We start from the raw sequence: 177,442 nt of genomic DNA, 5'->3' as shown, positions 1-177,442 counted from the left end.
TTGCTTTCAGTTCTGTAATTTTATAGATGATTCACAGGAATGGTAAGTTGCCGACCTTTTATAAATTAGTTGTGAATTGCTTTCAGTTCTGTAATTTTATAGATGATTCACAGGATACTTGCTATAACTAGCTGGTATCCTGTTTTTTACAAGAGTGGTTAGAATTTATTAAAATGAACCATATTTACACTTAGTACCACTACCTCCTACTGTTTTGTCATCCCTAATTAATAGCTATTCGATTTAAACATTAAAAAATAGGGTTTTGTCATATCGACAGAGCGAAGCATGAGCGACGAGATATCTCATTCAAGCGAGATTCCTCCTCGTTCCTCGTTCGGAATGACAATATCAATTTGATTATTATATGCAAAGTTGGGGTTATCAGATTTTAATATATCGAACTCACGTTAAATTAAAGTGCAATTAGATTTCAGAAGTATTTAGAATGATATAGTTACATTGCCCTATATTTATAAATAACTGATTATCAATTTTTAACATATCAAACTCTCATTAATTAAGATGCTGAACCAAGTTCAGCATGATAATAAGCCTTAAAAGAGTTCTAATTGTTGGTTTGGGATTTCTTTTTCAACCTCTTTCTGTCCATGGAATAGCTCCATCATACCAAATTGTTTATCAGTTATTTGCATGATACACACTTTTCCCTTTTTAGGTAAGGCATTTTTAGAGCGCTTAATGTGTACTGCTGCATTTTCTCTGCTCGGACAGTGCCGCATATAAATACTAAACTGAAACATGGTAAAACCATCATTAAGCAAGTTTTTCCTAAATCTAGAAGCTACTTTTCGCTCTGTTACTGTTTCGGTTGGCAAATCAAAAAATACTAAAACCCACATACATCTGTATTGATTTAATCTATTTAATCTGTTATTCATATAACACCTCCCTTACTCCCTCCTTTTTAGGAGGGAAACGGTTACTTCTAAAACTCTGGGTACAATATTTTTCTTCTCGAGCCTTCAAAACATTCATATAAACTGGCCGTAGTGCGGCTCATAGCATTCATTAATGGGCTTTGTTTACCATCTATTACCACATCTATAGCAGGAATTAATAACAAATCTGACTTAATTCTTGTATTTAGGTCTTCTATTTGGCAACCGCTTTCTATAATATCATACACCACAGCATCAACATAAGGCCTATAGGGTTCCATTATATCATCTGCCAAACAAAAAGCGTTGTACTTATTATGATGAAATATCCCAACTGAAGGCAACAAGCCGCTACCAACTAAAGCTCGTGCCGTAATAGCTCGTAAAATGGCATAGCCATAATTAAGTAAATTGTTTGGAGGAACACCTTTTTGGTTTCGGCTAAAGCCCTCTAAATCAAATAAATTTTGAAAATAATAGGCAGCAGCTATGGCTTCTTGGTTACCTAAATCTCCACTTTTCACCTCCTTAACATAACGTTTTAGGCGTAAGGCATTTTTACCTCTTGACAAAAAATGATTGGCTTGGTTATCTATTTTGGCAGTGACTGTCTGCTGCCAAAGGTTCTTTTTTAAAGGAATACTAGCATTAAGTTGATACCGTATACGTTCCGTTTGCTCTGTATGCCCCACCAAGGGTTGCAAAAAGCCACATGGCAAATGTTGTTTATCACAAGTAATCACAGCAGTTTTATTTTGCACCAACTTCATAAGCAAACCATTACTAACTGTTATTTGTGGATGCTCTAATACCACATAGCCTAAATCTTCAATAGGCAGCGTTTTCTCCACTTTCTCGTCATCAGGGAAGTTAACCACCAATTGTTGATTGCGGGTACTTAAATAGGCAGGATTACTAAAAAAAAGCGTTCGTTTTATCATAACCAACAATTAATATTCACCTACCTGAACAATTTGTCCCAAATGATTGGTTCTTACTTTTACAATAAACTCAAACTCTGAGATACTCTTAAATACTTTATAACTGGTATCTCTTAATTCTTTGTTATCATTAATCATAGTCTCCAAATGATGTCTAAAAACATAATCTCTAACAGCGGAGTTACCATATTCAACCTTTGAGAATTTTTGAACTCTAAACAAGTGAGGACTAATCAACTTAGCATTGTTTTTTTCCATTAAATCTATTTCAAAGGGATTAAATTCTTTGGATGGAAAAACGAATAATTCGTTCTGTTTCATTGAAAACAAAAACCGCCATCCTAGATGACTATTATAATCTTTATCAATTACAGTTAAACCAGAATTTACACGTTGAACAGCCTCGAAAAAAGAAACAACCCTGTCTTGAATTTTGCCTTCATAATCTATATAAATAGCCACATGATGATTATTGCCTGTACTTACAAAATCATTTTGAATAGGAGCACCTTTCTTATCTAAAATTAGATTTCCAAAATGGTCTCTCTTTTCATGTAAGGCTTCAACATTACTAACTCCCGAGATAGTTACACGTTTAATAGATATACCCTTTTCTTTATTTAGCCAAATTGGGTTTTTATCCAAATTTGAAAACGCTTCTTTAGCGTTATTTCCAAATGCCTCTAATCGATTTTTAAGTGTATCTTTAATGCCTTTATCAATAACTTTATCTACCTTCAAATCTGGCCCTATTTCTTTTCTTATAGTATAAACATCTTCAAAACACCAGATTTCTTTTAGTGGTTCATTATTAAATAATAACGGTGTTTTTTTTAATGTCTTTGTATCAAATGCAATGTCTACATTGTTATCAAACTTATTAAGATGATCTTTAATATATTGTTTGATTTTAGGGTTAATAATAGTATTAACTTGTTCTATAGTGGTACGTTTATTTAACTTAATAGGCTTATCCATTGGTTGTTTAGACCTGCCGTAAACAGTTTCCTTGTGTAACTGCCCTCTTGGAGTTAACTGAGTTTTTACTGTATAATTATCTTTTCCTCTAAGTTTTGTCTTATTCACATTTTTAGTGACTACTTTATTTTTAGTCTTGAAAGAAATTAAAATAGATTCAATATGTTCTTTTGCTTCCATTCTAAAGTTTGACATTGGGGACACAAATCGTTTCTTACCTTCTTTATTTCTATAAGTTATTAACTTTTCAATAGCCACAATATTAGAATATTTATCATGACTTTGATCTTTCCTAGCATTCAAATTATTTAAATACTGAATATGATTGTGGGTTGTAAAAGCCACCGTTAAGGCGTCCATAGCATGGTGCCTATGGTCATTTCGCTTTGTCCAATCCTTAATAACCTCTATCTTCTTATTATCTTTTCTTTCTTCAATTTCAGTTAAACCTAGCGCTCTATACTTTGATAGGTTAAGCTCTTTCATAACATTTATTAAATCCCAATCTTCTCTTAGCTTATCAGTTATCTTTCCAGAGGTTGAAACAATTGGTTCTCTGACCAATTCTTGCAACATTAACTTTGCTTTTTTAGCTATATATTGAGAGTTTCGTAAATCACGTTCTATAAATCCTTCTGTTAAATTTTGTTGACTCATTAACAGCTTTTTATACTTGCCTTTACCAATTAATCCTTTCCCTTTATTATAAAGTGATTCTACTCTATTTTGATAGTTCTCTAAATCCTTATTAAAATCACTTTCTATAAAATCGATAGCAGTCCTATCTCGCTTCTGAAGGTTTATTTTTTTAAACGCCAAAGTTTTGTTAGAAAATGAATCATCAAACAACATAGCCTTTGGAATAATATGCTCTATATCTATTTCTTTTGAAAAAAGCTTTTCTTTTGGAATATAGGTGTTTGTAAATACGGTTTTATATCCCAAATCTTTAAGTTCTTCGTATAAACGATATCTGGTAACATCTGTTTTAGTAGGGTTAGGTATTCCAAATTCATTGACAATTAATTTTTTAATGTCATTATTCTCTCTAGTTCGTTTTGAAATAAACAAGAATTCATCTTTGCGCTCTGTAGCCGACTTTTTTAACTCTCTAGCTAATTCAATTCTAACCTCATCAGGTTTGCCATAAGTTGTAATAACCTGATTAACCAAATTCACCATTTGATTTAAAATCTTTTCTACCACAGGGTTTCTTAAACTATTTTTTGGCAGTAACTCAAGTTTGGCTTTTAAGGCTCTATTATTTAATTCTTCTCTAGTTAAAAAGTTTGAATGATTATACCCGGCCATTGCACAAGCCTCAGAATATGTATTACCACTTTGTAGAAAAGGCAAAATTTTTCTAATCGCTCTAGACGATAAACTTCCATATTCCTGTTGCAACTTAACATTTGCCAACCATTTAGCATAATCTGGTTTAAAGCCATATTTTGCTTTTATTTTCTTTTTTAAAGCAACATTAGAATTACCATAAACTAATTTGTCTTCTTCACTAATTTTATGATCGTCTTCGGCAGAATATAATAAATGCCACAATTGATAACTTTCCTGTTTGTCAAACACCACTCCTTCTTTATTAGGATCAAAATCTAATATGTCTGGTTTAATCCCAATTTCAGAGAAGACGGCTTTCAATTCTTCCTTTATTTCAGGTGATGATTTTTTTGACCAATCAAAACCGTAGCCTTCGGCCTCAATTATGTCTCGATACACATCATATAAAACTTGATTCGTTCTATTACCTTCAATTTTTTCGAAATTACATTTCCAAGCAGTCAGTGTGCCCAACTCTAAATATCTTTTCAAGTTGGTAAGTATCTCTTTAGGTTTTAACTCTCCCCTTATATTCAATTCATTAAATAGATTTTGTCTTATTTCTTCTTCTAATAAAGAAACCTTAATAATTTCTTTTGTGTTATCGTTTTTAAATTCAAGATTATTAAGACTTTGCCATATTTTAAATTCTTGAAACAAAGGTGAAGACTTTGGTACAGCCTTATGATATTTCTCAAACGGACAATTAGAAATTAAATGTTTTTGAGATTTCAATCGGCGCTGATAGAAAATAATAACATCTCTTATTTCTTCTTTCAGTGTATTAGTTAAAATTGAATGATATTTTGCCTGTGTATTCCAAATTTGCTCAAACTCATCTAAATAGTCCTGACGATAAAAAACCTGATTTCTTAATGAACTGTGTGGGTCTTTATTTATTTGACCATACAAATATTGCCCAACTGTAATTTTATTAAAGTAAAGTTCTTTGCTTCTATCGCTTATACCACCTAAATAACCACTAGATTTGTTTAAATCATTGTTTATTTCTTGTAGAACAATTGCAAGATGTTCTAAATCTAATTGTGCCGTTATACCTAAACTTCGTAACTCATAACGCTTAAGTTTTTGTTCCTTAGCTTTACCTTCAAGCTTTATACCAACAATATTAAACGGCTTCTGACATATTGCCCAAGTTTGAGATTTATTCTTTCCTGCTAAAGCCTTATATAATTCGTCATTTAAAATATCAGGGTAAAAGGTTTGCTGCTTCTGCCATACGGTGTTGAATTCTGCAGATAAATCAGAACGGTAAAAATCAGGTATATTCTTTTTATCGGTTTTTAATAATTGTAGTACGTACTGCCCAGGAGTTAAGTTGCTTTCAAACATTTCCTTGGCTACTGCCATACCATCAATAGCTACACCGTCTTCTTCATTAACAGCTTTTCTACTACTCTTGTAGCCTCTTTTTTTGTTAATAGCTAACAAGACTTTGGCAAAATCTTCTAGTTCTATTCTCTCTTTGGCAGATTTCGCTCTTAATTTTAAAGTTTGATGGGTGGTTCCCTTACCTACTTCAGTAAAAAAAGTGGCACCATCAATAATATTATGTTCTTTAAGTATGTTGATTAAATACTTTCTACGAAGTTTAAAACGTTGTAGATTTCTTCTTGCCCCACGTTTTAATGTTCTATCTGCATTGACAGAAAGCGGTCTACCTTTTTCAAAGTCTGTTTTCTCATCTGTTGTTAAGGGGTTTACTCGAACTCCTAACTTTATAATTTTTGATTGCTCGTTTTTATCTTCGGCTTCATTTACCAAAGCCCACCCTATAGAGTTAGTTCCTAAATCTAGTCCTAATATTTTTTTCATTGAAAGTTAATCTCTTTATTTCCGTATACACCGTAAATTATTCTAAATTCAAATACTTTTTTTACGGAATACCGTAGTTGTTTTCTTATTTTCTTTTTATATCTTTACATTACTGAAAGCAATTCACAATAAGGATTATTCCGTTGTGAAAACATTTAAGGACGCCCTCGCCTTTCTACGGGGGCTTTTTTCTTTTAGAAATTTTGCTTTTCAAAAATTACCAACAAAAAAAGCGATTATAAAAATCGCTATTAATTCAAAGGGGTTTAAATGTAAGAATTATTTACTTAAATAAAGATGACTTTAATCACGTTTTTAAAAAATCTCCAAACTTCCCTTACCTTCCCTAACAATTAAAGGCTCATCGTTAGAAAGATCTATGACTGTAGAAGGTTCATTTCCTCCGTAACCACCATCAATTACAACATCTACAAGGTTGTCCCATTTTTCAAGAATTAGCTCTGGATCTGTAGTGTATTCTATAATCTCATCTTCATCATAGATTGAAGTCGAAATAATTGGATTTCCAAGTGCTTTAACAATATCTAAAGCTATATTATTTTCTGGCACTCTAATCCCCACTGTTTTACGTTTTTTAAACGGATTAGGTAAAGATTTTGCACCAGGAAGTATAAATGTATATGCTCCTGGTAAAGCACGTTTAAGTATCTTAAACACCGAGGTGTCTATTTGTTTTACGTAGTCACTTAAATTACTTAAATCATGACATACAAAAGAGAAATTAGATTTTTCCAATTTAACACCTTTTATTTGAGCCACACGCTCTAAAGCTTTTAAATTGGTTATATCGCACCCTAACCCATAAACCGTGTCTGTTGGGTAAATGATAAGTCCTCCACTTTTTAGAACAGCAACCACTTTATCTATCTCTTTAGGGTTCGGATTCTCTTCATATATTTTTATGTACTCTGCCATAATCTAAAATCTATATGCAAAATAACCAATATTTTTTATGTAAACACTGATAGCGGTTATGTTTTAGAAACAATAACTAAAAATTATTAAAGTTTTCTTAATTAACAAATTATAAGGATAAACTGTAACAATGTAAAATTAAATTAGTCTTAAATATATATGCTTAAGAAATCACTTTTCATATTACTACTCATTCTAAACACCAATTTCATTCAAGGAAATAATGGTAACCTAAACCCTATTTTATTTTCTAATGGCGAAAACATAAACAAATACACCACCAGAATACCATTTAAGCTTGTGGATCATTTAATGGTTGTTGAAGTTGAATTGCTAAACAAAAAAGGCAATTTTATTATAGATACAGGTGCAGAAAGTATGATTTTAAACAAAAATCACTTTCCAAAATTATATGAATACCAAAGAAAACGGTCTAACACATCTGGGGTTCTAAATGCTATTGAAGACATTCACCAAAGACGCATAAATGAGTTCGTTATACAAAATTTTAAACTGGAAAATAAAGCTTCAGATGTTATTAATCTTTCTCATATTGAAAAAACAAAAAAGGTTAAGATATTAGGCATTATTGGTTATAGCATTCTAAAAGATTACGAGGTTTTTGTTGATATGCACCTTAATCAAATAACATTAACAAAAGTTGATGCTTTTGGGAATAAACTAGATGATAAAGTGTATTTAGAAAAGATAGTTGATAGCCTTAATTTTGATTTAAAAAACCATACTATTGTTGTAAACGGTACAATTAATAACAAAAAGGTAAGACTAGGTATTGACACGGCTGCTGAGTTTAATCAAATTAATAAACGCATTCATAAAGATGCTTTAAAGTACTTTATTCCTAAGAAAAGACTCATATTAAGAGACGCTGGTAATAGAAAAACAGAAGTTTTGGCAGGGAAATTGCATCGGGTTAAATTGAGTGAAACAATTTATTTTGGTCCTATGTATACAGTGCTTACCAATCTTGTTAGAATGAATGAAGTTTTTGGAACTGACTTAGATGGTATTTTGGGGTATGAATTTTTTGCTCAAAAAAGAACCATTATTAATTACAAAAAGGGTAAATTGTACTTTATAGATTACCCAATAAAAGTCAATTGAAAACATTTATAGCATATATAAGTTTCGTTTTTACACTCTTAATTAACTTAAATTCCTTTGCTCAAAATAATAACATAGTAAAAGGTTACAAAATTGAGGGCGACAGCGTTGTATTTACTTTTGACGCTCGTGAATACTCTAAATTTACACAAGAAAACACCGGACAAATCTTAGAATTTAATGATTTTGATATTCATAATGTTGTAGTTTCCGGAAACTTTAACCTATGGTCTAGAGACCTATGGAAAATGCATAAAGTAAGCGAGCATATCTATCAACTTAAAAAAAGCATTTTAGATTTTTCTGATGAGTTTATTTACGAATTTAAATTTGTAATTAACAACAACTATTGGGCAGAACCTTCAAGATCTGATCCTAATATTTCAAAAGCTATAAAAAAGGATAAGAGATTAAAAGGTGTATATAATCTTAAACTATACACAGCTCACCCTAGTGAAAACGGGAATGCTATTTTTAAATTAAATGGCTTCAAAGACGCGAAAAGAGTCATTCTTGCTGGATCATTTAATAAGTGGCATGAATCCCTTTTTAAAATGAATAAAACAGATACGGGTTGGGAATTAGTTCTGCAAATGAAACCTGATGTTTACCAGTATAGATTTATTGTTGATGGTCATTGGATGGAAGATCCAGACAATCCGTACAAAACACGCAATGAGTTTGGAGAGTTTAATTCGGTTATTGATATAAAGGCATATACCGCATTTAAACTAAAAGGGTATACTGATGCCAAAACCGTAATTCTTTCTGGGTCATTTAATGATTGGAGCACGCGTAAATTTAAAATGCGTAAAATGGAATATGGTTGGAAGTATGTCCTACCATTGTCTGGCGGAAAACATCATTATAAATTTATTGTTGATGGCCAATGGATTGTCGATCCCAATAATAGCGTAAAGGAATACGACGGACATGGTAATATCAATTCCGTATGTATGGTGAAATAAGGTCTGTTAACCTACAACCTCCAATTTAGCAAATCTTAAAAGCAATTTTTTTACACCTACTCCCGCAAACTTTATTTCTGCTTTTGTATCGGCACCAGCACCTTCTATTTTTAGAACTTCTCCGGTACCAAAACGATCATGTTTTACCATATTTCCAACAGCAAGTTTCCCATCAAACAAGTTTGTGTTGCCTCCTGTTTTAGATACTGGTTTTAAATTTTTGGCTGGAGTTGGCGCTTGGTATTTGGCAGGTTCTTTTTTAGCACCTCCTTTTTTCAAAGTAGGCTGTTTTGCAGGTTTAAAACGTACTTTGTTATATTCTGTTTTGTGTCCGTTTGTATCCACATCACCAAAAATATCAGCACTCAACATGGGGTTTATTCGGCGTTCTTCAATTGGTGTTTGAATATCTAGATATTCCTCATCAATCTCTTCAATAAACCTACTTGGTTCAGAATCTACCAATTTACCCCAACGGTAACGCGACAAGGCATAAGTTAAATACGCTTGCTTTTCTGCTCTTGTTAACGCAACATAAAATAGTCTTCGTTCTTCTTCGAGCTCAGAACGTGTATTCATACTCATGGCACTTGGGAATAAATCCTCCTCTAATCCAACAATATAGACATAAGGAAACTCTAAACCTTTTGCTAAGTGAATCGTCATTAATGACACCTTATCGCCATCATCTTTATCATTATCTAAATCTGTAGCAAGTGCTACATCTTCTAAAAACTCGGCTAAAGAACCTGTAGCATCAGCAATTTCTTTTTGTCCTTCAACAAAATCTTGCATACCATTTAAGAGCTCCTCAATATTTTCCATTCTAGTAACACCTTCAGGCGTACCATCTTTATTTAACTCTTTTATTAAACCACTACTTTTAGTTACATGTTCGGCTAACTGAAATACATCTGCCGACTGGTTCATAACCTGATAACTCTCAATGAGCGTTACAAAATTTTGAAGCTTAGCCTTTGTACCAGAACTAACTTTAACATCGGTTTTATCGATGTTTTTCATAACTTCAAAAATAGACCTGTTATAACCGTTAGCAGCCACAATAAGCTTATCCACTGTGGTTTGTCCGATACCCCTTGGCGGGTAATTAATAACACGTTTTAAAGCTTCCTCATCCTTAGGATTAATAACCAATCTTAAATACGATAGTACATCCTTAATTTCTTTTCGCTGATAAAAGGATAAACCGCCATAAATCCTGTAAGGGATATCACGTTTACGTAAAGCATCTTCTATAGATCGTGATTGAGCATTAGTCCTATACAAAATAGCAAAATCACTATTTGGCAACTGATGATTCATTTTATTATCAAAAATGGTACTTGCCACATAACGGCCTTCATCAGCATCTGTTAAAGATCTATGTACAATAATTTTACCACCATCATCATTAGCTGTCCACACAACCTTATCTAGTTTGGTTTGGTTTTTATCAATCACAGAATTAGCGGCATTTACAATGTTTTTAGTAGAACGGTAGTTTTGTTCTAATCGAAACACCTTTACATCATCATAATCCTTCTGGAAATTTAAAATATTATTAATATTCGCTCCACGGAAGGCATAAATACTCTGAGCATCATCACCAACAACGCATATATTTTGAAATTTATCAGACAATGCTCTAACTATTAAATACTGCGAATGGTTGGTATCTTGATACTCATCTACCAAAATGTATTTAAATCTATTTTGATATTTTGCCAATACCTCTGGAAAACGTGTTAATAGTTCGTTTGTTTTCAATAGTAAATCATCGAAATCCATTGCACCTGCCTTAAAACATCGTTCTACATAGGCTTTGTAAATATCTCCCATTCGGGGTCTGCGTGCCATGGTATCAGCCTCAATAAGTTCTGGATTTTGAAAATACGCTCTTACAGTAATTAAACTGTTTTTATAAGATGAAATTCTAGACCGCACCTGCTTGTACTTGTAAATATCTTTATCTAGATTCATTTCTTTGATAATATCTCTTATCAATCTATCAGAATCTTGGGTGTCATAAATGGTGAAGTTACTTGGGTAACCAAGGCGATCTGCTTCAATACGCAAAATTTTCGCAAATACCGAGTGAAAAGTTCCCATCCACAGGTTTTTTGCTTCACTGCTACCAACAATACTTGCAATACGTTCTTTCATTTCACGCGCTGCTTTATTGGTAAAGGTTAATGCAAGAATATTAAAGGCATCAATATCTTTACTCATCATATAGGCAATTCTATAAGTAAGCACACGTGTTTTACCAGACCCCGCACCCGCTATTACAATCATTGGACCATCTATTTGAATAGTTGGTGCTAATTGCGCATCATTTAACTGACTTAAATATTTCTCCAAAATCTACAAGTAATTTAATTGGTGAAATTAACTATTGTTTCGTTCTAATTTAAGCGGATTTATAAATAATTATGAACAAAATTTTAAATATATTTAGCTTCAAAATTTGAAAAAGATATAATGGATACTTTAACTTCAATATTATCAAATATCCCTTGGTGGGCTTATATTTTAATTGTTTTGGCTCTTGTAGCTTTAAGAGATATTATTCAGAAAAAGCATACTATTAGTCATAACTTCCCTATTGTTGGGCACCTGCGCTATTGGTTAGAAAGCATTGGTCCGGAAATGCGACAGTATTTTGTTGCAAACAACAGGGAGGAGCTACCTTTTAACAGGATTGAACGTGGGTGGATTTATGCCTCTGCGAAAAAAGAAAACAATTATGAAGGTTTTGGTACAGACAGAGATATTTTTGAGCACCAGCATATTTTTATAAATAATGCTATGATGCCGTACAAGGTGGAAAAAGGGCATCCACATGCTATTGATAAAACCTTTTTACCATGCGCCAAAGTCATTGGTGCTTATAACAAACGTAAAAAACCATACAGACCCGCCTCTATTATTAACGTTTCTGCCATGAGTTTTGGTTCCTTATCTGCAAAAGCCATAGAATCTTTAAATAAAGGGGTAGCAATTGCCGATGCCTATCATAATACAGGAGAAGGCGGTCTTTCTCCTTATCATAGTAACGGCGGTGACGTTGTATTTCATTTTGGAACTGGATATTTTGGTGTTAGAGATGAAAATGGAAACTTTTCTATGGAAAAAATGAAAAAGTTGGTTGAAGAAAATCCATTTATTAAGGCCATTGAAGTTAAATTGTCTCAAGGAGCTAAACCTGGTAAAGGAGGTGTATTACCAGGAAAAAAAATAACCAAAGAAATAGCGAGTATTCGCGGTGTTGAAATTGGAAAGGATGTATTATCACCTCCTAACCATTCTGCATTTTCAACGGTGCCAGAAATGGTTGATTTTATTGAAGCTATCGCCGAGGCCACTGGACTACCGGTTGGTATAAAAGCAGCCATTGGAAAACTTGAGCAATGGGAAGAATTAGCTGATTTAATGCTTAAAACTGGTAAAGGTCCAGACTTTATTGCTGTAGATGGTGGTGAAGGCGGTACAGGCGCTGCTCCACCAAGTTTTGCAGACCATGTTTCCCTACCTTGGGTATATGGGTTTAGTGATTTATATAAGCTGTTTAAGCATAAAGGCTTAACAGAACGTATTGTATTTATAGGTAGTGGTAAATTAGGATTTCCTGCTAAAGCCGCCATGGCATTTGCTATGGGTGTAGATTGTATTAACGTTGCCAGAGAAGCCATGATGAGCATTGGGTGTATACAAGCTCAGATTTGCCATACTAACCGTTGTCCTGCTGGTGTTGCAACACAAAAGAAATGGTTACAAAACGGTATTAATGTGCCATTAAAATCTGAGCGCTTAGCTCAGTATTTCAAAACATTTAAAAAGGAACTTGTTGAAATTACCCATGCCGCTGGTCATGAACACCCTTGCCAATTTTCCATGAGTGATATTGAGATGAATGTTGATGATCATAACTTATCCAAAGAACTAAGCAGAACTTACATGTATGAGAAAGATCCCATTCCTTTTTCTGGAATGCAGGCTTTAAAAGATTGTGTATATTTGGGAGGAAACAAAACCACTAAGTCTTAACAACTATGGATATAGATAGAATTCTAGACCTATTTCTATATGCCATACCTACATTGATTACAGGTATGATTGCTTATTATTTTTTTAAAACTCATGTTAAAAATGAAGATAATAGGCGAATTTTTCTACTAAAAAAAGACTTACAAGTAAGTGCATTACCAAGACGTTTACAAGCCTATGAAAGAATGGCTTTGTTTCTTGAGCGTATTACCCCTGCTAAATTATTAATTAGGGTAAAACCTATGTCTGAAGATAAAAATGCTTATGAAGCCTTATTGCTTCAAAGTATAGAACAAGAATTTGAACACAATTTATCTCAGCAAATTTATGTAACTGATAAATGTTGGAGTATTATAATTGCTGCGAAAAATGCGACAATGCACCTTATTAGAAAAGCCAGTTTATTGGAGAAAACCGATACTCCTGACAAGCTTAGAGAGGTGATTTTAACCGAAATGATGGAACGTGAATCTCCTAGTGATGCCGCTTTAGCCTTGGTTAAACAAGAAGTCTCTGAGTTGTTTTAGTCTTCATCTAATCGTAATTCATTAGAACTTGCTTCTTCGCACTTTAGTTTAGCATAGTCAAACCCCTGTTTCCACCAAGAGGTCATTAATTTTTTATCAAAAATCAAAGCATTTTCGGTAAGTTTTGAAGAGGTGTAATACAGATTGAGTTTTACATCGTTAGCTTTTGCTGCTAATTTTCCAATGGTAATATCGTTACGCTCCATTCTGTCTAAAGCAAAACCAAATAGACTTATCATTAAAGAAAAAGGATTCTTACCAAGCACTTTATTATAATCTAAAGACTCGGCTTCTAAAACAATTGCATCTATTTCTGTTGCTCCTCTAAGAATGGCTTCTCGTATGGGCACTACACAACCTAAACCACCATCGCCATATTCATGTCCGTTTTTAGTAACAAGAGACATAAAGGGCACATAATTACAAGAAATCCAAATCCATTCACAAAACTCTTCATATGTGAAATCGTTGATAGATTTATACTCTACCCTATTTTTGGATAAATTAGAAACCGTAACAACAACGTCATCTTTTGTAGCTTTTATGATATTATAATCCTCTTGAGTGAACTTTCTCTTTATAAGTCTCTTAAGGTTTTTACTCTCTCCAAAAGTTCTTTTTTGACGTATAAATTGCCAAAGCGTGTTAATAAATGCTATAGAAACGAATTCACGTTTACCTTTTTTTCTAATTACAAAAGGGTTTACACTGAAAATGTTGTGTTGATTCACATTAGTATAAACGTCATGAAGTTTATCAATTTTTCCTGCAGCTAAATGCGGTACTAATAAACTCCCAGTAGACGTTCCTAAAAAGATATCGTAATTTCTACCATCTTCTTCAATTAAGTACTGAGCAACACCTCCAGCATAGGCGCCCTTACTACCTCCTCCAGAAATTACTAATGCTCTCATTTAAAATTTTTATTAAATATAAATAAATGAATGCTCATAGTCGAAATTTATTACTTTTTATCTTTTAAGATTAAACTTACGTTAATAAAATGTTATATTTAATGTTTTTTATCGTAATCCTACTATATGAGGAAGATCTTTTTTCTTACGTGTCTATTTTCCACTTTTCTTGGTATAGCACTCTTCGGCTTAAGCAATCATTTTCATCTTAAAAACACTAATTTAATAGATTTCTTTAAACAAGAAAATTATGCGCCATCAATTGATTTTACCTTTACTAATGATAACACCTGTTCTGGTACACCAATAACGTTTACTCCAACTGTAACTGGCGATGGGCCGTTTTCTTATAATTGGGATTTTGGAAATGGTAATACCTCCACAGAGAGCAACCCAACACATACTTTCATTAATCTAGGTTGTGGTATTCAAAACAACAATGTTACCCTTACCGTTACAGATGCAAATAATATTTCTTCCGTAATTAACAAATTTGTAACGGTTCAAGAAAAACCTAGTTTAGATTTTATCAACTTAAACGCTCCATCTAACTCTAACGCTCCGTTTGAAAAATGCGGAGACAATAATACGGATACAGAATATACCATTAATGTAGGAAACAATTCTGCATCTAGCTCATGTATAACGTCCTATAATATTGATTGGGGAGATGGCAATAGCGAAACCAACGTTACATTTCCGTTGATGCATACCTATATGCAACTAGGATCTTTTAACATGACGATAACAGGTATTGGATCTAGCGGTTGTAATAATTCAATAACTTACGTTGTTAAAAATTCTAATAATCCCATAGGAGCTCTAATTGCACCAGGGAATACCACTAATTTTTGTGTTCCTCCTCAGCAAATGAATTTTGCGATCGGCTCATGGGCACTTAATCCTTCAGATACGAATTACTTTGTAAATTATGGAGATGGTAGTACTGCCTCTTATACTCAGGGACAATTAGAGAGCTCCATTTATTACAACGCAGCCAACCCACCTGCTTCACTAGATTTCCCAATACCACACACCTATACAAGATTTAATTGTCCGGGCAGAAGCATTGTTACCTTAACCATTAGCACTTCTTGTGGGGATACAATATTAACGGCTGGACCTGTAGTTATTTTAGACGTTCCAACGGTAGGGTTTACAGCACCTAATATAGCTTGTGCAAATTCCTCAGTTTCTTTTAACAATACAACCATTGCAGGATTCACTAATGACTGTAGCACACAAAATGTTTACACTTGGGATTTTGGAGATGGTTCTCCCGTTTCTAGACAGGTGAATCCCAACCATGTTTATTCAACACCAGGAAATTACACTATAACGCTCACAGCAGAAACACCTTGTGGCTCTGGAGGTTCAACTTCGAGAACAATTTGTGTTGAGCCTATCCTACAACCTGGGTTTACATTTGGTAATGCTTGTATTAATAGTCCTTTTCAAATTACAAACACCACGGACACCAGTCAAAGTTGTGGTACCGAAACCTACACTTGGGATATGATATCCTATTCAGATAGTTACTGTGGCGAAGATCCAGAAAGTTGGTATTTTACAAGTGGTACCGGCAGAAACTCTAAGGATCCTGTTATAAATTTCAACACCCCGGGCATATACAGATTAAGACTTACCACTCTTAACTCATGTGGAGTTTACAGAAGTATAACACATACAATTCATGTTAAAAAACCAGCGGAAATAGAATTAGACCCAATTTCAGATTTTTGTGCATCCGCTACAATAAACCCTGTGGGGCGCGTCTTAGAAACATGTTCACCAAGTTCAGAAATAAGTTACGAATGGAGTTTTCCTGGTGGCTCGCCTTCTTCATCCACAAGCCTAAACCCAGGTTCAATAGACTATTCTGCAAGTGGCAGCTATACGGCTACCTTTAGTGTAACAAACAGCTGTGGTACCACATCCTTGTCCAGAACATTTACGGTAGACTTGGTATTATCACCAATAATAGAGGATAAGACTCAAGAAATGTGTAGTGGTGACACCTTTAATATCCGTCCTTTTAATAACAGCACAGACAATGTACCTAGTGGTACTACATACACTTGGACTACCCCTGTAGTTTCACCTGCAGGAGCAATTAGCGGGGCATCGGCACAGTCTTCACCTAGAAGTAACATTAGCCAAAGGCTAGTAAATACTACAAATGCGGCTGCAACTGTTACGTATACTGTTTCTCCAATAGCTGGATCCTGCCCTGGACCAGATTTTACGGTTACAATAACAGTATACCCAATAATAGACGTAGATTCAAATATTAGCGCTAGTTCATGTTTTGAATCTGATGATGGTGCTATTGATATTACAATTTCTGGAGGCATCCCTTTTTCTTCGGGGTTTCCATATACTATTACCTGGACAGGACCTAACGGCTACACAAGTACAGATGAAGACATTTCTAACTTAGAACCAGGAAGGTATTACTTAGAAATTATCGGAGATGACAATGGCTTTTGTCCTTATAGAAATACATTTACAGTAAGTGAACCTGGACCATTTAGATTTACTGGTAATAACTCAGGAGATATTTCTTGTTTTGGAGAAAATGATGGTTATATAAACCTCAATATAAGCGGAGGTAATCAACCCTATAATTATACTTGGACGAAAGACGGTGTTCCTTTTTCATTTTCTGGAGAAGATCCTCAAAACTTAGAACCTGGAGACTACACCGTATCGGTCACAGATGCTAATAACTGCGATCCCAACCCTTTAATAGATAGTTTTACAATTGAAGAGCCTCCTTTATTGCAAGTTAGTTTGGTGAACACTCCAGATATTATTGAATGCTATGGCGACTTTACTGGAGCAATTGAGGTAACAGCCACTGGAGGAAGACCATTTGGAGGTATAAACTATAGCTGGTCTTGGACAGGACCAAATGGTTATAGAAGTTTTCAGCAGAATCCTACAGGAATAGCCTCAGGAACCTACAATTTAACAGTCTCTGACAGTTCAGGGTGTAGCGCCAATTTAAGTGTATTTGTAGACCAAAACCCTCAAATTTTATTGGACTATACCGTAACTCATCTCACCTGTTACAATGATGACACAGGATCTATAGTTATAAATGGAATTTCTGGAGGCATACCTCCATATGAACCATTAATATGGAGCAACCTAGGCACAGGAATGAGGCAGGATAATTTATCTGCAGGTACGTATACGATAACCGTTACAGATGCTATAAACTGTACACGTATTTTTCCAATTACAATTAATAATGCGCCTGTTTTTGAAATAAATCCAGATGTTAATGATGTTTCTTGTTATGGAGAAAGTGATGGTTATATAAAACTAAACCTGGTTGGAGGCGAGGCTCCAGTAACCATTAATTGGGGAGATGGTGCATCATCTGGAGATGAAAGAAACAACATTGGTCCAGGGACCTACAGCGTAACTGTTACTGATGCCAAAGGATGTACTATTGAAGATGAGTTTACCATTAGGGAACCACTTGAACTAAACCTAGTTGGAATTGTTACTGACGCCCTTGATTGCGACAATATAAATAGTGGTGCAATAGATTTGGAAATTCAGGGTGGCACACCTCCTATTGCTATCAGATGGAACAATGGTTCAAGAAATGAAGATCTGGATAATATCCCTCCCGATCTCTATGTTGCCACAATTACAGATGCTAACGGATGTACTATTGAAGAAGCTTTTGAGGTAAAGCGCTTTGAACCTTTGGAAGCTCCATTTGACATCCAAACAATATTTAATTGCGACACAAGAGAAGTTGAGCAAATTTTCACTGCTCAAGTTGAAGGCGGGGTTCCTCCCTATTCATTATCATGGTCTAATACAGCTTCACCATTTGTTACCATAAGCGGATTAAACAATGAAATTATGAGAACCAATGAAAATGGCTTAGTTATTCTAACGGTTACAGATGGCTTAGGGTGCGTAAAAGATTTTTCTCTACAAGTTGAGAAACCCGTTTTAGATGACGCTCGCTTTTCAACCAGTTCTTTTGGAAACACTACTTATGGTATTTATTCTATAAAAGACCCAATTCTGTTCACTAATGAAGCAACGGGAAGTATAGAAAGTATCATGTGGGATTTTGGAGATGGTAATTTTTCTGGTGAAGAAAATCCGGAACACACGTACATTACTCCTGGAATTTATACCATAACGCAAACCGTGACCTATGAACTTGGGTGTGTGTATACTAAAACTATAAACCTCTTAATTGAAAAAGGATATAGTTTAATTATGCCTAATGCCTTTACCCCTAATAACGATACATGGAATAGTTTCTTTGCGCCACAATTCATAGGGCTAAGCGGTATGAAATTAGACATTTATAATACATGGGGAAATATTATATATTCTGAAATGAGTGATGATATTGAAGGTTGGAATGGAAAGATTAATGGTGCTGTTGCAGAAAACGGTAATTACTATTATAAATTTTCTGCAAAAACGTTTTACGGAGATATAGTAACAGCAGAAGGCCCTCTAGTTTTAATTAAATAAGCGCTCAGAATTAATGAAAATAAAAATCTCTTCTATAATCATCCTCTTTTGTCTTTGTTCCCAACTTAAAGCTCAAGACCCTATTTTTTCCCAATATTACTTAGTTCCTGAAACTATCAACCCTGCTTTTGCAGGTTTTGAAGAAGCTACTTATATGGGAATTATGCATAGAAGTCAATGGCCTAATTTAAATTTAAGAGTGGATACGGAGTATGCTTTTGTAAATACTTGGGTTGAAACAATGAACAGTGGTATTGGAGCAAGTATAATCAATCAACATGAAAATATTACAAATTATAATCATTTTCAGTTTAATGCTAACTATGCCTATGTAGTAAGGCTTTCTAATGATTGGTTTTTTAGACCTGCATTAGAAGTTGGGTACGGGAGAAAATCATTCAATTTTAAAAATTTGGTACTTGCAGATCAAATAAATATTAATGCTGAGAGTATTAATCCTATTTCTAGAGACCCTTACGCTTTAAATACCAATAGAAATTTAAACTTTTTAGATTTTTCGGCAGGTTTTGTTTTCGACAAGAAAAACATAAGAAACGATACCGATTTGTGGTTAGGAGCAGTTGTTAAACACCTAAATAGACCTAATATTTCATTATTTGAAGGTGAAAATCTTCCTCTTGATATTTTTTATTCTGTACATGGAGGTTATAGATTTCCATATTTTGACTATTATAAGATGCTCATTTCTGCAAATTATATGCAACAAGGTGAATTTAACAGATTAGACATTAGTTCTACGGTACAAATTAATAAATTACTTTTAGGCTTAACTGCAGTTACAAATCCGGCTAAAAATGGAATTAACAGCCATTTATTAACCTCCGTAAATGCCTTTCTAGGGCTAGAACTTGAAAAACTAAGATTTGGATTTTCTTATGACTTCAACACCTCAAAAATTGGAAGAACAGATGGGGTGTATGAACTTTCTATTACCTATTTAACAGGCTGCCTAATTTGCAGAGACCCAGCAAGATTAGAACGAAGAAAATAATATTTAGAAGGCAAACGCGAAGAGATTAGATAAAACATCCTTGCGAGAAAAAAAGCAAATGCCTAATCTATCTGTTCAAGTAAACGTTTTGCAAATTTATTAAATCGCCAATTATGATGTTTAGTAGCTTGTTTTAGATTTTCTTTACAAGTACTTCCGCATGCTTGAATTTGGCTTAAATATTGAAATGCGTTTTGACGTACTTCAAATCCAAATTTAGAACTCGTATAGCTTGTTAACTCATCAAAATATCCTTTTTTAAATTCTACTTGATACTCTTCTGTAATTAAAGCTAATGTTAACCAAAGCATTCTAACATTTTTATCATTAAATCCAATAATTCCTTTGGTTTTATCTAAGTATTTCGATCTGTCTTCAGGAAAGTTTCGCCATAAATTAAACAAAGCAGCCTCAATAGTTAGATATGATTTATCTTCTAAAAGCGATTCATAATCTTTTTTTAATTCCGCAGGAATCTCGGTTAAGTTTTGCGCTATGGCTTGTCGAACTTTTATATTTTTCGATTGAAAACCAGCAGAATATAATTCATTTCTATCTACTAAAGAATCCTTGACTAGATCATTAAATAAGCCCCTCTTAGTATAACGGTTTACTTTCTCATTTAACTTTTTTATTTTCAAGGCGTTTCTTTCTTTTTGAAATTTTAGTAAATCAACACCTGAAGGACAATCTAAAGTATATATTTCTATTTTCTCATAGATTTTCCTGTATTTCATAAGCAAACTAACATCTTCGAGAAATTTATCTCCGCTAGAAATCAATAAATTCTCTTTAAAATTATTCAAATCCTGCCCACTATACTTTTCAACTTCGCTTATAAAATCATTAGTCTCAACGTTTTTAAACTGGTGTTTTTCCAAATAATTTTTTACAGCTGCTTTAAAAGCCTTATCCCCAACCTTTTCTCTTAGTATATGCAACACCCAACATCCTTTTTTATAAAACGTAATACTGCTAGACATGGGATCCAATAGAGAGGTGCTTTTCCCTGCTTTATCCTGTTCTAAAATTTCTTGGGCATATTCGTATAGTTGCCAGTAAAAATAATCTTCTCCAAACACTTCTTTTTCTGCTAAAAGCGCATAATACGTTGCAAACCCCTCATGCAACCAATGGTGGGTCCCTGAAGTTTCGGTTACTAAATTACCAAACCATTGATGTGCTAGTTCATGCGCATTAACATTTACATAATTCTTATCTACAAAAGCAATTGAATCTATCACAAAACTATCTGCAAACAAAGTAGTTCCTGTATTTTCCATACCCGCATATAAGAAGTCTTTTACTGGCACTTGTTTATAGTTTTGCCACGGATAAGGCATACCTATTTCTTCCTCTAAAAAATCGAACATTTGTTTGGTATAGCGATAGGTTGGTTCAAATTTCAAAGAATCTTTTGGGTAGTAATACATTTCTAAGGGAACGCCACTTTTTGAATAGTCTACTTTTTTATCATATTTACCTATAGCAAGAGCTACCAAATAACTACACATTGGTTTTTCCATATTGTAGTGCCATTCAATTGCATCTGGATAAACAATCTGATTTTCTAATTCACCATTGCATATCACCTGATATTCCGAATGGTATGTAACCTTTAAATCAAATTCAATTTTATCATTCATATCATCAATTGACGGTAACCAATTGCTGGTATATTTCCCTTGACCTTGGGTCCAAATCTGCTGACCAAATTGACTATCTTCAAATTCAATAAAGTATAGCGCCTTTTTGGGTTTAGTATGAAATATGACGTCTATTTTATGTCTTGTATTCGTTTTGAAATCATGTTTTACAATGAGTTGTTTTCCATTATACAAACTATCGGTAAACGCATCATTTAAGGTATATTGAATTGACTCAAAATTTTTAGCATCAATAAAAATAGAATCAACATTTTTTAAAATTTCAAATTCATAGGTAACTTTTCCATGCACACTTTTTTCAAACAAATCTCTTAAATCAATTTTCACCTCAGATTTTATAAAATCCACGTAATCCGTTTGTTGAGAAAAACCCAATGCGTAAACAAAAGTAACTATGAACAACAGTTTTATTTTCATACAGTGAATATAGCAAACTTTAATCCAAAATGGCATTTGCGTTTTGTTTTAAATGATTTAATTTAGTTTTATGAATCCGCAGTTTTTACAAACTCCCATAGAATACCTTAAAGGTGTTGGTCCCAATAGAGCAGACTTGCTTAAAAAGGAGTTAGGTATTCATACATTTCAAGATTTAATCAATCTATTTCCGAATAGATATATAGACCGAACGCGATATTATAAAATCAAACACATACAACAAAGCAATGCAGAAATTCAAGTAGTTGGTGTTATTAAAAGTTTTAGGGAAGTTGCTCAAAAGCGAGGTAAACGCTTGGTCGCTACGTTTCAAGATGACAGCGGAACTATGGAACTGGTTTGGTTTAGAGGACAAAAATGGATTAAAGACAGTCTAAAACTAAACACGCCTTATGTGGTTTTTGGGAAAACCAATTGGTTTAATGGTAAATTCAGTATACCACATCCAGATATTGAAACTACCGAAGAACACAAAAAAGGATTAAGTTCTGGCATTCAACCCATATATCCATCTACCGAAAAACTATCTAATAAAGGCATTAGCAATAGAGTTATTGGCAAAATTGTTCAAAATTTATTTTTAGAAACCAAGGGTAATTTCACAGAGACCTTATCTCCAGATCTAGTTTCAGAACTACAATTATTATCAAAAAAAGAAGCCCTTTTAAATATTCATTTTCCGAAAAGTCAAAAACTACTTTCCAAAGCACAAATGCGATTAAAATTTGAAGAGTTATTTTTTATTCAGTTGCAATTAATTCTTAAAAATTTAATTCATAAATCTAAAATTAAAGGCCATACTTTTGATAAAGTTGGCACCTATTTTAATACCTTTTTCCAAGAGCATTTACCCTTCAATTTAACCAATGCCCAAAAGCGTGTCCTTAAAGAAATTCGATCTGATTTAGGAAGTAATGCCCAAATGAACCGCTTATTACAAGGTGATGTAGGTTCTGGAAAGACCATTGTGGGCTTCATGTCAATGTTAATGGCACTTGACAACGGTTTTCAAGCCTGTTTAATGGCGCCAACTGAAATTTTGTCAGTTCAACATTACAATGGACTTTTAAAATGGTGCAAAACACTGAATATCAACATTAAAATGTTAACAGGTTCAACAAAAACTTCAACAAGAAAAGAAATTCATGAATCTCTAGAAAATGGTGATTTACAAATTTTAATTGGCACACATGCCCTATTAGAAGATAAAGTAAAATTCAAAAATTTAGGCCTAGCCATCATAGACGAACAACATCGTTTTGGTGTAGCGCAAAGAAAAAAACTTTGGGATAAAGGCGGCCCTCCTCGATCCTCCCGTAGGGAGGAAGCCATAGCTGTACGTAAAAAATATATGACTGCTAGACCTTCTACTTACAAACTTCTTAAAGAATTACAAATAGAGAACAAAAAACACGCTACTGAAGCTGAACGTGTATTATGGGAATGCTTAAGAAACAAAAAATTAGGTCTTAAATTTCGAAGACAACATATTATTGATGAATTTATAGTTGATTTTCTGTGTATTGAAAAGCAACTAATAATTGAAGTTGATGGAGGTTACCACAAAACAACAGAACAAAAGGAAGCAGACGAACTAAGATCTCAAATACTTAATGAAATTGGATTTAAAGTAATAAGATTTACAAATGAACAAGTAATTGGAGACATTGATAATGTCTTAGGTTATATACAGAAAACACTAAATAGCCTCCCCTCTGGGGAGGTTGGTGGGGCTTATTTCCCCCCTCACATCTTAGTTATGACTGCCACACCTATTCCAAGAACCTTAGCAATGTCTGTTTATGGCGATTTAGATATTTCTATTATTGATGAACTACCACCAGGAAGACAAGCTATAAAAACAGTGCATCGCTATGATAAAAACCGACTCAATGTTTTCAGGTTTATTAGAGATGAAATTAAAAAAGGTAGACAAGTTTACGTAGTATATCCATTAATTCAGGAAAGTGAAAAAATGGATTATAAAGATTTGATGGATGGCTATGAAAGCATATCTAGAGACTTTCCAATGCCTGATTATCAAATATCCATAGTACATGGCAAAATGAAACCTGCAGACAAGGATTATGAAATGCAGCGTTTTGCTAAAGGTGAAACCCAAATTATGGTAGCTACTACAGTAATAGAAGTTGGCGTAAATGTTCCAAATGCCTCAGTAATGATTATTGAGAGTGCCGAACGCTTTGGATTATCACAACTACACCAATTACGTGGTCGTGTTGGTAGAGGCGCAGAACAAAGCTATTGCATTCTTATGACGAGTTACAAGCTAAGTAATGATAGTAAAACACGCTTAGAAACAATGGTTAAAACAAACGATGGTTTTGAAATAGCGGAAGTCGATTTAAAACTTAGAGGTCCGGGAGATGTAATGGGAACACAACAAAGCGGTGTCTTAAACTTAAGGATTGCCGATATTGTAAAAGATAAAGATGTACTTCAACTTGCAAGACACTATGCTAAAAAAGTATTAAAAGAAGACCCGTCGCTTTCTAAAGAGGAAAATCAAAGCATCTTAAACACCTACAGAGCTCTTTCAAAATATAAAAACATCTGGAACTATATTAGTTAAAAACCCAACCATTTCTGGTTGGGTTCTCACTTAGCTGTTCGTTGTTTGACTAATGGTATTTGTTTGTTTTTCTTTTCCTTAGATTTCAATACCAAAGTAATCACTAAATCAATACACACACGTTAGAGTTTTGTTAAAGAATATAGGCAATATGTTAATTAACATTTCTCAAGTAAACTTTTATACTGGCCGCAAACATCAAATAAGAATGCTTAAATTTGCGACTTTATTTATAATTATCAGAATGATAAACATTCACAAAAAGACTTTAGAAGATTTAGAATACTATACTGTGCTTGAACAAGTAAGCGAACACTGTATTACACCCCTTGGAAACAAACAAGCTTTACAAATTACACCACTTAAAACTAAGGAGCATGTTATTCATTCTTTAGCGCTTACTAACGAATATTTATCATCATTTTATAACGAAAATAGAATCCCAAATCACGGGTTTGAAGACATAAACAAAGAGTTGAAGTTATTAAACATAGAAAACACATATTTAGATGTTTACAGTTTTAAAAAAATAGCTTCAATCTCTTTAACCACTAATGAGATTGTTGTATTTTTAGAGAAGTTCAAAGAATACTATTCTGAGCTTCATATCTTTAGTTCTCATATTGAAGTTACCAAAGTTATCATTGAAAAAATAGATAGTATTGTTGACCGATTTGGAGAGATAAAAAATAACGCTTCAGACTTACTTTACACACTAAGACAATCTCTAAATATTGTAAAAGGAAAGATAAACCAAAGCTTTACTTCGGCATTAAACCAATATAGCAGTCAAGATTATTTAGATGACATAAGAGAAACTGTTATTGAAAACAAACGTGTTTTAGCTGTTAAGGCTATGTATAGACGTAAAGTACGTGGTTCTATAATGGGAAGTAGTAAAACTGGAAGCATTGTTTACATAGAGCCAGAAACTACACTTCAACACACTAGAGAGCTGAACAACTTAGAGTACGAGGAAAAAGAGGAAATCACACGTATTTTAAAGGAGCTTACTAATTTTGTTCGTCCGTTTAAAACGCTTTTGAATGATTCTCAGGCATTTTTGATCAATATGGATGTGATTGCAGCTAAAGCGAAATATGCAAGATCAATGGAGGCCATTCTTCCTGAAATAACCGAAGAACGTCATCTTTTTTTGCGTGATGCTTATCACCCATTGCTCTATTTAACCAATTTATCGGAAAAAAAGGAAACCTTTCCTCAGACCATTAAACTGGAACAAGACAGTAGAATTATTGTTATTTCTGGGCCTAATGCAGGTGGAAAGAGTATTACATTAAAAACTATTGGATTACTACAGGTCATGCTACAAAGTGGTCTTTTAATTCCTGTGCATGAACGCAGTAAGGTCTGTATTTTTGATCGTGTTTTAAGTGATATTGGTGATAACCAATCTATAGAAAATCACTTAAGTACTTATAGTTATAGGTTAAAGCAAATGAATTACTTTTTAAGAAAGTGTAATGAAAATACGCTTTTCTTAATTGATGAATTTGGTACTGGTAGTGATCCTGAACTTGGTGGTGCTTTAGCAGAGACCTTTCTTGAAGAATTCTACCATAGAGAAGCCTTTGGAATCATAACCACCCACTACTCCAACCTAAAAATATTAGCTACCGAGCTTCCTTACATGGAAAATGCCAACATGCTTTTTAATGAACGTACATTAGAACCTATGTTTAAATTAGTAGTTGGGCAAGCAGGTAGTTCTTTTACGTTTGAAGTAGCTCAGAAAAATGGTATTCCATATAGTTTAATAAACAGGGCTAAAAAGAAGATTGAACGTAGTAAAGTACGATTTGATGCTACTATTGCTAAACTTCAAAAAGAACGTTCTCGATTAGAAAAAACAGGACAATCCCTTAAACAGAACGAGAAGAAAAAGAGTGAAGAGGCGGACAAATTAGAAGAAATTAATGCTAAAGTTCAGAAAAAACTAGAAAGCTATCAGGAACTCTATGATAGCAACCAACGTTTAATCTACTTAGGACAAAAGGTTGATGATTTAGCCGAGAAATACTTTAACAATAAACAAAAGCGCACCTTAATGTCCGAGCTTTTCAAAATGGTACAAATTGAAAACTCTAAGCGTAAGCGTGTTTCTGCCAAACAAAAGAAAGTAGAAAAGGCTAAAGAAAAACAGGTTAAGAAAGAAGTAGAAAAGAAAGTTGAAGTTATTCGCGAAAAGAAAAAGAAAGAAAAAGAACTAAAAGCGAAACAACCGCCTAAACCAAAGCCTGTTTTAAAGATTGGTGATCGTGTAAGACTAGAAGATGGTCGTGCTATTGGTACTATAGATAAAATTGAAAAAACTAAGGCTGTTGTTAACTATGGTATGTTTACTACAAATGTTAGTTTGAATCAGCTAGAGTTGGTAGAGGCTAAAAAGTAATTGCAGTAGACACATCATTGTGAGTACAACGAAGTAATCTAGACTACCGCGTCGCTGTGCTCCTCGTAGTGACGGCTAAATGTTCTGTTACTCCATTCTAATTAGAAATCTAAAACAAAACATAATAAAACACGTCATTGCGAATACAACGAAGCAATCTAGACTACCGCGTCGCTGTGCTCCTCGTAGTGACGCTAAATGTTGTGTTACTCCATTCAAATTAGAAATCCAAGACAAAGCATAATAAAACACGTCATTGCGAGTACAACGAAGCAATCTATTAACAAACTACCAACGGCTAAATATTAAGAAACAGCCAGCACCAAGTTGTTGAATCTACAACTTTAGGCACTGACTGCACATAAATACTTAAATTCTAATATACGCGCCATACATAATAGTAAGCTCTAAACTCACTACCAGGAAGCTCTTTTAAATCTATTCGTATATAATCAATATCATCTTTATTTAATTTACCGTCATTATTAGTATCGGTTATTTGCTTTATATCTTTCAAGTAAACTTTTTTAGTTTCCGCCCCAAAGTATTCTGGAGCAAAAGACCCGTTGCTTTCATAAAACTTCGCATAAAGTTTTACATAATCAGAATTCAAATTTGGTTTATATAGCTCAACCTCTTCAAATAATCCATTAATCCCAACAAACTCATCTTTCTCTACATTTAGTGCGGGATCAGATTTATAATGTTTTTTAAATTCCTTAACCGCTTTTCCGTTTTGATAGATACCTATTTCCGTATCACCATAAATTTCTAAAAAATGCTCTCCTTCATGTTTTTTTGGTTTTATACCATGCAATCCAATATAAAATCTATGATATGCCTCATAACACGTTCTTATATTATATTCACTAGACAGCACAACGTTAGCTACAGGAAAACCTTTTCTAATGTATCTAAGCGTATATCCCAATGGCGCCCCTGGAGAATCCGCAGAATACTCACCGCCCTCGGTAATGTATTCATATACACCCTCTGGACCACTAACAACTTTAGCGGCATCTCCAGAAGAACCACCAACCACTAAAGCCTTCACCGTAGAACTATTCCAAAAACTTTGGTGCTCGCCTTCTCCATTTACTTCTCCTCCAGAAAAGGCTGCATTAAACGCTGCTTGCGTATCTGTAAATTTAGAGTTGGTCTCAACGGTATAGATTAACATTCTTCCATACTTAACAGAAGACACGATCACTGGACTTGTAGCATTTAAATTTGGCGAAGAAGAAAAAAGTTTGCCAGGGTTCTCACTATCTTCTATAGTTAAATCTATAGTATAATATACTTGCAAATACTTAATAACATATTTATGCTTTTTTTCAGAACTATTAAAATTAAAAGACCCAGACACACTGTTTTTTCCTTTTGTGTAACTAGCACCTAAAGCAATACTTAAATGTTCTTCAGAATAGACTTCCTCGGTGGTGAAATTAACTTTAGCCGATGCAGATCCGGTTACACCTTGTTGCAACATATCTTTTATACCTGTTCTTACGGTATTTACATTTGGGTTTTCTATATAAGCCGAAGGTTTTCCGTTTAAATTTTCTAAAGATACCGATAAGGTTATGGGTGCTCTATTTCCTGTTATACCAATATATTCTCCTGTTGGAATAGACTCTCCTTTAAGCATAGCCCCAGGATAAACAACGTCGCTAGTAGGATCCAATAATATCATTTCACTAAATCCTGGTGCCATTTTATACTTATTTACAACGCACTCATTTTTTTGTCCTTCTCGTTCCTTACTTACTTCTTCTAGAAACTCTTCACCAGATACTTCTGGTTGATTAAAATTGTTTAAGCTTGCTAAAAGATCATTTACTTCTGTTAAAACTTCTCCCGAAACCTCTTCATTTCCATTATTATTTACACTTTCAGAACTGCATCCGTTACAAGAAAGTAGAATAGTCATTAATCCCAATACAAATACAATTGGCTTTTTTGTTAATAGTTGTGTTTCCATAATTTCTAATTTTTGTGATTCAACAGTTCAAACTTAGACACCAATGGAAGTGAAAACTAATTTTTGGCATGGACAAACCATGGACAGCATAAGCGCAAACACCTAAAAACACCTATGGACAAGATAAAAATCAATCACATATTAAAACAACACAAAACACTGAATATCAATTAAATAAAACCAAAATCACCAATTTAAATATTGTATAAAACATAGATTAATTATGGACAGAGCTATTTTCATCAATGTCCGACACCAATTTTTGAATAGATATAATAACTATCTTAGTTGCAATTAAATACTAACCAAATTATGAAAAAGCTCATCTTCATTTTCTCATTATTAAGTTGTTTTTGCTCCAACGCACAAATCGTACAACAGGATGCCGACAATAAAATTGATAGTATCTCCAAAATCATTGTAAACCAAAAAGGAGAAACTAAAACTGAATCGTATTTACAACTAATTAAATTGTACTTAGGCAAGTCACCAGAAACTGCTAAACTCTACATAGATAGTGCTAGAGCGGATGCCATAACTTATAACAGGAAAGATATTTTAGCAAGATCCTATCATACTGAAGGTATTTACACACTATCTGTAAAAAACGACTATGTTTTGGCAAGTGAGAATTTTGAGAAAGCGATCCATCTTTTTGATAGTTTAGAAATGAGTAAACCTTTAATACAAAGCCTTAATGGTTTGGGGCATGCTCAAAATATTCTAGGCGATTTTGAAAACTCCATAAAAAATCATCTAAGAGCTTTAGATATTGCAGAAAGTACAAGTGAAGATGACTACAGTGTTGCTACTACGTCTTTTAACATAGCTCAGCTTTTCTTATTATCCCAAAATTACGACAAGGCTAAAATATATTATGAAAAGACGAAAGAGCACACCAATAATCCCACTATTCTCAACCATGTAAACGCAGGATTGGGTAGTGCTTATTTTAGAAAGGGTGAGTACGACAAAGCTATTCAATATATTGAAAGCTCTTTAGAGTACTACACAAAAACTAATGATTATATAAGTCTAGAAAAAGCCTATACTAACTTAGGGATCATTTATGAAAACAAGGGTGATTTTCCTAAATCTAGAGCATATTATCTAAAAGCCCTAAAAAATAGTCAAACTGAATACACCATAGCAGGCACACATTCAAACTTAGGTAGTCTAGAACTAAGAGACGCTAACTATAATAGAGCACTTTATCATTACCAACAGTCTTTAGATATTCGTTTAAAATCCAAAAACAAATCTATTTTATCTGATTATTTAGGTATATCTGAAGCATATGCTGGATTAAACAACTATAAGAAAGCATACGAAACGCGATTAGATTTTTATGAGGTTTACGATTCAATTTATGAGCAAACAAAAATTGAAAAAATCAATGAATTGGAAACTAAATACGAAACCGAAAAAAAAGAAGCCCAAATAGCATTGCAAAATGAGGAGATCAAAACCTTAAATGTACAGGCAGAAAACGACAAACTTACAAAAAGCCTTTACGGTACTGGCATGTTGTCCTTTTTGGCTATTGCCGGTTTGGTATATTTTGTATTTAAACAACGTATTAAGAAAAATAAGATAGAGCAGGAAAAACAAGAAGCTATATTAAAACAAGAAATAGAATTTAAAAAGAAAGAGTTAACTAGCCAGACGCTGCATTTAGTTCAGAAGAACACCTTTATACAAGAGCTAAAAGAGAATCTAGAAAAAATTAAAAAATCCCCAGAATTGTTTAAAGTTGAATTTAGGCGTATTGTTATGCTACTTAAAAAACAAAGTGCTGAAGATAAAGACTGGGAAGTGTTTAAATCCTATTTCTCTGAGGTGCACAACAACTTTGACAACAAGTTAAAAGCTATTTACGAAGATATTACCGAAAAGGAAATTCGCCTAGCATCCTTTTTACGAATGAACCTGTCTACAAAAGAGATTGCCTCAATGCTTAACGTATTACCAGAGAGTGTTCTAAAAAGTAAATACCGACTTAAAAAGAAGCTTAATTTGGATAAAGAAACCGACCTAGGTAGTTTTTTAAATGGATTGTAAAAGGCGTATCTTTGTGACGTCATTGCGCATGTAAATTAAGTATACCTTTAAATGGACTTTATTTCTCTTAATGACGCTTGGTACAAATAGTATAAGGCTAATTAAATAGATTCCCGCCTTCGCTGGAATGACAAAATGTGTTATGAATAACATACCCGCAAATAAAAAACTAATCCTTTTTGATGGTGTTTGTAACCTCTGTAACAGTTCTGTGCAGTATGTTATAAAACATGATAGAAAAGACCTGTTTCTATTTGCGCCTTTGCAAAGTAGTATTGGGCAAGAACTTATTAAAAAGTATGATCTAGATACTAAGGTCATTGATTCTGTTTTACTCTATACTCCAGAAAAAGGTATTGTTTATAAATCTACGGCAGCATTAGCTATTGCTAAACATTTGGGTTTTCCAAGAAACTTGCTTTCTGTCTTTTATATTATTCCTGCGTTTATACGTAACATAGTCTATGATTTTATTGCCAAAAACCGTTATAAATGGTATGGCCAAAAAGAGGCTTGTATGATTCCTACTCCTGAGTTGAAGAATAGGTTTTTAGGTTAATTTACGGGTGATTTGTTAATAACTTTTCTTTCGTATTTCGTTGAAAATATTTACATTGTATTTTTAAAATTATAACTTGGTTTATCATAAGCTATAAATCATTAAAACGGATTTATATCCTAATCGCTGTAAACAATTTTCTATGAGACTTTATAGATATAGAAAAGTAAATATTTTTCTGACCACAGAAATTTTAAAAGATGAGCTTTATCTCTGGAGTCTAAACCAGCAAAATGACCCTAATGAAGGTAGATTGCTATTTGAAAATAATTTGAACAAACAGGCATTATTTGAAAGTCTAAAAAATACTCGAAATCTCATTAATACTGGAAAGGTAAAATGGAAAGATTGGTTGATTTCTGAAAAGGAAAAACAATACTATAATGATATTCAAAACTCTTCAGATAGTGAATTAGGAATTCTAGCTGAAAAAAGTCTTTTAAGAGGTGATTATGATGAAAAGGGAATCCAATTAATTAAAGACAGATATAAAAAAATGACAGACAATCTTGTGATGGCTTGTTTTTCTACAAAAAAGAATTGTCCAGTTATGTTTGCTCATTACGCAGACAATCATTCGGGTGTTTGTTTGGAATATGAAGTTGACATTAGAGACTTTTTCAAGGTAAACTATGTAGAAAACTATCCGAAGTTGCAAATTTTTAATCCAGACCAAAATTTAATAATCAAAAATCGAATGTTAACAAAACATAAGGACTGGGAATATGAAAGTGAATATCGTCTCATATTATATAATAGACAACCAGGGATTTACACAAATAAAAGAATTTTATTAAAGAGTGTCTATTTTGGTATCAATTGTACTGAAGCGACAAGGAAACAAATAAAAACGATTGCTGCACAAAAAAAAGATAAACCTAAGTTGTATTCTGTAAATGTTAATGATAATACGTTCGAAATGCAGTATAATACTTACTAAAAACTTTTTACAACAATAACTATAAGTAATTACTACTCGCTCACTTCTGAAAATCCTCATGGATTTTCAGTTTGGTGTGTACTTGCTAAGTTAACCGCTAACCCGCACAACTACTCATAGCCGAGATCGATAAACGCCCCTCAAAAATTCACTTCAAACTCTTTAATGTAAAAACCCAATTAGTAACTCCAATATAAAGTGTTGTCCTATATTTATTAGTTACTATGAATACATAAAACTTATTAAACATCACTTTAAATTCCTCAAAATAAAATCCACCGTCTTATTCGTATTACTATTAACCGTATAAGCATCTGTAATATGTTTTGAAGGTAGTGCTAATCCTTTTGAAATAAGATTTTCAATATCATCAGCATATTCCAAAGTTACCTTACCAGTAAGCAATAAGCTTAAATCTTTACCTTGTTGGTAGTAATCATAGACTTTTTTTAACCCAGTTAAATAAAGGTAATCTTTTGTAAAGCCACCACCACGGTGTACTCTAAGCGTAATAAAAAAAGCCTTTTCCCGGTTTAAATCATATTGGTTATGTAGTAATCTAAAGGTTTTAGAAAAGTTATATCCCTTTGCCAAACTATCTACAGCTATAACTCTATACGCTAATTCTTTTAGACGTTTTACCGTTAAGTTATTGCTCATATATTCCGCAAATACCGCCAATCCTTCTTGGGTTTCTTCGTTGTTTGGAAATCCGTTTGAAAATATTTTTAAGGGGTGTAATTGCGCATTCATGGTCGTAACCATATGTACACCAATTTCATGATTAGTTAAAACAGCAATTTCGTTATCGGAATAGGTATAGTTAGAATTTAAGACCAAAGTTTGCACATTATTAAGTACCATAGCAATGGCAGAAATCTTATCCGAACTTTCTATCTTATAATCAAAATCATAGCGCTTAGAATAATCTTTAAAGAATGTCATGGCCTCTTCTGAACTATACTTAGGTTCAAAAATACCCTCGTTACTTGGTTCTTCTTCAAAATGAAGAATGAATTTAGCATTTTCTACATCGCGTTCTGTTGGTGTTCCAAAACAGTGCAAGCAATCATAGTAAAACCGTTTACCATTACCAATATTCTCAATACATTCTATTAATCCCGAATACTGATAAATAATATCTTCATAAAGTTTTCGAATCTGCTCATCTTCAATGCGCTCTATATCATTTTCAAATAGCTTTCTATGAAGTTTAAACCTATCAAAATTTATGTTAGGGTATTTAAAAACAGGATCTGTAAGGTATTTTGAAGCAAAAAAGCGTTGTTTCTCTTCCTCAATATTTAAAGGATTCACATAACTAAGCAACTCAATTTGCTTAACAAGTTTATCAATATTAGCATCTATATCTAGTAATGCTTTGCTTGCCACATTGTTTTCAATCTTCATAAATACATTCTTTTATTTTATTGTCATTCAGAACGAGTAACTACTGAAGAATCTCTATTTAAATTTAAAGCTTCGTCGCTGCTCTTAAATGATATATCAGCTTTTAAATACCTCATAAACGTATGCTGCATGTTCAGGAATACGTGTCTTCAATTCGTTTTCTACTGCTGCAACCACTTCAGGAAAAATAACCCGTTCGTGCTCATTGCAGTACACTTTAGAAATTTCGGTTGCCAAAACTAATGTATTTTTAAAATTCTGGGTAATAAACTTTAAAAAATACCCCTTACCATAAAAAGTATCATTAATTTTAGCAATAGAATTTAAATCATTAGGCAGTTGTATTTCAGATAAACTCTGTCGCCATAATTCAACCACCTTACCAAAGCGGTCGTTATCAATTTGCGTGGTGCCTAAATTCCACGTAGGCACTTCCCTATCCCATCGTTTCCAATTGTAACTATGCATATCATAGACGGTACAAAATCCAAATTTTTCTTCAATGGTTTCAATTAAGGCATGTACAACTTTATAAAAGTTCTGATGTTTCTGTAAACTTTTAGTTTTCATAGCTTCCGGAAGTGGAGACTTCCAAAGGTCTTTACCCCAAGCCGTTTCAAATACAGCATCTTCTGGAGCTCTATTTAAATCGTACTCAAACCTAGAATCGCAACCTGCAATAACTATTGGATGCGACTGCACCATAGTCTTTGTTTCTGGGTCTTCTTCATACCAACGTTCGTATGCGGTATGCAGACAATTATCCCATAGTTCCTTTCTAAATTGATGTCCGTTATGTATAGCCGCACAAGCGTAGGGCACATAGTTTTCAATCTTTAAAGTAAAACTATAATCTGAAGCTACCACTTCAAAATACTCTAGGTTTTTAATCTTTGCTATTATGTCTTCAACTGAAAGTTTTTGCATACTTATGCTTTTACTAAAGTTCCCCACTCCGTCCAAGAACCATCATAAACAGATAGATTCTCATAACCCGCTATTTCCGCACCTAAAGCCAATACACAGGCCGTGATACCAGAGCCACAAGAGAAAATAACTGCTGTGTTTTTATCTCCAATTTTATTTGAAAAGATATTTTTTAATATTTCTGGTGATTTTAGCAGTCCCCTTTCCAATAAATCTGTAAAAGGTAAGTTAATAGAATTTGGTATGGTACCCGATCTTAAACCTGCTCTTGGTTCTGCAATTTCGCAATTAAAGCGTCCGCTAGACCTTGCATCAATAATGGTATGTGTTTGCTCTTTTGAAGCCTCTTCTACATCTTTAAAAAACTTCATGTATTCTGGCATCAAATTAGCTTGAAAATTTCCTTTTTCACCAATATATTGTGTCATAGGTTCTGTTTTATAATCAGCGTTTAACCATTCCGGAAACCCGCCATTTAAAACAGCTACATTAGCATAACCAAAAGCTTTAAACAACCACCAAACACGGGCACTGGAATAAATCCCTTTATCGTCATACACTACAATAGCACTATCCTTATTTAAGCCTAAGTTTTGTGCTTCTTCTTGAAACTGATCTGCACTCGGAAACGTACTAGGAAATTCCCCAGTTACTTCACTGAATTTCTTTTTAATATCGAAAAAACGAGTTCCTGGAATTTGCAAAGTTTCAGGGTTAAATACTTTGTTTATAGTACCATCTAAAACGACAAGATTAGAAGCTTTTAAATGTTCATTTAGCCATTTAACCGAAACTACAGGTGTTGTAATTGAAATAGTACTCATAATAATTTAAAAGAATGCTTTATAAGTTTGCGGTATTAAAATCCATCGCTCTCCAATTTTAAAAAAACCTGCACGTTGTTTTCCAACAGTACCATCTTCACTTACATATTGCATACCGTATACATTAATATCGGCTTTTATAAATTCTGCAATAGCAACATAATCTTCTGGTAGCCCTTTACCATTCCATTTTTCTAACTGTGTTTTATTGGAAGATACGATTACAATTTTATCCGAATCCTTATTGGGTTTCATAATACCTTTTGGTAAGCTTTGAACAGCAGCCCATCTCTTTTTTGAATATTCAGAGACCTTATCGGCTATTTCTGCATTGATAAAAATGTGTTCGAAATCTTCTTTAGCAGGCTTTAAAGTCATCATATACTCATGAGTATCATCATTTTGAAGATGTTTAACTATAGTTATAAGTTCCTCCTCTGGAGTTAATGACGTTTTACATGACACTAATACAAAAGCGAAACAAAAACATAAACTAATTATATGGCGCATGAATTTTATTTTAAGCGTCTTGAACTTCTTTTCTTAATCGTTGTCGTCTGTCGAAGGCCTGTAATTTATCCATAACCTTCATTTCCAAGAAGTCAATAACTTTCTCTTCTATTTTAGTTTTTAGTTTATACACCTTATTGATATATGTAATACCACCTGGAGACATTACATTAACTTCAACCAACTTACCACCAATAACATCTATACCAACAAAAAAGAGTCCGTCGTTAACTAACTTAGGTCCTATTTGTTTACAAAGCGCCTTTTCTTCTTTGGTTAGTGTATGCCGTTGTACACTACCACCAGCAGTAATATTAGATCTGTGATCTTCACTTCCAGGAACACGCTTCATGGCACCAATAGGCTCGCCATTTAATAGTAAAATACGAACATCACCCTTGTCTGCGCCTTCAATATAATCTTGTAAAATCACGTAGTTTTTGGTTCCGTCTCTGTTGGTAATATAGAAATCTAATAAAGAATTGATATTACTCATTGCAGATTTTTCAATCAAAATAACACCTGAACCTCCAAAACCATTTAATGGTTTTAAAATCATTTTATCAGCTTTAGACTCTTTAATCTGTCTAATTAAATAGTTTTTACTTTTAGATACATGAGTAGCCGGAATGATATTACTATGTGCATCTCCAAAGGCAGCTGTATACAATTTATTATTAGCCTCTCGTAAGCCTTCTAAAGAATTCATAACGAATACATCATCTTTAACCGAGTCTAAAAAGTTAAGCATTAAAGGATCTAAAGGCGGATTAGCTCTAAAGAAAATAACATCAAATCCTGCAAGTGGCAGCATTTCTTTTCGTAATTCTACCTTATTATAAAACGACTTTAAAGATGCTGGTGTTTTTTCCATACGTTTTACAACCGAACAGTTTGCTGTTGTTACACTGTTCCTAATGGTTAAATCTGCTGGAATACACATGGCTACACCATGACTTCGTTTTACGCACTCCTTTATTAATGCTAACGTTGAATCTTTTTCTGGGTCAATTTCTTCCCAAGGGTACATTAAAAAACATACATTCATCTTACTTACAAATTAGGGTATTAAGTAAGTTAAAGTTAATTACTTTTTTTGAATGTAAAAACTATAAAATAAAACTCTTGTTAAAAGCCTATAAATGAGTTCTATTAAACCGTTTCTTAACTAGAAAAAATATGAAATTCTTTATAAAATGCTCTTTAAGCTTAAGAATGCATTTTGTTTATTAAATAGAAGTCCGCTAAAACTAAAGCAGCCATTGCTTCTACAATGGGTACCGCTCTAGGCACAACACATGGATCGTGACGCCCTTTTCCTTGCATTTCAACAGTATTACCATGTTTATCTATGGTTTCATACTTTTGTATAAGCGTTGCTACTGGCTTAAAAGCAACATTAAAATAAATATCCATTCCGTTACTTATTCCTCCTTGAATACCTCCTGAGAAGTTAGTTTTGGTTGTACCATCATTATTAAACGCATCATTATGATCGCTACCATACATTGTACTTCCATGAAAACCGCTACCATATTCAAATCCTTTTACAGCATTTATAGATAGCATTGCTTTTCCTAATTCGGCATGTAATTTATCAAATACGGGTTCTCCTAAACCTACTGGAACATTTTTAATAACGCAACTTACAATACCACCAACAGTATCTCCTTTACTTCTCACCTCTTTTATATAGCTTTCCATTTGAGACGCCATCTCTTGGTCTGGACAACGAACAATGTTCGCCTCGGCTTTAGATAAGTCTAATTCGTTATAAGGCTTATCTAATTTCATGGTACCTACACCCGAAACGTAAGCCGTAATTTCAATACCTTTTAGTAATTGTTTAGCAATTGCGCCTGCTACTACTCTACAAGCAGTTTCACGTGCAGAACTGCGCCCACCACCGCGATAATCTCTAAAACCATATTTTTTATCGTATACATAATCTGCATGACTTGGTCTATAACTATCTTTAATATGAGTATAATCATGAGATTTCTGATTGGTATTTTCAATAACAAAACCTATTGGTGTACCTGTTGTCTTTCCTTCAAAAATACCAGAGTAGAATTTTACCGTATCTGGTTCTTTACGTTGTGTTACAATGGCAGACTGCCCTGGTTTACGTCTATTAAGCTCATGCTGAATTGCATCTAAATCTAACGCAACTCCAGAAGGACAGCCATCTATTACACCGCCTAAACCTGCACCATGAGACTCTCCATAAGTCGTTAAATTAAATAGTTTTCCAAAGGAATTACCTGCCATAACATAAATTTTGTGCTAAAGTAAATCTTAAATTATTAAAACAAAAATGAATTGAAATGAATAGCTTTAAAAATTACATTAATCGTAACAATAGCTTAACAATCTTCTCATATTTAAATAATTTTAGGATAATATCTACATAATAGTAAAAGTGGTTATTTGTATAAACCATACCTCCCTACAATTGAAGATAAAGAGAAAAATAGAAATTGCAGTTATTTCAGATGTTCATTTAGGAACTTACGGGTGCCATGCTAAACATTTGCTCACCTATTTAAATAGTATTGAGCCAAAAAAATTAATTCTTAATGGTGATATTATTGATGTTTGGCAATTTAGTAAAAGGTACTTTCCTAAATCTCACCTAAAAGTCATTAAAAAGTTAATGGACATGGCTTCTGAAGGTGTGGAAATCTATTATATAACGGGAAACCATGATGAACTTTTTAGAAAGTTTAGCGGTACTTCTATTGGTAATATTTCTATTGTAGATAAAATTGTTTTAGATCTAGATGGAAAAAAAGGATGGTTCTTTCATGGCGATGTTTTTGATGTTTCTATTCAACAAGCTAAATGGTTAGCTAAGTTAGGAGGCTACGGCTATGACTTGCTGATCCTCTTAAATAGATTTGTTAATTGGTATCTTGAAAAAAGGGGAAAAGAAAAATATTCACTTTCTAAAAAAGTAAAAAATAGCGTAAAGAAGGCTGTAAAATTCATTAATGATTTTGAAACGGTAATTTCTGATTTGGCCATTGAAAACGGCTATGATTATGTGGTTTGCGGTCATATTCATCAACCTAAAATGGAATACAAAGAGAATAAATATGGTAAAACTATGTATTTAAACTCTGGTGATTGGGTTGAAAACTTTACCGCCTTAGAATACCAATTTAAACGCTGGAAAATATACAATTATAATAAAGATAAATTGGCACCTTTTTATATCGACGAAACTATCGAAGACCTAGAAGTCAAAGATTTAATTGCTGCCATTACCATCGTAGAAAAGCACGAAAAAAAATAAGGTCTTCTTTCTATTACTGCCTTATCGTCATTTTAGATGCAATTCTTAGAAATATTTATACTGTAAAATAAATAATACATCTTTTTTGGCGTTATTTTTGTTGAAACAAATCTAAATCAAAAAACAATTCGTACTTATTTAAGTACAAAAAGAACAACAAAAATTAAACTTATGAAAAAAATCTTTTTATTAACCCTTGCTTTAATTGGTTTTACGTTTACTTCTAATGCGCAAGAAATAGCAGACAACGCTATTGGTCTTCGTCTTGGAGATGCTAATGGGTTTGGAGCCGAAGTATCTTATCAAAGAGCATTAGGCGAAAGTAACCGCTTAGAACTAGATTTAGGATGGCGAAATGGCAATAACTATGATGGTTTTAAATTAGCTGGATTATACCAATGGGTAAAACACCTAGATGGCGATTTTAATTGGTACTTTGGTGCTGGTGGTGGTATTGGCTCATATAGTATAAATACACCAGGTGCAGACGTAACCGATACATTTGCATTTGCTGCGGGTGATATAGGTATTGAATATTCTTTTGATATCCCGTTATTATTATCATTAGATTTTAGACCAGAAATTGGCTTTGGTGATGACCTTTACGACAATAACGATTTAGATTTTGATATTGCTCTTGGTATTAGATATCAATTCTAAAAACATAAAAAATAGACTTTAAAGCACCTTAAACGAGGTGCTTTTTTGTTGTATAAATTTTTCCGTTGAAAAAAATTGAACTATTAACTGCATCCAATTAAGTATCTTTCAATTCATAATTCAACTAAACCTATAACATGAGATTTTTTTCTATTCTTATCATTGCCTGTTTAACATTAACTTTTTCTAACTGCAAAGACAAACAAGTTAAGGCACAACCAAAATTGAAAGCACTAATCCTTGATGGTGAAAACAACCATGGCATATGGCCCAAAACAACGTTTATGATGAAGAGTTATTTGGAAGAAACAGGGTTATTTGAGGTAGATATTAATAGAAAAGCCTATACTTGGATTGGCCCTCATTACAACAAGGTTGAAGGGGTTAAGGATATTAATGAGTTGTTAACTATGTACCCTTTAGAGGATGGCATTAAGAGAACCGCTGTTGATACCCCTAAAGTAGATTCTAATTTTAATCCTAAGTTTGAGAACTATGATGTAGTCATTTCAAATTTGGGTTGGAAATCCACAAATTGGTCCGACGAGCTAAAAACCAGTTTTGAAACCTACATGAAAAATGGTGGTGGATTAGTGGTTGTACATGCCGCAAACAACGCTTGGGGAGATTGGGATGAATTCAATAAAATGATTGGTCTGGGAGCTTGGGGCGGTAGAGATGCCAAAACCGGCCCTTACATTTTTTACAATGACGATAATGAAGTTGAACATGATCCTGCAGAAGGCCTTTGCGCATCTCATGGGCCTCAATATGAATTTCAAATTCAAACAAGAGCTGAAAATCACCCTATCATGAAAGGGTTACCTAAACTTTGGCTCCATACCAAAGATGAACTTTATGATAGAATGCGCGGACCAGGTGAAAACATGACCATTTTGGCCACTGCTTATTCTGATGTTAGTAAAAATGCACCGCCTTGGAAAAAAGAAGTTACTGGTACTGGAAGACATGAACCCATGCTAATAGCTGTAGACTATGGTGAAGGTAGAATTTTTCACTCCGCTTTAGGTCATATGGATTATTCCTTTGAGTGTGCTGGATTTATTACAACCTTTCAAAGAGGGGTTGAATGGGCTGCTACTGGAAATGTAACTCAAGATGTTCCAGAAGATTTCCCTACAGCAGATAGTACAAGTGCCAGAAAGTGGGTTTATAAAACCAACTAAAATGACCTTTAAGCAAGATCCTAGAGTTCTAGATATTTTTAAGAATTATCCAGATAATGTTCAAGTAAAATTGAATAGTCTTAGAGACTTAATTATTGAAACTGCAAAGGAATCTGAGCTTATAACTTCTCTTGAAGAGACACTAAAATGGGGTGAACCTAGCTATGTAACAAAACATGGTAGCACCTTACGCATAGATTGGAAATCTAAAAAACCTAACCAATATGCAATGTATTTTCAATGTACTAGCAAACTTGTCTCTACGTTTAGACTGGTTTATAAAAACATGCTAGATTTTGAAGGTAATAGAGCTGTTGTAATTAAGTTAGAGAATGATGTACCTACCGATATTTTAAAGTCGTGTATAAAAGCTGCCCTAACCTATCACAAAGTAAAACACTTACCAACTTTAGGTATCTAAAACATTATTACAGATGCGGTTTCTATTAGTATTTGCACTTATTTTCATTCTTAATTCGTGTTCCAATAACACGTTTACAATTACTTATGATGAGCGCAATCCAAAAGTCTCTTTTGCTGTATTAAAAATTGAAGAAAGCCTTTCTAAGGCTTCAGAATATAAGACCATAAGCTTTAAACTAGAAAAAGGAGCACATGCGCCACAAGCATACTACATTGAAGCTGAAGATAAGAAGATAACAATTTCTGCTGCTGATGATTTAGGACTTATGTATGGTGGTCTTGAAGTTGCCGAACAACTTCAGCTTAACCAAAGTGTGGAAAACACTACACATACACCATACATTTTGAAGCGCGGTTTAAAAATGAATATACCGTTAGACGCAAGAACTCCTGGATACGATGACACTGGAGATGCTGCTCAACAAAACATTGCTCATGTATGGGATTGGAATTTCTGGAAGTCTCATCTGGATCACATGGCAATAAATCGCTATAATGTACTTACGCTTTGGAATCCACATCCGTTTCCTTCTATGATTAAACAAGAGGAGTTTCCTGATGTTGCATTACATGATGTATGCATTACAACTTTAAAACCAACGGGTAAAGAAAATGAATGGGCAGAACCGCAAATGGTTTCAAGAAATGTTGTAGAAAATTTAAAGGTGATTAAGAAAATTGATATTGACCAAAAAATTGCCTTTTGGCAAAAAGTAATGCAATATGCCCATAATAGAGGGATTGACATCTATTTCTTTAATTGGAATTTATGCGCTAACGGGGCTGCAGCTCCAGTAGAACCTTTCTATAGAACCTATGGGCAACCTTTGTGGAATGAAAAACCAGGTAAACACGGTATTAACAATCAAATGGATAATCCCGTTAATGTGGCCTATTACCGAAATGCTGTTGCTACCTTTTTAAAGACGTATCCGCATGTAAAAGGTATTGGTGTTACAGCAGGCGAACACATGATGGATGATTCTGGTGTTTACACTAGAGAGCAATGGATTTGGGAAACTTATGGTTTAGGGATTCTGGAGGCTAAAAAAGAAATGCCTGAAAGAAAAGTAGATTTCATACACCGTGTATGGAATACTAATATGGATAAAATATTTAAGTATTGGACGGAGTACCCAGATTCTTTTGAGGCTAGTTATAAATATGCGAAAGCGCGATTATATGCTACGCCTACACCAAATTTTGCCAAAAATCATATTCATAGTATGAAGACATATGGGCTTAAATCGTGGTGGAACTTGAGGAACGATGATATCTTTGTTCATAGGTGGGGAAATCCAGATTATGTTCGTGACTTTATAAATCATTTTGAGAAAGAACATACAGCAGGCTTCTATATGGGCTCCGATGGTTATTTTTGGGGACGTGTATTTAATAGTAAAACACCAGAATTAGCCAATGAAATGGAAGTTAACAAGCATTGGTATAGGTTTATGATGTGGGGACGTTTAGCTTACAATAACAAGCTTGATTCTAATTTCTTTACTAAAAAAATAACACAGCGTTTTCCTGAAACTAATGGGTCTAAGCTATACAAGGTATGGAAAGAAGCCTCAAAGATTATCCCAGAGGTAAATAAATTTCATTGGAATAATTGGGATTATCAGTGGTCTGTTGAAGCCTGTATAGATGCTAGAAATGGATTTCATGATATTAATCGTTTTATAACTAATCCTACCCTTAAAGGTAGTAATATTTTAAGTCCTTTGGAATATTCTGAAAACCCAGAATCCACTAAAATTTCGCCATACCAAATGGCAAAAACCATTAAATTAAACGCTTCAGAAACACTTAAAGAGGTAGAAAAACTGAAAAATGATGATAATTCTGTAGAATTAAGTATCCTGCTTGAAGATCTTGAATCTATGGCCTATTTAGGGCATTATTACGCTTCTAAAATTAATGCAGCAACAGAATTAGCGCTATTTACTAAAACAAAAAAGGAACAGTATAAAACGGAGGCTATTCAGCTTTTAAAGGATTGTGTTACTTACTGGAAACTCTATTCTGAAATACAGCATAAAAACTACAAACCTCAAATGCTTGCTAGAACAGGTAATTTTGATGTCTACGAGATTCTAAAGCAGGTAGAAAACGACGTTAAGATTGCAGAAAGCCTTGATTAATGTACTACAGCACTAAGCATTTAGTAAGCGTGTCTGCATAAATAGCTTCATATTTTGGCACTATTTCATGTAAGTCGAACTTCAAAGCTTCATTTCTAGCATTCTCCTTAAACGTATTAAGCGTATCATTATCCCTTAAGATGTAAAGTGCATTTTTAGTCATGTCATCAATATCACCTACATCACTTAAAAAACCAGAGTATCCGTTAACATTTACTTCTGGTATACCACCAGTATTACTAGAAATCACGGGAACTCTAGAAGCCATAGCTTCTAAAGCTGCAAGCCCGAAACTTTCAGTCCTAGATGGTAATAAGAACAAATCGCTAAAGCAAAGTATTTTATCTATTTCGTTACTTCTTCCGAAGAAAATCACCTTATCAAGAATTCCTAGTTCAGTACACATGTTTTCAATGTTTTCCTTCTCTGGTCCTTCACCAACAAACATTAATTTAGCTGGAATTTCCTTTTGAATATTATAAAAAACCTTGATAACATCTTGCGCGCGTTTTACAGGTCTAAGATTACTAATATGTGTAATGATTCGTTCATCATCCTTAGCCATCATATGTCGTGCACAATCTGTAAAACCATGATTATACTTATCTAAATCGATAAAATTAGGCACTACATTTATTTCATTCTTAATATCAAACAATCTTAAGGTATCATCCTTTAAACTTTGAGACACTGCTGTAACCGCATCAGATTTATTAATACTAAAAGTTACGGCGGGTTTATAAAAAGGATGACTTCCAACTAGGGTTATATCCGTTCCATGAAGCGTAGTCACTATAGGTACATGAATACCTTCTTCCTTTAGCATTTTCTTTGCCATATATGCTGCATAAGCATGTGGAATAGCGTAATGCACATGTAAAATTTCAATATTATGAAGTTTTACCATATCTACTAGCTTACTAGATAGGGCTAATTCGTAGGGTTGGTAATGAAACAATGGATATTCTGGCACGTTAACTTCATGATAATGTACATTGTTACTAATAAGTTCTAACCTTACAGGTTGATTGTAAGTAATAAAATGTATTTCATGACCTCTTTTGGAAAGTTCTAAACCTAGTTCTGTTGCTACAACACCACTTCCCCCAAATGTAGGGTAACAGACAATGCCTATATTCATTCTTTTAGTTTTATTCTTCGATCGCTTCATAGATAAAGCGTTGTATTTCGGTTCTAATATTTTCTCTTAACAGAAGATTTTTTCCTGCTTTTGGATATGTTCTATTTGCTAGAAACACATAAACTATTTCTTCTTCTGGATCTGCCCACGCATAGGTTCCTGTAAAACCAGAATGCCCAAAACTTGTCATAGAAACACAACCGCATGTTGGTCCTTCTTCGTCTAATTGTGGTTTATCAAATCCAACACCTCGTCTATTCTGTTTTTCGCAAAAATAACACGTGTTAAACTTGTCTACAGTTTCTGGTTTCAAATAACGTTTACCTCCGTAATATCCCTTCTGTAGGAACATTTGCATAATTTTAGCAACATCATTAGCGTTACTAAAAACACCCGCATGTCCGCCTACACCATCTTGCATTGCTGCGCCCATATCATGCACAAAACCATGTACTTTTTGATGTCTGTAATAGTCATCAATTTCAGTTGGTACAATTTTTTTATTACTAATCCTATAATATGGATTATATAAGGTGTTGTTGGCTCCCAAAGACTGATAAAAATGTTCTTGTACTAAATTGTCTAGTCTTTTGTCGTAATGCGTTTCTATAAATTTCTTTAAAATGTAATATGGAAAGTCACTATACCTGTATCTTAACCTATCTAACAATTCAGATTCTTTTACTATATTTTGAATAGAGTCCTGATAGTCAGATCTTAAATACAGATTTTTAGTAACTTCTATGTTGAAGTTTTTACTTTTTGTCCGTCTATAATATTTTTCACTAGGTTGCTTGGTAACCGAATCTAAAGTATGATAGTAAAACGGTTCCCATGGTCTTAATCTAGCATAATGCGACAACATATTTTTTATAGTAATGTCTTCTTTATTAGAACCTTCGTAATCTGGTAAAATTTCAGAAAGTTTAGAGTTAAGCGATACTATGTTCTGTTCTTCAAGCTCCATTAATAAGGGTAAGGTTGCAAGAATTTTTGTTAATGAGGCTACGTCATATATATCGTCAAAAGATACTTTGTTTTTACCTTTATACGTATGCTTTCCAAAGTTCTTGTTATAGACAACCTGCCCTTTACGTGCAATTAATAATTGAATCCCTGGAGTCATCATAGAATCTACCGCCAGTTGTGCAATAGAGTCCACTTTCTTTAATTTTTTTGAACTCATCCCAACACGTTCTGGAGCAGTATATCCTAAACGTTTAATCCCGTCATATGTAATCCCCTCTCCTACTTTAAAAAAGTCTCCTGCTGAGACAGGTAAATGGCCCTGAGCTTTTATGGCTCCAAAAATTATCTGAGCTGATTTCTCCTGAGCAATTTTACTGTTTTGATAACTAACCACAATGCTTTCAATGTTATCAATAGATTTTATATCTGAAAGCGCATAGGGTTTTACAAAAACATCAAGAATAACATTATGATGTCTTGCTATTTCTTGAAGCCAAACCAATTCTTCATTTGTAAACTTATGAGATTTCCATGGATTTTCATTTGATCTATGCAAGCCAATAATGACTGTATTATACACTTGCAATTTACCAATGAGTTCATCTAGCTTTTTACTTTTAACCTCATGTACTTTAGTATACTTTTTTAGCTCACTAAGAAAACTACTGCCACTAGCATCTCCCATATGAACATAAGCGATTTTCTTTGTTTCTAAATGTTTTAGAGGTAATAAACTTGCTTGATTCTTAACCACAGTAATGGCATTTTCCATTAACTCTTCATAAAGAATATCGTCTTTTGGCCTATTAAGCTCTTTTTCTAAATTTTCTAACGGAATAGGCGTATAATTATCTAAACCTACCTTGTATTTGGCCTGAAGTACTTTTTTAACAGAATGCTCTAAACGTTCTTCTGTAAACTCGCCATTGTTATAAGCTCTTACAATCTTCAAAATACCGATTTCTACATCTTCAGACATTAACATTACATCGTTTCCTGCTTTAAAGGCAGCTAAATCAATATCTCCTGTTTCATCAAAATCTGCAGCACCTTTCATAGTTAAGGCATCAGTAAAAATAAGCCCTTCGAACCCTAATCTTTTCTTTAAAATATCGGTAACTATTGTTTTAGACAAGGACGAAGGATAACCGTTAGATTCTAAACTAGGTACATTTAAATGCGCAACCATAGCACTAGAAAGTCCTTCCTTAATTAATCTTCTATATGGATATAATTCTACGGAGTCAATTCGCTTTTCATCAAAGCTAATAGTAGGTAGCGTTTTATGAGAATCTTGATCTGTATCTCCATGGCCTGGAAAATGTTTTGCGTTTGCAAGCACACCAGCGCTTTGCATACCCTTCATAAAGGCTAAGGCCTTTTCTGTAACGTTATCTCTGCTTTCTCCAAAAGAACGATTTCCTATAATCGGATTTAGAGGGTTTGTATTAATATCTACTACCGGCGCAAAATTAAAATGTACTCCTAACCTTCTACAATGTTCTCCAATATGCTTACCTGTTTTTTCAATGAGGTCATTATCATCTATAGCACCTAAAGTCATGTTCCAAGGAAATGCGTATGTAGATTTTAAACGCATGCTTAATCCCCATTCTGCATCCATACCAATAAGCAAAGGCACATTAGAAATTGACTGTAGCTCATTGTTTAATTTTGCCTGACTTACGGGGTCTCCATTAGAGTAGATAATGCCTCCTATTCCAAAATCTTTAATTTGCTTAACTATTTTGTTTTTAGTCGCCAAATCTTGGTTAGACATTACTTGTACCATGTACAACTGGGCAACCTTTTGTTTTAAACTAAGTGAAGCATATACACTATCAACCCATTTTTGTTGAGCAGCAACATCTTTAGACAACAATGGATTGGGAACACTTTGTCCTTGTAATGCATTGAAAATGAATAAAAAAAGTATTGCAATTGAGATTTGACGCATAAGTATTGTATTTGAGCAAATTAGTATTAATTAAAAACACTAATAATCATGCCAAAATACTACTTTTAGCTACAAGATAAAAAGACTTTAAGATAGTTTTATAAAGAAGAAATTAACTACTCGATAAGGTCTATGTGCCTATCGTGGTACCCTAAGAGGTATAGAACACCATCTAAGCCAATACTAGAAATTGAGCTTTGCGCGTTATCTTTAACCTTGGGTTTTGCATGGAATGCAATTCCTAAGCCTGCTAAATTAAGCATAGGTAAATCATTAGCTCCATCTCCTACTGCAATAGTCTGGCTAATATCTATACCTTCTTTTTCCGCTATTTCTTTTAGATATTGTGCTTTTTTCTCTCCATTCACAATTTCACCTAAATAGTTTCCTGTTAATGCGCCATCTTTAATCTCTAATTGGTTGGCATAAACGTAATCTATTCCTAGTTCTTTCTGTAAATAGTGTCCGAAGTAGGTAAACCCCCCAGATAAAATTGCAGTTTTGAACCCGTAATTTTTAAGAGTATCAATTAGCCTTCTTGCGCCTTTAGTTATTGGTAAATTAATTGCTACATTTTGAAGCACTTCTTCACTTAAGCCTTCTAATAGCTTCATACGCTTTTTAAAGCTTTCATTGAAATCTATTTCTCCCTGCATTGCAGATTCTGTAATGGCCTTTACCTGATCTCCCACACCGGCTAATTCAGCTAACTCATCAATAACTTCTGTTTGAATAAGGGTAGAATCCATATCAAAACACACCAAACGCCTATTTCTTCTAAAAATATTGTCTTCTTGGAATGCAATATCTACATCCAAATCTTGAGATATTTGCATGAATTTAGCCGTCATTTCAGTTTTATCCTCTATGCGACCTCTAATAGATAATTGAATTGAAGCTCTAGGATATTCCTCTTCTTTAACTAGCGATAACCTACCTGTTAAACGCTTAATAGCATCAATATTTAGATTTTTCTCAGAAACAACTTTAGTTACTTCAGATATTTGTTCTGCTTTTAATTTTTCCCCTAAAATGGTTACGATATATCTGTTTTTACCTTGTTGACTAACCCAGTCTTCATAATCATCTAAAGAAATTGGCGTGAATTTGCAGGTAATACCTAGCTCATAAGCTTTAAACAATAAATCCTTAAGAACTGCCGCGGATTTCTTTTTAGACTTAACTTCAAACATCATCCCTAAGGACAACGTATCATGAATGTTAGCTTGACCAATATCAAGAACTTTAGCATCATACTCTGCTAAAACAGAGGTTAGTGCAGATGTTAAACCTGGTTTATCTTGTCCTGAAATATTTAGCAAAAAGATTTCCTTACCCATAATAAATTGTATTCACTTTGAAAGCAGTAAAAATGGGTAATCTATTTGAAAAATAAAAGAGAAAAGTACTTAATTATTTAAGGAATCTACTATGCCAACTTTCACTAGCAGGCACCTCCCAGTTTTCTAAATATTCAGCTTTATTGGCTACAAGATTATTAAAAACAATTGTTTTTTTAGAAACAGCGTTATCTTTTGCCATTTGCTTAAAATCTGATAATGATTTGTAAGCTATAAACTCGCCTTGTTTATAGGATACATTCATTTTGTCCATTAAATCTACGCTGTAGTCTTTTTCTAGTTCCTGTATAAAACGAACTGAGGCATCTATAGAACATCCTGTTGCCGCATTAAGGCTTTGATTTAAGCCAAGAACAATAAATCGTTTATATTTTATTTGATAACCCGAATGTAAATCACTACCATGAGCTGTCCAATTTTCTATAAACGTATCTAATTTTGAAGCTATTTCTTTTATTTCTTCTTCTGTAAAAGATCTATTGGCTTGGTATATCCAAACTCTAGATTCTTCTGGTAAACTGTTAAAATCTACTAGCATTTTCTTATTCTACAAATTCAACAAACTTAACTACTTTTTTATTGGAATAACCATCATTTATATCATAAAACTTTTTGTTTTCGTAATATATTTTGAATTGCTTTCCTGTATTCTTTTTAACTAAATGTTCTTTTCCTAAAAACTGATTTACAATTAAGAATGTTATGGTTTTACCACTTATATCTTTTGCCAAAACAAAGGATACTGGATCTGTTTCAATCTTTTTGAGTAAAACCGTCATATTTAAATCAGATTCATCTTTTGGTAAAGGTGGTGGAGGCAGCATTTCCTCCTTTTTGGTTTCATCTTCTTTTTCTATCTCATCATCTTCAGCCAAATCAACTATTTCTTCAGTAGAAAAGGCCTCCATTAAATAATCGCCGCATTCAAATGCCAATTTCATGCCTACATCCTCGCCCACTGTTTTAACACCAACGTCATCTAGATAAGCAGCAAACTCTTTAGATTCCTTTTTTCTTTTACTTACTGATTTCATAAGTATTAAACCTACTTGTACCTTTCTACTCTGCAGTGTTTTTGACTTAGAAAAGAGTTCTTTGTTCTCTCCTAGTTCTTTACAAACATCAGCTACAATTAAATCTATGGCTTGTGCTTTACTTATATCTTGCGAAAAGGAATAGTTGATAACTATAAAACATAAAACACTTAAAACGAGATTTCTTTTCATTTAATAAATTTATAATTCCTCTGAATTTGCAATTAATTCAGCAATATCTAAGACTGATATTTCAGACTCCTTTTCTTTTGCTTTTACACCATCTGTCATCATGGTATTACAATATGGACAACCTGTTGCAATAATGTTAGGGCTAGTCTCTAAGGCATCTTCAGTTCTTAAAATATTTACATCTTTATCTCCCTTTTCAGGTTCTTTAAACATTTGTGCTCCTCCAGCTCCGCAACACAAGGCAGTTCGTTTATGCCTTTTCATTTCAATTAAATCGGCCTTAGTACTTTTAAGCACTTCCCTAGGCGCATCAAACTCTCCATTTGCTCTTCCTAAGTAACAAGGATCATGAAATGTAATACGTTTACCTTTATACAAATTGCCTTCAACCTTTAAACGTCCGGATTTAATTAAATCTTGGATATATTGTGTATGGTGAATAACTTCATAATTTCCTCCCAAACTAGGATATTCATTCTTTAAACAATTGTACGAATGAGGGTCACAGGTTACTATCTTTTTAATCTCGTAGGCATTTAAAACTTCAATGTTCATTAAAGCTTGCATTTGAAACAAGAACTCATTTCCTGCGCGCTTAGCAACATCTCCTGTATTACTTTCTTCAGCACCTAAAACCGCAAAATCTACGTTTGCCTTATTTAAAATTTTAACAAAAGCTTTTGTTATTTTTTTTGCTCTATCGTCATAGCTTCCTGCAGAACCTACCCAAAATAAAACCTCAGGTTGCTTGCCTTCTGCCATGAATTCCTCCATTGTTTTTACAGTCATATTCATTGGTTTTAATTAGAGTTTTCTTCGCTCTTTTTTGTTTCTAACATCAGGTTTTGTTTGTATTCCTTTGCAGTTTCCAATAGATCTGATGAAATCACTTGATAGAATAATGGAGAATCCGCATCATAATTTACCATTACCCACTTATTTTTAGTAGCCTCTTCTTTTAGTATAATTACTAATCTATCCTTCATTAATACTTGCATGGCATTTTTTGATAGAAACTCAATCTCCATACCCTGAGCTTTCATCATTGGCTTCATCATTTTCTTTGTTTCCTCATCAAATTCCTGATTATTAAAGGTCATTTTAATACTCATATCGTAATTAACAAAGGCATATTCTAAGTTATTTTCTTTTCCTTGAAATAATTCGGAAATAAAATATTCAGGTTTATTTTCGGGTAATTCTATGGAAAACTCATCATTCCCCTCAAACATGTTCTTTATTAATGTAAGCATTTGCTCTTTAGGTACAATCTCAAACACCTTTGGGTGGGTAATTTCTAATAAAGATTCAAAATCCTTATTTTGAACGTCATTGAACATCTTTTCAACTAAATCCCTAACTTCACTACTTTGCCCAGAAATAGTTCCTATATTAAAAACTAAAAAAGCAAATAATACTATACTATATACTTTATTCATTGTATTGTTTTATTATTCGTCTTTCCAGTTTAATCTATCCATTTGATTATAAGGCCAAGGTGCTCCGTTGTTTTCAATATTTGTCATCATATTGTTTAACTCTACAGGGGCTGCACTTTGCTCCATCACTAAATAGCGTCTCATTTCTAGGATAATTGATAGGGGATTTATACTTACTGGACACTCTTCTACGCAGGCATTACAAGTTGTGCATGCCCATAGTTCTTCGTGTGTAATATAATCTCCTAACAATTGCTTACCATCATCCTTAAACGCGCCTCCATTAGCATCAATGTTTTTCCCAACTTCTTCAAGGCGATCTCGGGTATCCATCATAATTTTTCTAGGAGATAGTTTTTTACCAGTTAAATTAGCAGGACATGCAGACGTACATCTACCACATTCTGTACATGTGTAGGCACTAAGTAGTTGAACCCAACTTAAATCTTGCACATCACTTGCTCCGAATTTTGAAGGTTCTTCAGTTTCTTCTCCTTCTGGAGCAGCAGCAAATGGATCAGCATTAGGATCCATCATCAGTTTTACTTCATTAGTAACGGATTCTAAGTTATTAAACGCGCCTTTTGGCTTTAAACTTCCATAATATGTATTAGGAAAGGCTAAAATTATATGTAAATGCTTAGAGAAATATAAATAGTTCAGGAATATAAGAATACCTATAATGTGTAACCACCAAGCTCCTCTTTCTACCATATGAAGTCCGCCCTCTGACATGTTACTGAACCAAGGTGCTATAAACTGACTTACAACATTACCATTATTCATACTTTGGAAGGTAACATCTGTTGCATTCATAACCAGAAATAGCGTCATTAGCACCATTTCAAAATAAAGTATAAAATTCCCGTCATTCTTAGGCCAACTGGTCATTTCACTTTTCCAAAATCTAGATAATTTAATGACGTTTCTTCTAATCCAGAATATAATTACTGAAATAAACACTAAAACAGCTAGTACTTCAAAAATGCCTATAAGAACACCATAAGTACTTCCAATACCAGAAAATGCTCTATGTGTTCCAAAAAGCCCGTCTATAATAATCTCTAAGACTTCAATATTAATAACAATGAAACCTACATAAACAATAGCGTGTAAAGCACCAGCTATTGGTCTTCTTACCATTTTGGATTGCCCAAAGGCAATACGCATCATGTTTTTAAAACGTTCTGATTTATTATCACTTACATCAACATCACGTCCTAACTTAATGTTTCTGGTTAATTTCTTTACATTCTTTGCAAAGTAACCAATGGCCACAATAAGTAGAATCGCAAAAATTACATTAGGAATATATTGCATATTAGTTAGTTAGTTTCTTCTTCAGAATAAGGTATTTCTTTTTTTGAAAGAATCCTAAAATAGCGTTTCGGGTGTAGCTTAATATCTTTTAAAAGCGCCTCTAATTCACCTGTTGCTCCCTCTAGATTATTATAAAGCTTATCGTCTTTTAACAGTTTACCTATAGAGCCGTTTCCTTTATCTAAATCCCCTAAAATTCTATTGAAATTAGAAAGTGTGCTATTTAAGTTTTTTATAGTTTCATCTAAATTAGCTTCATTTAGTTTGGTTAGCATTCCTGCTAAATTCTTGCTACTAGTCTGCAATTCTGTGAGTATTGAAGCTATTTTTTCATCATTATTAGACATAATTCCATTAAGAGAGTTTGAAGTAGCTTCAAAAGACTTTAATGTTCTGTTTAATTGACTTATAGTAGTTTTAAGTCCGTTACTACCATCGTCATTTACGAATTTATTTAAGCTAACCAATAACGTATCGGCAGAAATCAATGTATGGTCCAAATTGTCACTAAGCCCAGAAAAATTCTCGCTTAAACTAGAAAGTAGGCCTTTTTGAACTTCAGATTCTATAAAATCTCCTGGTTTAGCTAAATCACCTTCTTTGGATTCAATAAGCGAAATTGCATTACCATCCATAACGCCCATTTCGTAGAGTCTAACTTTACTTTGTTTTGTGAATTCTAATTTAGGATCTACACTAAAATAAACCATAGTCTTTTTAGTTTGAAAATCCAGCTTTATATCTACAACTTTACCAATCTCGTTACCATTTAAAGTAACTGGTGATGATGTGGATAAGGCATTATAATCAAATTCTGTATAGTACGTGTTAGAAGGCTTTAACAAATTCTGGCCTTTTAAATAATTAAAGCCAAAGATTAACAATACAATTCCTGCTATTACTAATAAGGCGGTCTTTACTTCCCTAGATATTTTCATCTATAAGATTTAAGGTTTCTATCAATTTTCTCCTTTAGTGGAGTGCTACATGTACTTTTTTGAATGGTTTCAAATTAGTACATTTTAAAACAAATTTAAAATAAATTTAAAAGAATGTGATTTAATTGGGTAATGTTTTTAGAGCAGTATCTAAAGAAATCTTCTTGCCATCTTTAAATGCAACTACAAAACTTGAAGTGTATCCTTTTTCTCTTGCTTCCAGCTCCAATTGCTTAGTTGCCTGATAACTATTAGTGTTACCATAAAAATACTTATATAGTTTTCCTTCTTTAATACGAGATACATTGTCTAAACCTTTAAAGTTATAAGGCTTAGGCTCTAAAGCCTTAGAGCTTGCTGCAATTTGTATTTTAAACTCAATGGCATTTAATGGTGTTGTTTCCGTTTTTGGTGTTTCATTTACAAAAACAACACTTTCGGTGTTTACATTAAGGTATTTCAAGTACTTTTCGATGGCATTAAATAAAGACTTAGTCATTAAATCTTTGCCTTTTTTAGAATTTAAAAAGTCTTCTTCCTTTTTATGCGTTAAAAATCCAAGCTCTACTAAAACACTAGGCATATAAGTATAAGCGAGTACATAAAATATATTTTGTTTTACACCTCTACTTTTTCTTTTTGCCGTAGTTTGAAATTCGTCTTCAATAAGCCTTGCCAATTTAGTACTATGATCTAAGTATTCTTCTTGAGTATACTCTAGTACATTTATAAATGCAGCAGAATTAGGATTAAAGTCCTTATATACTTCTTTGTCTTCTTCTAAGGCTATAACGCTATTTTCACGCTTAGCTACTTCTAAATTCTGTTTGTTCTTTGTGGTTCCTAAAACATATGTTTCAGACCCGTAAGCTGTTCCCTTTTTACCGGGTTGCGCATTACAATGCATTGAAATAAATAAATCTACATCTTTCTTGTTGGCAACAATGGCTCTTCCATTTAAGGTGGGATACACATCCTTTTCTCTGGTATAAACGACTTCAACATTAGACAACTTTTGTTTAATCATCTTTCCAAGAGCAAGAGACACATCTAGCGCAATATCTTTTTCTGTAGTCTTATATCTTCCTGTTCCTGGGGTACCAGAATCTCTTCCACCATGACCAGGGTCAATCATAATTACAAATGCATCAGATTTCGACTGGGCATAGGCACCCGAATTAAAAGAAAATGTTAATACTGATATAAATAATACGAAAAATGATAATCTGAACGTTTGCATAAATATTTTAACGGATAAATAACTTGGATTATTACTCTATTTTTCGGTAGATGATTTTTATTTTAAATTTTAAATCAATCACACAAAAAATATATGTAATTTTGGCATTTCAAAAACCGAGCCATTCTTTTACAAAAATACATTAAAAGCGTTGCATACAAACAACTTTAAAATACTTTTTGCGCTAAGTTTTACAGTGTTTATCAACACACTTAGTTTTGGTCAAGACCTCCCCAAAAAAAGCAAAACTATAGAACCCGTTGTAAAAGATTCGGTTACTATCAATTTAGATAAAGAGAAAATTGATAAAGAATTATCGGAACAAGCAAAAGATTCTACTGTAACCGACTCCGTTAAGCCAAAAGAACTTTTAGAACACATTGTAAAATATAGTGCCACGGACTACACTAAATTTAATCACAAGAAGAACAAACTATATTTATACAATAATGCTAAAATAGATTATGGTGATATGAATATTACCGCTGGTAGCATTACCATTGATTATAGCACAAACACGGTCTATGCTAGAGGTATTACAGATACCATTGAAGGCTATACACAAAAACCTGTGTTTACCCAAGGTAGTAATGTTGTAGAACCAGATTCTATTCTGTTTAATACCGATAGTAAAAAAGCGCTTATATACAATTCCATAACGCAACAAGGTGAAGGTAATGTTATTGCTAGTTTAACCAAGAAAGAAAACGATTCTGTTTATTTTATTAAGGAAGGAAGGTACACCACGTCGCAAAACTTAGATGATCCGGACTATTATATTAGACTTTTAAGAGCGAAGATTGTACCTGGAAAGAAAATCGTAACTGGTCCTGCCGGAATATACATTTACAATGTGCCTACGCCTATTTGGTTACCTTTTAGTTTCTTTCCTCAAAGTGAAAAACATACCTCTGGTATCTTAATACCTACTTTTGGTGAACAAAATGATCGCGGTTACTTTTTACAAAATGGTGGGTATTATTTCGCCATAAATGATTATGTAGATTTAGCGGTTTTGGGAGATTATTACACCAATGGAAGCTATGGATTACGTTTAGAGAGTACTTATTCCAAACGCTATCGATATAGAGGTAATATGGCTTTTAGATATGAAAACTTAATTACCAGTGAACGTGGATTTCCTGATTATGCGCGAAATACAATTTATAACCTTAGGTGGTCGCATAGTCAAGATTCTAAAGCCAGTCCAAGCTCTCGTTTTTCTGCATCTGTAAACGTTGGAAGTAGTACTTATTTTAGAAACTCTTTAAACCAAATAAACCAAGGAAGTAATTTTTTAACCAATACCTTATCATCTTCCATCTCCTATTCAAAGACATTTCAAGGTGAGCCTCAAGTAAACTTTAGTTTATCGGCAACGCACTCGCAAAGTACCAATACAGAAGAAGCCACTATAAATATGACTTTACCGACCTTTCAAGGTAGTATTGGCAGAATGTATCCGTTCGCTTCAAAAACTGGTTCTAAAAAGGGGATAGTTCAAAATATAAACCTTCAATATAACGTAAGAGGAGAAAACAGAATACAAACTACTGATGAGTTTTTCTTTAAAAAGGAAATGTTTGATGAAGCTAGAGCGGGTTTCCAACACACCATACCCGTTAGTACCAACTTTAAAGTTTTTAAGCATTTTAGTGTTAGTGCCAGTACTAATTTTAATGAAGTTTGGACCTTTAAAACCTTTAAAAAGGTCTATGACAATGAGGCAAGAAGATTGGTAACTACAGACACTATCAAAGGATTTGATGCTTACAGAACGTATAACTTTAGTACCAGTGTTGGTACAACAATTTATGGGTTATTTAACTTTGAAAAAGACGATGGTAAGAACAGAAAGATAAAGGCCATAAGACATGTTATCAGACCTTCCATTAGCTATAATATAAACCCTGCTTTTGATAAATATTATGAAACTGCGGAAGTTATAAATGCAGAGGGACAAACAGCGGCAGAATTAGAGATTTTACAAAGTACCAACGCTTTAAATTACTCTAGATTTGATGGTACCGTTTTTGGTCAACCCAATCAACGTTTTTCTAGTTCAATGGGTATTTCTTTAGCCAACAATTTTGAAGCTAAAATAAGAGACAAGGATAGCACAGCTACAGAACCCAAAAAAATAAAGCTTTTAAACAGCTTGAACTTTTCTTCTGCCTATAATTTTGCTGCGGATTCCTTACAATGGAGTCCTGTAAGGATGAATGGTAGTACGCAATTATTTGAAAATAAAATGAGTATTAATTTTGGAGCTACTTTAGACCCTTATGCACTTGATAACAACAATAATAAAATAAACAAGTTTAACATTAACAATGGCGGTAGTCTCTTTAGATTAACAAGTGCCAACTTAACGGCAAGCTGGTCCTTATCTAATAAAAACAAAGGTAAAGACAAGAATAAAGACGGAGCCAATGTAAATCCGGACGATCCAAACGGCGTACTTCCCGAAAATTTAGATTTTGGTAATCAGCAGATAAATCAAAATCAGAATAAAGATAAAGATGAGGGTGAGGATAAAGGACCTTCTAAGTTCTATAACCACAAAATACCCTGGAATGTTAGAATAGCCTATGCTGTAAATTATGCTAATACGCGAAGGCAAAGCGAAATCTCATCGCATTCCTTAATGTTTTCTGGCGACATAGATCTCACTGAAAATTGGTCAATTGGTGCTTCATCGGGGTATGATATAAAAAACCAAGGTTTTACCTATACCCAATTTAGGTTTCAAAGAAATCTTGAAAGTTGGAATATGAACTTTAGTTGGATTCCTTTTAGCCAAAACAAATCTTGGAATTTCTTTATTGGTATTTCTTCTAGTATCTTAAAGGATCTTAAATACGAGAAAAGAAGACAACCAGACCAACAATTATAATTTAAGTCATTTATCTATGAAACAGATAATCACAACAACTAAAGCCCCTGCTCCACTTGGCCCTTATAACCAAGCTGTTTTAAGCGGAAACACTTTATATATTTCGGGACAAATAGCTATTAATCCTGAAACGAAAGCACTTGTTCTAGATGATATTAAAACGGAAACCCATATGGTGATGAATAACTTGAGAGCCGTTTTAGAAGCTGCTGAAATGACTTTTGAAAATGTGGTTAAATCTTCCATTTTTATAAGTAACATGGATGATTTTTCGGCTATTAACGACGTTTACGGCAGTTACTTTAATGATGCTACGGCTCCAGCCAGAGAAACTGTTCAAGTGGCGCGATTACCAAAAGATGTTAATGTTGAAATAAGTATGATTGCTGTTAAATAATCTCTGGAGCTCTATTTTCTTTCGAGTATTTTATTAAAATTTGTTTCAATTTTTCTACTTCTATTGGTTTAGATAAAAATTCTTTAATTCCAGCTAATTCGGCATTGGTTATATCTTCTTTAAAGGCACTCGCAGAAACACCTATAATCGGCGTTTTTACATTTAGATATTTTTGAGTTTTCTGAATCTGGGTAGTGGCTTCATAACCATCCATATCTGGCATATAAATATCCATAAAAACCATATCAAAATCTAGAATTTTATATAATTCTACAGCTTCTAAACCGTTCTTTACAAACGTACAATCTGCACCTTCTCTTTCCAGTAAAAATTTAATTACCTTTTGATTCATCCTATTATCTTCCGCCACCAAAACATTAAACTTTTCCTTTAAAACGGGTTTAAATGTTTTCTCTTCAGTTTTTAAGTTTAAGGTCTTCTTTAACTGTAAACTAAAATAAAAGGTAGATCCTTCATTTTCTTTAGTTTCCAGTTTTAACTCACCTCCCATTACCTTTACCAATTGATGCGAAATAGAAAGCCCAATTCCTCCTCCGCGATAATCCAGCATCATGAAGCTTGATTTTTTATTGGAATCGTTGAAGATACGATTAACTTCATGCTGTTTCATACCAACGCCTGTATCCTTAATATAGAAGGTTATGATTTGATAATTATCAATACCAACAGTCTGATCTACAATTATTGAAATTTTCCCAGAATTTGTAAACTTAATAGCGTTGTTTATTAAGTTGATAAGTATTTGTTGAATCCGCTCAGAATCACCAATTACCTGAAATTTTTCTTTTTCCTCTGCCAGAAACTTATATTCAAATTCTAACCCTTTTTCCCATGCTTGATATTCAAAAACTTTAAATAAATAAGTTAAATCAACCTTTAAATCAATAGCTCTTTCATTAAGTGACAAATCACCAGTACCAACTTCAGCATTGTTAGTTACCATATCTATTAGCTGTAAAAGGTGTTTTGAAGAATACTCAGCTATCTCAACCTGCGCTTTTTGATCAGAATCTAAATTTGTTTGCTTAAGCATATTTAACATCCCCATTACAGTACTCAATGGCGTTCTTACTTCATAACTCATATTTTCTAAGTACACAGATTTGTAATCTGCCATTTTTTCCGCTTCTAAATAGGCTTGTTTTAACTCGCTTGCCCTATTGGCCAAGGTGCTTCTAGTAACTTCGTTTTTTAATTGATTTTTTAAAAAGTACTGTAGTACAAATACTTGTACTATAGCCAAAACAAAAAGTGTTAATGCTATGGTTTTAATAGCAAATGTATTTTCAATAAATGAGTAGCCTAAAAATAAAATTAAAAGTATAGAGACAAATATTAGAAATGATAGAATCTTCTTGATATTGGTTCTAACATACTTAAGGAATACATTCATATAAAGACGTGTTAACAAACGTATTTATAAAGATAGTAATTCTTTATACATGTGTTACGAATTTAAAGCAGTATTCGTTTAAATACACTATAAAAAATTGTACCTTTAAGTGTCCTTAATTCGATTAAAAATGAGAATAGAATACGATATAAAATTGGGTTTCAAAGATGTTATGATACGCCCAAAACGGTCTACACTAAAAAGTAGATCTGAAGTGAATTTAGAAAGAGAATTTAAGTTTTTACACAGCGCAGCTACTTGGTCTGGAATTCCTATAATGGCTGCAAATATGGATACTGTTGGAACTTTTGAGATGGCAAAAGTTCTTGCCAATAAAAAACTATTTACTGCAATTCATAAACATTATTCATTAGCAGATTGGAATATATTTACTTCTGGTCTTCAAGATGCTCATTTTGACTACATCGCAGTTAGTACAGGGATTAGCCAACAAGATTCCGAAAAATTAGAGGAAATACTAAAGTTTAATCCTCAATTAAAATTTATATGTATTGATGTTGCAAATGGCTATTCCGAATACTTCGCCGATTTTGTAAAAAACACAAGAATGCAATACCCAGATAAGGTAATTATTGCAGGGAATGTCGTTACAGGAGAAATGGTTGAGGAACTTTTATTATCTGGCGCCGATATTGTTAAGGTAGGGATTGGTCCAGGCTCTGTTTGTACAACAAGAGTAAAAACAGGTGTAGGATATCCACAATTATCTGCAATTATAGAGTGTGCAGATGCGGCTCACGGCTTAGGGGGGCAGATTATAAGCGATGGTGGCTGCGCAATTCCTGGTGATATAGCAAAAGCTTTTGGCGCTGGAGCAGATTTTGTAATGCTTGGAGGTATGCTAGCCGGACATGACGAAAGTGGTGGACAAACCATTGAAAAGGATGGTAAAACCTTTAGACAGTTTTATGGTATGAGTTCGTCTACCGCTATGGAAAAACATGTTGGTGGTGTTGCTGAATATAGAGCCAGCGAAGGGAAAACGGTAGAGGTGCCTTATAGAGGCGCTGTTGAATCTACTCTACAAGATATCTTAGGCGGCTTAAGAAGTACTTGCACTTACGTTGGTGCTAGACGTTTAAAAGAGCTTACCAAAAGAACCACATTCATAAGAGTAGCTGAACAAGAAAATCAGGTGTATTCTAAGTAATTTGTTTTCCGATTGAACCCGTTTCACTCGGAAATAATTCATAAATAAAGTCTGGAGTAATATATTCCTCTTTTCTGTGAGATACGTAGATTATGGCAGTGTTACTTTCTTGAGCAATTTTGTTTACCAACTCGGAAAATAATTTGGCATCTGCATCATCAAGTCCGTTTGTGGGTTCATCTAAAATTAGTAATGGTGGATGTTTTACCATAGCTCGAGCAATTAACACCAACCGTTTATGTCCGTTTGACAAAAACTGAAAGCTTTTATCTTTTATATCAAACATGTTTAAAACCTCTAACCATTTATGGGCAATACTAATTTGTCTATCGGTTGGAAAACTATAAAGTCCAATAGAATCAACAAAACCAGAAATAATCATACTTTCAACAGTGTCCCTTCTTTTAAAACCACGTAACATTTCCGAAGTATAAAAACCAATATTCTTTTTGATATCCCAAACGGTTTCCCCACTTCCTTTTTTCATTTCAAATAATGTCATATCTACCATATAACCTTTTGGATTATCACCAGAGATTAATGACAAAATAGTACTCTTCCCAGAACCATTAGGCCCTATAAGTTGCCAGAACTCCCCTGGTTTTATTTCCCAAGAAATAGCATCTAAAATTGGTCTTTCTCTATAACTAAGAGACACATTATTAAGCTTTATTAGAGGTGAAAACGTTTTCCATTCACTTTCATAAGGCTGTGGTAAATCTTGAGTGAAGTTTTTACCTGTAGGTTTACCAATTTCTAAAGAAGTGCTACATAATTTTGGCTGTCCATTTTCCAATATATAGACATCATTTATAAACGATAAAATGTCTCGTTTCCTAGTTGCTATCTGTATAATTATAGTAGTTTCACTTAATTTATTAAGCGTACTTTCAATTTTAGAAAGTGATTCAATATCTAAACAATCAAATGCATTTTCTAAAACAATATAATCTGGATTAGATTGTAAAATATGATTTAATAGAGCCCGTTTACGTTCTCCCTCAGAAGAATTTTTAAGACTATTTTTTGTAGATGTTTGAACGTTAAAATGCTCATGCCTTATTTCTTCTTCTATGAAAAAATTAAGAGCGGATTCAGAAAAAATAGCTCCGTTTAAATGGTTTAAATCATCAAACCATATACCTGAAGTTATACTTTTTATGAGCTTCTTTTTATCCTCTTTATTAGATATATAATATGCTTTGTGCTTAGGCAAAAGCATAATAGACTATAAGTCTTTTGTATGGAATGGTACTAAACCATCAATAGGTCTACGCTCAAAATTTCCAACTGTAAAGCCCATTTCGTCAGCCACTTCTTTAATCTCTTTTTGAGCAAAAAAGGCAATTGAACCTGCAAAATGAACTGGCACTGTTTTAAGTTCTTCTTTGTATTGAAAAATCATGTTTTTAGCAAATTCTCTAATACCATCTTTTATAAGCTTTATGGTATAATCAGAATCTTTATGTAAGAACATAAACTCTGCAAAATTTGCAAGATAAGCATTAGGGCTTGGTTGCTTGTATAAGTTGTATTTTATGAAATCTGCGTCCATATTATACTTTGCGCCAAAAGCAATTTTCACATTTTCTGGCATATGGTCAAAGTAATAATCCTTAATCAATTGTTTACCATAGTAGTTACCAGAAGCATCATCCATTAACGTATAACCTAGCGATTTAACACGTTGGTGTAATACCTCCCCATCATAATAACTACAATTAGATCCAGTACCCATAATACATACAACAGCCGCCTCCTTAGGATGGTTAATTGTTGCATAAACTGCAGCCAAAGTATCTTCATTTACTTCTACATGAGCACTTGGAAATATATCTGTTAAAACAGAAGTTAAAAGCTCTCTTGCATTTTCCGTTCCGCAACCTGCACCGTAGAAAAACACGTGAGTAACTTTTTCTTTATTTTCTTTTAATTCTTTACTTTTTAAAATTGTCTTATGAAGTTTCTTTTCGCTTAAAATAGCAGGATTAAGTCCTTTGGTACGTACTTTATCCATTAATTTATTTCCTTCTTTATCTACTGCTAACCAATCTGATTTAGTAGAACCACTATCAACAATTAAAATCATAAGTATAAGAATAAAAAAGCTCCGCAATTCTTCTTAGTAGAGTTTGCGGAGCTTCATAGTTGTTTAAATATTATAAAGAACCAATGTGTTGCGCTAAGTCAATAAGTTTAGTTGAATAACCGAACTCATTGTCATACCAAGACACTAGTTTAAAGAAATTATCATTTAAAGCAATACTTGCTCCTGCATCGAATACACTTGTTTGCGTCTCAGAAACGAAATCTTGAGAAACAACACCTTCTTCAGTATATCCTAAAATTCCGTTTAATTCATTATCAGCAGAATCTTTAAGAGCAGCTTTTACTTCTTCCCAAGAAGCAGATTTTTCAGTTCTTACAGTTAAATCAACCACAGATACATCTGGAGTAGGTACTCTAAATGCCATACCAGTTAATTTTCCGTTTAACTCAGGAATTACTTTACCTACAGCTTTAGCAGCACCAGTAGATGAAGGAATGATATTAGCAATAGCACTTCTACCACCTCTATAATCTTTTCTAGAAGGACCGTCAACAGTTAATTGAGTTGCAGTTGTAGCATGTACTGTAGTCATTAAACCTTCTACAATTCCGAATTTATCATTAATTACTTTAGCTAAAGGAGCTAAACAGTTTGTAGTACAAGAAGCATTAGATACAATAGTATCTGCTGCAGTAATCTTGTCATGGTTTACTCCCATTACAAACATTGGAGCGTCTGCAGATGGTGCAGAAATAGCAACCTTCTTAGCTCCTGCTTTAATGTGTGCTTGAGCTTTATCTAAAGTTGTAAAGATACCTGTACAGTCTAAAACAACTTCTGCTCCTACAGCATCCCATTTTAAATCTTCTGGGTTACGCTCTGCAGTAATTCTAATTTCGTTACCGTTAACTACTAAGTTACCATTTGCAACTTCTACAGTACCGTTAAATTTTCCGTGTACAGAATCGTACTTTAATAAGTAAGCTAAATGCTCAACATCTAACAAATCATTAATTCCAACAATCTCAATGTCTGGTCTAGCAACTGCTACTCTAAAAGCAATTCTACCTATTCTTCCAAACCCGTTAATTCCAATTTTTAAATTTGACATATCTAATTTTAATTAGTGTTAAGTGCTCATTATATCTGAGACACGTAATAATTCTAAGTTTATTTTTGTTTTACCTTTTATAGCCATTTCTAAAGGGGTTAACTCCATTTTACTATTAAGTAACCCAACCATATAATTGGTTTCTCCTTCTAGTAAAGACTCTACTGCTTTAACTCCCATTCTACTTGCTAAAACTCTATCAAAACATGAAGGAGCACCACCACGTTGCATGTGTCCTAAAACAGATACACGTACGTCATAACCTTCCATATTCTGATCGACATAATCTTTAAGTTCAAAGATATTTTTACCAATTTTATCTCCCTCTGCAACTACAACTATACTTGAAGATTTTCCAGATTTTCTACTTTTATTCAAAGATTCTACTAATCTATCTAAACCTAAGTCTTCCTCTGGAATTAAAATTTCTTCGGCTCCACCAGCTATTCCACAGTTTAATGCAATATGACCAACATCTCGTCCCATAACCTCTACAAAAAACAATCTGTTATGTGAACTTGCTGTATCTCTAATTTTATCTATGGCATCAACAACTGTGTTTAGTGCAGTATCAAAACCTAAAGTATGTGTAGTTCCAAAAATATCATTATCTATGGTTCCAGGTATTCCCATTACAGGAAATCCGAACTCTTGATTGAAAACTAAAGCTCCTGTGAATGATCCATCACCACCGATTACAACCAATGCATCAATGCCATGTTTCAATAAGTTATTATGCGCTTTTTCTCTTCCTTCTTTGGTTCTAAACTCTTTTGAGCGTGCAGATTTTAAGAATGTTCCTCCTTTATTAATTATCCCTTTAACACTACGTGCATCTAAAGGTGTAAATTCATCATCAATCATACCTTGATATCCTTGATGAATACCAATACATTCTACTTCATGATATGCACATGTTCTAACAACAGAACGAATGGCTGCATTCATTCCTGGAGAATCACCTCCTGAAGTTAAAACTGCTACCTTTTTTATTCTATCTGACATATCTTAATTTTTGTTGCGTAAAATTACTAAACAAATAGAATATTATCATAGCATTTCCTCATTTTCATGCATACTTTACACTATAACGTTTTAGTTAATAAAACCTGCTTATCTATTTAAAAAACAGCAGAAAACAAATGGCTTTATTTTTGGGAAGACGTCTTATGATTAATAAAGCTTGGGGAATCGTTATCTTCTATAATTTCGGGCTTATTTTCTTCTTTTTTCTTCTTTTTAAATAGATTTTGAATTAGTTCTTTAAACGTATCAAAATCTACATTATAAGAAAGCCCGATGCCTTGGGTATAACCTATTTCTTCACCAAAGTTTCTTATACTACTTTCTCTGTTAAATACCTTGGCTACTAAGGTTCCTTCTTCATTTAAAAGAAAATCAATTTGTACATCTCCTGCAACTACGGTATTTGAAGCATCGGCTCCTCCTATAGGCACTCCTACCTTTCCATTTATTAATACCTTATCACTAATTTGTGTTTGTAGCGTAAATCCAACTCTATCATTAGTTTGATAATCTGGTCTATTTTGACCTGCTTCATAATTTAAGCCTAAGTTTAATTTTCCATCGCCATTCGAGAAAATACTATTTAAAATTCCGTTCAACCTTTCAGCTATTGTTCCAGAAAAATTAAGCTCATCTAAACCTCCAGCAAATGATCCAGTTGAAATTAGATATAGGGCTTGATTTTCAATTTCATCTGGTGAGTCCAATCGATATTGCAACTCAGATTTTACCGCAGAATTCACATTAGGAAAATCAAAATTAAACTCAGGAATTGGTTGTTGTAATTCTCCTGTTAAAGCGATATTAAGCTCTACAGGAATACTTCTATTTATTGGATTGTCTAACAATGGTGAAGGGTTTGCTTGTGTTTTATAAACCGCTAACATATCTATTTGAGCCTTTAATGGATCTCCTTCCCAATTAATTGCACCACCCGGTTGCACCACAAATTGTTTTTGAACTAAACCTCCATATGCGAAATTATAGACTCCTTCTAAAACAGAGAAACTTCCCCACATATCAAACTTATCATTGGTATTAATTTGGACTAAAATCCCTCCAATACCTTTTCCTTTCAAGGAGTGTCCGGTGTTTTTATCTATTATAATTTCTAGATCTGCGTCTTTAGTAATATCTACATCAAACTCCAACTCTAAACCTTGAATATCATTAAAAACAAATTCTTTTCCTTTATTACTTGATTCTTTTTCTTCTTTCGATACAATACGTATAAAGGTATTATCTCCAAAAGATTCTGTATCATTTAAAGGGATTTTAAATACGGTACCTGGTTTAGTTTCGGCAGTCATGCTAATAGTTAGCTGTTCCGTAGGACCATAAATTTTGGCTGTTCCCCCCATAAAACCTCTTCCATAATATAGGGACTCTTCCGTTTCTTCTGTATCTAGAACCAATAATCTATTGGTTCCTATATCTAAATCCATACTCCATTTAGACAGATTAACGTGACTAAGCGTTCCTTTTAAAATACCTCTAGAACCAAATTTAGTATCTTGTAATTGCAGATTGTTAAAAATAAAACTTTGATTTTTTAAACTTACAGAAGCCCCATCATTAAAAGCATAATCTACATTTAAATATGGGATACCAAGTCCGCCTTTCTCCAATTCTAACTCACCATTAATATTTGGTCTTTTTAAATTACCTACAACTCTTGCATTTCCTGAGACTAAACCTCTAACATTAGAAAATACATCTTGCAATAAAGGGTTAAGCGGTTTTAGATTAAAATCATCAAAATCTAAATCTACATCTATCCTAGATCGTCTTCCAACAACATTTATATTTCCTTTTGCCGAAAACGATTTTGAGATATCATTTTTAATTGTAGCATCTACAAGATAATTGGTTAAATTTTCATTTCCGGTAATTCTAGCATCAAAATCACCTAAAGGGAAATTGTTGATTTTAAAATTGTTGATAATGACAGTAGAATTTGGTAGATAGCTCCCATTTTTCTGAAGTATATCTAGTTTACCGTTTACTCTTCCCGCAAGAGATAAACTATCTATATCTGGGGTGATTTTAGCCAGATTAACATTTTTAAAATTAAGTTTAATATCTTTTTGTGTAGAATCTTTTAAGAATCCAGAAAGTTTTACTTCTTCGTCTTTATGGTTGATTTTTAAGTTATTAAAACTAAATTTAGAGAGCCCTTTATCAAAAGATAACTTATTAAACTTGTCATTCTTTTCATTAATAGACCATTTTCGCTCTTTTATCGTAAAATCTGATTTCTTAAAACCTATAACAGATTCGTTATCTTCATTTATTGTATGATAAAAACTTAAGTTATAGCTATCGTTATTTCGTCGTCCTCCTTTAAATTCAGAACGCATAAACAAAGTATCATTTACCGTAACATTTATTAAATTAAATTTAGAAACATCGTAATACTTAGTGTTTAAACTATCTATCTCTACATAGGTATTAAATATAGGATTACTATTATCTACCTGAACTTCAATATTATTTGCAAAGTAATCATAAACCTTAATTTTTGGAGACTTAAATGTAAGTCTAAACTTGGTTTCATCACTTTCTACAGTACCTCTTATATATGTATTTTTACCTAATTCAATTTCGGGAAAAATAACCTCGGCAATCTTATTATAAATTTTGAAATTAAAATCTATACTCTGCTCGGTACTAACAGGGTGAGGAATATAATTGGTATATATATGGCCAATTGAGTTTTCAAAAAGCTTTTTTAAATCCTTAAATACAAAGCGTCCCTTTAAATTCCCTTCAACAATGTCTGGCGACTTAAACTCTATATATCTAACATCCTTTTCAAATCTTGAAGAGATATCAAACCTCTTAAAGTAATAATCATCATGCTCATTTTTATAAGATGTATTATTAAATGAAATTCTACCCACAGCATCATCTAAATTACTACTGTTCATATTCATCTTAACTCTACTCTTAAAGATGGAGATGCTATCTTTATTTACGAAGTTTAGCCTTTTTAAGTTGGCGTAATCTACTTTTGCTTCGAAATCATATTTTTTGATGTCTTCCGAGTAATCTACTAAACCATTAAAGTTAAGCTGAAGGTTATTATCGTTAACTATTAAGTTACCATCAAATATTTTGTTTCTTACCTTTCCTGCAACTTTTATTCTGTTATAGTTATAGTTGTTGTATACAATTTCATGAATATCTCCCTTAACTTCTGTATCTATAGTTTCTGTAATAAAGCCATTACCGTTAACATCAAAATCAAGAGATCCAACCCCTACTTGAGGATCATCTAAGAAAGCTCCAAAATCAAATTGTTCAAACACTATTTGACCTTTGTAGGTTGCATTATCAATATCGTTAACTTTGTTAATTTCTAGATTAGAATCCACAAAGCCTATCTCGGTATCAATCTCAATATCTGCATTTATAGCAGTTGACGTTATTTGCGTATTACCAATTACCGTAAAAAGACCCAATCTATCAAAAGTTGAAGGAATTGCATCTCCAATTACATTAGGTAACAGTGCTTTTAAGTCTTGATAAGTTGATGTGACGTTGGAAAAACTTCCATCCATTAAAAAATTATGCTCTTCATTATTAAAGAGGTTCTTAAAATTTACATCACCATTAATTCTTGTGCTTCTATTATTTCTAAATTTAAAATTTTTGGTTTTTAAATCATTTAAAGTTCCAGATACATCAACACTAAACTTAGCCTGTTGGTTTTTACCAAATTCATTATAGATTAAGTTTAGTTCATCCAATTGGATATCAGATTCTTTAAACTGCGCAGCTACATTTACACTGTCTGTAAAAAATTGTAAATCCTCCCTTTCGTATAGAAATTTCAAATCGCCATTAAGGGTTGATTTTGGTGTTTTAAGAACCAAATCGTCAAATGTCATTGCCGTTAAAGTGTACTTGAAGTTGGTCATTAAATTTTTCATTACCAAACCTCTACTATCAGCAAAAGACATCTTATTAATCCTGGTGCTTACATCACTTCCTTTAATTAAAAAATTTGTTGCATTAATGTTTAAATCTCTAAAATCTAAACGCTTAACATTTTCTCTATTTTCATCAGAGAGTTTAAATACACCATCATAGATAGAAACATCACTAGAAGACATTAAAAAACTACCATCACCTTTTTCAGGATTTTCACCTTCAAGCTTAGCTACAAAAATATCGAGGTTGGTATCTCGTTTACCTTTATACGTTTTAATGTGAAAAACTAAATCGTAAATATCTATATCGCCAAAGACCAAGTCGCCTTTAGACAGGCTACTCACGTTAATAATTGAGGTATTTAACTCACCAATGCTTATTAATGTATCTTTTTTATAATCTTCAATATAAATTTCTTTGAACTCAACATCACCATTAAACTGCATTCCAACGCGTTCAATATTTATGTTGGTACCAAACTCTTCGTTTAACCAATTAGTAGCATAATTACCTAAACCTGTTTGAACTGAGGGAATAGAAAGCACCAACACCAAAATGATGAAAAGAAGCAGCAAAATGCCGACTATTTTGGATGTTATTTTTAGTACTTTTTTGATAAGCGATAAAATTATTGAAATTCTTAAGAATAAGCTACCTTTGTAGTTACGAATAATTACAACTTTTCAGATGTTTATTCACAATCAAAATTAACAATTATTGTGCCTAATATTTATTAATGGATTCACAAAATACATATATACTTGGAATTGAGTCTTCATGCGATGATACCGCAGCTTCTGTAATACATAACGGCAAAATTTTAAGTAATGTTATTGCCAACCAAAAAATTCACGAAGCCTATGGTGGCGTTGTCCCCGAATTAGCTTCTAGAGCACATCAGCAAAACATTGTTCCCGTTGTGCACCAAGCTCTTGAAAAAGCGGGTATTACAAAGGAAGATTTAAACGCTGTTTCTTTTACACGTGGCCCGGGTTTAATGGGTAGTTTATTGGTGGGCACGTCTTTTGCCAAGTCTTTAGCTTATGGACTAAATATTCCTTTAATTGATGTAAACCATATGCAAGGTCATATCTTAGCACATTTTATTGAGGAAGAAGACTTTACAAAGCCACCTTTCCCGTTTTTAGCAATGACCATTTCTGGCGGACATACCCAAATTGTTAAAGTAACTAACTACTTTGATATGGAAGTTATTGGTGAAACTATTGATGATGCCGTTGGTGAAGCTTTTGACAAAAGTGGAAAAATTCTGGGTTTAGGTTATCCTGCTGGTCCAGAGATAGACAAACGCGCTAAACTAGGTAACCCAAAGGCGTTTCATTTTACGAAACCAAAGGTTGATGGACTTAACTTTAGCTTTTCTGGTTTAAAAACTGGCATTATGTATTTCGTACAGCGTGAAACTAAAAAGAACCCTAATTTTATTCAAGAGCATTTAGATGATATTTGTGCTTCTATTCAATATACCATAATAGGAATTTTAATTGATAAACTAAAAAAAGCTTCTAAAGAAACTGGAATTAAACATATTGCTATAGGAGGTGGTGTTTCTGCTAATTCTGGTATACGACAAGCTTTAAAAGATGGCGAACAAAAATTTGGTTGGACCACTTATGTACCAAAATTTGAATATACCACAGATAATGCCGCTATGATTGCTATTGTAGGGTACTTAAAATATTTAGAAGGTTATTCTACTGAACAAAATGTTATGGCTTCTGCTAGGTTGAAAATTTAATGAAACTCAAAAAACCTTATTATTTAATTTGGATTTCAGCGCTATTTGTGCTCGTTTTCAGGCTAATGTACTATAAAGACGAGGATGTTATAGATATCAATATTCATGACACTTATTTTGTTATAGATCATTTAGCTATTACATATATTACTTTCATTGGGCTTTTTATTATTGGTTTAATTTATTTTCTATTATACAAATACAAGATTTCCTTACTAAAGCCTTTGGTATTTATTCATATAATAGTTACTACCATTTCGGTTTTGGTATCTCAAATAGGACTCTTTTTTTTAACTCCTAAAGAATCCCCATTTGATTTCACTTTTTCTCTTATCGATTTTTTAAATCTGATTACTACAATTGGTATACTTGTACAACCAATTTTTATTTTAAATTCATTTTTTAGTTTAATAAGACACTTTCTTAAGAAATAATTTATCTTCGTTTTATGCAACTATTTTACAATCCAGACATTTCTGAAGACACTAAGACGTTTACTTTCCCAAAAGACGAAAGTAAACACATTGTTAAGGTGTTACGCAAGAATATTGGAGATACACTACACATTACTAACGGTAACGGATGGTTATTTAAAGCAGAAGTTACACTACCAAATATTAACAAATGCTTGGTTAATATCGTTTCAAAAGAAAAGCAACCAAAACGAGATTATAAACTTCATTTAGCAGTGGCGCCAACCAAAATGAATGACCGCTACGAATGGTTTCTTGAAAAAGCTACTGAAATTGGTATAGACAGCATTACGCCTATTATTTGCGATAGAAGTGAACGTAAGGTCATTAAACCAGAACGTTTTGAACGTATTTTACAGTCAGCTATGAAACAATCGTTGAGTTCATATTTACCTAAACTAAACGAGGCCGTTTCTTTTAAGACATTTATACAACAAGGCTTTACAGGTGATTTGTTTATTGCGCATTGTGAAGAAACCGATAGAAAGCGCTTAAAAAATGAGCTTCAACCTAAAAAAGACATTACTATTTTAATAGGTCCTGAAGGTGATTTTAGTACCAAAGAAATCGAAATGGCTTTAGCCCATAAATTCATTCCAGTGACTTTAGGAGAAACAAGACTAAGAACTGAAACCGCAGCTATTGTGGCTAGTCACGCTGTAGCATTTGTGAACGAGTTATAAATAAATCTGACTCCCTCCTACGATATCTAACCTCTTATTTTCTACAAGAGCAACAATGGATAATTTATCATCTCTTTCTACGATCTCAGGAATTTTAATAACTACTTCACCGGCAGTTTGATTTAATTCCACAAAGACCTCTTCAACTACAATATTAGAATTTAATAAGACCCTATTACTATTTTCACCTCTTTTAACATGCGTCTTTTTGCTATCTATAACCAAAGCTACTTTTAGGCGCTTATGCTTTATGTTTCCATTTATACCATAATTAAACTTAACACTACCCGCTTCTTTCTTAACGCCATTTAATTGAATCTCATTCTCAGCATACTTGTTAGCATATTGCCTCAATTTCGTATTCATTACAGACGTTTTAGAACCTACAAAATGCTCTTTCCCATTAATAACTATTTGAGGTGTATAAATACTGCTGCTATAAAATTTTTGTCCATACCTACGCTGTTTATCACTAAAAGCCTTTTTGCTAAAAGGATCTTTCCATCCAATATAATTCCAATAATCAACATGGTAAGACAAAACTATAACCTGGCCTGCATGTTCCTTTTTAACCTTATCTAATAAATTATCTGCTGGCGGACAACTAGAACATCCCTGAGAAGTAAACAATTCTAAAACGGTTACTGGTTTATATTTATTAACCTTAGCCGATGGCGTAATTGTAAATAATAGGATTATTATGGTTAAAAACACATTTTGCATAACAAATATTTTTATTTTTGAACTATGATGTTTAGTTCGCTTATCTACAAAAATCTTACGCTTGCATTAATATTTAGTCTTATTTTAACAACTTCTTTTTCCCAAGAATTAGCAGTTTTAAAATATCAAGGTGGAGGTGATTGGTATAGTAACCCAACCGCACTACCTAATCTTATTACCTTTTGTAATACCAACATAAATACTAAAATTGAAAGCACACCTCAAACCGTTGAAGTAAGTAGCTTAGATATATTTCAATTTCCATTGTTGCACATGACAGGTCATGGTAATGTATTCTTTAGTGAAGAGGATGCGGAAAACCTTAGAAACTATTTAATTTCCGGCGGCTTCCTTCATATTGACGATAACTATGGTATGGAGCCTTTTATAACCAAAGAGTTAAAAAAAGTATTTCCTAACAAGGAGCTGGTAGAGCTACCTTCTGATCATAAAATTTTTAACTCAGCTTTTAATTTCCCTACTGGATTGCCAAAAATTCATGAACATGATGGCAAACGTCCTCAGGCTTTTGGCTTATATCATGAAGACCGACTGATTGTACTTTTTACCTATGAAAGTGATTTAGGTGATGGTTGGGAAGATGAATCAGTTCATAATGATCCGCCAGAAGTTAGAGAAAAAGCACTTCAAATGGGGGCTAACATTGTTAAATATGTTTTTGAGAATTAATGTCTCTAGCTAGGAAGCAAAAGTAAACCGAACTACTATGAAATTATATTATTACTGCAGTTCTCAATCATGTAAAAAGGAAAATTCTATTACGATAAAATCCAATAATAGATATGATTTAAAGCAAGAAATAGGATTAGAAATTAATGAACGATGCAAACATTGTGGAAATCATACTAAACGTCACATAAATAGACTACATGCTAAACCAAATTATATAATCATAATTGCTGGTTGGGTTTTGGCTGCAATTGTAACGGTTTTTCTATGGAATTTAGGCTGGATTTCTACCCTTACCGCTACCATTCCGATAGCCATTTGGATGAGCGAAGAAAAACGAGCTAGTGCATTTAATAAGGTATTATTGAGAGATTAAGTAATTAAATTTACGTAATGATTGATTTTCTTGAAATTATTATTGAATGGTTCCTCCAACCCAGCAATAAAAATGAAGATAGCTCAATAAAAGGCTTTATTATATTTATAATTAGACTAATCTCTTTAATGGCAATGATAGCTGCTGTAGTATGGCTTTTAATTAAATACTTTAGATAATTTTAGACCGCTTTATACACCATTTACCCAAAACAGCTACTGAATACTAAAAATGCAACTAACACACTATAACAACAATTTCTCTAAACGTATATTTCCTATTACAGTAGTTTGCGATAATGTTACCAACGCCCCCAATATTGGAAGTTTGTTTAGAATTTGTGATGCCTTTGGCATTGAAAAACTAATTCTTTGTGGCAATAGTATTCCGTTTGGGCGCAAAATGACCAAAACATCAAGAGCTACCGAAAAATCGGTTAATTTTGAAATTCATGATTCAGCATTAGATATTATCTCAGATCTAAAATCAAAGGACTATAACATTATTTCTCTTGAAATTACCAACGAAAGTAAACCAATACATTTATGTAAATTTTCTCAAGACAAACCTATTGTTTTAATTATCGGGGATGAAAACTTTGGGATTCAGGAGCCATTGTTAAAACTTTCTGATGCTACAATTCACATAGACATGTTTGGTCAAAATAGCAGTATGAATGTTGTTCAAGCCACCAACATTGCGCTTTATGAAATTACCAAACAACTTATGTAACAATTAAAATTTATTAATACAAATAGTTGTTATCTTTACTCTATGAACTCAAAACCCATTGCTAACGGAATTTTAAGAGCTATTGCTATTATTTGTGGTATAGTACTAATCCTTTGGTTTTTATATAAAATACAATCGGTTATTGGTTATATAGCCATTGCAGCAGTAATTTCTCTTATTGGAAGACCTGTTGTGCTCTTTCTTCGAAATAAATTAAAGTTTAAAAACACATTAGCGGTAGTAGTAACAATGACATTGTTAATGGCTATTTTTGCGGGGTTAATTAGTTTGTTTATTCCGCTAATTTTAGATCAGGGACAAAAACTTTCATTACTAAACACTTCTGATTTACAGGATAACATCGAAAACCTATATGGCGAAATTGTAACCTACTTCGATTTGCATCAAATAGATGTTGAACAATCGTTAAAAGACTCTCAACTCTTTTCTAAACTGGATTTCTCATTTATACCAGACTTTTTAAATTCTGTGATAAGTGGCCTTGGAAGCTTTAGCATAGGTTTATTTTCTGTCTTGTTTATTTCATTTTTCTTTTTAAAAGATAATGGCCTTTTTGAAAGTGGTATTTTAACCTTAATCCCAGATAATAAAGAATCTAGATGGAAGGTGTCTTCCGAAAAAATTAAGGATTTACTATCTAGATATTTCGTGGGACTTATTTTTCAAATTCTAATTCTGTTTATTATTTACACGATTGGGCTCCTAATTATTGGTGTTGAAAATGCAGTGGTTATTGCATTTTTATGCGCTCTACTAAATTTAATTCCTTATGTGGGTCCTTTAATCGGTTCCATTTTAATGATAACCCTTACCATGACTAGTCATTTAGGCGAAAGCTTTAGCGAAGTTATAATGCCAAAAACCACATGGGTATTAGTTGTTTTAGCTATAGGACAATTAGTAGATAATTTTGGAAGCCAGCCCATTATATTTTCTAAAAGCGTGAAGTCCCATCCTTTAGAAATTTTCTTGGTAATTCTTATGGCAGGTATTTTGTTTGGAGTTCTCGGATTAATAATTGCTGTTCCTGCTTATACTGCTATAAAAGTAATTTTAAAGGAGTTTCTTTCAGAAAACAAAATAGTTAAAAAGCTCACTAAAGATTTATAATTACAAGTGAACAAGGCTTTATTAAATAAAGAGGTTCAGGATTACATTTCTCAGCATATCCGTTCTGATGTCTCGTCTCTTTTACTCAAAGGAATCCCCTTTGATACAATAAGTGCTAAGGATCTTGTTGAGCAAATTGAGGCTAAAAGTAGATGTATAAAAAAGCTACCAACTTGGTTTAATACAGAAAACATTTACTACCCTAATAAACTTAATATTGAACAGACTTCTTCTGAAACCACAGCAAAATATAAAGCGAATTTAATATCTGGAGATTCAATTGTAGATCTTACTGGAGGTTTTGGTGTTGACTGTTTGTACTTTTCTAAACAATTTAAAACCGTGGTCCATTGCGAAGTCAATGAGGAACTTTCAAAAATTGTGAACCATAATTACAAACAGTTAGATGTTAAAAACATTGAAACCGTTAATGGCGATGGTATTGATTATTTAAGATCGAATGCCGAACAATTCGATTGGATCTACATAGACCCATCTAGACGACATGATAGTAAAGGAAAGGTATTTTTCTTAAAAGATTGCCTGCCAAATGTACCAGAACATCTTGATCTGCTATTTAAGTCATCTAAAAATATACTAATAAAAACATCGCCACTTTTAGACATTTCGGTAGGTTTAAATGAACTAAAACATGTTAAGACCATTCATGTGGTAGCCTTAAATAATGAAGTAAAAGAACTTCTTTGGGAATTAGAAGCTGAATATCTCAATACGCCTTCAGTTCAAACTGTTAATTTAAAAAGTATTTCAGAAGAACATTTTGGTTTTAGTAGTATAAATTCTGATTTTGTATCGGAATACAGCATGCCCCTCACCTATCTATACGAACCCAACGCAGCTATACTAAAATCTGGAGGATTCCATCAGGTTAGTCAACAGCTTAGTGTTTACAAGTTGCACCAACATTCGCATTTATACACCAGTGCAGACTTGATTGAATTTCCTGGAAGATCATTTAAAATAGAAAAATTAGTTCCGTACAACAAAAAAGAGCTGAAGAAACTTGGAATTAAAAAAGCCAATGTTACAACCAGAAACTTTCCAGAAACGGTACAACAGATACGTAAAAAATTAGGCCTAAAAGACGGTGGAGACGCTTATATTTTCTTTACTACCGATACATCAAATAAAAAAGTAGCTATTCTATGCTCAAAAATATAAACTAAAATGACAGTAAAAGATTTAGAAGGCACCTATAGCATTATTGGCTCCAACCAGAATGAAGATGACCATAATTATAGAGGAACACTTACCTTAAAAACTGATGAACACAATAGAATAGTTGCAAAATGGTTTATTCATAATGAACAAGAACAGACTGGTTATGGTTTTTACCATGCTAATATTCTCGTTATTAATTTTACGTATAAAGGAACTGACAATAAGCCTTTTTCTGGAACTGTAGTATACAAATGTTTAACAAAAGACTTACTAGATGGCTTTTGGTCAGAAGAATACGGAGATCCTAATTACTTAGGAACAGAACGTTGCTTTAGAATTGAAGGTGATTTAGAACTAAATTAAGATCTAGGTTTATCAATACCTCTATCATACATTACAATACTTCCAGCAACAGATACGTTCAAACTTAATTCAGAATTAAATTTCACTAAAAAATGGGATTTTTCAATCGCCTCTTTTGTTAGACCATGATCTTCGGCTCCCAATAAATAAACACAGCGTCTTGGATGATGAAATGTTTCTAGCGCTTCAGCCTCTTCGGTAAGTTCTACACCAACTATTCTAGCGCCCTTTGGTATGTTGTTAAAGAATTCTTCAAAGGTATCATAATGATAATACGGCATGGATTTAACGGCATTATGCGTATCACAAGCTTGTTTTGCATATCTATTCCCAATAGTAAAAATAAAGCTAGCACCTAAGTTCTGAGCAGATCGCCATAAAACCCCTAAATTTTCTGGTGTTTTTCCGTTTTGAATTCCAATACCAAAAAATTCATTTACAAAATTATCATTCATGTCACAAAAGTATTAAACCAGATTAAAAACAAAAAAGTCCTGGAAACAAATCCAGGACTTTTTATAAACCCCATTAATTTTCTCTAAGAGTTTGCTATCAATCTATAATGTCGGGTCTTAAATGTTCTGGTAAAGCGGCCATTAAATCCGTATGCGTTTCTACTGTAAACTCGCTACCTTCTTTGGCTTCTAAGTCTTTATCGTAAAATAAAATATAATCTATACCGCAGCCTTGAGCTCTCCCTGAAATAGTTAAGGTATATTCTTCACCCTTTTTAAAATTTACAACCACATCAGAGTGTCTTTTAGAGCCGTTGATGTGCCCCTCCATTTTATGAATTGAGCCCCACTTACGAACCCCACGTCCCCAAAACTTGTGGTTTTTCTTTAACTCCTCTGTCGCAAACGCAGAAGCTGTTGTAAAATCACCTTCTAATTTAAACCATAAATCATTTCTTTTATCACCTTTTTCGTAACCATCATTAGCACAATGCTCTGTACCTGGTGTACAGGCTTCTAAAGTTTGAAGCATTCGCATTGTTAGCCTAAATTTTGCTGTTTTAGGACACACAAATGTATATGTTAAAGGAGATTTTGCTGCTCCACCGTTTAAATTATTTCCTGTAAATTCTAAGTAATTATCATTTAATGCAGGTATTTCACCCGCTGTGGTTTTGAACTTATCTGTGTCTGGATAATAACCAGCCTCTCCTTTCTTTCTTAATACCCATAAGCCTAAATCTGATTTTGTAACTTCTGGCTCAAAAACAACATAATCTGGCCCAATTTTAATTCCATCCACTGTGGTTACTTCCTGTTGTTCTTCTTCCTCCTCTTCTTCAGTTTCTTCATCATCATTTTCCTCCTCAGGATCTACAATTTGGTAATCATCTGGATTTATCTCTCCACCAGAAGAACTTGAACAAGAAAAGGTAAAAACAAGAAGTAGACACAAAAGTAATTTTGTTAATCTCATAGTTGAATAGTTTAGTTAGTTATAGTAAACTCAAAACTATGGCATTACAGAAAAACAAAAGGTAAGAGTTAATTTAAAAGAAACCACATATGGTTTTTAAATACATTTTTAAGAAATTTTGTCATTGCTGTAACATTTGTAATCATTTAAATACATATAATTAGAAATCTAACAAAAAAATGATGCAAATACATAAGAATACACGCATAAAAATTTAAAAAAATTGCATAATATTGTTTGTAAGTATTTCCCTTTTACAACATGTACCACATTTAAACCAATCCTATTGAATTCTGTTTTTGACATTGCTTTTTCTTCAGTAAATATTTTACTCACCATACTTGTTCTACTCCTTATTGTATATTGGATTTTTAACATGATTTCTGGGATAGATTTTGACCTAGACGTAGACGTTGATGTGGATATTGATGTAGATGCTGATGTGGATGTAGATATAGATACCGCAACATCTATAACAGATTTGGCTAATGCAGAAATTAATAAAGAAGATGTTATAAGAGATCCGAGAAAGAAACTTGAATGGTGGCAAATCGTTTTAGTCTACTTCAATTTTGTTGGTTTACCTTTTATGTTCACGTTTACCTGTTGGATTTTCATTTGGTGGTTATGTACCGTTATCTCAACAAGTATTACGGAATCCTATAATACCAACTTTGGGTATACTTTGCTTTTGGCAGGTATTCTACCTTCATTAATTCTAACCAAACTATTCACCACACCATTTAAAGGATTTTTTAAAAACCTTAATCCCGATGGCGACGCTCCCGTGAATTTTACAGGTAGAAAAGGCATTATGTTATCAAAAATTTTTGGTACCAAAATGGGCTCTGCTGAAGTTTTGGTAGATGGCAATCCAATGGCCATTTACGTTAAGTCTTTTGACGGTGAAATCATAAAATATAAACAAGACATTCTCATTGTGAAACAGTCTGAAGATAAAAACTTTTATTGGGTATTACCTTATGAAGATGATGCCGAAACCTTAACAGATTTAGAAAATATTACATTATAATTATCAACTTAAATAAAACCAGATTTTAACTATGGAAAACATTTCTCAATTCATTGGAATTGGCGTTGGCCTAATTCTTTTCCTTATTGTAATTTACTTTGCAATAATCGCCTTATTTTATAAAAAAGTACCACAAGGTGAAGCTTTGGTAAGAACCGGATTTAAAGGTACTAGAGTTGCTACGGATAAAGGTCTCTATGTGGTGCCAGTGTTCCATAAAGTTGAAATCATGGATATTTCTGTAAAGAAAATCCAAATAGAACGTATTGGAGATAATGGTTTGTTGTGTAAAGACAATATGCGTGCAGATATAAAAGTTGCCTTCTTTGTAAGAGTAAACAATGAGGTAGAGTTTATTAAAAAGGTAGCCCAAACCGTTGGTTGTGAACGTGCATCAGATATTTCTACCTTAGAAGAACTTTTTGAAGCAAAATTCTCTGAAGCCCTAAAAACGGTAGGTAAGAAATTTGATTTTGTGGAATTATACGAAGCCCGTAGAGAATTCCGTGATGAAATTGTAGATATTATTGGTACCGATCTTAATGGTTATACCTTAGAGGACTGTGCCATTGACTACTTAGAGCAAACATCTATAGAACATTTAAAATCTGATAACATTTTAGATGCAGAGGGGATTAAGAAAATCACCGAACTTACAGCAGAGCAAAACATGAAATCTAACCTTATTAAACGTGATGAGGAAAAGGTAATTAGAAAGCAAGATGTAGAAGCACGTGAAGCTATTCTAGAATTAGATAAGCAGTTAGCTGAAAAAGAAGAGCAACAAAAAAGAGAAATTGCCAACATAAAAGCACGTGAAGAGGCCGAAACTTTAAAAGTAGCTGAAGAACAGCGCCTAAAATCTGAAAGCGCCAGAATTTCTACTGAGGAAAAAGTAAAAGTTGCTGAAGAAAATATGGCCAGACAAATTATAGTTGCCGCTAAGAACAAGCAGCGTACTGATGCCGTAGAAACGGAGAGAGTTGAAAAAGACAGAATGTTGGAGGCAACTGAAAGAGAACGTATCGTAACGCTTGCTCAAATTGAAAAAGAAAAAGTTGTAGAAGTTGAAAAGAAAAGTATTCAAGATGTTATTCGTGATCGTGTGATGCTAGAAAAAGGTGTAGTTGAAGAGCAGGAAAACATGAAGGATATCGAAGCTTTCAAATCTGCTGATAGAGAGAAACAAGTAAAAATTACCTTAGCAGAAGCAAATGCTCAAGAAGAATTAATAAAGACCATTAAAGCTGCAGAAGCCGAAAAAGAAGCCGCTAAGCAAAAAGCCGAAGAAATTAATATTGAAGCCGAAGCTAAGAAACAAGCTAGTGAAAAAGAGGCGGAAGCTAGAAAGACATTGGCAGAAGCTAAAGCCAAAGAAGAAGCTACCATTGGTATGTCTGAAGCACAGGTGATGCATGCCAAAGCCGATGCCAATGAGCGTCAAGGTTTAGTAGAAGCGGCTATTATAGAAGAGAAAGCCAAAGCTGAAGCCGCTGGTATTTTAGCCAAAGCTGAAGCCATTAAAGAAGAAGGATTAGCAGAAGCAGAAGTTATCAAAGAAAAAGCGATAGCCGATGCCGCTGGTATTGAAGAGAAAGCAAATGCCATGAAGAAATTAGATGGTGTTGGTAAAGAGCACGAAGAATTTAAACTACGTTTAGATAAAGAATTACAAGTGGACTTAGCGGAAATCAACATTCAAAAAGAAATTGCCGATGCGCAAGCGCAAGTAATCGGAGAAGCTTTAAGAGCTGCTAATATTGATATTGTTGGTGGTGAAACCATGTTCTTCGATCAGATTATCGGACAAATCACAAAATCTAAAGGAATTGACCGTCTTGTAGACCATTCAAACAACATCACAGAAGTTAAAGATGCCATTTTAGGCAGTGATGATGTAAAAGGAAATCTATTAGATAAAATCAAAGAGTTTGCCACTAAATATGGCATCTCTTCAGAAGACATTAAGAACTTAACAGTTGCCAACTTATTACTCGATTTAAAATCTAAAACAGTAGATTCTGGTGAAGCCACACTTTTTGAAAACCTTTCGAACTTAGCTAAAGGATTAGGGTTATCTGATAAGAAATTAGGGTAAAAAGTTTTTATTCATTGGCCTGTTAATTATCAGGTCAATGAATTGTTCTTCCCACTTTATTTCTTATCAAAATATAATTGGGAAAATTTTTCTATAACTTCATGTTTAGCCTATTTAAAATGAGAGTAATAACTACTATATTAATCTTATTCGGACACATTAGTTTTTCAAATACTTTGGGATTGGATGTAATGTTAGTTTCTAAAGAAAAAGGAGAAAATCAAATATACTATAATGAATTCAGCAGGAATTTTTGCAATTTCTTATGTGGACCTGATGCTTATAAAAATTCTGAATTTGAACAAATTCAAAAATTGACAGACTTAAGTCTAAACCTGTTTAGAAATTATCCTGTAAACTTAGAACCTGATACTAGCGAATTAGAATACAAACTTTATCTTGCTGAAGAAGAAAATAATCTAATCAAAATTGAACAACTAAAAAATAAAATTAAAAATACAGTAAAAAAATGGGAACAAAATTATTACTTAATTAATGATGGTTGGATTAAGGTAAGTGATTTAAAAGAATTAACGGAAAAATTGATATCCAAACTAAAAGAAAAAAGTATTCACAAAGCACTTAAGTACAATTTTAATTGGGAAAATTATTTTAAAAACGAAGTTAGGAAGTCAAAAGATAAGTTGTCCTATCTCGACCATACTTTAATTGAAGACCTAAATTCGTTATTAAAAGGCCTTGAAATAATGTCTCAAAGAGGAATAACGTATGTAGCCTTTTCCTATGGTTAAATATGTGATATACCCTGTTAAACAAACTTAAAATTATCGTCTTTAAATTTTTAGAGTTAAAGACACATAAATATGGAACAAACCAATACAGATAACAAAATACAATTAGACGGTGGAACCTACGAGATTATTCAAGGGCGTTTACAAAAACAAAAAAGCGAACTACTATCTAGACTTTCTCAGTTAAATGAGGCTCGCAAAAACGTATTTGGTAACGTTGAAACCAAACTCATAGCCAACAACCGTATAAATACAGAAAATAGCTGTATTGCAAGAGATATTGTGACCATTGGTGATATGTGCTTATTTGGGTATAATGTGCATTTCGGACTAAGAACAGATATAAAATTAGCAGATGTTTTTAGTATCTATACCTATAAGGATACGCACTTCAATATACAGCCACTTGCACCATTAGAGGATGCCACCTTTATAAACGATTTTACCAATCTCTATAAATATTACAGAAACACGGTATTTACCAAATTTGCTATTGTTGGGAATTACCTGCACATGGTCTTTCAATTAAGCGAAAGTATTTCAGATATTAAAACCTTTAAATGGCTTATTAATGATGGAAAACTACAATATATTGATAACCGTAGTGAGCACGAATTTAAATTCCCGAATCAGCATGAGTTTAAATGGATAACACCTTCAAGAGACCAACATGTATATGGTGAACATCCGCATATTTCCATTTTAGACAAGGTTTTTGTAGAGACTATTGGTGGTGATTTAACTATAAAAATCGAAGACAACACCAATGACGGTAAAGGTATCTATAGCGAACCCGTAGAGCATTTAGACCAAACCTTAGATGATGGTCAGTATCGCTATGCCGACTTAGGAAACCTTATAGCTTTAGAGATCAAACCCTTTCAAGAGGCTTCACGTTACTTTGTTTATAATCATAAAATACAAGAAGTTAAAAAAATAGAAAGCATTGCAGATGCCTGTGTGCTCTTACCAGATGACCAGGGGATTATCTTTTCTGATGGGTACTACCTGCAATCCGGTGAATTTAAGTTATTCGACAATGACGTTTCCAACGTAAAATTTAAAAAGAAAGTAAGCTCTCCTAATGGCGAAGATTTCTTGTATGTGTTTTATGAGAGCGCAAGAGGCTTATATGTCCTCATGTCTTATAATGTCATTGAACAAGAAGTCAAAACCCCAATTATTTGTAATGGGTACACCGTTCTAAGTGATGGTGAATTATGCTACTTTAAAACCGAAGACGAGCAAACCAGACACCATGTAATTCAGATCTGGCAAACCCCTTTTGTTAAAGGCGATGTTATTCCTTCGGAACACACCGATACCTTATTATACAAAATTGGCAATAAAGACATTGTAAAGGCCATGGCAGAATGTCAAGCACTCATTACCCTTCTAAATAAAGAAGATAGTTATGATGGTTTATATGATGATATTGCTAAATTTTCTAACGATATTTTAAATAGCTATTACTGGATAGCAGAGCCAGATACGTTTCTTTTAAACGAGCCCTTAGCTGAATTAAATGGTGCTGCCAATGCCGCTATTGATGAGTTTGAAAAAGTAGTACAGCTAAGAAAAACAGCTGCTGACATCACTAAAGAAACTCAGGATAAAGCCGATGGTATTTTTGGTAAAATAAAAAGCAGTTCGTTTAAATCTATTGAAGATTTTGTGGCAGTATTGTCTCAACTTAGAACTCTTAGAGGTGAAGTTATTGGATTAAACGACATACGCTATGTAGATACTGCTTTTATAAGCACTATAGAAGAAGAGATTGTAGTTCAAAACGATAAAATTTCGCAGCGCTGCGTACAGTTCTTGTTAAATGACAAGGCGCTGGAACCATATCATAAACGTGTTGCGGAAAAAGCATCCGAACTTGAAAATATCAAAAAAGTAGTTGCCGCTAAGAAATTAGAAGAAGAAGTCAATCAAATAGCAACAGATTTAGAAATGTTAATTGATATTGTTTCTAACCTAGAGATTGAAGATGCTTCACATTCTACTCAAATTATTGATAATATCTCTTTGATTTTTGCAACTATTAATCAGTTGAAAGCAGGATTAAAAAGCAAGTTAAAATCGCTTGGTGAAAAGGAAGCTTCAGCCGAATTCACCGCGCAATTAAAACTTGTAGACCAAAGTATTATCAATTACTTAGACATTGCCTCTACTCCAGAAAAGACTGATGAACTCTTAAATAAAGTTTCGGTTCAATTAGAAGATTTAGAAGGAAGGTTTGCGGACTTTGAAGATTTTATTACCCAAATAATCGAAAAGCGTGAGGAAGTTTATAACGCTTTCGAAGCTCGAAAAAACAGCCTTGTAGAAGCCAGAAACAAAAAAGCTATTGCCCTAGAATCTGCCGCTAGCAGAATTCTAAAAGGGGTGACTAAAAAAGCCATGAGCTTTAAGTCTACTGCAGAAATTAATGGCTATTTCGCTTCAGATTTAATGATTAATAAGCTTAGAGACATCATAACGGATCTTAAAGACCTAGATGATGCAGGAAGAGCCGAAACCATTGAAACAGGACTTAAAGTAGCCAAAGAAGATGCAGTAAGAAAGTTAAAAGACACACAAGATTTATATGAAGACGGTGAGAATATAATTAAACTTGGTAAACACAAATTTGGGGTTAACAAACAGCCTCTAGACCTTACCATTGTTTATAAGGATGACACTTTAAAATATCATCTTACTGGTACAGATTTTTATCAAACTATTGAAGATGACACTTTGGTAAGTTCCCAAAAGTATTGGAATCAGGAATTAATCTCTGAAAACGACCAGATATACCGCGCCTCTTATTTAGCATATAAGCTATTCTCGAATTCTGAAAATGACTTAAATGAACTTACAGAAATTGCATTACTCGACCTTATAAAAGCGGAAAGCAGTAAAAACTATTCTGAAGGCTACATAAAAGGGGTTCATGATGAAGACGCTGCTAAAATTCTAAAAACATTGGTAAGCAAGCATCATGATTTAGGACTGCTGCGTTTTGAACCAACAGTTAGAGCCTTTGGTCAGTTCTTTTGGAATGCTTTAGAACAGGATTCAAAAACGGTTTGGAATCAAAAAATTAAAGCTTCTGGCGAGGTCCTTGTAGCATTCCCTGAGAGTAAAGAATATGATGTGGTGATTAATGCCTTAAGCCATGCCTTGAAAAACTCTGAGTTCTATGATATCGTATCAGAACATTATACAGGACATACTAAAACCTTAGAACTAACTTCGGCCACTTACCTGTTTAATGAATTACAAAGCAACAATGCATTTTGTATTAGCAAAACGGCTCATGATTTATATGAGAATTTTATAAAAACCATTGAAGGCAAAAATGCATTAAATACTTTTAAAACGTCCTTAAAATGGGCATTAGCAGATCAGCACATTAATAAAAATGCCATTGAATTAGCTGTACAATGGGTAAGCTCTTATATTAAACTTCAGACTCCTGAATTTGCTGATTACACCTTTGAGGTGGTTGCACTTATACTTTTTAAAAGCGAAGCACATTCAGAAATAATTCAAATAAGTCCTATAGCCACTATTGAAGCTTTAAAAGGCAGTCACAATAGCATTGCCAATGGTAATTTTGAATTTAATTATCATCAATTCGTTAAGAATTTAAGTCAGTTTTACAACCAAGAAGTCCCTGCTTTTAATGCCTATAGAGAAGCTAAGCATAAGGTTACCGAGAACCTTAAGGAACAATTAAAACTCGAGGAGTTTAAACCAAGAGTTCTATCTTCCTTTGTAAGGAATAAATTGATAGATCAAGTGTACTTACCACTGTTTGGAGACAATTTATCCAAACAATTGGGAAGTGTGGGAGACAACAAACGTACCGATAGAATGGGTATGCTTTTACTCATATCGCCTCCCGGTTATGGTAAAACCACCTTAATGGAATATATGGCGAATCGTCTTGGTCTTATCTTTATGAAAATTAATGGACCAGCAATTGGTCATGAGGTGACTTCTGTAGACCCACTAACAGCTAATAATTCTGCAGCCCGAGAAGAGTTAAACAAGCTAAACCTTGCTTTTGAAATGGGTAACAATGTGATGTTGTATTTAGACGACATTCAGCACTGTAATCCCGAATTTTTACAAAAATTTATTTCATTAGCCGATGGAACCAGAAAGATAGAAGGGGTTTATAACGGTAAGCCTAAAACCTATGATTTACGTAGTAAAAAGTTCTGTGTGATTATGGCTGGAAATCCATACACAGAAAGTGGCGAAAAGTTTCAAATCCCAGATATGTTAGCCAATCGTGCGGACATCTATAATTTAGGAGATATTATTGGTGATACGGCAGATTTATTCAAATTAAGTTTAATTGAAAACGCCTTAACTTCAAATCCTGTATTACATCAATTAAGTAGTAAGGCTTTTGAAGACATTTATCAATTAATAGAAGCTGTTGAATCTGGAAATCAAGATGGTATAAATCTTAAAGGCAATCATACCAAACAAGAAGTTCAAGATTATTTAGCCGTTTTGGATAAAGTGGTGACCATACGTGATACGGTTTTAAAGGTAAATGAAACCTATATTAAATCGGCTGCCATGGATGATAACTACCGTACGGAACCTTCATTTAAATTACAAGGTTCTTACCGTGATATGAATAAACTAGTGGCCAAGGTTGTTCCTATAATGAACGACAAAGAACTACAAACATTACTTTTATCGCATTACGAAAACGAATCGCAAACACTCACCAGTGCCGCAGAAGCCAATTTATTGAAATACAAAGAGCTTTCTAAAACTATTAACGCAACAGAAATAGAACGCTGGCAAACCATAAAAGACACTTTCTTAAAAAACAATAAGCTAAATGGCCTAGGTGATAAAAACGAAATGGCACAAGTGCTTGCACAAATGATGCAGTTTAGTGAGCATCTAGAAGGGATTCAAAATGTTTTGAAGAAGGGGTTGGATAGGTAACTTTATTATTAACAAGCCCGAAGTTTCAAACTTCGGGTAGCATAGTAGGGTCAGTAAAAATGTACCTTCTCTTTTTAAAACCCTTTAAACTTTAATAAAAGAAAATCTGATCTACGTGCATTTTTATGCCACTTGGCTGTGCTACTACTTTGTAATATCTATGTTTTCCTTTAGGAACTTTTAAAACGATGTTTCTTATATCATTCAGGTTTTTTGTGTTTTTATAGCTTCTTTTTTGCACTAGTTTCCAATCATCTTTATCATTAGACGTCCACAATTCTACATAATCCACCGAACATTGATTTGCTCTACTTTGATAAAAAGAATAGCCCATACTAATTATAATTTCCTTTAATTCTGTGGTGGTTTCATCTCCAAAATCTGCAGTAGCAATTAACGGTTGTTCTATAAAAGCAGACCAAAATTTAGAAACATAAACTCCAGAATTATTCATTACCACATCATCTAATAGAATTCTTTTAGCAGAACCAGTATATTCATGTAGAATACCTTCATATTCTAGTTCAAAAGACTCTGGTAAATAGCCTTTATCCTGGAAGGTAAAGTTTCTAACCTTACTAGGCTTCCAACCTTCTTTATAAGCAATAGCCTTTATCGTTTTTGTTCTTTGTCCCTCTAAATCTATTACCAAATCAGATTCTAAGAGTTTAGACGTTTCATCTGGTACATCGCCATTCTCTGTATACCGAATTTGAACCCCGTCCATTTTATGCCAAATTTTTACTTTATCTCCAGAGTTTATCACATTTACCCTTCCTTTAAGTATTGGCGGCGTTAGACTCACCAAGGTATTGGCATCAGAAACATAACCTTCAAAAAACTTAACAGATGGTAATGCTTTTTTAAAATCTTCAACCTCTTCGGCCGTAATAGACGTATTCCAAATAAATACCTCCTTTAGGTTTTTTAACTGTTTTAAAGAGTTTAAAACTGAAGCATCAACGTTTGTACTCGATAAAGAAATAGACTTTAGATTAACACATGCCTCAAGAGCTTTTAAATCTGTACTCTCTATTCCTGTTCCATTTAGAATGACCTGTTCTAAACTTGTTAATGTACCTATAAACGCCATAGCTTTGGAATCAATGGGAAGTTTAGATACATTAAGAAACACCAACTGCTCTTTAATCTTTGATAGTTCAGTTAAATGCTCTAAGCTATAGGTGGACTCACCATAAATTGATACATCGATAGCTGGCGACTTAGGTGATTTTTGTATGACAGTTCTATATGGTGAATTAAGCGATTCTAGAACAGTCTTATCTGCAAAATCAAAATCATACTGAGGTATTTTAGAACTGTTAGATTTTTGCCATTTTTCTCCAACTAATGCTTTTAATGGGGCATTTTCCTTTAATTCGGCAAAAGAAATAGTATCATTTGTACCATGTAAAATCCAAGCTTCTAATAATTCTATTTCATTAGGTGTTAGTTGTGGTTTTCCTTCTGGTGGCATATGCTCTTTTTCTTCAATAGGTAAATGTACGCGTTGCATAAAGAGACTTCTTTCTGGTTGATGAGCAACCCAAAGCGCTCCATTTTTACCTCCTTTTGCAATACCTTTAATAGAACTTAAATTTAATTCTCCCTTTTGTTTTTGATCATTATGACAACTGGTACATTTTGAATCTAATATTGGCTTTATATAAGCCGCGTAAATTGGTGTATTATCATTAACCTCAGCTTTTTTAGCAACTAGTAATGGCTCCGTTATAAAGCCAGTGCCATGGGTAAGTCCAGCTCCATAGTGTCCGACCACCACAACACCCAAAAGACCAACATAAAGTAGAGCTTGGTACAACCTGGTTTTTTCACGTAGCACAACAAGACCATAAAGAATAAAAGATAAGATTATACCTCCCCATTTATGCAAACGCATTACATCAGACTCATAGCCTTCTAAAGAAAGTACAAATCCCATTATTGTGGCTAAAACAGTACTAAGCGCTGTTATAAGTAACAGAAATAAGTTAATTTTCTTGAAAGTATCTTTATCTAATTGCCCTTTTAGTAGGTTTAACAAAACCAATAAGGCAATAAAAGCTACTGGAAAATGAAGTAGAATTGGATGCATTCTTCCGACTGGCTGCAACCAAAACGGAATTTTCACAGAAGATTCAAAAACTATTAAAAAAAGCAGTAAACAATGTAAAAACAGTAATGCGTTTAAAGCTATAGACGTGATTTTTTTCATACTTAAGCTAATATATCCTTTACAACATGTCCATGAATATCTGTAAGTCTAAAACGTCTTCCCAAATGTTTAAAGGTTAGTTTTTCATGGTCTAATCCCATAAGATGCATAATTGTAGCATGTAAATCATGAATATGTACGGGGTTGTCAATGATATTATACCCTAACTCGTCTGTTTTCCCGTAAACTGTTCCCGCTTTTATTCCTCCGCCGGCCATAAAAATACTAAAGGCTCTAGGGTGATGGTCTCTACCATAATTGTCTTTAGTTAGTTTGCCTTGACAGTAATTGGTTCTTCCAAATTCACCACCCCAAATTACCAAGGTTTCATCTAACAATCCACGCTGTTTTAAGTCAGTTATTAAGGCTGCACTGGCCTGATCAACATCCTTAGCCTGGCCTTTAATTTGTCCGACTAAATTGTTATGCTGATCCCAACCTTGATGATATAACTGCACAAAGCGCACTCCAGCTTCTGATAATTTTCTTGCTAACAAACAATTAGCCGCATAAGTACCTGGCACCATAGAATCTGCCCCATATAGCTTTTTAATATGGTCTGGCTCTTTTGAAACATCTGTTATTTCTGGAACCGCGGTTTGCATTCTAAAGGCCATTTCATACTGTTTAATTTTGGCATGAATTTCTGGGTCATTAAACTCTTTATATCCCATTTCATTTAAAGCCCCTAAATGATTTAACATCTCTCTACGGGACTTCATATTCATCCCTTTAGGATTATTTAAGTACAAAATAGGGTCTTCACTTGCACTTAATTGAACGCCTTGATGTGTGCTATCTAAAAACCCGTTTGACCATAATTTGGAATACACACCTTGACCGTTTCCTCCACCTTTTGATAATAACACACAAAACGCTGGCAAATTTTTGTTTTCACTACCTAAACCATAACTAAACCAAGACCCCATACTTGGACGATTGCCCACTTGGGCACCCGTTTGCAAAAATGTCAAAGCAGGATCATGATTTATGGCATCGGTATGCATACTTTTTACAATGCAAATATCATCTGTTATCTTGGCTATATTGGGCAATAATTCACTCACCCAAGCTCCCGAGTTTCCATGTTGCTTAAAACTAAACTTGGAGCCAACTAATGGAAAACTCTTTTGGTGCGCAGTCATTCCTGTGAGTCGCTGCCCTTGTCTGATAGATTCGGGCAAATCTTGACCAAACATATCTCGTAACTTCGGTTTAAAATCGAAGGTTTCTAATTGTGAAGGCGCACCGTTTTGAACCAACATAATTATTCGTTTAGCTTTTGAGGCAAAATGTTTTAATCCTAATGGCAATTGGTTAGCCGCCTCTTGAGATCCTTTAAATAAGTCTGGTACTAATAAAGAACCTAAAGCAACACCTCCTAAACCCATTGCTGCTTTTTTAAAGAAATGTCTGCGGTTAATATTTAAGTGATGTTCAAAAACTTCTTTTTTCATAGGGCTTATATTTTCACAATGGCTTCTTCCATATTATACATGGTATGAATAATTTGCATAAGTGCAGCTATTTTACTTTTATCTGTATTGGTTAATGGGTATTCACCGACATTAACAAAATCATATGCTCTGTCTTTATCTTCTTTAAACAAAACTTCTTGTTTATTGTAATAGTTAAGTAGTAACTCTTTTTCTTCTGGTTTAATCTTTCTACATAAAATACTCCTGAATGCCTTATCAATCTTGGCCTCTACTGAACTATTCTCCTGTAAAAGCCTTTCAGAAAACACTCTAGATGCCTCTAATACAGTTGGGTCATTTAAAAGCACTAATGCTTGTAACGGGGTCATTGTGCTTAATCGCCTTACCTCGCATTGATCTCTTGTAGTAGCATCAAATATCATTTGAACTGGTGGTAATGAGGTTCTTTTTATAAAAGTATATATACCTCTACGGTACAAGTCTTGATCATGATCTTGCACATAATACACCAACATGCCTCTACCTGAAGATGCTGTTTTCCATAAACCATCGGGCTGATAGGTTTTAACGCTGCGTCCTCCAATTTCTCTATTTAACAAACCGCTACTTGCAAGAACGTGGTCTCTAACCATTTCCGAAGTATACCGTGCCCGAGGCATATACGACAAATACCTATTCTCTGGGTCCACAGCCAGCTTTCTTTCATTCATTCTAGAGGATTGTTTATAGGTTGAAGACATTACAATATTTTTAATCAATCTTTTAATGTCCCAATCACTCTCAATGAAGTCAGCTGAGAGCCAATTAAGCAGTCCGACATGTGAAGGTAATTCTCCTTGCATCCCAAAATCACCCGAGGTTTTTACAATACCAGCGCCAAAGATATCTTGCCAAACACGATTAACATACACTCTACTTGTTAAAGGGTTGTTTTCATTGAATAACCATTGCGATAAACCTAAGCGATTAGCTGGGTATTTATCTTTATCAAAAACTAAAATGGATTCTGGTAAATTATGTGTTACGGTATCTGTTTTAGCATCGTAAGCTCCCCTATCTAAAATACGGGTTGGTCTTCTGTCTTTTAATTCTTCCATAACCATAACCTCAACATTCTTATACCCTTTCTTCTTATTTATAAAGGGTAAACTATCTTTTGCCAATTCATTAGATATGGATAAAAAAGGCGGTTCTGCTAACACCCTTAAACTCGCATTAATTTTACTTGATTTTTTATAAGGAGTATTCTCAAAAAAGGCGAAGGTGCTGTAATAGTCTTTTTGCGATATAGGGTCATATTTATGATCATGACATTTAGCACATTCAAAAGTTAACCCTAAAAATGCTTTTCCAAAAGTGTTGGTTCTATCTGTTATGGTTTCTATTCTGTATTCCTCTACTACAATGCCTCCTTCTTGAGTTATTTTATGATTTCGATTAAACCCTGTAGCTAAAACAGTTTCCATATGCTTATTTGGGAGTAAATCACCTGCTAGTTGCCAAGTGACAAACTTTTTATAGCTGTAATTTTCATTAAACGCATGTATGACCCAATCTCTCCAAGGCCACATGGTTCTCAACTCATCATCTTGATAACCATGAGAATCTGCATAACGCGCAACATCTAACCAAGAGCTTGCCATTTTTTCTCCATAGTGCTTGCTAGCTAGTAATTCATCAACAACTTTTTCATAAGCATTTTGAGAGGTATCATTTAAAAACGCCTCTTGCATTTCTACAGTTGGAGGTAAACCAGTAATATCAAACGAAAGACGTTTTAATAATTGTTCTTTAGTTGCTTCTTCATTTGGAGCTAGACCTAAGTCTTCTAGTTTCTCTAGAATAAAATGATCAATTTCATTAACTGCCCAATCAGCCTTATTCACCTCAGGTAAGGTAGGTTTTTCAATAGGCATAAAGGCCCAATGTTGTTGATATTTTGCGCCTTGTTTAATCCATTTTTTAATAACCTTAATTTCGTAATCGGATAGTTTTAAATTAGACTCTGGAGGTGGCATTACCTTGGTGGTATCTTCAGATATAATTCTTAAGAAAGCTTCAGACTGATTTGGCTTTCCACCTACAATAGCATGTTTATTTGGTGATTCTTTTAAAACGGCATAAGCGCCTTCTTCTGTATCTAATCTTAAACTAGCAGCTCTTTTATTGGCATCGGGACCATGGCAATTGAAACATTTATCGGATAGTATTGGCCTAACATCAAAATTATAATCAACTATTTTAGGTACTTTTTTTTCGGGCGTATTAATGTAAGCCCCTTCATTGTCTTTGCATGAAAACAGGGCTGCTAAACATAGTATTAAAAGTAAATAATATGACTTCATTTAAACTCTTTCTAGTTTTATAGGATATGATTTATTCGCATTCCATTGGCAGATGTATAAGTTCTTGTCTTCGTCTACACATACATCATGACAGTGGTTAAACAACGCTGTATTTTGAAGCATTAGTTGAAGCTCACCTCCTTTGTATTTTGGTTTGGTTCCACCAGGATTGGATACCACTTTATCGTTTTTATCTAAAATGGTTACAAAACCAGAATCTGGAACACGTTCTAGATATTTCATTCTGGACCAACAAACTCCTGAATAGATATTCTCTCCATCAACCACTGGTCTACAAACATACGCTCCTGGTAAAAAGATAGTTGATAAATATGTACCATCTAGTGTAAACCTCTTGAATGAATTATGGGTTCTGGATGTGCACAATAGGGTTATGTTATTGGGATCTCTATCATCTATTGCTACACCATGTGCGTTGCTTAATTGGTTATCCAAATGTCCTCTACCTCCAAATTTTCTAATAAACTCCCCTTCTTTATTAAATTGAAGCACCCAATCAGAACCATAGCCATCAGACACATAAATATCACCATTTGGGGCAATAGCTGTTTCCGTGGGTTTATAACGCATTTTTTTGGTGTAAACCCCAATGTCTTTTGGATTAGGCAACTCCATAATGACTTTACCATCAACAGTCGTTTTAACAACTTTTCCTGCTCCAGGATCTGTGATAAACAATACATCATCTTCACCTTCTTTAAAAAGCGTTAAACCATGACCTGAATTATATTCATGCCCCCAAGTGGAAATTAATTTTCCAGACTTGTCATATATAATGATATTGTTCTTGGTTTCATCGGTAATCATTATCAATCTGCCTTTAGAATCTAAAACCATTTCATGACAATTCTTAATAGGTGTTGTATTTGGATTTAAATTCCCCCATTCTTTATGAACACGGTATTTAAAGTCGCCATGACCAATTATTTGATCGCTTAAAGATGATTTGTTATTTATGATAGTGAATCCGTATGAAGGAACAGCCAATGCTGTACTAGCCAACCCAGTTTTTTTAATAAAATCTCTACGAGAATTTTCCATTGGTTCTTTTTATTTAAACGCTATATAACATATAAGTATATGACGTTCTCAAATATATTTTAAACGCAAATGGATAAGGTGGACTTTTTTGAAGAAAATGGTGCACATTTTGTGCAATTACAACTATACTCTAGGTTTAGGAAGGTAAAATGATGGGGGATTGCCAAATTCCTTCTTAAAAATTCTACTAAAATACCGGTTGTCATTATAACCAACTTTATAGGTAATTTCCTTTAGAGTAAACGTCCCTTCTTTAATTAATTGCATAGCAATACTTAGTCTATATGCATTAACATATTCTATAATTGACTTTCCTGTTAATGCTTGTATTTTTCTATACAACTGAGACCTCGTTACTGCTAATTCTTTACATAAATGTTCTATGGAGAATTCGGAATTATCGAGATTATTCTCTAAAACCAAGTTTACCTTTTCTAAGTATTTGTCTGGTGTATTTTCTTTTGAAGTATTGTTTGCAATACTTTTATCTTTTAAATGCTTTTTTAACAGTTGCTGCCTACTTTCTAAAATGTTATTAATCTTTAGTTTTATTTCAGAAATATTAAATGGCTTTTGAATGTAATCGTTAGCTCCAGTATTAAGGCCAGCAATTTTATTTTCAGTTCCTGTTTTAGCGGTCAGAAACAATAAAGGAATATGGGCAGTAAGCTCATTACTTTTTAATTGATTTGCTAATTGAATACCGTCTGATTCTGGCATCATAATATCACTTATGATTATATCTGGTAAAATGGTAACTGCTATTTGAAGTCCTGTTTTACCATTTTCCGCCTCTATTACTTGATAAAACGCTTTTAATTCTTCCTTTATATAATTCCTAATATCATGATTATCTTCAACAATTAAAATCACTGTTTTATTAGAATCTATTTCAGGAAGTTTGCTCGCTATCTTTGAAAATGTGTTTTCATAACTATTTAATCCTACAGGTATTTTTACTTTAAAGTAGCTACCTTCGTCCTTATTACTTTTAAGTTCAATGCTGCCTTTGTGGAGTTTTACTAATTCTGAAGTTAATGATAAACCAATTCCGCTACTATAACCAAAATCGGGATTTTCATCAAGTTGGTAAAAACGTTCAAAAACCTTTTCTTGATACTCCTCTGGAATCCCTGAACCGTTATCAATAACATGAATTTCCATAGTACCATTAACCAAGGTGTTATCTATATCTATTTCGGTGTCTAAAAACTTTACTATTAATGAAACCTTGCCGCCTTGAGGTGTATATTTAAAAGCATTAGACAGTAAATTAGTAGTAATCTTTTTTATAACATCTTCATCAAAATAGGCTTCAATAGCTTCATTAGGAAATTCACTGTTATAAGCGATGTTTTTCTCTTTTGCCCAATATTGTAATGAGGTATTTATATTATTAAAAACTGAAGCGGTTTTATAAGGACGTATTTGGAGTTTCTGATTCGTTTCTAATTTTCTAAAATCTAAAATCTGATTTACCAGTTCTAATAAACGAGCACTATTACGATACATCATTTCTAAGACCTTATTAGTTGGCTTTGTCTTCTCTTGAATGTACTTATTTAAAGGTGAAGAAATTAGAGTTAGCGGAGTTCTAAGTTCGTGTGAAATGTTTGTAAAAAACTTTAATTTCAATTTGGTAAGTTCTTCAGCTTGAAGCACCCTTTCTTTTTCTATTTCAAATTGAGAACGACTTCTTTCTCTTTTAATGATTAACCAAATAATTAATACAAATAATAGTATTATGGTTATTAAAGCTAGTACTTCTACCCACAATTGTTCCCAGAAGGGAGGCTTAATAAATACATTTATTTTCTTAATGGTGTTACTCCAAACACCATCTTCATTACTGGCCTTTATCATAAATGTATAGTTGCCAGACGGAATGTTGGTATATGTGGCTTTTTGATTGGAATAGGCTTGAATCCAAGTTTTATCATACCCGTCTAGCTTATAAGCAAACTTACACCTTCCATTATTGTTAAAATTAATGACCTGAAATTCAAACTCGAACTTTTTGTCTTTATGTCCCAAAAACACATCTTTCTCTACTTCTATATTCTTAGAAATATATGAGGTATTTGGTGTTATAACCTCATTATTCACCCATAGCTTTGAAATGTATATGTCCGAACTTTTAGTGCTTTCTCTTATTTCTTTGGGATTAAATCGCATTAACCCTTTGGTAGTTCCAAAAACAAGTTCGTTAGTATTTAAATGTATACTTGAAGTTCCTATTTTATGAGATAAGACGCCATCTTGCCTATTTAAAATACGTGCACTATCATTTTCGTAATTATACTTTATCAGTCCATTAAGTGTCCCCAACCACAAGTTGTTCTCAGAATCTTGTTGAATGGAATTAATAATCTTGTCTTTAATTATTTGATTTTCGCACTGAAAAAACGTGCTGGTTTCCCGATTTAACTTGCATAAACCTACCCTAGTACCAATCCAAAGATTATGTTCTTTATCTTCAAAAATATCATTTACAAAATTATTGTTAAGACTTGTTTTATCCCCTATTTTATGTCTGTAATGAATGAATTCATTAGACTCTGGTACATATTTTTTTAAACCATCTCCATTAGTTCCTATCCATATCTGACCTTGATGATCTTCAAAAATCTTTGATGTCCAGTGAAAATACCCTATTCCATTTGGTACGTCTGGATCACATTCAAAATTTAAAACCTCCTTAGTATTTATATTAAACTTTTTAGCACCTAAAATCTCTCCTATCCATAAATTTCCATTTCTAGTAAGTAATACACTTCTTGGGTCTGTTTTAAGAGGAAATCTATTTAACAAATCTCCGTTAACAGTATATTCATATAAATTCCTGGCGTCTACAACCCATACATTTTTATTATGTTGGGTAGCTATATGAGGTTCTCTTTCAAAACTATTATTTATACGGCGTGCTTGTCCGGTATTATTATAAACGTAGATTGACTGATTATATGAAACCCAGTTATTTGAATCTATTTTTGAGATTCTACTATACCCAGTAATCTTTTTGCTAAAAGGTTTAAAAGGTGATGTGTTTTTTTCAAAATGAAAAAAGCTTCCATCTCTGGCTAATACCCACGATGTATTTTTGTTTTTATTGTGAAATACCCTATCTAAAATAAAATAATACTCACTATTAAAAAGCTTGTTTAAATTTATCTCCTGTTTCAACTTTAAATCTTCATTTAAAATTGAGACCTTATTTCCGTTTAAAAACCAACAATTCCTGCTATTTTCCTGTTTTACAAATTGCGCAGAGTTATTTGATATATTCATTGGTTTAAATATGCTATCCGCCCTATAAATTGAAAAGTTTTTAAAGGATGTTATCAATTTGCCATTGTAATACTCTAAGCTAAAATGAGGTTGCGGTTCTTTGTTAAGACTAGGGTGAACACGAGTAATTTTTTTATCAATAGGGTTAAAAATGTTTAGTCCTATCCAAGTGCCCACTAATAAATTTCCGTCTGGGTCTTCTTCTAATGCTAAAACATTATTGTGACTAAGGCTTAAAGTATCTTGAGCACTATGTTTAAATGATTTAAAAAGATGTGTTTCACGATCCAATTCGTTTAAGCCTCCACCATCTGTACCTATATAGAGTGTTTTATTTTTAGTTTCAAATATGGTTCTCACCTCATTAAAACTTAGACTTTGAGGGTTTTCTTCATCATGAATAAACGATTCAAAGCAATCACATTCTCTATTATATTTTAAGAGGCCTCCTCCATAAGTCCCTATCCATAGCACCTTATTTTGGTCTTCATACAAACAAGAGATATTATTATCTGTTATACTGTTTGTTTGTTCTTCGTTTTTAATATAATTTTTAAAATTACTACCATTATAACGCCATAAGCCATTTGTTGAGGCAATCCATAAAAAGCCATAGGAGTCCTCTAGTATATCTTTTGCTGATGTCTCAATAGGCAACTTATACTGAGTAACTTGAAAATTATCTATAAATTTTTGCGCATAAGAATGACCTACTGAAAAAAGTAGTAAAACTATACAACTAAGATGTTTTAATAATTTATACGTCATTGTGCACTCTAAAGTAATACAATTATAATGCTTTAGCTTTAAAATCAAAAAAAGGGTTAGAAATAAGCTGTTAGATTTGGGTAATAATTAAAATGAAAAATCCTCACTATGGTTAGTGAGGATTTAGAGAAAGGCCTTATACAGCCTTCATGCGTTTTCGAATATTAACCAAAGATTCATTTACTAGAAGCTTTCCATCTCTGTAAACTTCTTTTAGTTCACCTTGCTTTTCTTCAGCCCAAGTTACTTTATCAATAAGTTGATAAGTACCGTTAGACTTGATGATTTTAAGAAGACCTTTTGCTGATTTTTTAGTGCCATCATCTGTGATGGGGTCTTTAAAAATTTCACGCCCTTCACCTTCCACTTCACCGTAAGTAGCCTTCATTGCAAATCCGAAAGTATCTCTTGTATTGTATTGGTAGGTAAAAGATCCTATGCCTAAAACTACATTGGTAGATGCAAAGCCCTTTTGTTTTAAGCGTTCACAAATTTGTTCTGCTCTTTCTAAAGTGATACTATCCCCGTAAATAGCACCTATATGCGAATCTAATTCCTTGTAACCTTTGCTGTTTATACTTCCGCCAAAAACATCCCATAGCAATTCTATGACGCCTTTTTGTTCTTTTAAGGTCTTGGCATTAGGATTACCACAAATAATGTCTACAGGGTCTCCACTATCGGGACGAATAACCACCTTTCCCTCTCTATTGAGTACCTCTTCTTTTAAGTTTGGCAAATATTCGGTGAGCACTTTCCATAAATCCCATGTATCGGACACTATAGAAACAATACCGCTAGGATATACTTCTGTAATCAACCGTTTAAATGTGTCTTGCTCGCCTGTATCGGTACCCATACACATTACAGAGTGCTCTGTAGCGGCAACAGAACCACCAATCAATTCGGTATCAGAATCAGCATTATAATAGGTTTCTAAAAAATCTATAGCAGGTATGGTATCTGTACCTGTAAAACTAAGCAGGTGCCCAGTAGCACTTAATTTAGCAGCCTCTAAACCAGCCATACCGCGCATAGAAAAGTCGTGTCCCTGCCAATCCACAAACTCTGGTACAGAAGATGTCTCCTGGGCATATTTATCTAAAATAGTACGGTACTGTTTTGCAATAGTTGCAGAATTACATGGTAACCAAACCGTTGTAGATAACAAGGTTTCAAAGTAGTTAGTCAGCCAAAAAAATTCTGGTTTGGTATTATACATAGTAAACATAGGTACTCTAACCGGAACAGAAACCCCTTCCGGTAAAGCCTTAATAACCATGGGTAAATACCCTAAATCGTGTAAATCTGAAATGTGCTGAACACCCACTTTATTTTCACCGAGATAATTATTGATGCGTCTGGCATATCTTTTACATACGACCTCTTTGGGCTGATTGAAAAAATTCTCTTGAAAATCTTCTATCATGTACTTTTTTATAAAGTATTGTAATCCGAAAAATACCACCTCATCAACTCCTGCAATTCGACTCTTTCGTGGTGTCCAATTCGAATACACCAAAGTGGTATTTTCTGGATATTGCCTTCTGTGATCTACTTTGTAACCGTCTGTAAATAATAGTGGATTCATAACGTTAAAATTTATATTTGCGTAATATATACACAAATATAAAACACAATTCTACATCTGCAAATTATTTTGTGTATTTTTTACACATATTGGGTAATTTTAACAAAAACTAGTCCGTACCGCAGCATCTAGCGTAGTAAACAGAGGAATTTTATACTTTTTACATAGGGTTTTTATATATCTGCTTTTATAAAATGCATTTGGACAAACCACAATTAACTTAGATGTTCTGGTATACATTCCTAATTCAACTAATGAAATAGGCGATTTAGATTCCTCTAAAAAATTTAGGAATACTTTATCAGCTAAGTCGAGCATATCTAACTCCCAGTTGATGTGGCTTTCCATCTGAAGATCATTCATTGCGTCATGACCAGATATCGTGGGATCAATAAAATGCACCTTATCCCCTATCAAATTAATGACTTGTTCCCTCCAGTTTCCGTCTAAGTTTAAATCGATACTTCCTGCGAGGAACACATAGTCTTTATGAGTTTCTTTTGCTTTAATCTGATTGTGTGGTGTGTATATCATTGGATTGATTTGATTGAATTAAAAACACCCCTTATGGGAAATTGACAACAATTAGAGGAAACAATGTTTAATTTCTACCCTTTTCATTTGGGTAGAGCTTATAGACATTATCACTTTGCCAGTATTTTTTAGTACCAACATCAAGCACTGTTAGACTACCTGTAAATGCAGCACCAGTATCTATATTCCATACATTAATGGCATTCATGGGCACTGTGATATTATAATACAACGTTGGGGTATGACCTATATAAATTTCTTTGTATAACTTTAGACGTTTTGGATACAAAACGGAGTGTCTTTGTACACGTTTATCCATTACCAAAGCCATTTCCCATAGGGTTCTGTCCCAATTATAATTAGATTTACGAAATTCCTGTTCTGGTCCTTTCATAGACGTATACCCCGCATGAATAAAAAGCCTCTTATTTTCATCTACGTAATACAACTTCATACGTTCAAAGAAATTTAAATGTGTTTTTTTATCCTCTTCGGAAATACCTTTATAACTTTCTACCGTGAGTCTTCCACCATGGAATAGCCATGTTGAATTGGCTTCTCCCGTTCTTAAATAATCTTCACACCAGACATCATGATTCCCTTTGATAAAAATACATTGATGAGTTTCAGATAATGCCATAAGATATTGAATGGTTTGCGCTGATTCACTCCAGCCATCTACATAATCACCTAAAAATATCAGCGTATCATTTACCGTTGCTTTGACACGCTCTAAAACTTGTATCAAAGCTTTTAGCCCACCGTGTATATCCCCTATGACTAGTGTTCTTTTCATTACTTTAATTCCTAAACTTAAAATCATTTCTTTTTACTTCCACACCTTGCCTTTTTAATGGATAAACGTACTGAAGCCTTTTATTGCCTTTATAGTACCTATGAAAGGAATTATCTATTTCGAATATTTTAAAAATTTCTTCAACAAGAACATCAAAGCCAATCATGTAGTTATCAATATCAATTACTTGTTCTCTGGACGAAATTTTCACAAAAAGAGACGCTTCTGAATTGCCTCTATCATACTCGCTACATATTAGGATTTGTTCAATTTCCTGCATATTAATCTCTTCGATTATATCAAAAACACCTGTATAAACTTTAACCTTATGAAATTTGATTTTACCATTTTCTAAAAAAACTTGAGGCTCCTTATTAATTGTTTTTTTATTTCCAAATAAAGCCTTAAAAACCGCTTTAATTCTCATTCCTAAACATTATATCAGTTCTTAAAACATATTTAACTCCCGAAATTAATGCTTTACCTTCATGCCTTAAAGGGTGATGAAACAGCAAAGCATCTCCCATTTTCGGAGTAACGGTTATACCTTCTTCAAAGTAGGTTTCACCACCGGCAAACCCTTCATTTAAATAAATTAAGAATGAAAAGAAACTGCATTCAGATTCGTTTCTTTGATAACTACCATCTCTATGCATTTTAAAGCGCTGACCCTCGGTATATTTATAAATTCTGAACAATTCATTTAGTCCGAACGCCTTATAAACACCAAACGTTTCTGGAACAAAAGGTGCAATTTTAATCCATAGTCTTTCGGCTAAAGCTTCATCTTTAAAAAGCACACGTTCATTATTTCTAACGCCCTTAACCATCACTTGTTTTCCGTGAATATTTACCTTTGCCTCTTCAAAAGAAGCAGTCTCTCCTTTCTTTATAAACAGTTCACAATCTTCTTTGGTCAAGAAATTTTCAACCATAAAAATCTCTGGATGTAACTCTAGTTTTTTCATTCTGTAAAATCTATAAACTCCGCAGGTATATGATCTGTTAACCAAACCCCATTATCTGAGATAAAGAAATCCTTACCACTGTTATGCATATCCAAAGCACGAATACTAAGAATTATGGGATTTCCTCTTCGGGAACCCACTTTAACGGCAGTGTCCCTATCTTTACTTAAATGCACATGTTGCCTGCTCATTTTTATGAGTCCGTTTAACCTAATCTCAGGTATAAACTTAGCCACCGTTCCATGATATAAAAACTTAGGTGGTGTTTGAGCTTTGAGCTCTAAATCCACAGTTTTTAAAGAATGGCCTTGGTTTGCCCTAATTTTAGTTTTATCTGCGTTGAAAGAAAATCGCTTTTTATCATTGGTAGCAACGACCTCCTCTAGATCTTCCATGCTGAATCGCATATTGGGTGTACTAAGAAGATCATTTACATTCGCCCATCCATTGTCGTCAAGTTTTAATCCGATAGCATCCGGATGATGTCTTAATATATAACTTAGAAACTTACTAAGTTTCTTTTTTTGTTGTTCTGTCATTTTTAAAATTTTTGTATTGTTGACACAATCCATTCATATTCATCTAAGGCCTTGAGCTTTAAGAATAAGTGGTCTGGAATACAACTTGTTCCTCTTAGTGTTCCTACTATCTGAGCCGCCATGGAACAATTCGTATCTGTATCTCCTCCTGCTGCAATTAACCTTTCTAACATCTTTTCAAAGCCTAAATCATTTATACTATTTGCAAAAGCAATAGCCAACGGTACCGAGTCTACCACATAACCAGATGTTCCTAACTTATATACCTCATCTAGACTATCTAAAGCATTAATCCTAATTAGCCTATCTCTAACTCTAGAATCTGGAATTCTTTCAATAATGAGTTCAACCAAATTTTCATTACCAGTCCATTCCTTATTTAATATTAAACGAATAGCTTCTATGATGCAGAGTGCTCCTATATAAGCATCATCATTATTATGTGTGATGGTGCAAATGTCTCTAATGGCTTCCCTAGAAATGTCTCGAAAAAAGGCTAATGGAGCTATACGCATTGCCGCTCCATTTCCAGCGGCATATTCTCCTCTACGTCCTACTTGACTCCAATGTCCGCCAGCATTTAATTCTTCCAGTGATTTTAAAGTACTTGCTCCAATGCCTCTTATCCTTCTTTCTTGATATAATTTTAGAAATGCTGCTGAAACAGCTTCAGCGGTTATGTTATCTTTATTTGACAAAACCTCAACAGTAACGAGTGTTAACTGCGTATCGTCAGTAATGCTCCAGAGTCGTTCTTTTTCTTCAGGTTTGCCAAAAGGATAAAATACGTTTTCAGTCACCTCCTCATTGAGGCCCTCAAATGCGCTTCCCCAGGCATCTCCAATGGCACCGCACAGTATACAACCTTCAAATCTTTCCTTAACCGTCATTCGCCAATAATTCTCTGTAAATCCTATAATTCTCATCATCAAAACACACAAAAATCACCTCATCAACTATAGGGTTTAGCTTTACAATATCTACAGCAATTTTTGCAGCTTTTACTTTAGGAAACTTATGGATTCCTGTACTAATATTTGGAAAAGCAATACGATTTATTTGATGCTTTTTTGCCAACTCCAGACTATTTTGATAACAGTTTTTTAATAGTTGCTCTTCATTTTTGTTTCCGCCGTTCCAAACGGGACCAACCGTATGAATGACATGCTGAGCAGGTAACAAACCTGCCGTGGTAATAACCACTTCTCCTGTTTTACAACCGCCTTGTTTATTTCTTATTGCGATACAAGCTTCTAGAATGGCTTTACCACCAGCTTTATTGATAGCACCATCAACACCGCCACCACCTAACAAAGAGGTATTCGCAGCATTGACTATGGCATCTACTTTTATTTTGGTTATATCACCTAGAACACAACTAATTTTCATCTGTCTATTTAATTTTTACCTAAGTCTTTTAATAATTTCTTGAGATACAGCATGCGAGCTTTTCTCAAAATTTTTACCAATAAATACATGAGTTATTGTTATTTCTCCTACTATGGCATTATTGAAACGTTCTAAATCTTCTGATGGCACCCATAATTCATTATGATACGTGCCACCAACATTCTCAATCTTGTATTTTAAGAACTCATCCTCCGCAACTTTAAAGGCGGTTACAAAGCCTAAATAGTTCCCAAATTCGTCTTTTGTATTCCATTGCGACGCAATCTCGCAAGCATATTGCTCATTTAAAACTGGGTAAAAAATAGGCTGCCATTCTAATCTGGGTGGAAATGTTTTAAATCCACTCTCAGCAATTAAAATGAGTTCTTTTTCACCTATAGGTCTATATAGAGTTGTTATTTTCATTTTTTTCTAATTTTATTTTAAACTTTAGAATTAGACTTTCTATATCATCATATCTTGCTATTCTAAATTTCCAAACTTCCGGAATACTCTCAAAACCGTAATACAGCCCAGCTAAACCTCCTGTAATGGCTCCTGTTGTATCTGTATCTCTTCCCAAATTCACAGCTTTCAAAACCGCTTCTTCATATGAGTTTGATGTATATAAACACCATAAAGAAGCCTCCAACGCATCCAAAACATACCCACTAGATTGAATTTCCTCTTCTTTATATTCCCATATGTTATTCCTTAATATTCTATCAAACAATTTTAGTTCTTTAGCATTAAAAGAATTCGAAGCAACTAATCTTTCAACGTCTGATTGCATATTTTTGTAAGCCACGTTTTTACTATCTCCCTGTAACATACGAATCCCTAAAACACAATAAACGAAACAAGAAAAGCATGATCTAAAATGAGCATGGGTAATCGAAGAGACATCTTTTATTACTTTATAAAGCTCATTTATTTCTTTAATATCTTTTAAGAAATAAATTAAAGGCAAAGTTCTCATTAATGAACCATTACCATTTTCTTCTTCAAATAAACTACCAGAAAATTTAGCCGATTCTCCTTTAAATATTCTATCCAAAGCATACCTTGTGCTTCCACCGATATCAAATACTTTATTGTGAGCTCCCCAATACCCCTCCTTATACCATTTTACAAAAAGGCTCCCAATGTTTTCAATATCAAAATCTTCAATTAGACCTTCTAGTAAACATAAGGTTAAAGACGTATCATCTGACCAAGTTCCTGGTGGCTGATTCCAAGATCCGTACCCAATTAAATCCCTAATGGGGTTAGCTTTTAAATATTCCCTTGATTTAAATTCCACTGGCACGCCCAAAGCGTCACCAACAGCAACTCCAATAATTCCACCTTGTATTTTCTCCAACAGACTCATAAATTATGTTTTATATTTAATTCATCTCGAACCTCCATAAGTGCAAATCCTAACAGGTTTTCTCCTCGCCATAAATGCGGGTTTTCAGCCTTTTCATTTGACTCCCCCATACCAATACCCCAAATGCGATCTCTAGGGCTAGCTTCAACCAGAACTAGATTTTCTGTGTTCAACAGAAAGCTTTTCAAATTTTCATTTTGAGAAAACTTATGTAGGTTACCTTGTTTTACTATGTCATATTTAAGGGCATTCCATTTTTCTGGATTAAACCCAAATACTTTTCTTCCAAGTTGTTTTGCTGCAGCTGGTGAATTGCATTTTATAATTTCTGCCAAGTGCTTTTCATCATTAAACAGTCTCGCTTTTTCGGCCATCATCCAATGTTCGGCTGTTTTATAAGCAATACCATCTACAACAAAACCAGCCTCCCACCACTGACTAAAACATGATTTACCAATACTACCATCTTTGTTAGGCGTATGCCCCCAAAAGAACAAAAACTTAATACGCTCTTGTTGTTCAAAATCGGCAATTAATTGTTGTCTAGTATATTTCATTTTAAACCAAGTCTTTTAATTCTATTTGCGAAAAATGTTCAGTATTCTGTAATGTTTTAAAAGCATCAGTACTATATATCTTATCAAAATAGGTACTCAACCCTTTTAATCCTTTACTAAAGATTCCATGACTCACCGCCAGAAACAATTTACCTGCATTTTTCTTTTTTAATTCTTGAGCCAAGCCTATAAAGGTGCCGCCACCATCACAGATATCATCAACTACCAAACAGTGTTTTCCATTTAAATCTTCTGTGTACACTTTAAAATCTGATATGGCGCCTGTTTTAACATCTCTGACTTTTGAACATTCTATGACTTCTAGCCCACCTAAAGCTTTGGTCAAATTATAAATCTTTTTCAAAGCGCCGCCATCTGGTGAAATAAGAACAACCTCTTCATTGATATCGGCAATTACCTGTTCTACAAAACTGTGATTTGAAATCGTTTTACAATCGTTTAATAGTGCAGGAGTAACTTCAGAATGTGGATCGTACACTACTACACAATTTAAACCTAAACTGTTTAATATTTCTGCATAGACTTTTACCGATAATGCTTCTCCTGACACCATTACACGATCTTGTCTTGCTGCTGGAAAATAGGGTATAAAAGCATCAATAGTCTTCACCTCCATTCGTTTAAGTGCGTCTACAGCCACTAGCAATAAACCAAAATCGCTAAAGGATTGGATTCTGTGTGTAACCACCACCTTCTGTTCTGCTGATATCGGACTTAATATTTTAATATGAGGCTCTCCACCAGAAAACGTAAAGCTTTCAAATTCAATAACACTTTTATCTTTAAAAGGGTTAAAATTTTTGTCTAGATTCAAAATCATATTGCGTTTATTTTACGCAAATATAAAAAGACATATTAAAGCTGCAAAGAAAATTGTGTAAAATTTACACAAACTTAATATCGAAGTGAAAATTGTTAACCGTAAGTTGTTGGAATTTTACTTTATTAAATCTGAAAAGTTTGGCTGGGCGCCCGCTACCTATTTTTTCGATTTTATCAGTCTCCTCAATAATACCAAAGCTTAACATCTTTTTTCTAAAGTTTCTTCGATCTATTTCCTTTTCCAAAATAGTCATATATAAATGTTCTAAATCTGAAAACGGAAATTCATCATTCAATAGATCAAATCCAATGGGTTGGTAGCTTAATTTGGACTTTAGGCGTTCTTTAGCAGTATCTAGTACTAATTGATGATCAAAAGCCAATTTGGGCAATTCCTTTAAATTGAACCATTTTACATCGGCTGCATCTGTATCGGCTTTAATGGTAAAGTGATTAGGTTTTACTAAAACAAAATAAGTAACCGCTACTACCCTATTTCTAGGATCTCTATTAGGTTTTCCAAAAGTATAAAGCTGTTCCAAATAATCAATGGTGATGCCCGTTTCTTCCTTTAATTCACGTTCTACAGCTTCTTCTAAAGATTCATCGTTCATCACTAAACCCCCAGGTAATGCCCACTCTCCTTTAAAAGGTTCAATTCCTCTTTTAATGAGCAATACCGACAGGTTATTTTTAGATTCATAGCCAAAAACAACGGCGTCTACAGCAACTCTTATATCTTGTTTCACACCCATTTATGCGTATATTTAACACAAAGATACAATACTTAAAAGAATATATTTTAATTCCTTAAACACCAATTTAAAATTTTGGCTATGTTTTTAGCGTCATCAACCCCACGGTGATGTGTGCCTTCTAATTCCATATTTAGTTGTTTCAATGCGCCGTTCATCCCAACCTTTTTTGATAACCCTTTGGTCTTAAAGACTAATTCTTTTACGTTAATATGGTCTTGCGATAATGGGTACTCTTCTCCTCTAAACTTACATTGCCGCTTCATCATGTTCAAATCATATGCACCGTAACTGGCCCAAGTGTAATTTTTAGCTTGATAATCTTCTCTTAATTCCGAACATGCTTCTGTAAAAGAAATTCCTTTATCATCTAATAACTCTTGTGTAATGGTAGTTAGTTCTGTGCAAAAAGTACTGACTTTAGACCGTTCTGGTTTTATTAAAATGCCTTTGTTTTTGGAAATAATACCCGACACTGTGTCTAATACACAGATGCCTATTTCTATAATTTCATTGACCTGTCCTTTTGGGATTTCACCATTCCAACAAGTGGCTTCTAAATCAATAATTATTATGTTTTTACTATAATTCATTTTTTAAATTTTGTTTTAATTGTTGTCTTTTTGACTTATAACTTTTCTTTTTTTTCTTTACTTTAAAATCGCTTCCTTCAAAAACACGCACTGGGTTTCCTCTTTCTAAATTAAGATGGTTTTCCCATTTATGTTGAACCTCTGCCTTTAATGTTTCATTGTTATGTTCTGCAATGCGTTCTTGCAAACGTTTTATCGCAATCTTTTTGTTTTGATGTTGTGACCTACTGTCCATTACCAAAACTTGCAAGCCTGTTTTTATATGCGTTGCACGAATTGCCGAACTTACCTTATTAACATGCTGACCTCCGGGACCAGAACTTCGTATGGCTTGAAATTTTATATCGGATTCTTTTAGGCTCAATTCCGCCTTAGTTTCCACCTCATAAATACCGACAAACCAATTTTTACGTTTATGAAATTTTCTAAAGGAAGATTTCCCTATCCATTGTACTGTTCCCAACCAATCGTTTAAAAAATCTTCTAGGTTCTTACCTTTTAGTTGAATAGTTGCCGATTGCAGTGTTCCGTTTTCAACACCTTTTACACTATGTAAAAGTTGATATTCTATTTTAGCTGCTTTTAAAGCTTCCATAACGTATTTTAAAACTTTTGCTACAACCCAGCAACATTCAACAGGTCCCCTTCCAGATGTTATTTGTATGACTTTTGCATTCATTTTAAAGGGTGTTTAGATAACAGTGGATGACCAACTGGATTCTCACCTTCCTTTAAAAGCCTAACTGCGGCCATTACTGCCCAGCATTTATCACTAGAATGAATATTAGAATAATAGCTCAAAAGCGTTTTAGGCGCTACGAGAGTCCATCCATTGACTTCAATTGTTTCTAAAGATGTTGATTCAAAAAAATCTATCGTTATTCTAATCTGCTTTCCGTTTTCCAACCAATCGATCTTTTCACAACGTCTAAAATTTTCTTGACTTGGTAAATGGTCATACCTCGTCCATACCTTTTTGAAACCTTCTTCTAATAAAACCTGCATAACCCGTGGTACTAATTTAGGATTCACAAAAATGTCGATATCCTTGTGATCATGAGCATGTTTGTATTCCAGGTGATTTTCAACAGACATAAAATGCCATGCCCAACCACCAGATATAACAATCCACTGTTTTAACTTCTCCAATATATCAAGGCCATGTTGTATTCTATACGTTGGCCATAATTCTCCATATCTTTTTATATTATGATTTGCTCCCATAATGTATTTACTTATCCATTCTTACAATCTTTGGAGCGAAGGTTCCTAATACTTCTACCAATTCTTGTTGATTATTCATTACTTTTTTAATGTCTTTATACGCCATTGGCGCTTCATCTACACCACCACCAATAAGTGTTACATCGTTCATTTTAAGCTGATGTTTTATATCACTTTTGGTGAATTTTTCCTTGCATTTTCGTCTGGAGTGCAAACGTCCGGCACCATGAGATGCGGAGTTTAAACTTTCTGTATTTCCAAGGCCACTAACAATATATCCGGGTGCTGTCATAGATCCAGGAATAATACCCAACTCGCCTTTATTGGCTGGAGTAGCGCCTTTTCTATGTACAATAGCTTCTTTACCATTTACCATTTCTTTCCAAGCAAAATTGTGATGGTTTTCAATCTTAACTACGGCTTTAGAACCCAGTAATTTGCCTATACGATAATGAATGTCATCATGACAAGCTTTAGCGTAGTCCCCTGCCAAATTCATGGCCAACCAGTATTCCTGTCCATCGTGAGTATCTAAATCCAACCAAGCCAAATGCTGCACGTTTTTAGGTAGTGGACATTGTTTACTAGCCAAATAGGTATAATGCTTAGCAATATTAGCTCCTAAGCCTCTGGAACCACTATGCGATAACAAACCAATATAGTCGCCTGGTTTAAGTTGCCATTGATTATTAGTATCCGAAATTGACACCACACCAAACTCTACAAAATGGTTACCACTCCCCGAAGTTCCCAACTGCTTATAGGCTTTGACTTTTAGTCTTTTTAGCAAAGGAATATCATTGAATTCGGACCTTGAAAACAGCTCATGATCATGTTTTTTATCATGTGTTTCATACATACCAAACTTCGTATGATTAGTCAAGATGTTCTCTAGCTGATGCTGCTTTCCCTTAATATAAGATGCCTTAATAGGATAAATGGTTAAACACATTCTACATCCTATATCGACCCCAACCCCATACGGAATAACAGCATTTTCAGTGGCTAACACCCCTCCAATAGGTAAGCCATAACCTGTATGTGCATCTGGCATTAAAGCTCCTTGCACTGCAACAGGCAATTTTAAAGCATCATATAACTGATACTTAGCATGCTCATCTATTTCATTTTCTCCGTAAATGGAAAATGGCGCTCTAGTATGCCTTAGTTGATGGAATTTGACCTCTACAGGTTTTAGCAAGCCTTCAACCACTTTACCCCAAATAGCATTACCTTTAAACTGTTCTGGATTTTGCAATACCGTTTTGGCCTCTTCTAAAATGCGTTCTTTCTTTTCTCTTTTTCTATATCTATTAATTTGCCCTAAGGCAATATTGATACTGTTGTTCTTTGGGAAGCCTAATTTTATTAAGTCTTTCCCTTTTAATTTATTTCCCATAATATCTGTTCTTCCAAAATGTCCTTAATAGGATAGCTTTTAAGCCTTTTAAGGGCACGTTCTATTATTAATTTTTCTTTTTTTCTTTCAGAAAGGTTCCAATCGTCTTTCCAATTATGTTGTCTTTCATTTGCTTCATAATACCCACTTTTCAAAAGTTGCTGATCTAACAAAGCGGATTCACTTTCTAATTGCGGATCTATACGTTTTGAATGCGTTATATAAGCTCTTGTATACTTAATTCTATAAGCAGCTTTAGGTATTCTTATATAAAATCTCAACCTGAGTTTCTTTTGAGCATTTCTGTAGTAAAATGGCGTGCACAAACATTGTGCTTTAAAACTCAATTTGTTGAATTGCTTTTTACTTATAGTTGGAAAATCTCTGTAAATAAGATAACTTGAGGTTTGCTTCTGCCATGCGCTTTCGGCATCTGGTTTGGTTCTACCCCAAAAGCATTTTTCAATCTTATCATACAACTCTAAAATAGCTGCTTCGTTTTTATAGCGCTCTACCTTATGCGTTATTACAATTTCTTTAAACCAACCATGGCGTATAGGTTTATCTAATTTTATATAACCCAAGGCGCGCATCTCATTCCAAATCTCATAACGGCGATTCCAAATACGACGAACTTCTTTCTGTCTTTGCTCTTTGATATGTTTTGGTTTCAATTATCATAGATTAATGTATTACTATGTGTTCGGGAACTTAAGTGTGAAACCAGAAAGTGGTAAACAAAAAAGTCCGAAACGTTTTGGCTTCGGACTTTTGAAAATATGATAGAGGAAATTCTATTTAATCAAACAAGAAGTCTCGAAGCGTATGCTCAATAAAACCTAGTTCTTTGTGCATGATATTCTGTGATTTAATAAATGACATAGTGCTTCTTTTTTAAACTATATTATGTGCTTTATTGCGATGCAAAGATGAATTGTATTTTTGGATTATGCAAGAAAAATTTAAATATAATTAATTGATTTACAGTATTTTAATTAAATTTTAAGCAATAAAATTCCTGTCCGCTTTATGCAGAAAATGTAACCTCTTGTGGCATTGCTATTTAGGTTAAGCCTCACATGCTGTTAATTCTGAAAAAAAATTAAAAAAAAAGCGTCCAATTTCTTGGACGCCTTTCTAATTATATAATTTTTAAAGTTTTCTACCCTATCAAAACACAACACAGGTAGCCTTTAAGCGTCCTCTTATATGTTGTTAATACGTTATACATAGTTTATTATACTTTATTTTGTTATTTTTTCTATAGAAATGTCTATGACATAGATAGTATTTCTACTACTTTACCATATACATTTTTAGTCCATCCGTTAATTCTACCGTGATTATTACCTATAAGTACACCTCGTTTACTGTTTTTTCCTTTTACAAGGTGGGTAAAACAGTTACCACGTACTTTACAAAATACAATATCTCCTACTTTGCAATCTTCCCAACTAATAGGTGTAAGTCTTACTGGTTGTTTAGATTTTAAAATAGGTAACATAGAATTTCCGGGCTCTTTTGAAATAATGGTTTCTCCATTACTCAATTTTTGAATTTTCCAATTCATCATTCTAATTTTAAAAGTTATGTAACACACTATTGTATTACATATCCCATAAAATTTTCAAAAGAACAATTTCAATGAACTAGTGCAAAGATGCAAGAATTTTTACATATGTTCCAAATAAAATTATTTTCATTCAAAATAGAGGTTTAACTTTCCTATTCTTCTATAAGCCTAATTCCTGTATAGTTACTCTTTGTTAAATCATTGTCATTATAAGTATCGAAATAGTCATAGGCACTAAATCCATAAATTCCTCCTTCAAAAAACTCTGCCACATTTCCTCCCAGATCATAAACTTCTGCTTTACCTACTTTACATGCTTTAAAACTTCCCACAGGTTTTAAAAGTGACGTATTTAAACCTTCAAGTTTCCCCTTTAGTTTTTCGTAATCGCTAGGCACCAATTCATAGCCAGCCCAATAATTTAGCGTATTTTCTTTGGCTGCCACTTTTCTTGCCGATTTTCGCAATGTTTTGGCCTCTTTTACATTTGGTAATCGAAATGTTTTTCCTGTAAGTTTAGACAACCAACTAATATAATCTTTTGCAGTTGATAAATTAACCACAACTGGATAATTATCATGACCTACAGTATAATTATAATTTGGTTTATATGCTTTAAATTGAGCATTAGTAACTTCAAAACGACCAATAGCGGTTGAATCCTTTTTGATGCTCACCGTTTCTGGAATTAATACCTTATTAAACATTTCTCCATACAGCCCATCAACAGATTTTACAGATTGCAGTTTTAACATATTATCTAAAGGACTACCTTTTTTAAAAGCGGGATTTTTAGTTTTAGGCTTGTTAAGTAAATAGGTTTCTATCCAAGTTATTTCTTCATTCATTTTACGTAACTGGTGCGTAATTTTTCTTAAACCATGTGGTTGCTCGGGAAACCAAAGAAAACGAACTGGCGTCTTTCCTACTTGTTGCAAACCTCTATAATATTCCCAACCTTGATCTCTTGGAACAGCTCTATCTGCACTTCCGTGAAATATAATGGTAGGTGTTTTAATTTTTTCTATTTCAAATAAAGGCGATTTAAGAATATAATTTTCATTATATTTTTTACCATTGACATCGTCCCAAGGTGCACCTCCAAAATAATGTTGATCAAAACTTACACCAAATCTACATGTACCATAATCTGATGTCCAGTTTACATCACCAGCACCAGGAGCCGCAACCTTAAACATATCGGGATATTTTACCGTTAGCATGGTTGTAATTATAGCACCATTAGACCAACCCATTGTTCCCATTTTATCCTTATCTATTTTACCCTCTTTGTGTAAGACCTCAATTCCTTTTATTATGTCTTCCATTTCGGGCTCATAATAGTTTTCTTTAATACTCTCTACATAGGATAAGCCATGATTAGCAGATCCGTGGTAATTAGGCTTTAACACAAACATTCCTCTTTGAGCTAACAAATTAGGATAGGTACTCCAACGTTCGGACCAAGTATCTAAATCCTGACTAGCAGGTCCTCCATGTATAGATAGCATTAAAGGATACCTTTTACCTTCAACATAATTTTCAGGATAATATAGGAGGCCTGTAACCTCTTCGTTGTTATACCCTTTCCAAACCATAACTTCACTTTTAGTAATTGGCTTTTTTGAAAGATTTTTGTTCAAGGTAACGAACGCTTTCTCATTTAAGAATTTGTGTTCTTTTAAATCCGAAATATGAAAACTTGGTAATCTTGACGCAGTGGAATACGTATAGGCTATTTTTGAACCATCTTTAGAAACCGAATTAATGGACACATGATCGTTCTTTTCTCCCAAATCAATTTTTTTCTTCACCCAAGTGGTTCCATTTTTTTTATAATAGGCCAAACGCCTTGTTGCCCTATTAGCTAAAGACACTATGATGTCATTACCAACAACGTAATAGCCACCTGCATGACCTAAGTTCCATTTTAAATTGACTTTCTTATGACCCATTGCCTCCAAGTCGAAATAAAACAATTCATTTATCCCAGCCCCATTATATTTAGGGTTAGAACCATATTCTGAGGAAAAATAAAACCCTTTGGAATCTTCAGTAAATTTAAAACCATAGGTTGGATAACCAAATTCGGAGAGTATTCTGGTTGTTTTTCCCGTCTCTAAGTTTTTTAAATACTGATATGGATCTCTTTGGGCATCTGAAGCGTGACTTATATTACGTTGTACGCCATAAACCAACCATTTTCCGTCTTTAGAAATCTTATATCCAGATAATGGTTTTTTATTTGAAGTTAATCTTGTAGTGGTTTTATTCTTTAAATTAAATGCATAGACGTGATTTGGTTTCCAATTTAAACTATCTTCAACGATAACAACATTATCTTTCTTCTCTTTATTTGTTATTTCATATAAGGTTTTACCATCATAAGATTGAAATAATAAGGTGTCCTTATTTTTCCATTGTAAATTAGAAATGCCATTTTTAAATTCTTTTACTTCTTGGGCTTCTCCTCCATAAATACTTAATTTCCATAATTTCTGTCCCTTGTCTCTAGACGACAAAAAGTAGATGTATTCTCCATCAACAGAAAAAATTGGACTGTAATCATTATCCTTACCATTAGTTAATTGAATGGTTTTATAACTATCTTTCTCCTTAATATCCAGCCTTGTCAAATAAATATCGGAAACAAAGCGGTCTTTATCCTTAACTCCTTTTTGTTTTGTCCATACGACCATGGAATTATCTGGCGAAATAGAAACGGAATTTAACTTCTCTGTATTAATGATATCTTTTGGAGTCCAACGTGTTGGATCACCCTCATTTTGACAGTAACTAAATTTAACAGATAAGACTAGCAAAGCAATCAGATAAAAATATTTAATACGCATTTTATTTAAAAGTGTAATAAGGTTATTAGTTTTAATGGATTTTTGTAATTCGGTGAATTTACAAATTACTTTACTAATAATACGCCCCTTTAAGTAGTTTTATGAATTCGGTAATTTTACAGTAGCAATTATTTGAATTAGTTAGAAACCTCATTTTTTAAGTAACCCAAACTATCAAATTCTGATTACTTAAAAAGCGTGTTAGTCTGAGAGGTTATATAAAACAAAAAATCCCCACTTAAAAAGTGAGGATTTTTGTGATCGCGACAGGATTCGAACTAATTCCTTATCCCGCATATTTCTTATATCTTATATGCTTATCCTTGCAAATGTTGACCGATTTGTAGACCTGAATCTTAGTACTATTTGGTCTAATATTACGACAATCGCCTTTTTGTAAAAATATGCAATAATTGGTATTAAATTAAATTAATGCACAAGAATTTAAAATGAGCTTTAGTTTTTTGATATGGAGCAAAAACCTAAATCATTCAAAATTCTAGTTCACCTGACTTACGGGATGATGTTTTTTTGTCTATCCAGTTTATTAACTGTGAGTAAAATTTTGTCAGTCTATCCATTATCTTATTTACACTCCATTTGTTTTTTTCCTCTGAAAAGAAAAACCGATAAGCGATGTACAAGAAAAAAGCATATATCAACAAAATTACGGACATTATAATTGCTAAAGTTCCCATTTTTTAACGATTTAAAATTAAACATCAACTATTCAATACCCTAAATATTATATCTTAATTTAACCAATCATCCAATTTTCTGTTGGCACAATCATAACCAACATTAAAAGCTTTGTCAATTCCTTTTTTGTCCAAAACACCAATCCCTCCCAGCTCTTCAGGAACAAAGAGCAAATCCGGTACACAAAGTTTATCGGCTGCATTAGCATGAAGCATTAATAAATTTGCCCTTTGGGAGATTTGCAAAGCATTTTTTATTTGCCCCTTACCTATTTCCTTAAGTGACGAGGCATAACACCCAAAGATTATATCACTACTATCAACCAAAGGTTCAACAGGGAAGTTATTCATAATACCTCCATCTGCATAAAGCACACCATCAATATTCACAGGACTGAAAACGGGTGGTAAAGCAGCCGAAGCCAATAAAGCCTTAAATAATTCTCCCCTATTAAAATATTCAACTCGTCCCTTTTGTAAATTGGTAGCCACTACCGTAAGCCTTTTTTCCAGTTTCTCAAAATAATGAGCCGTGAAGGATTCTTCAAAAAAACTAAGGTACTTGTCCGTATCAAAAAGCCCAGGTTTATTTATCGTAACAAAGTTATACTTTAGCAAAGGGGTTTCTTTAAAAAACGTCAGCATATCCTCTACCGAAGCCCCATCTGCATATAAGCCTCCTACCAATGCTCCCGCGCTAACCCCAGAGATATAATCAGGATAAATATCCCTTTGAATTAGAGCTTTCAGCACCCCTATATGAGCCATACCCTTCACGCCTCCTCCAGAGAGCACCAATCCAATGGACTTATTATTGACTATGGTTTCAAGTTTCATAATCTTTTGGTTTTATAAATAAGGGGGCGACATTGCCCCCCTTCTTTAAGAAATTGGATTTAGAATCATGAATCTACACCAATGGCATAGTAATATTTGCCTGGCATATCTTCATAGACACCTTCTAACATCACCCCACCTTGTTTGTTTTCCAATGCATCCATGACATCTTTTACGCTCTTTACCTTATGGCCATCAATATGGGTAATAATGAAGCCTTCTCGTACTTGTGTAAATTTTCTAAGCTTACCAGCGTATAAAGAAGTGATTTTAACACCACTATCAACCCCAATTTTCTTGGCTTCTTCCTTTTCAAGGGCTTCTAGTTCTGCTCCTAAAAAGTTTAGGATCTTGGCATGTTCTTTCTTTTTCACCTTAGTGCTTCCAATTCTATTCTGTAGAGTTACTTTGAACTCTTTTTCCTTGCCTTCCCTATTTACCACCAGAGCCACTTCATCTCCAGGTCTTTTAAGGGCTATTAGCTCTTGTAACTCAGGCGATGCCTTCACGTCACGATTATCAACTTTTAAAATAACATCGCCCTCTTTCACCCCAGCTTCATCGGCAGCAGATCCTTCTCCAACCGAAGCGACATAAACACCTTGGGTTAAATCAATCTCCTTTTCTTTTGCTAACGCTCCGTTAAGGGTTGCTATATTAATACCCAACATACCGCGTTGAACCGCTCCATAATTCAATAAATCCTCTACTACCTTGCTGGCAATATTACTGGGAACGGCAAACCCATAGCCATTATATGTTCCCGTTCTGGATGCAATTGCCGTATTAATACCTATTAGGTCTCCATTAAGGTTAACCAAAGCACCTCCGCTATTTCCTGGATTGATTGCGGCATCAGTCTGAATAAAACTCTCTACAGCAAACTTATCTTGATTTACATTAATATTTCTGGCCTTTGCACTTACAATACCTGCAGTCACAGTGGAATTGAGGCTGAACGGATTGCCTACGGCCAATACCCATTCCCCAACCTGTACATCATCTGAATTAACAAATGGCAATGCTATAAGGTCATCCTTTTTTATTTGCAATAATGCAAGATCTGTAGAGGGGTCGGTACCAATTACCGTAGCCTTATAGCTACCATTATCATGAAGCGTTACCTCAATCTCGTCTGCATCCTGAATCACATGGTTGTTAGTTAAGATATATCCTTTCTCATTCACGATTACGCCAGAGCCAGTTCCCATAACGGGCATTTCCTTTGGTTTGTTATTTTCCTCCGGACTATTAGGCTCTTGAGGCTTTCCGTTATAATACTTTCTTCCAAAAAACTGACCGAAAGGGCCTTCTCCAAAAAACTCACGGAATGGATCTGGAAGCTCACGATACTGGAACATTTTGTTACTTCCTGTAGGCATCATTTTTTTTGCAGAAATATGAACAACTGCATCTAAAACCTTTTCAGTAGTTTTTGTAAAGTCCAGAGGGGTAATTTCTCCCTCTGCATTTGCGGCATATAGCACTTTGTGATTAGGAGTCGTGTTAATATGCTTAATAGCCACTTCTTTTTTCCCCAAATAATGATAGCCTCCTATTACACTAAAACTTATCATCAGGGATACAAAAATTGATACTAAAACTGTCTTTTTCATTTTAAATAGGTTTTATTTTATTAATACATTTATAAGCTGTCTTTCTCTTTATTATTAAAATCTAAACGATATTTTTCCAAAAAGTTCCTATGTCTATCCATCATTCTTTTGTGCGTTTTATCTAGTTCCATAAAGTCAGTACCAAAGTCACTATCAAAAAAGCCATCATTGAAAAAATAGTTGCCAAAAAGTGAATCTTTCTGAAAGATATCACCAAAACCTTCATTTTTAAATTGAGAAAACCGGCTATAGAACTTGGATTCAAAATTGTTCAACATACTGTCCTTCTCTACGGAAGTTAGGTCATCTAAAGAAGTTCCTGAGGACCACGAGTAAATACTGTCATAATGAATAAGGTTGCCTTTTTCATCAAACTCTTTATCAACTTTCCAAGCTCCTTTGGGTTGTTCAGCTTCTTTTTTATCACTATCAGTAGCTACGACTTCTTCTTTCTTTAATTCATTCTTACAGCCAATAAGACTTATTAAGAACACCAGTAACAATATCATATACTTTTTCATTTCCTTTTATTTTATTTGGTTCAACTAAAAACATATAATACAAGTTGCCTAAAATGTTAACTTCAAGCTTTTCACCTCCTTTTAGTATTGTATGCTGGTCATCACACTTAAGCAACTTTTAGGATTCGTTTAAACTTTATATTTTCTTTCTTTGCGATTTTAACCTTCAGAGTACCGTTTTTCATTTCGGCACAAATTTTATCTGGGTCAGCATCCAAGGGGATTTCAATGACTCGATAAACACTATTACGAATTAATTTTCTTCGAACTCCGTATTTATATCTTGATTCTTCAGCTTTGATCTTATTAGCACCAATAATCATTGTGTTGCCCTCTATCTCAATCCTAACATCTTTTTTATTTAGGCCAGGGAGCTTCATAGAAAATTCGAATGCCGTATCTTCCTGACTTATTTGATTCACAAGCTTAGGCACTAATTTCTTTCGTACAATCGAAAATACAGATTGCAATTTTTCTTTGATATTTTTAAATAAGGAAGGGGGACTTTTTGCTTTACCCACCTCTTTGCCAAATGTTCTCATCTTACAAAAATTTAGGTTCAACGTTTTAAAAAAGGGGCTGGGTAACCAGCCCCAATCTTAACCAAACAAAAAACTAATCAAACAATTATGAAATCTGGATAGTCCTAGCAGGCTTCTGTTTTGCCTCTTCTTTCTTAGGCAAGTGTATACTTAAGATACCGTCTTGATATTTAGCATCAATCTTACCATCATCCACACTTTCGGGTAAAGTAAAAGTTCTTTTAAACGAAGAATAACCAAACTCTCTACGAGTATAGTAGTCTTCATGATGTTCGCCTTCTTCTTTAATCTCTGTAGAGATAGATAATATATGATTGTCTAAATCTATATTAAAGTCGGATTTTTTAAGCCCTGGGACGGCCATATCTACCACGAAAGCATCTGCTGTTTCTTTGATGTTTACTTTTGGTAAAGTGATTCCAGTATTAAAGTTAGAAGTAAATACTGGTGACAGGTCTCTATTAAAGATATCGTCAATCCAACTTGACAATGTAGGGAAGTTTAAACCTGAATTAACATTTGATAAACCTCCATTTTTAGAAACATTAACTAAAGTGCTCATAATAATAAAAATTTAAATTAAACATTAAAACAAAGAGAAAATTCTGTTTTGATTTCAAATAGTATTTGGCAAATTGAATGCCAAAATGAAAAATGTATGTTTTTATCATTTTGGTGCATCTATAATACAAATATCAAAACAAAAACCAGCCATATTGTCATTTTTAACACTAGTAAAACATGTCGTTATGACATGTTTTATTCTTTTTTAAATCAATTTTTCTGTCATTTTTGCCTTCAAGTTTTCACTACTAATACGAAATAAAGAATGGTATTTATTTTGCCTATTGTTAAATAAAAAATAGTGTAGAAATAATTTACCAAAAGTGTACAATTATAAGAATTCAACACCTAAAAACTTAGCACCAAATGGAATATAAAGATTATTACAAAATCCTTGGTGTTGAAAAGAATGCAACACCAAAAGACATAAAAAAGGCATATAGAAAACTAGCTGCTAAATATCATCCTGACAAGAATTCGGGAGATAAAGACGCAGAGGATAAGTTTAAAGAAGTCAATGAAGCCAACGAAGTATTGAGTGACCCCGAAAAAAGGGAAAAATACGATACATTAGGAGCTAATTGGCAAGCCTATGAACAGGCCGGAGGTGACTGGAGACAGTATGCAAACCAATCCCAAACCAATGGAGGGCGGACATTCTATTATGAAGGAGACCCATCTGAGTTTTTCGGAGGGAATAGTGGTTTTTCCAGTTTTTTCGATATGTTCTTTGGAGAAGGCAACCAAGGCGGGTTTGCCAACAGTTCTAAAAGAACCCGGCAAGGGTTCACAGGCAATGACATACAAGCAGAACTACCAATCACTTTGCTTGAAGCTTATCATGGAAGCAAGAGAACCTTTGAACTCAATGGGCAAAAGTTAAGGATTACCATAAAACCAGGCTCTTACGACGGACAACAACTGAAGATAAAAGGAAAAGGACAGCCAGGGGTAAATTCAGGGAACTCAGGAGATCTTTATATCGTATTGAGGGTCAATCACGACCCAAGATTTGAAAGAAATGGGAACAACTTGGTCACTAATATGAACATTGACCTTTACACAGCTGTTTTAGGAGGAAAAATCAAAATACCCACAATAACAGGCAATGTAAACATGTCTATCCCCAAAGGAACTCAAAGCGGTAAAACATTAAGGCTAAAGGGTAAAGGAATGCCCAAATATAATAGCAATAGCTATGGAGACTTATTGGTGAAAATCAATGTGGAGCTTCCTAAGAGTTTAAATTTTGAAGAAGAACAATTATTCAAAAAATTACAACAAATTTCAACTGAAAAACGCAATTCAACAGTTTAATATTTTGAGAAATGAAAGTTACGGTTTACAAAAGAAAATATATCAATGAAGATGACGGACTAAAAGTTTTTATCGATGCCTTATTGGCTACTAGAATGAAGTATCTGGTTAGCGATTTGGTATATGAAGGTGTTCCTAAAGAAGATATCGGGAAGGCTGTAAAGCATGCTATGGCCATTATGGAGGCCACGGGAATGGTTTTAGAAGAGCATTTCAAGCCAGTTTACACACAACTAAAAGGAACGGTCTTTAAAGATTTTAAAATGACCCAAAAAGGATGGTTTTTAGTATTACTCAACTTGCCCCCGGGAAGTAAGTTTGCCAATAGAATTCAATTAAGCTTCTGTGAAATACTGGAAGGCATATAATTCTTAAAAATTTCCTAATTAGTAATCTAGATATTTAACAAAATGGTTTTTACTAATGTCAATATGACACCTTTGACTTTCAAAAGGAAGTATTCAAAACCAAAATCCCTGCATCCTAGATACCACCATTAATTTGGCATATAATTTGTCCTAGGAAAACTGATAATTTTTTATGGTTTAACTTTTTAAAATTTTAAATTATGGAGAAAGATCCCGTTAAAGTTCGTCTTATTGGTAAGAAGGGAAAAAAGTACCAAATTAAATTTCCAAATCTGGAAATCCCCGTGACAGTCAATGAAAACCTGTACACTAAAATGCTTCACAGTACGGAGTATCAATTTAGCAACTCTACCAGTACGGTTTCACAAGCCACCTCGGCTTAATTTTATATCAAAGCAAAAGGGACTGTAAAAACAGTCCCTTTATTTTTTGGATAGATGATAGATCCATGAAGAAACCTAACCCCTAGAGCGAATTTCGCGTTTCATGAAAATCACGTATGAAAACAAGAAACAAAGAAGGGTCAAGGAAAGTAAACCTGTGGCCTGTGGCCATACGAGCAGAATACTTTGTCCTATTGACAATGTACTTGGAATAGCTCCTTGCATTTGCTCCATTGTTAGGGGCCCTAAACTTCGAACCGATGGCACCAAAAGGGCAGAAGTAATTTGGTCGAATAGTTCATTAGGCATGATTTGTACCAGGTAAAACTTTAATTTTTGATAAATAAAGATTTTACTTGGCATGGCATATTTACCCGGTTCGAAACCCTTAACTATAATATTCACAATTAGAGGATAAAAAATTGTAAAAAACAACCAAACAGCTAATCCCAATAAGGCGGAAGTTGCAGGTTGTCTAAAACGTACCGAAAACAAAATGGATAGGTTGAGCCAAAAAGAAACGTATATAATACTTAGTATTGTATAAATAACTATTCGCATGAATTCCTCTGCCGTTGGTGGCGTTCCAAGAGCGACCAAGCCTGCTCCCAAAACCAAAAAGCTTAGAGCAAAAAGCATTACGCTTATTACAATGATACCCGCCAGAAATTTAGAGTTAATTATATAATCCCTCGGAATTGGTTGTGCCATAACACGACTTAATGTTCCCCTATTCTGCTCTGAACTAATCGCATCAAATCCCAATCCAATTCCAAATAAGGGGCCCAAAAAACCTACAAACACAAAAAAAGAAGGCAATGTACCATTTGATTTGGTGAACAAATTCAGAAAAAAGAATGTATTTCCTGAATTACTGGTAGCAAGTATTTTAGCACTATCCGATAATGTAGAAAACAGTGTTCCCAAACAAGCTAATGATATAATGGCAAATAAAATAATGAACCGCCAATTTCTTATATGGTCGGAAATCTCCTTTTGTACCATTACCTTAAATGGAGCCATAAGGGAATGAGATGCATCGGCATTCTCATTTCTCCTAAATAACTCTATAGAATTGATAAATTCCATAAGTTTAGTTCTCTTTGGTATTGAAAGACTTATATTATTTAATTTAGTGTTCATTGTATCTTATTCTTGAAAATGTTTATGGTAAATATCGTCCAACCCGTATTCCTTTTTAGTCAAGTAACTGATACCGTACCCCAAGCCCACAATAAGTTTGGATAGTTCTCCAGAAACATCACTTTTTGATTCTATCGAAAAATGACTCCCATGTGATGTCACTTTAGCCACATTTTTAATTGTGCTGATTTTCTCTGTAATTTCATTCAACGTGGTATCTGTAATCTCTTTGCTATCTGTTATTCCAAGCTCAGTAGTAAAAGTATTTTTGGAAAATAATTGTTCAGCGAGGTCACTTATTTTTCCCTCTGCCAATAGCTTACCCTTGACGAATATTCCAACACGGTCACATACTTGCTGTATTTGGTGCAGATGGTGAGATGAAAAAAGTACTGTTATGCCTTTCTTTCTACTTAGTTCAACAATTAACTGAAGAAACTTCCGCACTCCCTCGGGGTCAAGGCCTAAAGTTGGTTCATCAAGTATGATGACCTCAGGTTCTTTTATCAAAACCTCTGCTAAGCCTAACCGTTGACGCATTCCTCTGGAATATGTTCCAACTTTTTTGTCTTTTGCATCTAACAGCCCCACCTCTTCTAATATGAGCAAGGCATCTTTTTTAGCCTGCTTAATCGGAATATTATTTAGTTGCGCTATATATACTAAATTCTGCAGTCCAGAATAGTCATTATAAAAACCAACGTCTTCGGGCAAGTAGCCTACTTTACGTTTAACTTCCAATGGATGTCGTGTTGCGTCTATATCGCAGACTTTGACATGTCCAGAATCGACTTCGGTCAAACCAAGCAGCATTAGAATGGTAGTTGATTTACCCGCGCCATTAGGTCCAAGTAAACCAAAAATCTCCCCTTTCGCTATAGAAAGTGTTAAATCATCTACCGCTAAATGAGTTCCATACTTTTTGGTTAAACCAGATATTTCTATGCAATTTTCCATGATTATCTTCTTCCGTATTTTTTAAACAGATAATAAATGGCAAATAAGGTTCCTAGGATTATTAAAATACCCAACCAACCCCATAATAAAGGAGTTTTCACTAAAACCCTTAACGATGCTGTTGAAGATATTTCAGGAGTTTTAGCCGTAATTTTGGATATGTAATCTCCAGGAATGGATTTGTCTGCTGATTTAATTGTAGCATAAACCTGCGTCGTAGCACCAGCTTCTAGGGAAGGAATAATATCTGGTTGTATTGAAATTTCCCAATTTTTAGGCTTTGACGAATTAAAGGTAATATCACTTAACCTACTGGAACCCGAATTCTTAACCACAAATTCTATTTTTTTCTCGTCACCAGAAGTAATACTAGAGCTTAATAATCCTGTAGGGGTGGTGAGTTCTAAATCGTAAGAGCCCTTTATGACCACCTCTAGTTCTAAATTAGCCGTACTGTATTTATTAGCTGCTTGAACAGGTATTTTATAAGTTCCAGCTTTTATACCATAAGGAGGTTTTACCTCGATGCTAATGTTTGCCGTATTTCCTGGTTCTATTTCAACGGCAGTAGCTTGCTTATAATTTGGTTTAAAGATTACATTCCAGCCACGTGGCACTTTTGCAAGCAATGAATACAATTGTTTCTCTCCCGTATGGTTTTTTAGTTTAGCGGAAAAATTAAAATTTGACTTGGAGTGTCCCTCCATATTTATCTGGTCAGAGGTAAACTCAGTCTTATAAGTACCTTGTTCTGACACGTCAATGACCACGGGTAGTACATCGTAGTTTTTGGCAATCACCCTAATTTTATATGTGCCTTTATCAACTTTTGAAGGTACATTTATAGTCAGGGAAACTGATTTCTTCTCTCCGGGAAGTACTGAAATTCTATTAATACTGTAGCCTCCCGCTTTTAAACTGGAACTCCAATCTTTAGGTAATCCCGACAACGAAATGTCTACGTGCCTTAACTGGCTTCCATAATTTTTAACATCAACGGTATAATCAATGGATTCTCCGGGAGGAACCGAAACATTTGTATATGGCGTATACAAAGTTATTCCGTTACCTGCTTGCGCTGTGAAATTAAAAAAGAATAAAAAAGCTAGTGAAAATAAAAACGTCTCTAAGTGTAATTTTTTGGTTGTCATAAAAAACTATTTTATAATTTTTAAATATGTTCGAAAAATATTGATGATTGAATATTAAAAGATTGCCCAGGTGTAACTACTAGCAACTATCCTTTTTTTTAAGCATTGAATTATTCCTTGGTTATTTTTCTAATGAAGCTTGCGTATTACCAAGTATTCGTTAAAAGAAATAGAACGATGGGAAATATTATTAATAAAAAGAAAGACTATAATAAACCTGAAAGTCTATTAATACATAAGATTGACTAATTATCTGTAAAACTTAAATTCAAACAGTTTAATTCCTAAAAGAAGTATAGGAAAAATTAATCGAAATGAATTCAGGATAAATTGTAGTTCCTGAGTTAGCCCGCCTGTAATACTATTTGACTTTATCTTGCTTGAAGCTTTTTCAATTGACCAAACAGAAAAAGCGGGCGAAAGACTCTTTTCTTGTTTAATAAATTGCATGATATAATTATTTCAAATTCTCGATAAAATTAAAAAATCAAGAAAATCATAAAAGTTAAAAAAAGTTAAAATGACCGATTTAAACCAAAACAATCCATGCCACAAACCGTTTTTGTTTCATAAAATGGATTTTATTCTAACATAGACAGGAACTTGATTGTTTTTAATGCGTGAAGTATTAGCCCAAAACAAAAGGCTAAAGGTTGAACGGGTTTTCATAATTATCGTCTTTAGTTAAACATTTACCAAGACGAAAGTCAAATACAACTACCTGAATATAAGAATTTTAAACCCTTATTCGGTCAACAACTTTTTAAATTTGTCAACTGTTGACCGATTTGTTATCCTTTAATTTCAAATGAATTCAAAAAATATTAAGGCCTTAAAAACACAAAACCTTGCAAATCAAATAGTTTGCAAGGTTTTGACAATTTTTGATAAATTACTTAGTGATCGCGACAGGATTCGAACCTGTGACCGTCTGCTTAGAAGGCAGATGCTCTATCCAGCTGAGCTACGCGACCATTAAAGCGGTTGCAAATATAAAATTAAACATAAATCTAACCAAAAGAAATTTGTATAATTTTTATAATAATATGTATTCCTTTCATAAAAAAGCATTTACAACTTAAACAAAACAAAAAAGCGCCATATTACTATGGCGCTTTTATAATATTTATGCTATTTATTACCAGAACTTAGCATATAGGAACGCAAGAATAATCATTACAATAAAAGATCCTATATTAAAAAGTGGACTTGTCTTAAATAAATCCTTAGAGAAATAAATCCCTTTGGCATCATTTTCTCCTTTATTTTCTATTTGGCTAATAATCATAATTACAACCATAGATAATAACGTAGCTAATCCCATTTGATGCATCCAAGGTGTTAACCATTCGAAAGCTTCTACCTTAGCAGGTAAAATCTTTAATGCCAATGCAATTGGCACAGAAGCTATTGCTCCCCAAATAGCAGCACTGTTTGTAGTTTTCTTCCAGAATAAACCTAATAAGAATACCGCTAATATACCTGGACTTACTAATCCAGTATATTCTTGTATAAATTGGAATGCCTGATCAATACCTCCTAATAATGGCGCCACAATAACTGCAATAACAAGAGCAACAGCAGCAGATACTCTACCTACATTAACTGTTTTCTTATCACTAGCATTTTTATCAAAATACTCTTTATAAATGTCCATTGTAAATATTGTAGAAGTAGAGTTTAGCATAGACGCTAAAGAAGATACAACCGCTGCAGCTAAGGCAGCAAATGCCACACCTTTAAGTCCAGTTGGTAAGAACTGTAATAACCACGGATAAGCTTTATCTGCTTTTTCTGCTGAAGGCATATTTAATTGACCAATATCTCCTAATCTAGCCATAATTTCAGGGTCGTTTACCATAACATATGCCGCAATACCAGGTATTACAACTATTAAAGGAATAACAAGCTTTAACGCAGCTGCCAAAAGAATACCTTTTTGAGATTCTTTCAGAGATTTGGCTGCTAAAGTTCTTTGAATAATATACTGATTGAACCCCCAATAATAGATATTAGCAACCCATAAACCACCAATTAGAACCCAAATACCAGGTAAGTTATCGTAGTTTTCATTAGTCTCTTCTAGTATCATATGAAATTTCTCTGGTGCAGCATCCATTACCTGAGAGAAACCAGCTAATACACCTTCTCCATTTGATACAGCATTTAACGCTAAATAAGTAGTAACAAGACCACCTAGAACCAAAAACACAACTTGAATAACATCTGTCCATGCAACAGCAGATAAACCTCCATATAAAGAATAGGCCGCCGCAAAAAGTGCTAAACCAATAATAGCATACATCATATCAATACCCATTATGGTTTCAATAGCCAGACCTCCTAAATACAATACAGAAGCTAGGTTTACAAATACGTAAAGTGCTAACCAGAAAACAGCTAAAATTGTTTTTAGATTAGTAGAAAATCGTTTTTCAACAAATTCCGGAATGGTGTAAAGCCCTTTCTCAATAAAAATTGGTAAGAAGTATTTACCAACAATAATTAAGGTAAGTGCTGCCATCCACTCATAAGAAGCAATAGCTAATCCTAGGGCAAATCCAGAACCAGACATTCCAATAAACTGTTCTGCCGAAATGTTTGCCGCTATTAAAGAGGTTCCTATGGCCCACCAAGGTAAAGATTTACTTGCCAAAAAATAATCTTCGGCATTTTTTTCGTGTCCATCTTTATCTCTAGACACCCATAATCCTACACCTAAAATTAATATGGCGTAAGCAATAAAGACTACATAGTCCCACGTATCAAATCCTGCTGTCATTGTAAAATATTAGTTTAGTTAGTGAAAATCGAACTCAAATATAGAAATTTAATTTTAAAAACCTTAGTATTTTTATTTAAAAAACCAAACTGGTAGGGTCTAGTAGGTTTTTTGTTTTTTTTATTTATCTTTGTAGCGCTTCTTATGATAAAAGTTAAAAGTAAAATAGGGATACCCAAGTATAAACAGATAATTAATTCTATCGAGGAATTGATTGTTTCTGGTACGTTACAAAAAGGAGATCAAATTCCTTCTATTAATCAGATTAAAAACGACCATAAACTATCAAGAGATACCGTTTTAATGGCTTTTAATGAATTGAAGAATAGAGGTATTATTCAATCTGTTGTTGGCAAGGGCTATTACATATCAAGCGAAAATGTTAGCGTTACACAAAAGATATTCCTTCTATTCGACGAACTTAATTCCTTTAAAGAAGATTTATATAATTCTTTTTTAGAAAACCTTGGAAATGATATCCAAGTGGATATTTATTTCCACCATTTCAATAGAAATATTTTTAAAAAACTTATTCAGGACAATTTGGGCGATTATAATTACTACGTTATAATGCCAGCTAATATAGATAACACTCAAGAAATCATTAAAGACCTATCGGAAGAGAAGGTTTATATTTTAGATCAGATTCCTGAAGATTTAGCGGGTTACCCTGGTGTTTATCAAAACTTTAAAAAGGAGATTTTTGATAATCTCAATGAAGCCAAACATCTTATAAAAAAATATAAGAATCTAATTCTAGTTAATTCTGAAAATAAGCAGCCTTACGGCATGTTAAAAGGGTTTACAAAGTTTTGCAAAAAGAACGCGTTAAACTTTTCTATTGTTAATTCTTTAAAAGACAAAAGCCCCGAAACAGGAGATTTATATATAATTCCAGATGATAAAAATCTGCTTAGAATTATTAAAAAGATGAAAGAGTCTAAGCTAAAACTTGCCAAAGATATTGGTATTATATCATATAATGATACCTTATTAAAAGAACTTGTTGAAGGCGGAATTACAACTATATCTACAGACTTTAATCTAATGGGTAAACGTTTAGCTGAAATGATTATTAATAAAGAACAGATTCAACTAGAAAACCCACATAACTTAATATTACGCAACTCCATATAACTAAACTTAATGTATAACATAAACCACCACAAAGCATTAAACTATTTAGAAATAGAAAACTCAGAGACCAATTTTTTTGCAAAAATTATTCTCAATGAGGGGGCCAGTTTACAAGAATTAACTCTTGATGGCCACGAAATAATCAAAGACTTATCGCCATTAACTTATGCCGATACTTTTGCTTCATCTATTCTGTTTCCTTTTGCTAACAGAATTAAAGATGGAAAATATACCTTTAATGGTAGTGATTTTCAGTTTGAAGCCAATCAAAAAGAAGAAAACAATGCTCTACATGGTTTAGTTTATAACAAAACATTTGAAGTTATAAGTACTAATTCTGATAAAAACGCAACTTCAGTGTTACTAGAATATGCAGAAACCAAGGAATCCCCGGGCTTCCCTTATACTTATAAAATTCAGGTTGAATATATTTTTACAAAAGAAACTTTAGAGTTAAAGGTTACTGTAGATAATACAGATGACAAAGCCTTCCCTTTTACACTTGGATGGCACCCTTATTTTTTAAGCGGTAACTTATTTGAAAGTGCTTTAAAGTTAAATAGTTCGCAAAAAATAGTTTTAGGAGATAGAAATATTACCACTGGTGTTATTGATACAGATACTTCAACAGCTATTAAAATAGAAGGGCAACAACTTGATGATTGCTGGATTTTAGATTCGGATGAAGTTGTGTTTAAAACCCCTGCATATAACTTACATTTTAATGCCACTGGTACTAATAACTTTCTGCAAGTTTATACGCCTCCAAAAGAGAATACAATTGCTATAGAACCTACCACAGGGGTATCAGATAGTTTTAATAACGAAATTGGATTACAAACACTTAATCCAGATGACTCGTATAGCATTACTTGGAAATTAACATTAAAAAACAACTAACAATATAAATAATGAGAGAAAGCTTAATTAATGATGTTAAAGAGGTCTTTATTAGAGAATTTAATGAAGAACCTATTTTAATTTTCTCACCTGGTAGAATAAATATAATTGGAGAACATACAGATTACAATGATGGTTTTGTATTTCCGGGTGCTGTAAACAAAGGAATTTACGCTGCAATTCAAAAAACTGACTCTGCAGTATCATCGGCTTATGCCTTAGATAAAGATAGTAAAGTTGCTTTTGAATTAGATAAAATCAAACCTTTAAAAGAAGGTAGTTGGGAAAATTACATTTTAGGGGTTGTTGCAGAAATTAAAAACAGGAATAAGGTCATAGGTAATTTTAATATTGTCTTTAAAGGTGATATTCCTGGAGGTGCAGGTATGTCCTCTTCTGCCGCTTTAGAAAACAGTGTGGTTTATGGTTTAAATGAAGTATTTGATTTAGGTCTAAGCAAAGAAGATATGATTTTCATCTCTCAAAAGGCAGAACACAACTATGTTGGTGTTAATTGTGGTATTATGGATCAATACGCAAGTATGTTTGGTGTTAAAGACAATGCTTTATTATTAGATTGTAGAACTATTAAAGCAAAACCTTTTAAAATAGATTTCAAAGATCATCAATTAATCCTTATTAATACAAATGTAAAACATAGCTTATCGGATAGCGCCTATAACGACAGACGCTCTGCTTGTGAGAACATTTCTAAACTTTTAAATGTAAAAGCCTTAAGAGATGCTACCGAAGACGATTTAGCTACTATTAAAGACGAAGTTACTCCAGAGAACTATCAAAAAGCTTTGTATGTAATTCAAGAAAACAATAGAGCTAGAAAAGCTTCTAAAGCTATGGAGGAAGATGATTTAGAAACCCTAGGTGATTTAATTTATGGGTCTCATGAAGGACTTTCTAAGCAATACAAAGTAAGTTGTGAAGAGTTAGATTTCTTAGTTGGAAAAGCCAAGAGTACCGATTATGTTATTGGAGCCAGAATGATGGGTGGTGGCTTTGGAGGCTGTACTATCAACCTAATAGAAAAAGGTAAAGAAGAGGAATTTAAAGCTTTAGTTTCTGAACCATATAGAGAAAAATTTGGAATGGATTGCTCTTTTTATTCTGTAGAGCTTTCAGACGGAACACACGTAGTAAAATAAACAACATTAACTTAACTATAAAATGAATAGTAATTTACAAGATTATTCGCATAAACGCTTGAATATCTTAACAGGTGAATGGGTTTTAGTATCTCCTCATAGAGCTAAAAGACCTTGGCAAGGACAAAATGAAGCCGTTAACAATGAACAAAGGCCTAGTTATGATCCTGAGTGTTATTTATGTCCTGGAAATACAAGAATTAATGGTGAAGTAAATCCAGAGTATACAGATGTTTACATCTTTACCAATGATTTTGCAGCGCTTCAAAGTGACTCTCCGGACTTTTCAGTTAATGATGGTCTATTAGTTGCCGAAAGTGAAAAAGGAATATGTAAAGTAATTTGCTTTAGTCCAGATCACTCTAAGAGTTTACCAGATATGGAACCTGAAGAAATTCAAAAGGTGGTTTTCGCATGGCAAAAAGAGTACAAAGAACTAGGAGAAAATGACTTAATTAATTACGTACAAATATTTGAAAACAAGGGTGCTGTTATGGGATGTAGTAATCCGCATCCACATGGTCAAATTTGGAGTCAATCTACCCTACCAAATGAAGTTGCTAAAAAAGACACACAGCAATTAAACTACTTTAAAGAAAAGAACAGAAGTATTTTAGGGGATTATTTAGCTCAAGAACTAGACAAAAAAGAACGTATTATTTATGAAAATGACGCCTTTGTTGTATTAGTTCCATTTTGGGCTGTTTGGCCTTTTGAAGCTATGATAGCTCCTAAAAAACACCAAACTAATATTCTAGAAATGAGTGATGATGAAGCTTTGTTATATGCCGAAGCAATTTCTGTATTAACTAAAGCCTATGATAAAATATTTAATACGTCGTTCCCATATTCTAGTGGTATTCATCAAGCGCCTACTAATGGAAAAGACAATAGTCATTGGCATTGGCACATGAGTTTCTATCCACCACTATTACGTAGTGCCACTGTTAAGAAATTTATGGTTGGATACGAAATGTTTGGAACACCACAACGTGATATATCAGCTGAGAAAGCTGCTAAAGTAATAAGAGATTTAGTATAATCTCTCTATGTTAATAGCAACCAAAAAGCCCTTGTTCATAACAAGGGCTTTTTTTTCGAGCTTTATGTTAGAGTCGGCATAAAACCAAGTAAACAAATTGTTTACTAATTTTTTATCCAATCGCAATAACCTAAAGTCTGCAAAAAATTCACAATTAAATATACCATATCTAAGATCTAAATCTCATGACATTTATCATGTAAACAAATTAATTCCGAAGCGTTAATTTTTTTCTAAAAGTGGTGTTAAATATTCTTAATTACTCATCTTCAACAACTTATTATTCTACCTTGACCTCAATATTAAGGTTGAATGAAGCAAACAATTACACTAATTCTTATCGTACTTCCTAGCATTTGCCTGTCTCAAAAGATTCAAGGCAAAATCTATGACGAAGACTCCACCGTTAAAGGTGCTTTAATTATAAACTTAACAAAGAAGGATACTACATATTCAGATGTAAAAGGCAGCTTTAAGATGAATACTTCTTCTGGAGACGTTTTATTGTTTAAGTCATTTTTTCATATTCAAAAGAAAACAAAAATTACCGAAGAACATTTTACCAACGTTCAGGTCTTCGAACTTAAAAAAAGAGTAAACGATTTAGAAGAAGTACTATTAACTAACGAAAAAGAAAAACAATTTGAAGCTAAGACCTATACCGCAGATTTTGGTGCTGCTTTAGCCAATGACATTAAAAACAACCCCCATCTGTATAAACCAAAATCATCTTATTCCGCAGGAATAGATCTTGGTAGGCTCATAGACTTAATTGGTGTAACCAAATTATTGAAAAAAAAGAAAAAGTATGAAATTAAGCTCATAAATTATAATCAAATAGACTCCTTGTTTTCTAATAGCAAATTGTTTAATAACCAGCTCATATTTGACCAATTGGGTATTCCTAAAGACTATAAATTCTTATTCTTCGAATATATTGAAGCTCAAAATTTAAATTGTGAACTCTTATCAACTAAAGAGAACATAGAGCTATTGGATACCATTTATAAATTGGGGAATGATTTTAGCAATATCCTCGAAGAGAATAAGGTGCCTAAAACTTCTGAAAAGAATTAAGTCTGGAGATAATAAATCCTAATTTCAAAAGTTATATTTTAGCGTAAAATAATGTTTAATGAGCCGTTACCTCTACTTTACCTTAACCTTAATTTTTTTAACCCTTTGGAGTTCTTGCCGAAAGGATTTTGAATTCTCACCAAGTACTGGAAACTTAGAATTTTCAAAAGACACCGTTTATCTAGATACGGTATTTACCAATATAGGTTCAAGTACATATAACTTAAAAGTATATAACCGAAGTAATAATGATATCTCCATACCTACTGTTAGATTAGCTTTAGGGGAAAGTTCTAATTATAGGTTAAGTGTAGATGGGATAGCAGGAAAAGAATTTGAAAACATTGAACTTTTAGCAAAAGATAGTCTGTTTATTTTCGTCGAATCTACTATCAACATTAATACATTACCCAACACAAATGGAGAATACCTCTATACGGACCAAATAGAGTTTGATGCAGGAGCCAATCAACAGAAAGTTGAACTGGTAACTCTGGTAAAGGATGCTGTTTTTATTTACCCAAATAGAGATAACACAACCAAAGTAATTGAAACACTTGCTCTAGACATAGATGGTGAGCAAGTTGAAACGGAATTACAAGGTAGAGAATTATTGTCTTCCGAGTTAACCATGACCAATGAGAAACCATATGTTATTTATGGTTTTGCAGCAGTGCCAAGTGGAGAAACTTTAACTATTAATCCCGGGGCACGTTTACATTTTCACGAAAACTCGGGTATTATTGTTAATTCGGGAGCATCTCTTCAGATTAACGGAAGTCTAAGTTCAGATTCGGAATTATTGGAAAATGAAGTTATTCTTGAAGGAGATCGTTTAGAACCAAACTTTTCTGAAAGACCAGGGCAATGGGGAACTATTTGGTTTTTAGACGGAAGCACAAATAACAGTATAAACCATGCAACAATAAAAAATGCATTAGTAGGAATATTATGTGATGGAAATGCCTCGGATATAAATGATAAACTTACCATAACCAATACTCAAGTGTATAACTCAAGTAATTTTGGAATTTTAGGTAGAAATAGCTCTATAAAAGCTGAAAATGTGGTAATCAATAACTCAGGTCTATCTTCTTTTGCAGGAACCCTTGGTGGTAAATACAACTTTACCCATTGTACTATTGCCAATTATTGGGGTAATGGTTTCAGACAATTCCCATCATTATTACTAAATAATTTTGTTTTAGATGATGATGGTAATGCAATTGTTACAGATTTAGTAGAGGCCAACTTTAATAACTGTATTATCTATGGGAACGATAACCCCGAAATACTTTTAGATGAAGTTGAAGAGGCTTCCATAGACTTTAATTTTAAGTTTACCAACTGTTTAATACGCTTCCAAGATAATAGTAACAATTTTACCGGTCCTAATTATGATTTAAATGATTTGAGTCATTATGAAGGTAATATTTTTAATGAAGACCCTAATTTTAAAAATCCAGATTTAAATATGCTCATAATTGGAGAAGAATCTGCTGCTATCAATAAAGGCTTATCCGTATTTGCAAGTCAAGTTCCTACAGATATTTTAAACGTTAACAGAACTGCTTCACCAGACTTAGGGGCTTATCAACATATTGTTTTTCCAGAAGAGGACTAACTATGAATTTGTCTTCTAATCATAAGTCGTTTATAAAATCCGTATTTAACAGGTACTTTATATTAGATGAAAATAGCGTTGACTTACTTTATTCTATTGTCTCTATAAATCAATTAAACAAAGGGACTTCTTTATTGGGTTTTGGGGAGATTTCAAAAGATATTCATATTATATATAAAGGGGTAATGGTTTCCTGTTTTCTAAATTCTGATGGTGATTTGTATCATAAAAACATATTTTTAGAGGGGCATTTTGCGGGCTCATTAGTCTCTACCCTAACAGGCAAACCCTCTGAATTTGCCTTAGAGGCCATAGAACCTTGTACCCTTTTAAGTTTTAACTTTAAAAAGTTTAAAGCGCTTTTAGCATCTAATTCCGATTTAAAGAACTTCTACATTGCCTATTTAGAAAAAAATTGGGTTATTGATAAAGAACAAATAGAGATTGATATTGTAACCAAAGACGCCAAGACCAGGTATATTAATTTCTTAGCAAAGCATAAAAATGCAGATAATATTCCTCTCCGCTACATAGCTTCTCATTTAGGTGTTACCCCTACCCAATTAAGCAGAATTCGAAAAACTATTAAAGAAAATAAATAATACTCAACATATGTAAAGAAAAAAAGCAATAAAGCTTTTCATCTTTGCAGCATGAAACAATTACTCATACAATCTTTAGCACTTTTTGGCGGTATGTTTCTGGCAATTCAAGCTGGATTTAATGCGCAATTAGGTTCCATTTTAAAACAGCCCTTAGCAGCGGTTTTCTTTACTTCATTAACCAGCACTATACTTGGTGGTGCTATTATCTTTTTCTTAAACGGACGTTTTATAAAATTGAATATTATGAACCAAGTACCTTGGTATTTGTGGTTTGCTGGTGGTGTTTTTAGCGTTTTAGGTATTTCCTTATATTTTTTTACCATACCTAAATTAGGTATTTCTAAAATGATAGCGATTGGGCTTTGCGGACAACTCTTTTTTTCATTAATCGCTGGTCAATATGGCTGGTTAAATTTACCGGTTGAACCAATAACCATAAAAAGAGCTTTGGGTAGTGTTTTTATGATAATTGCTATAATCTTAATCAATACAAAATGAATACTACAAATAAGAATTTAGAAAACTTAACCAGTTTATGGCAACTAGCAGGAACGTTATTTGATAGCTATACCTTCAATAAGTTTCATAGCGCTTCAACAATTCAAAACTCCGAATGGCCGAATAAAATTTGGATAAATAATCGTATTTCTACAGAAAGTTTAAAAGCCATAAAAGAAGAAATGATCAAAAACCAAACGCTAACATTTTCAAATTTCGATAATGGCAACAATCAAGAATTGTTTATAAATGACAGCTTTGAACTTAAGTTTATTCAACACGGTATGAGTTTAGCATTGGAAAAACCAATTCACTCAAAAAGGGAATTGAATCTAATTAAAGTTGAAAATAAAGATGATGCCAAATTATGGAGTATCACCTTTAAAGCAGCATTTAACTACAATTTTAGTGAGCATGTTGTCATGAAACTAAAAAACAAAACCAATTTTTATTTAGTTTATGATAATGAAAAATTAGTAGGTTGTGTACTCATATTTCATACTGATAAAACAGCAGGTGTTCACTGTTTAGGTATCCTTCCCAATCAACGAAAGCAAGGCTATGCCTATGATATTATGGTACAGCTTATTAATGATGCTATCAATATGAATTATAAGTTAATGACTTTACAAGCTTCAGATATGGCTAAAAATATATATTCCAAATTAGGTTTTATTAAAGATTTTACAATGGAAAATTACAAACTAAAGCAATGACCTCGCATTTGCACATAAAAAAAGCCTACTTAATAGCAGGCTTTTAATATCGAATATCTAAATTGTTATGCTACAAACAAAGGCTTATCGGCCATCATAGCATTTACCTTTTCTCTTACAGAAGCTAATACAGCTTCATCTTCATGATTAGTTACCACTTCATCAACTAAATCAGCAATAGCAATCATAGCATCTTCTTTTAATCCACGAGTAGTTACAGCCGCAACTCCTAAGCGAATACCAGAAGTTACAAATGGAGATTTGTCATCAAATGGTACCATGTTTTTATTTACAGTAATATCAGCCAGTACTAAAGCTTCTTCAGCTTCTTTACCTGAAACATTTTTATTACGTAAATCAATTAGCATACAGTGGTTATCTGTACCTCCAGAAATGATTTTATAATCTTTAGCTACTAAAGCATCAGCTAAAGCAGCAGCATTCTTTTTAACTTGTAATTGGTAATTTAAGAACTCATCTGTTAAAGCCTCCCCAAAAGCAATAGCCTTTGCAGCAATAATATGCTCTAATGGTCCACCTTGGTTACCAGGGAAAACAGCAGAATCTAATAAAGAAGACATTTTACGTAATTTTCCACTTTTTAAAGTAATACCAAATGGGTTTTCAAAATCTTGCCCCATCATAATCATACCACCTCTTGGTCCTCTTAATGTTTTATGAGTAGTTGTTGTTACTATATGACAATGAGGAATTGGATCATTTAAAATACCTTTAGCTATTAAGCCTGCAGGATGAGAGATATCTGCCATTAATATTGCTCCAACACTATCAGCAATTTCTCTAAAACGTTTAAAATCAATATCACGTGAATAGGCAGAAGCACCAGCAATGATTAATTTTGGTTGCTCTTTAGTGGCAATCTCTTGAATTTTATCATAATTTAAAACACCAGTCTCCTCTTCAACTCCGTAAAATTTTGGGTTATATAATTTTCCCGAAAAATTTACAGGAGATCCATGGGTTAAGTGACCACCGTGAGATAAATCAAATCCTAAAATAGTATCTCCAGGTTTTAAACAAGCCGCAAAAACCGCTGTATTAGCTTGACTTCCCGAGTGAGGTTGTACATTTACATATGCAGCGCCAAATAATTCTTTAGCTCTATCAATAGCAATTTGCTCTACTTCATCTACAACTTCACAACCGCCATAATAACGTTTACCAGGGTAGCCTTCAGCATATTTATTGGTTAAAACAGAACCTGCAGCTTCCATTACTTGGTCACTAACAAAATTCTCTGATGCTATAAGTTCAATACCATGTAACTGACGCTCTTTTTCAGCATCAATTAATTCAAAAATTTGTTCGTCGCGTTGCATAAAATTAAATTATGGTTAATTATCCCGCAAAAATAGGAAATAGAATAGTTTTAAACATCAAAAAACGTATAATTACGCATAAGTTTTGAACCATTTTATCAACCATTTTATCGATTTTTAAATTTTGTTTGATTTACGGTATTTTTTCTGTTAAAATCAAAAAAAATATGTACGTTTGAAGAGAAATCAATAATCCTAAATCAATATAGAGTTATGCCATTATCAGCTAACAATCCAGATAGAACATCGTGGTTACACGTAGATAAACATTCAGACTTTCCAATTCAAAACATTCCCTTTGGAGTTTTTCTAACACGTGATGATATTATTACAATAGGTACACGTATTGGAGATACTGCAATAGATCTTGGTGCCTTGCATCAATTAGGATACTTTGATGGAATTCCTCTAACAGATGACATTTTTCTTCAAGATACTTTAAATGATTTCATTGCTGACGGAAGACAAACATGGCGTGCCGTAAGAAATAGAATAGCTGAGATTTTTGATGCTGATAATGACTCTTTAAAAAACAACCTTAAGCATAAGGAAATTGTATTATTTCGATTAGATGAAATTGAAATGCAATTACCAGTTGAAATAGGCGATTACACAGACTTTTACTCAAGCATAGAACATGCAACTAACGTGGGAACTATGTTTAGAGATCCAGATAATGCTTTGTTGCCTAATTGGTTACACATTCCGGTAGGATATCATGGTAGAAGTTCCTCTATAATCCCTTCTGGTATTCCAGTACACAGGCCGCAAGGGCAAACCTTACCAAAAGATGCTACGGAACCTGTATTTGGCCCGAGTAAATTAGTGGATTTTGAATTAGAAATGGCATTTATAACAACAGCTGCTAACGATTTAGGAGAACCAATTCCTGTTGAAGAAGCTGAAGAATATATTTTTGGATTAGTGCTGTTTAATGATTGGAGCGCCAGAGATATTCAAAAATGGGAATACGTGCCTCTAGGCCCCTTTTTAGCTAAAAATTTTGCATCATCTATTTCTCCGTGGATTGTTACTTTAGACGCTTTAGAACCATATAGAGTACAAGGACCTAAACCAATTAAACCACAACTAGAATACCTTCAATATAAAGGTAAGAAGAGTTTTGATATCAACTTAGAAGTTGCTATTCAGCCAAAAGGAGCTAAAGAAACTGTGGTTAGCAAATCTAATTTTAAACATATGTATTGGAACATGTCACAACAATTAGCACACCATACAATTAACGGTTGTCCGGTAAATTCTGGTGATATGATGGGAAGTGGTACCATTTCTGGTCCAACTGAAGATAGCTACGGTTCTATGTTAGAATTAACTTGGCGCGGTGAAAAACCAATACAAATGAATGATGGTAGCGAACGTAAATTCATTAACGACCATGACACGGTTATCATGCGTGGTTACTGTGAAAATGATGGTACTAGAATTGGTTTTGGTGAAGTTAAAACAGAATTATTACCAGTTTATACGAAAAAATAAACGGAATTGTACCACTATAAATATGCACAAATAACAATCTGTATAACAGATACTTAAGAATATAATGCCAAATTTGTTTAAATTTGGCATTACTATTGAAATACACTCCAAATAACCTAAAATTTTAACCTAATGAAGAAACTACTACTTTTTTCTACTATCGTTACATTGTTAGTTGCTTGTAGTGCTAAAAAGCAAGTAGAACAGGCTGTTAACACTGGTAACTATGACCATGCTATTACTACAGCATTACAAAAACTAAGAACGAACAAAAATAAAAAGCGTAAAGCCGAATACGTTTTAATGCTTCAAGATGCGTATTACAAATCTGTTGAACGCGATTTGAATACAATTAAGCATTTTAAAAAAGACAGAAACCCAGAGTTTCTTAAGAACATTTTTGAATTGTATTCCGATTTAGATGCAAGACAAGAAGCTATTAAACCTATCCTTCCGCTATACGTAAACGGTAAAAACATCACATTTGATTTTAAAGACTATAGCGATGAAATTGCCGAAAGCAAAGCACAACTTTCTGATTATCTTTATGAAAAAGGCATTGATTTACTTGAATCTGACAATAAATACACTATTAGGGAAGCCTATCGTACTCTAGATTATTTAGAAAATATCAATCCTAATTATGAAAAAACCCATGAACTTCTTGCCGAAGCTCATGAAAGAGGTACGCATTATGTATTGGTATCTATAAATAATCAAACAAGACAAGTTATTCCACAACGTTTAGAAGATGATTTGTTAAATTTTAACACATACGGTTTAAATCAGTTTTGGACGGTGTATCACGCCAATCCTAGTAATGATATAGCCTACGATTTCTCTATGCAATTGCAGTTGAAACAGATAAACATTTCTCCTGAGCGTCTTAAGGAACGTGAGTTTATTAGGGAACGTGAAGTTGTTGATGGATGGAAATACAAAAAGGATCGGAATGGTAACGTTATGAAAGATAGTTTAGGTAACGACATTAAAATTGATAAAATCATTAAAGTGAAAGCGCGCTTTAATGAATTCATACAAACAAAAGAATCTCAAATTATTGCTGATGTGGTTTACGCCGATTTAAAAACCAAACAGCTTATAGATGAATTTAGTTTTGATAGTGGTTTTTTATTTGAAAACGTTTTTGCCAGATACCGTGGCGATAAACGTGCATTAGAAAAAGAAGACAGACGTTTATTGGATAATAGACGTGTGCCCTTCCCTACTAATGAACAAATGGTTTATGATACTGGTGAAGACCTAAAAGCAAAACTTAAAAACATTATTGCCAAACAACGGTTTAACTAAAACTAAAAAAACGCCCAAATGGGCGTTTTTCATTTCTATCTTCGTCTATTTTATTCTTTTGAATTAATTCTAGTTTGTCTTCAAAACAAAATCCTTAACACAACGACAATTCATAAAAAGTTTTCTAGTATTTTCATGTTCATTTCGAGATTCTCCTTCTGTAAAACTAGTACTCAAAGACTTAGCAGAAAGGTACCTACTATTTGAAAATGTAGCATAAGCTGCAGATTTTAAAATAGTATTTGTATTTAGATTTTTTCCGCTATTGGGTGTCGAAGTCCAGTAATAACCTATTTGAAAGCTAGCCCATTTTGTACAAGGATCATTTGTGGGGTATGGTTTCATATTATTAGACCCAAATTGAGGATTAAACATCGTCCAATAGGTTTTAAAGAATAGTGTTCTGTAGAGTTCTATAATCTTCTACCGAAGGTACCCGCCATCCTTTAGGGCAAACTCCCTGACTACCTTCACTTCTTGAATTTTTCATAACGGAATACCAATTATAAAACCGACCATATTTCTTAACTTCAACTACCTTTCCATCTTTGCAATAGGTTTTATACTCAGATCCAGAAGCATTAAAATCTAAATTCGTAGTCATCCAAATGTGATTACCTATTTTAGCAGTAGCATACTTTTTATTATCTCTATAATCTATTAACCAAGTTCCTTTTAAAGCTATTTGCATAAGGTATTTGGTGTCCTTATAAGATGGATTAATCTTCTTAATTCTATCCAAGAAAGCTATTGCTTGATGACTATTATCTAAGTTAGTTGAACTTATCACTGCATTAGAATTCCCCGCTAAAATCGTACTTCTTTTTGGAGATGAATTGGATGTTTTTAGTTGTCTGTTTTTAATGTCCTGAATAGCTTTGTTTTTATCGAAAGAAACCTTCATACCACTTACAGTCGTATTTGCTTTCTCATTTTTATTAGTTCCTTCTTCCTGTCTTTTTAAAGGAAGCTCAAGCAGATTTCTCACCTTTAAATAATAAACTTCACATAAGTCATTACCCAATTTTGTTTTTTGCTTTTTTATTTCTTCCTCTTCAGAATATTTCGATGCTTTCTCCAAGATTTCTATCGCCAGCTCCTTATCATTAAAAGAAGAACCTTGGGAAAAATATAGGGAGTTTGCTTCACTTAACATTAATTTCCCAATCCTAATTCCTAATGCATTTTTTTCATTTCTTACAGATTCCACAACTGAATTATCCAACTTTATTGCTTTTTCATATTTATAAAAGGATTCTTTTAATTTATCTAACATCTTTTCTTTAGAAAGCTCTCGAGCTTCTTTCAAATAATCTAAGGACGCTTTCTTTTTAATTTCATTTAGCTGATTTATAGCACTTTTTAAAGCTTTAGAATAGTCTTTTTCAGGAACTACAACTGGGGGAGATTTACTTTTAGGAGGAGCTAATCGGTCATTTGGAATTTCATCCAATACTGTCTTATAATCAATTAGGTCTTGTGTAAATTGAACAACTATTGAAGCGTTTTTTACAGATTCATCTTTATCATAATTTTGTAATTTTTTAGTATAAGACGATATCTCATTTTCCCTATAATCAAATCCTTTAGAAACATACTCACTTAAAATCTTGTGAGCTCTTTTTACAATTCTTTTAGATGCCTTGGGATGATTTAATGCCTTAGCGGAAAAATAAGCGGCGTTAAATTCCTTACCATCCTTTAATGCTTTTTCAGCAAACTTTAAGTCCCCTTTTTGAGCATAAAGATTACATGAAATTAAAACTACCCAAAAAGCGATTGAAAAATTTTTCATAAACTAGTCTTTAATATGATTAAAAAATGAGTATTTGGCAGCGCCAAACGCACCACCATTAAGAACAACTAATAGTTTTCCCTTTGCGTAAATTACGTGGTCAATCCCCTTTAAATCTGAGTTTGGAAAAGACCAATCCATACTTAAATCATTACAATTAAAAACTAGCATATTAGATTTATGGCTAATAAAAGCCATATTATCTGCAGTAAATAGAGTGGCCTTTTTACTTAACTTTCCTTTTAATTGTTCTGTGATTTCAATTTTAGATATAAGCTTAAAATCCTCATTAAACTTACCGAGAAAATACTTAGGTTCTTCTTTTTTCTTTTCCTCTTTGTAGTAAACAAACAAGGCGTCATCATAATATGAAATATCGAGAATTACGCCTTTTTTATAGAGGCTTTCTGAAACTACTTTAGAATTATATTCTCCTGTGTTGGTAATAATAGATTCAATTTCAAATTGCTTCTTTTGATGCTCTTTTTCTAATTTTTTTTGCTTCTTATCCGAATATGAAAACACCTTTGTTAAATCTTTATTCAGTTCTATAGCTTTTATGCTATTTTCTCCCTTTTTGAACTGATTAACCTTTAAGACACTACCTTCTTTATTTATTGTAGATAGCGTATACTCATATTGCTTATTTAAGTAGATTATGTCTATTTTTGAATCCACTTCTCTAATCGTCATATAATCATTACGATATAAGGACAGATTATTTATTTTTTCGTTATAAGGAAAGGGAATATGTACTGTTCTTTCCCAAATAATATCACCATTATAATTAAGTTTTACCATAAAAACAATCGGTTCAGACCTTTGGGCAACGTCCAAATTATGCCCCTTAGTTCCTATTAAGTAAAAATGGCTGTTATCGTAAAAAATATTAGAAATTTTACTAATTCTATTTGGTGCCTCAAAATCTACGGTACTCAATTCTTTTCCACTTTTATCAAAAAGAGTCAATTCATTATACCAGTACTTAGCGTCCGTTTTGTCAATAATTATGTTCTTTTTAAGCTTTACAGTTTTATGAATGAACTTATTTTGAATAAAAATTTCTGGTAATTTCAGTATTCTACTTCCACTGCCTGCAGATAAAGTTTTATTAATTCTTAATGTGGCTCCTTGAGAATCGCCGTTTAATTCAAAAGCTTTAACAACATCTGCTTTTGCATCTCCATTTATTGACATTACATATACATTGTTGGTCCCTCCAAACGTAATACTGGAAATTCCTTTAAAATTATGATTAGATTCCCATTCTAATTCAAATTGAGCATTTAGCTTTTGTATATGTAAAAAAGAACACAAAAAAAACAATAGGAATAAACACCTATATACTGAAGAAAATATACGTCTCATTTTAATTCATTTATACTTACAAGTATATCATTTAATTCTTACAAATAAAAATACAAACAAATGAAAATGAATTAAATAACTATTTAATAATATTAATTAAAGATTAATGAATTATTAGCAAAATAATATACTCATGGAAGGTAAAATATGATGAAACAAAACTCATTCCCTTCCCTACTAACGAAGAAATGGTTTACTATACTGACCTAAAAGCAAAACTTAAAAAACATTATTACCAAACAACAGTTCAACTAAAACTAAAAAACGCCCAATTGGGCGTTTTCTAATGACTTTTATAAATTATTTTGCTCCATGAGCTCTGGGCATAGGCCAACGATCTTCATAGCCTTGCTTCCATTTTTCGTTCTTTATTTCATCATTTGTTGCTAGGCAAGCATTAAGAGTTTCTATAATATTTTCTTTATCCATTGTTTGACCAATAAACACAATTTCATTTTTTCTGTCACCAAAAGCCTTATGCCAAGTTTCTTCTATGATATCTTTATTTTCTATAAACGCCCCAAACTGCATTCTTTTCTTTAGTGGCATACTACTCCACCAAACACCAGCCGAGTGAGCCTTTAATGAGCCTCCGGCTTGTCCCCAAACTAAGGCTTGTTCTGGTCTTGAAGCTAACCAAAATAACCCCTTACTTCTAATTATAGTTTTCGGGAATTTTTGAGCAAAATCAAAAAAGCGTTCAGGATCAAAAGGAGTTTTAGATTTAAAAACAAAAGAGGTTATACCATATTCTTCTGTTTCTGGGGTATGTTCATCTTTTTTAAGTTCTTCAATCCAACCAGCACTTTGCTCCGCCTCTTCATAATTAAAAAGCTTTGTATTCAAAATTTCTTCTGGGGCAACTTTGCTATAGGACGATTCAATAATACGTGCAGAAGGATTTAATTTTTTTATAGAGCCTTTTAAAGTTTTCAGGTGTTCCTCAGAAACTAAATCGGTCTTATTTAAAATAATAACATTAGCAAACTCAACTTGATCGGTAAGTAAATCAGCAATAGTTCTAAAATCTTCCTCCATATCGGTAAGGGCTCTATCCATTAACTTTTCTCTACTCCCAAAATCATTAAAAAAGTTAAATGCATCTACCACCGTTACCATAGTATCAATATAACTAAAGCGCGAAAGGTCTATACCATTTTCTTCATCTACAAAAGAAAAGGTTTGTGCTACCGGCACGGGTTCACTAATCCCAGTACTTTCAATAAGCAAATAATCAAATCGGTTTTCTTTAGCTAATCGTTCTACCTCTACCATAAGATCTTCACGAAGTGTACAGCAAATACAACCGTTGCTCATTTCTACCAGTTTTTCCTCAGTTCTGGATAAGGTGTTTTCATTTTTAACTAGGTCCGCATCAACATTAACCTCACTCATATCATTTACAATAACTGCTACTTTTAAGCCTTCTTTATTATGTAAAACATGATTAAGTAATGTGGTTTTTCCTGCCCCTAAGAACCCACTTAAAACTGTTACTGGAAGTTTATTTTCTGTTATCATAGCTTTATTTTTTGTTATTTCATGTCTTTAATAAACTTAAGACGGTGTTCATTTATATCTAGCTCTCTATAGAAGCAAGCTTTTCTGTGGTTACCTTTTGTATCAAAAGTATGACAAACGCCATCACCTAGAAGGGTTACTTGGTACACCAGTGCATCCTGATCGCAATCAATCAAAATATTATCTACTTGAAGTAAATCGCCCGAGGTTTCACCCTTAGTCCATAGTTGTTTTCTTGAGGTACTCCAAAATGTGGCCAACTTTGTGTCTAACGTTTTTTTAAATGCTTCCTCATTTACCGATGCCAACATTAAAATCTGTCCAGTAGACGTCTCTTGCACTGCTACAGGTAATAGTCCGTCTCGTTTATCGAACTGAGGCTCTAACATCACCCCTTCTTCAAGTTCATTTATAGATTTTGTGACCATAGTTATAAATTTAACATAGATTTATCTTAACAATTAAGTGTAGGATATTGTGTTTCTTTCAATCAAAATTAAAAAATATTTTTAAATGCAACTAAGTTGCAATAGATTTGTAACATGGGAATTACAAGAAAAACCAAATCGGTTAAGGCTCTACTCGAAGTTTTTGAAGGGTGTAATGCGGCAATGTCTACCACAGCGCTAATAGAAAAATTCAAACACCAAATGAATAGATCTACTGTGTATAGAATTCTTGAGCGCTTAGAAGATGACGGTACTTTGCATTCCTTTATAGGAAAAGACGGTCTTAAATGGTATGCGCCCTATACTTCCGAACAACAAGAGGAGTTAGGTTTACACCCGCATTTTCAATGTGAAGACTGTGGAAAAACCGAATGTTTACCCATTTCAATCCAAATCCCAGAAGTTGAAGCCTATAATATAAATACTGCTTCTATTTTATTAACTGGGAAGTGTAAGGATTGTGAGGATTAAAATTTGCGAATCTTAAAGAGATAACTATTTGCGACTTGTTCTTTACGAACAAAAAAGCACCCTTTTAGGGTGCTTAATCATAGTTCTATCTATATTACTTTAACCGAAGTCTATAGCACCAAGCATGTTTTCCGCTTACATTTTCGGGAAATGATAGTTCAAGACCAGTTAACCCACGTTTCCAAGTAATATTTTTATCTTCATTACCCATAAGTTCTATTGATGCAATATCTCTTGTTAGATAAGGGTTTACAGTAGATAACATTTTTGAAATAACCCTGCCATTTTCAGGTTTATCCATTACAATAACATACAATGTATTATTGTCTTTACTTCTAGTAAATCTAATATCTTCTGAAGTATAAATAGCTTCCCAGTTCTCATTAAAATGTCCATCGGCTTCAAGTTTGGTTGGGCCTTCTTCTGCAATAGTAAACGGACGTGTGTTATAAATAGCTTCACCATTTATTGCTAACCACTCACCAATACCTAATAAAGTTTCTTGTTGATCTTCTGGAATTGTACCATCCGCTTTAGGGCTTACATCTAGTAATAAACAACCATTTTTACTAACTATATCAATTAGAATTTCTACTATAGCCTTTGCTGAGCGTGACTTCCTTCCATTATAAAACCAACCTCCAAGTGGTGTATCACTTAACCATGGGTCCCGTCTTAATCCTGTAGAACGCCCCTTTTCATAATCTAAAATTCCTGCTCTTGGTGGTATACAAACATCAAATTTAATTTTATACGCCATACCTATATCTTGCTGTTTTTGTTCAGCTTGATTGAGTAAATATGCAAATGCCTTTTTTCTAATATCATCACTTAATAACTCCAATCCCATATCAAACCAAAACAAATCAGGACTATACTTATCAGCTGATTCTTTTAATATTTGAAACCAACGCGCTTCAAAATCAGCGTCAGGATAAGGCTCAAAACTATCGCCTTCGGATGAGAAACCATGAACTTTCCCGTATAAATCTTCATTTCCAGGGATACCTCCATCAAATGCGAAAGAATGATAATACCAATACCATGTAAAGGCATGATGGTAAGTAATTAAGAATTTCATTCCACGTCTTTTAATGGCTTTTTCCAGATCTCCTGTAATATCTATACCCGCCATATCTTTACTATTCCACCGACTAACATCAGAGTCCCAATTCAAATAATTATCATGAAACACTCCAATAGGCCCCATAAATTTAGCTCCAGATTTATGAAATAATTCGGCCCATTTTTCGGCATTAAACTTAGCGGGTTTGAACTGTTTTATAACGTCTTTATAACCAAATTCGTGTTGATCTCCTCCAAAGAGTTCTTTATGTCTTAAAAACACATTTGAAGGTTTCGGATCTTTTTGTCTCGGCGCATTATTCCAGTAAACACCAACCGTATCATACATTGCCCAACCGTACCATTCGGTGGTTTTATGTTGTGTCGCCAAGGTGGCTGGCCCTATGCAAGTAAAAATTCCAAATTTAGCATCTCTAAACCATTCCGGGCAAGAATGTTTGGCTATAGAAGGCCATTCTTCTTTAAACGTATTTCCTGCTTTTTTCGCTTCAGCTATTTGGTCTACCTCACTTGCGTTTTCTTTTTCCTGCTGTCTGTTTTGCCCATTAAACTGCATTAATACCAGACACATCATTAGAGTTAATATATATTTTGTATTCATTTATTTTAACTTCAATTGATAACTGAACGCATGTTTTCCTTTAGCATTCTCCGGGAATTCTAAACACAAACCCTTTCCATCTCTTTTCCATGAGATTTCAGTCTCGGTTCCTAAGAGTTTAACATCTATAATGTCTCGGTCTAAATACGGGTAAATACTAGCTAATTTTTTGACTACTACTTCTCCTTTAGTTGGTCTATCTAGCACTGTGACATAAAGAGTACTTTCGTCTTTACTTTGGGTAAACCGGATATCTTTTTCTGTATAAATGGCCTCCCAGTTTTCGTTAAAATGTCCATCTTTATCTAGCTCTGTTGGGCCTTCTCCAGCAATAATCCAGGGGCGTGTATTGTAAATTGCTTCACCATTCGTTTTTAACCACTCGCCAATACCTAACAAAGTTTCTTTTTGATCCTCTGGTACAGAACCATCGGGTTTGGGACTAACATCGAGTAATAGGCATCCATTTTTACTAACAATATCTACTAGAATTTCTACGATTGCTTCAGTAGAACGAGAAGGTCTTCCATTGTAAAACCAACCCGCCAATGGCGTATCTGTTAACCAGGGGCGTTCTAATGCCCTAACAGATCTGCCTTTTTCAAAATCTAAAATACCAGCAGATGCCGGAATACACTGCTGGAATTTAATTTTATAACTAATCCCTATATCTTGATTTTTGGACGCCGCTAAATTTAATAATCTGGCATAGGCTTTTTTTCTAATATCATCGCTTAACAGTTCCAAACCCATATCGAACCAATATAAATCAGGATGGTATTTTTCTGCTGCCTCTTCAAGCTTTTTAAACCAAAGGTCTTCATACTCGGCATCTGGATATTCGTCAAAACTATCAGGATCACCCGAAAACTTGTGTGGTCTACAATACAAATCTTCATTTCCAGGGACACCTCCATCATATTTATAGGATTCACTGAAAAACCACCAGGAAAAGGCATGATGAAAGGTGATTAAATACTTCATACCTCGTTTTCTAATGGCTTTTTCTAAATCACCCACAACATTAACACCTGCGGTTCTTACACTATTCCAACGAGTAACTTCAGAATCCCATAACATAAAGTTATCATGATGAGTTCCCATAGGACCAGAAAACTTGGCGCCTGCTTTATCAAATAAATCTGCCCACTCATCAGCATTAAATTTTGTTGGTTTAAACTCTTTTATGAAATCTTTATAACCAAAATCGTTTGGGTGCCCCCACTTTTTTAATTGTAGTTTAAATGAACCTGTAGTATCAGGAGAATTAGGCCTCACAGCGTTAGTCCAGTACTTCTGTTTTGTATTATACATAGCCCAACCCCACCATTCTGTTTGTTTATACTTTGTAGCGTTTACTGCTGGACCATAATGTGTGTAAATACCAAATTTAGCATCTCTAAACCATTCCGGGCAAGAATGTTTGGCTATAGACACCCATTCCTCTTTATAGCGTTCTCTTTCCTTTTGTTCGATTTTCTTAGTCTCACTAAGATTATTTTGGGCATTCGTTTTAATAATTGAAAACAACGCTAGATACAAAAAGACTGCGTTTAAAATTGTTCTAATAGTCATTATGTTTACTTATTTAGTTATATGTTTATTTCTAATTGAAACTATATTTACAAGACCCAATGCACTATATTTTGATTTGATTTTAAAAACCAAAATCAAATTTTAAAAACCAGTACAATCACTTGTTTTTCAACACTTCAAAGTTCATTTATTAATTTTTAAATATGCAAAAACAGACTATATTATAACTATATTTTGCAGCTAACAGGAATCATTTCAACTATAGTCTTAAGGGTATTTATTACTTTTAAATGATACCAATTAGTTTTATGAAATATCAATTGAAAACATTCTTTACACTACTATCTTTATTTTTTATGATTGAAGGTACTCTTGCTCAATCTTTAGACGTCCTATATTCTCAGGATAGATTTAATAGGGAACAGTATATAATGACCCAAAAAACACCTGAAGAAGCTTTTACATATTTTAACCAAGGAGCCATGTTTTTTAAGAAAAAAGGAGATATTACAAATTATTTGATTTGTATTCATTATCTATCTGATATTGAACACAGAAAAGGTCATTTTAATAAGGCTTTCGACCTTATTTGGGAAGCTCTACCATTAGCAGACTCTATTGAGAACAAAAAGCCGCTTTACAAATTCAATCAAATGTTGGGAATACTTTATAGTGCATTTGATAAAGACAGTATTGCTTTAGAACACACCAAAGCTGGCTTAAAAATAGCTAAAGCTCATGCATTAAAAATGAATGCTGAAACCAACACCGTTATTTCATCATATCTGGATGTCGCTGTGCAGTATTTAGACATGCAATCTTATAATAAAGCTATAACATATTTAGACTCCTGCTATATCTTTCATGAAAATTCTGGCAGGTTACATTTTGTTGATGGCGTGTATGGCATTGCCCACTTAAAAATGGGTAATTATAAAGCCTCTAAAAGCTATTTTAAAGGTGTTTTGCCTTATTTACAAAAACATAACAACGGATTTCAAACAATGATTTCTTTTCATATTGGAGAACTTAAACAAGCGCTTAAAGAAACAGATAGTGCACAATACTACTATAAAAAGTCGCTTAACGCTATTGATTCCTTAACCTATAACATAAAATTGAAGCCTAAGGTTTTAGAGGCGCTTTCAAATTTAAATTCTGTAGAAAATAATCATGTGGATGCCTTTAAATATATGTTACGGTCTAAGTCTATATCAGATAGTTTGTTTCATGCTCAAAGTACTCTAAACAAACATTTGTTTGAGATAAAAAACAATTATAAAGAGGCTTTAGAAAAAAAGGAACAGGAGTTACTGTCTCAGAACAAAATTCTTAATGCCAACAAACGTGCTAGTTTTTGGTTAAAACTTCTTATTGGAGTGCTCATTCTTTTTATAATTCTTGCCATGATAATGCTTAAACAGCGTAACAAGATGAAGCAAATGGCTTTTACAAGAGAAAAAAACAAAGCTATATTGGATTTAAAAAATAAAGAACTTACAGCAAATGCCCTCCAAATTATAGAGAAAGAGTCGGCGGTTAAAGAACTATTAGACACCATAGAACAAAAAGATCCAAAACAATACAAAATACTTAAAAGAAAACATAAGCTTACCAATAAGAAAATATGGGATGATTTCCATCTAAGATTTACACATGTAAACAGTAGTTTTTACGATAAACTATTGGAACTACATCCCGATTTAACTCCAACAGATTTAAAACATTGTGCTCTTATTAAGCTAAATTTTGATAGTAAAGAAATGTCGCACCTACTTGGAATCTCACTTAACAGCGTTCATATGGCACGTTCTAGAATAAGGAAAAAAATTGGATTACAGCGTAACGATAATTTAACTAATTATCTTACTGTGATTTAGACTAAAAAGGCGCCTCACAAACAATATGCAACTCCTTTTTAGTCACAGGATGTTCAAAAGTTAATTCTTCTGCATGCAAATGTAAACGCTCTGCCTTAGTTCCATATAAGTCATCGCCAAGAATTGGCATCTTTAAACCATTGCCATGTGCGGCATGCACGCGTAACTGATGTGTTCTTCCTGTAATTGGATAAAAGTGAATTCTGGTTTTACCCTCTTTTACCTCTATAACTTCGTATTTGGTTGTAGCAGGTTTGCCATGTTCATAACATACCAATTGTTGTGGTCTATTATCTAAATCTACGCGTAATGGTAAATCTATAATCCCTTCTTTTTTAGAAAGTTCACCATTTAAAATCGCCACATAACGTTTTTTAACCGTACGTTTTATAAACTGTTTTTGAAGATTTTTATGGGTTTTTTCATTTTTAGCAACTAACAATATACCCGAAGTTGACATATCTAACCTATGGACTAACAATGGCCTACTGTTAGGTAAATACTGTTGCATTTTAGTTTGCACAGAATCCAAATGGGTTTTTCCTGGAACCGATAAAAATTCGTGTGGCTTGTTTACTAATACTAAATAATCATCCTCATACAAGATTTCTAAAGGTGCCTCATGTTTTTTAACCTCTAAAATAGGGTTGTCTTCAACTGTAAGTCCCTGCATCATATGTCCTAAAATAGGCTCGCATTTGCTTCTACAAGCCGGATAAAACTGTTTATGCTTTCGTACCTGGGACTTTGGTGAAGCACCCCACCAAAATTCTGCCATAACAATAGGTTTCAGTGCATTTTCATAGGCATATTGAAACAGTTTTGGAGCTGCACATTCCCCTGCCCCAGCTGGTGGAATTCTCACCGTAGTATTTTCAAAAATATCTAGAAGATCTTTTGTATCACCATTGGCATCTAAAAAAGCATATTGCTCATGCAACTGCTTTTGCAGAGATGCGGATTGAGCTTTTCGTTTTTCTTTTAAAGTATCTAATCTTGTTTGTAAACTCTTAAAATGAGTTTCGGCTTCTTCAACCTTAAGGTTCCAATCGTTTTTTAAATCCTTTAATCTAAAATGATAGTAAATACTTTGCTTTTTGAGTTCTTCAAGTAGATTTTCATAAGCTTCAGGAGATAGTTTATTAACTTCAGAGTCTCTTAACTTATTACGCTCAGCTTTCTTCTCTTTAATTGTTTGCTTTAGTTCCTTTAGCTCAGAATCAAAAGCCTTTACATTATCTTCATACTTCTTTTTTGCTGAACAATAATCATCCGAAGACTCAAGAATTTCAATCTCTTTATTCATCTGGTTCAACTCCTGCTCACCAATCTTGTAAAACCCTTTAGGGTTAAGAGTATCATAAACTGTTGGAACAAAACCTTTATGTACATTACTTTCGGCAAGTTTTCCTGAAAAGGCAGCCAAATATCCTATAGATTGATCTTCTCTTTGCACAACCATAACACCAAACATCTTTCCTATTACCATACCTTGAGCATCCGGCTTTAGTCCGAAATTATGATCAAAATCCGCTTCTTTTTCCAAATAGTGCTGTAAATCTTCTGAGGCCAGAATACTTAGTGCATGTGGCTCATAATAAAAGGGAAAGGTAAACTTCTCAGGTAATTCAATATTAGAATCTACCTGAAGTGGATGAAACAAAACGTCTTCAAATTTTTTCATAGCTCCAAAAGGGCTACAAAGAAACAAAATTTAATGCGCGTTGTTAAGCGAAGTTCGATAAATCAATGGCATTTATTTGTCCGTGAGAAGCATGTGCGATAGTTTCTCCTTTTTTAATTACTAATAACTGTGGAGACTCGTGCATAACTTGAAACTTATAACCTACTTCATTTGAAACATCTCTATAATTCAACAAGTCTAGATAGTATAAATCAAAATCCTCTTCAGTAAAGTTATAGGCATCTACAAATTGATTCATTACCATTCTACTAATGCCACAACGTGTAGAATGTTTAAAAATAACCTGTGTTTTATCTTTAGATTTTTCTTCAATATCATTAAGTTGAGCTACAGTATTTAGAGCAATCCAAGGCAAAACTTTTTCTTCTTTTGGCTCACTAGAACCACCAAATATTTTATTTATAATTCCCATAACATTTCTTTGTAATTCATGCTTAAAGTGAGTCGGTTTCTCACTTAAAACTTACGTTTTTAAAATAAAAAAGGTGAAAATACACATTTTCACCTTTTTTCCAATTAATACTGTTTTTTAACTTCTGGAAGGAAAAATACCTTGAAGACAAATAATATATCTAATGCCTAAAGATGGTTGTACATTATTTACTGCTTGATTAGCGCCGGTGTTATTCGATTTTACAGCCCCAGCTTTAGAATAGCTTCCTGAAGAACTTCCCTGTATTGGTATAATAGAACTAGATGGGACATTCTTACTACTCGAATTTCCTTTAACATTAACGCTATGGTTATGAGATGGTAAGTTCAAAGAGGTTAAGGTATTGGTCTCAGAACCAAATTTCTGCCCTTGCATTCGTCTTGATAGTCCTGGACCTTGACCTACACCAACCGCCACGCGTCCTCTTAAATCGGGCAAGGCAAAAGTAGTTCTTCCATCACCACCATACATGGTTCCCAGAATTGAAAACAATGCCGTATTGGAGCTAATAGATAATAACTGACCATCGCAAAACGCCCATCCTCTTGGAGCAAAATTACCAGCAAACAGTCTCACTTCACCTATAAATGCTTCTTGAGAAAATCCAGAAATAGAGCCAAATAGTAGCAGTACAAATACCGCTTTGTATAATTTAAATTTCATAATAAAAAAGTTAAGGTTAATACTATTAGTTGACATAAAGTTAATTATAAATTCCTTTCAATTGTTAATTAATTAGCAGTTAAACTGACGAAAAGTCACACAAAAACCATCAACAAACGACATTTTGTCCTGTAAATTCCAATGGTAAGATTATTGACTAAACAAAAGCGTAAATACATTAACACACGCTATGAATTTTAATAATTATACTATAAAATCACAAGAGGCCATACAACAGGCGCAACAAATAGCCCAAGGTTTTGGCCATCAACAAATAGAAAACGAACATTTATTTAAAGGTATCTTAGAGGTAGATGAAAATGTGCTTCCCTTTATTTTAAAGAAGTTAAACGTAAATGTTTCTATCTTAAAGCAAGCTCTAGACAAACAATTAGAAAGTTTTTCTAAAGTATCTGGAACAGAACTTATGTTGTCTAGAGAAGCTGGAAAAAGCCTTACAGAAGCTTCTGTTATTGCTAAAAAGATGAAAGACGATTTCGTTTCAATTGAACATTTAATTATTGCTGTTTTTAAATCCAAAAGTAAAATAGCTCAAATGCTAAAAGACCAAGGTGTTACTGAAAAAGGTCTTAATGCTGCAATTGAAGAATTACGTAAAGGCGAGAATGTAACGTCTCAAAGTCAGGAAGACACTTATAATGCTTTAAGTAAATATGCTAAGAATCTTAATCAATTAGCAAAAGATGGAAAACTAGATCCAGTTATTGGTAGAGATGAAGAAATTCGCAGAATTCTCCAGATTCTATCTCGTAGAACCAAAAACAATCCGATTCTTGTTGGTGAGCCTGGAACCGGAAAAACGGCCATAGCCGAAGGTTTAGCACATAGAATTATTGATGGTGATATTCCCGAAAACTTAAAAGACAAACAAATATTTGCCCTAGATATGGGTGCATTAATTGCTGGCGCTAAGTACAAAGGTGAATTTGAAGAACGCTTAAAATCTGTTATAAAAGAGGTTACTACTAGCAATGGAGATATTGTATTATTTATTGATGAAATTCATACACTTGTAGGTGCTGGTGGCGGACAAGGCGCAATGGATGCCGCTAATATCTTAAAACCTGCTTTAGCTCGTGGTGAATTAAGAGCCATAGGAGCAACCACATTAGACGAGTATCAAAAATACTTTGAAAAAGACAAAGCACTTGAACGAAGGTTTCAAAAAGTAATGGTTAATGAGCCAGATATTGAAAGTGCTATTTCAATCTTAAGAGGTATTAAAGAAAAATATGAAACACATCATAAAGTTAGAATTAAAGATGAAGCCATCATTGGTGCTGTAGAGTTATCTACCCGATATATTACCAATAGATTTCTACCAGACAAAGCTATCGATTTAATGGATGAAGCTGCATCTAAACTACGCATGGAAATCAATTCTAAACCAGAGGAGTTAGATGTAATGGATAGAAAGATTATGCAACTGGAGATTGAAATTGAAGCCATTAAACGAGAGAAAGATGAAAGTAAATTAAAGTCACTGCGTGCCGATTTAGCAAACATTAAAGAAGCCAGAAATGAGATTAATGCCAAATGGAAAAGCGAGAAAGAAGTAGTTGACAATATTCAAAATACAAAACAGGATATTGAAAATTATAAATTGGAAGCTGAACGCGCCGAACGTGATGGCGATTATGGTAAAGTTGCTGAGCTGCGTTATGGTAAAATAAAAGAGGCACAAGAAGCGCTTGAAGGATTTCAAAAACAATTACAAGCGCAACAAGAAAATGCACTTATAAAAGAGGAAGTTACCTATGAAGACATTGCCGAAGTTGTAGCCAAATGGACAGGCATTCCTGTTACTAAAATGATTCAAAGCGAGCGCGAAAAATTATTGCAATTAGAACGCGAGCTTCATAAACGCGTTGTTGGTCAAGAAGAGGCTATTGTTGCTGTTAGTGATGCTGTTAGACGTAGTAGAGCTGGGTTACAGAACCCTCAAAAACCTATTGGCACCTTTCTTTTCCTAGGAACAACTGGTGTAGGTAAAACGGAGTTAGCTAAAGCTCTTGCAGAATATTTGTTTGATGATGAAAATGCAATGACTAGAATTGATATGAGCGAATATCAAGAACGTCATGCAGTGAGCAGATTAGTTGGAGCGCCTCCAGGATATGTAGGATACGACGAAGGTGGACAGTTAACAGAGGCCGTAAGAAGAAAACCGTACTCTGTTGTCCTTTTAGATGAAATTGAAAAAGCACATCCCGATACATTTAACATCTTACTTCAGGTGTTAGATGAAGGAAGGTTAACCGATAATAAAGGAAGAATTGCGGACTTTAAAAACACCATCATCATAATGACTTCTAATATGGGAAGCCATATTATTCAAGAAAAGTTTGAAGCTGTTAAAGATATGGATACCGCAATGGAAGCTGCTAAAGTTGAAATACTTGGTTTATTAAAACAAAGTGTTAGACCAGAATTTTTAAATAGAATTGACGATACCATTATGTTTACGCCTTTATCAAAAGACAATATTGTAGATATAGTTGGATTGCAGTTAAAAGGGTTAACCAAGATGATAGCACAACAGGGAATTACCTTTGATGCCACACAAGAAGCTATAGCGTATTTGGCGGAGAAAGGATACAATCCAGAATATGGCGCAAGACCTGTTAAACGCGTTATTCAAAAGGAAGTATTAAATGAACTAAGTAAAGAAATACTTGCTGGTAAGGTAACAACAGATAGTATCATATTGCTAGATGCCTTTGACGATAAACTTGTTTTTAGAAACCAAGGCGATTTGGTGACTGAAGAATTTTAAAATAGTCTAGACTTTGTTGTAACAATTCCTGATTACAACAGTCTATTAGTTGGTTGGTTAGTGGAAAAGCAATCTAAAACTCATTAATTTGAGTGGAAGATTGCTTTTTTTATGTTCTTTATTTTACCTATTAAGGGCATTCTCTTTCATAATTAGTGGCTTTTGTATTATTTATTGGAAGCGCTATGTCTTTAAAAGATGTATCGGAGATAATACTCAAAGTATACGTGCCATCAAAACCAGCACTTAGGCCCCAATCTCTTGCTAAGGCAAGATTATACGTACTTGTTTCTGATATTTCAATGTTTACTACTGCAACGTCCTCATCTTGTCCCGTACAACCATAATAGGTTACATCGCCTTCCGTTAGTAAATTAGGCCCACCAAACTGACCAAAATCTGCAGCCAAGTCCAATGAAACAACAGACATTCCGGTTATGCCTTCAACACTAATTGAAATTTTTGATCCTGCCTTAAATTCAAATTGGTAAACGTCTTCACACGTTTCTCCTAGCTCACAATTCCAACTTCCTTCATTTTCAAAAGAAGTAATACTTTTATTTTCGGAGGTATCATCGTCTTTAGAACAACTTGAAAATAGTGCAATAAAAATTATTAGGGCTGCTTTTAATGTTATCGTTTTCATGATTAAAGGTTTTATATTGTTTATATTCAACCTTAAATCAAATCAACATCTAAATTGTTACCCTAATTTTTAAATTTTATTGTAACAATTCTTATTGCAATCGTACCAATAGGACAAAATAAATAACATTATGAAATTAAAACTTACACTACTTCTTTTAACTGTAGTTTCTTCATTAGCTCTAAATGCCCAAAAACTTGAGAATTCAACACTTTGGAAAATCTCTGGAAATGGTTTAGATAAGCCATCTTACTTATTTGGAACAATTCATATAACATGTGATGCTACTATAGAAGCAGATGTTCAAAAAGCCTTAGATGAAACTTCTCAGGTGGTCTTAGAAATTGATATGGACGACCCTACGATGCAAACCAAAATGATGGGTGGTATGTACATGAAAGATGGAAAAACCATAAAGGACTTTGTAAATGAAGAAGACTATACAGCAATAGATTCGCTCTTTATAAAAAATATGGGAATGCCCATAAAGTTACTTCAAAATGTGAAGCCGTTTTTTATTGGTGCCATGTTGTACCCTAAAATGCTAGACTGCCCAATGCAATCATTTGAAATGTCTTTAATGAAAGTGGCAAAAGCGCAAAATGAAGAAATTTTAGGTTTGGAAACTGTTGAAGAACAACTACAGGTGTTTGATGCTATTCCGTATGAAGAACAAATTAAGGACTTAGTTAAAATGGCTAAGGATAATTTAAAATCAGATAAAGCTAAATTCGCGGAGATGTTAAAAATTTATGATAGCGAAGATATTAGTTCTCTGGCTGACTTAATTAAGAATGATGACAGCTCTATAGCTGCTTATGAAGACGAACTTCTAATTAAACGAAACAAAAATTGGATTCCCAAAATTTCCGAGTTTTCTAAAGAACAACCAACATTTTATGGTGTTGGAGCTGGACATTTAGGCGGGGAGTTTGGTGTCATTAATTTATTGAGGCAAGCGGGCTATACTGTAACTGCAGTACAATAAAATCTAAGCATTAATTTTTAATAATATAGCAAAAATATACCGTTTGGTATATTTTTGCTATATTTGTTCAATATGACAACAAAAGCAGCTTTAACAACACAATATATTATAGAGACCGTAGCTCCTATTTTTAATAAAAATGGATATGCCGCTACTAGTCTTAGCGATATAACTAAGGCTACGGGTTTAACTAAGGGTGCTATTTATGGTAACTTTAAAAATAAAGAAGAATTAGCCTATGCTGCTTTTAAATACATGGTCAATTCCCTTATGAAACCCTTATCTGACCATTTAAAATTAAGCGATTCTCCCATTCAAAAGTTATTCTTAATCACTGATTTTTACGGAAACTATTACAAATTCTCCAAACCTCTGGGAGGTTGTCCAATGCTAAATATTGGCGTAGATGCTAATAACACAAACACATTTCTACTAAAAAAAGTTAGAGATTTAGTGCAGCGCATACAAGATCAGCTCTGTACAATAATAGAGGACGGCATTGAAATAGGAGAAATATCTAGCGAAGTAAATGCTATGCAATATGCAAAACGCATTGATACCATGATTCAAGGTGCCGTATTTATGACCTATACCATGGATGATGAATTCTATATGAAAGATACCATGCGCCAAATTGACGACATGATACATAAAGAACTTAAACACTAATTTTTTTAACCAATAATATACCAATCGGTATAATAATTATAAACTATGGAGCAACTACCAAACGTATTAGAAAGTAAAACAAAGATTAGATTTCAAGATTGTGATCCTTTTAATCATTTGAACAATGGAAACTACATTAACTATTTTATAAATCATAGAGAAGATGAACTTATAAATGGGTACAACATTGACATGCATAAAATGGCTAAAAAGACAGGTAAAAGCTGGGTATCTAGTAGCAATCAAATAGCTTACCTAAAACCAGCATACACTATGGAAACTGTAGCTATTCAATCTCAACTAATAGCCTACAATGATACAGAGTTGCGTGTAGAAATGCGCATGTATAACGAAGCTAAAACCGAAATTAAGGCGGTTATATGGTGCGGATTTGTTCATTTTAACCTTTTAACACAGAAGAGAGACCAGCACTCCGAAGACTTAATGCATTTGTTTAAAACAGTTCATACTCCGATTAACGTAGACACCTTTGAAACACGTATTTCTCAACTTAAACCTAAACTAGCAAAAGCACTATAATGTTATTTCGTACAGTCTAAGCACATAAAAGACCGACTAACATCTTAAAAGCTCGTTAAAACGTAAAATCGTGATATTTAACCGCTTGTAGAATTTAACAATGTAGTTCGTCGAAAAACCATTTTTGGAGTAAGTTTTAATCAGAATAATTTCTAATTTGGCATAAAATGTAAAGCCCCAAACTCTACATTTCAACCAAATTATTTGATTAATAGCCCCTATTTTATCGTACCAATAAAATAGAAATAAAACCTACTTATTTATGAACATTTACCAGCAAATTGAATTTACACAACTAAGTCCAAAAACAACAGAAAGAGATATTATAGATTTTTGTCTTGAGGCCAAAAAACGAGAAGTGAACTCTGTTTGTGTAAATAGCTGCAACGTACCTTTAGCCAAACAGTTACTCCTTGGGAGCAATGTAAAAATTACGTCTACTGTGGGGTTTCCATTTGGAGCAACAGATACGCTATCTAAAATACATGAAGCAAAAACCGCTATTAAAAACGGTGCTAATGAAATAGATATGGTCATTAACATTGGTCTTTTAAAAAGTAAAAACTATGTTTCGGTATTAAAAGATATTAGCGATGTAAAACTTGCTATAGGAAATAACCCTTTAAAGGTAATTATTGAAATTTCAGAATTAAATAAAAATGAAATCATAAAGGCCTGCCAAATCTGTATGGATGCCAATGTAGACTTTATTAAAACTTCAAGTGGATTTTCTAAAGGAGGTGCTACATTAACCGTAGTAAAGATTATAAAGAAAACTGTAAAAAATTATTTAAAAATATGCGCGTCAGGTGGTATTACAGATATAGATGCTGCCAATAAATATTTAGATATAGGCGTTGCAAGAATAGGTGCTAGAACAGAGTTTAAAGCAAATACTGCTTCGGTATAAGATCTAATTAGCATATTTAATTAAAAGAGGTTATATTTAGGTATAACCTCTTTTTTTATTATGTAAAACTGATAATAATCATTGCTTTATACTGCTTAAAAATAGCATATTGCAAATTGAAATGTATACCGTATGAAACTACTAAACACCTATATAGACCACACACTTTTAAAAGCTACTGCTACTAAAGAAGAAATCATAAAACTATGCGATGAAGCCAAACAATACCGTTTTTTTTCAGTTTGTGTAAATAGCTGCTACGTAGCTCTTGCTAAAGCACAATTAAAAGATAGTAATGTTAAAGTATGTAGTGTTATTGGCTTTCCGTTAGGCGCCATGTCTACGGACGCTAAAGTGGCCGAAACAAAAGCCGCCTTAAAAGATGGCGCAGATGAAATTGATATGGTCATTAATGTAGGTCTTTTAAAAAGTAAGGATTTTGATGCCGTATGGAAGGACATCGAAGCGGTTAAAGCTTGTATGCCAAACCATACGTTAAAAGTTATTTTAGAAACCTGCTATTTAGAGGAACTAGAAATCATTAAAGCAAGCGAGTTGGCGATACAAAGTGGTGCCGATTTTATAAAAACATCTACGGGATTTGGTACAGGTGGTGCTACTATTGAAGATGTTAAACTTATGAAAAGTGTTTGCAAAACGTGTGTTAAAATTAAAGCATCTGGTGGAATTAGAGACGCAAAAACAGCTTTGGAATACATAAATTTAGGCGTAGACCGATTAGGCACATCCTCTGGTATAGCAATTATAGAAGGAACTTCATCTAATTCAAATTATTAATTATGAGTGTACACATTGAAGCAAAAAAAGGAGACATAGCCGAAACTATCTTATTGCCAGGAGATCCTTTACGCGCAAAGTGGATTGCCGAAACATTTTTTGATACCCCTGTTTGCTTTAACAAGGTAAGAGGCATGCTTGGTTATACAGGTACTTATAAGGGAAAACCAATCTCTGTTATGGGTACAGGAATGGGCGTACCTTCTATTTCAATCTATACTCATGAGTTGATTAATGAATATGATGTTAAAAATTTAATACGTGTTGGCAGTGCTGGGTCGTATCAAGAACATGTAAAAGTAAGAGATGTTGTTCTTGCTATGGCTGCATCTAGTAATTCTGGTGTTAATGAATTGCGTTTTGGTGGTGCCGATTATGCACCTACAGCAAACTTTGAATTGTTTCAAAAAGCCGTAGAAGCAGCTAAAATCAAGAACATTCCAATTAAAGCGGGAAACGTTTTTACTTCCGATGAGTTCTACGCAGACGACTTTGAATCTTATAAAAAGTGGTCAAAATTTGGTGTACTTTGTGTAGAAATGGAAACTGCTGGTTTATACACCGTGGCAGCAAAACATAATGTAAAAGCCTTAACTATTTTAACCATTTCCGATTCTTTAGTTACGGGAGATCGTTTACCGAGTAAAGACAGGGAAACTACGTTTAAAGAGATGATAGAAATCGCTTTAGAATTAGCTTAATTTACTGTAACCTCCTTTAATTCTATCTTAGATAATAGTTTTAATTTGTTTGCTTCAAACAGAGTTTCTAAATCTTCCAATTTTGCCTCTCCTTCAGATTTGTAGTTGTTGTAATCTACAAAACGTATCCCTTTTACAATTCGCTCATTGTAAGCTTCTCTAAATCGTAAGCCAATACCATGATCTTCGGCATAGGAATACGCTAAATAGTCTACTTTAAAATTTTCTTTATTTACGTAATATAGGAATACATCATCAAAGTCCTCTCCTCCTCCATCTTCATTAAAGGTAATTCTGATTTTATGGTATGTTTCTCCTTTAATCTTAACTTCACTTATGTAGTTCTTATTAACGGCAGCATCATTTAAACCATATGGTAATACTGAAAAATAATGTACAGAATTAACCGAAGCCGAATACCTTGGAACCATGCTATCGGCAACCTTAATTAATTCTCTGTTTATTGTTCTCTGAAAACCGATGTTAGTTAGCCAATCTACAATGGTATCATTCTCTTTTATAAATATTCTTCCTAGCTCAAATATTCCATTATTTCTATAAGCAGTGTAATGAATATTCCTGAAATTAAAATCTATAGTTGAATTGGAAACTTTGTTACCTCCAGATACCTCCATAGCCCTATCGATGATGGCCTTTGCAGTTAATTTTTCTTCTTGTTTACAGTTAACCAAAACACTAGTAAGAACAACAATTAAACAGATTCTTCTAAGCATACATTCTATTTTCGGTTTCTGTCGTAAACTTTTAGAACTAATTACTATTCCTTAAAAGTTTCTTTGTGTACAATAGTTCCATCTACATCATAATGAAGAAACTCAATTAATGGCACATCTGCTTTTCTATATACTTTGGTGGTTAAAAATCCACCCTTTACTCTCAAAAACTTATGCTCGGGCAGTACATTATCTTGTTGCCAACCACCAGCATGATAATCACTCACGGCACCTTGACTAAACTCTCTAAGACCAGTAATAAGGTCTACCGATGCATATTGCCAATGTCTATCGCCATTTACTACAAACACCTTATGCTTTGCTAAATATGCTCTTAACCACTCCCCTTCGGTTTGAAATGCTTTGTTTGAATGGTTATCATTCTTTCCCTTTGGCCTATCTGGACCAACAATTGGAGTTGGACTTATTAAGACTTTAAACGTAGCGTCAGATGCTTCTATGGTTTCCTTGAACCATTGTATTTGTGCTTTACCCCAAATCGTTTTTTCAGCACTGTCTTCCATTCTGTTGTCTGATCTAAACTCTCTAACCTCAACAAACCAAACTTGTAAATCTTTACCCCATCTCTGGGTTCTATAAGGTTTTGCACCTATTGGAGTTTGTTCATACCACAAGGCTAATCCGTCTTCAAAAGTTACTTCTCCCAAAGGTGTTCTTCCAGGATAAGCATCATCTCTTAACAAGTCATGGTCATCCTTTTCAATGTACAACGGCGTTTCCATATAGAACTCTTTTAAAGAGGGCCATGAATTCATAGCATGCCACTTATGTCTTGCCATTTCAATAGTTTTAACAAAAGGTCCAGGCTTATCATAGTAGACATAATCTCCAGTTTGCACATGAAACTTAGGTTGCAATTTTTTCATGCCATCATAGATTTTAAAGCCACGTTTTGGGTCGTCATGACTCCAAAAAAATTGACATGTGGAAGATGTAAAAACTATAGGTTCAATGGCCTGTTCTTCTGGTGCTGTAAAAAAGTGTCCCATAACAACGGTTTCTGGATGTTGCTCTGATTTTCTACCTGTAAGTTTAACCGTATATTTTGTATTAGGATTTAAGTTTGTAATGATTTTTTTAAAGGTGTAATCTTTTAAGGCGGAAACATATTCCCAATCTAAACTGATGGTATGTGTTTTTGAAATTAGTTCTACCCTTACTTGTCCAAAACTCCCTTCAACAGCCCCATCCATTTCATTTACAGGCATATTGTTTTTAAACTTTACAGGAGGTCTAAACGTTTTATCCTGCCTTTCGTGCCATACAGGAACTGGTTTTTCTGATTTACAAAGTCGCGTCCAAATAATAGCTGAATTTTTGGAGACTTCTCCAATTTTAAACCCTGTTGTAAAATAAACGGAATCTTGTTTTTTCTGCCCATTAACTGTGTTCAAAAAGCATAAAAAAGCTACTAAAAGAAAATGGTATTTTGATAATGTCATTATGATGTTTTTTCCTTAGTGTAATATTAAAACAATTTATTTAGAAAAAAATCAGCCTAATACATATCTAAAGAAAATGAAACCATTTGACCTGTATATTTTTGTGACATCACATTAATTGCAGCTGTTTTCAGTTGTAAAACTCTTGGATACCCTCCTGTTGTTTGACAATCTTTCATTAAAACTATAAGTTTTCCGGAAGGTGTTAGCTGTATTGTCCCAGGCTTTACTAAAGAGGTTATTATAGGTTCTAATGTATTTTCTAATACTTCATTAAGTTGATAAGCCATTCTATTATTATCCTTTGAAATACTGAATGTCTTACTTAACAAATACTTTTTTTGGTCTTCGGAAAGTTGATCAAACTCAGGGCCTTTATCAACATCTATTTTAGTGGTATCTAAATGCGTATCCGTTACCTTTATTGAGGCGTTAGCACGCATACCATTATCCTTGAAAGAAGCAATTTTCAAAATGTCTCCTTTTTCAACCCTACTTTTAGGAGTAATATCTTGGTACATACTATAACTTCCTAAAACGTTCTCAGTTTTAAAACCTCCTTGAACAGATAAATAAGCGCGAAAGCCTCTATTTAGCTTTCCAAAGGAAAGCACATCGCCCGTTTCAACCAAAATTGACTTATTGTTAAATATGGGGTTGTTATTTAATTTTGGTGATAGATCTCCTCCTGAAATGCAAATTCTAGTCTTCGTTTCAAATTGTAATTTTGGCCCTAACATGGTAATTTCCATAACTGGTAAATCTATAGGATTACCCAAAATAGCATTAGAAAAGGAAGCAGATTGCTTGTCCATTACACCAGAGTAAGGTATGCCATAATTTTGCACACCAAACCTACCAAAATCTTGAATAGTACTATAAATTCCAGTACTTAAAACCTTAATCATTAATCACCTCACTTTCTAAATGATAAACGCCAGCATCCACCAATGTTTTAATATCGGCATGTTGTTTTAGACTTACAGGATAAAACTGAATTTCATCTCCTGCATTGGCAAAACATGGAGTTTGTTCTTGAACGTTGAAAAAGTTAATTGGAGAATTTCCTATTATATTCCACCCTCCCGGACTTTCACTAGGATATATACCAGTTTGCCCTCCTCCTATAGCCACCGCGCCTTTCTCTATCTTTAATCTTGGAGAGGCTTTCCTTGGGGTATTAAGTGTTTTATCTAATCCACCCAAATAGAGGAAACCTGGTAAAAAACCAATAAAATATACGGTATAGTTTGAAATTGAATGGCGCTGTATTACCTCATCAATTGATAGATTGTTGGTTAAAGCCAATTCATTTAAATCTATACCAAAATGTATATCGTAACATACAGGTATACGCCATCTTTTAAATGAATGTTTATTAACTACATGCGCTCTATTATAAATGGCTTCTAACTGGTTTATTTCCGATTCTAAATCATTGGTAAAATCACTAAAAGTAATTAGCAACGAATTATAAGCATGATTTACGTCATAGATTCTTTTTTCTGCCTCTAGCTTAGCTTTAAAACTTAAAACATCTTTAAGGATTTCTTTACTTATAATTTGAGGCCATTCGATTAAAACTGATTGTTCCCCGAACGGTTTATATTTAAGTTGGTATCTCACCTATTGTACTTTGATATGGTTTTCTCGTAGGCGTTTATGAAGTCGTTTCACGAGTTCAATAGCTTCAGGGTGATCTCCATGAACACAAACGGTTTCTGCTAAAATAGGAATTTCGGTATTATTAATGGTTTTTACCTTTTTGAAAGCCACAAAATTTAAAACATGATTTACCAAAGTGTCCGCATCATGTATTACAGCATTCTTTTCTTTTCTAGATACTAAGCTTAAATCGTCATTGTAGTTTCTATCTGCAAATGCTTCATAAGTAATTGCAATGCCATTGTCTTTAGCCATTTGCGCAATCACAGATTTATATGGTACATATAATTGCACAGGTCTATGCATGCTTTTAACAACCTCAATGATTACATTAGCCACCTTTTCATCTTTAGCTGCTAAATTATAAAGTGCTCCATGTGGTTTTATATGGTGAAGCGTTGCATTTTCTTTGTATAACACATTCAATAAATCTGTAATCTGGTGCTTTAGTGAAGTGAACAAAGCCGCACAAGACATATCCATTTTTACACGTCCGAAATTCTCCTTATCGGGAAACGATGGATGCGCTCCAATTTTAACTTTATGAGTTTTGGCTAATTTTACCGCATCATGCATAGACGCATTATCTCCAGCATGTCCGCCACAAGCAATATTGCAAGACGACAGATAAGGCATTAAATCAGCTTCATTTCCAATACCTTCACCTAAATCGGCATTTATATCAATAACAAGATGGTTCATAAAAGATGCTATAAAAACACTTTACCTAAGGCTACTGCCGAAAGTAAAATTGTAATACCTAAGATAAGAAATCCTAAAATATTTTGTTTGGTATTATTCTTATATTTTCCAAGAACAGAGGTTTTATTCATAATATATATTAGAATCACTGCTATTACTGGTAATAAAATGCCATTTGCTACTTGGGCAAATTTTATAATTTGAATTGGTTTGATGTTGGTAGATGAAAACGCAACACCCAAAACCAAAATAAACATCCAAACACATCTAAATTTTATAGATTTTAAATTAGAAGACCACCCTAAGCACCCGCTAGCTACATAAGCGGCAGCTAAGGGCGCTGTAATTGCACTGGTTATGCCTGCTGCAAACAAACCAATAGCCAAAACATACTTAGAAAAACTACCAAACAAAGGTTCTAATCCTTTAGCCAAATCTGCAGCATTACTAATAGATTCGCCTTGTATAGCAGAAGCAGAAATTATAATACACATTGACACCAAACCTCCTAGTACAACCGCAACAAAAGTATCTTTTCTTGCAATCCTTAAATCCGATGTTTTTTGCCACTTCTCCTTTACTAAAGAAGCATGTAAAAAGAGATTGTAAGGCACAACGGTTGTTCCAATAAGTCCAACGATTATCAATAACCCATTTTCAGGAAACTTCGGAATAAAAGCACCTTTTAGAATATCTAATACATTAGGTTTCGTTAGTATTGCACAGGTAAGAAAGGCCAAACTCATAAGAATAACTAGTGTTATGAGTGCGCGTTCAATAATTCTATAATTTCCAATATAAAGTAATACGAATGCTAAGGCTCCAATAATTAAACTGAAACTTTTAAAAGATACCCCAAACAGATTAAGGGAAGGGTTACTCAAAATAGTTTCTAGACCTAATATGCCACCAGAAATATTACCTGCCTCATAGGCTGCATTTCCTATTACAATAGCAGAAAGGATTAAAACGACTATAAATGTTCTAAAAACTGGATTCTTAATTTCGGTTCTAATGACTTCTGATAACCCTTTTTGGGTTATTATACCTAATCTAGCGGCCATTTCTTGTAGTACAATAGTAGCAAATACCGAAAGTACCATTGCCCAAAGTAAAGCATAACCAAAGCCTATCCCCGCAATGGTGCACATAGTAACGGTCCCAGGACCTATGAAAGCAGCTGCTACTAAAGGTCCCGGACCAATATTTTTAAAAAGATGTTTCACATTAAAATTGATCTTCAACTAAAGATACTATTTTAATTGACTTAGCAATTCATCAACGGCCTTTTTAAGCTGTGTATCCTTATGTTTTGCCTTGTCATCTGGATTGTTGTATACTGTTATATCTGGAACAGCGGGTCCAAGCTCCATATTAGATTTTGTGGACTTAACATACCAACCTCTAAACGGCATTCTTACAAATGAGCCGTCAATTAAGCCTGTTCCTCCTGTAGAAATTACAGCTCCAAACGTTGGTACTCCCACTAATGTTCCTATTCCTAAAGCTTTATAAGCATGAGAAAATATTTCGGCATTAGAATAGCTACTTTCATTGCACAGTGCAATAGATGGTTTAGTCCAAGAAGCTAAAGGCAAACGCTCACTGTAAGGATAATGATTAACAAATTTAGTATGTTCTGATTTTAAATTTTTAGCAGCTCCTCTTGGCACAGTATAAGCATGCTGTTTAACATTTAATACTGCCATTAGGTAATCTGTAGTCCAACCACCGCCATTAAACCTCACATCAATTACAACACCTTCTTTTCCATTTCCAGCTGCCGTTAATTCACGCTCAAAACGTTCAAAGCTTGTCCAGTTCATACCTTGAATATGAATATAGCCCAAACGTCCGTTAGAATACTTTTTAGTTAAACGCTTTCGTTCTTTCACCCAAGAATTATAATTCTCCGCTCTATTACTACTTTTTGGTCTAATAATGATTTCTTTTTTAGCATCACCTCTTTTTACGTCTAAGTATATTTTCTCATTAGAAGTACCTTCTAAGTACTTATAAATATTGCTAAGTCTATCTAAATCGTTACCGTTTACGGCAGTGATGATATCTCCAACCTTAATTTCACTAGAGCTTCTATCTGCAGGCATTGAAGCCACTACAGACATTACTTTTAAGTCTCCGTTGGATTGTTGTTCAAACTCTAAACCTAATAAACCTGTTCGTTCACTTTGCACATCTTCTCTGGTTTCAACACGATATAATCCCATGTGGCTAGCATTAATTTGCCCTAACATCCAATTAAAAATGGTTTGAAAGTCATCACGAGTTGAAGCATTTAATGCTAATGGTTCGTATGTTTTTCTTAATCTATCCCAGTCTTGACCATGAAAATTTGGATCATAAAACCCATCTTTAATAGCTTTCCAAGCTTCATTAAATATTTGTTGGGATTCTTTTTGGTAATCTATATCTAGTTTAGCCGAAAATGGTAATGCTTCACTTTTGTCATTCGAAAGATTGATACTTGATAAACTTCCACCTCTTTTGGTTAAATATAATTTAGAGCGCTTTTTATCCACCGCTAGATTGGATGGTCTTGTATTCTTTTGAGTAAGTGCTTTTCTATCCTTTCCGTCCCACTTTATTTTGAATAAATCGGATTCTACACTAGCGTTACCTCTGCTTCCATTTCCTGAAGTATAGTAGATAGTTTTAGAGTCTTTTGAAAACAGCTGCCCAAATTCTCCTCCAACATAAGAAGTTACCTGAACTTGGCGTTCATGAATATCTTCAAAATCTATGACAACTGGATTTACTATAGCTTTTTTATCTTTCTTATCCTTACTTCCTTTTTTGTCTTCCTTTTTTTCCTCTACATCTTCTTCCCAATCTTGTGTTGTTTTTTCCCAATCTGCCTTAGTTAACCAAGTAAACCACACATCATAATCGCTATTATTTCTATTTGAAGAAAACATTAGCTTTTTCCCATCTGGACTCCAAACTGGACCTCTATCCTGTTTAGGGTGCATAGAAATATTTATAGGTTTTTGACTGTTATCTGCTTTATGGATATAAATTTCAGCATTAAAATCAAGATCACTTAAACTATAAGCTAACCATTTAGAATCTGGAGACCATGCCACACCACCTGGAGTTGCCCAACCGCTAACTAAAGTAATTTGGTTTGACAGCTTGCCTTTTTCATCAATATTTGCCACCACTAGTTTTCCCCTTCCAAGATTATAAGCAATAGATTTACCATCTGGAGATAACCTTAAGTTATTTTCATCATCTGTCGTTTTTGTAAGGCGCTCTACTTTATGCTTAAGGGTTTTAAATAAATTAGCTTCATTATTATTATTAGATTTTACTAAATAGATATCTTTTTGACCATCTCTGTCAGAAATAAAGAGTAAAGTACTATCATTTAACCAAGTAGCATCAATATCTCTGAAAGCAGAACGTGTAACATTTACAGTGCGTTTCTTATCTTTTGCAGTCTCACGGATAAAAACTTCTCCTCTTATATTTATGGCGGCATATTTTCCATTTGGAGAAACAGCTATATCACCAACATTACTGCCATATGTCTTATGAACCACAGGATCGAATCTGTAATCTGAAGCAATATTAATTTTCACCTCTTTTTGCGCTTTTGTATTTGCGTTTACTAAATAGGTCTTATTGCCTTTAGTCACAACAATGTCTTTTCCGTTTTTACTAATTTGAAACGAAAAAATTCCCATGTCAGAAAATTTGGTGATTTGAGTAACAGCACCAGATTTAGTTCCTGAATTATCTACTATTACTTTATGAACGTTGTATTTTCCGCTTCTCGAAGATTGAAAATAAATGGTATTATCGTCACCCCATTGTGGATAAAAATCATTCCCATTATAATCTGTTAGTTTAGAATATGTATCATTCTTTAAATCGTAAAGCCAAATATCTCTATTTGCAGGACCTTGATATGCTTCTCTTTCTAATCTACAACTTCCTTTTGTAAACACTACAAATTTACCATTAGGTGAAAGCGCTGCATCAAAACCAGTTGCGTTTAATAAGCGTTTCGATGTTCCTCCTTCATCATCTATAATATGTGTTTCGTATTCCCTTTCAACTTGAACAAAATTACGTCTGGTTGAAAACAAAAGTTTACCACCTGAAGTAAAGTCTGTTACAATATCTGAAGTTGAATGATAGGTTATACGCTTTGGTATTCCTCCTGTGGCCGGAATAACGTATACATCATTATTTCCATAGCGTTCACTTATAAAAGCAATAGATTTACCATCAGTACTCCAAACAGGTTTGGTATCATAGGCTTCATGGACTGTTAATCGCTTTGGGTTTTGTCCGCTACTTGAAGCTGTCCAAATATCGCCTTGATAATTAAAAGCAATGGTTTGTCCATCAGGACTTAAAGCTGGAAAGTTAATTAAAGGCGATTGGGAAACGCTAAAGTTTGCAATTAATAAAGCAAAACAAGAGAAAAACGCATAATGCAGTTTCATATTTATAGTCAATTTTGGTTATGACCATAAATGTAAAACTTCAAAACAACAATTAACAAATTATTAGATTATGTTTAACAATTTATTATTACAATTTAGAAGTATTTAAAGCATAAATAGCAAAACTACCTAACCAATGTCCTCCCATGTAATCGTCGCCAAATATACTTGGTAATGAATACTTAATATGTTGGTTGGCTATGTTTTTCAGGTGAGTGTATTCTGGTAAACCATTTGTTATCTCGTACAAATTCCATGCTCTAGAGAAATTTACCCCGTCTAGATGTACCAAGTGCCCGTCTGTTCTATCCGAAACAATACCAGGCTCTAAACTGTAATTTTCATCTTTTAATTGTGGTAAAAAAGCAGTTAACCATATCTTATATTCTTCAAGAGGTAATAAGCGTTTCATTAAAGCGGCCTCTTCTAAACAAGGTGATAAAAAGTCGCTTCCACTAGGTTCCCATGACATAGGGCAATTTTCATCATTTTTAAAGAAAAATAGAGCTCTATCTTTTATGGCCTTTTTAAGTGCTTCGTGATTTACAGTTTCGGCATAATCATACGCAAAAGATAGTCCAAAAGCAGTATTAGTATGAGTTCCCACCCTTAACGCGTAGTTCAGTTTTGGTAGATACTCTATATACTTATTACAAATTAAATCTGTTAACGGCTTTAGGTTTTGTTCTAAAGTTCTTGCAGTATCATCATCCCAAGTGTGTAACTCCTCGGCCAATTTTAATAACCAAGTCCAACCATAAGTACGTTCATAAGATGTATTATGTTTTCTATGAAAATAAGCCACCTCTGCCTCAATATTTTCCTTTGAAATATTTGCTAATAACCGTGTTTTAATTTCTTCAGCTTTATCTAAATCTGGAAACTGTTTTAATAAACTTACTAAACTCCAATGCCCGTGAACAGACGAGTGCCAATCAAAACAGCCATAAAACGCCGGATGCAATGTTCTTGGAGGTAATAAATCTTGGTCATTTCCTAGTGTTTGAGACAACCTATTAGGGTATTCCATATTCATACAATGTAATGGCAATTCTGCTAATTTATTGGCCTGTTCTAAATCCAATTTTGGCGCTTTTACTTCAACTGGCTTTACATGCTCTTTTTTATTTATTTCTTGTTTTTCTTCGCCTTTGGAATTACAATTTGTTAAAACTATTAATGCCAATAAAACTATTAATTTCTTCATGTTAAGTTTTTAGTAAGTTATTTCAATATGACGCTAACAATTGTTAAAACCCCTAATCTATAATTTCTGAACAATTATTACACATTTTTGACTATATGTTGCATACATATATTCTATTACTCTTTCATTAATAAATATCTTTGTGATAGCACATAAATATATAACAAACTAAATTAAACTTTACAATGAAGCACTTATTAAGATGCGCTTTCCTTTTTTTATTTTTTGCAACAACGCTTTTTGCACAACAAAACGATTGGGAAAACCCAAATGTTAACCAAATAAATCGTTTACCTGCAAAGGCTACGTTTTATAATTTTGACACCAAAGAACAAGCCATTTCTGGAGACAGAGAACTGTCTAGTTTATATAAATCCTTAAATGGTGATTGGAACTTTAAGTGGGTGGCTAAACCTGCTGATGCCCTAGATGATTTTCAAAATTCGGACTTCGATGCCTCTAATTGGGATAAAATTGATGTACCATCAAACTGGGAAATGAGAGGATACGGTACTCCAATATATACTAATTCAACATACCCGTTTTTTAATGATTTTCCTTTTATAAATCACCATGATAACCCAGTTGGCCATTACATTAGAACGTTTACTATTGATGAAAATTGGGCAGATAAAGACGTGATTCTTCACTTTGGAGGCGTGTCCTCTGCGTATTATGTTTGGGTTAATGGTAAATTTGTTGGCTATAGTGAAGATACCAGACTACCTGCAGAATTTGATATAACTAAACACCTCATACAAGGTGAGAATAAAGTAGCCGTAAAAGTATATAGATGGTGCGATGGTAGCTATATGGAGGCTCAAGATCATTGGCGTATGAGCGGTATAGAGCGTGAAGTTTACTTGCAGGCAAACCCAAAAGTAAGACTATCTGATTTTACCGTTAGAACAAATTTAGATAACAACTATGAGAACGCCTTGTTACAAATTAGACCAGAACTTATTGCCAATATCAAAAATAAATACAAGGCAAAAATTGGTGAATTTGGAAATACCAACTTAAGAACAACTGTAGATGATTGGGAATTAATTACTGAGCTACTTGATGCTGATGGTAATAAGGTGGGTGAAACTGTTACTACTAAATTTAAAAAAATCTTTGGTGAAAATTATCCCCAGCGAGATAATGTATACTTTGCTTTGATTGAGACCGAAGTTAAATCGCCTGTAAAATGGTCTTCAGATAATCCGTACTTATACACCTTACTGTTTACGGTAAAAGACAATAAAGGTAATGACGTTCAACATACTAGCACTAAAGTTGGATTTAGAGAGGTGTTAATCGATGACAGAGGGCGTTTTCTTGTAAATGGAAACCCCGTTAAAATGATTGGAGTGAATCGTCATGACCATGATCATATTAATGGAAAGATGGTAACTCGTGAGGATATGGAAGAAGATGTAAAGCTTGTTAAACAATTTAACTTTAACGCTGTAAGAACATCGCACTATCCTAATGATCCTTATTTCTATGATTTATGTGATAAGTATGGGATTTATGTTATGGATGAAGCCAATCTTGAAACCCATGGAACACGAGGAAAACTATCTAACGTTGCCGAATGGAGTAACGCCTACTTAGAGCGTGCTGTTAGGATGGTAGAGCGTGATAAAAATCACCCAAGTATTGTTATGTGGAGTTTAGGTAATGAGTCTGGTACTGGTCCTAACCACGCAGCTATGGCAGGTTGGATAAAAGATTTTGATCCTACACGTTATATTCATTATGAAGGTGCACAAGGAATGCCTTCTCACCCTGAATATAGAAAGAACTTCTTTCAACACAGTAAAGGCAATCCGTCTGATAAACCTTGGGTGGATATGATTAGTAGAATGTATCCACAACCTCAAGAATTACAGGATTTAATAGATGATACAGCAGAATTTCAAAGTACACCAGTTTTAATGTGTGAATACGCTCATGCTATGGGTAATTCTGTAGGTAATATGAAAACCTATTGGGATATCATTCACAATAATGAAAGAGCTCTTGGTGGTTATATTTGGGATTGGATTGATCAAGGTATATTGAGAAAAGATGATAAGGGTAAAGAATATTACGCTTATGGTGGTTCTTACGGCGACACTCCTAATGATGGTAGTTTCTGTATTAATGGAATTATTGCTTCAGACAGAACACCTAAACCAGAGATTTTTGAGTGTAAAAAAGTAAATCAACCAGTAGTCATTTCAACTAAAGATGCCACAAGTGGTAGTTTTAGCATTTTGAATCGCCATCATGATGCAGACTTATCTCAATACAATTTATCTTGGAACATTACTGAAAATGGGAAGGTGATTCAAAAAGGTGTTTTAGAATCATTAAACACAAAAGCGTTTGAGACTGATAATTTCAAAATTGATTTTAAAACTCCAAAACTTAAGGCTGGTAGCGTCTATTATATCAATATTTACGGAAGTTTAAAAAGTAATGCGCTTTGGGCAAAAGCGGGTTACGTAGTCTTTGAAGAACAATTTCCTTTAAGTTATAATGTTCCTGTGCCTTCTTCATTAAAGAGCAACAGTGCTTTAGTAGTTAATGAGGATAACAATACACTTACTGTGACAAACAAATCGGTAACAGTTACAATAGATAAGAACACGGGATACATTACGTCTTACAAAGCTAAAGGGATTAACCTTTTAAAAACACCATTAAAACTGAATTTCTGGAGAGCTGAAACCGAAAATGATGAGGCCTATAGACGTGCAATGCAATTGGAGTCTGAACTAGATTGGATGCATGCTGGTGATAAGTTAAGTGTAGATAAATTAAGTTTTGACACGCCAGAAAAAGGCAAAGTGGTTGTTTACGTTAAAGGCGATATTGCTAAACCAAAAACATCAATTGGTTTAATATACACCATTCTAGGTAGTGGTGAAGTAAAAGTTGAATACAAAGCAAATATTGATGAAAGTGCTCCAAACGCTCCTCGTATCGGTATGAATTTTGATATTTCTAAGACCTATGGAAAGCTTACCTATTTAGGTAAAGGTCCACAAGCCAATTATTCCGATAGAAATTATGGTGCACACATTGGCTTATTCTCAGGAAAACCTGAGACTATGAACTACAAATACGTTTATCCGGAAGAATATGGTAACCACACGGAAACCAATTGGTTTAAATTAACAAATACAGCTAACAGAGGTATTTTAGTTAAAGGAAACCAACCATTGAGTTTTAGTGTACAGTCTTTCAGTACCGACAACCTACAGGAAGCCAACTTTTTAAACGAATTAAAAGACCGAGATGTTTATACTGTAAACGTAGATTTATCTCAACAAGGTGTTGGTGGTGATAACACTTGGTCACCACGTGCTCAAGCTCATGAAGCATTTAGAAACAAACCTGGTACTTATAAATATGCCTTTTATTTAGTGCCTTTTAGTTCTAAAGTAAAAGCTGAAAAGGTTAAATTTTAGGGATTAATAGTCTATATATTTTGAAAGGGCAGCTTCTTTGGGAGCTGCTTTTTTGTTTTGTTCTACTTGGAAGTTGTAAACTTTGAGGAGCTGAGATGCCGAAACGAGTTCAGCATGACAAAGCAGGGAGAATAAACAAAAAACATAACCCTTGTCACCCTGAACTCGTTTCAAGGTCTAAAGGTTTCCAAAGATTTTCCCAATTGGGATTAAGGCTTTCAATTAAATTAATTTTCCAATCTCTG

Annotated in this window: 143 protein-coding genes and 1 tRNA gene; 56 read left to right on the top strand and 88 right to left on the bottom strand. The window is 33.6% G+C overall.

The window, feature by feature from the left end; genetic code table 11:
- Positions 1-557: 557 nt before the first annotated feature.
- The 4 genes from cas2 to FUA24_RS10040 form a co-directional block, all read right to left on the bottom strand.
- Complete coding sequence (gene cas2, locus FUA24_RS10055) at positions 558-902, bottom strand: CRISPR-associated endonuclease Cas2 (RefSeq protein ID WP_148541932.1); 345 nt, start codon at positions 900-902, stop codon at positions 558-560.
- Positions 903-949: 47 nt separating this feature from the next.
- Entirely contained in the window at positions 950-1,843 is an 894-nt protein-coding gene (cas1, locus tag FUA24_RS10050; protein WP_148541930.1) for a type II CRISPR-associated endonuclease Cas1, read from the bottom strand.
- A 9-nt stretch (positions 1,844-1,852) separates the two neighbouring features.
- Positions 1,853-5,992 (bottom strand): type II CRISPR RNA-guided endonuclease Cas9, encoded by a 4,140-nt coding sequence (cas9, locus tag FUA24_RS10045; RefSeq protein WP_148541928.1) that lies wholly within the window; start codon positions 5,990-5,992, stop codon positions 1,853-1,855.
- A 315-nt stretch (positions 5,993-6,307) separates the two neighbouring features.
- Positions 6,308-6,928 (bottom strand): L-threonylcarbamoyladenylate synthase, encoded by a 621-nt coding sequence (locus FUA24_RS10040; protein ID WP_148541926.1) that lies wholly within the window; start codon positions 6,926-6,928, stop codon positions 6,308-6,310.
- Positions 6,929-7,087: 159 nt separating this feature from the next.
- Between FUA24_RS10040 and FUA24_RS10035 the strand changes: the two genes are divergently transcribed.
- Together FUA24_RS10035 and FUA24_RS10030 are read left to right on the top strand one after the other, a co-directional pair.
- Entirely contained in the window at positions 7,088-8,053 is a 966-nt protein-coding gene (locus FUA24_RS10035) for a pepsin/retropepsin-like aspartic protease family protein (protein WP_148541924.1), read from the top strand.
- Complete coding sequence (locus FUA24_RS10030; protein WP_148541922.1) at positions 8,050-9,021, top strand: hypothetical protein; 972 nt, start codon at positions 8,050-8,052, stop codon at positions 9,019-9,021. The genes FUA24_RS10035 and FUA24_RS10030 overlap by 4 nt, the downstream gene beginning before the upstream one ends.
- Positions 9,022-9,027: 6 nt before the next feature.
- Here FUA24_RS10030 and FUA24_RS10025 read toward each other — a convergent pair whose 3' ends face one another.
- Positions 9,028-11,382, bottom strand: a complete 2,355-nt coding sequence (locus tag FUA24_RS10025; protein WP_148541920.1) for an ATP-dependent helicase — start codon at positions 11,380-11,382, stop codon at positions 9,028-9,030.
- Positions 11,383-11,502: 120 nt separating this feature from the next.
- On the opposite strand from FUA24_RS10025, the gene FUA24_RS10020 reads away from it, so the two are divergent.
- A complete protein-coding gene (locus FUA24_RS10020; RefSeq protein WP_148541918.1) occupies positions 11,503-13,068 on the top strand; it encodes an FMN-binding glutamate synthase family protein in 1,566 nt (521 codons plus the stop codon).
- A 5-nt stretch (positions 13,069-13,073) separates the two neighbouring features.
- Complete coding sequence (locus FUA24_RS10015; protein ID WP_148541915.1) at positions 13,074-13,595, top strand: DUF7935 family protein; 522 nt, start codon at positions 13,074-13,076, stop codon at positions 13,593-13,595.
- Here the strand turns inward: FUA24_RS10015 and FUA24_RS10010 are convergent.
- A complete protein-coding gene (locus FUA24_RS10010; RefSeq protein ID WP_148541913.1) occupies positions 13,592-14,509 on the bottom strand; it encodes a patatin-like phospholipase family protein in 918 nt (305 codons plus the stop codon). The genes FUA24_RS10015 and FUA24_RS10010 overlap by 4 nt on opposite strands.
- Before the next feature lie 126 nt (positions 14,510-14,635).
- On the opposite strand from FUA24_RS10010, the gene FUA24_RS10005 reads away from it, so the two are divergent.
- Both FUA24_RS10005 and FUA24_RS10000 read left to right on the top strand, forming a co-directional pair.
- Entirely contained in the window at positions 14,636-19,027 is a 4,392-nt protein-coding gene (locus FUA24_RS10005) for a PKD domain-containing protein (protein ID WP_148541911.1), read from the top strand.
- Between the two features lie 13 nt (positions 19,028-19,040).
- The gene (locus tag FUA24_RS10000) at positions 19,041-20,039 is read left to right on the top strand and encodes a PorP/SprF family type IX secretion system membrane protein (protein ID WP_148541909.1); all 999 of its coding nucleotides are present in this window, start codon (positions 19,041-19,043) and stop codon (positions 20,037-20,039) included.
- A 62-nt stretch (positions 20,040-20,101) separates the two neighbouring features.
- On the opposite strand, the gene FUA24_RS09995 is transcribed toward FUA24_RS10000, so the two are convergent.
- On the bottom strand, positions 20,102-22,054 hold the full coding sequence (locus FUA24_RS09995) for a M1 family metallopeptidase (RefSeq protein WP_246147010.1): 1,953 nt from the start codon (positions 22,052-22,054) through the stop codon (positions 20,102-20,104).
- A gap of 139 nt (positions 22,055-22,193) precedes the next feature.
- Here FUA24_RS09995 and FUA24_RS09990 point away from each other — a divergent pair, with 139 nt between their 5' ends.
- Both FUA24_RS09990 and FUA24_RS09985 read left to right on the top strand, forming a co-directional pair.
- Positions 22,194-24,737 (top strand): DUF559 domain-containing protein, encoded by a 2,544-nt coding sequence (locus tag FUA24_RS09990; protein ID WP_148541904.1) that lies wholly within the window; start codon positions 22,194-22,196, stop codon positions 24,735-24,737.
- A 244-nt stretch (positions 24,738-24,981) separates the two neighbouring features.
- Positions 24,982-27,150 carry an endonuclease MutS2 gene (locus FUA24_RS09985; protein WP_148541903.1) on the top strand — a complete coding sequence of 723 codons (2,169 nt, stop codon included), beginning with the start codon at positions 24,982-24,984 and terminating at the stop codon, positions 27,148-27,150.
- A 376-nt stretch (positions 27,151-27,526) separates the two neighbouring features.
- On the opposite strand, the gene FUA24_RS09980 is transcribed toward FUA24_RS09985, so the two are convergent.
- Positions 27,527-29,131, bottom strand: coding sequence for a thiol-activated cytolysin family protein (locus FUA24_RS09980; protein ID WP_148541901.1), 1,605 nt, complete (start codon positions 29,129-29,131; stop codon positions 27,527-27,529).
- A 312-nt stretch (positions 29,132-29,443) separates the two neighbouring features.
- Here FUA24_RS09980 and FUA24_RS09975 point away from each other — a divergent pair, with 312 nt between their 5' ends.
- The 3 genes from FUA24_RS09975 (at position 29,444) to FUA24_RS09965 (ending at position 32,691) form a co-directional block, all read left to right on the top strand.
- A complete protein-coding gene (locus tag FUA24_RS09975) occupies positions 29,444-31,192 on the top strand; it encodes a tetratricopeptide repeat protein (RefSeq protein ID WP_148541899.1) in 1,749 nt (582 codons plus the stop codon).
- Positions 31,193-31,334: 142 nt separating this feature from the next.
- Positions 31,335-31,751 (top strand): thiol-disulfide oxidoreductase DCC family protein, encoded by a 417-nt coding sequence (locus FUA24_RS09970; protein WP_148541897.1) that lies wholly within the window; start codon positions 31,335-31,337, stop codon positions 31,749-31,751.
- Between the two features lie 142 nt (positions 31,752-31,893).
- The gene (locus FUA24_RS09965) at positions 31,894-32,691 is read left to right on the top strand and encodes a DUF2971 domain-containing protein (RefSeq protein WP_148541895.1); all 798 of its coding nucleotides are present in this window, start codon (positions 31,894-31,896) and stop codon (positions 32,689-32,691) included.
- A 249-nt stretch (positions 32,692-32,940) separates the two neighbouring features.
- On the opposite strand, the gene FUA24_RS09960 is transcribed toward FUA24_RS09965, so the two are convergent.
- The 6 genes from FUA24_RS09960 to aroC all read right to left on the bottom strand — a co-directional run bounded on the left by FUA24_RS09960 (position 32,941) and on the right by aroC (position 38,633).
- Positions 32,941-34,101, bottom strand: a complete 1,161-nt coding sequence (locus FUA24_RS09960) for a flavohemoglobin expression-modulating QEGLA motif protein (protein WP_148541893.1) — start codon at positions 34,099-34,101, stop codon at positions 32,941-32,943.
- A gap of 96 nt (positions 34,102-34,197) precedes the next feature.
- A complete protein-coding gene (locus FUA24_RS09955) occupies positions 34,198-35,028 on the bottom strand; it encodes an N-formylglutamate amidohydrolase (RefSeq protein WP_148541891.1) in 831 nt (276 codons plus the stop codon).
- A 2-nt stretch (positions 35,029-35,030) separates the two neighbouring features.
- On the bottom strand, positions 35,031-35,852 hold the full coding sequence (locus FUA24_RS09950; RefSeq protein ID WP_148541889.1) for a sulfurtransferase: 822 nt from the start codon (positions 35,850-35,852) through the stop codon (positions 35,031-35,033).
- Positions 35,853-35,858: 6 nt separating this feature from the next.
- On the bottom strand, positions 35,859-36,362 hold the full coding sequence (locus FUA24_RS09945; RefSeq protein WP_148541888.1) for a hypothetical protein: 504 nt from the start codon (positions 36,360-36,362) through the stop codon (positions 35,859-35,861).
- 10 nt (positions 36,363-36,372) lie between these two features.
- Positions 36,373-37,410, bottom strand: coding sequence for a glutathione synthase (gene gshB / locus FUA24_RS09940; RefSeq protein ID WP_148541886.1), 1,038 nt, complete (start codon positions 37,408-37,410; stop codon positions 36,373-36,375).
- A gap of 161 nt (positions 37,411-37,571) precedes the next feature.
- Positions 37,572-38,633, bottom strand: coding sequence for a chorismate synthase (gene aroC / locus FUA24_RS09935; protein WP_148541884.1), 1,062 nt, complete (start codon positions 38,631-38,633; stop codon positions 37,572-37,574).
- Between the two features lie 184 nt (positions 38,634-38,817).
- On the opposite strand from aroC, the gene FUA24_RS09930 reads away from it, so the two are divergent.
- The 5 genes from FUA24_RS09930 to FUA24_RS09910 all read left to right on the top strand — a co-directional run bounded on the left by FUA24_RS09930 (position 38,818) and on the right by FUA24_RS09910 (position 44,077).
- Positions 38,818-39,660, top strand: a complete 843-nt coding sequence (locus FUA24_RS09930; RefSeq protein WP_148541882.1) for a UDP-2,3-diacylglucosamine diphosphatase — start codon at positions 38,818-38,820, stop codon at positions 39,658-39,660.
- 171 nt (positions 39,661-39,831) lie between these two features.
- A complete protein-coding gene (locus tag FUA24_RS09925) occupies positions 39,832-40,320 on the top strand; it encodes a hypothetical protein (protein WP_148541880.1) in 489 nt (162 codons plus the stop codon).
- A 137-nt stretch (positions 40,321-40,457) separates the two neighbouring features.
- Positions 40,458-41,507 (top strand): ThuA domain-containing protein, encoded by a 1,050-nt coding sequence (locus tag FUA24_RS09920; protein WP_148541878.1) that lies wholly within the window; start codon positions 40,458-40,460, stop codon positions 41,505-41,507.
- A gap of 1 nt (position 41,508) precedes the next feature.
- The gene (locus FUA24_RS09915; protein WP_148541876.1) at positions 41,509-41,928 is read left to right on the top strand and encodes a DUF1801 domain-containing protein; all 420 of its coding nucleotides are present in this window, start codon (positions 41,509-41,511) and stop codon (positions 41,926-41,928) included.
- A 13-nt stretch (positions 41,929-41,941) separates the two neighbouring features.
- Positions 41,942-44,077, top strand: a complete 2,136-nt coding sequence (locus FUA24_RS09910; protein WP_148541874.1) for a hypothetical protein — start codon at positions 41,942-41,944, stop codon at positions 44,075-44,077.
- 4 nt (positions 44,078-44,081) lie between these two features.
- On the opposite strand, the gene bshA is transcribed toward FUA24_RS09910, so the two are convergent.
- The 10 genes from bshA to FUA24_RS09860 form a co-directional block, all read right to left on the bottom strand.
- Positions 44,082-45,218, bottom strand: a complete 1,137-nt coding sequence (bshA, locus tag FUA24_RS09905; protein ID WP_148541872.1) for an N-acetyl-alpha-D-glucosaminyl L-malate synthase BshA — start codon at positions 45,216-45,218, stop codon at positions 44,082-44,084.
- 10 nt (positions 45,219-45,228) lie between these two features.
- Positions 45,229-48,144, bottom strand: coding sequence for a glycoside hydrolase family 3 N-terminal domain-containing protein (locus FUA24_RS09900; protein ID WP_148541870.1), 2,916 nt, complete (start codon positions 48,142-48,144; stop codon positions 45,229-45,231).
- Positions 48,145-48,260: 116 nt separating this feature from the next.
- Positions 48,261-49,484 (bottom strand): phosphoserine phosphatase SerB, encoded by a 1,224-nt coding sequence (gene serB / locus FUA24_RS09895; RefSeq protein ID WP_148541868.1) that lies wholly within the window; start codon positions 49,482-49,484, stop codon positions 48,261-48,263.
- Between the two features lie 73 nt (positions 49,485-49,557).
- Positions 49,558-50,043: an ABC transporter ATPase gene (locus FUA24_RS09890; protein WP_148541866.1), complete on the bottom strand. Its 486-nt coding sequence runs from the start codon at positions 50,041-50,043 to the stop codon at positions 49,558-49,560.
- Positions 50,044-50,047: 4 nt separating this feature from the next.
- A complete protein-coding gene (locus tag FUA24_RS09885) occupies positions 50,048-50,731 on the bottom strand; it encodes a hypothetical protein (RefSeq protein WP_148541863.1) in 684 nt (227 codons plus the stop codon).
- 9 nt (positions 50,732-50,740) lie between these two features.
- Positions 50,741-51,520, bottom strand: coding sequence for a (Fe-S)-binding protein (locus FUA24_RS09880; protein ID WP_148541862.1), 780 nt, complete (start codon positions 51,518-51,520; stop codon positions 50,741-50,743).
- Positions 51,521-51,531: 11 nt separating this feature from the next.
- Positions 51,532-52,170 carry a hypothetical protein gene (locus FUA24_RS09875; protein WP_148541860.1) on the bottom strand — a complete coding sequence of 213 codons (639 nt, stop codon included), beginning with the start codon at positions 52,168-52,170 and terminating at the stop codon, positions 51,532-51,534.
- 12 nt (positions 52,171-52,182) lie between these two features.
- Positions 52,183-53,490, bottom strand: a complete 1,308-nt coding sequence (locus tag FUA24_RS09870; RefSeq protein WP_148541858.1) for a (Fe-S)-binding protein — start codon at positions 53,488-53,490, stop codon at positions 52,183-52,185.
- 5 nt (positions 53,491-53,495) lie between these two features.
- The gene (locus FUA24_RS09865) at positions 53,496-54,428 is read right to left on the bottom strand and encodes an MlaD family protein (RefSeq protein ID WP_148541856.1); all 933 of its coding nucleotides are present in this window, start codon (positions 54,426-54,428) and stop codon (positions 53,496-53,498) included.
- 121 nt (positions 54,429-54,549) lie between these two features.
- A complete protein-coding gene (locus tag FUA24_RS09860; protein WP_148541853.1) occupies positions 54,550-55,668 on the bottom strand; it encodes an N-acetylmuramoyl-L-alanine amidase family protein in 1,119 nt (372 codons plus the stop codon).
- 151 nt (positions 55,669-55,819) lie between these two features.
- Here FUA24_RS09860 and FUA24_RS09855 point away from each other — a divergent pair, with 151 nt between their 5' ends.
- Both FUA24_RS09855 and FUA24_RS09850 read left to right on the top strand, forming a co-directional pair.
- Positions 55,820-58,564: a putative LPS assembly protein LptD gene (locus FUA24_RS09855; protein ID WP_148541851.1), complete on the top strand. Its 2,745-nt coding sequence runs from the start codon at positions 55,820-55,822 to the stop codon at positions 58,562-58,564.
- 16 nt (positions 58,565-58,580) lie between these two features.
- Complete coding sequence (locus FUA24_RS09850) at positions 58,581-58,961, top strand: Rid family detoxifying hydrolase (RefSeq protein ID WP_148541849.1); 381 nt, start codon at positions 58,581-58,583, stop codon at positions 58,959-58,961.
- Here FUA24_RS09850 and FUA24_RS09845 read toward each other — a convergent pair.
- A complete protein-coding gene (locus tag FUA24_RS09845) occupies positions 58,954-60,375 on the bottom strand; it encodes a response regulator (protein ID WP_148541847.1) in 1,422 nt (473 codons plus the stop codon). The genes FUA24_RS09850 and FUA24_RS09845 overlap by 8 nt on opposite strands.
- A gap of 130 nt (positions 60,376-60,505) precedes the next feature.
- Here FUA24_RS09845 and FUA24_RS09840 point away from each other — a divergent pair, with 130 nt between their 5' ends.
- Positions 60,506-61,546, top strand: coding sequence for a GMP reductase (locus FUA24_RS09840; protein WP_148541845.1), 1,041 nt, complete (start codon positions 60,506-60,508; stop codon positions 61,544-61,546).
- Here the strand turns inward: FUA24_RS09840 and FUA24_RS09835 are convergent.
- The 5 genes from FUA24_RS09835 to FUA24_RS09815 form a co-directional block, all read right to left on the bottom strand.
- Positions 61,539-62,768 carry an ATP-binding cassette domain-containing protein gene (locus tag FUA24_RS09835; RefSeq protein WP_148541843.1) on the bottom strand — a complete coding sequence of 410 codons (1,230 nt, stop codon included), beginning with the start codon at positions 62,766-62,768 and terminating at the stop codon, positions 61,539-61,541. The two genes, FUA24_RS09840 and FUA24_RS09835, sit on opposite strands and share 8 nt — an antisense overlap.
- Before the next feature lie 6 nt (positions 62,769-62,774).
- A complete protein-coding gene (locus FUA24_RS09830) occupies positions 62,775-63,635 on the bottom strand; it encodes an N-acetylglucosamine kinase (protein ID WP_148541841.1) in 861 nt (286 codons plus the stop codon).
- Between the two features lie 70 nt (positions 63,636-63,705).
- Entirely contained in the window at positions 63,706-64,707 is a 1,002-nt protein-coding gene (gene gap, locus FUA24_RS09825; RefSeq protein WP_148541839.1) for a type I glyceraldehyde-3-phosphate dehydrogenase, read from the bottom strand.
- Between the two features lie 18 nt (positions 64,708-64,725).
- Positions 64,726-65,712 carry a 6-phosphofructokinase gene (gene pfkA, locus FUA24_RS09820; RefSeq protein ID WP_148541837.1) on the bottom strand — a complete coding sequence of 329 codons (987 nt, stop codon included), beginning with the start codon at positions 65,710-65,712 and terminating at the stop codon, positions 64,726-64,728.
- A gap of 143 nt (positions 65,713-65,855) precedes the next feature.
- Positions 65,856-70,244, bottom strand: a complete 4,389-nt coding sequence (locus FUA24_RS09815) for a translocation/assembly module TamB domain-containing protein (protein WP_246147009.1) — start codon at positions 70,242-70,244, stop codon at positions 65,856-65,858.
- Between the two features lie 161 nt (positions 70,245-70,405).
- On the opposite strand from FUA24_RS09815, the gene tsaD reads away from it, so the two are divergent.
- The 3 genes from tsaD to FUA24_RS09800 are packed head-to-tail and all read left to right on the top strand — an operon-like array spanning position 70,406 to position 72,584.
- A complete protein-coding gene (tsaD, locus tag FUA24_RS09810; RefSeq protein WP_148541835.1) occupies positions 70,406-71,428 on the top strand; it encodes a tRNA (adenosine(37)-N6)-threonylcarbamoyltransferase complex transferase subunit TsaD in 1,023 nt (340 codons plus the stop codon).
- Complete coding sequence (locus tag FUA24_RS09805) at positions 71,428-71,862, top strand: hypothetical protein (RefSeq protein ID WP_148541833.1); 435 nt, start codon at positions 71,428-71,430, stop codon at positions 71,860-71,862. The genes tsaD and FUA24_RS09805 overlap by 1 nt, the downstream gene beginning before the upstream one ends.
- 14 nt (positions 71,863-71,876) lie before the next feature.
- A complete protein-coding gene (locus tag FUA24_RS09800; protein WP_148541831.1) occupies positions 71,877-72,584 on the top strand; it encodes a 16S rRNA (uracil(1498)-N(3))-methyltransferase in 708 nt (235 codons plus the stop codon).
- Here the strand turns inward: FUA24_RS09800 and FUA24_RS09795 are convergent.
- Positions 72,579-73,307, bottom strand: coding sequence for a DUF1223 domain-containing protein (locus tag FUA24_RS09795; protein ID WP_148541829.1), 729 nt, complete (start codon positions 73,305-73,307; stop codon positions 72,579-72,581). The two genes, FUA24_RS09800 and FUA24_RS09795, sit on opposite strands and share 6 nt — an antisense overlap.
- Before the next feature lie 24 nt (positions 73,308-73,331).
- On the opposite strand from FUA24_RS09795, the gene FUA24_RS09790 reads away from it, so the two are divergent.
- The 6 genes from FUA24_RS09790 to FUA24_RS09765 all read left to right on the top strand — a co-directional run bounded on the left by FUA24_RS09790 (position 73,332) and on the right by FUA24_RS09765 (position 77,781).
- Positions 73,332-73,997 carry a DUF4159 domain-containing protein gene (locus tag FUA24_RS09790; protein ID WP_148541827.1) on the top strand — a complete coding sequence of 222 codons (666 nt, stop codon included), beginning with the start codon at positions 73,332-73,334 and terminating at the stop codon, positions 73,995-73,997.
- 37 nt (positions 73,998-74,034) lie between these two features.
- Positions 74,035-74,373 carry a hypothetical protein gene (locus tag FUA24_RS09785; RefSeq protein ID WP_148541825.1) on the top strand — a complete coding sequence of 113 codons (339 nt, stop codon included), beginning with the start codon at positions 74,035-74,037 and terminating at the stop codon, positions 74,371-74,373.
- A gap of 231 nt (positions 74,374-74,604) precedes the next feature.
- Positions 74,605-75,105, top strand: a complete 501-nt coding sequence (locus FUA24_RS09780) for a TrmH family RNA methyltransferase (RefSeq protein ID WP_148541823.1) — start codon at positions 74,605-74,607, stop codon at positions 75,103-75,105.
- Between the two features lie 42 nt (positions 75,106-75,147).
- Complete coding sequence (locus tag FUA24_RS09775) at positions 75,148-76,236, top strand: AI-2E family transporter (protein ID WP_148541821.1); 1,089 nt, start codon at positions 75,148-75,150, stop codon at positions 76,234-76,236.
- 6 nt (positions 76,237-76,242) lie between these two features.
- Positions 76,243-77,418 carry a class I SAM-dependent methyltransferase gene (locus FUA24_RS09770; RefSeq protein ID WP_148541820.1) on the top strand — a complete coding sequence of 392 codons (1,176 nt, stop codon included), beginning with the start codon at positions 76,243-76,245 and terminating at the stop codon, positions 77,416-77,418.
- A 6-nt stretch (positions 77,419-77,424) separates the two neighbouring features.
- A complete protein-coding gene (locus FUA24_RS09765) occupies positions 77,425-77,781 on the top strand; it encodes a hypothetical protein (RefSeq protein WP_148541818.1) in 357 nt (118 codons plus the stop codon).
- On the opposite strand, the gene FUA24_RS09760 is transcribed toward FUA24_RS09765, so the two are convergent.
- Together FUA24_RS09760 and FUA24_RS09755 are read right to left on the bottom strand one after the other, a co-directional pair.
- Positions 77,778-78,236: an RNA methyltransferase gene (locus FUA24_RS09760; protein WP_148541816.1), complete on the bottom strand. Its 459-nt coding sequence runs from the start codon at positions 78,234-78,236 to the stop codon at positions 77,778-77,780. The two genes, FUA24_RS09765 and FUA24_RS09760, sit on opposite strands and share 4 nt — an antisense overlap.
- A gap of 97 nt (positions 78,237-78,333) precedes the next feature.
- Positions 78,334-79,212, bottom strand: a complete 879-nt coding sequence (locus FUA24_RS09755; protein ID WP_148541814.1) for a hypothetical protein — start codon at positions 79,210-79,212, stop codon at positions 78,334-78,336.
- A gap of 286 nt (positions 79,213-79,498) precedes the next feature.
- Here FUA24_RS09755 and FUA24_RS09750 point away from each other — a divergent pair, with 286 nt between their 5' ends.
- The 4 genes from FUA24_RS09750 (at position 79,499) to FUA24_RS09735 (ending at position 88,060) form a co-directional block, all read left to right on the top strand.
- Positions 79,499-80,245 (top strand): hypothetical protein, encoded by a 747-nt coding sequence (locus FUA24_RS09750; protein ID WP_148541812.1) that lies wholly within the window; start codon positions 79,499-79,501, stop codon positions 80,243-80,245.
- Between the two features lie 31 nt (positions 80,246-80,276).
- Positions 80,277-82,343 carry a flotillin family protein gene (locus FUA24_RS09745; protein WP_148541810.1) on the top strand — a complete coding sequence of 689 codons (2,067 nt, stop codon included), beginning with the start codon at positions 80,277-80,279 and terminating at the stop codon, positions 82,341-82,343.
- 119 nt (positions 82,344-82,462) lie between these two features.
- Complete coding sequence (locus FUA24_RS09740; protein WP_148541807.1) at positions 82,463-83,095, top strand: hypothetical protein; 633 nt, start codon at positions 82,463-82,465, stop codon at positions 83,093-83,095.
- A 72-nt stretch (positions 83,096-83,167) separates the two neighbouring features.
- A complete protein-coding gene (locus tag FUA24_RS09735; protein ID WP_148541805.1) occupies positions 83,168-88,060 on the top strand; it encodes a DNA repair ATPase in 4,893 nt (1,630 codons plus the stop codon).
- Positions 88,061-88,151: 91 nt separating this feature from the next.
- On the opposite strand, the gene FUA24_RS09730 is transcribed toward FUA24_RS09735, so the two are convergent.
- The 30 genes from FUA24_RS09730 to FUA24_RS09585 form a co-directional block, all read right to left on the bottom strand.
- Complete coding sequence (locus FUA24_RS09730) at positions 88,152-90,275, bottom strand: c-type cytochrome domain-containing protein (RefSeq protein ID WP_148541803.1); 2,124 nt, start codon at positions 90,273-90,275, stop codon at positions 88,152-88,154.
- A 2-nt stretch (positions 90,276-90,277) separates the two neighbouring features.
- Complete coding sequence (locus tag FUA24_RS09725; protein ID WP_148541801.1) at positions 90,278-91,732, bottom strand: DUF1501 domain-containing protein; 1,455 nt, start codon at positions 91,730-91,732, stop codon at positions 90,278-90,280.
- Positions 91,733-91,737: 5 nt separating this feature from the next.
- Positions 91,738-94,059, bottom strand: coding sequence for a PSD1 and planctomycete cytochrome C domain-containing protein (locus FUA24_RS09720; RefSeq protein WP_148541799.1), 2,322 nt, complete (start codon positions 94,057-94,059; stop codon positions 91,738-91,740).
- Positions 94,060-95,121, bottom strand: a complete 1,062-nt coding sequence (locus tag FUA24_RS09715; RefSeq protein WP_148541797.1) for an NHL repeat-containing protein — start codon at positions 95,119-95,121, stop codon at positions 94,060-94,062.
- Positions 95,122-95,244: 123 nt separating this feature from the next.
- A complete protein-coding gene (locus FUA24_RS09710; protein WP_148541795.1) occupies positions 95,245-99,177 on the bottom strand; it encodes a hybrid sensor histidine kinase/response regulator in 3,933 nt (1,310 codons plus the stop codon).
- A gap of 136 nt (positions 99,178-99,313) precedes the next feature.
- Positions 99,314-100,768 (bottom strand): nicotinate phosphoribosyltransferase, encoded by a 1,455-nt coding sequence (locus FUA24_RS09705; RefSeq protein WP_148541793.1) that lies wholly within the window; start codon positions 100,766-100,768, stop codon positions 99,314-99,316.
- Positions 100,769-100,867: 99 nt separating this feature from the next.
- Complete coding sequence (locus FUA24_RS09700; RefSeq protein ID WP_148541791.1) at positions 100,868-101,302, bottom strand: nucleoside 2-deoxyribosyltransferase domain-containing protein; 435 nt, start codon at positions 101,300-101,302, stop codon at positions 100,868-100,870.
- A 67-nt stretch (positions 101,303-101,369) separates the two neighbouring features.
- Positions 101,370-102,098 (bottom strand): metallophosphoesterase family protein, encoded by a 729-nt coding sequence (locus FUA24_RS09695; RefSeq protein ID WP_148541789.1) that lies wholly within the window; start codon positions 102,096-102,098, stop codon positions 101,370-101,372.
- Between the two features lie 4 nt (positions 102,099-102,102).
- On the bottom strand, positions 102,103-102,525 hold the full coding sequence (locus FUA24_RS09690; RefSeq protein WP_148541787.1) for a hypothetical protein: 423 nt from the start codon (positions 102,523-102,525) through the stop codon (positions 102,103-102,105).
- Positions 102,515-103,066 carry a 2OG-Fe(II) oxygenase gene (locus tag FUA24_RS09685; protein ID WP_148541785.1) on the bottom strand — a complete coding sequence of 184 codons (552 nt, stop codon included), beginning with the start codon at positions 103,064-103,066 and terminating at the stop codon, positions 102,515-102,517. The genes FUA24_RS09690 and FUA24_RS09685 overlap by 11 nt, the downstream gene beginning before the upstream one ends.
- A complete protein-coding gene (locus tag FUA24_RS09680) occupies positions 103,063-103,605 on the bottom strand; it encodes an RNA 2'-phosphotransferase (RefSeq protein WP_148541783.1) in 543 nt (180 codons plus the stop codon). Before FUA24_RS09680 ends, FUA24_RS09685 begins: the two co-directional genes overlap by 4 nt.
- A 2-nt stretch (positions 103,606-103,607) precedes the next feature.
- Positions 103,608-104,495, bottom strand: a complete 888-nt coding sequence (locus FUA24_RS09675; RefSeq protein ID WP_187388236.1) for an ADP-ribosylglycohydrolase family protein — start codon at positions 104,493-104,495, stop codon at positions 103,608-103,610.
- Positions 104,485-104,994 (bottom strand): O-acetyl-ADP-ribose deacetylase, encoded by a 510-nt coding sequence (locus FUA24_RS09670; RefSeq protein WP_148541780.1) that lies wholly within the window; start codon positions 104,992-104,994, stop codon positions 104,485-104,487. The genes FUA24_RS09675 and FUA24_RS09670 overlap by 11 nt, the downstream gene beginning before the upstream one ends.
- Before the next feature lie 15 nt (positions 104,995-105,009).
- Complete coding sequence (locus FUA24_RS09665; protein ID WP_148541778.1) at positions 105,010-105,420, bottom strand: ADP-ribosylation/crystallin J1; 411 nt, start codon at positions 105,418-105,420, stop codon at positions 105,010-105,012.
- A complete protein-coding gene (locus FUA24_RS09660; RefSeq protein ID WP_187388235.1) occupies positions 105,398-106,366 on the bottom strand; it encodes an ADP-ribosylglycohydrolase family protein in 969 nt (322 codons plus the stop codon). The genes FUA24_RS09665 and FUA24_RS09660 overlap by 23 nt, the downstream gene beginning before the upstream one ends.
- Positions 106,363-106,923, bottom strand: coding sequence for an NADAR family protein (locus FUA24_RS09655; protein ID WP_148541776.1), 561 nt, complete (start codon positions 106,921-106,923; stop codon positions 106,363-106,365). The genes FUA24_RS09660 and FUA24_RS09655 overlap by 4 nt, the downstream gene beginning before the upstream one ends.
- A gap of 1 nt (position 106,924) precedes the next feature.
- Positions 106,925-107,764, bottom strand: a complete 840-nt coding sequence (gene prs / locus FUA24_RS09650; RefSeq protein ID WP_148541774.1) for a ribose-phosphate diphosphokinase — start codon at positions 107,762-107,764, stop codon at positions 106,925-106,927.
- Between the two features lie 64 nt (positions 107,765-107,828).
- Complete coding sequence (locus tag FUA24_RS09645; protein WP_148541773.1) at positions 107,829-108,521, bottom strand: NUDIX hydrolase; 693 nt, start codon at positions 108,519-108,521, stop codon at positions 107,829-107,831.
- A gap of 47 nt (positions 108,522-108,568) precedes the next feature.
- Positions 108,569-109,114 (bottom strand): 3'-5' exonuclease, encoded by a 546-nt coding sequence (locus FUA24_RS09640; RefSeq protein WP_148541770.1) that lies wholly within the window; start codon positions 109,112-109,114, stop codon positions 108,569-108,571.
- A complete protein-coding gene (prfH, locus tag FUA24_RS09635; RefSeq protein WP_148541768.1) occupies positions 109,104-109,793 on the bottom strand; it encodes a peptide chain release factor H in 690 nt (229 codons plus the stop codon). The genes FUA24_RS09640 and prfH overlap by 11 nt, the downstream gene beginning before the upstream one ends.
- Complete coding sequence (locus FUA24_RS09630) at positions 109,790-110,338, bottom strand: hypothetical protein (protein WP_148541766.1); 549 nt, start codon at positions 110,336-110,338, stop codon at positions 109,790-109,792. The genes prfH and FUA24_RS09630 overlap by 4 nt, the downstream gene beginning before the upstream one ends.
- A gap of 7 nt (positions 110,339-110,345) precedes the next feature.
- On the bottom strand, positions 110,346-111,737 hold the full coding sequence (locus tag FUA24_RS09625) for an RtcB family protein (RefSeq protein ID WP_148541764.1): 1,392 nt from the start codon (positions 111,735-111,737) through the stop codon (positions 110,346-110,348).
- Positions 111,722-112,411, bottom strand: coding sequence for a hypothetical protein (locus tag FUA24_RS09620; protein WP_148541762.1), 690 nt, complete (start codon positions 112,409-112,411; stop codon positions 111,722-111,724). Before FUA24_RS09620 ends, FUA24_RS09625 begins: the two co-directional genes overlap by 16 nt.
- 599 nt (positions 112,412-113,010) lie before the next feature.
- Positions 113,011-113,310: a phage repressor protein gene (locus FUA24_RS09615; protein ID WP_148541760.1), complete on the bottom strand. Its 300-nt coding sequence runs from the start codon at positions 113,308-113,310 to the stop codon at positions 113,011-113,013.
- A 152-nt stretch (positions 113,311-113,462) separates the two neighbouring features.
- A complete protein-coding gene (locus tag FUA24_RS09610; protein ID WP_148541758.1) occupies positions 113,463-116,162 on the bottom strand; it encodes a S9 family peptidase in 2,700 nt (899 codons plus the stop codon).
- Between the two features lie 752 nt (positions 116,163-116,914).
- A complete protein-coding gene (locus FUA24_RS09605) occupies positions 116,915-117,697 on the bottom strand; it encodes a patatin-like phospholipase family protein (RefSeq protein ID WP_148541756.1) in 783 nt (260 codons plus the stop codon).
- Between the two features lie 65 nt (positions 117,698-117,762).
- The gene (locus FUA24_RS09600; protein WP_148541754.1) at positions 117,763-119,313 is read right to left on the bottom strand and encodes a Do family serine endopeptidase; all 1,551 of its coding nucleotides are present in this window, start codon (positions 119,311-119,313) and stop codon (positions 117,763-117,765) included.
- Positions 119,314-119,342: 29 nt separating this feature from the next.
- Positions 119,343-119,834, bottom strand: a complete 492-nt coding sequence (locus FUA24_RS09595) for a hypothetical protein (RefSeq protein WP_148541752.1) — start codon at positions 119,832-119,834, stop codon at positions 119,343-119,345.
- A 107-nt stretch (positions 119,835-119,941) separates the two neighbouring features.
- Positions 119,942-120,376, bottom strand: a complete 435-nt coding sequence (locus tag FUA24_RS09590; protein WP_148541750.1) for an Hsp20/alpha crystallin family protein — start codon at positions 120,374-120,376, stop codon at positions 119,942-119,944.
- Between the two features lie 85 nt (positions 120,377-120,461).
- Positions 120,462-120,938: an Hsp20/alpha crystallin family protein gene (locus FUA24_RS09585; protein WP_148541748.1), complete on the bottom strand. Its 477-nt coding sequence runs from the start codon at positions 120,936-120,938 to the stop codon at positions 120,462-120,464.
- A gap of 368 nt (positions 120,939-121,306) precedes the next feature.
- Here FUA24_RS09585 and FUA24_RS09580 point away from each other — a divergent pair, with 368 nt between their 5' ends.
- The 3 genes from FUA24_RS09580 to FUA24_RS09570 all read left to right on the top strand — a co-directional run bounded on the left by FUA24_RS09580 (position 121,307) and on the right by FUA24_RS09570 (position 123,008).
- Positions 121,307-122,257 carry a DnaJ C-terminal domain-containing protein gene (locus FUA24_RS09580; protein ID WP_148541746.1) on the top strand — a complete coding sequence of 317 codons (951 nt, stop codon included), beginning with the start codon at positions 121,307-121,309 and terminating at the stop codon, positions 122,255-122,257.
- An 11-nt stretch (positions 122,258-122,268) separates the two neighbouring features.
- Positions 122,269-122,625 carry a hypothetical protein gene (locus tag FUA24_RS09575; protein ID WP_148541744.1) on the top strand — a complete coding sequence of 119 codons (357 nt, stop codon included), beginning with the start codon at positions 122,269-122,271 and terminating at the stop codon, positions 122,623-122,625.
- A 200-nt stretch (positions 122,626-122,825) separates the two neighbouring features.
- Positions 122,826-123,008 (top strand): hypothetical protein, encoded by a 183-nt coding sequence (locus tag FUA24_RS09570; RefSeq protein WP_148541742.1) that lies wholly within the window; start codon positions 122,826-122,828, stop codon positions 123,006-123,008.
- A 75-nt stretch (positions 123,009-123,083) separates the two neighbouring features.
- Here the strand turns inward: FUA24_RS09570 and FUA24_RS09565 are convergent, their stop codons facing one another.
- From FUA24_RS09565 to FUA24_RS09545, 5 genes are all read right to left on the bottom strand, one after another.
- Complete coding sequence (locus FUA24_RS09565; RefSeq protein WP_222861343.1) at positions 123,084-124,151, bottom strand: ABC transporter permease; 1,068 nt, start codon at positions 124,149-124,151, stop codon at positions 123,084-123,086.
- Positions 124,152-124,157: 6 nt separating this feature from the next.
- On the bottom strand, positions 124,158-125,108 hold the full coding sequence (locus tag FUA24_RS09560; RefSeq protein WP_148541740.1) for an ABC transporter ATP-binding protein: 951 nt from the start codon (positions 125,106-125,108) through the stop codon (positions 124,158-124,160).
- A gap of 2 nt (positions 125,109-125,110) precedes the next feature.
- Entirely contained in the window at positions 125,111-126,259 is a 1,149-nt protein-coding gene (locus FUA24_RS09555; protein ID WP_148541738.1) for a COG1470 family protein, read from the bottom strand.
- Positions 126,260-127,159: 900 nt separating this feature from the next.
- Positions 127,160-127,233: transfer RNA gene (locus FUA24_RS09550), tRNA-Arg, on the bottom strand.
- A 164-nt stretch (positions 127,234-127,397) separates the two neighbouring features.
- The gene (locus FUA24_RS09545) at positions 127,398-129,041 is read right to left on the bottom strand and encodes a sodium/sugar symporter (protein ID WP_148541736.1); all 1,644 of its coding nucleotides are present in this window, start codon (positions 129,039-129,041) and stop codon (positions 127,398-127,400) included.
- A 144-nt stretch (positions 129,042-129,185) separates the two neighbouring features.
- Between FUA24_RS09545 and FUA24_RS09540 the strand changes: the two genes are divergently transcribed.
- The 9 genes from FUA24_RS09540 to FUA24_RS09500 all read left to right on the top strand — a co-directional run bounded on the left by FUA24_RS09540 (position 129,186) and on the right by FUA24_RS09500 (position 137,800).
- A complete protein-coding gene (locus tag FUA24_RS09540) occupies positions 129,186-130,178 on the top strand; it encodes a GntR family transcriptional regulator (RefSeq protein WP_148541734.1) in 993 nt (330 codons plus the stop codon).
- Between the two features lie 9 nt (positions 130,179-130,187).
- Positions 130,188-131,078, top strand: coding sequence for an aldose 1-epimerase (locus FUA24_RS09535; RefSeq protein WP_148541732.1), 891 nt, complete (start codon positions 130,188-130,190; stop codon positions 131,076-131,078).
- An 11-nt stretch (positions 131,079-131,089) separates the two neighbouring features.
- Complete coding sequence (gene galK, locus FUA24_RS09530; RefSeq protein WP_148541730.1) at positions 131,090-132,238, top strand: galactokinase; 1,149 nt, start codon at positions 131,090-131,092, stop codon at positions 132,236-132,238.
- 22 nt (positions 132,239-132,260) lie between these two features.
- Positions 132,261-133,280, top strand: coding sequence for a UDP-glucose--hexose-1-phosphate uridylyltransferase (locus FUA24_RS09525; protein ID WP_148541728.1), 1,020 nt, complete (start codon positions 132,261-132,263; stop codon positions 133,278-133,280).
- 312 nt (positions 133,281-133,592) lie between these two features.
- On the top strand, positions 133,593-134,357 hold the full coding sequence (locus FUA24_RS09520) for a carboxypeptidase-like regulatory domain-containing protein (RefSeq protein WP_148541726.1): 765 nt from the start codon (positions 133,593-133,595) through the stop codon (positions 134,355-134,357).
- Positions 134,358-134,415: 58 nt separating this feature from the next.
- On the top strand, positions 134,416-135,981 hold the full coding sequence (locus FUA24_RS09515) for a hypothetical protein (RefSeq protein WP_148541724.1): 1,566 nt from the start codon (positions 134,416-134,418) through the stop codon (positions 135,979-135,981).
- A gap of 2 nt (positions 135,982-135,983) precedes the next feature.
- Positions 135,984-136,583, top strand: coding sequence for a Crp/Fnr family transcriptional regulator (locus FUA24_RS09510; RefSeq protein ID WP_148541721.1), 600 nt, complete (start codon positions 135,984-135,986; stop codon positions 136,581-136,583).
- Positions 136,584-136,634: 51 nt separating this feature from the next.
- Positions 136,635-137,084, top strand: coding sequence for a DMT family transporter (locus tag FUA24_RS09505; RefSeq protein ID WP_148541719.1), 450 nt, complete (start codon positions 136,635-136,637; stop codon positions 137,082-137,084).
- Positions 137,081-137,800, top strand: a complete 720-nt coding sequence (locus FUA24_RS09500) for a GNAT family N-acetyltransferase (protein WP_148541717.1) — start codon at positions 137,081-137,083, stop codon at positions 137,798-137,800. Before FUA24_RS09505 ends, FUA24_RS09500 begins: the two co-directional genes overlap by 4 nt.
- 65 nt (positions 137,801-137,865) lie before the next feature.
- Here FUA24_RS09500 and glyA read toward each other — a convergent pair whose 3' ends face one another.
- The gene (glyA, locus tag FUA24_RS09495; protein WP_148541715.1) at positions 137,866-139,140 is read right to left on the bottom strand and encodes a serine hydroxymethyltransferase; all 1,275 of its coding nucleotides are present in this window, start codon (positions 139,138-139,140) and stop codon (positions 137,866-137,868) included.
- A 213-nt stretch (positions 139,141-139,353) separates the two neighbouring features.
- Here glyA and fahA point away from each other — a divergent pair, with 213 nt between their 5' ends.
- Positions 139,354-140,637 carry a fumarylacetoacetase gene (gene fahA / locus FUA24_RS09490; RefSeq protein ID WP_148541713.1) on the top strand — a complete coding sequence of 428 codons (1,284 nt, stop codon included), beginning with the start codon at positions 139,354-139,356 and terminating at the stop codon, positions 140,635-140,637.
- Positions 140,638-140,769: 132 nt separating this feature from the next.
- Positions 140,770-141,948 (top strand): hypothetical protein, encoded by a 1,179-nt coding sequence (locus FUA24_RS09485; RefSeq protein ID WP_148541711.1) that lies wholly within the window; start codon positions 140,770-140,772, stop codon positions 141,946-141,948.
- Between the two features lie 69 nt (positions 141,949-142,017).
- Here the strand turns inward: FUA24_RS09485 and FUA24_RS09480 are convergent, their stop codons facing one another.
- The 5 genes from FUA24_RS09480 to FUA24_RS09460 form a co-directional block, all read right to left on the bottom strand.
- A complete protein-coding gene (locus FUA24_RS09480; RefSeq protein WP_187388234.1) occupies positions 142,018-142,323 on the bottom strand; it encodes a hypothetical protein in 306 nt (101 codons plus the stop codon).
- 13 nt (positions 142,324-142,336) lie between these two features.
- On the bottom strand, positions 142,337-143,743 hold the full coding sequence (locus tag FUA24_RS09475) for an FISUMP domain-containing protein (protein WP_148541707.1): 1,407 nt from the start codon (positions 143,741-143,743) through the stop codon (positions 142,337-142,339).
- A 3-nt stretch (positions 143,744-143,746) separates the two neighbouring features.
- Complete coding sequence (locus tag FUA24_RS09470; RefSeq protein ID WP_148541705.1) at positions 143,747-145,111, bottom strand: hypothetical protein; 1,365 nt, start codon at positions 145,109-145,111, stop codon at positions 143,747-143,749.
- A 300-nt stretch (positions 145,112-145,411) separates the two neighbouring features.
- A complete protein-coding gene (locus FUA24_RS09465) occupies positions 145,412-146,632 on the bottom strand; it encodes a GTP-binding protein (protein WP_148541703.1) in 1,221 nt (406 codons plus the stop codon).
- A gap of 14 nt (positions 146,633-146,646) precedes the next feature.
- Positions 146,647-147,060, bottom strand: coding sequence for a phosphoribosyl-AMP cyclohydrolase (locus FUA24_RS09460; RefSeq protein WP_148541701.1), 414 nt, complete (start codon positions 147,058-147,060; stop codon positions 146,647-146,649).
- Between the two features lie 114 nt (positions 147,061-147,174).
- Here FUA24_RS09460 and FUA24_RS09455 point away from each other — a divergent pair, with 114 nt between their 5' ends.
- Complete coding sequence (locus FUA24_RS09455) at positions 147,175-147,552, top strand: Fur family transcriptional regulator (RefSeq protein ID WP_148541699.1); 378 nt, start codon at positions 147,175-147,177, stop codon at positions 147,550-147,552.
- Between the two features lie 94 nt (positions 147,553-147,646).
- Here the strand turns inward: FUA24_RS09455 and FUA24_RS09450 are convergent, their stop codons facing one another.
- Together FUA24_RS09450 and FUA24_RS09445 are read right to left on the bottom strand one after the other, a co-directional pair.
- Positions 147,647-149,239 (bottom strand): alpha-L-fucosidase, encoded by a 1,593-nt coding sequence (locus FUA24_RS09450; protein WP_148541697.1) that lies wholly within the window; start codon positions 149,237-149,239, stop codon positions 147,647-147,649.
- Positions 149,240-150,814 carry an alpha-L-fucosidase gene (locus FUA24_RS09445; protein ID WP_148541695.1) on the bottom strand — a complete coding sequence of 525 codons (1,575 nt, stop codon included), beginning with the start codon at positions 150,812-150,814 and terminating at the stop codon, positions 149,240-149,242.
- Between the two features lie 269 nt (positions 150,815-151,083).
- Here FUA24_RS09445 and FUA24_RS09440 point away from each other — a divergent pair, with 269 nt between their 5' ends.
- The gene (locus FUA24_RS09440) at positions 151,084-152,655 is read left to right on the top strand and encodes a helix-turn-helix transcriptional regulator (protein ID WP_187388233.1); all 1,572 of its coding nucleotides are present in this window, start codon (positions 151,084-151,086) and stop codon (positions 152,653-152,655) included.
- 1 nt (position 152,656) lies between these two features.
- Here the strand turns inward: FUA24_RS09440 and FUA24_RS09435 are convergent, their stop codons facing one another.
- From FUA24_RS09435 to FUA24_RS09425, 3 genes are all read right to left on the bottom strand, one after another.
- The gene (locus FUA24_RS09435) at positions 152,657-154,339 is read right to left on the bottom strand and encodes an RluA family pseudouridine synthase (RefSeq protein WP_148541692.1); all 1,683 of its coding nucleotides are present in this window, start codon (positions 154,337-154,339) and stop codon (positions 152,657-152,659) included.
- Positions 154,340-154,382: 43 nt separating this feature from the next.
- Positions 154,383-154,772, bottom strand: coding sequence for a bacillithiol system redox-active protein YtxJ (gene ytxJ / locus FUA24_RS09430; RefSeq protein WP_148541690.1), 390 nt, complete (start codon positions 154,770-154,772; stop codon positions 154,383-154,385).
- 117 nt (positions 154,773-154,889) lie between these two features.
- Positions 154,890-155,456, bottom strand: a complete 567-nt coding sequence (locus FUA24_RS09425; RefSeq protein ID WP_148541687.1) for a phage tail protein — start codon at positions 155,454-155,456, stop codon at positions 154,890-154,892.
- 190 nt (positions 155,457-155,646) lie between these two features.
- On the opposite strand from FUA24_RS09425, the gene clpB reads away from it, so the two are divergent.
- On the top strand, positions 155,647-158,253 hold the full coding sequence (gene clpB / locus FUA24_RS09420) for an ATP-dependent chaperone ClpB (protein WP_148541685.1): 2,607 nt from the start codon (positions 155,647-155,649) through the stop codon (positions 158,251-158,253).
- A 130-nt stretch (positions 158,254-158,383) separates the two neighbouring features.
- On the opposite strand, the gene FUA24_RS09415 is transcribed toward clpB, so the two are convergent.
- Positions 158,384-158,899, bottom strand: a complete 516-nt coding sequence (locus FUA24_RS09415) for a hypothetical protein (protein ID WP_148541683.1) — start codon at positions 158,897-158,899, stop codon at positions 158,384-158,386.
- Between the two features lie 130 nt (positions 158,900-159,029).
- Here FUA24_RS09415 and FUA24_RS09410 point away from each other — a divergent pair, with 130 nt between their 5' ends.
- From FUA24_RS09410 to deoD, 6 genes are all read left to right on the top strand, one after another.
- Entirely contained in the window at positions 159,030-159,887 is an 858-nt protein-coding gene (locus FUA24_RS09410; protein ID WP_148541681.1) for a TraB/GumN family protein, read from the top strand.
- Between the two features lie 72 nt (positions 159,888-159,959).
- Positions 159,960-160,556 carry a TetR/AcrR family transcriptional regulator gene (locus FUA24_RS09405; protein WP_148541679.1) on the top strand — a complete coding sequence of 199 codons (597 nt, stop codon included), beginning with the start codon at positions 159,960-159,962 and terminating at the stop codon, positions 160,554-160,556.
- Positions 160,557-160,601: 45 nt separating this feature from the next.
- Positions 160,602-161,096, top strand: a complete 495-nt coding sequence (locus tag FUA24_RS09400; RefSeq protein WP_148541677.1) for an acyl-CoA thioesterase — start codon at positions 160,602-160,604, stop codon at positions 161,094-161,096.
- A gap of 262 nt (positions 161,097-161,358) precedes the next feature.
- The gene (gene deoC, locus FUA24_RS09395; RefSeq protein WP_148541675.1) at positions 161,359-162,006 is read left to right on the top strand and encodes a deoxyribose-phosphate aldolase; all 648 of its coding nucleotides are present in this window, start codon (positions 161,359-161,361) and stop codon (positions 162,004-162,006) included.
- Between the two features lie 132 nt (positions 162,007-162,138).
- Positions 162,139-162,804 carry a deoxyribose-phosphate aldolase gene (deoC, locus tag FUA24_RS09390; protein ID WP_148541673.1) on the top strand — a complete coding sequence of 222 codons (666 nt, stop codon included), beginning with the start codon at positions 162,139-162,141 and terminating at the stop codon, positions 162,802-162,804.
- A gap of 2 nt (positions 162,805-162,806) precedes the next feature.
- Positions 162,807-163,505: a purine-nucleoside phosphorylase gene (gene deoD / locus FUA24_RS09385; protein WP_148541671.1), complete on the top strand. Its 699-nt coding sequence runs from the start codon at positions 162,807-162,809 to the stop codon at positions 163,503-163,505.
- Here deoD and FUA24_RS09380 read toward each other — a convergent pair.
- The 8 genes from FUA24_RS09380 to FUA24_RS09345 all read right to left on the bottom strand — a co-directional run bounded on the left by FUA24_RS09380 (position 163,502) and on the right by FUA24_RS09345 (position 173,751).
- On the bottom strand, positions 163,502-164,239 hold the full coding sequence (locus FUA24_RS09380; protein WP_148541669.1) for a DUF6503 family protein: 738 nt from the start codon (positions 164,237-164,239) through the stop codon (positions 163,502-163,504). The two genes, deoD and FUA24_RS09380, sit on opposite strands and share 4 nt — an antisense overlap.
- Positions 164,240-164,283: 44 nt before the next feature.
- Complete coding sequence (locus FUA24_RS09375) at positions 164,284-165,702, bottom strand: alkaline phosphatase D family protein (RefSeq protein WP_148541667.1); 1,419 nt, start codon at positions 165,700-165,702, stop codon at positions 164,284-164,286.
- A gap of 56 nt (positions 165,703-165,758) precedes the next feature.
- On the bottom strand, positions 165,759-166,610 hold the full coding sequence (locus tag FUA24_RS09370; protein WP_148541665.1) for a 5-oxoprolinase subunit C family protein: 852 nt from the start codon (positions 166,608-166,610) through the stop codon (positions 165,759-165,761).
- Positions 166,603-167,328: a 5-oxoprolinase subunit PxpB gene (gene pxpB / locus FUA24_RS09365; protein WP_148541663.1), complete on the bottom strand. Its 726-nt coding sequence runs from the start codon at positions 167,326-167,328 to the stop codon at positions 166,603-166,605. The genes FUA24_RS09370 and pxpB overlap by 8 nt, the downstream gene beginning before the upstream one ends.
- Positions 167,329-168,069, bottom strand: a complete 741-nt coding sequence (pxpA, locus tag FUA24_RS09360) for a 5-oxoprolinase subunit PxpA (protein ID WP_148541661.1) — start codon at positions 168,067-168,069, stop codon at positions 167,329-167,331. It abuts the gene before it with no gap.
- Positions 168,070-168,077: 8 nt separating this feature from the next.
- Positions 168,078-169,313: an Nramp family divalent metal transporter gene (locus FUA24_RS09355; protein ID WP_246147007.1), complete on the bottom strand. Its 1,236-nt coding sequence runs from the start codon at positions 169,311-169,313 to the stop codon at positions 168,078-168,080.
- Positions 169,314-169,322: 9 nt separating this feature from the next.
- Positions 169,323-172,544 carry a S41 family peptidase gene (locus FUA24_RS09350; protein WP_148541659.1) on the bottom strand — a complete coding sequence of 1,074 codons (3,222 nt, stop codon included), beginning with the start codon at positions 172,542-172,544 and terminating at the stop codon, positions 169,323-169,325.
- An 88-nt stretch (positions 172,545-172,632) separates the two neighbouring features.
- Positions 172,633-173,751, bottom strand: coding sequence for a DUF2891 domain-containing protein (locus FUA24_RS09345; RefSeq protein ID WP_148541656.1), 1,119 nt, complete (start codon positions 173,749-173,751; stop codon positions 172,633-172,635).
- 185 nt (positions 173,752-173,936) lie between these two features.
- Between FUA24_RS09345 and FUA24_RS09340 the strand changes: the two genes are divergently transcribed.
- Positions 173,937-177,197, top strand: a complete 3,261-nt coding sequence (locus tag FUA24_RS09340; RefSeq protein WP_148541654.1) for a glycoside hydrolase family 2 TIM barrel-domain containing protein — start codon at positions 173,937-173,939, stop codon at positions 177,195-177,197.
- Positions 177,198-177,442 lie beyond the last annotated feature (245 nt).

This window comes from Seonamhaeicola marinus (assembly GCF_008085455.1).
Note: the sequence above shows the minus strand (reverse complement) of the source record. Positions and strands in the feature narration are given on the sequence as shown.

Coding starts and splice junctions, on each gene's coding strand:
- cas2 (WP_148541932.1), bottom strand. CDS start 902: ATGAATAACAGATTAAATAGATTAAATCAATACAGATGTATGTGGGTT.
- cas1 (WP_148541930.1), bottom strand. CDS start 1,843: ATGATAAAACGAACGCTTTTTTTTAGTAATCCTGCCTATTTAAGTACC.
- cas9 (WP_148541928.1), bottom strand. CDS start 5,992: ATGAAAAAAATATTAGGACTAGATTTAGGAACTAACTCTATAGGGTGG.
- FUA24_RS10040 (WP_148541926.1), bottom strand. CDS start 6,928: ATGGCAGAGTACATAAAAATATATGAAGAGAATCCGAACCCTAAAGAG.
- FUA24_RS10035 (WP_148541924.1), top strand. CDS start 7,088: ATGCTTAAGAAATCACTTTTCATATTACTACTCATTCTAAACACCAAT.
- FUA24_RS10020 (WP_148541918.1), top strand. CDS start 11,503: ATGGATACTTTAACTTCAATATTATCAAATATCCCTTGGTGGGCTTAT.
- FUA24_RS10015 (WP_148541915.1), top strand. CDS start 13,074: ATGGATATAGATAGAATTCTAGACCTATTTCTATATGCCATACCTACA.
- FUA24_RS10010 (WP_148541913.1), bottom strand. CDS start 14,509: ATGAGAGCATTAGTAATTTCTGGAGGAGGTAGTAAGGGCGCCTATGCT.
- FUA24_RS10005 (WP_148541911.1), top strand. CDS start 14,636: ATGAGGAAGATCTTTTTTCTTACGTGTCTATTTTCCACTTTTCTTGGT.
- FUA24_RS10000 (WP_148541909.1), top strand. CDS start 19,041: ATGAAAATAAAAATCTCTTCTATAATCATCCTCTTTTGTCTTTGTTCC.
- FUA24_RS09990 (WP_148541904.1), top strand. CDS start 22,194: ATGAATCCGCAGTTTTTACAAACTCCCATAGAATACCTTAAAGGTGTT.
- FUA24_RS09985 (WP_148541903.1), top strand. CDS start 24,982: ATGATAAACATTCACAAAAAGACTTTAGAAGATTTAGAATACTATACT.
- FUA24_RS09980 (WP_148541901.1), bottom strand. CDS start 29,131: ATGGAAACACAACTATTAACAAAAAAGCCAATTGTATTTGTATTGGGA.
- FUA24_RS09975 (WP_148541899.1), top strand. CDS start 29,444: ATGAAAAAGCTCATCTTCATTTTCTCATTATTAAGTTGTTTTTGCTCC.
- FUA24_RS09970 (WP_148541897.1), top strand. CDS start 31,335: ATGAATAACATACCCGCAAATAAAAAACTAATCCTTTTTGATGGTGTT.
- FUA24_RS09965 (WP_148541895.1), top strand. CDS start 31,894: ATGAGACTTTATAGATATAGAAAAGTAAATATTTTTCTGACCACAGAA.
- FUA24_RS09960 (WP_148541893.1), bottom strand. CDS start 34,101: ATGAAGATTGAAAACAATGTGGCAAGCAAAGCATTACTAGATATAGAT.
- FUA24_RS09955 (WP_148541891.1), bottom strand. CDS start 35,028: ATGCAAAAACTTTCAGTTGAAGACATAATAGCAAAGATTAAAAACCTA.
- FUA24_RS09950 (WP_148541889.1), bottom strand. CDS start 35,852: ATGAGTACTATTTCAATTACAACACCTGTAGTTTCGGTTAAATGGCTA.
- FUA24_RS09945 (WP_148541888.1), bottom strand. CDS start 36,362: ATGCGCCATATAATTAGTTTATGTTTTTGTTTCGCTTTTGTATTAGTG.
- gshB (WP_148541886.1), bottom strand. CDS start 37,410: ATGAATGTATGTTTTTTAATGTACCCTTGGGAAGAAATTGACCCAGAA.
- aroC (WP_148541884.1), bottom strand. CDS start 38,633: ATGGCAGGTAATTCCTTTGGAAAACTATTTAATTTAACGACTTATGGA.
- FUA24_RS09925 (WP_148541880.1), top strand. CDS start 39,832: ATGAAAAAAATCTTTTTATTAACCCTTGCTTTAATTGGTTTTACGTTT.
- FUA24_RS09920 (WP_148541878.1), top strand. CDS start 40,458: ATGAGATTTTTTTCTATTCTTATCATTGCCTGTTTAACATTAACTTTT.
- FUA24_RS09915 (WP_148541876.1), top strand. CDS start 41,509: ATGACCTTTAAGCAAGATCCTAGAGTTCTAGATATTTTTAAGAATTAT.
- FUA24_RS09910 (WP_148541874.1), top strand. CDS start 41,942: ATGCGGTTTCTATTAGTATTTGCACTTATTTTCATTCTTAATTCGTGT.
- bshA (WP_148541872.1), bottom strand. CDS start 45,218: ATGAATATAGGCATTGTCTGTTACCCTACATTTGGGGGAAGTGGTGTT.
- FUA24_RS09900 (WP_148541870.1), bottom strand. CDS start 48,144: ATGCGTCAAATCTCAATTGCAATACTTTTTTTATTCATTTTCAATGCA.
- serB (WP_148541868.1), bottom strand. CDS start 49,484: ATGGGTAAGGAAATCTTTTTGCTAAATATTTCAGGACAAGATAAACCA.
- FUA24_RS09890 (WP_148541866.1), bottom strand. CDS start 50,043: ATGCTAGTAGATTTTAACAGTTTACCAGAAGAATCTAGAGTTTGGATA.
- FUA24_RS09885 (WP_148541863.1), bottom strand. CDS start 50,731: ATGAAAAGAAATCTCGTTTTAAGTGTTTTATGTTTTATAGTTATCAAC.
- FUA24_RS09880 (WP_148541862.1), bottom strand. CDS start 51,520: ATGACTGTAAAAACAATGGAGGAATTCATGGCAGAAGGCAAGCAACCT.
- FUA24_RS09875 (WP_148541860.1), bottom strand. CDS start 52,170: ATGAATAAAGTATATAGTATAGTATTATTTGCTTTTTTAGTTTTTAAT.
- FUA24_RS09870 (WP_148541858.1), bottom strand. CDS start 53,490: ATGCAATATATTCCTAATGTAATTTTTGCGATTCTACTTATTGTGGCC.
- FUA24_RS09865 (WP_148541856.1), bottom strand. CDS start 54,428: ATGAAAATATCTAGGGAAGTAAAGACCGCCTTATTAGTAATAGCAGGA.
- FUA24_RS09860 (WP_148541853.1), bottom strand. CDS start 55,668: ATGCAAACGTTCAGATTATCATTTTTCGTATTATTTATATCAGTATTA.
- FUA24_RS09850 (WP_148541849.1), top strand. CDS start 58,581: ATGAAACAGATAATCACAACAACTAAAGCCCCTGCTCCACTTGGCCCT.
- FUA24_RS09845 (WP_148541847.1), bottom strand. CDS start 60,375: ATGAATGTATTCCTTAAGTATGTTAGAACCAATATCAAGAAGATTCTA.
- FUA24_RS09840 (WP_148541845.1), top strand. CDS start 60,506: ATGAGAATAGAATACGATATAAAATTGGGTTTCAAAGATGTTATGATA.
- FUA24_RS09835 (WP_148541843.1), bottom strand. CDS start 62,768: ATGCTTTTGCCTAAGCACAAAGCATATTATATATCTAATAAAGAGGAT.
- FUA24_RS09830 (WP_148541841.1), bottom strand. CDS start 63,635: ATGATTTTAATTGTTGATAGTGGTTCTACTAAATCAGATTGGTTAGCA.
- gap (WP_148541839.1), bottom strand. CDS start 64,707: ATGTCAAATTTAAAAATTGGAATTAACGGGTTTGGAAGAATAGGTAGA.
- pfkA (WP_148541837.1), bottom strand. CDS start 65,712: ATGTCAGATAGAATAAAAAAGGTAGCAGTTTTAACTTCAGGAGGTGAT.
- tsaD (WP_148541835.1), top strand. CDS start 70,406: ATGGATTCACAAAATACATATATACTTGGAATTGAGTCTTCATGCGAT.
- FUA24_RS09805 (WP_148541833.1), top strand. CDS start 71,428: ATGAAACTCAAAAAACCTTATTATTTAATTTGGATTTCAGCGCTATTT.
- FUA24_RS09800 (WP_148541831.1), top strand. CDS start 71,877: ATGCAACTATTTTACAATCCAGACATTTCTGAAGACACTAAGACGTTT.
- FUA24_RS09795 (WP_148541829.1), bottom strand. CDS start 73,307: ATGCAAAATGTGTTTTTAACCATAATAATCCTATTATTTACAATTACG.
- FUA24_RS09790 (WP_148541827.1), top strand. CDS start 73,332: ATGATGTTTAGTTCGCTTATCTACAAAAATCTTACGCTTGCATTAATA.
- FUA24_RS09785 (WP_148541825.1), top strand. CDS start 74,035: ATGAAATTATATTATTACTGCAGTTCTCAATCATGTAAAAAGGAAAAT.
- FUA24_RS09780 (WP_148541823.1), top strand. CDS start 74,605: ATGCAACTAACACACTATAACAACAATTTCTCTAAACGTATATTTCCT.
- FUA24_RS09775 (WP_148541821.1), top strand. CDS start 75,148: ATGAACTCAAAACCCATTGCTAACGGAATTTTAAGAGCTATTGCTATT.
- FUA24_RS09765 (WP_148541818.1), top strand. CDS start 77,425: ATGACAGTAAAAGATTTAGAAGGCACCTATAGCATTATTGGCTCCAAC.
- FUA24_RS09760 (WP_148541816.1), bottom strand. CDS start 78,236: ATGAATGATAATTTTGTAAATGAATTTTTTGGTATTGGAATTCAAAAC.
- FUA24_RS09755 (WP_148541814.1), bottom strand. CDS start 79,212: ATGAGATTAACAAAATTACTTTTGTGTCTACTTCTTGTTTTTACCTTT.
- FUA24_RS09745 (WP_148541810.1), top strand. CDS start 80,277: ATGGAAAACATTTCTCAATTCATTGGAATTGGCGTTGGCCTAATTCTT.
- FUA24_RS09740 (WP_148541807.1), top strand. CDS start 82,463: ATGAGAGTAATAACTACTATATTAATCTTATTCGGACACATTAGTTTT.
- FUA24_RS09735 (WP_148541805.1), top strand. CDS start 83,168: ATGGAACAAACCAATACAGATAACAAAATACAATTAGACGGTGGAACC.
- FUA24_RS09730 (WP_148541803.1), bottom strand. CDS start 90,275: ATGAAAAAAATCACGTCTATAGCTTTAAACGCATTACTGTTTTTACAT.
- FUA24_RS09725 (WP_148541801.1), bottom strand. CDS start 91,732: ATGAAAAAAGAAGTTTTTGAACATCACTTAAATATTAACCGCAGACAT.
- FUA24_RS09720 (WP_148541799.1), bottom strand. CDS start 94,059: ATGAAGTCATATTATTTACTTTTAATACTATGTTTAGCAGCCCTGTTT.
- FUA24_RS09715 (WP_148541797.1), bottom strand. CDS start 95,121: ATGGAAAATTCTCGTAGAGATTTTATTAAAAAAACTGGGTTGGCTAGT.
- FUA24_RS09710 (WP_148541795.1), bottom strand. CDS start 99,177: ATGACGTATAAATTATTAAAACATCTTAGTTGTATAGTTTTACTACTT.
- FUA24_RS09705 (WP_148541793.1), bottom strand. CDS start 100,768: ATGAATCCACTATTATTTACAGACGGTTACAAAGTAGATCACAGAAGG.
- FUA24_RS09700 (WP_148541791.1), bottom strand. CDS start 101,302: ATGATATACACACCACACAATCAGATTAAAGCAAAAGAAACTCATAAA.
- FUA24_RS09695 (WP_148541789.1), bottom strand. CDS start 102,098: ATGAAAAGAACACTAGTCATAGGGGATATACACGGTGGGCTAAAAGCT.
- FUA24_RS09690 (WP_148541787.1), bottom strand. CDS start 102,525: ATGAGAATTAAAGCGGTTTTTAAGGCTTTATTTGGAAATAAAAAAACA.
- FUA24_RS09685 (WP_148541785.1), bottom strand. CDS start 103,066: ATGAAAAAACTAGAGTTACATCCAGAGATTTTTATGGTTGAAAATTTC.
- FUA24_RS09680 (WP_148541783.1), bottom strand. CDS start 103,605: ATGACAGAACAACAAAAAAAGAAACTTAGTAAGTTTCTAAGTTATATA.
- FUA24_RS09675 (WP_187388236.1), bottom strand. CDS start 104,495: ATGACGGTTAAGGAAAGATTTGAAGGTTGTATACTGTGCGGTGCCATT.
- FUA24_RS09670 (WP_148541780.1), bottom strand. CDS start 104,994: ATGAAAATTAGTTGTGTTCTAGGTGATATAACCAAAATAAAAGTAGAT.
- FUA24_RS09665 (WP_148541778.1), bottom strand. CDS start 105,420: ATGAAAATAACAACTCTATATAGACCTATAGGTGAAAAAGAACTCATT.
- FUA24_RS09660 (WP_187388235.1), bottom strand. CDS start 106,366: ATGAGTCTGTTGGAGAAAATACAAGGTGGAATTATTGGAGTTGCTGTT.
- FUA24_RS09655 (WP_148541776.1), bottom strand. CDS start 106,923: ATGAAATATACTAGACAACAATTAATTGCCGATTTTGAACAACAAGAG.
- prs (WP_148541774.1), bottom strand. CDS start 107,764: ATGATTTTGAATCTAGACAAAAATTTTAACCCTTTTAAAGATAAAAGT.
- FUA24_RS09645 (WP_148541773.1), bottom strand. CDS start 108,521: ATGGGTGTGAAACAAGATATAAGAGTTGCTGTAGACGCCGTTGTTTTT.
- FUA24_RS09640 (WP_148541770.1), bottom strand. CDS start 109,114: ATGAATTATAGTAAAAACATAATAATTATTGATTTAGAAGCCACTTGT.
- prfH (WP_148541768.1), bottom strand. CDS start 109,793: ATGAATGCAAAAGTCATACAAATAACATCTGGAAGGGGACCTGTTGAA.
- FUA24_RS09630 (WP_148541766.1), bottom strand. CDS start 110,338: ATGGGAGCAAATCATAATATAAAAAGATATGGAGAATTATGGCCAACG.
- FUA24_RS09625 (WP_148541764.1), bottom strand. CDS start 111,737: ATGGGAAATAAATTAAAAGGGAAAGACTTAATAAAATTAGGCTTCCCA.
- FUA24_RS09615 (WP_148541760.1), bottom strand. CDS start 113,310: ATGATGAATTGGAAAATTCAAAAATTGAGTAATGGAGAAACCATTATT.
- FUA24_RS09610 (WP_148541758.1), bottom strand. CDS start 116,162: ATGCGTATTAAATATTTTTATCTGATTGCTTTGCTAGTCTTATCTGTT.
- FUA24_RS09605 (WP_148541756.1), bottom strand. CDS start 117,697: ATGAAACTTGAAACCATAGTCAATAATAAGTCCATTGGATTGGTGCTC.
- FUA24_RS09600 (WP_148541754.1), bottom strand. CDS start 119,313: ATGAAAAAGACAGTTTTAGTATCAATTTTTGTATCCCTGATGATAAGT.
- FUA24_RS09595 (WP_148541752.1), bottom strand. CDS start 119,834: ATGAAAAAGTATATGATATTGTTACTGGTGTTCTTAATAAGTCTTATT.
- FUA24_RS09590 (WP_148541750.1), bottom strand. CDS start 120,376: ATGAGAACATTTGGCAAAGAGGTGGGTAAAGCAAAAAGTCCCCCTTCC.
- FUA24_RS09585 (WP_148541748.1), bottom strand. CDS start 120,938: ATGAGCACTTTAGTTAATGTTTCTAAAAATGGAGGTTTATCAAATGTT.
- FUA24_RS09580 (WP_148541746.1), top strand. CDS start 121,307: ATGGAATATAAAGATTATTACAAAATCCTTGGTGTTGAAAAGAATGCA.
- FUA24_RS09575 (WP_148541744.1), top strand. CDS start 122,269: ATGAAAGTTACGGTTTACAAAAGAAAATATATCAATGAAGATGACGGA.
- FUA24_RS09570 (WP_148541742.1), top strand. CDS start 122,826: ATGGAGAAAGATCCCGTTAAAGTTCGTCTTATTGGTAAGAAGGGAAAA.
- FUA24_RS09565 (WP_222861343.1), bottom strand. CDS start 124,151: ATGAACACTAAATTAAATAATATAAGTCTTTCAATACCAAAGAGAACT.
- FUA24_RS09560 (WP_148541740.1), bottom strand. CDS start 125,108: ATGGAAAATTGCATAGAAATATCTGGTTTAACCAAAAAGTATGGAACT.
- FUA24_RS09555 (WP_148541738.1), bottom strand. CDS start 126,259: ATGACAACCAAAAAATTACACTTAGAGACGTTTTTATTTTCACTAGCT.
- FUA24_RS09545 (WP_148541736.1), bottom strand. CDS start 129,041: ATGACAGCAGGATTTGATACGTGGGACTATGTAGTCTTTATTGCTTAC.
- FUA24_RS09540 (WP_148541734.1), top strand. CDS start 129,186: ATGATAAAAGTTAAAAGTAAAATAGGGATACCCAAGTATAAACAGATA.
- FUA24_RS09535 (WP_148541732.1), top strand. CDS start 130,188: ATGTATAACATAAACCACCACAAAGCATTAAACTATTTAGAAATAGAA.
- galK (WP_148541730.1), top strand. CDS start 131,090: ATGAGAGAAAGCTTAATTAATGATGTTAAAGAGGTCTTTATTAGAGAA.
- FUA24_RS09525 (WP_148541728.1), top strand. CDS start 132,261: ATGAATAGTAATTTACAAGATTATTCGCATAAACGCTTGAATATCTTA.
- FUA24_RS09520 (WP_148541726.1), top strand. CDS start 133,593: ATGAAGCAAACAATTACACTAATTCTTATCGTACTTCCTAGCATTTGC.
- FUA24_RS09515 (WP_148541724.1), top strand. CDS start 134,416: ATGAGCCGTTACCTCTACTTTACCTTAACCTTAATTTTTTTAACCCTT.
- FUA24_RS09510 (WP_148541721.1), top strand. CDS start 135,984: ATGAATTTGTCTTCTAATCATAAGTCGTTTATAAAATCCGTATTTAAC.
- FUA24_RS09505 (WP_148541719.1), top strand. CDS start 136,635: ATGAAACAATTACTCATACAATCTTTAGCACTTTTTGGCGGTATGTTT.
- FUA24_RS09500 (WP_148541717.1), top strand. CDS start 137,081: ATGAATACTACAAATAAGAATTTAGAAAACTTAACCAGTTTATGGCAA.
- glyA (WP_148541715.1), bottom strand. CDS start 139,140: ATGCAACGCGACGAACAAATTTTTGAATTAATTGATGCTGAAAAAGAG.
- fahA (WP_148541713.1), top strand. CDS start 139,354: ATGCCATTATCAGCTAACAATCCAGATAGAACATCGTGGTTACACGTA.
- FUA24_RS09485 (WP_148541711.1), top strand. CDS start 140,770: ATGAAGAAACTACTACTTTTTTCTACTATCGTTACATTGTTAGTTGCT.
- FUA24_RS09480 (WP_187388234.1), bottom strand. CDS start 142,323: ATGTTTAATCCTCAATTTGGGTCTAATAATATGAAACCATACCCCACA.
- FUA24_RS09475 (WP_148541707.1), bottom strand. CDS start 143,743: ATGAAAAATTTTTCAATCGCTTTTTGGGTAGTTTTAATTTCATGTAAT.
- FUA24_RS09470 (WP_148541705.1), bottom strand. CDS start 145,111: ATGAGACGTATATTTTCTTCAGTATATAGGTGTTTATTCCTATTGTTT.
- FUA24_RS09465 (WP_148541703.1), bottom strand. CDS start 146,632: ATGATAACAGAAAATAAACTTCCAGTAACAGTTTTAAGTGGGTTCTTA.
- FUA24_RS09460 (WP_148541701.1), bottom strand. CDS start 147,060: ATGGTCACAAAATCTATAAATGAACTTGAAGAAGGGGTGATGTTAGAG.
- FUA24_RS09455 (WP_148541699.1), top strand. CDS start 147,175: ATGGGAATTACAAGAAAAACCAAATCGGTTAAGGCTCTACTCGAAGTT.
- FUA24_RS09450 (WP_148541697.1), bottom strand. CDS start 149,239: ATGAATACAAAATATATATTAACTCTAATGATGTGTCTGGTATTAATG.
- FUA24_RS09445 (WP_148541695.1), bottom strand. CDS start 150,814: ATGACTATTAGAACAATTTTAAACGCAGTCTTTTTGTATCTAGCGTTG.
- FUA24_RS09440 (WP_187388233.1), top strand. CDS start 151,084: ATGAAATATCAATTGAAAACATTCTTTACACTACTATCTTTATTTTTT.
- FUA24_RS09435 (WP_148541692.1), bottom strand. CDS start 154,339: ATGAAAAAATTTGAAGACGTTTTGTTTCATCCACTTCAGGTAGATTCT.
- ytxJ (WP_148541690.1), bottom strand. CDS start 154,772: ATGGGAATTATAAATAAAATATTTGGTGGTTCTAGTGAGCCAAAAGAA.
- FUA24_RS09425 (WP_148541687.1), bottom strand. CDS start 155,456: ATGAAATTTAAATTATACAAAGCGGTATTTGTACTGCTACTATTTGGC.
- clpB (WP_148541685.1), top strand. CDS start 155,647: ATGAATTTTAATAATTATACTATAAAATCACAAGAGGCCATACAACAG.
- FUA24_RS09415 (WP_148541683.1), bottom strand. CDS start 158,899: ATGAAAACGATAACATTAAAAGCAGCCCTAATAATTTTTATTGCACTA.
- FUA24_RS09410 (WP_148541681.1), top strand. CDS start 159,030: ATGAAATTAAAACTTACACTACTTCTTTTAACTGTAGTTTCTTCATTA.
- FUA24_RS09405 (WP_148541679.1), top strand. CDS start 159,960: ATGACAACAAAAGCAGCTTTAACAACACAATATATTATAGAGACCGTA.
- FUA24_RS09400 (WP_148541677.1), top strand. CDS start 160,602: ATGGAGCAACTACCAAACGTATTAGAAAGTAAAACAAAGATTAGATTT.
- deoC (WP_148541675.1), top strand. CDS start 161,359: ATGAACATTTACCAGCAAATTGAATTTACACAACTAAGTCCAAAAACA.
- deoC (WP_148541673.1), top strand. CDS start 162,139: ATGAAACTACTAAACACCTATATAGACCACACACTTTTAAAAGCTACT.
- deoD (WP_148541671.1), top strand. CDS start 162,807: ATGAGTGTACACATTGAAGCAAAAAAAGGAGACATAGCCGAAACTATC.
- FUA24_RS09380 (WP_148541669.1), bottom strand. CDS start 164,239: ATGCTTAGAAGAATCTGTTTAATTGTTGTTCTTACTAGTGTTTTGGTT.
- FUA24_RS09375 (WP_148541667.1), bottom strand. CDS start 165,702: ATGACATTATCAAAATACCATTTTCTTTTAGTAGCTTTTTTATGCTTT.
- FUA24_RS09370 (WP_148541665.1), bottom strand. CDS start 166,610: ATGATTAAGGTTTTAAGTACTGGAATTTATAGTACTATTCAAGATTTT.
- pxpA (WP_148541661.1), bottom strand. CDS start 168,069: ATGAACCATCTTGTTATTGATATAAATGCCGATTTAGGTGAAGGTATT.
- FUA24_RS09350 (WP_148541659.1), bottom strand. CDS start 172,544: ATGAAACTGCATTATGCGTTTTTCTCTTGTTTTGCTTTATTAATTGCA.
- FUA24_RS09345 (WP_148541656.1), bottom strand. CDS start 173,751: ATGAAGAAATTAATAGTTTTATTGGCATTAATAGTTTTAACAAATTGT.
- FUA24_RS09340 (WP_148541654.1), top strand. CDS start 173,937: ATGAAGCACTTATTAAGATGCGCTTTCCTTTTTTTATTTTTTGCAACA.